Origin of the sequence: Amycolatopsis sp. CFH S0740 (genome assembly GCF_004522315.1) — a bacterium.
Lineage (GTDB): Bacteria > Actinomycetota > Actinomycetes > Mycobacteriales > Pseudonocardiaceae > Amycolatopsis > Amycolatopsis nivea.
Genome location: NZ_SDLS01000015.1, coordinates 57,258 through 220,838, shown reverse-complemented (window position 1 = coordinate 220,838; position 163,581 = coordinate 57,258). Strand labels below are relative to the sequence as shown.

Below are 163,581 nucleotides of genomic sequence, written 5' to 3'. Positions count from 1 at the left end.
ACCCACCCCCACCAGCAACAACAGGATGAAAAATCCTCATTGGGGTTTCTCAGTAGTGCGGCGTGCGGCGATGCGCGGCGTCGACCGGGCGGCGTTGCTTCTCCGCTCCAGTTGACGTCTGTGAAGGGCTCCTTCAGGGAATCAGATTCCCTGAAGGAGCCCTTCACGGGCCTCGGGGGAGGAGCCGCCGACGCGCCCAGTCGACCGAGGCACGCAGCGTCCTGCCAAGCACCGCTGCCGCGCACCGCGCTACTGAAACAACCCCATGGGGCGCCTAGAACCAGCGCTCCAGCACCTGCGCCACCCCGTCCTCCGCGGCCGGTCCGGTTACCTCGTCCGCCACCGCCAGCACGGTCGGGTGGCCGTTGGCCATCGCGACACCGTGGCCCGCCCACTGCAGCATCTCGACGTCGTTGGGCATGTCCCCGAAGGCGATCACCGACGACTGGGGCACGTCGAAGCGCTCGGCGATATCCGCGAGCCCAGTCGCCTTCGTCACGCCGTGGGCGGACAGTTCGATCAGCCCGCCCGAGGACGAGTAAGTGACGTCCACCGCTCCGTCGAGCACCGCGCTCGTCGCTTCGGCCATCTCCTCCGACGTCATCCCGCGGCGGCTGACCAGCAGCTTGATCGCCGTTTTCCCCAGCACCTCGGCGCGCGGCGCGATCCGGCTCTCCTCGTCTCCCCACGGGTTGTGGTACTCCGGCTCGATCACGAAATTGCGCAGTTCGTGGTCCACCGATCCGGTGCTGATCCGTTCCGCCGCCAGCCGGCAGCCGGGCAGGGCTTTGTCGAGTGCCGAGGCCAGGTCGTGCAGCAGTTTCGGCTCGAGTTCGCCGTGCACCGCGACCACCGAGTCGGTGCCGATGTCGAGCAGCACGGCTCCGTTGGCGCACACCGCGTAGCCGGTCAGCCCGAGCGGTCCGGCGATCGGCGCGATCCAGCGCGGCGGGCGGCCGGTGCACAGCACGAACGGCACGTCGTCGGCCAGCACCCGCTGCACGACCGACACCGTGCGCGGCGTCACTTGTTCGCTGGGGCCGAGCAGGGTGCCGTCGACGTCGGACGCGATCAACCGGGGTTTCTCCACGTCTCCCATTCTCCCGGTCGCCGCCCGTTCGAGCGAATGTCAGTGCCGGACGTTACGGTCGGCCTCGTGCGAGCAGGCATCGTAATTCTTCCTGAAGACCGCTGGTGGGCGGCCGAGCCGAAGTGGCGCGCGGCCGAGGAGTACGGCTTCGACCACGCGTGGACCTACGACCATCTCGGCTGGCGGTCGCTGGTCGACGGGCCGTGGTTCTCCGCTGTGCCCACCCTCACCGCGGCCGCCATGGTCACCTCCACGATCCGGCTGGGCACCTTCGTCGCCTCTCCGGTCGCGCGGCACCCCGTGCCGTTCGCGCGCGAGCTGATCACCCTCGACGACGTGTCCGACGGCCGGTTCGTGCTCGGCGTCGGAGCGGGCGTGGACAGTTCGCGCTACGACGCGCAGGTGCTGGCCGCTCCGGAGCTGACCGCGCGGCAGCGGGTCGACCGCTTCACCGAGTTCGTCGAGGCGCTCGACGGGCTGCTGATGACCGACAACTTCGACTTCTTCGGCGAGTACTACTCCGCGCGCGGCGCGCGGAACCTGCCGGGCACGGTGCAGCGCCCCCGGCTGCCGTTCTTGGTCGCGGCCAACGGCCCGCGCACCATGACGCTGGCCGCGCGGTTCGGCGCGGGCTGGGTCACCACCGGCCGCGGCGGGGACACCCTCGACGAATGGTGGACCGGCATCGCCGAGCTGGTCGCCACGTTCGACCAGCGGGCCGAAGCGGCCGGCCGGGACCTGGCGGGCATCCAGCGGTACCTGAGCCTCGACGCGGCGCCAGTGTTCTCGCTCAGCAGCGTCGCGGCGTTCCGCGAGGCCACCGAACGGGCCCGTGAGCTGGGCTTCACCGACGTCATCGCGCACTGGCCGCGCTCGAGCGGGCCGTACGAGGGGCACGAATCGGTGCTGGAAAAGGTCGTCGAAGAAGTGCTGCCGGGCCTCAAGGCCGAGTAGCCCCTCGTGACCGCGGCCGGGGGAGGCCGCGGTCACGAGAGTCACCTGATGATCGTGTAGATCTGCGCGCCCGGATTGCGGTAGACGAGCTGCAGGAAATCGCTGCCCATGAGGTCGCGCAGGCCGGGGGAGATCGGCGCGCCCTTGGCGATCGAACCGCTGCCCACCAGCACGTGGCGCACCTTCAGCCGCTGGACCGCCTCGCGCACGCGCACGTCGAGGTCGTAATCGCGGAAGTGCAGCGCCAGGTAGGTCGCGTCCGGCGAGACCGGGCCGCCGCCGTCGTAGTGGCCCGCCACCGGGTGCACGCCGGTCAGCGCGTACATCCACGCGGTGCCGTCGAGCCGGTCGTTCAGCACCTTCTCGTCCGGCGGGATGTGCATCCGGCCGAGGAACTCCATGGCCGCGATCTCGTCCGGGCTGACCGGCGGCGTGACCTCGCCCTCCGGCCCGTTGTAGTACAGGAACGACACCGCGGTGGCGTTCGCGGTGCGGTAGAACCCGCCGGTCAGCACCGCGGTCACGGCCACGACGACCGCCGCCGCCGCGATCCCGAGCCGGGAGACCACCCGCGGCCGCGCCTTCGCCCAGCTGATCGAGCGGATCCGCTGCGCCGTCCAGCGCTGCAGCTCCGCCATGCCGTGCCCGGCGAGCAGGCACAGCGGGATCGCAGCGAGCGCCATCAGCCGGAACCGGTCGTTCCACCACGGCCGCGACAGCGAGATGACCAGCGGCGAGGCGCCGTAGGACGTGACCAGCACGAACAGCCCGGAGAGCCCGATCGCGGACAGGGTCAGCCAGCGCATCCGGTCGAGGGTGCGGAAGGCCAGCACGCCGACCACGAGCAGCACGGTGAGCCAGAGCTGCGGCGTGTGCAGCACCTGCTGGAACGTGCCGAGCATGTTCAGCGCCGACAGGACCGGCAGGTCCGAATTCCACGGCTGGTACGGGTACGAGCCGGAGGTGAACTTGATCGCGCCCAGGATCTGCGGCGCGGCGAAGACGACTGCGGCCGCCATGACCGGCACTGTGCGCACGATGTCGCCGCCGATCACGCGCAGCCCGTTGCGCCCTTCAGGCACACCGTCCACCCGAAGCCCGCGAAGCGAGCGGTACCAACGCTGCAGCACCAGCGGTGCCGCGAAGAGGACACCGCCGAACAGCGCGCTCGAGTGCGCGGTGAGCAGACCGTCCGCGGACAGCGCGAAGACCAGGCCGGTGTCGACGCCCGGGCGTACGAGGAAGCGTTGCAGCGCGACCACCGTGAGCGGCGTGAGGACTATCCCCAGCGCGTACGGCAGCAGGCCGCTCGACACCGACTCGTACGCGCCCGTCGTCGCGGCAGCGGCGATCAGGGCCGTGCAGCCCGCGAAGACCGCACGGCCGCCCATCTGGCGGACCAGGGCGACCATCGACAGCGCGAAGATGCCCGCGACCGGCATGGTGATGGCGTTCAGCGTGACCGGGATGCTCGTCCCGGAGATCTGGTACACCAGCGCGCCGACCAGGTGATAGCCGTTCGGATAGAACGATCCGTCCGGGTACCAGTTGATCTTGCCCATGCCGATGAGCGAGCCGTCGCCGGTGTCGGCGATGTAGCGGATGCCGTTCGCGTGGAAGACGGTGTCCCAGCGCTGGAAGACCGCCGTCGTCCCGCCGCGCGCGGACAGCACCACGGCGATCGACAGCGCCGTCGCCACCGCGACGCACGCGGCGACCGACCACTGCGCGCGCGTGCTCCAGACGACCGGAGGCTCCTCCGCGCCCGGGGTGATCCAGCCGCGGACGAGGCAGAGCCGCCGGATTCCCCACGCGACCCCCGCCAGCAGCAGCGTGCAGGCCGCGGCGGTGAAGACGTTGTACGGGAGACCGACAGTCGACAACCAGGGCCCAGCCAGGCCGGTGACGGCATAGCTGAGCAGCGGCGCGAACCCGGCGAGGGCCCACCCGCGCACTCCCGCGGCCCGGCCGATGAGGCCGCCAGGGACTGCCAGCACGGCCACGTAGCTGGCGACCGCGCCTAGATAGGTCCAGAAGGTGTCTGGTGCAGGCATGCTTCTCACGTGTGTAGTGCCGGTAAAACCTGGCGGGATGCCGAGGTCGGTTCGGGACGCGGTCGCGCGACTGCGTACCCTGAGCGCCCGTGAGCGAGCACACGAACTCCGCCAAGATTACTGAAGACGACTTTCGCGGTTACGACCTCGTCGTCGTCGGGTCCGGTTTCTTCGGCCTGACCATCGCCGAACGGGCCGCGGCCGAGCTGGGCAAGAAGGTCCTGGTCCTCGAGCGCCGCCACCACCTCGGGGGCAACGCCTACTCCGAGGTCGAGCCCGAAACGGGCATCGAGGTGCACCGCTACGGCGCGCACCTCTTCCACACGTCCAACAAGCGGGTGTGGGAGTACGTCAACCGCTTCACCGAGTTCACCGGCTATCAGCACCGGGTCTTCGCGCGGGTGAAGGACCAGGTCTACTCGTTCCCGATGAACCTCGGCCTGATCAACCAGTTCTTCGGCAAGTCGCACACGCCGGACGAGGCGCGCGAGCTCATCGCGAAGCAGGCCGCCGAGTTCCGGACCGAGGACGCGCAGAACCTCGAGGAGAAGGCGATCTCCCTGATCGGCCGTCCCCTCTACGAGGCGTTCATCCGCGGGTACACCGCGAAGCAGTGGGAGAACGACCCGAAGAACCTCGGCACGAACATCATCAACCGGCTGCCGGTCCGCTACACCTTCGACAACCGGTACTTCAACGACACCTACGAGGGTCTGCCGGTCAACGGCTACACCGCGTGGCTCGAGAAGATGGCCGAGCACGAGAACATCGAGATCCGGCTGAACGTCGACTACTTCGACGTCCGCGAGCACATCCCGGCGGGCACCCCGACCGTCTACACCGGGCCGCTGGACCGTTACTTCGACTACTCGGCGGGCCGGTTCACCTGGCGCACCGTCGACTTCGAGTCCGAGGTCGCCCAGACGGGCGACTTCCAGGGCACGTCGGTCGTCAACTACAACGACGAAGAGGTCCCCTACACCCGCATCATCGAGTTCCGCCACTTCCACCCGGAGCGGGACTACCCGAAGGACAAGACGGTCATCTTCCGCGAGTACTCCCGGTTCGCGAAGGAAGACGACGAGCCGTACTACCCGATCAACACCGCCGAGAACCGCGAGAAGCTGGAAAGCTACCGCGAGCTGGCGAAGACCGAGGCGCGCGAGAAGAACGTGCTGTTCGGCGGGCGGCTCGGCACGTACAAGTACCTCGACATGCACATGGCCATCGGGTCGGCGCTGTCGATGTTCGACAACAAGATCGCCCCGCATCTGACCGACGGTGCGCCGTTGGACGGGTCGATCGATGCTTGAGAAGGACACCCCGCGCGGTGAGGTGGCCGTGCTCTCCAGCACCCAGAAGGTGCTGAAGAAGCCGGGCACCGTGCAGGTCGCGCGGGGAATGTCGCTGTTCGGGGAGCACAGCGCGGGATGGTTCGCGCTGGGCTTGCTCGGAGCGGCGGTGGACCGCGACCGGCGCAAAGACTGGCTGGTCGCGTCGGCCGGAGTGGTGGGCGCGCACGCCGCGTCGATCGCCGTGAAACGCGTCGTGCGGCGACGCCGTCCGGACCATCCCAGCGTGGAGGTTCTGGTCGGCACGCCGAGCAAGCTGAGCTTCCCGTCGTCGCACGCGACGTCGACGACAGCGGCGGCGGTGCTCTACTCCGGATTGACCGGGCGTAACCTGGTCCCCGCCCTGGTACCGCCGATGCTCGCCTCGAGGCTGCTGCTCGGCGTTCACTATCCGACAGACGTTCTGGCCGGAGCCGCCCTGGGAGGCGTCGTCGGCGGTCTGATCCGACGGAAGCTGACCAAGAAGCGATGAGCGAAACGACCGACGAGCGAACCGAAAACGCGTCCGGTACGGCCGAATCCGCGCAAGTGTCGGAGGCGGCCGCCGAGAAGACCGACGCGGCCGAGGCGACCGAGAAGGTCGAGAAGACCGAGAAGGTCGAGAAGCCTGAATCCCCGGCCGCCCCGACCCCGACCTCCGGCACGAGCCCCGTGGGCCTCGTGCTCGGGGTGATCAAGACCGCGCGGCCGAAGCAGTGGGTGAAGAACGTCCTCGTCTTCGCGGCGCCGTTCTTCGCGTTCTCCAAGGCGACGAACCGGACCGAGCTGGTCATCGACGCGCTGATCGCGTTCGTGGCGTTCTCGCTCACCGCCTCGTCGGTCTACCTGATCAACGACGCCGTCGACGTCGAGGCCGACCGGGCCCACCCGACGAAGCGCAACCGCCCGATCGCGGCGGGCATCGTCCCTGTCCCGGTGGCCTACGCGGCGGCCGTGGTGTTCTTCCTCGCCGGCCTCGCCGTGTCGTTCGCGGCGGACTGGCGGCTGGCGATCGTGCTGGCGGTCTACGAAGCCGTGCAGCTCGGCTACTGCTTCGGCCTGAAGCACCAGCCGGTGGTGGACCTGGCGATCGTCGGCTCGGGCTTCCTGATGCGCTCGGTGGCCGGCGGCGTCGCGGGCGGCATCGCGATGTCGCAGTGGTTCCTGCTGGTCACGGCGTTCGGCTCGCTGTTCATGGTGGCCGGCAAGCGGTACGCGGAGATCATGCTGTTCGAGCGCACCGGCGCGAAGATCCGGTCCTCGCTGAAGAAGTACTCGGCGAGCTACCTGCGCTTCGTGTGGGCGACGTCCGCGGCGATCCTGATCATGTCCTACTGCCTGTGGGCGTTCGAGATCCGCCAGGCCGAGCACAACTCGGTGTGGGCGGTCGTGTCGATGGTCCCGTTCGTGATCGCGGTGCTCCGGTACGCGGTCGACGTGGACGGCGGCAACGCTGGCGCGCCGGACGAGATCGCCTTGAAGGACCGCGTGCTGCAGGTGCTCGGCGCGACCTGGGTCGTGACCCTGTTCCTGTCGTTCTACCTGTGAACGGCGCGCAGATTTAAACAGCTGGGATTCAGCTTCTCCACAGCATCGACGGTCACCCTCGGGGGTGGGAGCCGGGACACCCCGCCTCCCGCCCGCGCAGCCCGGAGGACCGACGATGAACGACGAAAAGAACCCCTCGCCTGGCGAGCCTGCCGGGCAGGAACCGACTGAGCAGTTCGGCCGGACCGGGGACCTGGGCGGGGCTTCGGCTGATGCGGGCCCGGCTGCCGCGGGTGGCCAGGCGGGATCTGCGGGGGACGCTACTCAGCCGAGCCAGCCGGTGCCGTCTGCCGAGCAGACCAGCCAGCTGGGCCAGCCCGGATCGTCTGCCGAACAGGCGGGCCAAGGGGGTCAACCCGGGCCGTCTGCCGAGCAGGCGGGCCAAGCCGCGTCTTCCGCGGAAGCGGGCCAGCACGCCGGTCCGGCCGCTCAGCAGCCAAATCAGCAGCCGAATCAGCCCGGTCAGTTCGCGCAGCCCGGTCCGTGGGGCATGCCCCTGCCGCCGCCGAAGCAGAGCGGTTTCCGCCGGTTCGTCGCCCACCGGGCCACGCAACTGGTCGCGGTGGGCGTGCTGGGACTGGTGGTCGGCGGTGGGATCGTCGGCGGCGTCATGGCCGCGACGCACCATCCCGGCCGGCCCGGCATGAGCCAGCACCAAGGCGGCCACCGCTTCAACGACGGCGGCCCCGGCCAGCGCCACCGCGTCCCGGACGGCCAGAACGGCGGCAACGGCAACAACGGCCCCGGGTTCGGCAACGGCGGCGGCACCGGCACCGGCTCCGGAACAGGCAACTGAGCGAACGGCGTATTCGCGCAGCATCCCTGCCCGCTCGACCTCAGTCGCCCAGCAGCGCCGGGTACAGCACCGTCGGATGCGCGGACAGCCCGGCTTTCGCCGTCGCGCTGTCCGCGTCCGCGATGATTTCGATTTCTCCCGCTTCCAGCCCGTCCAACGCGGCGCGGACGACGTCGGCGGGGTCGTTTTTCGGGATGTCGAAGCTGGCCATCATGTCGGTGTCGGTACTGGCCATGACCAGGCCGCTCACCAGTGTGTGCTGCGCCAGCAGTTCCAGCCGCACCGAGTTGGTCATGCTCCACGCCGCCGATTTGGACGCGGCGTATCCCGCGGAGCCCGGATAGGTCGCCCAGGACAGGGCGGACAGAACATTCAGAATCGCGCCATTCTTCAACCCTGGCGCGAACGCGCGGATTACCCGCAGCGGGCCGAAGAAATTGGTCTCCATTTCCGCTCGGATCGAGTCCAGGTCGCCGGTCACCAGGTCGGTGAAGGAGGCGATTCCGGCGTTGTTGATCAGCAAGGTGACGTCCGGGGCGGCGGCAGCGGCGGCCGCGATCGAATCGGGATCGGTGACGTCCAACGGCAGCGAGACGGCGCCGTCGAGGTCGACGGGACGGCGAGCGGTGGCGTAGACCTTGGCCGCGCCGCGGTCCAGCAGGGCGCGGACGAAGTGGGTGCCGAGTCCGCGTCCGGCACCGGTGACCAGCGCGGTCGAGCCTGCGATCTGCATGAGGTTCTCCTGGGAAAAAGCCGTCGGAAGGGGACAACGGCTATCCTGGATCCTGACGTCAATGTCAGGTTCTCGTGTTTGTGGTGCGGATCACGGAGGCTCGGATGCGGATCGGCGAGGTGGCGGAGCGCGCCGGGGTCAGCGTGCGTTCGCTGCGCTACTACGAGCAGCAGGGACTGATCGAGTCGACGCGCACGTCGGGCGGGCAGCGCCGCTACGGCGAGGACGCGGTGTCGTGGGTCGGGCTGATCCAGCAGCTCTACGCGGCGGGGCTGTCCAGCGCGACTATCCGCGAGCTGATGCCGTGCCTGCACGCGGGCGTCAGCACGCCGGAATCGCGCGTTCGGCTGCGGGAGGAAAAGGCCCGGCTCGACGAGCACATCTCCGGTCTCGAACGCACTCGCGAGCGGCTGGAAAAGATGATCGAATTGGCGGAGACGCCGAATCCGCATTGCCCGGTCGTGCTGGACTAAAGGGCGGCGGAGGTGTCGTTCAGGATCTTGACGATCGCACGCGGGTCTCCGGGGATCAGCTCGGTCCGGTCGTCGGTGGTCCGGTACGTCAGGACTCGGCCGGCTTCCAGGTCCAGGGCGAAGATCGGACCGCCGGTGAGGTGCCTGCCGCCGGCCCGGCGGCCGACGTACAGCTGATGCACCGCTTGGCGGGGCTGGTCCAGGACTGAATTGAGGTACTCGGCGCTGGTGCTTTCGTCGAACGGGTCCGGCGCCTCGTCGGACGCGATCGACACCGAGCGCACCGGCGCGCCGGGGATCTGCGGAAGCGCGTCGAAAAGCGCGGTGGCCAGCCGGTTCGGGGCGATCTGCCGGATCTCGACCACGTCGTCCTGCACGGACACCCGTACCGCGTCCGCCTCGCGCTGGGCGACCAACGCGCTGCGATCGGTCCCGGTGCTGAATTGCGAGTGCGCGAAGTATTCGCCCTCGGCGTAGGCGATCACCTGCAAGGTCGCCCGTAGGTGCGGTGTCGGCGCCTCGTCGCGTGCGAGCCCGAGTTGCGTGAGGTACTCGATGGTCTCGGCGTGCAGCCGACGGTCCGCGCCGTCCTTCACCCAAAGCCGCTTGCCGCTGAGCAGCGGGTGCATTTCGCCGAGATCGAGCATGTCCCACACCAGGGACAACACCGCGGTCGGCAGCCGCACCGTGGAATCCAGCCCGGTCATGCGCCGAGAGTGGGCGGCGTCGACCGGAGGCCGGTGACGGGATCGATGGTGGCTTCCTCGTCGGAGAAAATGTCGTCGGTGTCGAGGACGTACTTGCGGTTGTGCTCGGCGTCGTCTTCTTTCTTGCCGCCGCGGCCGCCGCTCATCCCGGCCCCGGGCATGCCGCGCTCGCCGGCCGCACCTCCGCGCAGCGCACCCGTCCCCGCGCCGCCACTGCCTCGCGGGCCGAACTCTCCGGCTCCGACCCGCGAACCGCCGCCCGGACCGCGGGGCGTGATCGCGGTGCCTCCGCTCTCCCCGCCGGTCGAGCCGAACCCGATGCCCGGGGTGTAGCCGAGACCAGACCCGCCGGAACTCGGGCCGGATCCGCCGGGCTGGTACCCGCCGATCCCCGGAGGGGTGAACCGGGACTGACCGGAACCGGTCGGCTCGACGTAGCCGGAGGTGCTGGTCGCGTCGGCCGGATTCGGCGAATGCGGGTAGCTGCCCGGGCTGCCGCTGTACGGCCCGCTGTCGCGGTTGTGGCCTCCGCTGACACCGGGGCCGACCTGGCTGCCCGCCCCGCTCGCTCCGGGAGGTTGGTCGCCTGGTCCAGTCTCACGTGGGTCAGGACCTCCCGGCCGCCAACCGCCGGGGCCTGGCGGGCCTGCTGGCGGATGACCCGGACCAGGGACGTTCGGCTGCTGGTTGACCGTGACGCCGCCGTCGTACGCGCCGAGCTTGCCGTAGTCGTACTTCAACTGCCCCGAATTGGACTGGGTCTGGTGGGTGAATTCCTGGTAGAGCTGCAGATTCTTGGCCGAAGCCTCGTTGTGGCTGCGCATCTCGGACAGCACGTCGGAGTCGAACAGATTCTTCCCGCTCTTCAGCGCGTTCGTGAGCGGTTCCGCCGACATGGGGGCCATCTGGTTGCGCAGATTGTCGAGCATCGCCGCCGCGGAAGCGTGCGTGCCGCTGTTGTCGTGGAACGTTTGCTGCGCACCGGTCATCGAGGAACGCACCGTTCGCAGCCGCTGCGAGACCTTGTCCGCCGAAGCGCCGCTCCAGACGGATTCGAGACCGCCGAGAATCTCTGAGACGTCCTGGCTGACCGCTTCCTGATCCCGCGCGAGTCCCTTGGCGATGTCGCTTCCTTCATGCCAAACCCCGGGCTGCGCTGCCTGGATCTGCGGGACGATCTCCTCGATCGGCACCGTCATTTCCTGGTATTTGTCGAGCAGCGCCTTGGTGGACTCCACCCAGCCCATGTCACCGCCCCGCTTTCTTCTTGAGCGTGGTCACCGCGTGGTCCGTGACCTCGACCGCGAGGCGGCAGGCGTCAGCTTTGCCGCTGTTGGAAAGGCCGAGGTCAAGTCCGACCTCGAATTCGAGCGTGTCGGAGAGTCCGACCGCTACATGGCACCCATCTGTTCGCGGGCCTGGTTTCGGGTCGTAGGCGACGGCGGGGAAGCCCTGGATGGGCGGAACCACCTCGAACCGCTTCATCTGCGGCTTCACCTGTTTGTAGATGATGCTCAAGCCTTCTCGTTGCTTGGTCGTGTAGAAGATCGTCAGCATTGAGCCGCCCTGCTGGTCAGACCAGGTGCATTTGGGGCCGAGAGGTCCGTCCTCAGGTTTGCCGGTGACGCCTTCGCCGATGTCCTCACGGATCTGCTGGGGGCTGAGCGCATCGCACGCGCTTCCGGAGAGCACGGAGTCGGGAAGCGGGTTCTCGACCTTGGGGGCACCGCCATAGGGCGGCACCTCGTTGCCCGGCAGCGAACTGCTGCTCGCCACCGGCGTTGGGTGTCCGCCGGTGGTGCCCGAACAAGCGGTGAGCAGGGCCAAGGAGCTGAGCAGGACGATTGGCGTGCGGAGTTTCATTCGGTCGTTTCCTGGTGGTCGACTCGGTTAATGAGGCTCGTCTGCTGGTGATCGCTTGATCTTGTCATGCCGAGCGCCTCCGCGATGCGCTGGATGAATTCATCGACGTAGGCGAGTTGAAGATCGATGTGACCCCCGCCGTATGAGTAGGCTCCCATTTTTGCGGCGCCGTCCCCGACCATTGCCACATGCGCCGCGACCGTCGACGGATCCTGCGCCGGCGGCTTCATTCCGCATAGGTTGATGGCGCTCTCGCGCATCGTCGTCAGCTTCTGTTTGATCCCAGTCAGCTTGCTGAGCAGCTGTTTCGCCTCATCGGGTTCCAGGACGAAGCCGTCCGACGCGGTCGTCTTGGCCTGCCCGCTCGCGACGATGAACGCCGTGTCCTCCCACACCTGTGCCCCCTCGACGCTGGTGTCGGCAATTGGTTACAGGTAGCACGGTAGCCGATCAATCACCCGCGGTGGACGCGATTCTGAAAGGTGCTCGACTACTAGACATAAACGCTATAGACATAACTGCTCTAGTCATTTGTGCTCTGGTTTTGCTGGCGCTAGACGTGTGTGATTAGTCGACCATGGTCAAGCCTCCGATCTCCGCTGCCGCGCGCATTATCGGCGAGCGCGTGCGCGAGTTCCGGCACAAGGCTGGCCTCAATCAGGAGCAGCTGGCCGAGGCGGCTGGAGTGCACTGGACGTTCGTCAGCCAGGTCGAGCGGGGCTTGCGCAACATCAACCTGCACAACCTGCTCAAGTTCGCCGACGGGCTCGGGGTGAACCCGGCGAAGCTCGTCGACGGGTTGCGTCCGCCGCCAGACCCGGATTAGCCCTGGGCATAGTCCACTGTGGACGGACGCATCACATGTCGAAAGGTGCCTTCCCGGAGCAGCAGAATCTGCGTGATCACCTGCAGTCCGACGAAAAACGCGACTGACAGCCCGGCGTCGAGCGCGGGGACGTCGTCGACCGGCAGGGTGTACGCCATGCCGATGCTCAGTCCACTGTGGACCAAGCTGCCGACGCTCCACACCACGGTCAGCGTCCGCCACACCCGGCGGAAAGACGGGCGGGCCTCCCATGCCGCGTCCAGCCGGGAGCCTCGGCCGGGCAGCAGCGCGCGGGCCGCCTGGTAGGTCGTCGGGTACTGGCCGACGACCAGGCTCGCGAGCAGCCAGACGCCCGCCAGTGTGCTGAACCAGGCTCCGCGCACCAGCATCAGCCGGGCGTCGCCGGTCATCAGGGTGGTGGCCAGGCCGACGGCCAGGAACGTCAGGACGAGCAGGCCGATCCCGTCCACGCGACGCCGGGTGACCAGCGTGTGCAGCACGCGCAGCGCGGGCGGCAGACCGCTCAGCAGCAGCGCCCACACGGGCGGGACGGCGAAGGCCCGGAGCAGGTAATAGCCGCCGACTGGCGCGCCGAGGTCGATCAGCAGCGCGGCCAGCGACGAGCGGAATTCGTTCCCCATGTCCCGAGTTTCGGCGCGGCGGGCGCCTCAGGACATCGTCGAGCCGGTCAGCCCGGCATCCACCGTTCGGTGGAGGCCGGGCCGGGATAACGTCAGACCGGCAGCTTGCGGAAGATCGGCCGCGGAACGTGCCGCAGGATCGACATCACCAGCCGGAACTCCGACGGCGACCACACGAGGTCCTTGCCCTTGCGCGCGGCCTCGACCGCGACGTCGGCGACCTGCTCGGCGGTCCGGGTCAGCGGAGCGTCCTTCAGGCCCGCGGTCATCTTGGTCTTGACCTGCCCCGACCGGACGACGGTCACCTGCACGCCGTGCGGCGCGAGCGCCTCGCCGAGACCGAGGTAGAAGCCGTCGAAACCGGCCTTGCTCGAGCCGTACACGAAGTTCGACCGGCGGACCCGCTCGCCCGCCACCGACGACAGCGCGATGACCTTGCCGTGGCCCTGCGTCTTGAGCTTCTCCGACAGCGCCACGCCGACCGACACCGCGGCGGTGTAGTTGACCGTCGCCAGCTCGACCGCCTTGCCGTGGTCCTGCCACAGCTCCTCGGCCTCGCCGAGCAGGCCGAACGCGACCACCGTGACGTCGATGTCGCCGCCGGCGAACGCCTCGTCCAGCACCTTCGGGTGGGACGCGAGGTCCTTGGCGTCAAAGGCCACAGTGGACACCTCGGCGCCGCGATCCTTCAAGCGCTGCGCGGCTTCCTCCAGCCGCGGCGAAGGACGGCCGGCCAGCACGACCCGCAGCGGCTTCTCCGCGAGGTACTTCTCCGCGATCGCCAGCGCGATGTCGGACGTGCCGCCGAGCAGCAGCAGGGACTGGGGGTTACCGACCGCGTCGATCACAGTGCGAGCCTCCGGCTCATGTCAGAGGCGAAAACGCCTTCGGGGTCAACGGAAGCGCGCACCTTGCGCCACTCCTCCAGCCGCGGGTACATCTTCGCGAACGTCTCGGGCGAGGTGCGCGAGTCCTTCGCGGTGTACAGGCGGCCGTTCGCGTCCAGGACCATCTCGTCCATTTCCTCGCAGAACCGGCTGAGCCCGTTCTTGATCGGGAAGTCGACGCTCAGCATCCAGCCCGGCGCGGGCCAGGACATCGGAGCCGGGTTCGAGTCGCCCATGCGCTTGAACACGTTCAGGAATGAGTAGTGCCCGGACCGCGAGATGGCCCGGCAGATGCCCTTGAGCTGGTCTTCCGCGCCGAACGGCACGGAGAACTGGTACTGCAGGAAGCCCTTGCTGCCGTACGCGCGGTTCCACTCGCTCAGCATGTCGAGGGGGTGGTAGAACTGCGTCAGGTTCTGGATCTTGCCGCGCGCGCCCTTCTTGGGCACGGTCTTCTGCCACAGCTCGTTGATCAAGCCGAAGGTGAGCTTGTTGCCGAGGCCGTTGGGGAACACGTCCGGCAGCGTCAGCAGCTGCGGCGCGTCGAACTTCAACGGGTTGCTGCGCAGCTTCGGCGGCAGCTGGTCGAGCTTCGCGAGCGAACCGCGCGAGAACGTGGCGCGGCCGAGGCGGCTGTCGGACGAGATCAAGTCCGGCACCGACATCGAGTAGTCGTAATTGAGGTCTGAACCATCGGTGAAGAGCCCGAGGGTCTCGTCGAGGTTCGAGGTGCGGTCGGCGTCCACGTAGAAGTACGCCGTTTCCGTCTTCTTCATCCGCACCGTGGCGCGGACGATGATCCCGGTGAGCCCGATCCCCGCCACGGTCGCCCAGAACAGCTCCGAATCCGGGCCCTCCGGGGTGAGCGTGCGCACAGATCCGTCGGCGGTGAGCAGGTCCATCGACACGACGTGGTTGCCGAAGCTGCCCGCCGAGTGGTGGTTCTTGCCGTGGATGTCGTTGGCGATCGCGCCGCCGATGGTCACCTGGCGGGTGCCCGGCAGGACCGGGACCCACAGGCCGTACGGCAGCGCCTCGCGCATCAGCTTGTCGAGGCTGACGCCCGCGTCGAGGTCGACGAGGCCGGAGTCCGGGTCGATCGAGTGGATGCGGTCGAGCACGGTCATGTCGACGACCAGGCCGCCCGCGTTCTGCGCCGGGTCGCCGTAGGAGCGGCCGAGCCCGCGAGCGATGACCCCGCGCGGGCCTGCGGAGGCGACGGCGCGGGCGATCGCGTCGACGTCGCGGGTGCTCAGCACGTCGGCGACGGTGCCAGCGGTGCGGCCCCAGCCGGTGAGCGTGCGGCGCTGTGTCTCGGGTGCTTGGGTCACGCGGACCAGGGTAGCCACGCCGAACACCGCCCGGAACGTGACCCTGAAGTGCTCGCTTCTACACTTTGCGCATCAAGGCACAAGCGTCCGAGCGTCGAAGTGGGTAATACGGACACTGACGCAATAGGCCGAGAAGGTATTCCAAGTGGTGGCTACAGAACCGCAGAGTGACCAAGCGCAGCCGGTGCCCGCGGGCCCCGGTCTGCTGGGCCAGCTGATCCGGTTCGGCGTGATCGGCGGCTTCTGCGCCCTGCTCGACCTGGGCACGTACTCGCTGCTGCGAGCGGTCGGCATGGACGGGGCCCCGTGGGCGGACGTCGCTCGCGCGATCAGCTTCGTCGTGGGCACGACGACCGCGTTCTTCCTGAACCGGCGGTTCACCTTCGCCGAGGGCAAGCGCGACGGGAACGCCCAGATCGGCGGGTTCGTTCTGCTGTACGCGGTGACCTTCTTCGTGACGATCGGCGTGAATCGGCTCATGCTGAACGTCCTGCCGGAGATGGCGTGGAAGGCCACCCTCGCCTGGGTCGTGTCCCAGGGGACGGCCACCGTGATCAATTTCGTGATGCTCAAGTGGGTCGTGTTCCGTGTACGGCCGGTAAAGGAGAACTGAGTTCGATGCCCGGTAAAGCAGCCCCGGTCGCGGAGGCGGCCCCCGCAGGCCAGACGCGGTTCGCCGAACACGCCCCCGAAGGCAGGCTCACGGCCCAGCGCGGGCTGTACGCCGGGCCGGCTCCGATCGTCAGCAAGGACATGTACGCCGAGGTCGTGCAGGGCAACGCCCAGCGCGAGCGCGGCAGCGTGACGCTCGAGCCGTCCGCGAAGGTCACCGGCAACACCTACTTCGGCCGCTTCCCGGCCAGCTACTGGCAGCGCTGGACCACCGCGACCGAGGTCAAGCTGGAAGCCGTCGTCACCGGCGACGGGCTGCTGTCGCTCGGCGCGTCCGACATGCTCGGCGACCCGCGCGTGGTCGACGCCAAGCAGGTGTCCGGCGTGAAGGGCGCCAAGGTCGAGCTCACCGGCAAGCTGGACAAGTTCTACGACGGCGGCGCGCTGTGGCTCGACCTCGAGACCGAGGGCGGCCAGACGCTGCGGGTCGAGCAGGTCCGCTGGACCGTCGACGCGCCGGAGACAATCCGCCCCACCGCGGTCACCATCTGCACCATGAACCGCGCCGACGACTGCCTGAAGAACCTCCAGGCGCTCGCCGCGGACGTGTCCTCGCTCGACACCCTCGACGCCATCTACGTCGCCGACCAGGGCACCGACCTGGTCGAATCGCGCGAAGGCTTCGAGCAGGTCGCGAAGGACCTCGGCGAGAAGCTGCACTACATCAAGCAGCCGAACCTCGGCGGAGCCGGCGGCTTCACCCGCGGCCTGTACGAGGTGGCCGGGCACACCGCGACCGAGCACGCGAACGTGCTGTTCATGGACGACGACGTGCTGCTCGAGCCGGACCTCGTCGTGCGCGTCACGGCCTTCTCCAACCGTTCGGCCAACCCGATCATCGTCGGCGGCCAGATGCTCAACCTGCTGCACCCGAACCAGCTGCACGTCGGCGCCGAGTACGCCCGGCTGAACACGCTGGAGCCGGGACAGCCGGTGCAGCACTCGCTGTCCACCGCGGACCTGCTCGGCGTCGACGAGGAGACCGGGGCCCCGAACCGCCAGGAACGCCGCCTCGACGCCGGGTACAACGGCTGGTGGTCGTGCCTGATCCCGTACGAGGTCGTCAAGGCCATCGGCTACCCGCTGCCGTTCTTCTTCCAGTGGGACGACGCGGAGTACTCCTACCGGGCCCGCGAATACGGCTTCCCCACGGTGACCCTGCCGGGCGCCGGCGTGTGGCACGCGGACTTCCACTGGAAGGACTGGGACGAGTGGCACCGGTACTTCAACCTGCGCAACTCGATCATCACCGCCGCGCTGCACTCGCCGTTCAACCTGAACCTGCTCTCCCGCGTGCTGATGGCGCAGCTGGTGCGCTACCTGCTCGGCATGCAGTACGGCCTGTCCGCGACGCTGATCAAGGCGGTCGAGGACTTCCTGGAGGGCCCGGAAATCCTGCGCGACGGCGGCGTCGAGGCGATGAAGGAGATCCGCCGGATCCGCGACGCGTACCCGGAGACCAAGCGGCACAAGGCCACTGACGTGCCGGGCATCGCGTCCAACGACATCGGCATCATCAACAGTGCGCCGCGGCCGAGCATGCAGCGGCTCGTGCTGATCAAGCGCATCCTCGACAAGGTGCTCGGCCGCAGCCGCTTCGGGCTCGGCGCGGTGCCGATCGACGAGGCGCACTGGTGGCACATCGCGCTGTTCGACACCGCCGTGGTCACCGACGCGTCGCAGGAAGGCGTGCGCGTTCGCAGCTACGACAAGGTCAAGATGTTCGACCTCGCCAAGCGCGGCGCGAAGGTGATCAACCGGCTGCGCAAGGAAGGCGCCGGCGTGCAGGAGCAGTACAAGCGCGCGATGCCGGAACTCACCTCGCGGGAGAACTGGAAGCGGCTGTACGAGCTGTGATTGCCTGAGCTGGTCCGAAAAGGGCGTCTCGCGTTCGGCGGGACGCCCTTTTTGTCTTTTTGGGTAGCTTGGTTTCATGGCCGACCTGGTTTCCCGCGCGCGGGCTCTTGCCGACGATCTGTTGTTTCCGGCGGCAGCTGAGGTGGACCGGCTAGGCGTGGTGCCGCGGTCGCATTTCGACGCGCTCGCCGAGGAGGGGTTCTACGGTCTCGCCGCGCCGGATTCCGGGGTCGACCTCGAGCAGCTGGTCGGGGTGCTCGAAGCGTTGGCCGGCGGGTGCCTGAGCACCGCGTTCACCTGGCTGCAGCACCACGGGCTCGTCGCCGGGCTGGCCGCGACGGACCGGGCGGACCTGCGCGAACGCTATCTGCCGGACCTGATCAGCGGACGGCTGCGCGCGGGCGTCGCGTACGCGGGCGTGATTCCGACGCCGCCGAAAGTGCGCGTCCAGCGCGTCGACGGCGGCTACCGGTTCGACGGCGAAGCGCCGTTCGTGAGCGGCTGGGACGCGATCGATCTGCTGCAGTTGTCGGGGCGCGACGGCGACACGGTGGTCAACGCGCTGGTGTCGCCGATAGTCGGGCACAGTCTGGTCGCCGAGCCGTTGACGCTCATGGCCGCGCAGGGAACCGCGACCGTGCGGCTGAAACTCGACAACCACTTCATTCCAGACGAATCGGTTTTCGCCCAGGTCAGCTACGACAAATTCGTGGCTGGCAATACGTTTGCCGCACGGCTCAACGGATGTGCGCCGCTTGGTCTCGCCGAGCGCTGCGCCTGCTTGATCGAGGCGGCGGGCGAGGAGGAAACGGCGACGGCGCTGCGGTCCGAACAGGACGAAATCCGCCGTCGGCTCAACGCTGGTCTCGCCGATCCGGCCAAGCTCCCGGCAGCCCGCGCGGCCGGCGCCGAACTGGCATACCGGTCGGCAGGCGCGCTCGCCGCGGCGACGGGCAGCCGCGCCGTACTGGCCGGAGCACATGCCGGTCGCTTGGTGCGCGAGGCGACGTTCCTGCTCGTGGCCGCGAGCAGACCGGAGATCCGCGCCGGACTGCTCGCCCTCGCCCGTCGCTAAACGGACAGGCCGAATTTGCCCTTTCGGCTCAGGTCGTCGACATAAGCGGCGGCCACGTGGACGAAATTTACCGAAACAGTGTTGCCGTCCCGGGTTTCCAACGAGTGGACGCCGCCGTGTTTCAGGAGGTCCGGGAGCTTTTCCTGAACGGTCGAGGAACTGTCGGCGGTGAGCGGGAAGATCAACGGTTCCCCGCCGGCCGAGAGGTGCAGGACGAGTGCTGGTTTGGGATCTGCCATGAATCCATGGCAGCAGCGGGTGATCATCGGCGGCAAGAGCGGTTCGCCGACAGCGGATCCGCTCACAGCGGAAGCGGATCTCGTCCCGGTCGCGGAGCCGATGGCCGCGACGGTGCGGAGTGGACTACGGTTTCGCCCGGGGAGAGACCGGATTTAGGGGTGGGTCGTGCCGTACACGTTGACGCTGTCACCGGCAGCGGTGGATCTCCTGCTGGCCGAACTCGGGCTCGGCCGCGCGCCGCTGCCGTTCGAGGTGCCGCACATCGGCATCACCGGCGAGGAACGCGCGGCGGTGCGCGACGCCGTCTTCCGCGACCTCGACAGCCGCGGCCTGCTGCGGCGCGGGACCGTCGACGACGACGTCCAGATCGCGCTCGCCACGTTCGCCCGGCCCGGCCTCGCGGTGTCCGCGGCGGCCAAACTCGGCGACGATCAGCTGTTCGCGCGCGTGGCGTCCAACGGCACGTTCGCGGTGCTGGTCTGCCAGCGGGACGGGATGTTCACCTTCGAGGAGGTCCGTCCGACCGGCATCGTCCCGGCGATCGTCGACCTGCTGCCGCTCACGCCCGCCGCGCCGGGGCAGTCGGTGACCGTCGCGCGGCCGGCGAAGCAGCCGGTCCGGGGAGACGCGTACGACCCGTTCGCCGGGGTCAGCGGCCCGCGCACACACAATCCGCAACTGCGGTCCGTCCAGCGGATCTTCGAGAAGCCGCGGCTGGCGGTCGGCGAGTTCACGCCGTACGTGGGCGACGGCAACGGCCACGAGAAGGCGCTGCCGTCGCTCGTGTGGTTCGACACCGAACTCGGCCGCTACCTGCTCAGCACGCGCGATTCCAGCGACGGCAACCGCTGGCTCACCTACGCTCCCGCCGACAATGCCCGTCTGGCCCAACAACTGTTCACCCAGCTTGAAGGCTATTCGGCAAACGCCTGACCGGAGCGGCTCGCATCGGTAAACTCCGGCGCATGAGCACTGATCCGCTGGCGGCAGGCGGGCTGAACGCCAAGGGCATCGCCGAAGCCGCGGCCGAAACGCACAAGCTGGCCGGCACCGCGAAAGCCGGCGGGTTCAGCATCGACGGCGACGCACTCGGTGACCTGCGCAAAGCGCTCACCGACATGGTCACCCGCCTGGAACGGCTCAAGCCGCAGACCCAGGCGCTGACGACCGCGCCGAAGCTCGGCAGCCACCCGTACGGGCACACCGTGGCCGAACATGACCGCAAGAGCGGAGCCGACGCGCCCGGGTCGGCGCTGGACGTCCTGGACCAGTTCGGCCGGATCCTGAAGGAAGCCGACGATGCGCTCGCGCGCGCCGGCGGGGTCTACACCGAGAACGAGAACCAGGCCATCGACTCCCACCGCACCGTGAAGGGCACCGAATGAGCACGCCGCAGCCGGGGCTCGCACCGTCGGACGCCGACTACCTCGGGCACCCGCACCAGCAGCTGAAGTCGTACGTCGAGTCGAATCTCGACGTGGAGCAGGTTTCCTCGGTGTCGCACGCGTACACCGAGGTGCAGAAGGCGTTCGAGGAGTTCGCGACACAGCTGGGCGAGGCCGTGAAGAAGGCCGCGCACGCGTGGAGCGGCGAGGCGGCGGCCGGTGCGCAGGCGTATTTCGTGAGCCTTGCCGAATGGGCCGAGGCGAATGGCCAGAACGCGAAGCTGGCCGCGCAGATCGTCGAGGAACAGGCGTCCGCCGCGCAGGCGGCGAAGCACTCGATGCCGGACGCGGTCCCATTCGACTGGTCCGAGGAATTCGACAAATGGTCGCACGCGAGCCCGCTCGAAATGAGCAATGAGATCGACGCGACGCTGAAGAAGCAGCAGGACAGCCGTTCCGCGCACGAGCAGGCCGCGGAGACGATGTCGAAGTACGACTCGTCGCTGTACTCGTCGGGCTCGAAGCAGCCGACTTTCGCGCATCCGCCGAAGTTCGGGGTCGCCGCTGGTGGCGGTGCCGCGGTGGCGATGCCGACTGGTCCGGAGCACCACGACGCCGCGCCCGCTCCTGCCCCTGCGCCCGCTCCGGCTCCGGCTGTGGCTGACGCTGGCTCGGCCTCCTCGGGTGCCGGTGGCGGTGCCGCGGTGGCTGGGCACACGAGCGCGCCGACCGTGAGCGGCCCGAGCCAGTTCACCGGCGCGGTCCACCAGCCGATGCCGGACAGCGCGACCACCGCGGCCGGTTACGCACCGCCCGCGGCCCAGGCGTCCCCCGGCGGCGGCAATGCCGGTGCGGCCGGAATGGGCATGGGCGCGATGCCGATGGGCGGCATGATGGGCGGTGGCGGCGGAGGTTTCGGCAGCGACGAGGAGCACGAAAACAAGGTCGGCCGAGGCGGCGGCGGTTCGTTCGGTCCCGGCGACGGAGCTATGTCCCCCGGCGCGGCGGACGTCGCGGCGGGCGGAATGGGCGGTGCCCCGGCCCGCCCCGGCATGGGCTTCGGCGCCCGTCCGTACGACGACGGCAACGACCAGCCCGCGTTCGTCATGGAAATCGACGAGAACGAGGAATACGGCGGGCACCGTTCCGCGCCGCCGGTCATCGGGGAATAACTCGGGAGTCCGTTGTGGACGGTGGAGCCATCGTCCACAACGGACTGACCGGGGTCAGTACCGGTAGAACTTCTCCGCGCGTCCCTGCCGCACCAGCTTCAGCCACTGCACGAACGCCTTCGGGTCCCGCTTCACGCCCACGAAGTACAACCCGAAGCGCAGCACTTCCAGCGCACCGATTTTCCGCATTCCCGGCTGCGACAGCAGATACCCGCGGTTGCGGTACGTGTAATACCGCTTGACCTCGTTCTCCGGGTCCTGTGCGTGGAATTTCCCGCCCAGCATCGGCTTGAATTCGTCCGAGCCGTCGGGGTGCAGGTAGGTCGTGCGCAGCGACGTGCCGAACGGCAGGCCGGACCGCACCAGGCGGCGGTGCAGTTCCACCTCGTCGCCGCGGAAGAACAGGCGCAGGTCGGGTACCCCGGTGACGTCCAAAGTGGACGCACGGAACAACGCGCCGTTCATCAACGACGCGATGCCCGGCAGGAAATCCGTGCCCAGTTCGGCCGACGAGCGCTTCCAGGTGAGGCCGCGGCGCAGCGGGAACGCGAGTTTCGCCGGGGCGTCGATGTTGGCCACCACCGGGGAAATCTCGGCGAGGCCGCGCTTTTCGGCTTCCTCCAGCAGGATTTCGAGCACGTGCTCGTCCGCCGGGCGGCCGTCGTCGTCGGCGAGCCACACCCAGTCCGCGCCGAGCGACAGTGCGTGCAGCATGCCGAGCGCGAAACCGCCCGCGCCGCCGAGGTTCCGGTGCGACGGGAGGTACGTGTACGGCAGCGGGAAGGCTTCCACGACGTCTCGCGCGGACTTGTCCGGGCCGTTGTCGACCACCACGAGGTGGTCGACCGGCCGGGTCTGGGCGGCGATGATCTTCAGCGAGTCCGCGAGCAGCTCGCGCCGGTGCCGCGTGACCACCACGCCGACGACGGCGCCCTCGGGCAGCTCTCGCGTCTCGCCGGCCATCATTCCCCGCCGTTCGTCGTGGTCGCGGGCTCGATGCCGAGGCGCTCGAGACCTTCCTGGCTCATGTTCTCGAACGGGTCGCGGCCCTTGTACTCGGTGAGCACCTCGCGCAGCGAACCCTGCTTCTTCAGATGTCCCTCGTCCATCCAGATCGCCGAATCGCACAGCTCGAAGAGGAACTCGTCGGAGTGGCTCGCGAACACCAGGATGCCGGACCGCTTGACCAGGTCCTTGAGCCGGTCGCGGGCCTTGTTGAGGAACGCCGCGTCGACCGCGCCGATGCCCTCGTCCAGGATCAGGATCTCCGGGTCGATCGAGGTCACCACGCCGAGCGCGAGCCGCACCCGCATGCCGGTGGAGTACGTGCGCAGCGGCATCTGCAGGTAGTCGCCGAGTTCGGTGAACTCCGCGATGTCGTCGACCCGCTTCTCCATTTCCTTGGCGCTCATGCCGAGGAACAGGCCGCGGATGATGATGTTCTCCTCGCCGGAGATCTCCGGGTCCATGCCGATGCCGAGGTCGAACACCGGCGCGATCTTGCCGACGATCCGCGAGGAACCGCGGGTCGGCTCGTAGATCCCGGCGAGCAGCCGCAGCAGCGTGGACTTGCCCGCGCCGTTGTGCCCGACGAGACCGACCCGGTCGCCCTCGCGGAGGCTGACCGACACGTCGTGCAGCGCCTCGATGATCGGCACCTTCTGCTCGGTGCCGATCTTGCCGCCGACCTTGCCGAGCACGCGCTTTTTCATCGAACGCGTCTTCGCGTCGAAAATCGGGAAGTCCACGTACGCGTTGTGGACGTCAATGCTGACCATCTGTCACACCCAATACGAGACGCGAGACCGGTAATTGCGCATAGCGACGAGCGCGAGCGCCCATCCGACGACGGTGATGCCGCCGACCACGACCCAGCTGGTCCAGCTCACCGCCTGCCCGATGAGCGGCGACCGCACCACCTGCATGTAGTGGTAAAGCGGGTTCAGCTTGATGATCGGCAACGCCCACGACGCGCCGTCCCGTGCGCCGCCGGACAGCAGCTGGTCGACCGGCCAGACGATCGGGGTGCCGTAGAACATCAGCTGGATCAGCGAGTTGATCAGCTGCGGAATGTCGCGGAACCGGGTCGAGATGATGCCGAGCAGCAGCGCCGCCCAGCCCGCGGTGAGGGCGAGCAGCACGAACCCGGGAATGGCGAGGAAAATGTTCCAGCTCAGGCCCGGGTGGCAGTACTTGTCCGGAGTGCAGACGCCGTCCTTCGACCCCAGCGAATACGGGGAATCGAGTGCCGAGAAGAAAATGATCAGCAGCACGACGTAGACGATCATGTTGTGCGCCAGCAGCAGCGTCTGCCGCCAGATCGTGCGCAGCACGTACACGCTGAGCGGCGCGGGGACCTGTTTGATCAGGCCCTCGTTCGCGATGAACGTCTCCATGCCTTCGGTGAGGCAGCCCTGGATGAAGCCCCAGATGATGAAGCCGGTGGAGAGGTAGGGCAGGAACACCTCGATCGGCGTCCGGAACAGCTGCGAGTACAGCAGGCCGAGACCGAGCGCGATGACACCCTGGCTGATGGTGATCCAGAACGGCCCGATGATGGACCGCCGGTACCGCTGCTTGATGTCCTGCCAGCCGAGATGGGTCCACAGCTCGCGGGAGGCCAAACCGGTCTTGATGTCGTCGATCGCACGCCCGAACGTCTTGCTGTCCGACGACGGTGGAACCGGAGTCGAGACATCGGGTTCGGCTGCGTGAACCGTGCTGGTGGCATGCACGTGGACGAGGGTACCGATGGGGCGCGCCGGGCTAGGCTCGACCCGTCGCGCGGCCGCTTCGTCCCTTCTCACCCGTACTGTCTGACAGAGTGTGCGCGACGTTACGATAAGCCAATGCCGGTCCCCGAAATCAGCACTTCGCACCCGGAGTCTGTTTCTTCGCGTGCGCAGTATCACCTGGTCGCACCTGTGGGCCACCCCAACTACGGCGACGAGCTCATCACCGCGGGCTGGCTGGCTTATCTCGCGGAGACCGCTCCGGACGCCGACGTGTGGGTGGACACTCACTCGCCGGGGCCGGCGAGCGTCCTGCTCGACGGCATTCACCCCCGGGCGAAGTTCACCGACACTTTGTGGCGGCTGTGCTGGGAGGCTCCGGACGACGATCCGTGGCGCGCCGCCGCCTGGGTGCGCGACGCGGTGCACAACCCGGGCATGATGCCGCGGCTGCACCACAGCATCGAACTGCTGGCGAAGGCCGACGTCGTGCACGTCGTCGGCGGGGGATACATCAACAAACTGTGGCCCAAGCAGATCGGCCTGCTGGCCGGCGCGGTCGCCGCGGTCGAACGGTCCGGCGGCCGGGCGGCCATGACCGGGCAGGGCTTGCAGCCGGCTTGCGAAGGTTCGGTCCCGCTGCTGAAGGCGCTCGCCGACCGGTTCGAGGTGGTCGAGGTCCGCGACGGTGCGTCAGCGGATCTGCTGGGCCGCCCGGTCGGACTGGACGACGCCTTCCTCACCATCGGGCCGGAGCGGTACGACCGCGCCGAAGACCTGCCCGAAGTGATGCTGTGCCTGCAATCCGACCTGGTCGAGGTCGGCATCGGCGCGGTGGCCGGCGCGGTGCTTTCCATGGTGCGCGCGTGGAAGACGGACCCGGCGAAGATCGGCATCGTCGAAGGCGTGCCCCGAGTCGACCGCGAAGTCTTTTCGTTGCTCGAACGCGAATTGCCGGGTGCGCGGTTTTATCCGTTTTCGCACATTTGGACGCACGGCCTTCCCGCCGGGCCGGAACAAACCTGGATTTCCACCCGGTTCCACATTCACATGCTGGCGGCCGCGGCCGGGGCCTCCGGCGTCGCGGTGAGCATCCACCCGGACTATTACGCCACGAAGCACCGTTCCCTCGCCGAGCTCGGTTCGAACTGGACGCTGCTCGAAGACCTCTCCCAGGTCCCGGACCGCCCGACCGCGGGCGGCTACGCGGAAGAGACGCTGGCTGACTTCAAGAACAGCAAGCGGAAGGTCGCCGAGCAGGTTTACGCGCCGGTGGTCCGCCCGGTCCCCGAGGAGCCCGAACCGGAGCCGGAGCCCGAGCCGCTGGCGCCGGAGGAGCCGCCCGCTCAGCGGCGACGGTGGGCGCGGCGGATCCGGAACTGAACGGACGGGAAGCCCTCGTCGATTGAGGACCAATGCCAGGAACTCAAGCCGCGTGTCTTCAGGTCCGTGAGGGGAACCCTGAGGGAATCTGATTCCCTCAGGGTTCCCCTCACGGACCGCACACCCCGCGTCCCAGGCCAGGCCATACCTGCGACCTCGGCGGACGAGGCTCGAACGCACCCGCAGCGCCGCCTTAAGTTCCTGGCATTGCGATTGAGGACCGGAACGGTCCGCAATCCCGCATAGCTTTTCCGCATGACCGAGACCCCGTTCCGGATCCACATCCCGCAGTCCGACCTGGACGACCTCCACCGTCGTCTCGCCGACGCGCGCTGGCCGGATCCCTTCGACGACCCGGCGTGGGAGCTGGGCATTCCGGTGCCCGAAGTCCAGGACCTCGCCGACTACTGGCGCCTGGGCTTCGACTGGCGCGCCCAGGAAGAACGCCTCAACGGCTTCCCCCAGTTCACTACCACCATCGACGGTGCCAACATCCACTTCCTGCACCTCAAATCCCCCGAACCGGACGCCATCCCGCTCGTCCTCACCCACGGCTGGCCCGGTTCGATCGTCGAATTTCTCGACCTCATCGGCCCCCTCGCCGACCCCCGGGCGTACGGCGGCGATCCGGCCGTGGCGTTCCACGTCGTCGTTCCCTCTGTGCCCGGGTTCGCCTTTTCCGGGCCGACGCCTGACCGCGGCTGGGGACCGGCGCGGACAGCGCGTGCGTGGGCGGAGTTGATGTCCCGCCTCGGGTATCAAAGCTTCGGCACCCATGGCGGCGACTGGGGTGCGTTGATCTCCCGCGAACTCGCCGTCCAATTCCCCGAGCGGATCATCGGGGCGCACGTGACGATGCTGCCGTCCGCGGTAGCGCGCGAAGAGGCGGACCTAGCGGGGCTCACCGGGGCTGAGCTGGCGAAAGGGCAGCGCTCGTTGGAGAAAGCCCGAGCCTTCCAGCGGACCGGAATCGGTTACGCGATGATCCAGTCCACCAAGCCGCAAACGCTTGCCTACGGCCTTACTGACTCCCCGGCCGGGCAGCTGGCCTGGATCGCCGAGAAGTTCCGGGCTTTCTCGAACACCGACCACGACCTGATCGACCGCGACGACCTGCTCGCCAACGTCTCGCTCTACTGGTTCACCCGCACCGCCGCGTCGTCCTCGCGGATCTACGCCTACCAAGACGTCCAGTGGGGCGCACCGCTGCCGAAGTCGACCGTGCCGACCGCGGTCGCGGTGTTCCCGGACGACATCGGGCTTCCGCTGCGGCACCTGGCCGAGCGCACCGACCGGATCGTGCGGTGGACCGAACTTCCGCGCGGCGGGCACTTCCCGGCGCTCGAAGAACCCGACCTGCTGATCGGGGATCTTCGAGCGTTCTTCGCCGCGGAAAGCCCGGAGAGCCCGGAAAGCTAGAGGTACTGCCCGGTTCCGGTGATGCCGTGCCCGTGCCCCTCGCCCGGGTGGCCGCCGGAACCGGACGACCCCGCGGGCAGGCCGCGGCGCATCTGCTCCAGCTGCACCCGCGCGGCCATCTGCTGGGCGAACAGCGCGGTCTGGATGCCGTGAAACAGCCCCTCCAGCCAGCCGACCAGCTGGGCCTGCGCGATCCGCAGTTCGGCGTCCGAGGGGGTTTCGTCCTCGGTGAACGGGCGCACGAGGCGCTCCAGTTCCTCGCGCAGCTCGGGGGCGAGAGCCTCCTCCAGCTCGCGCACCGACGTCTGGTGGATCTCGCGGACCCGGTTGCGGCTGGCGTCGTCCAGCGGTGCGGCGCGGACCTCCTCCAGCAGCTGCTTGATCATGGTCCCGATGCGCATCACCTTGGCCGGTTCCTCGACCAGGTCGCCGACGGACTCGTTTTCCTCGCCCTCGGGTGCCGCCTGCGCGGTGCCGACCGGGACGCCGTCCGGTCCGACGACGACCACGCGCGGCGCGTCCGCGTCCCCGGCTGCGCCCGTTCCCCCGAAGTTCGGCTCGCTCATATGCTCCATCCCCGTCGGTTGGCGGTCCTGACCCGAGCCTAGCGGCCGTTCGGGCAGTTCTGCCCAACCCCGCGGCAACCGCGAAACCGCACGTCCGTACGGTGTCCCCATGGCGTTCGACGTCGCTCGTATCCGTGGGCTCTTCCCCGCGCTTGGCGACGGCTGGATTCACTTCGACGGCGCCGCCGGAATGCTCGTGCCCGAACAGGTCGCTTCGGCCGTTTCGACAGCTATGCGGGCTCCGGTGTCCGGCCCGGGCGGAGCGTTTCCGGCCTCCCAGCGGGCGGAAAGCATCGTCACCGCGGCCCGCCGGGCCGTGGCCGATCTGGTCGGGGCGGACCCGGCCGCCGTCGTGCTCGGCCCGAGCGCGCCGGTCTTGTTGCGCCGTCTCGTCGACGCGCTCGCCGAACGCTGGACGATCGGCGACGAGATCGTCGTCTCGCGGCTCGACGAAGAGGCCAACATCGCGCCGTGGCGGCGTGCCGCGAAACGCGTCGGCGCGGTCGTGCGCTGGAGCGAGATCGACATCGAGACCTGCGAACTGCCCGCGTGGCAGTACGAGAACCTCGTGTCCGCGCGGACGAAAGCGGTGTCGGTGACGCTGGCGTCCGGGTCCGTGGGGACCCGGCCGGACGTGCCGACGGTGATCGAATTCGCCAAGCGCGTCGGGGCGCTCGTCGTGGTCGACGCGACCTACGCCGCCCCGTTCGTGCCGCTTGACCTGCAAGAACTCGGTGCCGACGTCATGGTCGTCTCCGCTCCGTCCTGGGGCGGACCGGCGGTCGGCGCGCTCGTGTTCCGCGATCCGGAGCTGCTGGAGCGCATCTCGTCGGTGTCGCTCGACCCGGCCGCGACCGGCCCCGCGCGGCTCGAACTCGGCCCGCACGCCTACCCGCTGCTGGCCGGGGTCGTCGCGTCCATCGACTACCTCGCCGGACTCGACGACGCCGCGACCGGGTCCCGCCGCGAACGGCTCGTGACGTCGCTCGGCTCGGCCAAGTCGTACCACGCGGGCCTGCTCGCGCAGCTGTCCACGGAACTGCGCTCGCTGCGGCACGTGATGGTGATCGGCGACGCGATGCGCCGGATCCCCGCGCTCGCGTTCGCCGTGGCCGGCGCGAAAGCGTCCCAGGTCGCCGAATACCTGGCGTCGCAAGGACTCTGCGCGTTCGCCGACGACGGCACCAGCGGCGTGTTCGCGTCGCTGGGCGTCGGCGAGGTCGGCGGAGCGGTGCGGATCGGGCTCGCGCACTACTCCAACGTGTTCGAGATCAACCAGCTGGTGCGGGTGCTCGAAGAACTGCGCTGAGGCGCCGCGTCACGACTTCGCGGCCAGCAGGACCTTCCCGAAGATGCTGCCCTCCTCGAGCATCCGGTGCGCGGACGCGGCCTCGGCCATCGGCACCACGTCGCCGACGATCGGCTGCACCGAACCCTGTTCCACCAAGGGCCACAAGCGATTCCGGACATCCGCGACGATCGCCGCTTTCTGGTCGAGCGGGCGGGCACGCAGCCCGGCCGCGAACACGCTCGCGCGTTTGCCCAGCAGCTTGCCGATGTTCAGCTCGCCCTTGACCCCGCCCTGCATGCCGATGATGACCAGGCGGCCGTCGACGGCGAGCGCGTCGACGTTGCGGCCAAGGTACTTCGCGCCCATGTTGTCGAGGATGACGTCGGCGCCCTTCGTCTCGGCGCGCAGCACCTCGACGAAGTCCTCTTCCTTGTAGTTGATCGTGAGGTCCGCGCCGAGCTGGCGGCAGCGTTCGAGCCGTTCGGGCGAACCCGCGGTGACCGCGACGGTCGCGCCGAGCGCCTTGCCCACCTGGATCGCGTGCGTGCCGATGCCGCCCGCGCCGCCGTGCACCAGCAGGACCTGGCCCTCGCCGAGACCGGCGTGCATCACGACGTTCGCCCACACCGTGCAGGCCACCTCGGGCATCCCGGCCGCGGCGACCGTCTCGATTTCGGCGGGCACCGGCAGCAGCTGCCCGGCCGGGACCGCGACGCGTTCGGCGTACCCGCCGCCGGCGAGCAGCGCGCACACCTCGTCGCCGACCTGCCAGCCCTCGACGCCCTCGCCGAGTTCGGCGATCGTGCCGGAGCATTCCAGGCCGAGGATGTCGCTCGCCCCGGGCGGCGGCGGGTAGTTGCCTTGCCGCTGCAGCAGGTCTGCGCGGTTGACCGCACTGGCCGTGACGTCCAGCAGCACCTCGCCGGGCCCGGGTTCCGGATCGGGGACCTCGGTCCATTCGAGCACGTCAGGGGCACCGGGTTCGCGGATCGTGATCGCGTGCATGCGCCCGACTGTATCCCGGGTCAGCCGAGATCGTTGGTGCTGAAGGTGTTGCAGCTCGCGGGCTGGCCGGTGCGGTAGCCGGTGGTGAACCACTTCTCGCGCTGCGCCGAGGTGCCGTGCGAGAAGCTCGACTTGTCGACGTGCCCGTTGCCGAGGTTCTTCTGGATGTAGTCGTCGCCGATCCGGGACGCGGTGTCGAGCGCGCGGGAGATGTCGTCCTGGGTGACGTCCTGGACCAGCGGTTTCCCGGAGCTGGTCGGGGTCGTGCTGGCGTGGTTGGCCCAGACGCCCGCGTAGCAGTCGGCCTGCAGTTCCAGCCGGACCGAACCGGACGTCGGCCCGGTGCCGGTGCCGCGCTTGGACGTGCCGGTGAGGTTCTGCACGTGGTGGCCGTATTCGTGGGCCAGCACGTACGCCTCGGTGAACAGCCCGCCCTTCGCGCCGAAGCGGGTCTTCAGCTCGTTGAAGAACGACAGGTCGATGTACACGTACGAGTCGGCAGGGCAGTAGAACGGACCGGTGTCCGACGTCGCGCCGCCGCAGCCGGTGCGCACGCCGCCGGTGAAGAAGCGGGTCGTCGCCTTGCGGTAGGTCTGGCCGGAACGGGAGAACTCCTGCGTCCAGTAGTCCTGGATGGAGTTGACGATCGCGACGATCGCGCAGTCGTGGTCGCGGTTCGCGTCGGCGCCGGTCTTGCACTTCTTCGCGAGCGTGCCGGCGTCCAACTGCTGCCCGGACTGGACGTCGCTGAGCCCGATCCCGCCCGCCGCGGGCGAGGTCCCGGTGCTGGGAATGCCGCCGAACTGGGAAAACAGGAAGTAGATGACCAGGCCGACGAGGCCGAGCCCGCCGCCGCCGATGGCCACGCGGCCGCCGATGCCGCCGCCCCCGCCGCTGCCGCGCATGTCCTGGATCTCAGAGGCGTCCAGATCCGCGTTGTCGTCGAATCGCACGCGGAAAGGGTAGCCGCAAACCTGGAAACAAGGCTGGGTGCGGCCCCTGCGCTGGGGGCCGCACCCAGGTACTACCGAGGTTTCGTTGACAGCGGTTGGCCACCGGCCGGGCTGGCGTCCGGCGCTGCCTTCGCGGTGCCGAGGCCGCGAAGAGAAGCAGCGGCATAACGACGCCGGTGCGCGTGGCCGATGCCGGAGCGCACGGGGTGCTCGTGCTGTTCGCAATCGCGACCGAACCGGAACGGGGCCGTGCCGATCGCGGGGACACAGCGGGCGGTCAACCGCGGGAACTACCTGCCATGCCACCACCTGGCCTCTCCCGGGGGGACATCGGGGCCGGCGTGCCCTTCGGCGCGCTCTGCGGATCCTCGTCATCCCTCCGCTGCCCCCCGAGGATGCGCTTCTTCGCGCCGAGTCTCAACCTTTTCGTAACCCTCCATTGGGGGAAGTTCGGCCGGAAATTTCACGGCGGGCCGAAGCGGCGGGGCAAAACCGGCCTTCTAGGCTGCCCGATATGAGCGATGACCAGGACGTGCGCTGGCTCGACCCGGCAGAACAGCGCGCCTGGCGGGCCTACATCGTCGCGTCGCTGCGGCTGCGCCAGCGGCTGCACCGCGAACTGTCCGAAAGCCACGGCATCTCGCTCGCCGACTACGAGGTCCTGGTGTGCCTGAACCTGGCCCCGGACCGGTGCACCCGGATGACCGAACTGGCGGCGCAGCTGGGCTCGACGAAGAGCAGACTGTCGCACCAGATCGGCAAACTGGAGGTCGCCGGGCTGGTCACCCGCCGCCCGGACCCGGAAGACAAACGCGGGGTGCTGACGGAGCTGACCGACGCCGGCCAGCGCGTACTGGACAAAGCCGCGCCGACGCACGTGCGCGGCGCCCGCGAGCACCTCATCGACCTGCTGACGCCCGACGAGCAGACGGCGATGGCCACGGCGTTCACCCGGGTCCTCGAACACCTGGACGACGTCGAAGGACGGCGCGATACCCTGACCTAGAAGGAAGCGTGGCAGAGCGGCCGAATGCAGACGCCTTGAAAGCGTCCGTAGGGAAACCTACCGGGGGTTCAAATCCCTCCGCTTCCGCTTGACGCCTCGAGTGTCCGGCCCCGGATTCCGCGTATCCCGCGGGAGACGGGGCCGTTTTTCTCCGGCTGCCGGTCCCGGGTCCGCGCGGGTACCCTGACCGTGCTGTGCGCCGGGTTCCCGTGGAGTCTTCCGTCATTCGCGACGTCGGCTACGACGCCGCGAAGTCGGTGCTGGAAATCGGGTTCCGCAACGGCGGCGTCTACCGCTACCACCTCGTGCCCGCGCGGGTGCATCGCGAGCTGATGGCCGCCGAGAGCCCGGGGCGCTACCTCAACCAGGAGATCAAGCCGAGGTTTCCCGGGCAAGAGGCGGAGTGATTGCGGCGTCAGGCTTTCTTGGCCTCGCGCTGGGCGATCCGCGCCTGGACCTCCGGGCGGCGCAGCGGCGGCACGGTCGCGGGCGGCTGGCGGCGCTGCGGGAGTTCCTCAAGCAGCCGCGCGGTGATCTGGGCGATTTCGGCGACCGCCGCTTCGAACGGTTCGCGCGTCGCGTCCGAAAGGGACTGCACCCCGGTCACTTTGCGCACGTACTGGCGTGCCGCGGCTTCGATCTCGTCCGTGGTGGCGGCGGGCTGCAGGCCGCGGAGCGTCGTGATGTTTCGGCACATGCGCTTCAGGGTACGTCTCTGCGGCTGACCGCATCACACTCTAGGGCCAACCTCGTTGACGGGGTCCGAGATCGCCCGGCAACCTTGATGAAGTGCCCCTCAGACCGCGTGCTCCCCGGCTCAGCCGCCCCGTCCCGGAAGTTCCCGCCGACACCCCGATTCCCGAGCAGGCCTGGCACCGCGTTCCCGCCGACGAACTGGTCACGCTCGTTTCCGTTGTCCTGATGGCACAAGGCTTTCCCGAAGAGCGTGCGCGTCCGGCCGCGGAAGCGTTGTGCCACGGCGATCTCACCGGCGCGCCGGAAACGGGCGTCGGGGAGTTGACGCGGGTGCATCTGCCCGCGATCGAGAACGGGTTGGTCAGTCCTGGTGCTCAGCCGTTGCTGATCGCCGATCGTGGGGCCGCGGCGCTCATTGATTACCGGCGGGCGTCCGGGCTTTGGGCGGTGGGCGACGCGATGGATCGGGCCGTACAGCGGGCCGGGCGGTTCGGGGTCGGGCTGCTGTCGGTGCGTGGGGTCGGGCCGTTCGGGCGCGTCGGGCATCACGCGGCTCGTGCCCTGCCGCACGGGATGATCGGGATTGTGATGGCTGCCGGGGGGTATGCGGATCAGCCGGTGCATCCGTTGGGGATGGCTGCTCCTGCCGGGGCTTATCCGGAGTTTGTGTTCGATATCGATCTTGCTGATGCTGCTCGGAATCCGCAGTTCGCTGGGTTCGCCCTGATGGTGGATGTGCTGGCCGGGGTGTTGTCCGGGGTTGCTGATCATGAGCATGACACCGGGTTGTTGGTGCTGGCGATCGCGCCTACGACGTTGCGTAGTGCGGACGGGTTTTATCGCGCGGCTAGTGCGGTGTTCGGGAGCATGCTCGGGTGGGAAGGGGGTGCGCCGGTGCGGTATCCGGGGTGGCGGGAGGCTCAGTATTTGGAGCAGTGCCGGGCGTTGGGGGTGCCGTTGCCTGGGGCGGTGCGGAGGCAGCTGGATTCGTTGGCGTTGAAGTTGGGGAGGGCGCCGTTGTCTACGGTCGGGTGACTGCTCGTCGCCTGGCGGCGACCTCGCTTGTGGTCGCGTGGGGCACCCCGAAGCTTGATTGTGCTGACGGTCTGGGGGTGCTTGTCAAGGCGGGAAAGATGCCTTGACAAGCACCCCCAGACCGCAGGAGAGCTTCGTATCGGGGTGCGGGGGAGGTGTGGGTGCCTCGCTCGTTTGGTGTGCTCGCTGCGGTTTGCTTAGTGTTCCAGGGAGACCCGTGCGTTTTCGGTTCCGACTGTTACTACGTCGCCGTCTGCTAGTTGGCGGCCTCGGCGGGTTTCTACTTCGCCGTTGACCGTTACTTCTTCTGCGTCGATCAGGTCTTTTGCGTGCGAGCCGTTGTCCGCGAGGTCGGCCAGTTTCAGGAATTGGCCCAGCCGGATCGGCTCTCCGGTGATGGGGACGTCGCGCGTGCTCATGGGACGCATCATGTCACGGCATCGTCGTCGCTCGGTTGTACAGATCGGCGATCTGGTCGTCGAAGTAGCTCGAGTACGAGATGTCGTCGGTGTAGCCGCCTGCTTCGTAGCCGCCGATTACGCCTACTACGGTGCCGGTTTTCGTGTCGGGGGACGGGTCGGCTACCAGGGGGCTGCCGCTCGTGCCGGTGGCGAAGCCTGGGCAGTCGACTCTGATCTGGTGTTCGTCTTGCTGCTGGGTGTGCGTTTCGCAGGTGGCGACCTCGTCGACGCCGTCCGGGTAGCCGGCGACCGTCACGGGGCGCGCGAAGGGGCCGTTCGTGCCTAGTTGGTTGGCTCCCGTTACCGCTTCCAAGGGTTCGGGGGAACCGTCTTGGCGGGCGGTTGCGAAACCGACATCGAGGTTCGGATCGGACGAGTCGATCCAGCTCTGTGCGACCAGTTCGTTCCCGACCTGCCAGTAGCCGTAGGGCGCGACGCCGTCGTGGAAACCTGGGGCGAAGGTGACATTGGCCAGGTAACCGCCGCCTTCGCCGTCGTGGAGGCAGTGTGCGGCGGTGAGCAGTTCGTCGCCTCGGGGGCTGTGCACGACGCTCGCTGTGCAGTAATGCGAGCCGTCGACGAACAGTGCGCCGATGGACGCTTGGATCGGCTTCGCCGGGGTCGACGGGGCGACCGCTGGTTCCGCTGCGTGCTCAGCACAAGCCACGATGGTCCCGCTCGCACTCATTAGTGCGAACAGCCCGATCACCGTGCGCCGCATGCCACCTCCAGTACTGGTCCTCGTCACTAGTATCAGAGAACGCGGTGAGACCAGGGTGGGGAGACGATGAAGGACTTCTCGAACAAAGTCGCAGTGATCACCGGAGCGGGCTCGGGCATCGGGCGGGCGCTGGCGCTCGAACTCGCGTTGCACGGCGCGCTTCTCGAACTGTCCGATGTCGACGCCGAAGGGCTCGACGGAACCGTGCGGGAAGCCCGCGAACGCGGAGCCGAGGTGCGGGGGCATTCCCTCGACGTGGCCGACCGGGCCGCGGTTCTCGCCCATGCCGAGGACGTCGCGCGGGAGCACGGCCGGGTCAACCTCGTCGTCAACAACGCGGGCGTGGCGCTCGGCGCGACGGTCGAGGACATGACGTTCGAGGATTTCGACTGGCTGCTCGGCGTCAACCTCGGCGGCGTCGTCAACGGCACGAAGGCATTCCTGCCGCACCTCATCGACTCCGGCGACGGGTACGTCGTCAATATCTCCAGCGTGTTCGGATTCGTCGGAGTGCCTACGCAGAGTGCCTACAACGCGGCGAAGTTTGCCGTTCGCGGATTCACCGAGTCGCTGCGCGAAGAAATGCTCGCGGCGCGGCATCCGGTCGGCGTCAGCTGCGTGCACCCGGGCGGGATCAAGACCAACATCGCCCGCAACGCGCGCGGCGGAGCGGCCGGCGACCAAGCCAAAGCGGCGGCCGGATTCGAGAAAATCGCCCTTACCACACCGAAGAAAGCGGCCGAGACCATCCTGCGCGGCGTGCGCAGGCGGTCGGCGCGGATCCTCATCGGACCGGACGCCTACGTGATCGACGCGATCCCGCGCGTCCTCGGTTCGGCATACCAGCGTCCGCTCGCGGTTTTGGCGCGCCAGGGACTCAAACGCATCGAGCGGAACGGATAACTCGTTGCGACTGTCCGCATTCTTGATCACCCGATGGAGTTGCATTTTCACCGAAACCCTCGGGAATGTCGCAGAATGCTGCGAGTCCACTCGTGTGTCCGCACCCCGGAGGTAGCCCTCGATGCTGCGCCTTGCCGAGCGCCGATTGGCCGCGCCCGCCGACCGCGCCGCCGGGGAACTGGTCGACCGCACCGGCATCATCGCCGCGAGCCTGCCGCGCGGGCCCCGGCTGCCGGACGAGGCCGCGCCGGAGACGAGCTGCGAATCGACCCAGCAGATCCCGGTGATCGCCGGGTGCGCGCCCGCCGAGGAACGCCCGCGCGCAGTCGCGTCGCGGCGCCGGGCCCGGGTGTGGGTCGGCGCCGGGCTGGCCGTGATCCTGGTCGGACTCGGCTGGCTCGCCGGAGGGTTCTTCACCGGCGCGCTGCCCGGGCAGCCTGCGGATGATGCCGTCGTGCAAGCTGAACAGCGTGTTCCGATCGCGGAGCAGCAGATTCCCGTGCCGTCGACGATCACGCCGCCGGTGACGCAGACCGCGCCGCCGGTCACGGTGTACGTCCCGGTGCCCTCACACGACACCCCGGTGCGGCGGCACAACCCGGTCCACTCGACCACGCCGCGCGCGACGTCGGCTCCGGATTCTTCGGAGCAGGCCGATCCGCGCGCGGACCTCGCGACGCCCGCGCCGAGCAAGACCCCGGCGCGGACGGGCATCGACCAGTTCCTCGACTGGAAACCGTGGCTCGACGCGGCGCAGCGGATGGCTGGCGGTCGCTGAGAATCAGCTAGTGGACGGTGGCTGGGGTCGACGGCTGCTGGAAGAGCATGGGCTGCTGACTGCGGTTGCTGGGCGGGGTGAGGTTGGCGAGCGGGCTGACTGCGGTTGCCGGGTGAGTCGAGACCAGCAGCGGGTTGGCTGTGGTTGCCGGATGGGTCGAGGCCAGCAAGCGGGCTCGCTGCGGTTGTCCGGTCAGCTGATTCGCTGCTGGCTTGCGGACCCGCCGGGGTCAGCCGCGACCCCTCGGCGGTCGGCAGGCGTGCGTTGGTTGCGAGGGCAGCCGCGGGGCGTCGGGGTCAGCCGATCCAGTCGTATTCGTGTTCTGGGCGTCCGGTCGCGCCGTAGCGAAGCCGCATTTCCACTGCTCCCGACTCTGCCAGCGCGGTCAGATAGCGCTGCGCGGTGGCACGGGCCATGCCGAGTTCGCGGGCTACTTCGGCGGCCGAGAGCGGGGTCGGCGAACCGCGCAGGCGCTCTGACACCAGGCGGGCCGTCGCGCTTGACTGGCCCTTTGGCGTCGCCGCGCGGTCCTGGTCGTGGAGGGCTCGGAAGGCGCGGTCCACGTCGTCTTGGGACATCGGGCGTTCGGTCGTGACCAGGCCGCGGTATCGGGCGTACGAGGTGAGGCGTTCCGACAACTGGCGCGTGGTGAACGGTTTGATCAGGTAGTTCAGGGCCCCTGCGCGGATCGCGGCGGAGATGGACGCGGCGTCGGTGGCGGCGGACAGCACGATGGTGTCCGTTTTCAGGTCGGGCAGGACGGAAAGGCCGGGCTCGTCCGGCAGGTAGACGTCCAGCAGCACCAGGTCCGGGGCCAGTTCGCGTACGCGGGCGCGGGCTTCGGCGGCGGTGTGCGCGACCCCGGCGACGGTGAAGCCCGGTACCTCCGACACGAATCCCGCGTGCACGCCGGCGACGCGGAAATCGTCGTCCACGATGAGGGTGCGGATCATGCGTCGGTCTCCTCGGGTCGGTCCAGCAGGCCGGGAAGTTTGGCGACGAACAACGCGCCGGTCGTCGCGCCGCCGGGGTCGGCGAGCCATACGTCGCCGTCGCGGGCTCGGGCGGCTTGGCGGGCCAAGGCCAGTCCGAGGCCGTGTCCGGGATTGAGCTTTGTGGACACTCCCTCGTCGAAAAGCTTGCCCCTTAACGCATTGTCGATTCCTGGTCCGCTGTCCACAACGGACACGTGCAAAGTGGAGCCATCGGCGAGCAGGCCGATCTCGACCCACGCGGGGCGGCGCGGGCCCATGCGGGCGGCGTGCAGGGCGTTGTCGACCAGGTTGCCGATCACGGTTCCCGCGGCGATCGGGTCGGTCACCGAGGCGGGGACCCAGGCGTCGTCGGCCAGTCGCAGTTCCATGCCTTTTTCCTGTGCCTGCTCGGTTTTCGCGACCAGCAGGGCTTGCAGGTACGGATCGGTCACCCGGTCGTCGAGCGGTTCCGCGCGCGAGGCGGTGGTCTCGGTGAGGGTTTGCAGGTATTCCTCGGCTTCGGCGTGGTGGCCCAATTGCAGCAGGCCGGACAGAGTGTGCAGGCGGTTCGCGAACTCGTGCCGTTGCGCGCGGAGACCGTCGGACAGCGAGCGGATGCCGTCGAGTTCTCGGGTGAGGGTGTCGAGGTCGGTGCGGTCGCGGAAGGTCAGGACGGTGCCCAGCGCGCGTTCATCCCGTTGCACGGCGCGGGAATTGATCACCAGGACCCGGTTTCCGGCTACCGCCAGGAGGTTGTCCACGGGCCGTCCTTCGGTGACGGCTTTGTGCACTCGCGGGGACAGGTCCAGGTCCTCCAGCGGTGCACCGACGGGGAGCGGGGTGCCGAGGAGGCGTTCGGCCTCATCGTTGCGGACGGTCACCCGGTGTTCCGCGTCGACGGCCAGCACGCCTTCGCCGATGCCGTGCAGGACGGCTTCGTGTTCGTAGAGCAGTTCGGTCAGTTCGTGGGGTTCGAGGCCGTGGGTGACGCGGCGCAGACGGCGGTTGAGCAGGGCGGACGCACCCGCGCCGAGCAGCAGCGCTCCTCCACCGAAGACCATGGTCAGGATGAACCATCGGTTGAAATCGCTCGTGAGTTCGCCGATCCGGTAGCCGACGCTGACCTCGCCGACGACTCGCGAACCCTGCCGGATCGGGGTCTTGCTGCGCACTGACGGACCCAGCGTACCCGCGTCGAACTCGCTGACCACATCGTTGCCCGCGATCACTTCCGCCCATGACGTGCTCACCGGTTTGCCGACCTGGGCCAGCGTCGGGTGAGCCAGCCGGATGCCGTGATCGTCCGTGATGACCACGAACAGCAGCGCGTCGTCCGTCCGCGTCTCGGCTTCGACTCGCTGCTGAAGGTCCTGGTTGGGTTTCCGGGAGGCCGCACCGGCGATCACCACGGGCTCGGTGGCGACCGATTTCGCGATCGCGAGTGCCCGCTGGCCGTACTGTTCGGTCAGCGTTGTGCGCAGGAGCGAGCTGACCAGCGCGACGCCGAGGCCCACGACGAGGACCACCACGCCGATCTGCAACAGCAGCACCTGACGGGTGAACCGCATCCGCGGAAAGAGCGCCCACTTCGGCATGTCAGGGAACATACCCCCAGCTCAGCGCTGTGCGCTAAACGAGCAAAACGTGGAGAACGCGCAGAGTGCACGCAGAACGTCGACAAGCTTCTCGCACCGCGAAACCCGAACTTAACCTGCCTCGAGCGAGTCCCCACCGTGACGAAGGAGTCACCTCGATGGCCCCACTCATCGAACTGATCGGCGCCACCAAAAGGTTCCCGAGCGGATCAGGTTCTGTCCACACCGCTGTCCGCGAGCTGACCATGACCGTCGAACCGGGGGAGTTCGTCGCCGTGGTCGGGCCGACCGGGTGCGGTAAATCCACCACGTTGTCCCTGGTCTCCGGGTTGCAGCCGCCGTCGGCGGGCCGGGTCGTCGTGCACGGTTCCGATGTGAAGTCCATTCCGGACGGCGTCGGCTACATGTTCCAGACCGATGCGGTGATGCCGTGGCGTTCGGTGCTGGACAACGTCGCGTCCGGGCCGCGGTTCCGCGGTGCCTCCAAAGAGGACGCCCGGAAGAAGGCGGCCGACTGGATCGGCCGCGTCGGGCTGGCCGGGTTCGAGAAGTACTACCCGCACCAGCTTTCCGGCGGGATGCGCAAGCGCGTCGCGTTGGCGCAGACGCTGGTCACCGAGCCGAAAATCCTGCTGATGGACGAGCCGTTCTCCGCGCTCGACGTCCAGACTCGCGCGTTGATGCAGGACGAGTTGCTCCGGCTGTGGTCCGGCACCGGAGCCGCGGTGATCTTCGTTACGCACGACCTCGACGAGGCGATCGCGTTGGCGGACAAGGTGGTCGTGCTGACCACCAGCCCGGCGACGGTCAAGGACGTCTTCGAGATTCCGCTCGAGCGGCCGCGCAAGGTGGAAGACCTGCGGCTGACCGAGGAATTCCGCAAGCTCTACTCCGACATCTGGGAATCGCTGCGCGGCGAGGTCGACAAGGCCCGCCAGAAGGGAGCGACCGGTGTCGCTTGAGACTCAGACCGCGCCGGCGCCGGTCTTCGAAACCGAACAAGACATTCTCTCCCGGGCGAAGCGCTCCGCCGGGCGGCACAAGCGCAACGTCTGGCTGCTGCGGCTGGCGATTCTCGTTGCGTGGCTGGGACTGTGGGAGATCGCGGGCCGGTTCTGGATCGACCCGTTCTTCTATTCGATGCCGTCGAAGATCTGGGAACGGCTCACCGAATGGTTCACGACCGGAACCGACTTCGGAACCATTTGGTACCAGATCCTGGTGACCGTCGAGGAAGCCGTGATCGGGTTCGTGCTCGGCGCGGTCGCGGGCGTGATCTGCGGGGTCATTCTCGGCCGCAGCGCGTATCTCGCCGAGGTGCTGGCTCCGTTCATCAAGGCAGCCAACGCGATGCCGCGCATCGTGCTCGCCGCGCTGTTCGTGATCTGGTTCGGACTCGGGCTGTCCTCGAAGGTCGCGACGGTGTTCGTTCTCGTGTTCTTCGCGGTGTTCTTCAACGCCTTCACCGGCGCCCGCGAGGTGGACCGGAACTTGATCGACAATGCCCGCATTCTCGGTGCGACGCGGTGGCAGGTGCTGCAGTCGATTGTGCTGCCCAGCGCGACGTCGTGGATTCTTTCGTCGCTGCACGTCGCGTTCGGCTTCGCCTTGATCGGTGCGGTCGTCGGTGAGTACACCGGCGCCAAGGCGGGCATGGGCTTCCTGATCGCCAACGCGCAGGGCACGTTCGACACCGCCGGGGTTTACGCCGGGATGATCGTGATCATGGTCGTCGCGCTGTTCGCGGAATGGCTGATCAGTTCGGCCGAGCGCAAACTGCTGCGCTGGCGTCCGCAGGTTTCGGCCCAGGCGAGCCAGGGGATCTGACATGCGGCTGAAAAGGACACTCGCGGTCGCGGCGGCCGCGCTGGTGACCGTGGCCGGGGTGAGCGCCTGCCGGGATTCCCGGGAGATCGACCTCGGCAACGGCGGACGGCCGCACATCAAGATCATGGTCGGCGGACTGTCCAAAGTGATCTATCTGCCGGGGCAGCTCGCGAAGCAGCTTGGCGAGTACCAGAAGCAGGGCCTTGACGTCGAACTGTTCGACCAGCCGTCCGGGGCCAACGCGGAAACCTCGCTGCTGGCCGGGGAAGTGCAGGGCGTGGTCGGGTTCTACGACCACACGATCGACCTGCAGGCCAAGGACCAATGCATCACCAGCGTGGTGCAGTTCGCGAATGTGCCGGGGGAAGCGGAAATGGTCGCGACCCCGAAGGCCGGGCACATCAAGTCCGGTGCGGACTTCCGCGGGAAGAATCTCGGCGTGACGTCGCTGGGGTCGTCAACCGACTTCCTCACCAAGGCGCTCGCCAGCCGAGGCGGCGTCGGCAGCAAGGACTACACGCCGGTGAAGGTCGGGGCCGGGCAGACGTTTATCTCTGCCATGCAACAAGGTTCGATCGACGCGGGCATGACCACCGACCCGACCATCGCGCAGCTGACCAACACCGGACAGGCCAAGGTGCTCTACGACATGCGCACGCCGGAAGGCACGCGCGCGGCGCTGGGCGGGCTTTATCCTGCGAGTTCGCTGTACATGAGCTGCGAAATCGTGAAACGCTATCCGGACGTCGTGCAGAAACTCGCCAACGCGTATGTGAATTCGCTGAAGTGGCTTTCCACGCACACCGCGGAACAGGTGGCGGATCTGATGCCCCCGTCGTTCGCGGGCGGGGACAAGGCGTTGTACATCAAGTCGCTCAAGGACAGTCTGCCGATGTTCACCAAGGACGGCCGGATGGACCCGTCCGGCGCGCAGAACGTGCTGAAGGTGCTGGGTGCGTCTTCCAGCAACGTGAAGCCCAAAAAGGACAAGATCGATTTGTCCAAGACGTACACCACCCAGTTCGTGGACGCCGCGCACGCCCGTACGGCGCGGTAGTCCACTTCGGAAGGAGTCCGTGCCGGCCCGCTGCCTCCCCAGGCGGGCGGGCACGGACTTCCGTGTACACAAAGGAGAATCGGGACATTTGGTGAAGATTTCCCGAGATGTGAACACCCTTCGAAAGTAGCTACCAACCCGGGCGAGCGAAATTCAACACTGGTACGCGCAGGCACTCCCGTGACCAGATTGGATGCCCATGAGTTCACGATCTTTCCGTCGTCCCCTCGGATTGCTGGCGGTCGGCGCGTTCGCGGCCGCGACCCTCGTGGCAGGCGCGGGAGCCGGGCCCGTCACGTTCGGCAAGCACTTCCACGGAAACCACTACTCCGGCGGAAACTGGGGCGGCTACGTCAGTTTCGGCAGTTTCACCACCGCGACCGCGGGCTGGACCGAACCGGCGGCGACCTGCAATTCCAGCAACGACCTGTTCGCGCCGTGGGTCGGCATCGACGGCGACGGATCGTCCTCTGTGGAGCAGACCGGCGTCGCGACCGACTGCTCCAGCGGCAGCCCGCAATACCAGGCGTGGTACGAAATGTACCCGGCCGCACCGGTTTACTACTCGGCGAGCGAGGCTCCGGTGAAGGCGGGCGACCACATCACCGCGACGGTCACGCGCAGCAACAACAGCTACAAACTCGACCTGAAGAACGACACCCAAGGCTGGACGAAGACGACCACGCAGTCGTTGAACGCGAAGCACTCGTCGGCGGAGGCGATCATCGAATCGCCGTCCGATTCGTACCCGGCGATCAACGGCGGCGTGAAGTTCGACGGCGTGAAGTTCGACGGCAAGAACCTCGCCGACACCAGCCCGCAGGGCCTCAACGCGGACGACGGCGGCAGCGCGACCTGGACCCCCGGCGCGATCGGCTCGGACGGCCAGAGCTTCACCATGACCCGGCAGTAGAAAGCAAGGCCCTTGAGGGAATCCGATTCCCTCAAGGACCCCTGAGGGAATCCGGTTCCCATGCCGCGGACTTAGGGCGGCGTTGTCGGGGTAGCCGAGGCAGGTCTGCCCAGTTCGGAGTTGCTGCACGGCTGGGCGCGAGGTGTGTCGTCCGTGAGGGCCACCTTGAGGGAATCTGATTCCCTCAGGGGTCCCCTCACGTACCTGAAGAACCCGTCACGTAGTCGCAGAGCGGGCATTTCGACGGCTGTGGTGTCTTGGATGGGGACGCAGCGTTCCGTCAGGAGCTTTCGCGAGCTTCCTGCTGCCCGTCGATGCGGGCACACGCGCCTTGACTACCCCCGGGCAGTGTCGTCCTAAGTCCCTGGCATTGGGATCCGATTCCCTCAGGGGCCCCTTCACGGACGTGCGAAACGGTAGGCGCGTTCGACCCGGGAGACCTGGACGTCGAACTCGCGATACCACTCGGCGCGGCCCTGGTTGCGGGTTTCGGTGTGCTCCAGGTTGGTGCGCCATCCGGCGATGGATTCCTCGTCCTGCCAGTACGACACGGTGATGCCGAGCCCGGACTCGTCGCGGACGGAGTTGATACCGAGGTAGCCGGGCTGTTTCGCGGCGAGTTCGGCCATAGCGGCGGCGCGCTCGGCGTAGCCGCGGTCGCCGTCGGTACGCCGGGACGTGAAGATCACCGCGTAGTACGGCGGTTCGGGAAGCTCCATGGCCGGAGATATACCTCTCGGACGCGGGCGAGGCCAGCGGGTTTCAGCCTTGGAGGCCGTTGACCGCCCAGGCGAACACCATCAACGCGAGCAGCAGCGAGATCCCGGCCTGGACCATCATGGTCATTTTCGCCCAGATCCGCAGCGGCATGACGTCGGTCGGGCTGAACGCGGTGGCGTTGGTGAACGACGTGTAGAGGTAGTCCAGGTACCGCGGTTCCCATTCGGCTTTGGCCATCGACGGGTCGCTCATCTGCGGAAACTGCAGGTCGGGGAAGTCGGCCCGGCCCGCCGCGCGCCGGGCCGGGCCGCCGCGGTCGAACTCCCAGTACCAGAGCGAGAAGACGACGATGTTGGTCCAGTAGATGACCACGCCGCTGATCAGCACCTGCACCGCGTGCCCGCGTTGCGCGCCCTGTGCGATCCCGATCACCAGTTGCACCGCGGACGCGCCGTTGAGCACGCTGACGACGGCGAGCGCGGTCAGCGCGACCATGCGCTCGACGATGTTGAACTCGGTGAGCCGGCCCGGGTTCAGCAACAGCAGCGCGATGATCAGCACCGCGGTCAGCGAGGGCAGCAGCCACCACGGGTGCAGCACCATCTCGTCGGGCAAGGCGAGCTGCAGGGCGAGGGTTCCGATGACGACGGCCGCCGCGGGCCACCGGGTTTCGCCTTTGGTCGCCCGCCGCCAGGCAGGCACTGGTTTATCAGCCACGTGCACACGGTAGGACGGTGTGCTCGTTACCGCGCGGTTTCCGGTGACGGCAGTTTCCTCGCGACGTCCGTGCGGCTTCGCGCGCCTAGCTTGCGAAGCACCTTCGCGACGTGCTGCTCCACCGTGCGCGGAGACAGGAACAGTCCGTCGGCGATCTGACGGTTTGTCCGGCCTTCCGCGAGCATCTCGGCGACTTCGCGCTCTCGCGGCGACAGCTCACGACCGTAACCGCGACGGCCGCGCTGTGACGGTGCCCAAGCACCGTGTTCGCGAAGCACGTGATGACAGCGGCCAGCGTCGCGCGTGGCACCTAGCTGTACGTACGCAGCTGCGGCCTGACTGAGCGCAGCTGTCGCACCGCTCTGTCCTGCTTCGAGACGACAGCGCGCCGCGCGTTCACGCATGCCGGTGGCGAGGTACGGCATCGGCAGCTCTGCGTACGCGTCGGCTGCGGTGTCGAAGAGCGTCGCGGCCGCTAGGTGTTTCGCGCGGGCGTTTGTCAGGACGGCGCGGCCAGCGTGCAGGGCGGCAGTGGCGAGGGGTGCGTCGCGGTCTTCGATGCCGCGCGCGAACTCTTCGACGAAAGCGTCGGCGTCATGCCAACGGTCTGCGCGCGTGTACGCCTCCGCGGCGGCTGGGACGAGCGACGCTGCCCAGACCCACACGCCTTTGCGACGTGCGGCGTCGACAGCTACATCGGCGGCTTCGCAGGCCGCGGCGACGTCGTCGGTCGACAGGTGCACGCCGATCAACACCGAAGCCGCGCACAACACAACGGGGATAGGGCCTTCGCCCGGACGGTGTGCCGAGGCGTCGGCCAAGTGTCTTCGCGCTGCCGCGAACTCGCCGCGCACCGCGGCCAGCCCGCCCAGCACCAGCGACGTCTCCATGACGATCGCGCCCAGCGCCGGGTGCCGGGTACGGACGTCTTCGGTCGCCTCGGCCAGGCCGTCCCAATTGCCGCGGAACCAGGCAAGCCGTACTTCGGTGCCTTCGATCAGGCCTTTCGGGTACAGCGCACCGGCTTCGGAAGCCCGGCGCAGGCCTTCGGCGACCAGCTTTTCGGTCCGGTCGAGGTGGCCCGACCACGATTGCGCGTCGGCGAGATTGCACCACAGCCGGGCCAGCTGGACGCGCTCGGCAACGCTCGGCGCGGTGTCCGGCATCGCCTGAAACTCCGCCCACGCCGAACCGTCGCCGATGTGCGCGGCGGTCGCGATCCGGTCGCCGGTGAGCGCGAGCCGCAGCTCGGGGTCGGTCAGTCCGGAGTGGACTTCCCGGGCGCGGCGCATCCACTGCTCGTGCCAGGACAGCGGGGTGAGCCCGTCGAACGGCAGCGCGAGCAGGTTGATCCCGCGCGCGGCCAGTTCCGGCCGGTCCGCCAGCTCGGCGACGGCGCGTTCCACCGCCGCGCGCCCCTGCTCCAGCCGTCCAGCGACGCGGACCAGCAGCATGCCCAGCGCGAGCCGGATCGTCCCGTGCACGGCTGGCGGCAGCGGCCGGTCTTCGAGCACCTTTTCCAGTGTCAGATGGACATCGGGGCGGAAGACACGCAGCGACACATCGCTGAGTTTCTTCGCCAACCGGCCGACCGCGTCCTCGTCGGCCTTCGCGACGATCGCCTGCAGCAGATCGATGGCGCGTGCGGTATCGCCGTGCGCGATCGCTTCGTCAGCCGCTTGTTCCGCGTAGTACTGCCATTCCTCGACGCGTCCGGCGGCCTGCGCATGGGCGGCGAGCAGCGACAACGGTTGACCAGGAAGGTGCATTGCCTTGGTGTGCAACAATTTCCGCTCGGACGCGCTGAGACCATCGTACACGGCTTTGCGCGCGAACGGATGTCTGAAGCCGTAGCGATTGTCGTCGACCTCGTCCAACAGCCCGTCCGACAACGCGCTCTCGTTCTCGGCCAACCCGGCCAGTTCGTTCAGCACCGACAACTCTGCGGGCATGTTGAGCACGGCGGCGGCTTTGGTGCGCTGGACTGCGGCCCTAGGCAGCGCGGACAGCTGCCTGGACACCGATTCCTGAAGCGCGGCAGGAACTTCCAGCCGATCCAACGCCGACTCAGTCAGTTCAACGCCCCGCAACGCGCGGAGAGTTTCTTCAGCGACAAAAGGAATCCCGGCCGTGTACTCGTGCAGCTTCGCGGCGAACTCGGCGCTGATCCGGGGCAACCCCAGGAGGTCGCAAGCCATCGCGGTGACCGCCGCGGCATCCAACGGACCGAGCGTCACCTGCGCGCTGTGTACTTCTGGCGCGGTGCGAACGCGCGAGTTCCCAGCGCGGCAAGTGGCGACCACGCCCAGTTCCGGCGGCCAGTCGACGGCGAGGAAGCGCAACAGGTCGCCGGTCCCCGGGTCGGCGCGATGCAGATCGTCGATGAGCAGGACGGTCGGGCCGCAGGCGATCAGCAGTTCCCGGAACGCGCGGAACACGCGATGCCGCCCGGCGCCGGCGTCCGGCAGCGGTTCCGGCGCGGGCGGCAGGACGTCTGCGAGTTCCGGCAGAAGTGGTTGCAGCGCACCGGCAACCGGGCTCAGCGGTCCGAGCCGATCCCCGGCGGAGCGCAACGCTTCCAGCACCGGACCGTAGGGAAACGGCTCGGCCAATCGCGGGCACGCGCCGCGCAGCACGCGGACGCGGGAAAACTCCGGGCGCGCGGCGAGTTCGGCGAGCAGCCGGGTTTTGCCCATTCCCGGCGCGCCCTCCACCAGCACCGCGGCGGGTCGGTGTCCGAGAACTTCGGCGACGGCGGCGAGTTCGCGGTCCCGTCCGGCGAAAGCCGCCGGACGCGGACGCACGGACACCACCGTCGGAACGGCCGGCCACATCACGACCTCCCCAGCGAGCATCTTGTCCGTTTCGCCCGGAGCTTAAGCAGTGCGCGGGGCGGGGTAAACCGACTCTCGACGGGAGTATGCGCACGCTCCTCACACGTCTGCCTCCGCACGGTAACCAAATGGCAGAAGAAAACCCGGCGCGCGGTCACAAAGAGTGCGAAACCTCGTGGAGTTCGCCGGTTCAGCGGAACAACCCACGGACGCCCGCTGCCGCGGCGAACGCTCGGTAGTCGCGCAAGTCCCTACTTAAGGATTGCTCCGCTACCTATTCTCGCGCCCCCTTATTGCAGTGGATTGGACCACCGCCGCACCCTTCGAGGCCGGGGGGAACCGAATGCGAGGGAGAAGCATGAAAGCCATCAGATTCCTCGGCGCCGCAACCGCTGCCGCGGCGGTGACGGCGATCTTCGCCGGCGTCCCGGCCGCCAGCGCCGCCCCGCTCAACCCCGACATGGTCCCGGCGATGCAGCGCGACCTCGGCCTCACCCACGGCCAGGCACTCGCCCGGCTCACGAACGAGGAGGCCGCGAACAAGGTCGGCGCGGCACTGGAGAAGTCTCTCGGCGAACGCTTCAGCGGCACGAGCTTCAACGCGTCGACCGGCAAAGCCGTGGTCTCGGTGACCGACGCGGCGCTGGTCGACCAGGTGCGCGCGGCCGGCGCCGAGGCACAGGTGGTCCGGTTCAGCGCCCGGCAGCTCGACTCGACCGTGCAGACGCTCAACGCCCACGAGAAGGCGGCACCGAAGTCGGTCACCGGCTGGGGCATCGACACCGCGAGCAACCGGATCAGCCTGACTGTCCTCAAGGGACAGCGCGGCGCGGCGGAGCAGTTCGTCCGCCAGTCCGGTGTGGACAGTTCAGCGGTGACCGTGACGGAGACCTCGGCAGTGCCCAAGGCGCATTACAACGTGCTCGGCGGGGACGCGTACTACATCGGCAGCTCGTCCCGCTGTTCCGTCGGATTCTCGGTGAACGGCGGCTTCCTGACCGCGGGCCACTGCGCCGCACTCACCGGCGGCGGCGCGCTGTCCGGCTACAACCGGGTCGCGATGGGCCAGTTCACCACCTACCGCTTCCCCGGCGCGGACTACGCGGCCGCGCGGGTCAACAGCAACTGGACCCCGGTCGGCCAGATCAACAACGGCACCCGCGTCGCCGGTTCCACCGAGGCCGCCGTCGGCGCTTCGGTGTGCAAGTCCGGTTCCACCACCGGCTGGACCTGCGGCACGATCCGCGCCAAGAACCAGACCGTGCGCTACCAGGAAGGCACCGTGACCGGCATGGTGCTCACCAACGCCCGGTCCGACCACGGCGACTCCGGCGGTTCGTTCATCAGCGGAAACCAGGCGCAGGGCATGGTTTCCGGCGGCGACACCGTCAACAGCTACTACTACCCGGTGAACGTCGCGCTGTCGGCTACCGGCACGACGCTCGTCCGCGGCTGAGTCCAAACGCGACAAAGGCGGCTCGAGTGCCTCCAGCGCACTCGAACCGCCCTTGTCCGCATTGCCGCGGGATCGGCAGGTCTTCGGTCAGACGTTGCTGATCTCCTCGATCAGCCCGTCGATGTCGAAGTGCTCGCTCTCGGCTCCGAGCGGCACCAGTTCGTAGGAGGATTCGAGGAACGCCTCGAGGTCGGCGCGTTCCAGCTCGAACGACGCGTAGCCGTCGGGCGACTCGATTTCCAGCGTCAGCAAGGCCTCGTCCTCGGACAGGTCGGGCCGGATCCGCACGTCGCCGATCCCGGTCGGCTCGTCCAGCCCGGTCACGAGCAGGTCGCGGGCGAACGTCCACTCGATCCACCGGCCCCGCTCGGTCCGGAACGCCACGGTGACCGCGTAGGGCTCCGCCACGTGGAAGGAGAGGCGGGACAGCACCGGCGTAGTGCTCTCGTTCAGCAGTACGAACTGGGTCTGGTGTACGGCGTCGGTGGTGTGCACGGCTGCTCCTGGAGTCCTCCGGTCGTTCGCGCCTCGCGAACTGGTCGGCAGGGAGATGATCGACTCGGGAGCACATGACGTCGTTCCGCCGACGTTCACGCGATCGGTTGCATCAGGCCGCGAACACGTAACGCCGGACACAGAACCCTTGCGTTTCCGCGCAGGTCAGGAAAGCGGCAGCGTGAGGCCCACTTTGACCCGGTCCATGGCCACGCTCGTGGTGAAATGCCGGACGTTGGGGTTGTCGAAGAACATCCGCCGCGCGAAATTCTCGAACGCCGCCATGTCCGGGCAGGTGACCACGAGGACGAAGTCCGCGGTGCCGGTGACGTAGTAGCACTGCTGCACGCAGTCGTCGGCGAGGACCTGGGCGCGGAAGCCGTCGAGCACCGCCAGGCTCTCGCGCTCCATCTCGACCATGACGACGAACGTCATGTCCAGTCCGAGCGCGGCCGGGGACAGCACCGCGACCTCCTTCTCGATCACTCCGGCTTCGCGCAGCCGCTTGATCCGCCGCTGCACGGCCGCGGCGGACAGGCCGACTTTGGACCCGATGACCTCGGCGATCGTGCGGGCGTCGGTCTGCAGGCAGGAGAGGATGGCGAGGTCAAGCTGGTCCAGGTCGGGAGTGCGCACACTTCAGGCTAACCGGGCGGACCGACAAAAAGCCTCGGGTTTATCACGCCGCCGAGACGCTGGTCGCAATACCTCCTATCGAGCGAATGTGGAAGAGGTCTCTTAGTGACGTGGAACACAACTGACCGGTCTACCCAGGGGTAGGCCATACAAGGGAGGCAACCGGCGACGTCCGCCAACAAGCCGGTCTGGGAGGTTCCGCCATGAGCGCTGTCCGGTCGCGCCACCGTGCCGCAGTCGTCGCCGGGATCGGCGGCGCGCTGCCCGAGCACGTGGTGACGAACGACGAGATCGCGGCCCGCCTGGACACCAGCGACGAGTGGATCCGCACCCGCACCGGGATCCGCGAGCGCCGCCGCGTCGCCCCCGGCCAGTCCACAGTGGATCTCGCCGAGGAGGCGGGACGGGCGGCGCTCGGCCCGGACGGGCACGCGGACGCCGTCGTGCTCGCCACCTCCACCGCCGACCAGCTGTGCCCGGCCACCGCGCCGCAGGTGGCGGCCCGGCTCGGCCTCGGCACGGTGCTGGCTCTCGATGTCAACGCGGTGTGCAGCGGCTTCATCTACGCGCTCGCCACCGCGGCCGGATTCATCGCGGGCGGGATGGCCGAGCGGGTGCTGGTGATCGGCGCGGACGTCTTCACCTCGCTGGTCGACCCGGACGACCGCACCACGGTGCCGATCTTCGGCGACGGCGGCGGCGCGGTGCTGCTGCGCGCGGGCGAGCCCGGCGAACGCGGCGCGCTCGGCCCGTTCGACCTGCACAGCGAGGGCGAACTGGCCAAACTGCTGTGGGTCGAGGCGGGCGGTGCGGCGCAGCGGGTGCCGGAGAACCCGAAGGACCGGTTCATGGTCATGCAGGGCACGGCCGTGTTCCGGCAGGCGTGCGCGCGGATGGCGGAATCCTCGCGCGCGGTGCTGGAAGAGGCCGGCTGGATGGTCGGCGACGTCGACCGGTTCGTGGGGCACCAGGCGAACATCCGCATCCTCCAGGCGACCGCGAAACAGCTCGGCATGCCCGCGGACGCGGTGGTGTCGAACATCGAGCGGGTCGGCAACACCAGCGCGGCGTCGATCCCGCTGGCGCTCGCGGACGCGGTCGCCGACGGGACGCTGACGCCGGGCCACCGGGTGCTGCTGACGGCGTTCGGAGCGGGGCTGACCTGGGGTTCGACGGTGCTGACCTGGCCCGAGCTGCCCTGAGCTACGCGTACTCCGGCAGCGCGATCGCTTCCGAACGCGGCTTCTCGAACCGTCCAGCGACCTTGCCCAGCCGCTGCGCCAACGGCGTGCTCGCCATCCGCAGCGCGGCGTGGAGCGCGGTCCGATGCGCCCGCGACCTCGGCATCGTCACCTGCGGCGCGCCGGGGAAGAGCCGCTGCGCCTCGGCGACCAGCGGCCGCATCCGGTGTTCGTATTGACCGAACGCCGCCCGCGGGTCTTCGTGCGCCATGAGCTCTCCGGCCAGGATGTACGCGCCGGTCAGGGCGAGCGTCGTGCCCATGCCGCTGATCGGTGAAGCGCAGTACGCGGCGTCGCCGAGCAAGACGATCCGGCCTTGGTGCCACGTCGGCAGTTTCGTCTGGCCGACGCCCTCTAGGTACAGCGAGCCGTTGTCCATTTCAGCCAGTACGCGCGGCCCTTCCCAGCCGACGTCGGCGTACGTCTTGCGCAGCACGGACACGGTGTCTTCGGGGGTGAGCCGGTCCAGTCCGCGCACGTCGGACAGGAAGAACAGTCCGGCGCGCATCGTGCCGACGTTGTCCGGACGCAGGAACAACATCCGGCCGCGACCGCAGAACATCGTGCGCCACCAAGCGTTGTCGGTGGCGATGCGCGGGATCGCGAGGTGTGCGGTGTAGAGGCCGAGTTCGTGCGGACGCGCGTCCGGCATCAGCATCGCGCGGGTGCGGGAGCGCAGGCCTTCGGCGATGACCACGGCGTCGAAGCGCTGGGTTTGGCCGCTCTGGAAGTCGACGTCCACGCCGGTGCCGTCGTCGTGCAACGCCTGGATCTGGTCTCCGAATCGATAGGTCGTCTCGCCGGCAGACTGCTCGTACAGCAGTCTCGACAACTGGCCGCGCAGGATTTCGATCTCGGCCGTCCCGCCGCCGGAATCGCCCTCGCCGGCGCGGAACTCGGCGACCACGCGGCCGTGTCCGTCCACGAACCGCGTGCCGACCTCGCCGGTGTGCGCGTCGCGGACTGCCTCTTCGAGCCCCATCTTGCGCAGCACCTGGCGGCCGACGCCGCGGATGTCGACGTTCTGGCCCTCCTCGCGCAGATGATCGAACCGTTCGACGATGGTGACGTCCCAGCCGGAGCGCGCGAGCCGGGAAGCGAGCGCGGGACCGGCGATGCTGGCTCCGGAGACGAGAAGACTGCGACGGGTCATGGTGCTCCTCCTTGCCGTTGCTCAGGTACATAGATAATCTATCTATTAGTTTCTCTACTGACAAGGAGGGCCGCGTGGACGAGAACCAGGCAGCGCTCGCGAACATGAACGAGACGACCTTCGCGGTGCGCGACGTCATCGAGGCCAGCCGTGACCTCATGGCGCGGATGGCGAAGAGCGTCGAGATGAACGCGAACGACCTCACCGCGATCGCGATCCTCAACCACCAGGGGCCGATGGGGCCGGTGGAACTGGGCCGCCGCCTCGGGATCAGCGGACCGTCGGCGACCACGCTGGTGGACCGGATGGAAGAGGCCGGTTACCTGGCGCGCGTCCGCAGCGACACCGACCGGCGGCGGGTGGCGGTCACGGTCACCGATGCCGCGCGCGAGATCGCGGCGGCGGTGTGGCGGTCGCCGATCGAGAAGCTGGACGCGGTGTCGCGCACGCTCAACGCGGCGGAAAGCGCTGTGGTGCGGGACTTTCTGGCCCGGATCACGGAGGCGATGAAGGCCTCGTGAGTGGCGATGCCGGTTAGAACCGGCGTTGCCACTCACGAGCGCTAGGTCGTCCAGGTCCGGGTCTCGCGATGGCGGCCGCGGAGGTGGAGTTCGCCGTGCAGCCGCCAGTGTTCCCGTTCGCCGCCCAGCGCGGCTTTCACCGTCGTTTCGCTGGCGAGCACCCGCGACGGAACCGCTTTCGCGTGTTCGGTGAGCCGCGCGGCCTCGTTCACCGCGTCGCCGATCACGGTGTACTCCAGGCGGCTCGAAGCACCGAGCTGCCCGGCGAAAACCTGTCCGGTCGCGACGCCGATCCCCAGGTCGAGTTCGCCTTCCGCCAGCACCGCGTCGCGGATCGCGCGGGCCGCGGCGAGCGCCATCGTCGGGCCGTCGGACAGCCGGGTCGGCGCGCCGAAAACGCACAGCGCGGCGTCGCCCTGGAACTTGTTGACCAGCCCGCCCCGAGCGTCCACCGCGGACACCACGCTCGCGAAAAACCGGTTCAGCTTCTCGACCAATTCCTGCGGCGGAGTGCGCGACGCGAGCGCTGTCGAGTCCACGACGTCCACGAACAACGCGGTGACCTCGCGGACGTCGCCGGAGAGCGAAGCGCCGTATTCGAGCGCGTGCCGGGCGACGTCGGTGCCGACGTGGCGGCCGAAGAGGTCGCGCATCCGGTCCTGTTCGCGCAGGCCGGCGGCGAGGTCGTTGACCGACGTCTGCAGCATCCCGATCTCGCTGGAATCGTCCACGTCGACGTGCACGTCCTTGCGTCCGCGCGCGATGCCGTCCAGCGCGATCCGCAGCCGGTGCAGCGGCGCGGCGACGGCGCGGGACAGGAGCGCGGTGCCGATCGCGCCGGTCGTCAGGCCGGTCACGGACAGCACGATCAGGCTCGCCGTCGGGTTTCCGTTGCGGCCGAGATCGGGCGGCGTGGTCACGAGCAGCACGCCGATCAGCGGCACGCCGCTCGCCAGCACCCACGTGACGACCAGCCGGGTCAGCACTGTGACCGGCAGCGAACCGCGCGGCGGCAGCACGTCGAGCGCCATCGTCATCACCGGCCGCGCGACCCATTCCGCGGCCAGGTAGGTGAGCCCGACCGTGGTCAGCCCGCCGAGCCCGATGGTGAGCGCGATGCCCGCCGCGTCGCCGAGCGAACCGAGAACGCCGGCGAGAATGCCCAGCGCGAGCGCGCCGATCAGCCAGAGCGTGCCGCTCACCACAGCCATGTCGAACGGCAGCCGCAGCGCGCGTTTCGCCTCGTCCGCGGTCGGCGGGCGGCCGATCGTGAACCACACCACGGTGCGGCGCTGCAGGTAGGCGGTCCAGAGCGTGCCGACGATCAGGGCGAGCGCGACCACCCCGGCCGCGGTGACGCCGAGCACCCAGCCGCGGTCGTCGACGTCCTCCGGCAACCCCTGCAGGAGCAGCAGCAATGCGACGACTCCGGCACCGGCGACACTCGATCCGACGCCGAGCGCGGCGAAGCCCAGACTGGTGCGCAGAACCAGCCGGAACCTCCCCGCGATCATCGTGCGCACCCGCAGATCGTATGGGGTGGCGGGGCCGGGAGCGAAAAAAGCTGTCGCCGCCGCGGCGGAGCGATGGTTAGCGTGGCCGTATGCAACCGCTCGACCCCGCTGAGATCCGCGCCTCGTTCGTCAACTGTTCCCGCGGGGAAGCCAAGTCCGTCACGCTGCCCGCGGACGTCCCGTGGGAGAAGCGCGACTTCCTCGGCTGGCGCGACGTGAAGGCTCCCGGCCGGGCGTACCTCGTCGTGCCGCACGGCGAGGAGCTGATCGGCCTGTCGCTGCGCGCCGCGCCGCCGGCGAAATCACGGGTGCGCAGCAACATCTGCGCGTTCTGCACCACGACGCATCCGCTCGCCGACATCACGCTGTTCAGCGCGCGGCTCGCCGGGAAAGCCGGCCGCGACGGCAATACGGTCGGCACGTATTTGTGCGCCGACCTGGAGTGCAGCGCGTACCTGCGCGGCGAACTCAAGCCCGCGGTGCCGCAGCCGAAGGAGACGCTCACGCAGGAGGAAGCCGTCGAGCGGATGAACGAGAAGATCAGCCGGTTCGTGGCGCGGGTGCTGGAAACCCGGTAACCGCCGTTGCCGCGGTTCCGGTCAGGGGTTCAGAAATCCCATTCGGCGATCCGGCCCATTTTCCGGATCGCCGGGAACAGCGCCGACGCGCGCAAGGCCAGCCGGGACCCGGCCGGGATCTTCGCGAGGACTTCGTCGCTCGCCCACTCGGTCGCGTCCAAACAGGACACCAGGCGCAGGCCGTAGCGCTCGAGTTCGTGCGGATCGTCGATGCCCCAATGCAAAGTCGCGCCCGAGCGGCGGACCACCGGGTTGATCATCTGCGCCTTGACGCCGAGCGAGCTGAAGAAATCGGCCACGATCCGGCCGGACGGGAACCTGCCGACGAGCCTGCGGACCAGTTCGGTCCCGGACTCCGCGGTGAGGTACATGGTGAGCCCCTCGGCCACGATCAGCGCCTCGCGGTCGCCGGGAACCTGGTCGAGCCAGCCGAAATCGGTGACCGACGAGCCGATCATGGCGTACCCCGGGCGTTCCGGGTAGATCCGGCCGCGGACGTCCACGACCTCGGGATAGTCCACGTCGAACCAGGCGACCGAGGGCGGCGGGTCGAGCCGGTACACGCGGGTGTCCATCCCGCAGCCGAGGTGCACGACGATCGCGTCCGGGTGCTCGGCGAGCCACCCGGCGGCCATCGCGTCGATCGCGCGCGCCCGGATCGCGACGGAGACCGAGGAGTTTTCGTTGACGCCGAGCTTGCTGAAGTCGTAGTCGATCTTTTTGACCGCTTCGTCCGCCGCGGTGTCACCGAGGATCGGGTCTTTGCGGCGAGCGTCGAGGGCGCGACCGTACAGCGTGCCCAGGTTGGTCGCCTTCTCCTCGGTGAAGTGCACTTTCTCCACGGCCGGACCCCCTTGGTATCAGTCTTTTTATAAACTTGTGAATACTGTAGCGCTGATCGCGCCGTGTTGCGCGGGTGCTGATTCAGGAAGACGCGTAGTCGTGGGCGTAGGTTTTCGCGTCCAGCAGGTGTTTGAGCGTGATCTCGCGCGCCGCGGCCGCGTCCGACCGGCTGATGGCGTCGAGGATCGCGCGGTGCTCGGCGACGGCCTTGCGGATCTGCCCAGGAAGCCGCAGGGCAGCCCGGCGTTCCTCGCCGACCAGCGCGAGCACCGAACGGAGCAGGTCCGCGACGTCGTCATTGCCCGCGTTGCCCGCGATCACCCGATGGAACTCGGCGTCCGTCGCGATGACGCGCAGCATGTCCCCAGCCGCCGCGGCCTCCTCCATCTCTGCGACGTTGTCCGCGAGCCGCTGCACGACGCGCGGCGTGTGCTGCGTCGCGAGCCGCTCGGCGAGGGTCGGCTCGACGGTCGCGCGGAGGTCGAACAGCTTCTCCACCAGCTGTTCGTGCTCGGAAAACCAGCTGCTCAGTGGGCTTTCCGCAGTGCCCTGCTCGCGGACGTAGGTGCCTGACCCGGCGCGGATCTGGACGTAACCGATCGAATCCAGGACCCGCAACGCCTGCCGCAACGACCCGCGGCTGATGCCGAGCTGCTCGCACAGCGCGCGTTCCGCGGGCAGGCGCGAGCCCGGCGGGAGCTCGCCCGAGTCGATCATCGTGCGCAGATGGTCGACCGTGGCGCTCCAGACCTGCTCGGATTCGTGGGCCACGCCGCCCATCCTGGCAGCTGGCGACCCGAGCCGCGCGAAATTGTCGGTGGCGGGTGTCACGATCGTTGGCGGGAAAGGGAGGGATCATGACCGCGAAGTTCAAGGATCTGGCACTGGACGCACTCGACCACCAGGCACAAGCCGACTGGTGGTGTTCGACGCTCGGCTACGTCCGCCGAAGCCCGCCCGGAGAGAGCCCGCCGGACTGGCCGGTCGCCATCGTCGACCCGGCCGGGGAGGGTCCGTTGCTCTGGCTGAACCCGGTGCCGGAGCGCAAGACGGTGAAGAACCGGATGCACCTCGACGTGTGGGGCGATCCGGCCGAGCTGCGTGCCGCCGGAGCACGGATGGTGGCGGAGCGGGGCGAGGACCGGGCGTGGTGGGTGATGGCGGATCCGGAGGGGAACGAGTTTTGCGTTTTTGAGCGGTGAGGTGCTGGTCGGTGAGGCGCTGGTCGGCGGTTGAGGCGGGGACGTGGACGGAAGGAGGGGTGCGGAGGGAGAAGCTGGTGCGGACGGTCGGCGCGGGTGAAGTGCGGGCCCGGTAGGCGAAGTGGGACGTGCGCTGGCGGACGTGTGTCGGCTCGCGGGTGATGCCGTCGGGTGTGCGGGCGCGACGGAGGTTTCGGCTTGCGAGCGATGCCGTCGGGTGTGTGCACGGCAGGCAGCCGGTGAGATGAACCCAATCCCATCCCTGAGCCTCCCCGTGCCCCGAGGCGGTCCCGTCAAGTGTCTGACCGGACACATCGCGTCGCCGGGTGTCGGGGGTGCTGCTTAGGGTCAGCGGGTGAGTGCTTTATGACCTGGTGGCATGCCGTCGTCATCTTCATTGCCGGGATGTGGGCCGGGACGATCAACACCGTCGTCGGTTCCGGGACGCTCGTGACCTTTCCGGTGCTCGTCGCGCTGGGGTATCCGCCGGTGACGGCTACGACGTCGAACGCGGTCGGGCTCGCGCCGGGGACGATCAGCGGGGCCTATGGCTACCGGCATGAGCTGGTCGGTTACTGGCCGCAGGTGGTGCGGTTCGCGGTCGCCTCGTTTTTCGGGGCCATCGGCGGCACCATTCTCCTGCTGACGCTGCCCAAGGACGCCTTCGAGAAGATCGTTCCGGTGCTCGTCGGGCTCGCCGTCGTGCTCGTGATCGTTCAGCCGAAGGTGTCGAAGTGGGTGCAGAAGCGCCGCGAGGCCAACGGGCGCGAGCATCACGCCGGACCGTTGCTGTTCGGGCTGCTTTTCGTCATCGGCATCTACGGCGGGTACTTCACCGCCGCGCAGGGCGTGATGATGATGGCCGTCATGGGCATGCTGCTGTCCGAACCGCTGCAGCGGCTCAACGGCGTCAAGAACGTGCTGTCCGCGGTCGTGAACATCGTCGCCGGCACGATTTACGCGTTCGTCGCCCCGGTGAGTTGGCCGGTGATCGGGCTGCTCGCGCTCGGGTCCACGATCGGCGGGCAGCTCGGGGCCAGGATCGGCCGCAAGCTGCCGCCCACCGTGTTGCGCGGCGTGATCGTCGTGATCGGGCTCGCCGCGGTCGTGCAGCTGGTGCTCAAATAGCGCGGAATTCCTTGGCCGCGGCCAGGAACAGGTCGTTCTCCTCCGGCGTCCCGATCGTCACGCGCGCGCCCTCGCCGGGGAACGGGCGCACGATCAGCTTCCGGTCCAGCATGTGCTCCGCGAAGGCCGCGGTGGCGTCGCCGAGCGGGAACCACACGAAGTTCGCCTGGGTCGGCGGGATCTCGTAGCCCATTTCCAGCAACGCGTCCCGCACGCGGGTGCGTTCGGAGATGATTTCCTGGCACCGGGCGAGCAGTTCGTCCTCCGCGTCGAGCGACGCGATCGCGGCCACCTGCGCGATGCTGTTCACCGAGAACGCCACGTACACCTGCTGCAGCGCCTGCGCGATCGGCTCCGGAGCCACCGCGTAACCGACCCGCAGCCCGGCGAGTCCGTACGCTTTCGAGAACGTGCGCAGCACCGCCACATTGCTGTGCGTCCGCGTGAACTCGACGCCGTCCGGCACCTCGGGGTCGGTGACGAATTCCTTGTACGCCTCGTCCAGCACCACGAGCACGTGCGGCGGCACCGCTTCGAGGAACCGCTCGATCTCGTCCCGGTGCAGCACGGTGCCGGTCGGGTTGTTGGGGTTGCAGACGAACACCAGCTTCGTGCGGTCGGTGATCCGCGCCAGCATCGCGTCGAGGTCCAGCCCGTGCTCCGGCGTCAGCGGAACCTTCACGCCCGTCGCGAGCGCCACCTGCACCACGATCGGGTAGGCCTCGAACGACCGCCAGCCGAACAGCACCTCGTCGCCGGGACCGCACAGCGCCTGGATCATCTGCTGGCACAGCGAAACCGAACCGCAGCCGATCGCGAGGCGTTCGGCAGGCACGTCCAGCCGCCGCGAAAGCCGCTCGCGCAAAGCCTGGGAACCGTTGTCCGGGTAGCGGTTCACTCCGGTGACCGCAGCCGTGATCGCCGCCTGGACGCTCGGCAGCGGACCGCCGGGCACCTCATTGCTCGCGAGCTTGACGGCCCCTTCGATCGTCCGGCCAGGGACGTACTTCGGCAACGAATCGAGGTCAGGGCGGGGGGCGAGGGACGGCATCGTCGGAACTCCTCGGTTTTCACGGGACGACGGGGTCACCGTATCTCGCCCCGGCGGATCCGGAAAGGTTCCCAATGTTCACCCAGAGGTGATTGCATGAGGCGATGACGTCGACGACCACCGTGGATCACCAGCGTACCGACGGCAGCACCCTCCGCCTCACCTTCGCCGAACCCGACGGCGCTCTTCGCGGCGGCCTGGTGGTCCTGCACGAGGGCGACGGGGTCACCGACGGCGTCCTGCTGCTGGTCAAAAGCCTTGCCGGCGAAGGCTGGCTCACCGTCACCCCGCACATCGAATCCGGCGAAAAGCTCACCCAGCGCGACCTGCTCGACGCCACCGACCGCACGCTCGAATGGCTCACCGACCGCGGCGTCGAGGCCGACCTGCGCGGCGTCGTCGGCTTCGACCTCGGCGGCACGGCGGCGCTGGTAGTCGCCTCGCACCGCAAGTTCGGCGCGGCGGTGAGCGTCGGCGGCCAGGCGGTGGCGGAACTGCCGAAGCTGCTGGAAATCGCCGGACGCGTGACCAGCCCGTGGCTCGGCATGTACGGCGATGCCGGGGACGAGGCGGGCGAGGCCGAGGTGGAGCAGCTGCGCGAGGCCGCGGCGTCGGCCAAAGTCGCGACGAACGTCGTGCACTATCCGGGTGCCAACCACCGCTTCGACGCCGATCCCAGCGCGGCGGAAGAGGCTTGGCAGCGCACCCTCGACTGGTTCAACGCGCACCTCCGCTGATCTTCGGCAGCACCCTTGACGGGTCGCTGCGCACTCGCATAACGTTCCGATCCGGATCGAAACGTTAACGCGAGAGGAACCACCTGTGAAAGCGGTGCTTGTCGAACCCCAGCAGCGACTCGTCCTGGCCGATACCCCTGACCCGGCTCCTGGCCCAGGGCAAGCCGCCGTCGAGGTCGAGGCCATCGGCGTCGGCTACTTCGACATCATGAATCTGCGGAATGGCACCACCTCAGTGCCGGGCGTCGAGGTCGTCGGCCGGATGCGGGACGGGCGGAGAGTGCTGGCGCTGGTCCTTTCCGGCGGCTACGCCGAGCAGGTCGTCGCCGACGCGGACCAGCTGTACCCCGTGCCCGAAAACCTCGATCCGGCCGACGCGGTCGCTCTCGGCGTGAACGCGATGGTCGCCGAGAGCGCGGTGCATCGGGCTGGGGTGGCACCTGGCGAACGGGTGCTCGTCCGCGGCGCGAGCGGCGGGATCGGCGTGCTCGCGACCCAGATCGCCCACGCTCGCGGTGCCGAGGTCACCGCAGTGACGTCCTCGGCGGAGTACGGCGAACGGCTCCGGACTCTCGGTGCCGCGAAAATCGTCGACCGCACCCGCGAGCGTCCCGAGGAGACTTACGACGTCATCATCGACACCGCGGCTGGCCCGCAGGTCCGGGAGCATCTGGAACTGTTGCGCCCCAACGGTCGCTATGTCCTTTGTGGAGGAACGGCGGGTGTCCCGGAACCGGAAGCGTTCGAGCCGCTGATGCGCGATTTCCACAAGTCGCCGACGTTGTTCGCGTTCAGCCTGACCTCGGTGCCGCCGGAAGAACGCCGGAAGTCGTGGGACCGCGTCCTCGAGCTCGTGGAAGACGGTCAGCTCGCCGCCGTGCGCGACCAAACGTTCCCGCTCGCCGGCGCCGCGGCTGCCCTCCAGCACGTGGAGCAGGGGAAATCGTTCGGTAAGGTCGTGCTGCTCAACGGATAGCGGGAGAATTCATGGCGCGCCAACGCGACGAGCGGATCGACCACGCCGTGCTGGTCGCGGTGTGCGAACTGGTCCGGGAATCCGGCTATTCGGCGCTGACCATGGAGGCCATCGCCCAGCGCGCGGGCACCACCAAACCCGCCATCCGGCGCCGGTGGAAAAGCCAGAAACACGTGGTGGTCGCCGCACTGGCGGAGGCGCGCACCGGGATCGCGGAGATCGACACCGGGTGCACCTGCTGCGATCTCGTCGGCCACCTCGACGCACTCCGGATCGGCCTGGAGGACCCGGTCTTCGGCCGCGTCCTCCCGGCGCTGGCCGTTGACCTGGCGGACGACCCGGAGCTGCGGGAGGACTTCCTGACCTCGTTCTGGGCCCCGCGCCGGGAGGCCTGCGTCGTTTCCCTGCGCAAGGCCGAGGAGCGCGGGGATCTCCAGCCCGGCCAGGACGTCGACCTGCTGCTGGACCTGTTCGCCGCCCCCGTCGTGTTCCGCGCGCTGTTCGGGCACCAGGACCTGACCCGCGAGTTCGTCCTTGACGTCGTCCGCGCGCTGCTGTCCGGAGTGGGCACGGTCGAAAAAGGACTTTGCGCGCATGCCGGGGTTAGCATCGGCGAGTGACCGAGAACGCCGCTGTTCCCGAGGTGCTTTGGCGACCCGACCCGAACCGGGTCGCTGACTCGAAGATCGAGGCCTTCCGCCGATGGCTGCGCGAGCAGCGCGGCGTCGACCTTGCCGATTACGCCGACCTGTGGCGCTACTCGGTCGAGCAAGTTCCGGAGTTCTGGACCGCGGTGGCGGAGTTCTTCGGCGTGCGCTGGCACGAACAGCCGCGGGAAATCCTGTCCGGCGCGATGCCGGACGCGAAATGGTTCGACGGCGGCACGCTCAACTACGCCGAACACTCGCTGAGCCCGGACACCGGCGGGGCCACGAAGGCCGACGACGAACTCGCGGTGATTTTCCACCGCGAGGACGGGCTCGCCGAGCAATTCACCTACGGCGACCTCCGCGCGCACGTCGCCGCCGCGCGCGCCGCGTTGCGTGCTTTCGGTGTCGGCAAAGGAGATCGCGTCGTCGCGCTCGCGCCGAACTGCCCGCAGACGCTCATCGCTTTCCTCGCCACCGCCAGCCTCGGCGCGATCTGGTCGTCGTGTTCCCCGGACTTCGGGATCCGCGCGATCGCCGACCGGTTCACCCAGATCGAGCCGGAGGTGCTCATCGCGGTGAACGGATATGCTTACAACGGACGGAAATTCGACATCCGGGACACCGTTCAGCAGCTGCGCGACCAGATTCCGTCGATCGAAGCCACCGTTTTGGTGAAATACCTGGGCGACGGGACGCTGGACGGCGTCATCGACTGGAACGCGATGCTCGCCGAACACGCGGGCGGCGAGCTGGCGTACGAGCCGGTGGACTTCGCGCATCCGTTGTGGATCCTGTATTCCTCGGGCACGACCGGGCTCCCGAAGGGGATCGTGCAGGGCCACGGCGGCATCGTCGTCGAACACTTCAAGGCGCTGGGCCTGCAGAGCGGGCTCGAGCCGGGGGACCGGTTCTTCTGGTTCACCACCACCGGCTGGATGATGTGGAACTTCATCGCCTCCGGGCTTCTCGTCGGCGCCACGATCGTGCTGTACGACGGCAGTCCCGGCCATCCGGACCTGAACGCGCTGTGGCATCTGGCCGAACAGCACCGCGTCACCTACTTCGGCACGTCCGCGCCGTTCATCCAGAGCTGCCTCAAGGCGGGCCTCGCCCCGGCCGAACGCTACGACCTCAGCGCGCTGCGCGTGGTCGGCTCGACCGGTTCGCCGTTGTCCTCCGAGGGTTTCCGCTGGATCGCCGACGCGATCGGCCGGGACGTGCAGATCTGCTCGGTCTCCGGCGGCACCGACCTGTGCGCGGCGATCGTCGCGGCCGCGCCGGACGTTCCGGTGTGGCTCGGCGAACTGTCCTGCCGCGCGCTCGGCGTGGCCGCGGCGGCGTTCGACGACCACGGCGAGCCGGTGGTCGAGGAGGTCGGCGAGCTGGTGATCACCGAACCGATGCCGTCCATGCCGGTCTCGTTCTGGAACGACCCGGACGGTTCCCGGCTGCGCGAGGCGTACTTCGACACATACCCGGGTATCTGGAGGCATGGCGATTGGGTCAAGATCACGCGCCGCGGTTCGGCGGTGGTCTACGGCCGCAGCGATTCGACGCTCAACCGCGGCGGCGTCCGGATGGGCACCGCCGAGTTCTACCGGGTCGCGGAAGGGTTCGCCACGGTCGCCGACTCGCTCGTCATCGACACGTCGGCGGCGGGCAACGACGACGGGCAGCTGCTGTGTTTTCTCGTACTCGCGCCGGGCGCGAAGCTCGAAGAGGTAGAGCCTGACCTGCGGAAAGAGATTCGCGGTGCGCTGTCGCCACGACACGTACCCGATCGGTTCCTGGTCGTTTCCGAGATTCCCCGTACGTTGAACGGTAAGAAGTGCGAAGTACCAGTGAAGCGGATTCTCTCCGGAGTCGCGCCGGAGAGGGCGGTGAGCACGGACGCGCTGGCCAACCCGGCCGCGCTGGCCCCCTTTGTGGAGCTCGCCGCGGAGTGAACGCGCCAACGGGGGGAAGCATGGCAGGGCCGTGCGTGTTGCACGCGTGGTGACGGGGACACGCGCGCAGCACACTTGGCAGGCGGCAGGCGTCACGTCGGTCGTCGCGATCACGTGGGTGACCAGGCTGGCCGGGCTGCTGGCGATCGTGTCCACGGTCGTCCCGGTGGGCCGCGACGTGCGCGGCCACGTCGCCAAATGGCTGGAACTGCCGAGCGAAGCGACCACCGCGGCGGCCGCTGTGGCACTGGTCACCGGTGTGTTGCTGATCATGCTCGCCGCGGGGCTCCGGCGTCGCAAACGCCGCGCTTGGCAGCTGGCGGTCGGCTTCGCCGCGCTGCTGGCGTTGTCCCACCTCGGGCTGCGGCACGTTTTCGGCGCCGGCGTGGTGTCGATGGTGCTGCTCGCCGGGCTTCTCGGCACACGGCGGTACTTCATCGCCCGCCCGGACCCGACCGTCGGCCGCTGGCGCGCGCTGCGGGTGCTGCTGCAACTGGTGCTGGCCGGGTTCGTGCTCAACTTCGCGCTGCTGTCGGTCGCGCCCGCCCGGATGCTCGACCCGCTGAGCTTCGCCGACCGGCTGTCCCAGTCCGCGCTCGCGCTCACCGGCGTCAGCGGGCCCGCGGTGTTCCACGAGATGTGGTTCGAGGACCTGTCCGCGTCGATCGGGCTGATCTTCAGCATCACCGGCGTGCTGGTGTCGGCGTACTTCCTGCTGCGCTCGGCCGAACCCGCGCCGGAGCTGTCCGACGACGAACTCGCGCGGCTGCACGAGTTGCTGAAGCAGCACGGGGAGCGGGATTCGCTCGGCTACTTCGCGCTGCGCCGCGACAAGTTCGCGGTCTTCTCCAAGACCGGCAAGGCCGCCGTCACGTTCCGCGTGATCGCCGGCGTCGCGCTGACCTCGGCCGACCCGCTCGGCGACCACGAGGCCTGGCCCGGCGCGATCGAGGAGTACCTGGACATCTGCCAGCGCAACGCCTGGGTGCCCGCCGCGATGGGCGCGTCCGAACTCGGCGCGACGGTGTGGGCCCGGTTCGGCCTGGAGGTACTGGAAATCGGCGACGAGGCGGTCGTCGACACCCAGACGTTCACGCTGGAAGGCCGAGTGATGCGCGGCGTGCGGCAGGCGGCGTCGCGGACGAAGCGGGCCGGCTACAAGGTCCTGGTGCGCCGAGCCGAAGACCTGCGTCCCGGCGAGCTGCCCGAGCTGGTGCACCTGGCCGCCACCTGGCGCGGCACCGAAACCGAACGCGGGTTCTCGATGGCGCTGGGCCGCATGGGCGACCCGGGTTCGGTGATCGTCACCGCGGAACAGGGCGGACGCGTCCGAGGCGTGCTGCAGTTCGTGCCGTGGGGCGAGCGAGGACTGTCGCTGGACGTGATGCGCCGGGACCGCACCGTCGACAACGGCGTGAACGAGCTGATGATCTCGGAGCTGCTGCTGTACTCCCGCGAGCACGACATCGACCACGTGTCGCTGAACTTCGCCGCCTTCCGCGCCCTGATGGAACAGGGCCAACGCATCGGCGCCGGCCCGGTCGCGCGCCTTTCGGCGAAAGTCCTGCACTTCTTCTCGCGCTGGATCCAGATCGAAAGCCTCTACCGGTTCAACGCCAAGTTCCAGCCCCGGTGGGTCCCGCGGTATCTCGTCTACCCCGGCGTCGGATCCCTCCCGCGCGTCGGCATCGCCACCTTCGAAGCCGAGGGCCTCGGCGGCCGTTCTCCCTGGTTGCGGCGGGTGCTGCAGCGTTGAGGGGGGTGCCTTCCGGAGGGGCTGGAGGGGTGTGTAACCTATCTGAGCAGTGGTCGTTAGGACCCAGGAGGCTTCGCCTAGTCTGGTCTATGGCGCCGCACTGCTAATGCGGTTGGGGGTAACCCCCCCTCCCGGGTTCAAATCCCGGAGCCTCCGCTGGTGCCTGTTTCGGCAGGTGCTAGGTTAACAACTGAACACGCGCCCGTAGCTCAGCTGGATAGAGCATCTGACTACGGATCAGAAGGTCAGGGGTTCGAATCCCTTCGGGCGCACTGTCTGGTCGAGACAGTATATCCAGGTCAGGGGCCTCGTTTTCACTTGTGAAGACGAGACCCCTGCCTGTGTTGCTGTCCACGGACTGAACCGCGGGGCCGCGTCCAGCTATGCTGAATGCCATTCAGTACAACTGGAAGGACTGGATGTGGCGGAATCACCGGTGCGCAGCGTGGACAAGGCGCTCGCCGTACTGCAGCTGCTCGGGGAGAAGGGACCGGACGGTCTGTCCCTTGTGGACATAGCGCAGGCACTCGGCAGTCCCAAGAGCGGGGCTCACCTTACCCTGTCCGCGTTGCGGCACCGCGGTTTCGTCGCGCAGGACCGGGAAAGCGGCCGATACCGGCTCGGCGGCGAGACGTTGCGGGTCGCCGCGTCCTACGAGGAGAAGCTGAGTTTCCGCGCCAGCCTGCTGCCCTTGATCAGGCGGTTGTCCGAGGAGATCCGCCAAGTGTGCCACGTCGGCATCCTGGACGGCGCGGACATCATCTACCTGGAGAAGGTCGATGCCGACCGGTCGGTGATGGTGGGCTCGAAGATCGGCGGTCGCAACCCTGCGGCGAGCACTGCGCTCGGCCGCGCGGTGCTCGCCTGCGACGAATGGAACACTGGGGCGTTGCGAGCCCAGCTGGGGGGCACAAAGGCAGGTCCTCTGCCCGGACTCAGCTGGACCCACCTGCATGACGCGCTGGAGCAGGCGCGGGCTCGCGGCTATGCGCTCGACCTCGAGGAAAACGAGCCTGGGATCGCCTGCGTCGCGGTTCCGGTGCTGCTCAACGGAGTTCCGTGCTGCGCGATCTCGGTCTCCACGCTCGCCGGGGAAACCGGTCCCGATACCCTCGCGGGCTACGTGGAGCGGTTGCACGCTCTCGCGGCGCAGTACCTCGTGCCGCCGCTCCAGCTCCCGCCGCGCCCGGTGGGTGCCCGGCCCCGCTGACCCGCGCCCCCGCGTTGACGGGCTGCTCGTGGGCCCGTAGTGTCTGACTGATACTGAACGGCATTCAGTATCACTGAACGACGAAGTTGTTGAAGCGTAAGGGGAAAAGCGTGACCCATCTTGTCCGATTCGCCGAGCTCGAGCGGCCGGCGGACAACCGCGTCGGGGTGCTGGACGACGAAGGTGCGCACCTGCGCGCCCTCCCCGTGGGCAGCATGAGCGAGCTGCTCGGCCGGCCGCTGGCGGAAATCCGGGAGCTGGTCGCCGCGGCCGCCGGCGCCCCGGCCGTGCCCGCGTCCGGTGCGCGGCTGCTGCCGCCCCTCGACGGGCGAATGGAGGTGTGGGCGGCCGGTGTGACCTATCGCCGGTCGGAGGAGGCCCGCCGCGAGGAAAGCGCGGACGAGGACATCTATGCCCGCGTCTACCACGCCCCACGGCCCGAACTGTTCTTCAAGTCCATGGCCTGGCGGGTGGTCACCGAGGGCCAGCCGATCGTCATCCGGGTCGACTCGCCCAACAACGTGCCGGAGCCCGAACTCGGGCTGCTGCTGACGAGCCGCGGCGAAATCGCGGGCTACCTGGTGGTCGACGACGTCAGCTCGCGCAGCATCGAGGGCGAGAACCCGCTGTACCTGCCGCAGGCGAAGATCTACCAGGGCTCCTGCGCGGTGTCGGCCGGCGTGCGGCCGGCCTGGGAGATCGACGACCCGCTGAAGCTGGACCTGAGCATGCGGATCCTGCGCGACGGGCGGGAAGTGTTCAGCGGACACGCGAACACCGCCGAGATGAACCGCAAGCCGGCCGAGCTGGTCGAGTACCTCTTGCGGGACAACGTCCACCCGGATGGGGCGGTGCTGTCCACCGGCACCTCGATCGTGCCCGAGCTCGATCTCGGCCTGGCCGAAGGCGATGTGGTCGAGATCGAGATCGGCGAAGTGGGCACGCTGCGCACCCCGGTGGTACGAGGCGCGGGCAACCTCAGCCGGGATTGACCGCCCGGTCCGGGACGAGGTCGGCGACCCCGCGCACCAGTGCCAGCGCGGCGAGGTAGTAGTAGTCGCCGTACGGCAGGGGTCCGTCCATCCCGAGCCGGTGGGGCGCCGAATAGCAGGCGTGGGCGAGCACGCCGACCTCGTCCTGGAAGAGCGCGTCGCGCCGTAGCGCGCGCAAGATGCGGGTCAGCCGGTCTTCCGCCCCCACCAGACGAGCCAGGTCCGGGTCCTTCCGCAACGTGAGAGCGAGGCCGTAGCAGACGATCGCGGCGGCCGACGAGTCCCGGATGCCGGTGTCCACGACCAGGTCGTACGGGGTCAGCGCGTCGATGTCGTGGCTTCCGCAGTAGAAGTCGAGCAGCCGCGCCGCGATCCGGCCGTACTCCGCCGAACCGGTTTCGCAGGCCATGGTGAGGTAGCCGGCGATTCCCCACGCCTGACCGCGGGTCCAGCAGGAGTCGTCGGCCGCTCCTTGGAACGTGCCCTGCCAGAACGCCTCGCCGTCGTCGCCGATCCTTGCCAGGTGGTAGGTGGAGCCGTCCGGGCGCAGCAGGCTCCGGGCGGTCCGATCGGCGTGCGCGCGGGCGATCTCGGCCCATTCCGGTGCCCCGGTGTGGTGGTGCGCCCACCACAGCAGCGGTAGGTTCATCATCGTGTCGATCGTGCTGGTGGGCCGGGACCGGTCCTCGCCGACCGCGCCGAACGCCTGCAGGTGACCCGAACCGGGTACCTGGCGCTCCGCCAGGACCTCGGCCGCGCGCAACGCCGAGGACGCCGCCGTCGGATCGCCGAACAGCCGGGCGACCAGCGCCGCGCTCGGCCAGAAGATGAACCCGATGTCGTGCGTGCCGTGGTCGTCCACCCGGCAGTCCAGCTTGGCCGACAGCGTTCGTGCCCGCTCGACGAGGCCGTCGTCGGCGCAGCCGAGCTGGGCGAGGTGCAGCATCGCCCCCGCCCAGAACCCGGTCGTCCAGTTGCCGTGGTCGTAGTCCGTGCCGACCCACCGGCTGGCCTCGTCGATGGGGCGGTAGACCCAGCGGCCGTGCTCGGCGTAGTGCGCGGCCCGGTCGGCGCCACCGCCGAGCACCGCGCCGGTCACCCGCCTGCCCATTTCTTCGATTTCTTCCGTGGTCGGCAGGAAATCGCCGGTGATGTGACTGTCCATGACTCTCCTGTGGCTGAAGCGAGGTCGACGAGGCGACGGATTTCGCTTTCCGGGAAAAGGGCGACCGTGATCAGATTCGTTCAGCAATGGTGAACGCAATTCGGTAGTGATGATCAAAGGCTAGGCAACCGCTACGGCCGAGTCAACCCGCTCGGCGATCGTCGAGCGAAGGTCGAACTGCCTCTTGACAACTTCGGTGTTCGTCAGGGTATGGTCCACGCAATCCATTGCGCAACCGATTGCGGAGAGAGTCAGTGGACCTCAACGGAGTAATTCCGGCCAACATCCTCCCCCTCGACGACGACCTCTCGATCGACGTCGAGGCCTACCGCAGGCACGTGCGGCACCTGGCCGGCGTCGACGGCGTCGTGGCCATCACCTGCAACGGGCACGCCGCCGAAGTGAGCAGTCTGGACCGGGCGGAACGGCAAAAAGCCGTCGCGCTCGCCGCGGAGACAATCAACGGAAAAGTGCCACTGATTTCCGGCGTCCACGCGGACAACCATATCCAGGCGGTCGAGTACGCCCGGGACGCGAAAGACGAGGGCGCGGACGCGCTGCTCGTCTTCCCGCTGCCGGCGCTGGCGCTGGGCGGCAGCCAGGAGATGGCCTACCGGCACGTGGCCGAGCTCGCCGCCGCGACCGGTTTGCCGCTCGTGCTGTTCTCCTATCCCGAGTTCACGGGGATGCACTACGACCTGGACACCTTGGCGCGCCTCTGCTCGCTCGAGCAGGTCGTCGCGGTGAAGGAGTGGAGCCTCGACCTGCGCAAGCACGAGGAGACCCGCCGCGTGCTGCAGGGGCTGGACCGGCCGCTCTCGCTGCTCACCAGCTTCAGCACGAACCTGCTACCAGCGCTGGCATCGGGCGCGGACGGTATCCTGTCCGGGCACGGTAGCGTGATCGCCGACCTGCAGGTCCGCCTGCTGGCCGGGGTCCGGGCGCACGACCTCGCCGAGGCCGAGCGGCAGTACGCCCGCATCCAGGCGCTCACCAGGGTGGTCTACCGGGCGCCGATGGCGAACATGTACGCCAGGATGAAGGAGCACCTGATCATGCTCGGGCACGAGCTCACCCCTGCGGTGCGTCCGCCGCTGGAGCGGGTGAGCGAGGCCGAACGCGGGCAACTGCGGCAGGCGCTCGCCGAGGCCGGGCTGCTGCCGACGGGCGCACGATGACCGGAGGCGCTCGACCGGGCACCGCCAAGGCGGTCGCCGAGCTGGCCGGAGTCTCGGTGACCACCGTCTCCCGGGTGCTCAGCGGCCAGGCGTCGGCGATCCCGCAGGAGACGCAGGACCGGGTGTTCGCCGCCGCGCGCCAGCTCCGCTACCGGCCGAACTCCCTGGCGCGGGCCCTGCGCAAGGGCACGACGCAGAGCATCGGCCTGATCGTGCCGGACATCTCCGACGCCTACTTCCACCAGGTGGCCCGCGGGGTCGAGGACGTCGCACAGGCCGCGGGCTGCGTGGTCATCCTGACCAACACCGATCGCGTGCCCGCCCGCGAGGAAGCCTGCGTGAACCTGCTGCTGGACAAGCGGGTCGACGGCATCGTGTTCGCCGGCGGCGGGATCGACGACGACACCCACCTCGAGGGCTTCGACTGGAGCTCGACCAGGGTGGTCACGATCGGGCCGCACCAGCTGCCCTTCCCGTCGATCACCGTGGACGACTCGGCCGCCATCTCCGGCGCCGTGCACCACCTGGCGGAGATCTCGTGCCGCCGCATCCTGTGCCTCGCCGGGCAGCCCAACTGGCTGGTCACCCAGCGGCGGCTCGCGGGCTACCGGCAGGCGGTCGCGGAACTGGGCCTCGACACCGGCCCGGATCTCGTCTTCTATGGCGATTTCACCGAGTCGGCCGGCGAAGAGCTCACCGCCAAGGCGCTCGCCGCCGGCTCGTTCGACGGCGTCATCGCGTTCAACGACTACGCCGCCATCGGCGCGATGCACGCGCTGGCGTCGGCCGGCGTCCGGGTGCCCGACGACGTCGCCGTCATCGGCTGCGACGACATCCCGGTGGCCCGGATGGTGCACCCGGCGCTGACCAGCGTCAGCTTCTCCCAGTACGAATTCGGCCGCAATGCCGCGGAGATGATCCTCGGCTCGGACCCGCTCCCGGCAGGCCAGCGCATCACGTTCCCGCACGAACTCCTGCGGCGGCACAGCACCGCCCGCCGCTGACCGGTCCATTTCGGACCGTTTCCGTCACCTCCGACCCCCGATCCACACCGACACTGCCCTTCAGTGTGGAAGGAGCACGCCCTCATGTCCTTGCAGACAGCCATGTCCAACCGCCGCTACCGGGTGGCCATCGCGATCTCCTTCGCGTTCTTCGTCGCCTACTTCGACCGGACCAACGTGTCGGTCCTCATCGCCAACAAGGAGTTCACCGACACTCTCGGCATCACCGGCAACAAATTCGCCCAGGGCCTGCTGATCACCGGGTTCCTGTTCCCCTACGGCCTGTGCAACTTCTTCACCGGGCCGCTCGGCGACAAGATCGGCGGCCGGCGCGGGGTGATCTGGTCGATCATCGCCTGGACCGTCCTGATGTGCGCGATGGGCCTGGTCTCGAACTTCGTCGTGATGCTCGTCCTGCGCGTCGTGCTCGGGCTCGGCGAGTCCATCATGACCCCGTCCTGCAACATGATCGTCGCCGAATGGTTCCCGGACCGGGAACGCGCCCGGGCGAACTCGGCCTGGCTGGGCGGCCTGTTCCTGGCGCCCGCCGTCTCCTTCCCGGTCATCGTGTGGATCGTCAACGTGTTCGGCTGGCGGGAGAGCTTCTTCGTGCTGGCGGCAGTGGGCGTTTTCGTCGCCCTGCCGATGATGTGGCGGTGGACCGCCAACCGCCCGGAGGAGATGGCCGGGGTGTCCCCGGCGGAACTGCGCCACATCCGGGACGGTCAGGCGAAGCCGTCCGACCCCGAGCCGATCAGGGCCAGCCTGCGCAGGCTGTTCTCGAACTACCGGTACTGGATCTGTGTGTTCTCCTACATGGGATACGGTCTCGGGTTCTGGGGCATCAGCACGTTCGTGCCGTCCTACCTGGAGCACGAACGCCACCTGGGCTTCACCTCGTCCGGCACCTTCGCCGTGATTCCCTGGCTGACCGCCGCCGTGCTGAACCTGGTCGGCGGGATGATCGGCGACCGGATGCCCCGCGGCCGGGTGCTGCTGTGGTCCGGCGGCTACGTCCTCGGCGCGCTGCTGTCCTATCTCGGCGTGGCCACCGGGACGGTCGGCATGTCGGTGGTGTTCATCTCCGCGGCGGTCGGCTTCCTCGGCTTCACCCTGGCACCGATGTGGTCGGTCATCCAGGAGCTCACCCCGCGCGGCACCACCGGCCTGGGCACCGGCATCGCCAACGGCGTCTCCTACATCGCCTCGGCCTTCGGCCCGGCACTGGTCGGCGCGCTGGTGGACAGCTCCGGCTCCTACAACCTCGGCTTCTTCCTGCTGGCCGGCTTCCTCGTGGTCACCGCACTGGCGCTGGCACCGCTGTGGCGCGGGCACGTCAAGCGCGGCGACCTGGCAGGAGTCCCTTCCACCGCAACGAAAACGGAGGCTCACCATGACTGACGGCACCACCGCCACCCACCTGGTTCCCATCTCGTCCGAACTCGCCGAAGGCGCCTTCGCGATCGGCCGCACGACCACCTTCACGAAGACCGTCGGCGAGAGCGACATCTACCTTTTCGCCGGTGTGAGCGGGGACCTCGGCCCGAACCACGTGAACGAGGAGTACATGAGCGCGACCCGGTACGGGCACCGGATCGCGCACGGCGTGCTCATCGTCTCCTACATGTCGACCTGTTCGACGAAACTCATCGAGGAAGCGGGCAACGAACCCGCCGTGTCCTACGGCTACGACCGGGTCCGGTTCGTCAAGCCCGTGTTCATCGGCGACACCGTGACGGTGACCTACACCGTCGCCGAACGCGACGACGAACGCGGTGAGATCAGGTCCCAGGTGACCGCGAAGAACCAGCATGGCGACGTGGTCGCGGTCGCCACCCACATCCTGCGGAGGGTCTGAACCATGACTTCCACCACCACGTCCATCCCCCTCGGTGACCTGAGCGAGGAACACGAGCTGCTGCGGCAGACCGTGCGCAAGTTCGCCGAATCCGAAGTCGCGCCGCGGGCGTTCGAGATCGACCGCGAGGACGAGTTCCCGCACGATCTGTACCGGCGGATGGGCGAACTGGGCTTCCTCGGGCTCAACGTGCCCGAGGAGCACGGCGGCAGCGGAGCCGACGAGCTGAGCATGTCGATCACCCTGGAGGAGCTCGCCAGGGTCTCCGGCACGGTCGCCAACGCCTGCCTGCTGGCGAAGCTGCAGTCCGAGCTGATCGTCAAACGCGGCACGCCCGAGCAGATCCGCACCTACGTGCCCCGGATCGCCGCCGGCGAGCTGATCTGCCTGATCGCGGTCACCGAGCCCGGCGCCGGCTCCGACGTCGCCAGCGTCAAGACCACCGCGAAGCGCACCGAGTCGGGGTGGAAGCTCAACGGCACCAAGGCGTTCATGACCGCCGGCGCGGTGGGCGAGCTGGCCGTCGTGCTGGCCCGCACCGACCCGGCCGCGGGCAGCAAGGGACTCACCACGTTCCTCGTGCCCAAGAGCCCCGACGGCGACCCAGCCAAGGGCTTCCTGGCCGACCACAAGGAACAGCTGATGGGCATGCGCGGCCTGGCCACCGCCGGGATCACGCTGCAGGACACGCTCGTCTCCGACGAGCACGTGCTCGGGGAGCCCGGCCGCGGGCTGGGCAACTCGCTGGGCTCGTTCAACAACGGCCGCATCGTGATCGCCTCGCTCGCCCTCGGCCTCGCCGCGGGAGCGCACGACGCCTGCCTGGAGTACGCGCGGGAGCGGGAGGCTTTCTCCCAGCGCATCGGCGACTTCCAGGCGGTGCAGTTCATGCTTGCCGACGCCTGCGTCGACATCGACGCGGCGCGGCTGCTCGTCCGCCGGGCAGCCCAGCTCAAGGACGCGGGCGCGCCGTTCGCCCTGCAGGCGTCCCAGGCGAAACTGTTCGCCTCCGACGTCGCGGTCCGGGTCGCGACCAACGCCGTGCAGATCCATGGTGGTTACGGCTACACCAAAGACGCCGTGGTGGAGCGGATCTACCGGGACGCGAAGCTCACCCAGATCTACGAGGGCACCAACCAGATCCAGCGGGTGATCATCGCCCGGCACCTGCTGCCGAAGGCCGGCGGGAAGTGACTGTCCACTGCGGACTGGACAACGGCGTGGCCGAGCTGGTGGTGGACAACCCGCCGCTCAACCTGCTCACGCTCGCCGTCCGCGCCGAGCTCGCGGCGCAGGCCCGCCGGCTGGCGGGGGACGAGGCGTGCCGGGTGGTCGTGGTGCGGGGGGCGGGGGGCCGGGCCTTCTCGGCCGGTTCCGACGTCCGGGAGTTCCCCTCGGACGAGGCGGGCGGCTTCGAACGCGCCGATCTCGAACACGGCTGGTTCGCCGCGCTCGCCGACCTTCCGCAGCCGACCATCGCCGTCGTGCACGGCCACACCCTCGGCGGCGGCCTGGAACTCGCGTTGACCTGCGACATCCGGGTGGCCGACGAACAAGCGCACCTGGGCTTTCCGGAGGCGGGGCTCGGGCTGGTGCCCTGTGGTGGTGGCACCGCGCGGCTGCCGCACCTCGTCGGTGCCGCCAGGGCGCAGCTGCTGTTGCTGTCCACCGAGCGGATCACCGCCGGTCAGGCGCTGGCGTACGGGCTCGTGGACCAGGTGGTTCCGGCGGGCCGGCTGCGCGAGACGGTGGCCGGGCTGGCGGCGTCGATCGCCGCCGCGCCGGGCGCCACCACCCGTGCCATCAAGGCCGCGGTCCGGACGAGCGTGACCGAAGGCGTCGACGCGGGGCTGGCCGCCGAGCGGCGTCTCGGCGGCCCGCTTTTCGCGACCGAGCGCGCGCAGCAGGCCGTGCGCGGCTTCCTGAAGGAGAAATCATGAAACCCCTGCAGATCCTGCGTGACGTCAAGATCGTCGCGTTCACCCAGTTCCTGCTGGGCCCGGCGAGCGTGCAGTACCTCGGCGACCTCGGCGCGGACGTGGTCAAGGTGGAGCAACCCGGGCGCGGCGCGTACGAGCGGTCCTGGTCCGGCGGCAACACCTACGTCGAGGGGGTAAGCGCTTTCTTCCTGCTGTCGCATCGAAACGTGCGGAGCGTGACGATCGACCTGAAGTCGCCGGAGGGGCAGCGCGCCGCGCTCCGGCTCGCGGCGAGCGCCGATGTCGTGGTGGACAACTTCCGGCCGGGCGTGCTCGACCGCCTCGGCGTCGGTTACGAAAAGCTGTCGGAGCTGCGCCCTGACCTGATCTACGCCTGCGGGTCCGGCTACGGCTCCGACAGCCCTTACCGCGACCTGCCCGGGCAGGACCTGCTCCTGCAGGCGATGACCGGGCTGGCCGCGGCGACCGGCCGGGCCGGGGACCCGCCGACCCCGGCGGGCGCGGCGGTCGTCGACCAGCATGCCGCGGCGCTGCTGGCGATGGGCATCCTCGCCGCGCTGCACCACCGGCAGCGCACCGGCCAGGGCCAGCGGGTGGAGGCGACGATGGTGCAGGCGGCGCTCGACCTGCAGCTGGAGCCCGTGGTGTACCACCTCAACGGTGGCCTCGTGGAGCGGCCGGCGGAGCCGCTCGGCTCCAGTTTCCACGAGGCGCCCTACGGGGTGTACGAGACGGCCGACGAGTTCATCGCGCTGTCGCTCAGCCCGGTCGCCAAGATCAGCGCGGCACTCGGCGATCCGGCCGAACTGCAGGAGTTCCTGGACCCGGCGGTGAAGTTCAGCCGGCGCGAACAGATCCGGCGTGCGCTCGGCCCGCTGTTGCTCGACCGCTCGGCGAAGGAATTGCTCGCGTTGTTCCGCGAGCACGGGATCTGGTGCGCACCCGTCAACGACTACGACGCCGTCTTCGCCGATCCGGTGGTGACGCACCTGGATCCGGTGCTGGAGTTCGAGCATCCCCGGGCGGGCAAGGTGAAGATGCTCAAGCATCCCGTGCGGTTCAGCTCCGGCGAACCGGAACTGCGCACGCCGCCACCAGAACTGGGCGAGCACACCGATGCGGTGCTGAGCGAGCTCGGCTATTCGGCCGAGAAGATCGCCGAGCTGCGGGAGGCAGGCGTTGTCTGAGAGCCTGTTTTCCCTGGAGGGCAACGTCGCCGTCGTGACCGGTGGCGCGCGCGGAATCGGGAAGGCGGCGGCCCGGGCACTCGCCCAGCACGGGGCCGGACTGCTGCTGGTCGACCGGCTCGAGGCGGAGCTGGCCTCGACGGCGGCCGAGCTGGCCGAGGCGGGCGCCGCGGTGGACACCCTGCTCGCCGACATCACGGCGGACGACATCGGCGAACGGATCCGCGCCGCGGCGACCGCCGCCGGGCCAGTCACGGTGGTGGTCAACGCCGCCGGGGTGATGGTGCGGTCCGCGATCACCGAGCTCACCGTGGCCGAGCTGGACACCCTGTGGCGGGTGAACGTGCGGGGCACCGTGGAGGTCACCCAGGCCCTGCTTCCGCAGCTGATCGAGCGCGGCTACGGCAAGATCATCAACGTCGGCTCGCTGGGTTCGGTCCGCGGCCTGGAACGGCGGACGGGGTACGCGACCACCAAGGGCGCGGTCGCGCAGTACACGATCAGCCTCGCCAGCGAGGCCGGTGCGTACGGGATCAGGGCGAACGTGGTAGCGCCCGGCTACGTCGCCACGGACATGGCCTCTCCGTGGATCTACGGCGATGCCGACCGCACCGAACGGCTCCGGGCCCGGATCCCGCTCGGGCAGTTCGCCACGCCCGCGGACCTGGCCGGCACCTTCGTGTTCCTCGCCGCCCCGGCGTCGGACTACGTCACCGGCCAGATCCTGCTCGTCGACGGTGGCTGGACCACCACCTGAGCCGGAGCCGCGGCCCGCACATCCCCGCTCGGTGTCGTCGGCGCCGACACCTGCCCGCCCTCGCCCCACTCCCGATCCGCTGACACCCCCAAGGAGCACCATGACCACCGGACGAGACCCCCGCACCGGGGCCGCCCTGCCCGGCGGGGAACCGCCGAGCGACGACGCCGCCGTCGAGCGGACCGTCGCCGCGGCCAAGACCGCCGCCCCCGTGCTCGACGCGCTCGGCCGCGGCGGCCGGGCCAGGCTGCTGCGCGCGTTCGGCCACGCCTTGGAGAGCCGGCGTGCCGACGTCGTAGCGATCGCCGACCGGGAGACCGCGCTCGGCGTGGCCCGGCTCGGCGCAGAGCTCACCCGGACGAGCTACCAGTTCGCCTTTTTCGCCGATGTTCTCGAGGAGGGCAGCTACCTCGAGGCGACCATCGACCACAGCGGCTCGACGCCGATGGGGCCGAGGCCTGATCTGCGTCGAATGCTCGTGCCGATCGGCCCGGTGGCGGTCTTCGGGGCGAGCAATTTCCCGCTCGCGTTCTCCGTGCCCGGCGGGGACACCGCTTCCGCGCTCGCCGCGGGCAACCCGGTCGTGGTCAAGGCCCACGGCTCGCATCCGGCGACCTCCCGGCTGGTCCACGACATCCTGCGGGACGCCGGAGCCGAAGCCGGCGCTCCCGAGGGCACGATCGGCATCGTGTTCGGTCTCACGGCCGGCAAAGCCCTCGTCCGCCACCCGGCGGTGCGGGCAGTGGGCTTCACCGGCTCCCTCAGCGGCGGCCGGGCGCTGCTGGATGCGATCAGCGGCCGCGACAACCCGATCCCCTTCTACGGCGAGCTGTCCAGCCTCAACGCCCTGGTCGTCACCGAGGCCGCCGCGGCCGAGCGAGCGGGGGAGATCGGCGCGGGGCTGGCCGCCTCGGTGACCGGGTCCGCCGGCCAGTTGTGCACCAAGCCGGGGCTCGTCCTGATCCCGGCAGGCGACGCCGGGGACGCCGTGGTCGTCGCCGCGGCGCAGGGACTCGAGGGTGCCGATGTCGTGCCACTGCTCAACGAGCGGATCCACGCCTCCTACCTCGCCGACACCGGCCGGCTGCGCGCGGCCCCAGGTGTGTCCACAGTGGCCGAAGGCAACGCCGGGCAAGGTGGCTTCCGGGTAGCCCCACTGCTGGTCTCGGTCGAAGCGAGCGCCCTGCATGATCAGGTATTCGCCGAGTACTTCGGCCCGGCGACGGTGGTCGTGCGCTACCGCACCGAGGACGAACTCAGGGCCGTGATCGGCCGCCTGCCGGCCTCGCTGACCGCGTCGGTGCATCTCGGCGCGCGGGAAACCGAGCCACAGTGGATCGGCGCGCTGCGGGATACGGCCGGACGTCTGGTGTTCAACGGCTACCCGACGGGTGTCGCGGTCAGCTGGGCGCAGCATCACGGGGGGCCGTGGCCGGCCACAAACAGCCTCTTCACGTCGGTCGGAGCAACCGCGATCCGCCGGTTCCTGCGGCCGATCACCTGGCAGGACGCACCTGAGCAGGCGCTGCCGGACGAGCTGCGCGACGACTCCGCCAGCCCGGTGCCCCGCCGGGTGGACGGCGTTCTCCGGCTACCCGGCTGATTCGGCCACCCCAGCCGGGTTCCTCAACGGAATCCGCTCGGGCGCTGTCGGCCACCGAGGCGGAGACACCCGGCCCGGAGACACCCGGCCCGGCGGTGCCTCGGGCGCCGCCGTCCGCGAGCCGGGCGCCTTCACCGGCGGCGACGCGGGCAGGCGGGCGAAATCGGGTCTAGACCGGGGCGGAGGTCGGCATGGAACCACCGGGGCCGGCTGCCGGTGAGCCCGCGAGCGCGGAACCATGCTCATCGGCCATCCGGGAAATCGGGCGCGATGGCCGGTGGGCGAGTGGCCCGGCGTTCGCGCGTCGCGAGCCTCGGCCGGTCCGGTTGCCGAGCCGGCCTCCTCATCCCGCCTCGGTCGTGCTCGCCGAAAAGGGGCCGCTACCTCGGCGCAGCCACCGGTGCGGCGGTGAGCGCACCGTCCACCCGCCGCGGGATACGGAGGTCGTTCGCGTCACGCAGCGCGGGCGGCAGCAAGGTGTCGGGCACCGACTGGTAGGCGACCGGGCGCAGGAACCGGCGCATCGCGGTGACACCGACCGAGGTGTGCACCGACGTCGTCGCCGGGTACGGGCCGCCGTGGTGCTGCGCCCAGCCGACCGACACGCCGGTCGGCCAGCCATTCCAGATGACCCGGCCGGCTCGGGCGGTCAAGGCGCGCAGCAGGGCCTGCGCGACCGGGTCACCGCTCGGTTCACCGTGCACGGTGGCGGTGAGGTTGCCCTCCACCAGGTCCGCCGCGGCCGGCAGCTCCGCGTCGTCGGTGTAGGTCACGACCAGCGCGAACGGTCCGAAACACTCGACGAGCAACTGTTCGGCACTCCGGGCGAGCTCGGTGGCGGCGGTGCCGATCAGGACCGGCCGGACGACCGACTCGTCGGTGGCGTCCTGCTCGGGGACGCTCAGCGGCCGGACCGCCGGGTGGGCGGCGAGCCGCGCGGCCTCGGCTCGGAACGCGGTGCCGATGCCCTCGTGCAGCAACCGCATCGGCGCCGTGGCCGCCTCGGCGGCGACCAGGTCTTCCAGTCCGTAGCCCGCCGGCACGAACAACACGCCCGGCTTGGTGCAGAACTGGCCGGCGCCCAGCGACATCGACGCCACGAAGCCGCCGGCGATCTCCTTGCCACGGACCCGGGCGGCTTCGCAGGTGACGAACACCGGGTTGAGGCTGCCCAGTTCCCCGTAGAACGGAATGGGGGCGGGCCGGGCCGCAGCCAGATCGGCCAGTGCTCGTCCGCCCGGCGTGGAGCCAGTGAAGGCGACGGCGGCGATCCGGGCGTCGGTCACCAGCTTACGTCCGTTCTCCGTCCCGTGAACCACGGCGAACGTGGCCTCGGGTGCGCCGGCGGCGCGCAACGCGTCGACGACCACCCGGGCGTAGGCGTCCGACAGCCGCGGCTGGGCGGGATGTGCCTTCGCGACCACCGGGCACCCGGCGGCCAGCGCCGAGGCGGTGTCGCCTCCGGCCAGCCCGAAGGCGAACGGGAAGTTGCTCGCGCCGAACACCGCGACCGGGCCGAGTGGGATCAGCATCCGCCGCAGGTCCGGGTCGCCGCTCGCATTGGCGCGGTCGATGATCGCCTCCAGCCACGAGCCCTCCTCGACGGCGTCGGCGAACATCTCCAGCTGCCCGGCGGTCCGTTCGACCTCGCCGGCGAGCCGCGGCACGCCGAGCGAGCTGTCCGCGTCGGCCAGCGGCACCAGCTCGTCCGCATGCGCGCGCAGCGCACCGGCGACGGCGCGCAACAGGCCGGCGCGCTCGGTCAGGGGCATCGCCGCGAGCACCGGAGCGGCCTCCTGGGCCGCTGTCAACACTTGCTCGTACTCCTGGCAGCTGGTGTCCGCAGTCGCGGGGGCAGGCATCATCGCTCCTCTTGTTCGCCGAATGGCCGGAAGTTGCTTGCTGCACGGGAATCCGTGGCTCCTCACGATCACCGGCGGCCCACCGGAACCGGTACCTCCAGCTGGAGGTACCGGCCTCGTGGCGCTCCGGGTGAGCATCGATCCATCGCGGCGACCCGCGACCTCGCTGAGGAGGACGGTTTTGCTTCAATCCGCAGTTCTTTCCCGGCCCACCGGGGATGTCCGATGACCGGCCGGGCGGCAGGACCGCTCGCCGGAATCCGGGTGCTCGACATGACCAGGCTGGCACCGGGCCCGTACGGCAGCATGCTGCTGGCCGATCTCGGCGCCGAGGTGATCGCGATCGGCGGCGGCCGGTCCGGCCTGCCGGTGCCGGCGCTGTCCCGGGGCAAGGAATTCGTCACGCTCGACCTGAAGACCACCGAGGGCCGCGCCGCCCTGCACCGGCTGGTCGCCGAGTCCGATGTGGTCATGGAGGGCTTCCGGCCCGGGGTGGCCGACCGCCTCGGCGCGGGGTACGCGGAGCTCAGCGCGCTCAACCCGCGCCTGGTCTACTGCAGTGTCACCGGCTACGGCCAGACCGGCCCGCTCTCGCAGCGCGCCGGGCACGACCTCAACTACCTCGCGATCGGCGGTGCGCTGGGCACCTTCGGGCCGGCCGGGAGCCCACCGGTGCCCCCGCTGAACCTGGTCGCCGACTTCGCCGCCGGCGGCCTGCTCGCCGCGTTCGGCATCGTCGGCGCGCTCTACGAACGGGAGCGCTCCGGCCGCGGGCAGTACCTCGACGCCGCCATGGTCGACGGCGTGCTGTCCGTGATGGGGATGAACTTCACCGACTGGGGCCGGGGTTCGCTGCCACGGCGCGGTGAGGGCGTACTCGCCGGGTCACTGCCGGCCTATCGCTGCTACGAGTGCGCCGACGGCCGGTACGTGGCGGTCGGCGCGCTGGAGAACGCGTTCTTCGCCAACCTCTGGCAGGCACTCGACCTCGGTGCGGTGCCCGACCACTTCGACCCGGCGAACTTCGCCGAGATCGAGACACGGCTGAGCGACGCCTTCCGGCAGCGCCCGATGGCGGAGTGGACGAAGTTCTTCGCCGACGTCGACGCGTGCGTCACGCCGGTTCTCGAACCCCACGAGCTGGCCGGGTTCCCCCAGATCGCCGAGCGTTACGAGGGATTCAGCCCGCAGTCCGTGCCGGCGGTGCCGGTGTTCTCCCGGACCGCCGCGGTGCCCGGGCCGACCGACACCGCCGACGCGACCGAGCGGGTGCTCGCCCGGTTCGGCCTCTCTGCCGAGGAAGCGGGCAAGGCGGCGGGCGCCCGCGACGGCAGCGCCGTCACGGGCCTGCGCTGGCCACCGATGTGAACCGGTACTTCGAAAAGCCTTGAGGAACAGGAAGAACATGAACACCGAGTACGAGGACTTCCGGGCGAGCGTGCGCCGGCTGGCGGCGGACAAGATCGCGCCCCACGCGGCGGACGTCGACGACAAGGAGCGGTTCCCCGAGGAGGCCTGGGCCGCACTGCGCGCCGCGGACCTGCCGGGCCTGCCCTACGACGAGAAGCTGGGCGGTTCCGGCGCTGATCTGCTCTCCCAGGTGATCGCCGTGGAGGAGGTGGCGGCGGCCTGTGCCAGCTCCGCGCTGGTGCTGCTGGTCAACTGGGCGGGAACGTCCACAGTGGTCAGTCACGGCTCCGACGAGCTGCGTGCCGAAGTGGTGCCGAGGGTCGCCGGTGGCGAGGCCGGCGCCGCCTGGTGCATGACCGAACCGACCGTCGGCTCCGACCTGTCCGGGATCAAGACGGCCGCGACCCGGGACGGTGACGACTGGGTCCTCAACGGACAGAAGCGGTTCATCACCAACGCCCCGTGGGCCGACTGGTACGCCGTGCTCGCCCGGACCGGGGAGAAGGACTTCGGCGTCTTCATGGTCCACAAGGACGACGCCGGGATCTCCTTCGGCCCGCACGAGAAGAAGATGGGCATGCGAGGCAGCCCGACCACCGATGTCATCCTGGAGGACTGCCGGATCCCCGGTCGGCGGGTCGTCGCCGATCCGACGCAGGGCTACCGCTACATCAACGGCGAGCTCAACGTCAGCCGGGCCCTGATCGCCGCACAGGCACTCGGAATCGCTCAGGGCGCCTTCGACGCAGCTGTCGCCTACACGGGCGACCGTCGTCAGTTCGGGCAGCCGTTGTCCCGGTTCCAGCTGCTGCGGGGGATGGTCGCCGACATGGCGGTGAAGATCGAGTCCGCCCGGGCGCTGCTCCACGACGCGGTCGCGCTCATCACCGCGGGCGACCCGCGCGCGCGGTCCCGGGTCTCCATGGCGAAGCTCCTCTGCAGTGACAACGCGATGTCGGTGACCACGGACGCCCTGCAGCTGCACGGCGGCTACGGGTTCATCCGCGACTATCCGGTGGAACGCATGATGCGCGACGTGAAGATCACCCAGATCTACGAGGGCACCAACCAGATCCAGCGGCTGGTCATCGCGAAGGACGTCTACGCCGGGCAGGTGCGGTCGTGAACCGGGTACTCGACGGAATCCGCGTCCTCGACCTCGGCGAGATCATGCAGGGTCCGCTCGCGGCGCAGGTGCTCGGCGACTTCGGCGCCGACGTGATCAAGGTCGAGCGCGGGATCGGCGGCGACATGATGCGGTCGCTGGACCGCGCGGCCGGTGAGGCGGGGGACCCCTGCTCCTACTTCGTCGCGGTGAACCGGAACAAGCGCAGCGTCTCGCTCAATCTCAAGACGCGCGAGGGCATGGACGCGCTGCACCGGCTGCTGGCGCAGGCCGACGTGCTGGTGCACAGCTACCGGCCGGCCGCGGTGCGCCGGCTCGGCCTGACCTACGAAGACCTGGCCGAGCGCTACCCCCGACTGGTCTACGCTTCGGCTTCCGGCTTCGGCGAGAGCGGGCCGTACGCGCACAAGGCGGGGCAGGACATGCTCGCCCAGTCGCTGAGCGGCATGGCCCGCACCGTGGGCGACCCGAACCTGACGGCGCACATCCTGCCGGTTCCCGTGGTCGACTACGCGTCGGGAATGGCGCTGGCGCAAGGGATCCTCGCCGCCCTGCTGGAGCGTGAACGGTCCGGCCGCGGCCAGCACGTGAGCGTCAACCTGCTCGACACGGCCCTGGCGCTGCAGACGCTGGAAAGCGCGTCGCTGCTGATGTACGGCCGTGAGACGAACTGGGTCACCGACTGGTACAGCGGCATCTTCGAGACCAGCGACGGCATGGTCACCGTGCTCGGGCTGTTCCGGGAGAACGCGCTGCACCTGGTGTGCAAGGCGCTCGAGGTGGCGGACCTCAGCCGCCGCCCCGAGTTCGCCACCGCCGAACTGCAGGCCCGCAACAAGGACCAGGCCAACGAGTCCCTGCGCGACGCCGTCCGCGCGCTCACCACGGACGAGGCGATCGCGCGGTTCGACGCCGCCGACCTGCTCTCCGCGCCGCTGCTGACGCTCGAGGAGGCGCTGGCGCACCCGCAGGTGCTCGAAAACGGCACGATCACCCAGGTCGAGGTCGGCGGGCGGCGCACGACCCGCATCCTCGGCAACCCGGTCAAGCTGTCCCGGACCCCGGCCACGACCCGGCAGGGCGTCGCCGACGTCGGCGAGCACACCGAACCGGTGTTGCGCGAGTTCGGCTTCACCGACGACGAGCTCGCGGGTCTGCGCGCGAGCGGGGCCGTCCGATGAGGACGATCGAACGAACCCACCGAGGAGAATCCCGATGAACGAGCGCAAGGCCATGGTGCTGAAGGAGTTCGGTGCCGACCTGGCGATCACCCGGTTCCCCGGGGTGCGGCCCGGACCGGGCGCGGTGGTGGCCGACGTCACCCACGCCGGTGTCTGCGGCACCGACATGCACCTCCAGCAGGGCCGGATGGCGATCCCGCTGCCGGTCGTGCTCGGCCACGAAGCGGTCGGCCGGGTCCGCGAGCTGGGCGAAGGGGTGTCGGCCGACGCCACCGGCGCGCCCCTGCGCGAAGGCGACCTGGTGTCCTGGGCGTCGAACATCCCGTGCGGCACCTGCTTCCACTGCACGACCTCGGGCGAGCCGTCGCTGTGCGAGACCCGCAAGGTCTACGGCATCAACCAGAGCTGCGCCGAGCCCCCGCACCTGTCCGGCGGCTGGGCGGAGCAGATCTACCTGCAGCCCGGCTCCACCATCGTCAAGCTGCCCGAGGGCATCCGGCCGCAGCAGGTGATCGCGCTCGGTTGCGCGGGCCCGACCGTCGTGCACGGGGTGCTGGACATCGCCAAGCCCCGCGAAGGCGATGTCGTGGTGGTCCAGGGCAGCGGGCCGGTCGGCATGGCGGCGGCCATGTTCGCCGCCGTCGCCGGCGCGAGCAAGGTGATCATCGTCGGCGGGCCGGCCAACCGGCTCGAAGTCGCGCGGGAGATCGGCGTCGGCGACGTCCACCTCGACATCTTCACCGAGACCGACCAGGAGGCCCGGCTCGCGAAGGTGCTGGCGGAGACGCCGGACGGACGTGGCGCGGACCTCGTGATCGAGGCGACCGGGGTGCCGGCCGCGGTCGCCGAGGGCATGGACATGACCCGGCGCGGCGGCACGTACCTGGTGGTCGGCCAGTACACCGACCACGGGCCGACGATGCTCAACCCGCACCACATCACCCGCAAGCAGTTGCGGGTGCTCGGCAGCTGGGCGTTCTCGCCTCGCAACCACCTGGACTACGTGCTGTCGCTGCCCGATCTCGCCGCGCGCTTCGACCTGGAGCGGCTGGTCACGGCCTATCCGCTGGAACGGGCCAACGAGGCGCTGGCGGACATGCGCGCGGGCCGGACGCTCAAGCCGGTGCTGGTGAGCGGAGACGGGTCGTGAGCGGGCGGTGGGAGGAGGCCTCGCAGCGGATGCTGCTGCGGATCGACGGGACCGCGGCCGACGTGGCGCCGGGCTTCCCGAACTACGCCGACACGGACACGGGCGAGTGGACCCGCAGTGCGGACGGCTTCTGGACCGGCGGCTTCTGGGGCGGCCTGCTCGCGCTGGCGGCCGCCGACTCCGGTGCGCGGCGGTACGCGCGGCTGGCCGACGACGTCGCCGAGCGGCTCACCGCCCGGGCGAGCTCGGACACGGCGTTCCGCGGGTTCCTGTTCTTCTACGGCGCCGGGGTGGCACACCTGACCGGGAAGAGCGAACCCGCGCGCGCGGCGGCGCTCGCCGGTGCGCGGGGGCTCGCGTCGAGCTTCAACCACGACGCGGGGCTGATCCCGCTCGGCAGCCAGGCCGAAGAGTCCGACGCGGTCGGGGCCGGTGCCGCGAACATCGACGCCGTGCCCGGCACGGTCGCGCTGCTCGCCTGGGCCGCGCGGGAGACGGACCGGCCGGAGCTGGCGGACATGGCCCGCGCGCACGCGCGGCGTCACGTCGAGTACTGCCTGCGCGACGACGGCTCCGTGTGCCAGTCCGCCGCGTTCGACCAATGGGACGGCACCCTGCTGCGGCGCTACACCCACAAGGGACGCTCCGACGACAGCACCTGGGCCCGCGCCCAGGCCTGGGCGATGCTCGGCTTCGCCCAGGCCGCCCGCTGGGTGGGTCCCGAGTTCACCGGGCCGGCGACGACGGCCGCGGACTGGTGGCTCGACCGGCTGCCCGCCGACCGCGTCGCCCCCTGGGATTTCAGTGCCGGACCGGACGAGCCGCGGGACACCTCCGCCACCGCCATCGCCGCGGCCGCACTGCTCAAGCTGGCCGCGGTTCTACCGGACCGCCCGTGGTACCGGGAACACGCCGCGGCGATGGTGGACACCCTGACCGCGCTCGTCACGCCCACCGGCGCGGAGGACCACCGCCGGCCGGGCATGCTGACCGGCGGCTGTTTCGACCCTCGCCGCGGGGTCGCTACCGACGCGGAGCTGGTCTGGGGCGACTACTTCCTGCTAGAGAGCCTGCTGGCGCTGCGGGGCGTGCTCGAACCGGCAGAGCTGTAGCTACTAATCCGACCAGAAGTAGGCCGACCCCGACCGCGGCACGTAACCGTTGCTACGAAAGCCATTCGGCCGTGGCTGTGGTCGGATTAGTAATGATCGGCACAGTAACCCCGGTTATCATGATCACACGTGGACCAGGAGAGATCGCGATGACGGATGCGCCGGAAACCGCCGTGGAAGCTCTCCTGGAGCAACTCGCCTCGCGGCATCCCGAGTTGCTGGTCCTGTCGGACGGCTCGCTCGCGATGAAGTCGGTGGCTCGGCGCATCCGGGCGCTCGGGGAGTTCGACATGTCCCTGGTCGGCAGGCTCGAGCCGGGGCGCAGGCTGGTGCACCGGAGCTGGCAGGGCACGATGAGCACCGCCCTGCACCGGCTCGTCGTGCCCGAGGGCGTCGGGCTGGGCGGCAAGAGCATCGCCGAACGGCGGCCGGTCTGGGTGCGCGACTACCGCACGTCGGACGCGATCACCCACGACTTCGACGAGCTGGTCGCGCGGGAGGGTCTCGGTGCCATGCTGGCCGTCCCCATGATCTATGACGGGGAAGTGCTCGGTGCCGTGTACGTCGGCATCCGCGACCAGGCGTCCTTCGGCGACCAGGTCATCGCGCGGGTGGAGGAGGTGGCGGCCGCCGCTTCGATGACCCTGGTCAGTTCCGAGCGGGCGAAGCTGCAGACGGGCGTTGCGCTGGACGCCGAGCGGCGGCGGATGGCGGCCGACCTGCACGACTCGGTCAGCCCGGTGCTCTTCCGCATCGGCGCCGAGCTCCGCACCCTGCGGGCGATGAACGACCTAGACCGGATCCGGGACCGGCTCGACGAGGTGGAACGGCAGGTCACGTCGGTGAGCGCGCTGCTGCGCAGCTCGCTGGCCCGGCTCAACGAACAGCCGCCGGCGCGCCGGCTCGCGGTGGCCGTCCAGGAGGACTGCGAAGCCTTCGAGGAGCGGACCGGCCTGACGGCCTCGTTCGTGGCGCTCGCGGAGATCCCGGAGCTGGCACCGGGGCGGACCGAGGCGCTGACCAGCGTCGTGCGCGAGGCGCTGGTCAACGTCGAAAAGCACGCCCAGGCTTCCACCGTGGTCGTGAGCGTCGTGGTGGCGGGCGGGCGGCTCACCGTCGTGGTCGCCGATGACGGGCACGGCTGGGCCACCGGTGACCTGGCCAAGGCTGGCCACCTCGGCCTGCCGTTGTCCGTGCGCCGGATGGAACGGGTGGGCGGCGGCGTGTCGGTTGTCGGCAACGAAGACGGCGGCACGACGGTGCGGGCCTGGGTGCCCTGCGGGGCCGAGGGGACCGGCGATGTGTGAGCACACCGACGTCCGGGTGCTCGTGGTGGACGACCACCCGGTGGTCCGCGGCGGGGTCGAACTGCTCGCCGCCGAGGATCCGGCGATCACCGTGGTGGGCGGCGCGAGCACGGGGCACGAAGCGATCAAGGTCGCGCAGGAGGTCGCCGCCGACGTGGTCCTGCTGGACCTGCGCCTGCCGGACATGCCGGCGCCCGAGCTGGTCACCCGGTTGCGGCGGGTCGCCCCGCGCGTGCGGATCCTGCTGTTCACCGCGTTCGCCGACCACGGCGCGATCGAAGTGCTGATCGAGGCGGGCGCGGACGGCTGCCTGGTCAAGGACATCACCGGCGGAGACTTCGCCACGGCGGTGCGGCGGGTGGCCCGCGGGGTCCGGGTCGTCGATCCCCGGCTGGCCGGCCGGCACGCCTCCGCGACCCCGGAACTGCTGTTCCGGGTCGGCCTCACCAGGCGCGAGTACGAGGTGCTCCGACTCGCCGCGATGGGACACAGCAATCCGGAGATCGCCGATCAGCTCGCACTCGCCCGGAATACCGTGAAGACGTACCTGCAGACCGCGATGCAGAAACTGAATGCGCGGAACCGGGTCGAGGCCATCGCCAAGGCGCACGAGCTCAAGCTGCTCTAGCCGGTTCGCGTTTCCCGGCCGGCCAGTTCCGTTTTCCCGGCGATTTTCGCGAGTCGCCGTACTGTCATGAATTCGGTGAGGTGTTTCGTCTTGGGTGCGTTCCTGGATTACTGGGGAAAACACGGGAGCAGGCCGGCGATGGTCTGGGTGGATCGGGCCGGGCACCATCGCATGCTGCCGTACTCTCATTTTGCCGGCAGTGCCGCCCGGTTCGCCTCCCTGCTGGGCGACCTCGGACTCGCGAGGGGCGAGTCGGTCGCGGTACTGCTGCCGCCGGTGCCCGAATGGTGGGAGGTCGCTGCCGGGACGATCCGGGCCGGAGTTCCGTTCGCGCCGATGCCGGGCGGCGAGCCGGACGGCGACCGGTTGCGATGCGCCGGAGCGGCGGTGGTGGTGGTCGACGAGGCACGCCTCGAACCCGCGCTGGCGCTGCGGCGGGCCGGCGGGGTGCGGCACGTGGTCTGCGTTGGCGGCCTGCCGCACGCCGAAGCGCTGAACTACGGGGCCATGATGTTCCTGGCGGAGCCGGACCGCGAACCGGAACCCGCGGCCGGCCCGGTTCTGCTGACCGGCGACGAGACCTACAGCAACGCCGATCTCGGGCGGCTGGCGGACGAACTCGGCCTGGCGTGGCTGGATCGGAACCACGACGACCTGCACTTGAGTCTGGCTCCACGGCATACGGCCACCGGCGTCCTGCTCGGCTTGATCGAGCCGTGGTCGGCGGGGGCGGCGATCCTGGTCGACGAAACCGGTGGTGCCCCCATCCGGGTCCGCGACCTGGTGGAGCGGTTTTCGGTAACCACGATGTCCGCTCCTGGGGCGTCCTATGCGGAGCTCGCGGCAACGGGTGTGCGTGGCCTGCGGAACTCGTCGTTGCGCCGCGTGCTCGCCATTGGCGCGCAGCCGGACGCCGCCGCCTGTGCGTGGTTCCGTCAGACCGGCCTCTGGATCCATTCCGGTCCCGCGCCCGCCGCGGCACTGACGACCTGTGCGACTTTTCCCGGCGCCTTTTGACCTCTCCAGGTGGAGGTGCCACCGGGCACCCGCCGCGAAGACGCTTTCGGAAACCCTCCGTCGAAAAGGAACACCGATGTCCCTGATCTCGCGCAGCGGAAAAGCAGGATTTGCCAGCGCTGTCGGTACCACCGTGGAATGGTATGATTTCTTCATCTACGGCACTGCGGCCGGACTCGTCTTCAACAAAATGTTTTTTCCTCAGTTCGACGCCGTGGTCGGCACGTTGTTGTCGTTCGCGACGTTCTCCGCGGCATTCGTCGCGCGGCCGATCGGCGGAGTCCTGTTCGGACACTTCGGCGACCGGATCGGCCGCAAGTCCATGCTGGTGCTGACCCTGAGCATCATGGGGACCACGACCTTCGCCGTCGGCGTGTTGCCCAGCTACGGGACGATCGGGGTGGCCGCCCCGATCACCCTCGTCACGCTGCGGTTCGTCCAGGGCCTCTCGCTCGGCGGTGAGTACGGCGGCGCGGTGCTGATGACGGTCGAACACGCGCCGTCCCACCGCCGCGGCTACTACGGGAGCTGGGTGCAAATGGGGGTGCCGGCGGGGCTCATGCTCGGCAACGCGGTGTTCCTCGCCTTCGGTGCGATGTCGCCCGAGAGCTTCCTGTCCTGGGGCTGGCGGGTGCCGTTCCTGATCGGCGGCGTATTCGTCCTCGCCGGACTGGTCGTGCGGCTTAAGCTCGGCGAAAGCCCGACCTTCGACCGCCTGAAGGACAAGGAAAACGTGGTCAAGCTGCCGATCGCGGTCGTGGTTCGGCAGTATCCGAAACAGGTCCTGCTGACCGGCGGTGCCTACCTCTCGATCGGGGTCACGTTCTATCTGACCACGGTGTTCGGCCTTAGCTACGGTGCCCAGCAGGTCGGTTTCAGCCGGAACTCGATGCTGTGGATCGTGCTGGCGGCGATGGCCCTCACCTTCGTCACCCTGCCGCTCTTCGGCGCTCTTTCCGACCGCATCGGCCGCAAGCCGGTCTTCGCCGCGGGGACGGTGGCGATGGGTCTGCTGGCGTTTCCCTGGTTCTGGCTGCTCGGCACCGGTTCGTTCCTGCTCGCCACCGTCGGTTACCTGTTGATCTGCACCGGTTTCTCGGCCGCGTTCGGTCCACTCGCCGCCTTCTACGCCGAGGTCTTCGAGACGAAGATCCGGTATTCGGGCATCTCGTTCGGCTACACCCTCGGCACGCTGGCGAGCAGCGCGCTCGCGCCGATCATCGCCACCTGGCTACTGGACCGCACCGGCGGCGTCATGGCCGTGGCGTGGTACATGGTCGGCACCGCAGTGCTCTCGCTGCTGTGCACGTTCGCCTTGCGCGAGACCAACGGATCAAACCTGTCCGGCCGGCCGCGAACGGCAACGCGGAGCGAGTCGCCGCTGCTGCCTGCCGAGTGAACCACGGACCGACGTTGTCGCCTTGGAGGAGGCCGACCGGTCGGTGCGGAGCGAAGGTCAGCGTCGCAACCCGGTGGCCGTCCTTGTGCTCAAGCTGCAGAACTCGATCAGCGAGACCGGCGGCCGGCACGTCATTCTCTTCGAGGGGCGCGACGCCGCGGGCAAGGGCGGCACCATCAAGCGGTTCATGGAGCACCTCAACCCGCGCCACGCTCGTACCGTCGCGCTCGCCAAACCCAGTGACCGGGAAGCGCATCAGTGGTACTTCCAGCGCTACGTTCAGCATTTGCCGACCGCGGGCGAGATGGTGTTGTTCGATCGGTCCTGGTACAACCGGGCCGGGGTCGAGCAGGTGATGGGGTTTTGCTCGCCCGATCAGTACGAGCAGTTCATGCGCCAGGTGCCGCTGTTCGAGGAAATGCTGGTGGAGAGCGGGATCACGGTCACGAAGTTCTGGTTTTCGGTGACTCGGGCCGAACAGCGCACCCGGTTCATCATCCGGCAGGTCGACCCGGTGCGGCAGTGGAAACTGTCCCCGATGGACCTGCGGTCGCTCGACAAATGGGACTACTACACCGCGGCCAAGGAGGCGATGTTCCTCCGCACGGACAACGATCTCGCGCCGTGGATCACGATCAAGAGCAACGACAAGAAACGCGCGCGGATCAACGCGATGCGCTACTTCCTGTCCCGCTTCGAGTATGAGGGCAAGGACGAAAATATCGTCGGGGAACCGGATCCGCTGATCGTGAAGCGCGGGCGGGACGCGGTCGGCGACTGAGCCTCGTCAGTCCAGCACGTCGGGTTCCTCCTCGACGATCAGGTCCTCCAGCAGGCGGAAATTGTTGCGCGCCAGGTTCGCGCTGCCGAATTGCCGGGCGGCGAGGGTGGCTTCGTCGGCGGTCATCACGCGAGGCGTACCGGCGGCTTCGGCGAGGAGTTGCATCTGGCAGGCGCGTTCCATCGTGATGAACCACCACGCCGCCTCGCCGACGCTTCGGCCGACGGTCAGCAATCCGTGGTGGCGAAGGATCGCCGCGCGTTTCGAGCCGAGCCGGGCGGCGATGCGCACGCCCTCGTCGCGTTCCAGGACCAGTCCTTTGTACTCGTCGAAAAGCACGTGGTTTTCGTAGAACGCACAGGATTCCTGGACAATCGGATCCAGCGGACGATTCAACGCCGACCAGGCGCGCCCGTGGATCGTGTGCGCGTGCGCGACGGCGACGACGTCCTCGCGGGCTTCGTGGATGGTCGAGTGGATGGCGAAGGCGGCTTTGTTCGTGCGCCGCGTTCCCTCGACCACTTTTCCGTTCTCGTCAAGGAGAAGCAGGTCGCTGACCTTGATCCGGGAGAAGTGCACCGCGTACGGGTTGACCCAGAACCGGTTCGGGAACTCGGGGTCGCGTGCGGTGAGGTGCCCGGCGATGCCCTCGTCGAAGCCGTACCGGGCGAACAACCGGAAGGCGACGGCGAGCTGGCGTTTGCGGTGCGCGCGTTCGGCGGCAACGGAATCCAGGCGTTCGGGCAGGGTGTCGAGGTCGAGTTCGGCTACCGGGGCGTCGGTCATCAGCATCTCCCAATGTTGCCTGTATGGCAACTAGGGTGCCTCGGAGGCACAACGGGAGTCAAGCGATCACGACAAGGACTTCCGCGTCCGGCGCGCCGCGCAGGGTGTGGTCGGTGCTGCCCGGGAACTGCGCGGAGTCACCGGCGGTCAGGAGATGGGTTTCGCCGGCCAGGGTCAGTTCGAGCTGACCGCTGACGACGTGCAGCCACTCTTCGCCGCGGTGCTGGGTCGGACGAGGCGGGACGGACTTGCCCCGCAGCGTCACAAGCGTCGCCTCAAGAGCGGACGACGGCGGGGACAGGTGGGTCATGGAAGCGCCGCGAGTGCCGTACGTGACGGCGTCCTCGCGCTTGACGATCGGCGAGCGGCGTTCTTCAGCGGCGACGAGATCGGCGACGCTGACGTCCAGCGCCCGCGCGAGAACCACCAGCGTGCCGAGGCTGGGCACCCGCTGGCCGCTCTCGACCCGGGACAGGTAGCCCGGCGTGAGGTCCGCGGCGGCGGCGACCTTGTCCAAGGTGAGGCCGCGTTCCAGGCGAAGTTCGCGCAATCGTCGCGTGATCCGCTGCTCGGCTTCTTCCGCCTCCTGGCTCATCCTCCCACTGTAAGCGGCTCAGCCCTCGAGGAACTCCAGCCGGTTGCCGACCGCATCGAAGGTGTGGAACCGCCGCCTGCCGGGGATTTCCGCGGGATCGGCCCACGTCACGGACCGGCCGGAGGCTTCGATCGCGGCGGCGACCGTATCCACGTCGACCACGAACGCCGGGTGCGCCTTGAGCGCCGGACGGAAGTCCGCCTCGACGCCGACGTGCAGTTCGCCGTCCGGCCCGCCGACGCCGGGCACCTGGAACCAGCAGCCGCCGCGTGCCGCCAGCAGCGGCGGTTTCGGCAGTTCCGGCCAGCCGAGCACACCGGTGTAGAACGCGCGTTCGTCGTCCTCCGCGCCCGCTGGGCAGGCGACCTGCACGTGATGGATCATGCTTCGCAACCTACGCCAGCTCAGCGGGTTTCGGCTCCGGGAAAGCGTAGAACCGCACGGCCAGATCACGCGCCTCGTCGGACGGACCGGGTTTGCGCGCGGCGTAGCGGTGCACCAGTTCCAGGTACTCCGCCTCGAACTCCTTCAAGTCCTTGTGGCTCAGCCGGATGCCGGCGCGGCTCCCGGCGGTCCAGCCGTCGAAGGTGTCGCGGCGTTCGGCGGCCCAAGCCATCAGGCGCACCTCGCGGTCGTACTTCGCGTCCAGGTAGGCGGCCAGCTTCGGCCGGTCCTCCTCGGGGAAGTCCTCCGGCCTGGCTTCGTTCGTGCTCTGCGGGACGGAGCGCCAGCGGCCATCGCGGGCGCGGCGCGTGTATCCGGCGTGGGTGAGGGTCAGCAGCGCGGCCGGGACGTCGATCGACGGGATTTGCGCGCGCAGTTCGGCCGAGGTGGCGGGGAGCAGCCGGAGCAACCGCTGGTAGTTCGGGTTCGTGTGCACGGCGATGTCGCGCATGGTCAGTGGGCGCGGTCGCGCGTTCCCGGCGAGCAGAGCACGCGCGCGCAGCATCAGGAACACCGCGATCGGCACCTCCGCCAGCAACGCGGTGCCGATGCTGGCCCACTGGTCGGGGCCGCCCCAGTCGAGAACGACGTCGAACCAGGCGTCGCAGCACAGCAGCGCGGCGGTCGCGGCCAGCATCGGCACCGAGGCGCGGCTGCGGCGCATCCCGAGCAGCACGGAGGCGGCGAAACACAACAGCAGGACGATGTCGAAGCCGACCCAAGCGACCCGCCACTGGCTCGTGTCGAAGTGCTCGGGCAGGGTCAGCCCGAGGTAGACGGTCCACGGCACCAGGAACACCGCGATACCGGCGAGGATGGCGAGAAGCACGCGTCGGAACACCCGATCGACGCTAGCCGCGCCGGCGCCGGGGAACATCGGGGAAGTTCCCGGAGATCGACCCCGAGAAAGCGTCTACTGTGGACGGTCGGCGGCGAGGGCCTGCCAATGGTCGGCCTCGGCGGTCGCGCCGCGGGCGCGCAGCATCCGGGTCAGGCTCAGCATGCCCTGGACGTCGCCGGTTTCCGCGGCGACCCGGAAGCAGCGTTCGGCCTGTGCCAGGTCGCTGCGGGCCTCGGCGAGATGGCCAAGGTTGGTGAGCGCGGGGATGCTGCCGTGCTCGGCGGCCTTGCGGTACCAGGCCGCGGCCTCGCCGTCGTCGCGGCGATTGCGGGCGAGGACGCCGAGGTTGGTCATCGCCGCCGCGTCGCCCGCCTCGGCGGCTTCGAGGTACCAGGTCTCCGCTTCTTCGAGGTCGCCCCGGCGGTGCAGCAGCAGCCCCAGCCGCACCTTCGCCTCGACGTGCCCGCCTTTCGCGCCGCGCCGGAACCATCGCTCGGCGTCGCCCTCCCGGTTGGCGCGTTCCGCTTCCCGGCCCAGCAAGCAGGTCGCGGAGAGGTCGCCCGCGTCCGCCGCGGCTCGCCACCAGTGCGCCATTTCCTCGAGTGCGCCGAGTTCTCGCAGGACAGCGCCGAGGTCCAGCATCGCGGTCGCGTCGCCGTCCTCGGCGGCCGCGCGGCACCAGCCCTCGGCGTCGGAGTACCGGCCGTCTTGGACCAGCAGGTGGCCCAGCAGTCCGGCCGCCTCCGTCGCGCCGGCTTGGAACGCGGCGGCGTACCAGTGCTCGGCGTCGCCGAGACGACCCTGGTTTTCGCAGGTGCGGGCGTATCCGACCATCCCGTGCGGTTCGCCGGCCTGCGCGGCTTCGTGGTACCAGCGGGCGGCTTCTTCGTCGGCGCCGCGTTCGGCGAGCAGATGGGCCAGCGCGGTCATGGCGATCCGGTCGCCGCCGTTCGCGGCCCGCCGGTACCACTCCTCGGCTTCCGCCGCATCGCCGCGTTCGCGCAGGTCAGCAGCGACCCGCGTCATCGCTACGACGTTGCCGCCCTCCGCCGCCTTCCGGCGCAGGTAGTCATCGACTCGTGTGTTCCACTTCCGCAGCCGCCCGGGCATCTCGCACCCGCTCCTTTCCGGCTCCCCACTCAAGTCAATCGTTTCGCGACGCGCCCGCGTGACACCTTCGCGAGCGTTATCCACCCCCGCTGATCTGGGCTTTTTCGTTGACCGGCAACAACTGGCCCGACGTGGTCCTTGCCACGGCTCGAGCGCTGCCGAGAGTGTCTGCGCGATTACCGGCCCGGCGACAGGCATACTCCGGCTCCCCGAAGTCCCCGCCCGAGAGGATCCCGCGCACCATGGCCCGGCCGTTCCCCACCAAGCGCACCGTGCTGCTCGCGGTCGTGCTGCTCATCGCTGTCGTCGGGTTTTGGTACGGCCAGCGAGAAGTCGGCAACACCCAGTCCGAGGCGGCGCCCGCGTCCGCCGCGGACGCGACGAAGCAGCTGTCCGAGCTGAAGATCGGCGCGCGCGGCACCATGACCGGCTATTCGCGCGACAAGTTCAAGCACTGGGACAGCCAGGGCGACAACTGCGACACCCGCGAGGCCGTCCTCAAGCGCGCGGGCAAGGACGTCAAGGCGGGCAGCGACTGCAAGCCGACGTCGGGCACCTGGCTCAGCGTGTACGACGGCCAGACCTGGACCAAGGCGACCCAGCTCGACATCGACCACATGGTCCCGCTCGGCCAGGCCTGGGTGAGCGGCGCGCGCGACTGGACGCAGGAGAAGCGCGAGCAGTTCGCGAACGACCTCACCCGGCCGCAGCTGTTCGCGGTGACGGCGAGCGTGAACCGGCAGAAGAGCGACAAGGCTCCGGACGAGTGGAAGCCGCCGCTGGTGTCGTTCTGGTGCACCTACGCGACCGACTGGGTCACGGTGAAGCACTACTACGGGCTGACGATCACCGACATGGAGAAGAACGCGCTGCAGGACATGCTGAAGCGCTGCCCAGCGTGACAAGCTGGGCCCTATGGCGACCTTCGCACTGATCCACGGGGGCGGCGGCAGCGGCTGGGACTGGCACCTGGTCGCCGCGCGGCTCGAGGCGTCCGGCCACGAGGTCGTGGCACCGGACCTGCCCATCGAGAACCCGCAAGCGACGCTGACCGAGTTCACCGACACCGTCGTCTCGGCGATCGGCGACGCGCAGGACGTCGTCGTGGTCGGCCATTCCTACGGCGGGTTCACCGCGCCGCTTGTGGCGGAGCGGGTCGGCGCGCGGCTTCTCGTGTTCGTCGCCGGGATGGTGCCCGCGCCGGGCGAAGCTCCGGGGGAGTGGTGGGGCAACGTCGGCTTCGAATCGACCGAGGGGTTGAGCGTCACCGAGCAGTTCATGGCAGACGTCCCGGCCGAGCTGGCGGAGGAAAACGAGCGGCGCGGACGGGATCAGAACAGCGCCGAGTACAGCGTTCCGTGGCCGGGCGAGCGGCTGCCGGACGTGCCGACGAAGGTCTTGCTGTTCCGCGACGACCGGTTCTTCGCCGCGGATCTGCTGCGTCGGGTCGCGCGCGAGCGGCTGGGAGTGGACGCGGACGAGATGGCCGGCTCCCATCTCGCGCTGCTGAGCCGTCCGGACGAACTGGCTGACCGCCTAATGGCGTATTACGCGACGGTGGCTGGCTAACCAGGCGCTGTCCCAGTTGCGACATGTCGCAACGGCGACACCGCGAGGTAGTGACGTGAACCCCGGCTCGCCCCGAATCTTGTGCGATGACGTGGAGATCACGAGCCATCACTCTCGGCTGCACGGGCGCACTGGTCGCGGCACTCGGCCACGCGGCGCCCGCGGCGGCCGAGCCCGCGAGCGGTTCACCGGCGCCTGGTCCCGGTGAACGGCACACGGTCACCTTGCTCACCGGTGACGTCGTGCAAGTCGAAAGCGTCCAAGGCGGCAGGCAGATCGCGACGGTCCGGCCGGGCAAGGGGCGGGAGAACATCCGCTTCACGCAGTCCGAAGTGGACGGAAAACTGCAGGTCATCCCGGCCGACGCGGTATCGCTCGTCGCGGACAAGCGCCTCGACAAAGCCCTGTTCAACGTCACCGACCTGATCGCGCAGGGGTACGCCGACGAGTCGAGCCCGACGGTGCCGATGATCGCGCACTACGCGAAGGGCGTCTCGATCGCTGCCGCGCCGGCGCTCGCCGCCACCACGCAGGGCGCCGAACTGCCCAGCGTGAACGGCCGTGCGATGCGGGAAGACAAGAAGCGCGCCGGGGAGTTCTGGAAGTCCTTCACCGGTCCGCACGCGGCTTCCGGTGCGGTGGAACGGATTACGCTGGACCGCAAGGTGCACGCGTCGCTCGACCGCAGTGTCCCGCAGATCGGGGCGCCGGAGGCGTGGGCGGCCGGATTCGACGGATCCGGCGTCGCGGTCGCCGTGCTCGACACCGGCTACGACCCCAACCACCCGGACCTCGCGGGCAAGGTCGCCAAGTCGGCCAACTTCTCGACCAGCCCGGACGTCGTCGACCGGTTCGGCCACGGCACGCACGTCGCGGCGACCATCGCGGGCACCGGCGCGGCCGCGGGCGGCACGCGCAAGGGCGCGGCACCCGGCGCGAAACTGTACGTCGGCAAGGTGCTCGGCGACGACGGCACGGCCTCGTCTTCCGAAGTCCTGCAAGGGATGGAGTGGGCCGCGAACTCCGGCGCCAAGGTGATCAACATGAGCCTCGGCGGCGGCGCGACCGACGGCACCGACGACCTCAGCGTCGGCCTCAACGAACTCACCGCCCGCACTGGCGCGCTGTTCGTGGTCGCCGCGGGCAACGACGGACAGGAAGGCGCGTCGACCATCGGCACGCCCGGCACCGCGGATTCCGCGCTGACCGTCGGCGCGGTGGACCGCAAGGACGAGCTGGCCCCGTTCTCCAGCATGGGCCCGCGGCAGGGCGACCAGGCCGTGAAGCCGGACATCACCGCGCCCGGCGTGGGAATTGTCGCGGCGCGCGCGGCCGGCACTTCGCTCGGCGAGGTGGTGGATCAGTACTACACCGCGGCGTCCGGCACGTCGATGGCGACTCCGCATGTCGCTGGCGCGGCGGCGATTCTGGCGCAGCGGTATCCACAATGGACCGCTCAGCAGCTCAAGGACGGCTTGGCCAGCACGTCGAAGCCTTCCGCGGGACTGAACGCGTTCCAGCAGGGCGGCGGACGAGTGGACGTCGCGGCCGCGGCGGTGCGTCCTGGAGTCTTCGCGACCGGCACGCTGAACCTCGGCCCGGTCACCAACGACAGCGGTCCGGTGCGCAAGGAAATCACTTACACCAACACGACTTCCGCGCCGGTCACTCTCACGCCGAAGCTCGACCTGCGCCGCGGTGACGGGGCCACTCCTGGCGACGCGGTGAAGCTCGACAAGTCCACTGTGGAGGTTCCGGCCAACGGGACCGCGACAGTCGCGATCACCGTCGACTCGGCCGCGCTGGTGCCCGGCAACTACACCGGCAGCGTTCTCGTCGGCGCCGTGCACACGACGGTCGGCCTGGTGAAGGAACCGCCGAAGCACAAGGTGAGCATCACCGGCATCGGGCGCGACGGCAAGGCGTACCCGATGGATCTCCAGCTCTTCGGCGACGACATGCGGTACGACATCGTCCGGACCATCCAAAGCGACCACCCGTTCGTCACCGAACTCCCGGAGGGCACCTACTACGCCCGCGGGATGTTCCACACCGGACTGGCTCCGGACGAGGAACTCGCGATCGTGCTCAAGCCCGAGTTCACCATCACCAAGGACCTGAACCTGGTGCTGGACGCGCGGAACGCGGTGCCGGTCGAGATCAAGACGCCGCGGCCGTCGACGCTGGAAAACATCATCAGCAGCTACGCGCACCGCGAATTCGGCTCCCGCAAGATCTCGAACTACGTCATGGAATTCCCCGGCGTTCGGCACATCTACGTGACGCCGACGCAGAAGGTGAAGAACGGAACCTTCGAATTCGGCTCCCGGTGGCAACTCACCGCGCCGATGCTGACCGCGACCACGTTGCCGTGGCTCGGCATCAAGACCGAACTGTTCTACTACGCCTCGTCCCCGACGATTTCCGGGATGAAATGGCTCGACGTCGTCCCGGTCGACGCGAACAAACCGGAGCAATACGCCAAGGCACGCGGGAAAATCGCGGTGGTGACCCCCGCGAAGGACGGCACCAACCCGGAAGAGGCGGCGAAGCTGGCCGCCGCCGCGGGCGCCGCGATGGTGATGGTCGTCAGCCTGCCCGACGAGCACACGTACGCGCACTGGCAGCCGCGAGGCAAGCGGTTGCCGATTCCCGCCGTGCGGGTCACGAACGAACAGGGCATGAAACTGGCCGACCGGGCGAAATTCGGTTTCACGAGCATGCTCCTGCACGGCACGCCGGTGAGCCCGTACCTGTACGACATCATGCAGGTGACGCACGACCAGATTCCGGACAAGATCGTCTACCAGGTCAGCGAGCGCAACACCGCGACGGTCACCGCGAATTACCACGCGACCGGCAAGGACGAATGGCTTTCCGAGCAGCGGTTCGGCTGGCGGCCGTGGGAAAAGACCGCGATCAACCAGTATCAGCGGTACGCGCACACCGGAACCGCCCGCCAGGAAATCGTTTCGACCGACGAGACGATCTGGCAGCACCGGGTGAACAACAAGCTCAGCTGGGACACTTTCCAGCCGCTGGGGGTCGGCATGCTCGAACAGCCGCATACGCTGAGCCCTGGGCAACGGACGACGGAAAACTGGTACGCGCCGGTGGTCCGCCCGGCGATCCCGCGCGGAGCCGGACTGGAAACCTCGCGCACCGGCGACACTTTCGCCTTCCGCATCCCGGAGTTCGCCGATCCGGAAACCTCGCACTACGCGTTCTCCGAAGCGGAATTGGGCGATGAGCAACCGGACCAGGTGAGCGCGAAGCTTTACCAGGACGGAAAACTCGTCAAGGAAGGCCCGGCGGCGTGGGGCAAGTTCCCCGCTTCGGCGGACCCGGCGAAGTACCGGCTCGACCTGGCGCTGACCAAGTCCACTCCGGACTGGGCCTACGGCACGCACACCGAAACGTCGTGGACCTTCGAATCGAAGCGGCCCGCTGAAGGCAAAACGGACCTGCTTCCGTTGCTGCAGGTGGATTACGGCGTGCAGACCGATCTGGCGCAGCAGACCCGCGCCGGGCGTTCGCTGCCGGTCGAGTTCACCGTCCGCAACCAGGACGGCATGGCCGCGCCGAAGAATCCGCGGCTGACCGTCGAAGTGTCCTATGACGACGGTCGCACGTGGACGAACGTCAAGCGGATGGACAGCCTCGGCGGCGGCCGCTTCCGCGCCGTGGTCGACCATCCGCGGCTGGACCGCACCAACGGGTTCGTCGCGCTGCGCGTGCACGGATCCGACGGAGACGGGAACGCGGTGCAGCAGACGGTGCTTCGCGCCTACGGGCTCTCCTGAGAAAGAGGCAGCCGGATAACCCCCCGCGGTTATCCGGCTGCCGCAGGCTCGTCGAGCCAGCCCTGCCTGCTGACCTCCCACGCCAGCTGCATCCGGGTCTGCACGTTCATCCGGGTCATCAGGTCGTGGATCCGCCGCTGCACGGTCCGCTGGCTCACCGCGAGCCGCGTCGCGATCGCCTTGTCGGTCACCCCGGCGACCAGCAGCGACAGCAGGTGCAGCTCGTCGCGGTCCGGACCGGCGCCGCCGGGAGCGTCCTGCGGAGTCCCGTCCGCGCGCAGCGGCCACGCGCGTTCCCAATAGCTTTCGAACAACGCGATCAGCGCGGCCAGCAGACTGCTCTCCCGGATCAACGCGGCGGTCGGTTCGCCGGAGCCGTCGAGATTCTGCACCAGCGGGCACAACGCGATGGTGCCGTCGGCGATCGCCAGCCGCACCGGAACCACGGTGGACGACCGCGCCTCCTCGCCGTGCCGGATCCCGTGCGCGACGTTCTCGATCATGCCGGGCTCTTCCAGCATCGCCCGCTCGTAGACGACCCGGTACCGCACGCCGCGAGCCAGCGCGTCGTACTCGTCGGCGTTCTCGCCCGACGCCATCGCGATGTGCCCGGCCCGGCAGAACCACAGCAGCTCGTGCCGGGCGCCGACCTGGATGTTCGTCAGCTGCTGCCGGATCGCCGCGCTCCCGGTGATCACCTCGACCAGCTGCGTCGCGTCCCGCCGTCGCGCACCGCCGCGGTACTCCTCGGCCATCCGGCTCACCGCGGTGCGCGCCCATTCCAGGGATTCCTGCCCGCGCATCAGCAACGGCCCGAACGCGACGTCCGGCGGCGACGGCGCGTACCGCGGCTCGTCCCCGGCGACCAGGCTGACCAGCCCCTTGGCGTGCAGCGAACGCAGGATCGCCGACACCTGCGCCGCGCTCAGCCCCAGCTGCTCGGCCACCTGCCGCGGTCCGGCGTCGAACATCCCCACGAGGAGCCGGTAGACCCGCTCTTCCTCCCCAGTCACCCCGATTGCGTCCAGCATCCGGCGAGCGTAAGGCACCGGCAACGGGAGCGAACGAGACAAAACCGGACAGCGCCCGCCGGGGACCAGTCCCGGCGAACCGGACTACAACCGAGCCTGCCGTCCCCGATCAGGAGGCTCGACGATGACCGACGATCCCCGCTCCGCGACGTCCCCCGGCCCGGATGACCAGGCCTTCCCGGGAAGATCGCGCAAACCGCTCGCCCGGCGTCCGGCGCTGTGGATCGGACTCGCGTCCGCGGCCTGCTTCATCACCGGGATCGTGTTCTTCCTGCTGCCGGTGACTGCCCTTTATTACCTCGACGACGCCGGTAACCCGGCCGACGTCCGGGCGATCTACGGCACGCGAAGCGACCAGATGCTGGGGCTTCCGGCGAATATGTTCGGCCAGGGCGACCCGCCGACGGACACCACGAGCGTCCGGATCGGCTGCGGCACGGCGCTCAGCTCGCCGGAGAGCTGGCTGATCGCCGAGGCGCACGGAGCGGAAGGCTGTGCGGCCGCCGAACGGCCGCGCATGATCGTGGGCTGGCTCGGAGTCGGGCTAGGGGTGCTCGGCGCGGCCGGGCTCATGGTGGGCGTCCGCCGTCAGCTGAGGCCGAACGCCGCCCAGACGCACTTGCCGCCCTCAGCCGGGTCGTAACCCCAGCGCCGGGACAGCGCGCGCACCAGCTGCAGCCCCCTGCTGCGCGCCGCGGACGGGGCGACCGGTTCCTTCAGCTGCGGAATGGAGGCAGAGGTGTCGAAGACCCGCACCATCAGTTCGCCGTGTTCGAGCCGCAGCTCCAGCCGGTCCGGCCGGTCGCCGTGCTCGAAGGCGTTGGTGACCAGCTCGGAGGTCGCCAGCAGCACGTCGTCGCGCACCTGGTCGGGAACGTCGAGCTGGGCGAGCGCGGCGCGAACCTGTGCCCGCGCGATGGCGGGCGCGGTGACGTCGTCCGGAAGCTCCAGAAGCACGGTGGCGGCAGTCGCCCCGGTGCTCCTGGTCGGCATCCTCGACGTCGTCATGGCTTCTGCACCTCCCGGCCGCTGTGCTCGCATGTGGTGTTTACCCAACCCGGCCGAAAGCGAATCAGGTGCCCTCGGTGATGTCAGTCTCGGCCAGTCCGGTACGGAGCTTTTTCAGCGTCGCCGCGAGCAGCCGCGACACCTGCATCTGGGAAACCCCGACGCGGCGCGCGATGTCCGACTGGCTCATCCCGGACCCGAACCGCAACGCCACGATCTTGCGCTCGCGCTCGGGCAGACTGTCCAGCATCGGCCGCAGCGCCTCGCGCAGTTCGGCTTGGCCGAGGTTCGCGTCCGGCGCGCCGAAGCGCGTGTGCGCGGAGTTCTCCAGCAGGTTGTCCAGCGAGGCCCCGTAACGGCCTTGACCGGCCCGCAGACCCTCGTAGACGTCCTCGATCGGCACCCCGAGATGCCGCGCGATCTCACTGGGCTTCGGCGCGCGCGAAAGCCGCACGGTCAATTCCTCGCGGGCGGCCGAGATCGTCGCGTTGAGTTCCTTGAGCCGTCTCGGCACCCGGACCGACCAGCTGTTGTCGCGGAAGTGGTGACGCAGTTCGCCGGAGATCGTCGGCACCGCGAAGGCGAGGAAATCGGTGCCCTGCGCCGGGTCGTAGCGGTCCACCGCGTGGATCAGGCCGACGGTCGCGATCTGCACGAGGTCGTCCATCGCCTCGTCGCGGTTGCGGAACTTCCGGGCGAGATTGCGCGCCAGTTCGAGATGCTCGCGCACCAGCTGGTCCCGGATCTCCTCGCGGCGCGGCGCGTGCTCGGGCAGCTGCGTCAGCTCGTGGAACAGTGCTGCCACGTCGGTGGGCTTGTCGCCGCCGGCGGGGTTCGTCACGAGCTGGCCGCCTCACTCTCCCGGACCAGTTGCACCCGGGAGAGGTACCGGCCGTCGGCCGGGGTCACGGTGCGCCGCGCGGAGGTCGCGAGCGCGGTCAGCAGCTGCCAGGACAGACCGGTCTCGTCGCCGTGCTCGGCCCGGTCGGAAACCACCGACACAGTGACCTCGATCCGGCCCTCCAGCCAGGAGAACACGCAGGTCAGCTTGCCGTCGGCGGCCGAGGGCAACAGCATCGAACAGGCCTCGTCCACGGCCATCCGCAGGTCCTCGACCGCGTCCAGGTCGAAGTCCTGGCGCATCGCGATGTCGGCGACGATGGTGCGCAGGGTGGGCACCACGTGCGGGATAGCCGCCGTCCGCACCTCGATGAGCTGTGCGTCCTCGCGCTCGAGCGGGGCGTTCTCCTCCACGTGCTGTCCTCTCTCCGGCGTGCCACGCCAGTCTTTCGTGCCCGATCTGCCACATGCCCGGGGGGTGAGCAAACCAAACCCGGGTTTGACCGCCGCGACCGGCGGGCATGTAGCCGTCGAGTGTGCTGATCCCGGGAAAGGTGGGGACGACATGGCTGACGTGAGCCGACTGCCCAACGTGGTGGCCGAGGAGTGGGAGTGGCAGCTTCAAGGCTCGTGCCGCGGCGCGGACAGCAGCCTGTTCTTCCATACCGACAATGAGCGCGGCTCCGCGCGCGAGCGCCGCGAGTCCCGTGCGAAGGCGATCTGCCACACGTGCCCGGTGCTGGCCCAGTGCCGCAAGCACGCGATGACCGTCGAAGAGCCGTACGGGATTTGGGGCGGGCTCGGCGAGATCGAGCGCCGTGAGCTGTTCATGCGCGAACGGCGAGCGAAGCGCAAGACGGTGTCTGCCTGAGCTGACCGACCCCCGCGACCCGCGCGCCCACCTGCGGCGCGCGGGGTGCTGTGCGTCCGCCGTCGCCCGCGCGCCAAGGGTGTTGCCATGTGCCGACGCGGACTCAGTCACCCACTGGGTTAGGGTTGAGTCTCCAGATGCTTGGGACCGTGACACGGTTGCCTCTTGAGACAACAGGCGCGTACCGGCGCAGGAGCAGCGCCTGACGAGGAGAAACTGCATGCCCGCAGCCGACCAGAACGCCACTCCGCCCGGATTCGGCATCACGCTGGACACCGCGGCCGCCGAGCCGAGGGTCGTGGTCACGGGTGAGCTCGATCTGCTCACCAGCCCGCAGCTGCAGGAAGCTCTTGCCGGATTGATCGCGGACAAGAATTCCCGTCGCGTGGTGGCCGACCTCACCGGGGTGACCTTCTTCGACTCATCGGCGCTGAACGTCGTCCTGCACGCCCAGCGGCAGGCCGGGGAGCAGGACGTCGAACTCGAGGTCGTGCCGAGCCCGGCGGTCAGCCGGGTGATCGAGCTCACCGGCGTGGCCGAACACCTGAGCGTGTCGGAGGAACCTCCGGCCTGATCTCCCGATACGGTCGCGCGGACTGCGAAATGGCCCGCGACCTGGGGGATATCCATCATGATGGGGCGCACGCACGCCCTGACCGGCTGGTGCGCGGGGCTCGCCCTCGCGCCCGCGGTCGGCGTCGGCTCGGTGCACCAGGCGGTGGTCTTCGCGGCCACCACGGCCGGCTTCGCGTTGCTGCCGGACCTGGACCATCCCAGCGCCAGCGCGACCCGGCTGTTCGGCTGGCTGACCGGCGCGCTGTCGTGGCTGCTGCGCCGAGTGTCTGCAGCGGTATACGCCCTGACGAAGGGCCCTCGCGACGAGAAGGTGACCGGCACGCACCGGCACCTGTCGCACACCCTCTTGTTCGCTGTCGCCCTCGGCGCGGCTACTTCCGCTGGCTGTACGGCGGGCGGAGCTTGGGCCGTGCTGGGCGTGTTGCTCTTCGGCTTGCTGCTCGCGGTCGCGGCTCTGGGCGATTGGCTGCTGCTGCCCTATGGCGGTGCGGTGGCCTGGTGGTACTTCACCGCGCCGGACGACCGGGTGGCTCAACTGGCGGACATCTCGGGCTGGCTCGGCGTGGCCGTCGCGGCCGGCTGTTTTGTGCACTGCTTGGGCGATTCGCTGACCGAGTCGGGCTGCCCGTTCCTGTTCCCGCTGCCGATCGCGGGGGAGACCTGGTACGAACTCCGCCCGCCGAAACCGCTGCGGCTGCACACCGGGAAGAAGGTCGAGACGCGGTTGGTGTTCCCGGTGTTCGCGCTGGTGGGGATCTTGCTGGTGCCGGGGGTGTGGGACTGGACGGTGGCCACGGTGGAGCACCTGTTCACGCCCTCGGCTTCGCAGACCGCGACTCAGTGAGAATCACCGGACGGCGCGCTGATACCGATCCCCGAGCGAACGCACGGCCTCGACGAGTTCGGGCGGTTCCGTCACCGTGAAGTCGACCCCGAGCGAACCGAGATGAACCGCAAGAGTCTCGACGCTGTCCGCACCCGTATCCAGGACGCAACGGTTGTCGTCAAGCGGCGTGACAGCGCCGATCGCGGGATTGATCCGCTCGGCCAGCGTCTCCGCGGACACCTGCGCCACGACTCGCGCCCGGAACCGCCACGCGGCTGAGGACACGCCCCGGCGGACTTGGTCGACTGCCTCTTCGGGGAGGTCGCGGGGCGGGAACCGGGGGCCGGCCGGGGTGCGTGGGCTGATCCGGTCCACGCGGAAGGTCCGCCAGTCGTCCCGCGCGGTGTCGAACGCGACGAGGTACCACCGGCGTCCCCAGTTGACCAGCCGGTACGGCTCCACGTCTCGCCTGCTCTCGGTGCCGTCGTGGCCGAGGTAGTCGAAGCGCACGCGTTCGTGGTCGCGGCAGGCGGCGGTGAGGGTGCTGAGGACGTCCGCGTCCACCCGCGGGCCGAGGTCGTCCCGGGGCACTGCGACGGCGTAGCGCTGGATGGCGTCGACGCGCCGCCGGAGCCGGGCGGGCAGGACCTTCTCCAGCTTGGCCAGCGCGCGCAGCGAAGTCTCCTCGACGCCGGTGATCGTGCCGCCGGCAGCGGTGCGCAGCCCGATCGCCACCGCGACCGCCTCCTCGTCGTCGAGCAGCAGCGGCGGCAGCGCGGCCCCGGCCCCGAGCCGGTAGCCGCCCACCGAACCGCGGCTGCCGTGCACCGGATAACCGAGGGTGCGCAGGCGTTCCACGTCGTTGCGGATGGTGCGGGGGCTGACCGACAACCGTTCGGCCAGTTCGCCTCCGGTCCATTCGCGGGGCGTCTGGAGCAGCGAGAGCAAGCGCAGCAACCGCGCCGAGGTTTCCAGCATTTTTTCAGTATCTCTCGCGAATAGGAACGTAGCTTGCCTAAACGGCTCCTACGGTGGGGACAAGTCGGAAAGCGGAACCACACGGAGGAACCACGCATGTATCTCGTCATCGGAGCGACCGCCCACTTCGGACGTCAGGCAGTGGAAGAACTGGTCGCCGCGGGTGCGCCGGTGCGGGCGCTGACCCGCGCCCCGGAGCGGGCCGGACTCCCGGAAGGGGTCGACGTGGTCCGCGCAGGTCTGACCAAGCCCGAGACGCTGCCGCCGGCGCTGGCCGGGGTAGAGGCCGCGTTCCTGGTCCTCCAGTACGGGATGGACGTCGCTCCGCTGCTCGCGGCCGCGGTCAAGGCCGGGGTGCGGCGGCTGGTGCTGCTGTCCTCCGGAGCGGTCGTTCCCGGCGCCGAACACCAGCCTGACGTGATCGCCCAGTACCACCGTGACGTGGAGCGGGCCGTCGAGGAGACCGGCATCGAGTGGACGTTCCTGCGGCTGTTGTTCCCCGCCATCAACTCGCTGACGTTCGCGATGCAGCTTCCGCACGGCGACGTCATCCGCGTGCCGTATGCCGAAGCGGCGTTCAGCGCCGTGCACGAACGGGACGTCGCGGAGGTCGCCGCGCGGATCCTGACCGGCGGCGGGCACGCCGGGCAGGCTTACGAGCTGACCGGCCCGGACTCGCTGACCCAGGCGGACCAGGTTCGCGTCCTCAGCGAGACGCTGGGGCGTCCGCTCGTCGTCGAAGACCTCGACCCGGAACCCGTCCGGGAGCAGATGAGCCAGTTCATGGACCCGGAATTCCTGGCCGCCCTGTTCGACCTCATGGCGCAGACGGCCGGCAAACCCGCACCGGTCAACGACATCGTCGAGCAGATCACCGGGCACCCGGCCCGCAACTACGCCCAGTGGACCGCGGATCACCGAGCCGACTTCAGCAACTGACCGACGACCGGAAGGACCGCACCATGACGCTCGGGCGGCGAACGCTGGGACGCGCTCTGCTGGCTCGTCAGTGGCTGCTGGAACGGGCCGACGCGACCGTCGAGGAGGCGGTCGCGCGGCTGGTCGGCATGCAAGCGCAGGCGCCGTACGCGCCTTACTTCGGGCTCTGGAGCCGGATCCGGGCGTTCCGCACCGCCGACCTGGCGGACGCGCTGACCGAACGCCGGCTGGTGCGGGTGGCCCCTGATGCGCAGCACCGTTCACCTGGTCACCGTGGCGGACTACCGCGTCTTGCGTCCGTGGTCGCAAGACGCGCTCGACCGCGAACTCGGCACCGCGTTCAAGGCGCCGCTGGCAGGGGTGGACCGCGCGGCAGTGGCGGAGTCGGGCCGGGCGCTGCTTCGCGCCCAGCCGCTTACCCCCAAGGAACTCCGGGCGGCATTGCACGAGCAGTGGCCTGACCGCGAGCCGCACGCGCTCGCCACCGTCGTGCGCAACCTCGTGCCGCTGGTGCAGGTGCCGCCGCGGGCGGTCTGGGGCATCGGCGGCGCCACCCGGTACGCGGCGGCGGCCGACTGGACCGGAACCGAACCGGCCTCCGCCGCCGATGCCGAACAGATCGTGCTGCGCTACCTCGCCGCCTTCGGCCCGGCCTCGGCCGCCGACGTGCAGACCTGGGCAGGCCGAACCCGGCTGCGTCCGGTCCTGGAAAGCTTGCGGCCGCGGCTGGCGGTCTTCCGGGACGAAGGCGGGACGGAGCTGTTCGACCTGCCGGACGCACCCCGCCCCGCCGCCGACGCTCCGGCACCGGTCCGCTTCCTGCCGGAGTACGACAACCTGCTGGCCTCGCACGCCGACCGCACCCGGGTGATCTCCGCCGAAGACCGCAAACGCGTCATGACCGGTAACGGGATGCGTGCCACTTTCCTGGTGGACTGTCAGGTCGCCGGGGCGTGGAAGCTGCGGCAGGACAAGACGTCGGCGACGCTGGAGATCGAGCCGTTCCGGCCGCTGACCGCCGCCGAACGCGCCGAGGTCGAGACCGAAGGTTCGCTTCTGCTGAAGTTCGCGGCTCCTGGCGCGGACCACGACATCCGCGGGATTACTCCTCGAACCTAGGCGCGCCCGAGTAGTCGCGGGAGTGCACGATCCGGCCGTCGCGCACCGTCAGCACCATCGCGTACGTCGACACATACGGCTTGCCCTCGTACTCGCCGTGCAGGTCGTATTCCGCCACCAGCACCTCCGGATCGCTGGTCTCGTACACCACGACCCGGTCCGCCTTGGTGATCCGGCGACGCTCTCCGGCCTGGTGAAAGCGTTTGCGCAACTCCTCCCGGTCGCGCGTCACCTTCGGCACTCCGGCCGGCGCGAACGGGATTTCGATCACGACGTCGTCGGAGTACAGGTCGGCGAGGTCGTCCCAGCGGTTGTCGACAGCCGCGTCGAGGAAGCGCTGGAAGACCTCCTTCGTCCCGTGCAACGCGGTCGCCGCGCCGTGGTTCGGGTAGTCGCGGTACCGGGTGATCTCGCCGTCCCGCACGGTCAGCAGCCCGGCGGACGACGGGAGCCGGTAGCTGTGCCCGGTGTGCGGATTGCGGCCCTCGGCGACGAGCTCGACGGCGAACCCGTCCGCCGGTTCCGTGGTCGTGACCTCGACTTTCTCCAGGCCGATCCGGGCCGCGACGGCGCTGCCCGCGCGGAGCGTGGCCAGCACTGCGTCCCGGCCGGCCGAGCGGTGGCCGGTGAAGGGGATTTCGTAGACGGCGTCCTCGGCGAGAACGTCGGCGAGCGGCGCGGCGTCGAAGGCGCTCAGCGCGTTCGCGACGATCTCGGCCACTTCGGACACGGTGCGGGGCATCGGAAACCTCACTCGGGAAGACGGGGGATAATCGGAACGGGTCACCCGCTTACGACGATACGGAGCCGGTACTCCGGTTGTCAACGAGGGTCTGGAGATCTGAGACACGGTCGGCAGCGGCGCAGATCGTTCCAAGGAAGAATCGGACGACCGCACCACTTTGAGAGCAGAGGAGACAGCCGGTGGAGAAGCCTGCGCTCCGCGCGGACGCGCGCCGGAACCGCGCCCGTGTGCTGGCTGCCGCCGAAGCAGCGTTCGCCGTCGACGGGCTTTCGGTGCCCCTCGACGACATCGCGCGGCTGGCTGGCGTCGGCGCGGGCACTGTCTACCGGCATTTCCCCAGCAAGGAAGCGCTGTTCCAGGCCGTCGTAGTGGAACGGCTGGAGCAGTACGGCGTCGAGGCGCAGGAGTTGATCGACTCCGACGCGCCCGGCGAAGCGTTCTACGACTACTTCACGCGCGTCATCGAACAGGCGTCGCGTAACCGTGCGATCTGCGAAGCGCTCGGTGAGACCAGTGGTTCCGCGTACAAGGCCGAAGCAGCGGAGCGGTTTCGCGTGAACCTCACTGCGCTTCTGGAACGCGCGCAAGCCGCGGGTGCCGTACGCACGGACATCGACGGCGAAGACCTGCGCGCGCTCATCGTCGGCGCGCTCGCGGTGGAGCGGTTTACGCCGGACAGCCGACACCTGGTGCGCGTACTGCTGGACGGTCTGCGCAAGGTCTAGGTCCTGTCCGGCGGATCAGTGCATATCTAAGTGGCGGAGCCGGCGTCTGCGGAATGCTCCGCCGGGCAGCCTTCAGGCCAAGGGCCGGGACGGTGTCACCTCTTGCGTGTGGACGACGACGTCGAACCAGCTCGCGAGCGACCCGCCCGACATGTGGTAGGCCGCATCATCCCGGGGGTCGTAGAACGACCCGATCAACCGCGTGCGCGTCGGGGCGTCCAGGAGGCGGCGGATCGGCTCGGGTAGCGATGTGCCGAGATCCAGGACGTATCCCGCCATGTTCTCGGCGGCCGCATGCAGCAGGCTGTCGACGAAGTCGGGGTGTGGAGCGGGCAGGGGCTGACCGATCGAACCGTACGCCATGGTCAGGCCGACGGACCGGTAGTCCAGTCCCAGTCGTTCACGCAGGTATCCGCCCATATTCTGGTGCGACTCCAGGGGCTCGGAGGGGGACACGGTACGAGGGGCGCCGATGGCGGTGTGCGCCATACCGCCCCAGTAGACGACCTTGTCGCCGGTGAGCTGCTGCCACCAGCTCACACCGTCGGCCAGCGTGCGTTCCAGTTCGGCCAGGCCATCGAGCCGGGTGGTATGCCGCACCGGTTCAGCAGGGAACTGGGCGAAACGTACCGGGTCGCCTGGGTGACGCTTGTTATAGGACCGCATCCAGTGGACGAGATCGAGGATCTCGGCGGTCTGCCAGAACGGCCGTGCCCTTCCCAGCAATGCACGAGGGTCTCCATCGCCGGTGGCGACATAGACGTCCAGGCCGAGGCGGCCAGGGTCGTCGCCCTCCAAGGCAAGGGAGCGGAACCCCTCTTCTTCCACCAGCAGCCGCACGATGCGATGCGCCACGTCCGATAATTCGCGTGTCTGTCGGGCAGCTGCTCCAAGCGCCACGATCTTGGCGTCCCGCACCAGTGGGGCGAGCGGCCGCAGATCGTCCAGTGGCTCGTCAGGCTTCCTGTTCACGAGCGCATGGGAGTTCTTCTTGATCCATTCGGTCACTGTCTCCATTGGCCTGCCCTTCATCCCCGAGCTCCGCTTCTCGCGGACCACTCCAGAAGATCGTCTTACCTCAAGCTTGGTTGAAGTAAAGAGCCTGTGACGTCGAGGTGGCGCTCATCGCTGGAGCGGCTCAGTGCGGATCCAAAGGCGTATCGCGACCACCGTGACGGATCCGTGGAAGACGTAGGCGCGCTTGTCGAACCTCGTGGCCACCGCCCGGAAGTTCTTCAAGGCGTTGATCGTCCTCTCGACTTCGTTTCTGCGGTTGCAGATCGCTTTGTTGAGGCCCGTGGGCCTGCCACCTCGGGCGTCGCCACAGGTAGCGGCGGTTTCGGCGAGAGGAGTATGCCTTGTCTCCACCGAGATGGATTTTGCATGTCAGTCCGCCCCGAGAGCGTCCGAGTCCCTCGTCGGGACGGTGTTGCCGGGGCGTGCGCCTTTTTCCCGGCACCCTCGGTGGCCTCTTGCATGCGCCAGCTGCGTGCTGATGGGCACGGCAGGACGTCGAGTCCACGCTCGCCATCGACCAGTCGATACGGCCCTCGGCATCAGCATCGACCAGGACGGCCGCGAAGATCCTGTCCCAGGTGCCGTCCGCCGACCACCGCCGATGCCTCTCGAACACCGTCTTCCACGGACCGAAATGTTCAGGCAGATCCTGCCACGGCGCCCCGGTCCGGAGCCGGAAGAGGATCCCGTTGATGACCCTGCGATGGTTCTCCCAACGTCCGCCCCTCTGCCCTGTCATGGGCAGATGCGGCTTCAGCCGTGCCCACTCCTCATTCGTCAGATCTCCCCGCCCCATAGCCATGCCAACGACCCGTCACTGAAGCAGTCACATGATCCGCCGGACGGGCCCTAGCGGCGACCGGTGCGCAGGTGGATGCGTTCGCCGGACTTGCTGAAGAGGCTGAGGATTTCGACGTCGCCCTTACCGGCGGCGCCGAACCAATGCGGGATGTGGCAGTCGAATTCGGCTGCTTCGCCGGGTCCCATGATGAAATCGTGATCGCTCAGGCGCACGCGTAGGCGTCCGCGCAGAACGTAGAGCCATTCGTGCCCGTCGTGGGTGCGCAGGTGGGGCTCTTCGTCGTGCGCCGGGATGAGCTGTTTGTAGGCGCGGATTTCTCCCTGGTGCCGGGACAACGCGATCAGCACGCGCCCGTCCTTCTTCGCGGGTTGCTGCGGCACGCGCGGGTCGACGATCCGCGGCGCGGTGACGATCTCGTCGAACGGAACGCCCAGTGCAGCGGTGATCGGCAACAGCAGTTCGAGACTCGGTTTGCGCTGCCCGGATTCCAGGCGGGACAACGTGCTGGTCGAAATGCCGGTGGCCCGCGCGAGGTCGGCGAGGCTGACGCCCTGTTTGTCCCGCGCCTGTCGCAGCCGGGGCGCGATCTGCTCGAGCACGCTGTCGACGGTGGGCTGGTCGCTCATGCGGCGCAGTCAACCAATGCGTCCCGGAAACGGCAACGTTTCTTGCCGCTTCCGATCCTAGTCGCGGAAGTTTGTCCCCATGGATCCGACAACCTGTGCCACCGCCGACGGTGTGCGCGCCGACGCGAGCAGCGGCCGACTTCCGCTAGGCGTGTACCTGCTCGCCTTCAGCCTGTTCGCGATGGGCAGCGCCGAGTTTCTCCTGGCGGGCGTGCTGCCCGCGGTAGCCGACGACCTCCAGGTTTCGCTGTCCTCCGCCGGATTTCTCATCACCGCGTTCGCACTGGGGGTCGTCCTCGGCGGGCCGCCGTTCGCCGTGCTCAGCCTGCGCTGGCCCCGTCGCGCCGCGCTGATCGCGACCCAAGGGGTGTTCGCAGTGAGCGTCGCCGCCGGATTGCTGGGCGACTACCAGGTTTTGCTGGTGAGCCGGGTCGTCTCGGGCGTCGCGTACGCGGGCTTCTTCGCCGTCGCGTCGGTGACCGCGATCAGCCTCGTCACCCCGGACCGCAACGCCCGCGCCTCCGGTGTCGTGGTCAGCGGCCTGAGCGTGGCCATGGTCGCGGGCGGACCGGCAGGCACCCTGCTCAGCCACTTCACCCAGTGGCGCGGCGGATTCTGGGCTGTCGTGGCACTGACGCTCGCCGGAGCCGTCGCCTGCTCGCTCGGGATCCCCGCGGCGACCCGGTCGGCGGCGCGACCGAGTGTGGCGCGGGAGCTGGCCACGATCCGCAAACCGCGGCTCTGGGGCATTTTCGGGATCACGATCCTGACGACGGCGGCGTACATGATCACGTTCAACTACCTCTCCGCCATGCTCGCCGAGATCACCGGCGTCCCCACGGTCTGGATTCCCGCGATCCTCGCGCTTTTCGGCATCGGCGCTTTCGTCGGCCTGTCCATCGGCGGACGCATCTCCGATCGGCGACCCCACGCCGCGCTCCTCGCCGGAGCCGTCGCGATCGTGCTGCTTTCGGTCGTCCTGATCTTCGCGATCCATCACACGTGGGCGGTGCTTCCTACTGTTTTCCTGCTCGGGATAGCGGCTTTCGTGCTGAATCCCGCGATCTACGGCCGGGTCTTCGCGATCGCCGCCGACGCCCCGACACTCGCTGGGGCGACCACGGTTTCGGCTTTCCAGCTGGGGATCAGTGCTACTCCGGTTCTGGCGGCCGCCGCGCTGACCCAAGGCACTGCCCTCACGTGGGTCAGCCTCATCGGAGCCGTGCTAGCCGCGCTTGCTGTCCCGCTAATCGTTCTTGACCGCACTCTCGGCGATCGGCAGATCGCGCATCTTGCGAAGCGGCGAAGCAATGAGAATCGCTGACGCGGCAAGGATTCCGATGCCGCAGACGTACAGCGTGACCCGGGTTGTGGTGAGTTCCGCGATCACGCCGCCGAGCAGACTGCCGAGCGGGGCGATGCCGAAAACGACCGTCTGCGACACCGACGAGACGCGGCCCAGCAGCTCGTGCGGGGTGACCGCCTGCCGGAAGCTCGTCTCGAACACGCCGAGCACGATGATCCCGAAACTTGACCCGAAACCGCCCGCCACCCACCAGGCGAGGCCCCAGTCTTGGGTCGCGAAAGCGTTGCACAGGAACGAAACGCTGTACACGGCGGCACCGAAATACAACGCCCGCGCGGCACCGAAGCGAGCGCCGAGCCGTCGCGCGACTCCGCTCGCGAGCAGGGCGCCGAACAGCGAGATCGTGCCGAGCAAGCCGATCATGAACGGTGCGACGTGCAGGTCGCGGACCATGAACACCATCGACACCGCCATGAACATCGACTGGAACAGGCTCGACGCGGCACCGTGCAGGGCGATCGCCCGCAGGAGCGGATTGCGCAGAACTGTCCGCAGCCCTTCGCCGATTTCGCGGCGAAGGTTCCGCTCAGCGGGCTCGGGCCGCACGTCCGGCGTGCGAATCTGGCGCAGCCACGCGGCGGACCACAGGTAAGTCACCGCGTCGACCGCCATCGCGCCCGCGCCGCCGATGAACTGCACGATCATCCCGCCGAGCCCCGGCCCGGCGATCGCGGCGACGGACAGGTTCGTCTGCAGCCGGGCGTTCGCGGCGGGCAGGTCGCCGCGTTCGACGAGGTTCGGCAGGTAGGTCTGGTGCGCGACGTTGAAGAAAACCGTGAACCCGCCGGCCAGCAGCACGACGACGTACAGGTGGCCCAGCGTCAGCGACCCGAACACCGCGGCGAGCGGCACCGAGCCGATGAGCACCGCGCGGGCGAGGTCGGCGGTGATCAGCACCGGCCGGTTGCGCATCCGGTCGCACCACGCGCCCGCCTGCAGTCCGAGCAGCAGGTACGGGAGCGTGCTCAGCGTCCGCAGCAGCGAAACCTGGGCCACGGACGCGGCGAGCGTGGTGGTCGCCAGCAGCGGGATCACGAGGAAGTCGATGCGGTTGCCGACTTGGCTGAGGCCGTCGGCGAGCCAGAGCCGCCGGAAGTCCGGCGAGCGAAGAATCCCCCTCATAAGGTCAGTGTGACATAAGTTGAGTCGGTAGATATCAAGTTGCACACTGCGTAACGGCACCTATGATCAACGCGACGAACCCTCGTAGCCGAGTGACCGTGCGGCGAGGAGGTGCCGGATGTCGGACACCGCTCCCACCTGGGGTTATGTCGTCGTGACCGGTCTCGCCGGGCTGGCAGGCGGACTGCTGGTCGCCGCGCTGCTGGTCGCCGGTCGCACTCCGCGTCCGGCCGGAGAGTCGTCGCCGCCCACCCCGCCGCCTGTGCAGCAGGTGACGGTCACGGTGACCGGCCTCCCTCTGCCGCCGATCACCGTGACCCACCGCCCGCCGGCACCCCCGGCCCCGCCACCGCGCACGACCACGGCGACGGTCTCGGTCACCCCGACCCCGTCGAGCCCGTCGGCACCCCCGCCGACGACGCTGGGGCCGACCAGCGGGTTCGTCCGCGACGAACGCTGAGGTCAGCCGACGTCGCGCCGCCGCCAGCCGGTCAGACCCACCGCGAGCACCACCGCCGAGACCGCCAGCAACACCACCAGCGGCACCGCGGTGAACACCGCGCCGGGCACCTTCGGCGGATGCTGGAACGGCGAGACGTCCAGCAGCACCTGCGGCGCGTTGACGACCGGCCCGAACATGCTGATCAGCAACGCCAGCGCCGCCACGCCCCACGCGGCGGTCGCCAGTTTCGGCAGCAGTCCGAAGATCAGCGCGGCCACCGCGACGATCACCCACGCCGCGGGCACCTGCACCGCGACGGCCGCGACCATGTTCCCGACCGAGCGGCCGACGTCGCCGCCGCGCAGCCCGTTCGACAGCCCGAGCAGCACGCCGCCGACGAGCACGAGCAACGCGCTGCCGAGGAACGCGAACACGAGGTGGCTCGCGGCCCAGCGCAGCCGTCCGACCCGCGTGGCCAGCAGCGGTTCGAGCCGGATCGAGGTTTCCTCGGTGCGCATCCGCAGCGTCGCCTGCACGCCGTAGAGCGAGGCGAGCATCGCGAACAGGCTCACCATCGTCGCGAGGAAAGCGTCGACCAGTCCGTGCGATCCGCCGAGCCGTTCGAAGATCTGCCTGCTCTGCTCGGTGCCGCCGACCAGTCCGGAAATGCCCTGCGCGATCGTCCCGAACAACGCCCCACCGACCGCGAGCCCGATCAGCCAGCCGAACAACGGACCCCGCTGCAGCCGCCAGGCCAGCGAAAACGGCGACCGCAACGACGGCGCGGCCTCACTCGGCCCGAGCCGCGGCGGAAGCAGACCGACGCCGACGTCACGACGCGGCAGCAGCGCGTAGGCCACGACAAACAGCACGAGCGTGGTCGCGACCGGCAAAATCAAGACCCACCAACGTTCTTCGGCGAACGGCCGGATCTGCTGCGCCCAGCCGAGCGGCGACAGCCATGACAGCCAATGCGCGTCGGTGGTCGAATCACCCGCGCCACGCAACAGAAACGCGACGCCGAGCACGGCCGTACCGATGCCATTCGCGGTGCGCGAGTACTCGCCGAGCTGCGCGGCGACCGCGGCGACGCCGGTAAAAACCAGCCCAGCAAGCGCAGTGCTCGCGCCGAGCGCGACGGAACCCGCCGCGGGAACCTTCGCCGCCAGCGTGACCGCTTGGAGCACCCCGATCAGCACGCTCGCCCCGCCGGTCACCGCGAGCGCGGCGGTGAGCGGCGCGTACCGACCGACCACAGTGGACGCGAGCAGTTCGGCGCGGCCGGTGTCCTCCTCCGCGCGGGTGTGCCGGGTCAGCGTGAAGACCGCCATCAGGGCGGTCAGCAGCGCCAGGAACCCGCCCATCCGCCAGGCGATGAACCCGCCCGCCGTGCCGAGGTTGAACGCCGGGCCGTAGAGCAGCGCGAACGACGGGTTCGCGGCGGCCGACGCGACGAGCCCGGCCCGGCTCGCGGCGGTCGGATAGAACTGGTCGTAGCTGCTGATCGTGGCCACCGGGATGAGGCTGAGCAGGACGATCCAGATCGGCAGGATGATCCGGTCGCGGCGCAGGGCGAGCCGGATCAACGGCCCGGTGCCGTTGAGCGCGCCGCTCATTTCCCGGCCTCGAGTTCGTCCGCGTAGTGGCGCAGGAAGAGTTCCTCGAGGGTCGGCGGCCTGCTCTCCAGGCTGCGCACGCCGACCTCGGTCATCTGGCGCAGTGCGTCCTCGAGCGAGCGCGTCTCGACGTCGAAGCGGACGCGGTTGCCTTCGACCTTCAAGTCATGCACGTCGGAAAGCCTGGCCAGGCCGTTCGGCGGTCCGCACAGCTCCGCGGTGATCGACGTGCGGGTGAGATGGCGCAGTTCGGCGAGCGTGCCGGACTCGACCGTGCGCCCGTTGCGGATGATGCTCACCTTGTCGCACAAGGCTTCCACCTCGGCGAGGATGTGGCTGGACAGCAAAACGGTGCGGCCCTGCGCGCGTTCCTCCTGGATGACCTCCTGGAAGGTGGCCTCCATCAACGGGTCGAGGCCCGAGGTCGGCTCGTCGAGCAGCAGCAAGTCCACAGTGGACGCGAGCGCGGCGACGATGGCGACCTTCTGCCGGTTGCCCTTCGAGTATGTGCGGCCCTTCTTGCGCGGGTCGAGGTCGAAGCGCTCGACGAGTTCCTCGCGGCGCTTCTGGTCGAGCCCGCCGCGCAGCCTGCCGAGGAGGTCGATGACCTCGCCGCCGGACAGGTTGGGCCAGAGGTTGACGTCGCCGGGCACGTAGGCGAGCCGGTGGTGCAGGCTCGCCGCGTCGCGCCACGGGTCGCCGCCGAGCAGCCGGACCTCGCCGGCGTCGGCGCGCAGCAGTCCGAGCAGGACCCGGATCGTGGTGGACTTCCCGGCGCCGTTCGGGCCGAGGAATCCGTGTACTTCCCCCGCGGGAACCTGAAGATCAAGGCCGTCGAGGGCCTTCACCCGGCCGAATGCCTTGTGCAGGCCGGAGATCGCAATGGCGTTTCCCATGGTTCGGAAGCTACACTCTTTTCATGAAGTTGTGAAGTTAAGAAAACGTCTGGACCGAGTGATCGTCCAGGCGCGTGTGGGAGAGGATGGACGGATGACGACGCCTGAGACGAAGAGAGACGAGGACGCCGTCCGCCGATACGTCGAAAGCCTGGGGCTGGTGATGTCCCAGATCGGCATGCAGCGCATGTCAGCGCGGGTTTTCGCGGCGCTGATGACGACCGACTCGGGGCAGCTGACGGCTGCCGAACTGGCGGAGCAGCTGTCGGTGAGCCCGGCCGCGATCTCCGGCGCGGTGCGGTATCTGGACCAGGTCGGCCTGGTGCGGAAGGTGCGCGAACCCGGCGAGCGCCGCGACCACTACCAGCTTTACGACGACCTCTGGTACGCGACTTTCCTCAAACGCGACCGCTTCCTGATCATGTGGCGCGACGCGGCCACCGAAGGCATCGACGCGCTAGGTCCGGACACTCCCGCCGGTAAACGGCTGGCCGAGATGCGGGACTTCCTGGCGTTCATGCTGGTCGAGGTCAACAACCTGTACGACCGGTGGCACGAGCTGCGGAAGAACCGCGACTAGCCGAGCCTTTCCAGGGTCGCGGCGAGCCGCTGGGCGAGGTCTGGCCGCGGCGGGCGTTCCTCGAAGGACGCGAGGAACGCCTCCTGGAAGCACGCGCCGAGGAGCAGCCGGGCCGCGGCCTCGACGTCGAGATCGGCGCGCAGCCTGCCCAGCTTGACCTCGGCGGCGAGATAGCCGGCGACGTGCTGAATCGGCAGGTCGGGACCGTTTTCGAGGCTGTCCCGGTGGGCGCGGAGCAGGTCGCGCGAGGAGAAGATCGAGATGGAGATCGGGAAGCTCGCGCAGTAGAAGGCCAGTGCCGTGGTGGTCAACTCGGCGAGATTGTCACTGAGAGCGGCCTTCTCCGGATGCTCGGTGAGCCTCGCCGCCGTGGCGACCAGGTCGGGCAGCTCCTCTTTCAGCACCGCGAGGAAGAGCGCCGTCTTGTCGCGGAAGTGCTTGTACAGCAAGGCTTCCGAGTAGCCGGAGGCCTGCGCGATCGCCTTGGTCGTGGCGTGCGCGTACCCCTGCTCCCGCATGACCGTCGCTGCCGCGGCGACGATCTCCTCGCGGCTTCCCATGCGTGCTCCCTGAGGGTCTTCTCAGCGTGGTGGGTGTTCACTTACCCTAGCCGGTAAGTGTTTACTCACCCCCTCCTTGGAGGCCTCTGATGAAGATCACCGTCCTGGGCGCGAGCGGCCGAATCGGCGGCCTGACGGTGCGGGAAGCGCTGGCCCGCGGATGGCACGTCACCGCCGTAGTCCGCGACCCCGCGCGGTTGACCGTCCCCGCACACCCCCGATTGGACGTCGCGGTTCACTCCCTGACCGACCCCAGCCTGGCCGACGCGGTAACCGGCCGTGACGCCGTCGTCCTGGCCCTGGGCCCCGCAGACCTCAAGCCGACAACCGTCAACTCCGACGGCACCCGCTCCGTGGTCACCGCCCTGCACGGTTCCCAGACGAGGTTCGTGGTGGTGAGCGCATCCGGCCTGCCTGGGGACGGCGACAGCCTGTTCTCGAAGCTGCTGGTGAAGCCGCTTCTGGGTGCGGTGTTGCGCAACGGATACGCCGACCTGCAACGAATGGAGTCGATCCTGCACGGTGCCCCAGACGTGCGATGGACGATCGTGCGCCCGACGAGGCTGACGAACAAGCCCGCCCGGGACCAGGTGCGCAGCGAGGTGGGCCGGGATGTGCGGAGGCGGTTCCAGATCCCGCGAGCGAACGTGGCACGCTTCTTGCTGGACGCGGCTGAGGATGACGCTCTGGTGGGGAAGACGGTGTCGATCGCGCAGTGAGGGGCCTGTCTGCAGTTGTTGACACCTGCGGCGGGAGTGCCCGCGGATGCTGACGCGTATCGCGGGGTTGTCTGCGGTTTCGGCCGCCCGCGGTGGGTTTGCCTGCGGACGTTGACGCGTGGCGGGTTTGCTTGCGGACTCGGCCGCTTTGCGGCGGGATCGCTCGTGGACGCTCACGTGCGTGGCAGGTTTGTCTGCGGCTGCGGCGTGATTGTTCTGCGGACTCGGCCACCTTGGTCGGGATCGCTCGCGGATGCTGACGTGTGTGGTGGCTTTGCCCCGGGCTCTGCCACCTGCGGCGAGGTTGCTCACGATGCTTGGGTGGCAGGCCCGCGGGCCCTGCCACCTGCAGCGGTGTTGCCTGTGGACACTGCCGTCCGCGGCGGGATCGCTCGCGGATGCTGACATGTGTGGCCAGGCCGCGAACCCTGCCACTCGCAGCGGGATTGCCTGCGCACCCTGCCGCTCGTAGCGGAATCGCTCGCAGATGCTGCCGTGCATGGCGGGTTCGCCCTCGGCCCTGCCGCCCGCGAAGGGTCGTCCACCGCCCCTGCCGTCCCGAGTGGAAGTCCTCGCCGCCCGTGTCCGTTGGTTCTGTCTGCAGTTGCAGACACGCTGCTGACAGCGGGTTTCCCCAAACTATCCCCAGGGTTGTCCACAACTCACATCCCCTGTGGACAACTCCCCTCGCGAGCCCGGATCTGTCGTAGCCCCTCGTTACTGTCGGAGGCATGGCAGTTCTTCGGCTGTTCCTCCTTTTCCTGATGGCACCCGTGCTTGTCGCGCAGGCGGTGCGGGTGCGTCGGGCGACTCCGCGGCTTCCCGGGGCCACGGGTCCGATCGAGGGCGCTCTCGGCGCCGGGCGTCCGTTGCGGCTCACCGTCATCGGCGAATCGACGGTGGACGGCGTCGGCGCGCTCACCCACGCCGACGCGCTCACCGGCCAGCTCGCGGTGGGGCTCGCCGGCGCGTACCCGGACCGGGAGGTGCGGTGGCACGCGCTGGGCATCACCGGCGCGTCGGCGCGGGTGGTGCTCGACGAGCTGGTTCCGCGCGTGCGGGAGGCGGACGTCGTGGTGGTCGTCCTCGGCGTGAACGACACCCTGGAGCTGCACTCGGCCGCGCGGTACCGGCGGGATCTGCTGGCAATCATCGTCGAGGTGCGGCGAAGGGTCGGCGACGTCCCGGTCGTTCTCGCGGGCGTGCCCCCGCTGGCGAGTTTTCCGTCCTTGCCGCGGCCGCTCCGGGACTTGCTGGGCGCGCGGTCGGTCGCGCTCGACCAGGCGGCGCGAGGGCTGACCCGGCTTCCCGGGGTCACGCACATCCCGTTGGCGCCGGGATTGCTCCGTCCGGGAATGTTCGCTGCTGACCGTTTCCACCCTGGCCCGATCGGTTACCGCGCCTGGGCCGCCGCGCTCTCGGAGGGGTTACCGATCGTCACTGACGGTTGGCATCCGGGGGAGGTGGGACGGCCATCCTGACCGGCAGGTTCACAAAAATCCCAAAAACTTTGGCGCTCCGTGTATCTAGGCGCACCCTGGATGCGTCCTATGGGGCGAACCAAGGAAAGGGAGGGCCACATGCCTGCGGATCAGAAGGACGAGCGGCAGCCGGGAACCACCGTTCCGCCCGTCAAGACGAGCCCCGCACCGGGGGCGAACCGGGGAGTGCAGCCGGACGGCAACCACGAGCCGCTCGACGACACCGGGACTGCCAAGTAGCCAAACGGGCGGCGCCCGGGAGCCGAGGGGGCTGCCGGACGTCGTCGGCCGGAGGGGTTCGGGGAGGAATCCCCTCTGGCGGAGCCCGAAAGGGGGAGCGGGCTCCCCTGGGGGCGGGAAGCACCGGTCGGCGCAGGCGGATAGCTCACGCCGGCCGGTGCGCACCCGCACGAACGCACGCGCCTGGCGACCTGCTCGGCACAAGGGGGCGAGCAGGCCGCCGACGAGTGCGAAGCGACTGACGCACGTGACGACAGGGACTGGCCACACCGCCGGTCCGGTTCAGCTCGGCCCGGGTCTGGGGGACCCGGCCCGGCCGGACGGGTTCGGAGGGGACCCGACCAGCCGCCGAGCCCACCGGACCAGCGGCAACGACCAGCCCTGAGCGAACCGGCTCGCGAGCTGGCGCGGCTAGACGGGTTCGGGGAGGGCCCGTCCAGCTAGCGGGTTGCGCGAGTCGGTTCGGGCAGGACCGGCGGATTGGCGAGGCCGGACAGGTCCGGATGGATTTGCCCCGTTGGCGGGTTCGCGGTCCGGCGGGACCGGCGGATTGGCGCGGCGGGACGGTCCGGGAGGACTTCTCCGGCTGGCGGATTCGGCGGGCTGGCGCGGCGGGACGGGTTGGGGAGGGCCTATCCGGCTGGCGGGTCCGCGGGCCGGTGGGACTGACGGATCGGCTCGCGAGGTTGGCGCGGCGGGACAGGCCTGGGGAGGACCTGTTCGGCTGGCGGGCTTCGTGGACTGGTCCGGCGGAAGTGGCGGATCGGCGTGCGGGTTGGCGCGGTAGGGCAGGTCCGGGGAGGGACTTGTCCGACTGGCTGGCTTCGCGGGCTGATCCAGCCGGACTAGCGGGCTGGGCTCGCTGACCTGCCCGGTTGAGCGGATCTCGCGAGGGGTTCGCAGAACTGGCAGGTCACGCGGCTCGGTCCGGCGGGAGTGGCGGATCGGCCCAAGGGGCGGCGCGGCGGGACGGATCCGGGGAGGGATTCGTCCGGCTGGCTGGCTCCGCGGGCTGGTCCAGCGGGATTGACGGATTGGTTTGCCTGTCCGGCTGAGCGGACTTCGGGGAGGGGTTCGCGAGGTCGGCGGGTGTGCGAGCTGGTCCGGCTGGGGGTCGGCTCGCGGTTCGGTCCGGTCAGACGGGTTCGGGGAGGAATCCGCCTGACCGGACCGGGCCGGTGAGCTGGCCTGAATCGGCTGGGCGGATCCAGGGGAGGGATCGCGTCCGGACTGACAAAACAGCTTCCGGGCTGGTGCGGACGGGCGGATCCAGGGGAGGGATCCGTCCGGCTGAACCGGTCCGGCGGGGCGCGATGGGTCGTTGGGGGACTCATCGGGTCCGGTGGAGCTGTCGGGACACGGCCGTGCTGGAGGGGGAGCCCGGCCGGTCGTGTCCCGGCACCCCGCCGAACTGGGCAACAGCCCGCTTGACCTGCGCAAACCCACAACCGAACAGCACCAAAACCGCACCACCGGCCGCCCCGATCGGCTTCGTGAAAAAAACTCACCCGGAAAAAGTCAGAGATTGATGTATCCCAGAGCCAGCTGTTTGCTCCTCAACCAAGAGCCCACCCACGGGGCACACACCGTGCCCCTGGACACCATCCGCACCACCGAAAGAGCGCGCACCATTCACGATCGATCCGGTACCCGACCGGAGAGGCGACCCGCGACGGGCCCGGACGTGCCGACACGACCGGAGGCTTGCTCGCCCAGGTCGGCCCACCTCCGGAGTGAGGCAGCTACGGTGACCGACGTGCACACCACCGAGGTAGACCCGCCCTGGGAAGGCTTGACCGGCGCCGACTTGCACGCCGCGTGCATGGAAGCGGCGCGGGGCGGCGATCGGCGCGCCATGGCGAAACTCGTCGACGAGCTGACGCCGCTCGTGTGGCACGTCGCGCGCGCCAACGGGCTCGACCGGCAAGTGGCCGAGGACGTGGTCCAGACCGTGTGGCTCGCTCTGTTCAGCCAGCTCGCGAAGCTGCGCGACCCCCGTGCGCTCGCTGCCTGGCTGATCACCACGACTCGCCGGGAGGCGACCCGTCCTTACGGCAGGCGCGCCCAGCCGGTGCCGCTGTCGGACGAGGTCGCCGCGACGCTGGAAAGCGATCATCCCGCGCCTGAGGAGGAAGCCGTCCGCGCCGACCGGGACCGCCGGGTCTGGCGCGCCTTTCTCCGGCTGCCCGCACGCTGCCAGGAGCTGCTGCGGCTGACCGTTCTCGCCGGCCGCGCCGAGTATCGGGCGGTGGCCGAGGCTATGCAGATGCCGCGCGGCAGCGTCGGGCCCACCAGGGGCCGCTGCCTCGACTCGATGCGCGATCTGCTCGCAGGAGAAGGGGGTGCCCGGTGAGCGACAACATCGGCAGGCCGGGACACGGCCACGCGGTTCCGGACGACGAGGCCATCCTGGCCGACATCGGCCGGTTCCTCGACGAACTGGACCCGCCGCCGGACGATCTGGTGCAGCGGGTCCAGTTCGCGCTCGAGCTCGAGAACCTCGACGTCGAGGTCGCGCGCTGGGAACGGCTCGACGAACTGGCCGGCGTGCGCAGCACGGCGACCGGCACCATCACGTTCACCGTCAGCGACCTGACCGTGATGATCAACCTGACCAAAATCGGGAAGGTGCACCGGATCGACGGCTGGCTCGCGCCCGCGGGCGAGTACGACGTGGAGGTCCGCGTCGCCGATCACGGCACGTTCGCGACGGCGACCGACGAGGGCGGCCGGTTCGTGCTCGAACGCGTCCCCTGCGGAACCACGCAAATCCTCGTGCACCTCGGCGCGGGCCCGCACCGCCGCACCGTCGTCACGCCGACCGTCGTGCTCTGAGAAACCCGGACGGGCGTTATGGAGAGTGGCGGAGGTGTGCTCCCATAGAGTCCGTGTCCGCGCCCGTCCATGATCGAACGATCGCGGCGGCGTCCGATCTGTACGCGCGCGGCCGGGCCGCCGCGTCCGACCAGCGGCCCGGCATCGCGGTGCGGTTGTTCCGCAGCGCGCTCACGCGGCTGGCGCGCGTCGCCGATCCGCTGCCTGAACACCGGGAACTGCAGGTCCGCGTCCTGGTGAGCCTCGGCGCGGCCGAAGCCGAGGTCGCCTCCACCGACGCCGGTCTCGTGCACCTCGAAACCGCGCGGCAGCTTCGCGACCAGCTCCCGGAGAGCAAGGTCGCCCGCCAGCTCGGCTTGTTGGTCACCGGCCAACGCGCGGTGGTGCTGATGCGCGGCGGCCGGTTCAGCGAATCGCTTTCGGTGTACGACGCCGTCATCCCCGGAATCGAGGCCGAGTTCGACGACAGCCGCCGGACGCTGGTCGTCATGCTCTTGAACCGCGCGCTCGTGCAGATGGCGCTCAACCATCCGAACGCCGCGCAAGCTGACCTGGAGCGCGCGCTCGGCTTCGCCCGCGAAAACGGGCACACTCTGCTCGAAGGCAAGATCCGGCAGAACCTCGGCGACCACGCGCAGCTCATCGGCGACGTCCCGCAAGCCCTGTCCAGCTATGAGCAGGCCGCGCGGATCCTCGTCACCGAATCGCCCGGTTCGATCCCGCTGATCCGGCTCGACCAGGCCCGCGCGCTGCTCACCGCGGGTCTCGCCGACGAGGCGGGCAGGCACCTCGACGAGGCGCTGCCGGAGTTGCGCTCCAACGGATCCGGCCAGCACATCGCGGAAGCCGAGGTCGCGCGGGCCGCGGCCGCGTTGCTGGAGGGCGATTTCGCGTTGGCGCGAAAATCCGCGTCGGACGCGCGGCGCCGTTTTCTCCGTCGCGGCAATCGAACGTGGGCCGAGATCGCCGGTCTGGCGCGGTTCCGGGCGGAAGCGCAGCAGGTCCTGTCGGACCGCGAAGGGCGCTCTACCTCGCGGTTGCCCGCCGAACTCGTCTCGATCGCCGAACGTTTGGCCGCGCTCGGACTGCGGGACGAGGCGGCGGTCGCGCGGCTCTTCGCGGTGCGACTGCTGATCCGCCGCAAGGAAATCGCCGAAGCCTCGCTCGTCCTCACGCACGTGCCCGCCCCGCGTGCGACGTCGCCGGTAGACCACCGGATGTTGTTCCGGTTGTGCCGCGCGGAACTGGCGGTGGCCGAAGACCGGCCGCGCGCCGCGCTCGCGCAGGCCCGCGCCGGACTGCGCGAACTCGGCACGATCCGCGACCGGATGGGCGGGCTCGACCTGCTGTGCGGCACGGCCGTGCACGGCGAGGAACTCGGCAGGCTGGCGATGCGGCTCGTGCTGCGGCGCGCGCGACGGAACGCGGCGGGTGCGCGCCGGATGTTCGCCTGGCTCGAACGCACCCGGGCGCAGGTTTACCGGTACGAACCGCTGCCGGTGATCGAGGATCCCGTGCTGGCCAAGCACATCAACGAGATGCGGCACGTCCAGCGCACCATCCAGCGCACCCGGCTGGAAGGCGAGTCGGTGAAGGCGCTGGAGCAGCGGTACGCCGAACTGCAGCGCGAGGCGACCAGGCTCGGCTGGTACACGAGCCAGTGGGGCCGTCCACGGCCGGTCGCGACGCCGGACGAGGTCGTCGCCGCGCTCGGCGATCGCGTGCTGGTGAGTTTGGTGCCGTACAACAACCAGCTGTACTCGGTGGTCGTCGACCGCGGGACGTTCCGGCTGCTCAAACTGGGTCCGCTGGACGACATCGTGGAGACCGCGACCCAGCTGCACGCCGACCTCGACGCGCTCGCGCCGGACCATCTGCCGCCGATGCTGGCCGAGACAGTGTCCGCGTCCGCGCGCCGCCGGGCGGAGAAGCTCGACGCGCTGATTTCCGCGTCGCTGGTCAAAACTCTCGACGACCGCGAGCTGGTGATCGTCCCGATCGGCCAGCTGTACGCGATGCCGTGGGGCGCGTTGCCGTCGCTGCGCGGGCACCCGGTGTCGATCGCACCGTCGGCGACCGCGTGGATCACCGCGAAGCGTCCGGCTGCGGACGGTCCGGTGCTGCTCGCGGGTGGTCCTGGCGTGCCGGGCGCGGTCGGCGAGGTGAGCAAGCTGCGCTCGGTGTACCCGGACGCGCGGCTGGTCGAGGGCGACGCCGCGACAAGCGCCACGGTCCTGACCGCGCTGGACGGAACCCGCTTGGCGCACCTGGTCGCGCACGGCGCGCACGAGCCGGCGAACGCGCTGTTCTCCCGCGTCGAACTGGTCGACGGCCCGCTGTTCGCGCACGAGACTACGCGGCTGGTCAACCCGCCGGAGCGCGTGGTGCTGGCCGCGTGCGAGCTGGCGATGAGCCACATTCGGCCGGGCGAGGAAGCATTGGGCTTCGCCGGAACGCTGCTGGCGAGCGGGTCGAAGACGGTCATCGGCGCGGTGGCGCGGGTCGGCGACCGCGCGGCGGCGGACACGATGGCGGACCTGCACCGGCGGCTCGCCGAGGGGACGTCACCCGCGCTGGCACTGGCCGAAGCGATCGCGGTGGACCCGATGCGGCGGCCGTTCGTGTGCCTCGGAGCTGGCTGACTCGTGAGCGGCGATACCGGCTAGAACCGGCATCGCCGCTCACGAGACGGGTTCAGCCCAGGAAGTCGGCCAGTGGAACCGGCGTCAGGCCGTCCTTCTTGGCCTGGGCGATGAAGGCTTCGTAGTCTTCCTTGAACGTCTTGCGGAAGTGCATCAGCACGATGTCGCCCGGGCGGAGCTTGTCGCCGGACTGGAACTGGACGACGCCGTCGTTGACCGAGGCGGTCCACAGGACGCTCGCGCGCATGCCGCACATCGCGGCGGCCTTCAGCGTGTTCTGGTCGAAGTTGCCGAACGGCGGGCGGAACAGCGTCGGGCGCACGCCGAGCGACTTCTGGAAGTCGTCCGCGTCGTCGCAGATTTCCTTTTTCTGGAACTCGAGCGGTTTGCCCTTGAGGTTCGGGTGGTTGACCGTGTGGTCGCCGAGCACCGCGCCGGTCGAGTCGAGGATGGCCTTGAAGTATGCCTCGTGGCCCTTCACGTACCGGTTGTTCAGGAACAGCACCGGATGCCCGCCGGACTGCTGGATCAGGCCCTGCGCCGACGGGTCCTTCACCGCGCCGTCGTCCATGGTGATGAAGACGTACGGTTTGTCGGTCTGGATGCGGCGGATCACCGGGACCTTGCCGTCCTGGACCGCCGGAGCCTTCTGCTGCACGGTGCCGAACGGGTACGGCCCCGGCGGCGGACCCGGTTTCTGGGCGCCCGGCGCGGGGTTCGCCTGTTCCGGGGGTTGACTCGAGTCCGGGCCGGAGCACGCGGACAGCACCAGCACACCGGCCAATGCCGCCGCCAGCCAGCGTTTCGCCATGCCGCTTCCTTTCCCTCGGGGTCACCCGAGGGGGATGACGTCTGTGCTCCGGCATTCGTTGATCGTTGTGGTGCAACGCACCCGGTCAGGCAGCCTGATTGCCCGCTTTGGCCAGCTGTGTGGCCAAAAATCCGATCACGCCGCGCAACGCGGCGAGGGCTGCCGGACCCGTTCCGGGGATGCGTTCGGCGAACGAACCCGACCACCGGAGGTCCGTGCCGCCGTCGGCGTTCGGCGTGAACATCACCTCCGCACGATAGTCGCGGACCGGGCTGAAACCGTCGAATGTGTAGACGTGCCGCCGATCCGGCACGTATTCGAGAGTCTTCTCGCGGAGCAGAACCGGCCACAATCCGACTTCCCGGACAGCATCGACACCGCCGTCGTCGCCGCGGGTCGCCCACCGGGACTGCCACACGAGCGGCCGTGCCCAGGTCGACCACTGAGTCCCGTCGCTTTCCAGCCGGAACAGCACCGGCGGAGCGGCGGCGCTCACGCGGTTCACCTCGAACGAATACCTGCGACCCGGCATGAAAGCTCCTTGAAGACGTTGTTGACAGTGCGACAAATCAATCCCGGACGGCCCCGGTAGGTCAAGATGGTGCGGTGAGCCGCCCCGACTTCGCCGCGCCGCACTGGCTGACGCAACTTTTGCGTTCCAAACCGGTTCCCATTCCGTGGAACATGGTCGCCCGCGCGGTGGTCGCGCTGGCCACTCCGCTGGCGGTCGCGTACGCCGCGGGCGACATCGCGGTGGGCGCGCTGATCTCCACCGGCGCGCTCCCGACCGTGCTGTCCGAGGCGGCCGGGGCCTATCGCTACCGCGCGCGCCGGCTGGGCGGGGCGACGTTCGCGGCTGGGATCGGGTACCTCGTCGGGCTGCTGACCGGCGGCATGCCCGCCTGGTCGATCCCGGCGATCGTCGTCGTAGCGGCGATTTCCGCGCTCATCAGCGCCGCGGGCAGCAACGCTTCGGTGGCCGGGCTGCAGATGTTCGTCTTCTGCGTCCTCGGCACCGCGCAACACGCGACCGGCGTACGCACCGAAGTGCTCTTCGGCTTCTTCTGCGCGGGCGCCGGCTGGGGGCTGCTGGTCGCGCTCGGCACCTGGACGCTCCGCGCGACGAGCCCCGAACGCACCGCCGTCGCGCAGGTTTACATCGAACTCGCGGCGATGCTGTCGGCGGAGGACGAACCGACCTCGCGGGTCGCGCGCCACCAGCTGACCACCGCGATGAGCACTGCGTACGACCGGTTGCTGGTCGCACGCTCGTGGCTGTCCGGTCGAGACGCGACGTATCGCCGGCTGCTGAACCGGCTGTCCGCGACGACACCCGCGGTCGAGGCGTCGGTGGCGATGGTCAACGCCGGACAGCGCCCGCCGGACGAGGTCATCGACTACCTGACCCGCGTCGCCGCGTCGGTGCTGGCGAGCCAGCCGCTGCCGCCCGCGCCCGAGCTGCCGGACGAGAACGCCGACGCGGTGGTCAGCGCGCTCTACGCCGGGCTGGCGCGGATCGGGAAGCTCGACGACCGCAAACGCCGCAAGAAAGTCTCGCTGCTGCGCCGCTTGCGCGAGTGGGCGAGCGGCCTCTCCGGACCGCTGACCTGGCTCGCGACGCTGCGGCTCACGCTGTGCGTCGCGGTGGCCGAAGTGGTGGCGCTGATGGTGCCGTTCGAGCGGTCGTACTGGATCACGCTCACCGTCGGCGTGGTGCTGAAACCGGACTTCGGCTCGGTGTTCGGCCGCGCGGTGCTGCGCGGGATGGGCACGGTCGCCGGGGTCGGGATCGGCGCGGTCGTGCTCGCGTTCGGCGCGCGCGGCTGGGTGCTGGTGGTGCTGATCGCGGTGTTCGCCGGCGGGGCCGCGGTCGGGAAGGTGCGCAACTACGGGATGCTCGGCACGTTCGTGACGCCGCTGATCATCCTGCAGATGGACCTCGCGAACACCGGCAGCTGGACCGTCGTGCTGGCGCGGCTGGTCGACACCGTGATCGGCTGCGTGATCGTGCTCGTCGTCGGCTACCTGCTGTGGCCGGGTTCGCGGCGGCCGACCGTCGGCGGGCGGCTGGCGGACAGTTTCGACACGGTCGCCAAGTACGTCCGCACCGCGATGGTGCTGAACTCGACCAGCGAATCGCGGCTCGCCCGGTCGCGGGCCCGGCGCGGGGCGTACCGCGCGCTCGCGGACCTGCGGACGGCGTTCCAGCAGGTGATCGTGGAGCCGTCGCCGGCGGGACGGCAGGCGGTGGCGTGGTGGCCGGTGATCGCGGGGCTGGAGCGGGTGACCGACGCGGTGACCGAGGTCGGCGTGACCATCGGCGAGGGCGCGCCCGCACCGTCGCCCGCGGACATCGAGCTGCTCACCGACGCGCTGGCGGAGCTGGCTTCCGCGGTCCGCGAGCAGCGGGACCCGGATTCGGTGCCGATGCCGGACAACCCGCGCCTCGCCGGGGTGGTGGATCAGCTCGGCTCGACGTTCGACGCGGTCCGCGGGCCGGACCTGGTGGAACGGTCCCCGCTGCGGCTGGTGCGCCGGTTCCTGCCGTACCACCGGCGCACCTGAGCCGCGCACCTGCGAGAGCGCCCCGATGCCGCATTGGGGCGCAACCGGGCCCAACCTGGAGGCGGAGGAGTTACTGCTGTCCGCCGGGCTGTCCGCCCTCGGGCTTGGGGCCGTCTTCCGGCTTCTCGCCGCCTTCGTCGTGCTTGCCGGTGACCTTGCCGAGCAGGTCCTTGGCCTTGTCGATGCCGCCGTCGATCTGCGAGTCGTGGCCGCTGACCTTGGACTTCGCGAATTCAGCCGCCTTCTCGAGACCCTGCTCGAGCTTGCCGCTGTTCTCGCGCAGCGCCTCGGTCGCCTTGTTCTTGAGCTCGTCGAAGTTGATGCCCATCGAATGCCTCCCCGGGGTTGGGATTGAGAGGCTTCAATCGTCACACACCAGGCGTTCCAGGCAAGTCAAGACACTTCGCCGAGTGCGACGGCTCCGTCCAGTCCGGTGATCCGGCCGCCGCGTTCGCCGAGTGCGACGAGTCCTTCGCGGGCGTCGGCGGCGGTGAGGTCGATGCGGACGCCCGACTGTGCCGCGTCGCGGGCCGCTTCCAACGCCAGTGCGCCTTCGTGACCTGCGTTGATGGTCGCGGCTAGGCCGCCGGTGGAGGCCAGCGAACCGCGGGCCGCGCCGAGGCGGCCGAGTGCGTCGTCGACGATCGGGAGCAGGGCGTCGCGGTTGCCTTCGGTCATCGCGCGCACCAGATCGGGCGACGATCCGGCGACGCGGGTCCCGTCGCGGAACGAACCGGCGGCCAGCGACATCGCGAGCGGGCCGCCCTGTGCGCCGACCGAGGCGAGGATCGCGGCGAACAGGTGCGGCAGGTGCGAGATCCGGGCGACCGTCTCGTCGTGCGAATCGGCGGGCAGCGGCACGGCGTGCGCGCCGACGTCCAGGACAAGCCGGGTGACCTCGGCCCACGCCGTCAGGTCGGTTTCCTCTTCGACGCCGACGACCCAGGCCGCGTCGCGGAAGAGCATGGTGTCGCCGGCGAGCCAGCCGGAGCGCGACGTGCCCGCCATCGGGTGTCCGCCGACGTAGCGCGTGTACGGCGCGCGCCTGCGGACCGCGTCGAGCATCGGGCCCTTCACGCTGACCACGTCGGTGAGAATGCAGTGCGACGCGTGCTGGGCGACCTGTCGCAGCAGGTTCTCCACCGCGGGCAGCGGCACGGCGATGACCACGATCGCGTCCGCGGCCGCGGCCCGCTGTAGTGCGGCTTCGGCGTCGGTGGTGACGTCGTAGCCGCCGCGGCTCGCCGCGTCAGCGTCCACTTCGGACACTGTGGTTCCCCAGACGGTCCTGCCGCTCGCCGCGGCGGCTCGCAGCAGGGAACCGCCGATGAGCCCGAGCCCGATCACGCATACGTCTCGCACGGGGCCATCCTGCCAGTGCGCGCAAGCGGCTACAGGACGGCCGCCAGCCGGGTGCCCTGGTCGATCGCCCGTTTGGCGTCCAGTTCCCGTGCCTCGTCCGCCCCGCCGACGAGGTGCACCGGCACGTCGCCGAGCGCGCCGGCGAGTTCCCGCACGGATTCCTGGCCAGCGCAAACCACCACGGTGTCGACCTCGAGCAGCCGCGGTTTCCCGTCGACCGTGACGTGCAGACCGGCGTCGTCGATCCGGTCGTAGGAAACTCCGCTGATCTTTTCCACGCCTTTGGCGCGCAGGGCGGCGCGGTGCACCCAGCCGGACGTCTTGCCGAGCCCGGCCCCGATCGGCGACTTCTTGCGCTGCAGCAGGTAGACCTGCCGCGGCGACGGTTCCGGCTTCGGCTTGGCCAGTCCGCCGGGCGCGAGCGCGGGGTCGGTGACGCCCCATTCGGCCATCCAGGCGTCGCGATCCAACGCGGGCGACGAACTGTGCGTGAGGAATTCGCTGACGTCCACGCCGATACCGCCCGCGCCGATCACCGCGACCCGCTCGCCGACGGGTTTGCCGTGCCGCACGACGTCGACGTAGGAAAGCACCTTCGGATGGTCGATCCCGGGCAGCACCGGAACCCGCGGCGTGACACCGGTGGCCAGCACGACCTCGTCGAAGCCGGTCAGATCCGCGGCGGTCGCCCGGGTGCCGAGGTGCACCTTCACACCGGTGACCTCGAGGCGTCGCGTGTAGTAGCGGATGGTCTCGGCGAATTCCTCCTTGCCCGGAATCCGTTGTGCGATCCCGAACTGGCCGCCGATTTCGTCGTCGGCCTCGAACAGTTCGACGTCGTGGCCGCGTTCGCCGAGCGCGGTCGCGGTTGCGAGCCCGGCCGGCCCGGCACCGACGACGGCGATCCGCTTGGCGCGCCGGGTCGGGAGCAGGTTCAGGGTCGTTTCGTGCCCGGCTCGCGGATTCACCATGCAGGACACCGGTTTCCGGCTGAACGCGTGGTCGAGGCAGGCCTGGTTGCAGGCGATGCAGGTGTTGATCTCGTCCGTGCGGCCGGTTTCGGCCTTGCGGATCCAGTCCGGGTCGGCGAGCAGCGGACGGGCCATCGAGACCAGATCCGCGTCCCCGTCGGCGAGGGCTTGTTCCGCGACGTGCGGCAGGTTGATCCGGTTCGAGGTCACCACCGGGACCGAAACGTGCGGCTTCAGCTTGCCGGTGACCCAGGTGAACGCGCCGCGCGGCACGGACGTGACGATCGTCGGCACGCGCGCCTCGTGCCAGCCGATGCCGGTGTTGATGATCGTGGCGCCGGCCGCCTCGACGTCGCGGGCGAGCGCGACGACGTCGTCCCAGCTCTGTCCGCCTTCGACGAGGTCGAGCATGGACAGCCGGTAGATGATGATGAAGTCCGGCCCGACTTTTTCCCTGGTGCGCCGGACGATCTCGACCGCGAACCGGCGGCGCTTCTCCGCGGTGCCGCCCCAGGCGTCGGTGCGCCGGTTGGTGCGTTCGGCGAGGAACTGGTTGATCAGATAGCCCTCGGAGCCCATGATCTCGACGCCGTCGTACCCGGCGTCGCGGGCCAGCGCGGCGCAATCGGCGAACGCGCGAATGGTGCGATGCACGCCGTACGCGGTGAGCGCGCGCGGGCGGAACGGGTTGATCGGCGCTTTGCGGCTCGACGCGGAAACGCTCAGCGGGTGGTAGGCGTAGCGGCCGGCGTGCAGGATCTGCAGCGCGATCTTGCCGCCCTCCGCGTGCACCGCGCTGGTCAGCAACTGGTGCTGTTTCGCCTCGGCGGGCGTGGAAAGCTTCGAGGCCAACGGCAACAGCCAGCCGGTGCGGTTCGGCGCGAACCCGCCGGTGACGATCAGGCCGACGCCGCCGCGCGCGCGTTCGGCGTAGTACTCGGCCAGCTGCGGGAAGCGGGACGCGCGGTCCTCCAGACCGGTGTGCATCGAGCCCATCAGGACGCGGTTGCGCAGCGTCGTGAAGCCGAGATCGAGCGGGGACAGCAGGTTCGGGTACTCGGTCATGTCAGTCCTTCTCGTCGGCCCGCAACGCGGTCAGGATTTCTTCCAGCCACTCGACCTGGCCCTCTTCGACCCGGATTCCGCCGCGCAGCACGAGGTATTGGTGCAGCGAACGGCCGCGGAGCCGGTCCGGGGCAGGGAAGTCGCGCTTCTCGATCTGCCGGTACAGGTCGAGCCGCTCAGCGTGTGCATCCCGGTGCCGGACGATCTCTTCGGCGATGGCATTCGCGTCGCCGAACGACGCCCCGCGCAACTTCACCGCCAACTCCTGCGGCCCGGCTTGCGGTGCTGGTTCGGCAAGCCAGCGCCGCAGTTCCATCCGGCCCGCTTCGGCGACGGTGTAGACCTTCTTGTCCGGCCGCCCGTCCTGGACCACTATGTCGACGGCGACCTGACCGGCCTCTTCCATTCGCTTCAGCACGCGGTAAATCTGCTGGTGGGAGGCGCTCCAGAACAGCCCGATGGACTTCTCGAACCGGCGCGCCAGCTCGTAGCCCGAGCCGGAGCGTTCCGACAGCGAGACGAGGATCGCGTGCTCCAGTGCCATGTCGGACAGTGTCATATGCAACTAGGTGCAGTGCAACTGAGTGCAATCCAGGTCACCCTGGGGCTGGGCTAGGTTCAGGCCCGTAGGCCGGCTTCGATGGTGTGCAGCATCCGGGCGAGGTCGTCGGCGCCGGCGGGGCTGATGCTGAGCCAGCCGTCGGTGACCGCGGCGGTGAACCGGCCTTGTTCGGTGTCGATCCAGTAGGGCGGGTGTTCGTTGCGGACGCGTTCGGTGCCGCGGCGGATCGCGACGTACAACCGTCCTACGTGGATTCGGGGCGCCTGCATCCACTCGACAGCGCGCCGTGCGTCGCGGGCACTGTTGGTGCGGGTCGGGGGAGGATTTCCGGCGAGCACGGCGCTGTAGTCGGCTTCCGAGCAGGACAGCGAATGCAGGTTCGACGCGGGCGGAGTGCCCGGCAGTGCGGAGACCAGTTCCCGGGCAGCGGATTCCGCGGTGCTGGGGAACAGGGTGATCGTGTCGTGGTCGGCGACAGCGAGGATCGCGTCCCGCCGGGCAGCCGCGGCCTGAAGGGTCACGTCGCGGCCGTTGATGCGCGCCCAGCAGTAACGGTCGACGGAGGGTCGTTGCAGGAGCCCGATGACGTCGGCGAAGTCGCGGACCGGCCAGCCGGTGGCGGCGAGTTCGGCGTCCGCTTTCGCGTCCTGCTGGACCTGCTCGTCCGGTGGATACCACTTCTCGCCGCCGATCAGCGTCGGATGCGGGTCGGAACGGTCGATCCGGCGGACCAGATTCTGGTAACTGTCACGGGAAAACCGCAGGGGGCTCCGGAGCAACGTCAGGCTCCGATGGTGGGCGGGGTCGGGCGCATGCCGTCGGGGTAGCCGCCGAACAACTCGTCGACGTCGTCGTCGAGGTAGGTGACCTTTCGCTGGTGCTCCTTGTCTTCGGTGCCTTTGCCCTTTCCGGCACCAGCGCCCATGCCGCCCACGCCCGGTGATCCCTTGGCACCGGTCCCGCCGACGGTGCCGGGACGCGCCGCGCTCTGGCCGCTCGCTGGGGTCCCGGTGCCGGTTCCCGCCCCTGTGCCAAGCTGCGGTCCGCTGCCGCCGATGCGCGACCCGGCGTTGCCTCCGCTGCCTGCCCGTCCGCCGACGCTGCTCTCCCCGCTACCGCCGGGAGTGCCGAATCCGCCAGTCGGGAGACCGAAACCGCCGCCTGTCGAATCCGTGCCGCTGGTGGCCGGTCCGAAGGTCGGCAGCCGTCCGGAGCCGAACCCAGGCGCGTCGCTGACTGGTGCCTTAGGCGTGTACCCGGCCGTGGTGGTGGAATCCGGTGCTGAGGCGTGCTCCGCAGGGGAGCTTCCGCTGTCCGGAAGGTGGGAGCCGGTTGCCGGTGGCGGCGCGGAGCTGCTGACGGGGCTGGACCCGAGGATGCTGCCGCTGGGGCTGGACGTGTGTCCGCTGCTGGAGCTGGGCGCGTACCCGCCGCTGGGGTCAGACGTGTGCCCGCCGCCGTGGAAGCCCCCGCTGTACCCGCCGCTGCTTCCGGTTCCGCCAGTCGGGCCGGACGTCCCGCCGACGCTCGGTGCGGAACCGACCGCGATCCCGGCCGGAGCGGCATTCAGCACCGGATAGTCCTTGGCCGAAGAATTGCGATTCCCGTTCGTGGTGGCGACGTAAGATCCGTAGGCTTCTTTATTGTTTTTGTCGGCGTCATCCCACCGCGCTGCGGATTTTTCCGAATCACTCGCGCCGAACGGACTGTAGCTGGCCAAATCGTTGGTATCGGGACGGTTCGCGTCCATCGGAGTGAGCTTGTTGAGCGTGCTGTGAAAGCCGCCGTTCTGGGCGGTGAGGGATTGAGCGCTGCGGCCGAGGTCCTCCGACGCCTGCTGGGAAGTTTCCAGCAGCGGGGTGAGCCCAGCCTTGGCCTTGCCCGCCGCGTCACCTTCCCAGGAGGCATCCATCTTGCCTTGCAGCCGGGCAATCCGCGTCACGAGCTCTTCGTGGGCGGATTTAAGCGCTTCGGCCGCCTGCTGGCCAGAATCGAGGGAGGCGGTGTTGCCGCCGTAGCGGTGCATCCGGGCGTAGACATCCGCGCCGGTGTAGCCGTCCGGCATCAATGACCTCCCTTCTGGAGGTATTGGATCACGTATCCGGCTACCTTTTTGCCGACTTCGCAGCTGTCGGCGAAAGGCTTCTTGAGACCGTCCAGACTGACGTCGATGACGTAACCGAGATCGTCTCGGAGGCCGATAACCATCGTGCAGAGCCCGGCGGGGGAGTTGTCCGCCGGGTCGTAAACAACACCTGGGTAGTTATTTACGGTGAAAGGCTCGAATTTGGTGACTCCGCCAAACTGTTTCTTGCTGTAGATGCCGCTGATCCCTCCGTGACCAGGGTCTTTGGTGGTGAGGGTGCCGCCTACTGACGACGCTGGCGTGGTGTCGAATTTCCAATTGCAAGACGGCCCGATGGCATCGTCTGGCTTGGGATCGTTGCCCTTGAACGGAGCGCCGAGGCTCGCGACTTGTTCTGGGGTAAGTGCGGCGCACGGCTGCTTTTCCAAGGACGAGGCATCCAGCGGCGCGGGCACCGGCGGCGCGCCGAATCGGGGACCAGCCGAAGTGGAGGGCGGAGCCGTTGTGGGGGCGGCTTTCCCCGGTTCGGCGGAGCAACCGCTGAGCAGGACGGCGGCTGCGGCCAGGCTGAGTACGGCAGCGTTGCGGCTAGTCATTGTGGGGACGGAGGCCTTTCATGTGGTCGGCGGCCTGGTGCTCTTGCTTCTGGTAAGTATCCAGGGCCTGTTGGAATGCGTCTCGCTGTCGCTCGAGTTCCGCAACCACGCTGTTAAGGAAGTTGTTGTAGGAAGTGCCTGCCGCATTCGCGTCCTGCACATAGGCGATGCTGGCTACCTCGTCACCCATTGGCGTGAACGAGGTGAGTGCGCGGGCATGGCGCCGAGGTTCCGTGCGAACCCAGTCGAGGATGTCGCCGAGTTCTCCGGTGATCTCCTTGAGCAGCTCCGGAGTCAACCGGTACCCGCCACCACCGCTGGACATGCCCTCATTGGCCTTCGCCTGCGCATCGGCGGCTTCCTTCGCCGCCTGCTCCGGCGTTTTGTCCCGGACGTACTTGTACCCCGGCACCAACGGACCCTGCATGTTCGCAGGCAGGTGTCTGACGCGTTCGACGTCGTCATCAGTCACGAAAGCCTCCCCAGCTTCCTCACCGAACAATACGGACAGTATCACGGTTGTCTGCAGACGGTGACAGAATCACCGGTCTTGATGATCACGAATCGGTGGTGCCGGGACCAGTGCGAGATTGCCGCGAGCGAGAGACCCGCATGACCGCAGCACAAGTCAGGCCGCCCGCGGGGACAGGGCAAATCGGGTCGATCCAAGCCAGGGAAAGGATCAAGATGGAGGAGTGCACCCGGTCCTAGAACTGCTCACCACCCGAATCGCCGAAGGCAGCGTGCCCGGGCAGCGAACAGACGGCCGCCGGCTTGCGCTTGCCGTCGAAGGGGGCAGCAGTCGGGGGACGTACTCCAGCGGGATGGTGCTCGCGCTCGACGAACTCGGGGCCACCAGTGCGTTCGACGACGTCTACGGTGCCTCCGCCGGTGCGCTCAACGCGGCGTGGCTGTTGTGCGGTCGCTCCCGGACCGGCGTGCGGACGTGGTGGAATCCGGCCGTCATGCGGCGGATCATCAATCCGCTGCACACCTTGCGCGGCCGGGCGGTGATCGATCTCGAGTATCTCGTGCACCAGGTCTACTCGGTGCTCGAACCGATGGATTTCCCCGCGATACTGGCGAATCCGGTCGGCTTCCATCCGCTCGCCACCGACGCCGACACCGGCGAGTCGACCGATCTGCATCCGTTCATCGAGGACGTCGACGGGATCAAGACAGCGCTCGCGGCGTCGTCGTGCATGCCGGTGCTGGCTGGGCCGCCGATTGCGATGGGTGGGCGGCGGTTCGTGGACGCGGGGATCGCCGAGCCGTTGCCGTTTCGTACCGCGCTCGCGCAGGGGGCGACGGACGTGCTGGTGTTGCGGACTCGGCGCGAGGACGAGCGTCCGGTGCCGCCGCCGCGGGTGCAGGACGTGGTGGTGCCCCGGTTTCTCCGGAGGCACGCGCCGGGCACCATCGACGCTTGGCGGACGCAATATCACCGGGATCTGGAGGACGAGCGTCAGTTGCGGGAAGACCCGCGGCTGGTGAGTGTGCGGCCGCCCGCTGGCGCGCCGGATGTTGTGGTGTTGGAACGGGATCCGGCCGTCTTGCGGCGTGCGGTGGAGTTGGGGCGGGACGCGGTTTACGCGGCTTTGGAAGGCTTGCGCAGGGCGTCGTGACTACGGGAGCGGACCGTCAGTCGTTGGGCGGCAAGGGAAACGGCGAGATAGAGCAGGATTGAAGCGCTGCCGAGACCGCGGGTGGAATTGACTGCGTCGACGGCGAAGTCCAGTCCTAAGTGGATGCCGAAGGAAATCAGCCACAGAGCGGCGGTCAGCCAATTGCCTTGCCGCCAGAGAGTTCCGTCGGTGCGCCAGATTCGCATGGTGTATCCGCGGGCTACGCCGAAGCCGCCAGCTGCCACGAAACTGGTGGCCAGTAACAGGATCGCCGTTGAGGTCGGGGTGGTTGTCGCGATGGCGAACCCGAGTGAGGCGGCGCCTAGTGCGCTGATGACGAGCAGGACTACCGGTGGGCGGTCGGCGCGGCGGGCTTGCAGTTGTCGCCAGATCAGCCAGGTCAGGACGACCAGGCCGATCAGGATGTTGTCGAAGGTGTTCGGCACGGGGACCACAGTGCCGGGCCGGGGCCGTCCCGCGCCTCCACCCGAGGGTGGAGGCCGGGTGGGAAAACCCTGTCAGGCCTGCGGTTTGCGGGCCACGCCGCCGATCACGCGCGACTCCGACGGTGCCTTCGCGAACACCGTGTCGGCGTCCGGATGCCACGCCGGCGCGTACACCAGGCCCGGTTCGAGCAGCGGCCAGCCACCGAAGAAACGCTCGAACTCCGCCTTCGTGCGCAGGATGCCGGGGTTCGTCGTCGACTCGTAGTACTTGATGATGTCGACCAGCGCCTGGCGTTCGTTGTCGTCCACCGGGTTTTCGTTGGTCATCTGGGAAAGAACGAGCAACGAGCCCGGCGCGAGCTGCTTGCGGTAGAACTCGAGGATGCCGTCCGGGTCCTGCTCGTCCTTGATGAAGTGCAGCACCGCGTTCACGATCAGCGCCACCGGCTGCCGGACGTCGATCACGTGCGAATCGGCGACCCGGTCCCACAATTCGGCGGGCTGCAGGAGATCAGCGGCCATCGCCTGGTGCCGGTCCTCGTCCGCGGTGTCGGCGAGCAGCACCTGCGAATGCGCGAGCGCCACCGGCTCGTTGTCCAGGTACAGCACGGAAGTGTCGTGTTCCGGGCGTTCGTCGTCGGCCACCTCGTGCACGTTGCCCGCGGTGGGCAGGCCGGAGCCGATGTCGACGAACTGCCGGATGCCCTCGCGCACGCACTGGCGCACCGCGCGGCCGAGGAACTGCCTGCTGGTGCGGCAGTACTCGCCCATCAACGGCAGCCGTTCGCGCACCTTCTCGGCGAACATCCGGTCGATCGCGTAGTTGGTGGTGCCGCCGATGAAGTAGTCGTAGACGCGGGCCGCCGACGGCCGGTCCAGACTGGCTTCCACCGCGCGCAGTGCTTCGTCCTGTGTGCTCATCGCCGTCCTCACGCTCGCCCTGGCGCTCATGCTAACCATGGCGCCCGGGTCAGCTCGGCCGGTAGGACTCCCGGTAGGCGTTGACCGACGCCGTCAGCTGGTCCATCGCGGCGCGCATCCGGCCCAGTTCGGCGTTGTCCAGGTTCATCGCCGCTCCGACGTGCGGCGGGATCCGTTCCGCCTTGGCGCGCAAGGCGGATCCCTGCCCGGTCAGCCGGATGCGGACCGAGCGCTCGTCGTCGGACTGGCGTTCGCGCTTGATCAGCCCGGCCTTCTCCAGCCGCTTGAGCAGCGGCGACAGCGTGCCGGAGTCGAGGTTCAGCGCGGAGCCGAGTTCCTTGACCTGCTGCTCGTCCTGCTGCCACAGCGCGAGCATCACCAGGTACTGCGGATACGTGAGGTCGAGCGGTTCCAGCAGCGCGCGGTAGAGCGCGGTGACCGCCCGGGAGGCCGAGTACAGGCCGAAGCACAGCTGGTCGTCAAGCAGCAGCGAGCCGGTTTCCCCGGCGTCTGGGCTGGTCATCGGTCGCCTCCCGCGAGTTTCTCCTGCCGGCTCTCCATCCTCTCTCGGCTGGGCCGCGAGGGCAACTCAAGTGCTCTAGATCTCATTGAGCAACACTGAGTTGTGCACAACTAAGTGGCGAGCTATGTTTGTGCGGTCCGACCGATCCGCTACCGGAGGAAGCCATGACCGCGAACCCGCAGAACCTCGTCCTCGAACCGGCCGCCCAGGCGTTCGCCGAGGCCACCGACCAGCCTCCGTACCTGTTCCAGCTCCCGCCCGCCGAGGGCCGCAAGGCGGTCGACGGCGTCCAGGACGGCGACGTCGAACTCGCCCCGGCCGACATCGAGACGCTGACCGTCCCGGGCGGACCGAACGGCGACGTCGAGGTCCGGATCGTCAAGCCGCGGGGCGTCACCGGGGACCTGCCGGTGCTCGTCTACATCCACGGGGCCGGCTGGGTCTTCGGCGATTTCCACACCCACGAGCGGCTCGTCCGCGAACTCGCCGCCGGAACCGGCGCGGCTGTCGTTTTCCCGGAATACAGCCGTTCGCCCGAGGTCCGCTACCCTGTCGCGATCGAAGAGAACTACGCCGCCGTGAAGTGGGTTGTCCAGCACGGTGCGGAGAAGGGGCTCGACACCACGCGAATCGCGATCGCGGGTGACTCCGTCGGCGGAAACATGACCGCGGCGCTGACGCTGATGGCGAAAGAGCGCGGTGACGTGAAGTTCCTGCAGCAGGTGCTGTTCTACCCGGTCACTGACGCTTCGTTCGACACCGAGTCGTACACCAAGTTCGCCGACGGCTACTTCCTCAGCCGCGAAGGCATGAAGTGGTTCTGGGACCAGTACACGACCGACGAAGCGCAGCGTGCCGAGATCACCGCTTCGCCGCTTCGCGCCACTGTGGAGCAGTTGACCGGACTGCCGCCGGCCCTCGTGATCACCGGCGAGGCGGACGTCCTTCGCGACGAAGGCGAGGCGTACGCCGCGAAGCTGCGTCAGGCGGGCGTGCCGGTGACGGCGGTTCGGTACCAGGGCGTGATCCACGACTTCGTGATGGTGAACGCGCTTCGTGAAACGCACGCGGCGGAAGCGGCGATCGCTCAAGCGATCACGGTGCTGCGCGGCGCATTCGGCAACTAATCAGGGACGAACGGGCAATCCTGAGGTTTCGCTGAGTTTGTCGGGGCCATTCTGGCGTGATCGCCGTCACGTGATCACAACGAGGGTGGCCCCTCAAACGTATCTAGAGCAGCGGGTCCCGCCTTTCGGGCGCGCGATCGGTCCTGGAGGTTTCCCGTGCACCTGAGCGCAATCAGGTTGGATTCGCCCGTCATGCTCGCGGTGATCGGCGTGCTCGCGCTCCTCGCGGTCGTCTCGGTCCCGTGGTTTTGGGACAAATGGCGCAAGCGCAAGCAACTCGGCCGCAGTGCCCAGGTGGTTGTCGCGCTGTGCCTCGTCATCGTCACCCTTGGCTTGACCGGCAACATGATCGGCGGATTCTTCCCGACGCTCGGCTCGCTGCTCGGGACCGGCGCGTTCGCCGCCGAGGGCATCGACGTCGAGGGCGGCGACAACGGCGTCGACCTCGGCCGGGCGCGCGACCTCGGCGTGGCGCACGCGCGGGTCGGCAAGGGGACCATCGCGCACGTGACGGTGACCGGGCGGCGCACCGGCCTGACCCGCGACGTGACGGTTTACCTTCCGCCGCAATACTTCCAGCATCCGTACAAGGCGATGCGGTTCCCGGCGATCATCTGGATCCCGAACTACCCGTCCGGCCCCGAGGTCACCACCGCCCCGATCGGGTACCACCTGCCCGAACAGCTTGACGCGGCGATTTCGAAGCATCTCCTGCCGCCGGTGGTCGTGCTGATCCCGGACCCGACCGGAACGCCGAAAATCGGCCACGACACCGAATGCGTCGACGAGGTCAACGGAAGTCCCAACGACACCTATTTGTCCGCGGACGTCCGGGAATGGGGAATCCAGCGTCTCGGCCTCAATCCGGACCGCCGGGCGTGGACGATCGCGGGCTGGTCGTCCGGCGGCTATTGCGCGCTGAACCTCGTGACGCGGCATCCGCAGTGGTACGCGCAGGCGGCGAGCGTGAGCGGCTACGAAAAGGCGCAAGTGGACGGTGAAACCGAGAACCTTTTCCGCGGCCGCAAGGACATCGAGGACGCGAACAACGTCAAGATCACCCTCCGGCAGCACCCGGCCCCGCTGGAACTGCTCGCGATCTCCGGCGAGAAGGAACAGAACGAAAGCCGGGCGGTCGACCAAATGCGCGCCGCCGCGCAGCCGCCGGTGCAGTTCACGACATGGCGGATCCCGGACGCGGGGCACAACATGAACACGTTCAAGGCGCAGCTGCCGGACGTGCTGACGTGGATCGGGCAGCGGATCCCCGGCCCGTCGGCTCCTGGGCAGCGGGCCGACGTGACCGGCGGGGTGAAGCCGTGGCCGTTGCCGAGCACGGGCGCGCGGGGCGCGCTGACCTCGGTGGAGCAGTGACGCTCAGCGGATCCCGGGAAGGTGCTTGACCACTTCGGTGACCTGGGTTTCGGCGTCGTCGTAGCTGACCGTGCGGGGATTCTCGGTGAGGACGACGACGATGTAGCGGTTGTCCTTGACCAGGCCCGAGGTGTGCAGGATGCGCCCGGGATTGCAGCAGGACCAGCCTTGTTTGACCGCCCAGTGCACGTCGCCGAGAGCGTCCGGGATGCCGAAGTACTGGCGGAACCCGTCGGCTCCGTTTTCGGTGGCCTCGCCGAGGGCCCGGAGAATCGTCGTGCGCTGCTCAGCCGGTGCCCGGTCCATCAGGTAGCGGTAGACGCGCGTGACGTCGGCGGCGGTGATTTCGGTGTCGCCCCAGCGTCCCGGTGCCTTGGGCGGCCTCGTTTCGGCGAGGCCCATTTCGGTCACCGCTTCGTGGACGATCCTCGTCTCGCCGCCCGCGACCCACAGCTGGCTGGCGGTGTCGTCGTCGCTGCGGGAGAGCATTTCCCGCACGGTTCCCGGACTGCTGCCGCGGTCGAGTGCGTCGAGGGCGATGAGCAGCTTCACGAGGGACGCGGAGGTGTAGTGCCGGTGCGCGTCGAGGGAGACCGGGGTCGTCCCTGTGGTGCGGTCGTAGACGACCACGCTGACGTGCCCTTGCGGGACGAGCGCGGTGAGTTCGGTGTTGAGATCCGCGCCTTGCTGGGGCGCGGAGCTGCCGGTGCTCCGCTTCGGGCCGGGGGCGCTCGAGTCGGAGGCAGGCGAGATGACGCCCGGCCCGTCCGTCGGTCCGGCGGCCGTGATCACCTGCCGGTACGGCTCGGCCTCGGTGGCCAGAAACGCGATGACCGCACCGAGAACGAGACCGAGCAAAAGGAACGTGTTCGCCCTGCGCATGCCCCGACTTCCCCGATCGAGTGATCAGGGTTCGCCGAATGGGGCGACTTTGTGGGATGGCTCTCGGTACCGGCCAGTACGCGTGACGCTCGGGCGGGCTGCGGGCAAGCAGCAGTGGATCAGACCACGACGAGGCGTTCCACCAGCAGGCCGATGCGCTGTTCGGCAAACTCCCGCGGCTGCCGTCCCGCTCGGGTCAGCGTCGCGATCCCGTGCAGGGACGCCCAGAACAACTCGGTGAACAGTCCGGGTGCGACGCCGTCCCCGGCGACCTCGCCGAGGGTTTCCAGCAGGGCGGCGAAGGCGTCTTTCAGCTGCTCCGGGGTGTCGTCCTGCGCGAACGCGAGGCCGCCGTCGAGCTGGAAGATGGCGTCGTAGACCGCCGGGTGGTGCTCGGCGAAGTCGAGGTAGGCGCGGGCGAGAGCGGTGACCCGGGCGCGCGGATCGGTCACGCCGAGGGTCGCGGCCCGCACCGCAGCCTCCAGTTCGGCGGCTCCTTCGAGCGCGACCGCGCCGATGATCTCGCGCTTGCCGCGGAAGTGGCTGTACAGAACGGGCTGGCTGTACTCGATGCGCTCGGCGAGCCTGCGGGTGGTGACCGCGTCCCAGCCCTGCTGCTCGGCGAGCTCACGGGCCGTCGCGACGATGAGGCGCTCGCGTTCCGCCTGTTCGCGCTGTTTGCGTGTGTGGACCGACATGAGCCCAGTCTAGCACTGCTAGACAACCGAGCGGCAGTAGTACTAGCATCGCCTCATCAGCTAGCAACGCTAGATTTTGGGAAGGTCATCATGCTCAGCGCACTCGCGGTCTGCACCATCGTGGTCGTCGGCGTGATGGTGGGGGTCGAGTTTTCCGTCGCCTTCGTCATCAACGCGATCCTCAACGGGCTCCCGGACGACAGCAATCAGCAAGGCCGCTCCCACGGCGGCCGGATGCTCGGCGCCCTCATGCCGTTCTGGTACATCGGTTCGCTCGTCCTGAGCGCGATCTGGGCGATCGCCGCGTGGGGCCGGCCCGGCACCAGCCTTGTCGTGATCGGGGCCGGGCTGCTGGTGGTGAGCGTGCTGATGTCGATCCTGCTGCTCGTCCCGATCAACAACCGCGGCAAGACGTGGACGGCGGAGAACCGGCCCGCGGACTGGAAAGAGCAGATGAGCCGGTGGGACCGCTACCACTACGCGCGGGTCGCGATCATCGTCGCCGCCTTCGCCCTGCTGGTCGCCGCGCTCGTCTGAGCCGGTGCCCCACGGGGTCACCGCGTGGCTCAGCAGCCTCACCAGCCCCGATCTTGCCCGGCGGCGCGTCCGGGACGGCCGGATTCGGGTTTCGGCCCGGTTTCGGCGGGGGTATTCCTTCAGGGTTGACCCACCGTCATCTCGGTACGGGAAGGACTGGAGTCATGGTTCGTGCGCATCGAGCCCGCGTTCGGGTGGAAGGGCTGCAGCCCGCCCAGGTGCTGGCCGTTCTGCTCGGAGTCCTGTTTCTCGCCTACGGCATCATCGGGCTCGTGAAGTCCGGGTTCGGGGATTTCACCGGACACGGTGTCACTTTGTGGCGGTTTTCCGCCAATCCGCTGAACAACGTCGTCCACGTGGTGACCGGCGTGATCGGCCTGCTGCTCGCTTTGGGTTCCGGCCGTGCGCGGACGTTCGGCTGGCTGCTCTTCATCGGCTACGGCGCGCTGTTCGTCTGGGGTCTGATGCTGACCGGGATGATCTCGGTCAATCCGGTGTCCGGCCTCGGCAACCCGCTGAACCTCGGCGACGCGGACAACTGGCTGCACCTCGGCATCGCCGTCCTGGGCCTGCTGACCGCGGTTCTTCCGGCACGGCACGGGGTTCTGCTTCCGGAGGACGAGGAACCCGTCGACGTCGACCCGGCTGTCCAGCCTCGTCGACACGAGCCCGGCGGGCATGGCTTGGCCCACTAGTCAGTCCACAGTGGAGTAACCGGGATCGCTTGCCGGGCATTTCCGGCAGCGATCCCGGCTTATTCCGTGGGGTCTTCCAGCGCCCGGTCCACCAACCGCCGCGCCGCCCCAAGGTATTGAGCCGGATCCAGCAGATCGGCGAGGGTTGCGGAGTCGACGGCGCTGGTGATCTCCGGCGTGTCCGCCAGAATCTCCGACAGCGGACGGTTTTCCTCAATCGCGCGCCGGGAAGCAGTGCCCAGCAAGTCTTTCGCGCGGGCCTTGCCCAGCTTCGGGGCCAGCGCGGCCGACAGTCGTTCCGAGACGATCAACCCGTTGGTCAGCGCGAGGTTCTTCTGCATGCGGTCCGCGTGAATGTCCAGCCCTCGCACCAAATCCAGGGCTGTATGAGTGGCCCCGCCGGTCAGGCGCAGACACTCGCGCAGCAGCTGCCACTCGGCCTGCCAGACCCCAGCCGAACGTTCGTCCTCGGCCAGGCCGGACTGCGTAACTCCCGCCGCCAGCACTGGTACTTGCAGCGCCGCCGACCGGATCAACGCCGACTGCACCGGGTTCTGCTTGTGCGGCATCGCCGAGGACCCGCCGCCGGTCGCCTCGGTCGCTTCGCCGATCTCGGTGCGGGCGAGGACCTGAACGTCGACCGCAATTTTGCCCAACGCCGTGGTCACCCCAGCCAACGCGGACACCAGTTCGGCCACCGGCGCGCGATCCGCGTGCCAGGGCAAGATTGGTGCGGTCAAACCGGTTTCCTCGGCGAAGGCGGCGACCAACCGTTCCGCATAGTCGGCGGTGCCGTCGCCGTACTGGACATACGCGGCCAACGTTCCTGCCGCGCCACCAAGCGAGACCGGTAATCGGAGCTCAGCGATTCGGCGTGCGGATTCCTGGACGCCTTGCCGCCAGATCGCTGCTTTCAGGCCGAACGTCGTCGGAACCGCGTGGGCAGTGAGGGTGCGTCCGGGCATGACCGTCTCGCGGTGGGCTCGCGCCAGCTTGGCGAGCGCGTCCGCGATCGATGTCAGGTCCGCGGTGATCAGCCGCAGAACGTCGCGCGCGATCGACATCATCGCCGTGTCGACGATGTCCTGACTGGTCGAGCCACGGTGCACGTAATCGGCGTCGTCCGGGACTTTGGCGGACAGCGTGCGCACCAAGCTGACCACCGGGTTTCCGGTCGCACGCGCGTCGCGAGCCAGTTGGACGACGTCGAGTTCGCCCTCGCCCAACGCCCGAGCGGCCGCGGTGATGCGCTCGGCCGCCTCGGACGGGACCGTGCCGAGCCGCGCCTGCGCCCGTGCGAGCGCTGCCTCCGCGTCCAACATGGCGGCGGCGAAGGCCCGGTCACCGGTCCCCGCTTCGGCCGGGGTTCCGGCGCGCACCGGGGAGAGCAGGCCGGAATCAGGATCGGCGGTCATGTGGTCCAGCATCGCACGCCGGGTGTTTTCGGGAGGGGTGGCCGCTGACCGCTCGCAGCACGGGTGGTGGCAGGACGGGCTTTCGCTGACCAGCTCCGACGGCAATCGCACTGCCGCCGACCACTGGCGCGCGACGGCCGGATGCGGACGGCGCGACCTAGCCACAGGCGGCAGCAAGCACGGCTCGGTGTCGCAGTGCGACTCGACCGACGCACGCGGCGTGCGGACGGCTGGGCGTCGGCTGCGCGACTCAACCGAGGTGGCGGCGAGCGCATGGCTGGGTGTCGGCGCGTGGACGATTGGCCTCGACGGCGCCGCCTAGCCACTGTCGGCCGCGTGTGGACGGCTGAATGTCGACGCGTGACTTGGCTGAGCGCACTGCGCGTGGACGATTCACCGTCGACGGTGCCACCCAGTCAAAGTTGGCCGCGTGTGGACGGCTGAATGTCGACGCGTGACTCGGCCGAAGCGCACAGCGCGCGAACTACTGGGCGTCGGCGGCGCGCCCCAGCCGAAGGCGGCGGCTGGTGTCGGGGCGAGCGACTCGCCCGAAGCGCGTGGCGTGCGCACGGCTAGGCGTCGAAGGCGCGACGCAGCCACAACTGGCCGCGCACGAACAGCCGGATGCCGCCACGACTCAGCCGAAGTCGTCGGCGAAAGCGCTGTCCGAACGGTCGCCGCTCACCCGCGAGCAAGCCGTGACCTCATAGGGCCGCCTCCACTCTGGACTCGAGCCAAGCTCCAGGCCATGTCGCCGCCTCACTCCTAATCAGACGTGGCCGAAACACCAAGCGTCACCTTCACCGGCCAGTGGCTCCGTCAGTCACCTCCCGCAGCAAGTCCGCGTGCCCGTTGTGCCGCGCATACTCCGCGATCATCGACAGCAGCATCCACCGCAGCGAGAACGGCTCTCCCGTGGTCTTCCCGACCCCCTGCGCGTCCAGCGACGAAGCCCCTGCCACGATCTCCCGGCTCCGGGCGCACTCCTCGCGCCACAAAGCCAGTGCCTCGTCGAAATCCCCGTCCAGGCGGTCGAAGTCCTGGTTCGGGTCGTCGTCCGAGTAGTGCAGCAGCGGGACGTCCTCGCCGGCGAACTGGATGCGGAACCACCATCGTTCGCAGCCCGCCAGGTGCCGGACCAGGCCGTGGAGCGACATTGTGGACGGCGGCACCGCGCGCGCCGACACGGCTTCCTGGCTCAGGCCCGCGCACTTCAGCGCCAGGGTTTCGCGGTGCCACTCCAGATAGGCCAGCAGCGTCGAGCGTTCGTCGGCGACGCGGGGGATGGGCGGGCGGTCGCTTTCGGCCACCTTGGACAGATGCTTCGGGGTCGTTGTCATGAGACGAGCGTCTCACCCGCCACCGACAATTTTCGGCGCCGTCCCGTCGCATCGGGTGCACGGGACACCGTCCGCGCGTAGCAGTGGGCTAGACCACATGGCGGGGGTGGGTAGCCGCAGAATCCGTTCCTGTCGATGCGGAATTCAGGTGAATTCCGGTGTTGATCAGCACACTCAGGCACGGTTTCCGGACGGTGTTGTCGCTCCGTCAGAGGTATCGTGATCGGCATTCCGGGGATTAATCTTCTCGGCGGCCCGTGAACTCCCGCTACACCGAACAGCGGATGCTTCGCGGGGCCGGACGCACTAATGAAACGGTGAATACAGCGCCATGGTCGGAGCGAGTGTGCCGATGGTCGAGTTGTCGATGTACAGCCACGCCGGTGGTCAACTCGACCGGCTGTGCCGGGCAGTGGGATTTGATCCCGAAGAACGCCGTCACCTGGAACTTCTCCGGTTGTTGCTCGGGGAGTCCGGGGAAATGACCGTCGACGCTCCGGCGCAGTTCCCGTGCAATGTGGCGGACGACACTACGCCGGTGGAATTCTCGGTCGCATTCGACGCCAATGGCGAATGTGTGGTACGGGTTCTCGGCGAGACCGTCGGGGCTCCGGACCCGCGCTCCTTCCTCGCTCAGGTGGCGGGCGAATACGGCCTGGTCACCGACCGGCTCGACGCGGTGGCCGACCTCTTCCTCCCGCACGAGGAGCGCCGCGGGCCGTTCACGCTCTGGTACTCGTTGATCTTCCGCAACGGCGCCGCGCCGAAGATCAAGGTGTACCTGAACCCGCAGATCAGCGGGTCGACCATGGCGGATTCCCTGGTCAGCGAGGGGTTCCGGCGGCTGAATCTCGGCGAGGCGTTCGACCCGGTGGTCGAGCACGCGCTGCGCCGCGGTGAGCGCGACAACTTCACCTTCTTCGCGCTCGACCTCGACGACGACCCGCTGTCCCGGGTCAAGGTCTACGTCTCGCACGACGCCGCCGAGACCGAGGACGCGGTGCGCGCGGCGGAGCTGGTGCCGGGCACGGACCCGATGCTGATCCGGGAGTTCCTCGCCGTGCTCGGCGGCGGAAAAGGTCCGTTCGAAGGTCGCCCGCTGGTTTCCAGTTATTCATTTGTCGAGGGTATGGGCGGTACCCCGGGAAACTACAGTCTTTACCTCCCGATTCGGAGTTACGTGCCCGACGACGAGGTGGCCCGCGCGCGCGTGCACGCCATTCTCGCGCAATACGACTTCGACCCGACACAACTGGACAAAGCGCTGGCAGCGGTTTCGGAAAGGCCGCTGCGCGACGGCGTCGGACTGATCGCGCACGTGTCGCTGAGAATGGGCGAGTTCGGCTCCGGAATCACCGTCTACCTGTCCTCCGAGGCTTATGCGGTAGCGCCGCCAAGAAAGCGGCCGGTGCTCGGCCGGATGACCTGACGCGGTAGTTTTCGGCTGTCACCCACAACTGGAGGAAATACCCTGATGCGGACCTTCCCGCCGTACCGCTCCCAAGTCGTCGCCGAAATTCCGGTCACCACGCGTGCCGAGCGGGAACAAGCACTCGCCGCGGCGGGCTACAACGCCTTCAACCTGCCCGCGAACAAGGTCAGCATCGACCTGCTCACCGACTCCGGCACCGGCGCGGTCTCGACCCGGCAGGAGGCCGCCGCGGCCGCCGCGGACCGCTCCTACGCCGGGTCGGACTCGTTCTACCGCTTCCGCGACGCGTTGAGCGACCTCACCGGATACCCGCACCTCCTGCCGGTGCACCAGGGCCGCGCGGCCGAGCGCGTGCTGTTCTCCAGCGTGCTCGAAAGCGGCCGGATCTCGGTCAGCAATACGCACTTCGACACGACCCGCGCGAACGTCGAACTGCTCGGCGCCGAGGCGATCGACCTGCCCTGCGCGGAGTTCGGCGACCTCGACAGCCTCGAACCGTTCAAGGGCAACATCGACCTGGACGCACTGGAACGCCTGCTGACCGGCCCGGACGGCAACCGCGTCGGCCAGGTGCTGCTCACCATCACCAACAACGGTGGTGGCGGACAGCCCGTCTCGATGGCGAACCTGGCCGCGGCGGCGAAGCTCGCGCGGAAACACCGCGTGCCGGTTTTCCTTGACGCGGCACGGTTCGCGGAGAACGCGTGGCTGGTCATCCAGCGCGAGCCGGGTTACGCGGACAAGACGCCGCGCGAGGTCGCGCGAGAGGCGTTCGGCCTGGTCGACGGCTGTGTCGCGAGCCTGAAGAAGGACGGCATCTCGCCGATGGGCGCGTTCATCGGCCTGACCGACCCGGACCTCGCCCAGACCTGCGAAACCAACCTGATCGCCACCGAAGGCTTCCGCACCTACGGCGGGCTCGGGGCGCACGACCTCGACCGCGTCGCGAAGGGCCTTCAGGAAGTCGTCGACCCGCATTACCTCGCCGCGCGCGCGGGCGAGGCGGCTCGGCTCGCGAGGCAGGCCAACGAGGCCGGAGTGGACATCGTGCAGCCGCCGGGCATCCACGCGCTCTACCTCAACGCGGGCCGCCTGTTGCCGCATCTGTCCGCCTCGCGGTTCCCGGGCCATTCGCTGGCCTGCGAGCTGTACCTGGCGGGCGGAATCCGGTGCGTGGAACTGGGTTCGCTCTACCTCGGCACGCTCGACGAGCAGAACGAGCTGATCACCCCGGCCCCGTTCGAGCTGGTCCGGATGGCGCTGCCGCGGCGCGTGTACAGCCAGGGCCACTACGACTACGTGGCCGAAATCCTCGGCGACATCGCGAAAAACCCGGAGCAGGTGCCCGGATACCGGATCGTGGAAGCGCCGAAGATCCTGCGGCACTTCAATCTCCGGATGGCCCCGGTGCACTGAGGACAGACGAACGAGGGGGCTCCCCGCGCCGGGAACCCCCTCGCTGGTCGGAAAGCCCGGCTCAGGCGGGTTGCGGAACCACCGTCATCGCGTGCTTCACCAGCCGGATCAGCGCGATCTTGCTCGAATCCCGCTGCCGCGCGTCGCACATCACGATCGGGACGCCGTCGGGCACCACGAGCGCCTCGCGGATCTCGTCGGCGGTGTAGCGCGGCGCGTTGTCGAAGCAGTTCACCGCCACGACGAACGGGATCTTCCGCCGCTCGAAGAAGTCGACCGCCGCGAAGCTGGTCTCCAGGCGGCGCGTGTCGACCAGCACGACGGTGCCGATCGCGCCGCGCGCCAGGTCGTCCCACATGAACCAGAACCGTTCCTGGCCAGGGGTGCCGAACAGGTACAGCACGTGCCGCGGCGAGATGGTGATCCGGCCGAAGTCGAGCGCGACCGTGGTGGTCTTCTTCTGCTCCACGCCGGACAGGTCGTCGACGCCGGTGCTCGCCTCGGTGAGCACCTCCTCGGTGGACAGCGGCGGGATTTCGCTGACCGAGGCGACCATGGTGGTCTTCCCGGCGCCGAACCCGCCCGCGACGATGATCTTGACCGGGGTCGGCACCGACGCCGCGGCGTCTTCAGAGCTTGATGAGGCCATCGAGAACCGCCTGGAGAGTTTCGTGGTCCGGCACCTGGGCCGGCTGACGGGACGGGGCGCGGGTGATGACGAGACCGCGGTCGATCAGGTCCCCGCACAGCACGCGCACGACGCCGAGCGGCAGCTTCACGTACACCGCGATCTCGGCCACCGACAAGGGTCTGCGGCACAGCTGCGTGATCGCCAGGTGCTCCGGGCCGAGCCCGACCGGGTCCGATCCCTGCTGCAGGGTCATCACCTGGGTGGAAAGGTCGAGCTGGTGTTCGGACGGGGTCCGTCCGCTCGTGATCGTGTACGGCCGGACCAGGGGTCCGGCGGCCTCGTCGTACCAGCCGTCGTCGCTCATGTCGCCTCCCGCAGCAGGTTCGCGGCCTCGCGCGGCGCCGACGCCAGGTAGTCGCCGACGCGCTTGACCAGCCGGTTCATCTCGTACGCGATCATTTCGACATCGATGTCCGCGCCGGCGAGCACGGCGAGGCACGCGCCCTGCCCCGCGGCCGAGACGAACAGGTACCCGCGTTCCATCTCGATCATGTTCTGCAGCACCGGCCCGCGGTTGAACTGCCTGCTGACCCCTTTGGCGAGGCTCTGCAGGCTCGACGCGATGGCCGAGAGCTGGTCCGAGTCGTCCTTGCTCATCCCGGACGACTTGCCGAGCAGCAGGCCGTCGGCGGACAGCACGATGGCGTTCTGCGCGCCGACGACGCGGTTGACGACGTCGTCGAGCAGCCAATTGAGATCAGGGGTGGAATTCCCGTACTCGTTCATGCGGACAGACCCTGACTTTCGGTGTGGTGAGGTGTTCGGTCGTTATGAGTCATTTTGCCTGCCTCGCGCCCGGCGGGTGCCCTTGTGGAACGCCATCAGCGTCCGCGCGGTGGTCTCGCCCGCGTTGGTCACGTCCGCTTCGGCGGCGGCGTCCGGGTCGTCGTGCAGCTGGGCGACGAGGTTCTGCTGCGGCTGCCGGCGCGGGAGCCGGGGCCGGTCGTCGCCCTGCAGCCCGCTGAGGTCCGGTTCGGCGGCGCGCGGCGCGGCCGGGACGTCCGGGATCTGGCCCGCGGACGGGGGATACGGCTCCGGGGTGCGCGGGCTCGGCGTCGGAAGCGGACGGGCCGGGTACGGCCGCGGCGTCGGCTGCGGAGCCTCCGGGACCGAGCGCTGGACGGCGCTTTCCTGCGCGGGCGCGCCGACCTGGGCGAGCGCCGGGGCCTCGTCCGCGGGTTCGGGCGCGTTCGCGTCGGCGAGGTGGTTCGACGGGATCAGCACGGTCGCCCGGGTGCCGCCGTAGCGCGACGGGTCGAAGGTGACCGTGATGCCGAGCCGGGAAGCCAGCCGCGCGACCACGAACAGGCCGAGGCTGGAGTCCGCGCGCAGTGCCATCGCGTCGAATTCGGGCGCGTCGGCCATCATCGCGTTAGCCCACTCGCGCACGCCCTCCTTCATGCCGAGCCCCTGGTCGGACACGTCGACCACGACGCCGCGCGCGACCATCCGGCTGGTCACCTCGACCTGCGAACCCGGCGGGGAGAACGACGTCGCGTTGTCGACCAGTTCGGCGACGAGGTGAATGGTGTCGGCGACCGCGGTGCCGACGATCGCGACGTCCGGCACCTGCTCGACCTGCACCCGCGAGTACTGCTCGGTTTCCGAGACGGCCGCGCGCAGCACCTCCATCAGCGAAACCGGTTTGCGCCAGCGCCGTCCGGGCTGCTTGCCGCCGAGGATGATCAGGTTCTCGGTGGTCCGCCGGGCGCGCGCGGCGAGGTGGTCGAGCTGGAACAGCGAAGCCAGCTGGGTCGAGTTCTCTTCGCGGCTTTCCATTTCGTCCAAGATCTGCAGCTGCCGGTGCACCAGCACCTGGTTGCGGTGGGCGATGCCGAGGAACACGTTGTGCACACCGCTGCGCGCCTTCGCCTCGCTCGCGGCCGCGTTGACCGCGGTCAGCTGCGCGGTGTTGAACGCCTCGGCCACCTGGCCGATCTCGTCCCGGCCGTGGTCCAGCTTCGGCAGCTCGGCCTCGATGTCCACCGGATCGCCGCTCTTGAGCCTGCGGACGATGTTCGGCAGCCGGTTGCGCGCCAGGTCGAGCGAGTCGTTGCGCAGCCGCTCGAGGCGCGTCATCAGGGTCCGGTCGACGAGCGAGCGCGACACCCGCACCGCGACGATGATCGCGGCCAGCGAGGCGAGCAGGGCCACGATGCTGCCGATGATCGCGTTGCGCAGCTGCGCGTTCCCGGAGTCGATCGCGGCGGCGGAAACCTGGTCGGCCTGTTCGATGGTGAGCTGGTTCAGACCTTGCGCGACCTGTGCGGTCAGCGCGTGCCAGTCGCCCGCCGAGACCGGGACGTTGTTCTGGTCGCCGCTGGTCCACGGACCGTGCTTGATCAGCGAGTCCTCGGCCGCGTTGAGCCGTTTCCACGCGTCGCTCGTCGAAAGCTGCTGGTAGTGCTGGCGCACAGCCGGTTCGAGGAACGGCGAGATCTGCGCGAGCTGCGTGCGGTAGTAGCCGACCAGCTGGGAGAACTGGACGAAGTCGTCCGGCGCGAAGGTGCCGCCGGAGAACGCGGCCGACACCAGCGACGTTTCGCGCGACATCAGGTCGCCCGCGCGGAACAGCGAGGTCGCCGAGATCGCGCCCTGCACCGCGGTCGCGTCGGGGACGATGCGCGCCTGGGTGTCGAACAGCGTCGCCGCCGAGTCGAGGACGCCGTTGTAGTAGGAGTTGACCTGCGCGCGGTTGATGCTGCGGAAGTTGACCTGCGAGCGCAGCACCGGCAGCTGGTCGAGCTGCGCCTTCAGCGCGGTGACCTTGCCGGCGATCTCGTCCGGCGCGCTGGAAATGGTGGCGGCGAAGGCGTCCTGCAGACCCTTCAGCTTGCCGTCGCTGTCCTGCTCCTGTTGCTGGAGCTGCTGCGGGCCGGAGCTGGGGCTGTCGAGGTACTGCAGGGCGAGCTGGCGTTCCTGCTGCAGCGACGACAGCGCGGTGAGCGCGGGGATCGAAACGTCACGCACCGAGCCCGCGACGAGCCGCACGTACAAGCCGTTGATGAAGAAGGCCGTCGCCAGCACCGCCCACAGCACGAGCAGGGTGATGCTCGGGATCAGGACCGTCCGGGTCAGCCTCTTCCGGATCGACTTGTCGTACGCCTTGCCGGGATCGTCCTTGTTCTCCACGATGATTCACGAACTCCTGGGTCACCCTCGGCGAGAGTGCGGACACGGCCGGGGAAGCGGACACGCCAGTGGGTGCGAGTGGTCCTCGTCACGGAAATCTCGGATACACCCTTCGTAGGCCCACCGAACGGAACAGCCCCGGTTTCTATCACGAACGGGGGCCTCGTGGTGCCGCTGAACGTGCGGCCGAACGCGGTCTTGACGCCGGTTACCGACGGTAGCGGCGGGTTCCCCCGGCGTTTCCCGAGGCCCTGGCCCTGACTGCGAATTCCGGACCAACGGGCTGGGCTGAATGAGTGATTCAAAAAGTGTCCGGACACTCAGTCGAGGTTCCGTGTGGCGGAACTGTCGGCGAATTGACTTGTCGACAGTTGCTGTCCACAGTGGACTAATGACTGACCCCGCGGCGTCGGGCCGAGGAACGGAAGCAGTTCGATGCCGTCCTGAAGCGCGGCGAGGGTGCGCAGGACTCCGGCGCCGCCGGTGGCGACGTCGGCGGACAGTCGTAGCAGGCGAGTGCCGGGGAAGGCAAGGCCGCCGCGGAACGGGACCGCGTACCAGGAAAGTCGCGTCAGGTGCCGGTCGATCGCGTCCTGCGTGCGCCGGTCCGGCGTGCTGCTGAAGGCCAGTCCGGCGGCGAGTCCGCAGCGGCCGTTCAACAGGCCGGGATGGAGCGCGAACTCCCCGCGGCACGCGACGCGCAGCGCGGGCAGGCTGCGCGCGGCCTTCGCGTCGAAGCGGTACCGCGCCAGTTGTTCGGTGACGATCAGGATTCCCGCGCTGCCGATTCCCGCCCCACGGCGCGAACCGCGGTTGCCGTCGCGGACCGGCAGCGAGCCGTCCAGCGCCGGGACGCATTCCTCCAGATCGCGTTCGAGTGCCTGGTCGGCGAACGACAGCCAGGCCGGTTCGCCGGTGCGTTCGTAGAGCCGCAGAAACAGCAGCGCCGGGCCGGACCAGCCGTACAGAAGCCCGGCTCGCGCGGTCGCTCCCGGCGGTTCCGCGGTGTCCAGTGCCTCGGCGAGGCGGATGCCGATGTTCAGTGCTTGCCTGCCGAATTCGTTGTCGCCGCGGGTCGCGGCGAAGTGCAGCCGGGTCAGGCCGACGCCGGCCAGCCCGCTCGCGAGATCGTGGCCGACGGTCTGGTCCACCAGCGCGCGCGAGGCGGCGAGGAGATCGGCCGCGGCCTTCCGGTAGCCGAATTCCTCCAGCACGTATGCGATTCCGTGACTGCCGTCGTAGAAACCCGCGCGGCTGGGCTGTTCTCCCTCGATCGCCTCCAGCAGCCACTGCTCGTGCTCGGGGAACCGGCCGACGCCCGCGACGTGCAGCGAGTGCAGCGCGCCCGCCGCGCCGGTGCCGAAGGTCGCGCCGCCGACGCGGAACTGCTCGATGTCGCCGGGGAACAGGCGATCCCGCCGATCCGGGGTCGCGCACGCGAGCAGGGCTTCGGCGATCTGCTTGCGCACCAGGGTCCAATCGGGGCGGGGTTCGTCGAGTTCGGTGTGCGCGGGCTCGGTGTGCGGCGCGATGCTGTCGGCGTAGCCGGCGGGCAGCGAGAACCGGCGTTCGGTGAGCTCGGCCGCCCAGCGGAGGCGTTCCGGCACCAGGTGATAGAGCGGGGCCAGCGGCAGGAAGAGACGCAGCCGCAGGGCGGTTTCGTCGCGGTCGAAGCCGGTCAGCGACACCGTGCCGGAGCTGTCGACCAGGATGTTGCGCGGGTTTTCGAGCACGACGCCGCGTTCGGCGGCTTCGGCGACGATCCGGTCGACCTGCGCCACCACGGACAACGCCTGCCTGCGGTAGGCGGCGAGGTCGGCTTCGGGGCAGTCGCGGCGGGTGAGCGGGTAATGCCGGGTGAGCCAGACGTCCAGCGGCAGGCCCTGCCGGTACTCCCGCACCAGGTAGTGCCGCTGTCCGGGCAGGTAGGCGTGGGTCTTCGGGATGCCGGGGATTCCGGCGAGCCGCTCGAAAAGGTCGTGTTTGCGCTCCAGCCGCGCGACCGCGTCGACGCCGTCGCCGTCCAGTCCGGTGTAGGGCCAGGCCTCCTCGACGAGCACCTGCTCGCCACCGCGTTCGGCCAGGTAGACGGCGGTGCCGTGGGCTCGGCGGAGCACCTCGGCGACCCGGTGCGGCGGCATCGGCGCGTCGGTGTACTCCGCGACGCAGTCGGGGATCCGGACCCAGTTCGGCACGGAGAACTCCGGGCCCTGCGGCGCGGGTTCGAGTGCGCTGCTCGGCCTGCGCAACGCGGGCACGCGGGCGCCGCCATGTTCGGTCCACAGGGGCGTGAATCCGCCGTAATGCACGTGAATCGGGCATTCTCCGCAACGGAGCGCGCCGTCGATATCCGGTCCGGGCTCGCCGGTGAGGAGTTCGGAAAGATCGTCGAGGATCCGCTCGAGCGCGTTATTGTCGGGAGGATAAATAGTGGCCAGTGCACCGGTTCCGCCGGTCGTCGGATATTCGGCATTGCGGTCGAGGAAAATCGACCGGGAACGCAGATGCCGGTGGTGCAGCCCGGCGGTCCGGCAGTACTCGCGGACGCGGTCCAGTACCCGGTCGGCATTGCCCGGAGCGGCGGAAATCTCCACGGCCCAGCCCTGTTCGGGCAAAACGGCTGCGACAGGGTGGAGGTAACGCCAGTGTCCGTGGTCCTCTTCAGTCCATTGTGGACTGTATGGCGGGGCGGCCAGGTCGTCGGCGGATATTTCCCGTCGGCGGTCGAAGAACCACGGATCGGCGAGGCAGAATGCCTCGTGCCGGACGTTCATGAAAGTGGATCCTTCCGCGTGTGCACTTCTCCGGTTCTCCGGCGACGGAAACCATTCCCGCACAGCTTCGCCGTCGCGCCAATCCGCCATTTCAGCGTTCGGCCGACCCGAGCGGGGCGAGAATAAAACCGGCGGTGACGAACCGAGAGTGAGTTGCCGTCGCCCGGTCGAGCGGGATTTCCGTGGCATTCGGGAATTGACGGAATGCCAGCGACCCGTTCCGGTGAACGTGGCCCCCGCCACGCCGTCGGCCCCTCGCCCGTCCGGGGCGGTGAGCCAGGCGGGTACGTTGAGGCCGGCGGGCAGAAGGAGGAACGGGTGATCGTCGGGTTCGCGATAGCGGTCGCTGGATGCGCCGCGCTCGTCGCGCTGTGGAGTTTCGTCCAGGCGGCGCGCAAGAAACTCCCGGACACCCCGCTGCTCGTCGCGCTCGCGGTGATCGAGGTGCTGCTGGTCGCCCAGCTCGTGATCGGGATCGTGCTGCTCGCGAGCGGGCACCACCCGGGCAGCCTCGCGACCTACCTCGCCTACCTGATCGGCTGCCTCGTCGTGCTGCCGGTCGGCGCGGCGTGGGCGCTTGCCGAGCAGAGCCGGTCGAGCACGGTCGTGCTCGGCATCGCCTGCCTGGCCATTCCGGTGATGGTGCTGCGACTGAACGAGGTGTGGAGTGGAGCAAGCGCGTAAGACGGCCACCGGCCCCGGCCGGATCCTGGTCGCGGTGTACGCCATCTTCGCGCTCGCCGCGACGTCGCGGGCGGGCGTCCAGATCGGCACGAAATTCCACGAGGCGCCGCTGGCGTACGTGCTGTCGGCCTTCGCCGCGGTGGTCTACATCCTGGCCACGATCGCGCTCGCGCGCGGCGGCCGGACGTGGTGGCGGATCGCGCTCGCCGCGTGCACCGTCGAACTGCTGGGCGTGCTGACCGTCGGCACCCTGAGCATCTTCGACCGGCAGGCGTTCCCGGACGCCACGGTCTGGTCGGTGTACGGACAGGGATACCTGTTCATCCCGCTGGTGCTCCCGGTGATCGGCCTGTACTGGCTGCGCCGGACCCGGATCGCCGGCTGAGGAACAGTACGCGGAACTGTCCGTAGCGGCGGTAGCAGCGGAAGAACAGGTGGTCCCCGGCTACTTTCGCCGGTTCTGGTTCCTGGGCGACGCCCTGATGATCGGGGTTCCCCGTCCCCACCGGAACCGCGGCGACGAAGCCGCAGAAACGAGAGACCATGCGTTTGCGCACCTGTTTACTCGTGCTCGCTACCGCGCTTGGCCTGGCCGGATTCGCCGGAGAGGCCGCCGCTGCCAGCGGACCGGCCGCGACCCCGGCGATCATCGGCGGCGGTTACGCCTCCAACGCCCCGTGGGCCGCGCGGCTGTTCGTGAACGGGCAGCAGAACTGCACGGCCACGATCATCGCGCCGCAGTACATCCTCACCGCGAAGCACTGTGTCGCCTCCAGCGGCACCTACACCTTCCGCATCGGCAGCCTCGACCAGAGCAGCGGCGGCACGATGGCCACCGGCGCCGCGATCACGCGCTACCCGGGAGCCGCTGACCTGGCCATCGTCCGGTTGTCCAGCTCGGTGAACGCGACGTACTCGCCGCTCGGCACCTCGACCGACGTCCGCGCCGGGCAGACTGTGCAGGTGTACGGCTGGGGCGCGACGAGCCGCTGCGGTTCGGAGATCAACTGCCAGTCGCGGTACCTGAAGGTGGCCAACGTGCGCGTCACGACGCCGTCGTGCAGTGACTACGAAGGCGGCGTCGCGGTGTGCGCGACGTACGGCGACGGCATCACCGCGGGCGGCGACTCGGGCGGCCCGATGTTCGCGTCCGGACGGCAGGTGGGCGTCGCGTCGACCAGCGACCGGCAGAGCAGCACCGCGTACACCAACATCACGCGGTACCGCAGCTGGATCTCGCAGGTCGCGGGCGTCTGAGTTTCCCGACGTCTGATTTTGTCGGTGGTCCGGCCTAGTGTTGGGAGTGCGCACCGATTCCGTTGCGCGGAGGAGGAGAACATGCCCGACAAGCTGATCCCGGGGCCGGACCACCCGATCACCGTTGAGCCCAACCCCGCGCGGGTGGTGGTCAAGGCAGGCGAGAAGACCATCGCCGACACCACCCGCGCGCAGGTGCTGCGCGAGGCCAGCTATCCGCCGGTGCAGTACATCCCGTTGGAAGATGTCGACCTGGCGATGCTGTCGCCCACCGAGCACCGCACGCACTGCCCGTACAAGGGCGACGCTTCCTACTACAGCCTCGCCGCGGTGCCGGACGGCGAGAACGCGGTGTGGGTGTACGAGGCTCCGTACGACGCGGTGGCTGCGATCAAGGGGCACGTCGCGTTCTATCCGGATCGGGTGGAGATCGAGGAGGTCGGTTGAGGGGTGCTGGCTGTGGCTCGTGGCTGATCCTGGTTCGCTGACCTCGTGCGCTGCTGATGCGGGATTGGCGCTGATCCGGCACGCTCCGCGTGCGAGAGATCCGGGTTCGGCGTTGCTCGCGGCGTGGTGCGGCTCAGCAGTCCGGTGCTGGGCCGCGGCGTGGTGTTGATCGGCGCTTCGGTGCTGGTCTGCGGTGTTCAGCGGTTCAGCGCGGCTCAGCGGCGCGTGCTGATCAGCGGTTCGATGCGGCTCAGCGGTTCAGTGCCAATGCCAGGAACTTAAGCGGTGCCGATGCCGCCCGCTGACCGTCCACACGAGACGCCAACGGCACCGAAATGCCCGACTAACGATCACCTGACCGATACTTGAGGTACGTGAGGGCCACCCTGAGGGAATCAGATTCCCTCAGGGTGGCCCTCACGGACCGCTGACCCCGCATCCCGCCCGGGCCACACCGCCGGCCTGGGCAAATACACCTGCGGTACCTCTTACAGTAAGGTCCTGGCATTGCGGTTCAGTGCGGCGCAGCGGTGCGTGCTGATCATTGGGTCGGTGCGGTTCAGCGGTGTGGTGCTGGCCAGCGGTGTGGTGCGGGTCAGCGGTCCACTTCGAGCCAGGACGCCTCTCCTGCTTGGTGCAGTGCGTTCCACAGCAGGTTGAGCGGATGGCTGTCCGGGTACGAGGATCGTTCGCCGCGCCGGGCGAACACGCCGACGAGGAGTTCGAGTTTCGGCTCGATGTCGTCGACGAGGCCGATGGTGCGCAATCCGGAGGCGGCGTGCAGGCGGTTTTCGCCCGCGGCTTCGCCGAGTCCTTGGGTGACGAGCATGCAGCCGCGGATCAAGCCCGAGCGGAGCAGTTCGAATCCGTATTGCGCGGAGTCGATCTCGGCGACGATGTCGAGCCGGTTGCGGTAGTCGGAGCCGAACCAGCCGCGCATGAAGTCGTTGATCACGCCGCCGCTGGGCACGACGAGCGGGAGCGTCGGCAATTGGCTGGTGGCGACGGACTCGCCGGGTTTCGGAGTGTCCATATTGGTCACGATGCCGAGTCCGCTGCGCCGCCATTCGAGCACGTCGACGGAGTCGAGCGCGCTGGTCGTGACGACGCTGCCGCACACCAGGTCCACGTCCTTGGCCAGCAACCGGTCGATCAGGTCCTTGGTGCGCACGTGCACCACGTTGAGTTCGATGTCGCGGGCGCGGAACTGCTCGGCCACGAGATCGCCGGCGTGGGCGAGGCTGCCGAGGGTGTAGCGAGTCGCGCCGACGGTGAGCGTTCCGCCGAGTTCGCGCCGGCATTCGTGAATGGTGTCCAGCCATTCGGTGAGCGTGCGGCGCGCTTGCTGCGCGACGGCGCGTCCGGTGTCGGTGAAAAGAACGTCACGTCCGCGTCCTTGGCGGTGCAACAATGGTTCTCCGCACAATTCCGAGAAATTTCGGTTGAGAGTGTCGAGTTGTTTTTGCACACTGGACTGGTCGCGGCCGAGCGTGCGGGCCGCGGCGAGGGCGGTGCCGGTTTCCGCGACCGTGATCAGCGTGCGCAACTGGTCGAACGTCGTGTCGAGCAGGGCAGGCGACGAGCGCAGGAGCCTGCTGAGCACGTTGAACGACGGCGACCGGAACGGGCTGGGTGCGGACATCGGGCAGGGCTCGCCTTCTCATTCTCTTCGCGGACGTCGGAGAGCCTAACGCGGCGTTCCTGATCTCGCGGCCAGTTAAAAAAATCTGTAGATAATATCGGTGAACCAGTGGACGGCGCAAGCAGTCGGCGGGAAACTCCGTGACGCTTGATTCGATTGCTGATCCAAGGAGTTCGACAGAAGTGAGTTCGTACAGTTCCACCGGTGCGCGCCGTTCGCGCACCCTGACCGTCGGCGGAGGGTTGGGGTTGCTCGGCGCGCTCAGCGGACTGCTGTGGGGTGCGATGGTGCTGGTGCAGGGCGAGAGCCTGATCCGCCCGGCCGTGCAGGAATACTTGCAGACCGAAGGCCGCGACCTGGCCTCGAGCGGTCTGCTCACGGTCGACGACCTGACCGGAATCGCCATGCCGTCGTTCACCACCCGCGCGGCGATCTGGCTGGTCATCGGCGTGGTGACCCTGGGGTCGGCCGCGATGGTGCTCGCCGCGCACAACTGGGCCCGAGTGGTGCTGACGGTGTTCGCGGTCTTCGGCATCGGCCTGGGCCTGCGTGACCTGATCGACGTGAACCCGGCTCTGCTGAACGCCTTCGACGCCATCGCGGTCGTGAGCCTGCTGGCGGTGCTCGTCGTGCAGTGGCTGCCCGGGGCCAACCGGGCGGTGCGGGCGCGCAAGAACGCGGTGATCGCGCGGAAGTCCGCGGCGTTCGCGGTCTGATGGGTTCTTGACGGTTTTTGCGGTCGGCACGTCTGAGGGGTCGTGCCGCTCGGGAAAGCCGATCCGCCACAACGCGGCCGGAGGGCGGCTGTGTCGGGGGCAGTCGTAGAGGGCGGCCGTGTTGGGGCGGCGTTTCACAGACCGGCGTTTTCGGCAGATCCGTTTGAGGGGACGGCTGCCGGGGCGCGCCGACGTCATCGAGGGGAGTGCCGTACGAGGGGGAGTTCCGCCTCGCCGCGTGACAGCGGCGAGGCGGGACCGTCAAGGACGTATTGGCGTTCGCGCTCGTCTTCTCAGCACAATTTGTTCAGCCCGCCAGCGCTAAGACAGCGCCCGCTTCCACACTTCGGCGGCGCAGCAGCACAGTTCGCTCGGCTTCACCGCGGCCGGATCTAGCAGGCACTGCAGTGCGATGCCGCGGAGTTGCCCGACGATGGCCACGGCGATCTGCTCCGGGTCGACATCGGCGCGGATAGTGCCCTCGGTGATGCCTGCGGTGATCTCCTGGCGCAGGTCGTCGCGGAAGGCGTTGTCGCGTTCGCGGAAGATCGGGGCGAGTTCGCGCGAGGTCATCGATTCCGCCCACAGCACCAGGAACGCCCGGCTCAGCACGTCAGAGTCGCTGAGCCGGGACAGGTAGCCGTCGATCAGTCGCAGCAGTCGGTCCAGGCCGGGTGGCAGGGTGTCCAAGCCGGGAACGAAACCGGTCTGCGTGGTGCGGGCGAGTTGTTCCAGCAGCGCTTGTTTCCCGCCGAAGTGGTGGGTGACCAGGCCGCGGCTGTACCCGGCTCGCTCGCCGACGCGGGCCAAGGTCACGGCGCGTACGCCTTCCTCGACGACCAATTCGGCGGCGGCTTCCAGCAAAGCGGCCGACGCCTGGTCTCGGCGTTCCTGTTGCGTGCGGCGCGGCGTGGTCACGGGAAGAAACTCTACAACATACTTGCCAGCTGACAAGCAAGTATGCGTAGAGTGGGAGCGACGAAGAGGGAGGAAGTCCGATGACCGCAGTGTTTGTCCACGGCAATCCCGAAACCGCCGCGGTGTGGGAGCGCCTGCTTGCCGAACTGG

Annotated in this window: 167 protein-coding genes, 3 tRNA genes and 3 pseudogenes (1 of these 173 cut by a window edge); 96 read left to right on the top strand and 77 right to left on the bottom strand. The window is 69.1% G+C overall.

Going from position 1 to position 163,581, the window contains the following annotated elements:
- Positions 1-274: 274 nt before the first annotated feature.
- Positions 275-1,099 carry an HAD family hydrolase gene (locus EIZ45_RS25385; RefSeq protein ID WP_240690697.1) on the bottom strand — a complete coding sequence of 275 codons (825 nt, stop codon included), beginning with the start codon at positions 1,097-1,099 and terminating at the stop codon, positions 275-277.
- A 57-nt stretch (positions 1,100-1,156) separates the two neighbouring features.
- On the opposite strand from EIZ45_RS25385, the gene EIZ45_RS25380 reads away from it, so the two are divergent.
- Positions 1,157-2,044, top strand: coding sequence for an LLM class flavin-dependent oxidoreductase (locus EIZ45_RS25380; RefSeq protein ID WP_134664125.1), 888 nt, complete (start codon positions 1,157-1,159; stop codon positions 2,042-2,044).
- A 41-nt stretch (positions 2,045-2,085) separates the two neighbouring features.
- Here EIZ45_RS25380 and EIZ45_RS25375 read toward each other — a convergent pair whose 3' ends face one another.
- Positions 2,086-4,098 (bottom strand): DUF6541 family protein, encoded by a 2,013-nt coding sequence (locus tag EIZ45_RS25375; protein WP_134664123.1) that lies wholly within the window; start codon positions 4,096-4,098, stop codon positions 2,086-2,088.
- 89 nt (positions 4,099-4,187) lie between these two features.
- Between EIZ45_RS25375 and glf the strand changes: the two genes are divergently transcribed.
- The 4 genes from glf to EIZ45_RS25355 all read left to right on the top strand — a co-directional run bounded on the left by glf (position 4,188) and on the right by EIZ45_RS25355 (position 7,773).
- Positions 4,188-5,411, top strand: a complete 1,224-nt coding sequence (gene glf / locus EIZ45_RS25370; RefSeq protein WP_037807122.1) for a UDP-galactopyranose mutase — start codon at positions 4,188-4,190, stop codon at positions 5,409-5,411.
- On the top strand, positions 5,404-5,922 hold the full coding sequence (locus tag EIZ45_RS25365) for a phosphatase PAP2 family protein (RefSeq protein WP_134664121.1): 519 nt from the start codon (positions 5,404-5,406) through the stop codon (positions 5,920-5,922). The genes glf and EIZ45_RS25365 overlap by 8 nt, the downstream gene beginning before the upstream one ends.
- Complete coding sequence (locus tag EIZ45_RS25360; protein WP_240690696.1) at positions 5,919-6,977, top strand: decaprenyl-phosphate phosphoribosyltransferase; 1,059 nt, start codon at positions 5,919-5,921, stop codon at positions 6,975-6,977. The genes EIZ45_RS25365 and EIZ45_RS25360 overlap by 4 nt, the downstream gene beginning before the upstream one ends.
- A 115-nt stretch (positions 6,978-7,092) precedes the next feature.
- Positions 7,093-7,773, top strand: a complete 681-nt coding sequence (locus EIZ45_RS25355; RefSeq protein ID WP_134664119.1) for a hypothetical protein — start codon at positions 7,093-7,095, stop codon at positions 7,771-7,773.
- A gap of 40 nt (positions 7,774-7,813) precedes the next feature.
- Here EIZ45_RS25355 and EIZ45_RS25350 read toward each other — a convergent pair whose 3' ends face one another.
- Complete coding sequence (locus tag EIZ45_RS25350; protein WP_134664117.1) at positions 7,814-8,506, bottom strand: SDR family oxidoreductase; 693 nt, start codon at positions 8,504-8,506, stop codon at positions 7,814-7,816.
- A gap of 104 nt (positions 8,507-8,610) precedes the next feature.
- On the opposite strand from EIZ45_RS25350, the gene EIZ45_RS25345 reads away from it, so the two are divergent.
- Entirely contained in the window at positions 8,611-8,979 is a 369-nt protein-coding gene (locus EIZ45_RS25345) for a MerR family transcriptional regulator (protein ID WP_134664115.1), read from the top strand.
- Here EIZ45_RS25345 and EIZ45_RS25340 read toward each other — a convergent pair.
- From EIZ45_RS25340 to EIZ45_RS25325, 4 genes are read right to left on the bottom strand one after another with little or no spacing between them, the layout of a single operon-like run.
- Positions 8,976-9,686, bottom strand: coding sequence for an ESX secretion-associated protein EspG (locus tag EIZ45_RS25340; RefSeq protein ID WP_134664113.1), 711 nt, complete (start codon positions 9,684-9,686; stop codon positions 8,976-8,978). The genes EIZ45_RS25345 and EIZ45_RS25340 overlap by 4 nt on opposite strands.
- Positions 9,683-10,924 (bottom strand): hypothetical protein, encoded by a 1,242-nt coding sequence (locus tag EIZ45_RS25335; RefSeq protein WP_134664111.1) that lies wholly within the window; start codon positions 10,922-10,924, stop codon positions 9,683-9,685. The genes EIZ45_RS25340 and EIZ45_RS25335 overlap by 4 nt, the downstream gene beginning before the upstream one ends.
- 10 nt (positions 10,925-10,934) lie before the next feature.
- Complete coding sequence (locus EIZ45_RS25330) at positions 10,935-11,549, bottom strand: DUF3558 domain-containing protein (protein ID WP_134664109.1); 615 nt, start codon at positions 11,547-11,549, stop codon at positions 10,935-10,937.
- Entirely contained in the window at positions 11,546-11,944 is a 399-nt protein-coding gene (locus EIZ45_RS25325) for a hypothetical protein (protein ID WP_134664107.1), read from the bottom strand. The genes EIZ45_RS25330 and EIZ45_RS25325 overlap by 4 nt, the downstream gene beginning before the upstream one ends.
- Positions 11,945-12,126: 182 nt before the next feature.
- Between EIZ45_RS25325 and EIZ45_RS25320 the strand changes: the two genes are divergently transcribed.
- Positions 12,127-12,375, top strand: a complete 249-nt coding sequence (locus EIZ45_RS25320; RefSeq protein WP_134664105.1) for a helix-turn-helix domain-containing protein — start codon at positions 12,127-12,129, stop codon at positions 12,373-12,375.
- Here the strand turns inward: EIZ45_RS25320 and EIZ45_RS25315 are convergent.
- From EIZ45_RS25315 to EIZ45_RS25305, 3 genes are all read right to left on the bottom strand, one after another.
- Positions 12,372-13,016 carry a VC0807 family protein gene (locus tag EIZ45_RS25315; RefSeq protein WP_134664103.1) on the bottom strand — a complete coding sequence of 215 codons (645 nt, stop codon included), beginning with the start codon at positions 13,014-13,016 and terminating at the stop codon, positions 12,372-12,374. The two genes, EIZ45_RS25320 and EIZ45_RS25315, sit on opposite strands and share 4 nt — an antisense overlap.
- 92 nt (positions 13,017-13,108) lie before the next feature.
- On the bottom strand, positions 13,109-13,864 hold the full coding sequence (locus EIZ45_RS25310; protein ID WP_134664101.1) for a decaprenylphospho-beta-D-erythro-pentofuranosid-2-ulose 2-reductase: 756 nt from the start codon (positions 13,862-13,864) through the stop codon (positions 13,109-13,111).
- Positions 13,861-15,234 (bottom strand): FAD-binding oxidoreductase, encoded by a 1,374-nt coding sequence (locus tag EIZ45_RS25305; protein ID WP_134664099.1) that lies wholly within the window; start codon positions 15,232-15,234, stop codon positions 13,861-13,863. Before EIZ45_RS25305 ends, EIZ45_RS25310 begins: the two co-directional genes overlap by 4 nt.
- 145 nt (positions 15,235-15,379) lie before the next feature.
- Between EIZ45_RS25305 and EIZ45_RS25300 the strand changes: the two genes are divergently transcribed.
- The 3 genes from EIZ45_RS25300 (at position 15,380) to EIZ45_RS25290 (ending at position 18,838) form a co-directional block, all read left to right on the top strand.
- The gene (locus EIZ45_RS25300) at positions 15,380-15,847 is read left to right on the top strand and encodes a GtrA family protein (protein WP_037807142.1); all 468 of its coding nucleotides are present in this window, start codon (positions 15,380-15,382) and stop codon (positions 15,845-15,847) included.
- 5 nt (positions 15,848-15,852) lie between these two features.
- Entirely contained in the window at positions 15,853-17,763 is a 1,911-nt protein-coding gene (locus EIZ45_RS25295) for a glycosyltransferase (protein WP_043837779.1), read from the top strand.
- 76 nt (positions 17,764-17,839) lie between these two features.
- Complete coding sequence (locus EIZ45_RS25290; RefSeq protein WP_167756554.1) at positions 17,840-18,838, top strand: acyl-CoA dehydrogenase family protein; 999 nt, start codon at positions 17,840-17,842, stop codon at positions 18,836-18,838.
- On the opposite strand, the gene EIZ45_RS25285 is transcribed toward EIZ45_RS25290, so the two are convergent.
- A complete protein-coding gene (locus EIZ45_RS25285) occupies positions 18,835-19,077 on the bottom strand; it encodes a hypothetical protein (RefSeq protein ID WP_043838003.1) in 243 nt (80 codons plus the stop codon). The genes EIZ45_RS25290 and EIZ45_RS25285 overlap by 4 nt on opposite strands.
- A gap of 166 nt (positions 19,078-19,243) precedes the next feature.
- Here EIZ45_RS25285 and EIZ45_RS25280 point away from each other — a divergent pair, with 166 nt between their 5' ends.
- From EIZ45_RS25280 to EIZ45_RS25270, 3 genes are read left to right on the top strand one after another with little or no spacing between them, the layout of a single operon-like run.
- A complete protein-coding gene (locus EIZ45_RS25280; protein WP_037807150.1) occupies positions 19,244-20,011 on the top strand; it encodes an ESX secretion-associated protein EspG in 768 nt (255 codons plus the stop codon).
- A 32-nt stretch (positions 20,012-20,043) separates the two neighbouring features.
- The gene (locus EIZ45_RS25275) at positions 20,044-20,463 is read left to right on the top strand and encodes a hypothetical protein (RefSeq protein WP_134664097.1); all 420 of its coding nucleotides are present in this window, start codon (positions 20,044-20,046) and stop codon (positions 20,461-20,463) included.
- Positions 20,460-21,635 (top strand): hypothetical protein, encoded by a 1,176-nt coding sequence (locus tag EIZ45_RS25270; RefSeq protein ID WP_134664095.1) that lies wholly within the window; start codon positions 20,460-20,462, stop codon positions 21,633-21,635. Before EIZ45_RS25275 ends, EIZ45_RS25270 begins: the two co-directional genes overlap by 4 nt.
- Before the next feature lie 54 nt (positions 21,636-21,689).
- On the opposite strand, the gene EIZ45_RS25265 is transcribed toward EIZ45_RS25270, so the two are convergent.
- Genes EIZ45_RS25265 through EIZ45_RS25255 form a run of 3 tightly spaced genes read right to left on the bottom strand, consistent with a single transcriptional unit; the run spans position 21,690 to position 24,370 of the window.
- Entirely contained in the window at positions 21,690-22,598 is a 909-nt protein-coding gene (locus EIZ45_RS25265) for a glycosyltransferase (protein ID WP_037807159.1), read from the bottom strand.
- Positions 22,598-23,413 (bottom strand): ABC transporter ATP-binding protein, encoded by an 816-nt coding sequence (locus EIZ45_RS25260; RefSeq protein ID WP_037369048.1) that lies wholly within the window; start codon positions 23,411-23,413, stop codon positions 22,598-22,600. The genes EIZ45_RS25265 and EIZ45_RS25260 overlap by 1 nt, the downstream gene beginning before the upstream one ends.
- A gap of 3 nt (positions 23,414-23,416) precedes the next feature.
- Positions 23,417-24,370 carry an ABC transporter permease gene (locus EIZ45_RS25255; RefSeq protein ID WP_134664093.1) on the bottom strand — a complete coding sequence of 318 codons (954 nt, stop codon included), beginning with the start codon at positions 24,368-24,370 and terminating at the stop codon, positions 23,417-23,419.
- Between the two features lie 114 nt (positions 24,371-24,484).
- On the opposite strand from EIZ45_RS25255, the gene EIZ45_RS25250 reads away from it, so the two are divergent.
- On the top strand, positions 24,485-25,750 hold the full coding sequence (locus EIZ45_RS25250) for a polysaccharide pyruvyl transferase family protein (protein ID WP_134664091.1): 1,266 nt from the start codon (positions 24,485-24,487) through the stop codon (positions 25,748-25,750).
- Between the two features lie 255 nt (positions 25,751-26,005).
- Positions 26,006-27,169: an epoxide hydrolase family protein gene (locus EIZ45_RS25245; protein ID WP_134664089.1), complete on the top strand. Its 1,164-nt coding sequence runs from the start codon at positions 26,006-26,008 to the stop codon at positions 27,167-27,169.
- Here EIZ45_RS25245 and EIZ45_RS25240 read toward each other — a convergent pair.
- Positions 27,166-27,744 (bottom strand): bacterial proteasome activator family protein, encoded by a 579-nt coding sequence (locus EIZ45_RS25240; protein WP_134664087.1) that lies wholly within the window; start codon positions 27,742-27,744, stop codon positions 27,166-27,168. The two genes, EIZ45_RS25245 and EIZ45_RS25240, sit on opposite strands and share 4 nt — an antisense overlap.
- 100 nt (positions 27,745-27,844) lie before the next feature.
- On the opposite strand from EIZ45_RS25240, the gene EIZ45_RS25235 reads away from it, so the two are divergent.
- Positions 27,845-29,044 (top strand): cysteine desulfurase-like protein, encoded by a 1,200-nt coding sequence (locus EIZ45_RS25235; protein ID WP_037807172.1) that lies wholly within the window; start codon positions 27,845-27,847, stop codon positions 29,042-29,044.
- A 9-nt stretch (positions 29,045-29,053) separates the two neighbouring features.
- Here EIZ45_RS25235 and EIZ45_RS25230 read toward each other — a convergent pair whose 3' ends face one another.
- A complete protein-coding gene (locus tag EIZ45_RS25230; protein ID WP_134664085.1) occupies positions 29,054-30,031 on the bottom strand; it encodes an NAD(P)H-quinone oxidoreductase in 978 nt (325 codons plus the stop codon).
- 20 nt (positions 30,032-30,051) lie between these two features.
- Complete coding sequence (locus tag EIZ45_RS25225) at positions 30,052-30,984, bottom strand: neutral zinc metallopeptidase (RefSeq protein ID WP_043837760.1); 933 nt, start codon at positions 30,982-30,984, stop codon at positions 30,052-30,054.
- 514 nt (positions 30,985-31,498) lie between these two features.
- Here EIZ45_RS25225 and EIZ45_RS25220 point away from each other — a divergent pair.
- From EIZ45_RS25220 to EIZ45_RS25210, 3 genes are all read left to right on the top strand, one after another.
- Positions 31,499-31,990 (top strand): MarR family winged helix-turn-helix transcriptional regulator, encoded by a 492-nt coding sequence (locus EIZ45_RS25220; RefSeq protein ID WP_106961489.1) that lies wholly within the window; start codon positions 31,499-31,501, stop codon positions 31,988-31,990.
- A 2-nt stretch (positions 31,991-31,992) separates the two neighbouring features.
- Positions 31,993-32,077 (top strand) — tRNA-Ser (locus EIZ45_RS25215).
- Between the two features lie 122 nt (positions 32,078-32,199).
- Positions 32,200-32,397: a KTSC domain-containing protein gene (locus EIZ45_RS25210; RefSeq protein ID WP_205669994.1), complete on the top strand. Its 198-nt coding sequence runs from the start codon at positions 32,200-32,202 to the stop codon at positions 32,395-32,397.
- Between the two features lie 8 nt (positions 32,398-32,405).
- Here EIZ45_RS25210 and EIZ45_RS25205 read toward each other — a convergent pair whose 3' ends face one another.
- Positions 32,406-32,687, bottom strand: coding sequence for a DUF2277 domain-containing protein (locus EIZ45_RS25205; protein ID WP_037807183.1), 282 nt, complete (start codon positions 32,685-32,687; stop codon positions 32,406-32,408).
- Positions 32,688-32,779: 92 nt separating this feature from the next.
- Between EIZ45_RS25205 and EIZ45_RS25200 the strand changes: the two genes are divergently transcribed.
- On the top strand, positions 32,780-33,721 hold the full coding sequence (locus EIZ45_RS25200; protein ID WP_037807185.1) for an Ldh family oxidoreductase: 942 nt from the start codon (positions 32,780-32,782) through the stop codon (positions 33,719-33,721).
- Positions 33,722-33,918: 197 nt separating this feature from the next.
- Here EIZ45_RS25200 and EIZ45_RS25195 read toward each other — a convergent pair whose 3' ends face one another.
- Both EIZ45_RS25195 and EIZ45_RS25190 read right to left on the bottom strand, forming a co-directional pair.
- A complete protein-coding gene (locus EIZ45_RS25195; protein WP_037807659.1) occupies positions 33,919-34,140 on the bottom strand; it encodes an RNA-binding S4 domain-containing protein in 222 nt (73 codons plus the stop codon).
- A 13-nt stretch (positions 34,141-34,153) separates the two neighbouring features.
- Entirely contained in the window at positions 34,154-34,903 is a 750-nt protein-coding gene (locus EIZ45_RS25190) for a serine protease (protein ID WP_134664081.1), read from the bottom strand.
- 66 nt (positions 34,904-34,969) lie between these two features.
- Between EIZ45_RS25190 and EIZ45_RS25185 the strand changes: the two genes are divergently transcribed.
- Both EIZ45_RS25185 and EIZ45_RS25180 read left to right on the top strand, forming a co-directional pair.
- Entirely contained in the window at positions 34,970-35,806 is an 837-nt protein-coding gene (locus EIZ45_RS25185) for an SDR family oxidoreductase (RefSeq protein WP_134664079.1), read from the top strand.
- A gap of 121 nt (positions 35,807-35,927) precedes the next feature.
- Entirely contained in the window at positions 35,928-36,584 is a 657-nt protein-coding gene (locus EIZ45_RS25180; RefSeq protein ID WP_134664077.1) for a hypothetical protein, read from the top strand.
- A 296-nt stretch (positions 36,585-36,880) separates the two neighbouring features.
- Here EIZ45_RS25180 and EIZ45_RS25175 read toward each other — a convergent pair whose 3' ends face one another.
- Positions 36,881-37,537 (bottom strand): response regulator, encoded by a 657-nt coding sequence (locus EIZ45_RS25175; RefSeq protein WP_037807194.1) that lies wholly within the window; start codon positions 37,535-37,537, stop codon positions 36,881-36,883.
- Entirely contained in the window at positions 37,534-39,126 is a 1,593-nt protein-coding gene (locus EIZ45_RS25170) for a sensor histidine kinase (RefSeq protein WP_134664155.1), read from the bottom strand. The genes EIZ45_RS25175 and EIZ45_RS25170 overlap by 4 nt, the downstream gene beginning before the upstream one ends.
- A 185-nt stretch (positions 39,127-39,311) precedes the next feature.
- On the opposite strand from EIZ45_RS25170, the gene EIZ45_RS25165 reads away from it, so the two are divergent.
- The 4 genes from EIZ45_RS25165 to EIZ45_RS25150 all read left to right on the top strand — a co-directional run bounded on the left by EIZ45_RS25165 (position 39,312) and on the right by EIZ45_RS25150 (position 42,950).
- Positions 39,312-40,115 carry an ABC transporter ATP-binding protein gene (locus tag EIZ45_RS25165; RefSeq protein WP_037807196.1) on the top strand — a complete coding sequence of 268 codons (804 nt, stop codon included), beginning with the start codon at positions 39,312-39,314 and terminating at the stop codon, positions 40,113-40,115.
- Positions 40,105-40,980: an ABC transporter permease gene (locus EIZ45_RS25160; protein WP_134664074.1), complete on the top strand. Its 876-nt coding sequence runs from the start codon at positions 40,105-40,107 to the stop codon at positions 40,978-40,980. Before EIZ45_RS25165 ends, EIZ45_RS25160 begins: the two co-directional genes overlap by 11 nt.
- Before the next feature lies 1 nt (position 40,981).
- Positions 40,982-42,037 (top strand): ABC transporter substrate-binding protein, encoded by a 1,056-nt coding sequence (locus EIZ45_RS25155; RefSeq protein WP_037807201.1) that lies wholly within the window; start codon positions 40,982-40,984, stop codon positions 42,035-42,037.
- A gap of 199 nt (positions 42,038-42,236) precedes the next feature.
- Positions 42,237-42,950, top strand: a complete 714-nt coding sequence (locus EIZ45_RS25150; RefSeq protein WP_043837749.1) for a G1 family glutamic endopeptidase — start codon at positions 42,237-42,239, stop codon at positions 42,948-42,950.
- Between the two features lie 398 nt (positions 42,951-43,348).
- Here the strand turns inward: EIZ45_RS25150 and EIZ45_RS25145 are convergent, their stop codons facing one another.
- The 4 genes and pseudogenes from EIZ45_RS25145 to EIZ45_RS47660 form a co-directional block, all read right to left on the bottom strand.
- Positions 43,349-43,669, bottom strand: coding sequence for an antibiotic biosynthesis monooxygenase (locus tag EIZ45_RS25145; RefSeq protein ID WP_134664073.1), 321 nt, complete (start codon positions 43,667-43,669; stop codon positions 43,349-43,351).
- A 43-nt stretch (positions 43,670-43,712) separates the two neighbouring features.
- Positions 43,713-44,387, bottom strand: coding sequence for a DUF1345 domain-containing protein (locus EIZ45_RS25140; RefSeq protein WP_106961501.1), 675 nt, complete (start codon positions 44,385-44,387; stop codon positions 43,713-43,715).
- Positions 44,388-44,413: 26 nt separating this feature from the next.
- Complete coding sequence (locus tag EIZ45_RS47665) at positions 44,414-44,791, bottom strand: helix-turn-helix transcriptional regulator (protein ID WP_370318178.1); 378 nt, start codon at positions 44,789-44,791, stop codon at positions 44,414-44,416.
- A 1,935-nt stretch (positions 44,792-46,726) separates the two neighbouring features.
- Positions 46,727-47,221 (bottom strand): annotated as a pseudogene (locus EIZ45_RS47660) (ATP-binding protein); the annotation flags it as partial.
- Positions 47,222-47,579: 358 nt separating this feature from the next.
- Here EIZ45_RS47660 and EIZ45_RS25130 point away from each other — a divergent pair.
- Positions 47,580-48,677 (top strand): S1 family peptidase, encoded by a 1,098-nt coding sequence (locus EIZ45_RS25130; protein ID WP_134664069.1) that lies wholly within the window; start codon positions 47,580-47,582, stop codon positions 48,675-48,677.
- Positions 48,678-48,764: 87 nt separating this feature from the next.
- Here the strand turns inward: EIZ45_RS25130 and EIZ45_RS25125 are convergent, their stop codons facing one another.
- Together EIZ45_RS25125 and EIZ45_RS25120 are read right to left on the bottom strand one after the other, a co-directional pair.
- Positions 48,765-49,172 carry an SsgA family sporulation/cell division regulator gene (locus tag EIZ45_RS25125; RefSeq protein ID WP_043837742.1) on the bottom strand — a complete coding sequence of 136 codons (408 nt, stop codon included), beginning with the start codon at positions 49,170-49,172 and terminating at the stop codon, positions 48,765-48,767.
- Between the two features lie 165 nt (positions 49,173-49,337).
- Entirely contained in the window at positions 49,338-49,808 is a 471-nt protein-coding gene (locus tag EIZ45_RS25120; RefSeq protein WP_009085935.1) for an Lrp/AsnC family transcriptional regulator, read from the bottom strand.
- 203 nt (positions 49,809-50,011) lie between these two features.
- On the opposite strand from EIZ45_RS25120, the gene EIZ45_RS25115 reads away from it, so the two are divergent.
- On the top strand, positions 50,012-51,010 hold the full coding sequence (locus EIZ45_RS25115; RefSeq protein WP_037807209.1) for a beta-ketoacyl-ACP synthase III: 999 nt from the start codon (positions 50,012-50,014) through the stop codon (positions 51,008-51,010).
- Position 51,011: 1 nt separating this feature from the next.
- Here the strand turns inward: EIZ45_RS25115 and EIZ45_RS25110 are convergent, their stop codons facing one another.
- A complete protein-coding gene (locus tag EIZ45_RS25110) occupies positions 51,012-52,202 on the bottom strand; it encodes an FAD-dependent monooxygenase (RefSeq protein WP_134664067.1) in 1,191 nt (396 codons plus the stop codon).
- Between the two features lie 74 nt (positions 52,203-52,276).
- Here EIZ45_RS25110 and EIZ45_RS25105 point away from each other — a divergent pair, with 74 nt between their 5' ends.
- Complete coding sequence (locus EIZ45_RS25105; RefSeq protein WP_205669993.1) at positions 52,277-52,723, top strand: MarR family winged helix-turn-helix transcriptional regulator; 447 nt, start codon at positions 52,277-52,279, stop codon at positions 52,721-52,723.
- 41 nt (positions 52,724-52,764) lie between these two features.
- On the opposite strand, the gene EIZ45_RS25100 is transcribed toward EIZ45_RS25105, so the two are convergent.
- Positions 52,765-54,237: an adenylate/guanylate cyclase domain-containing protein gene (locus tag EIZ45_RS25100; protein WP_037807674.1), complete on the bottom strand. Its 1,473-nt coding sequence runs from the start codon at positions 54,235-54,237 to the stop codon at positions 52,765-52,767.
- An 89-nt stretch (positions 54,238-54,326) separates the two neighbouring features.
- Between EIZ45_RS25100 and EIZ45_RS25095 the strand changes: the two genes are divergently transcribed.
- Complete coding sequence (locus tag EIZ45_RS25095) at positions 54,327-54,815, top strand: FBP domain-containing protein (RefSeq protein ID WP_043837735.1); 489 nt, start codon at positions 54,327-54,329, stop codon at positions 54,813-54,815.
- 29 nt (positions 54,816-54,844) lie between these two features.
- Here EIZ45_RS25095 and EIZ45_RS25090 read toward each other — a convergent pair whose 3' ends face one another.
- Together EIZ45_RS25090 and EIZ45_RS25085 are read right to left on the bottom strand one after the other, a co-directional pair.
- Positions 54,845-55,657, bottom strand: coding sequence for a class I SAM-dependent methyltransferase (locus EIZ45_RS25090; RefSeq protein WP_134664065.1), 813 nt, complete (start codon positions 55,655-55,657; stop codon positions 54,845-54,847).
- A gap of 82 nt (positions 55,658-55,739) precedes the next feature.
- Positions 55,740-56,438 (bottom strand): FadR/GntR family transcriptional regulator, encoded by a 699-nt coding sequence (locus tag EIZ45_RS25085; RefSeq protein WP_037807218.1) that lies wholly within the window; start codon positions 56,436-56,438, stop codon positions 55,740-55,742.
- Between the two features lie 77 nt (positions 56,439-56,515).
- Between EIZ45_RS25085 and EIZ45_RS25080 the strand changes: the two genes are divergently transcribed.
- Positions 56,516-56,860, top strand: coding sequence for a VOC family protein (locus EIZ45_RS25080; RefSeq protein ID WP_134736074.1), 345 nt, complete (start codon positions 56,516-56,518; stop codon positions 56,858-56,860).
- 366 nt (positions 56,861-57,226) lie between these two features.
- Positions 57,227-57,988, top strand: a complete 762-nt coding sequence (locus EIZ45_RS25075; protein ID WP_134663931.1) for a sulfite exporter TauE/SafE family protein — start codon at positions 57,227-57,229, stop codon at positions 57,986-57,988.
- On the opposite strand, the gene hisC is transcribed toward EIZ45_RS25075, so the two are convergent.
- Positions 57,981-59,039, bottom strand: coding sequence for a histidinol-phosphate transaminase (hisC, locus tag EIZ45_RS25070; protein ID WP_037807227.1), 1,059 nt, complete (start codon positions 59,037-59,039; stop codon positions 57,981-57,983). The genes EIZ45_RS25075 and hisC overlap by 8 nt on opposite strands.
- 104 nt (positions 59,040-59,143) lie before the next feature.
- On the opposite strand from hisC, the gene EIZ45_RS25065 reads away from it, so the two are divergent.
- The 9 genes from EIZ45_RS25065 (at position 59,144) to EIZ45_RS25025 (ending at position 67,306) form a co-directional block, all read left to right on the top strand.
- Entirely contained in the window at positions 59,144-59,776 is a 633-nt protein-coding gene (locus tag EIZ45_RS25065) for a dienelactone hydrolase family protein (protein WP_037807230.1), read from the top strand.
- Positions 59,777-59,861: 85 nt separating this feature from the next.
- Positions 59,862-60,752, top strand: coding sequence for a zinc-binding dehydrogenase (locus EIZ45_RS25060; protein WP_134663929.1), 891 nt, complete (start codon positions 59,862-59,864; stop codon positions 60,750-60,752).
- An 11-nt stretch (positions 60,753-60,763) separates the two neighbouring features.
- The gene (locus tag EIZ45_RS25055; protein ID WP_134663927.1) at positions 60,764-61,372 is read left to right on the top strand and encodes a TetR/AcrR family transcriptional regulator; all 609 of its coding nucleotides are present in this window, start codon (positions 60,764-60,766) and stop codon (positions 61,370-61,372) included.
- Positions 61,369-63,348 (top strand): acetoacetate--CoA ligase, encoded by a 1,980-nt coding sequence (locus tag EIZ45_RS25050; protein WP_134663925.1) that lies wholly within the window; start codon positions 61,369-61,371, stop codon positions 63,346-63,348. Before EIZ45_RS25055 ends, EIZ45_RS25050 begins: the two co-directional genes overlap by 4 nt.
- A 46-nt stretch (positions 63,349-63,394) precedes the next feature.
- Positions 63,395-65,104, top strand: coding sequence for a phosphatidylglycerol lysyltransferase domain-containing protein (locus EIZ45_RS25045; RefSeq protein WP_037807237.1), 1,710 nt, complete (start codon positions 63,395-63,397; stop codon positions 65,102-65,104).
- A 66-nt stretch (positions 65,105-65,170) separates the two neighbouring features.
- Positions 65,171-65,260 (top strand) — tRNA-Ser (locus tag EIZ45_RS25040).
- 42 nt (positions 65,261-65,302) lie between these two features.
- Positions 65,303-65,376 (top strand) — tRNA-Arg (locus EIZ45_RS25035).
- Positions 65,377-65,525: 149 nt separating this feature from the next.
- Positions 65,526-66,314, top strand: a complete 789-nt coding sequence (locus EIZ45_RS25030; protein WP_134663923.1) for an IclR family transcriptional regulator — start codon at positions 65,526-65,528, stop codon at positions 66,312-66,314.
- A gap of 110 nt (positions 66,315-66,424) precedes the next feature.
- Positions 66,425-67,306 carry a fumarylacetoacetate hydrolase family protein gene (locus EIZ45_RS25025; protein ID WP_134663921.1) on the top strand — a complete coding sequence of 294 codons (882 nt, stop codon included), beginning with the start codon at positions 66,425-66,427 and terminating at the stop codon, positions 67,304-67,306.
- Here EIZ45_RS25025 and EIZ45_RS25020 read toward each other — a convergent pair.
- Positions 67,293-68,471, bottom strand: coding sequence for a glycoside hydrolase family 88 protein (locus tag EIZ45_RS25020; protein WP_134663919.1), 1,179 nt, complete (start codon positions 68,469-68,471; stop codon positions 67,293-67,295). The genes EIZ45_RS25025 and EIZ45_RS25020 overlap by 14 nt on opposite strands.
- Before the next feature lie 254 nt (positions 68,472-68,725).
- On the opposite strand from EIZ45_RS25020, the gene EIZ45_RS25015 reads away from it, so the two are divergent.
- The 9 genes from EIZ45_RS25015 to EIZ45_RS24975 all read left to right on the top strand — a co-directional run bounded on the left by EIZ45_RS25015 (position 68,726) and on the right by EIZ45_RS24975 (position 77,998).
- Complete coding sequence (locus tag EIZ45_RS25015) at positions 68,726-69,649, top strand: dihydrodipicolinate synthase family protein (protein WP_167756552.1); 924 nt, start codon at positions 68,726-68,728, stop codon at positions 69,647-69,649.
- Positions 69,646-70,653 (top strand): LacI family DNA-binding transcriptional regulator, encoded by a 1,008-nt coding sequence (locus tag EIZ45_RS25010; RefSeq protein ID WP_134663915.1) that lies wholly within the window; start codon positions 69,646-69,648, stop codon positions 70,651-70,653. Before EIZ45_RS25015 ends, EIZ45_RS25010 begins: the two co-directional genes overlap by 4 nt.
- Before the next feature lie 84 nt (positions 70,654-70,737).
- Positions 70,738-72,054: an MFS transporter gene (locus tag EIZ45_RS25005; RefSeq protein ID WP_134663913.1), complete on the top strand. Its 1,317-nt coding sequence runs from the start codon at positions 70,738-70,740 to the stop codon at positions 72,052-72,054.
- The gene (locus tag EIZ45_RS25000) at positions 72,047-72,511 is read left to right on the top strand and encodes a MaoC/PaaZ C-terminal domain-containing protein (protein ID WP_134663911.1); all 465 of its coding nucleotides are present in this window, start codon (positions 72,047-72,049) and stop codon (positions 72,509-72,511) included. The genes EIZ45_RS25005 and EIZ45_RS25000 overlap by 8 nt, the downstream gene beginning before the upstream one ends.
- A 3-nt stretch (positions 72,512-72,514) precedes the next feature.
- Complete coding sequence (locus tag EIZ45_RS24995; RefSeq protein ID WP_134663909.1) at positions 72,515-73,705, top strand: acyl-CoA dehydrogenase family protein; 1,191 nt, start codon at positions 72,515-72,517, stop codon at positions 73,703-73,705.
- Entirely contained in the window at positions 73,702-74,451 is a 750-nt protein-coding gene (locus EIZ45_RS24990; RefSeq protein WP_134663907.1) for an enoyl-CoA hydratase/isomerase family protein, read from the top strand. Before EIZ45_RS24995 ends, EIZ45_RS24990 begins: the two co-directional genes overlap by 4 nt.
- Positions 74,448-75,638: a CaiB/BaiF CoA-transferase family protein gene (locus tag EIZ45_RS24985; protein WP_240690693.1), complete on the top strand. Its 1,191-nt coding sequence runs from the start codon at positions 74,448-74,450 to the stop codon at positions 75,636-75,638. Before EIZ45_RS24990 ends, EIZ45_RS24985 begins: the two co-directional genes overlap by 4 nt.
- The gene (locus EIZ45_RS24980; RefSeq protein WP_167756551.1) at positions 75,631-76,395 is read left to right on the top strand and encodes an SDR family NAD(P)-dependent oxidoreductase; all 765 of its coding nucleotides are present in this window, start codon (positions 75,631-75,633) and stop codon (positions 76,393-76,395) included. The genes EIZ45_RS24985 and EIZ45_RS24980 overlap by 8 nt, the downstream gene beginning before the upstream one ends.
- Before the next feature lie 100 nt (positions 76,396-76,495).
- Positions 76,496-77,998: an aldehyde dehydrogenase (NADP(+)) gene (locus tag EIZ45_RS24975; RefSeq protein ID WP_134663903.1), complete on the top strand. Its 1,503-nt coding sequence runs from the start codon at positions 76,496-76,498 to the stop codon at positions 77,996-77,998.
- 380 nt (positions 77,999-78,378) lie between these two features.
- On the opposite strand, the gene EIZ45_RS24970 is transcribed toward EIZ45_RS24975, so the two are convergent.
- Entirely contained in the window at positions 78,379-79,860 is a 1,482-nt protein-coding gene (locus EIZ45_RS24970) for an aldehyde dehydrogenase (NADP(+)) (protein ID WP_134663901.1), read from the bottom strand.
- A 225-nt stretch (positions 79,861-80,085) separates the two neighbouring features.
- Here EIZ45_RS24970 and EIZ45_RS24965 point away from each other — a divergent pair, with 225 nt between their 5' ends.
- The 10 genes from EIZ45_RS24965 (at position 80,086) to ppk2 (ending at position 90,971) form a co-directional block, all read left to right on the top strand.
- Positions 80,086-81,228 carry a CaiB/BaiF CoA-transferase family protein gene (locus EIZ45_RS24965; protein ID WP_134663899.1) on the top strand — a complete coding sequence of 381 codons (1,143 nt, stop codon included), beginning with the start codon at positions 80,086-80,088 and terminating at the stop codon, positions 81,226-81,228.
- Positions 81,229-81,265: 37 nt separating this feature from the next.
- A complete protein-coding gene (locus tag EIZ45_RS24960; RefSeq protein ID WP_134663897.1) occupies positions 81,266-82,396 on the top strand; it encodes an acyl-CoA dehydrogenase family protein in 1,131 nt (376 codons plus the stop codon).
- The gene (locus tag EIZ45_RS24955) at positions 82,393-83,577 is read left to right on the top strand and encodes a CaiB/BaiF CoA-transferase family protein (protein ID WP_134663894.1); all 1,185 of its coding nucleotides are present in this window, start codon (positions 82,393-82,395) and stop codon (positions 83,575-83,577) included. Before EIZ45_RS24960 ends, EIZ45_RS24955 begins: the two co-directional genes overlap by 4 nt.
- A 34-nt stretch (positions 83,578-83,611) precedes the next feature.
- The gene (locus EIZ45_RS24950) at positions 83,612-84,727 is read left to right on the top strand and encodes a zinc-binding dehydrogenase (RefSeq protein WP_134663892.1); all 1,116 of its coding nucleotides are present in this window, start codon (positions 83,612-83,614) and stop codon (positions 84,725-84,727) included.
- The gene (locus tag EIZ45_RS24945; protein WP_240690692.1) at positions 84,724-85,839 is read left to right on the top strand and encodes a glycoside hydrolase family 88 protein; all 1,116 of its coding nucleotides are present in this window, start codon (positions 84,724-84,726) and stop codon (positions 85,837-85,839) included. Before EIZ45_RS24950 ends, EIZ45_RS24945 begins: the two co-directional genes overlap by 4 nt.
- Before the next feature lie 149 nt (positions 85,840-85,988).
- Positions 85,989-87,146, top strand: coding sequence for a GAF domain-containing sensor histidine kinase (locus EIZ45_RS24940; protein WP_134663890.1), 1,158 nt, complete (start codon positions 85,989-85,991; stop codon positions 87,144-87,146).
- Positions 87,139-87,774 carry a response regulator transcription factor gene (locus EIZ45_RS24935; RefSeq protein WP_134663888.1) on the top strand — a complete coding sequence of 212 codons (636 nt, stop codon included), beginning with the start codon at positions 87,139-87,141 and terminating at the stop codon, positions 87,772-87,774. The genes EIZ45_RS24940 and EIZ45_RS24935 overlap by 8 nt, the downstream gene beginning before the upstream one ends.
- A gap of 66 nt (positions 87,775-87,840) precedes the next feature.
- Complete coding sequence (locus EIZ45_RS24930) at positions 87,841-88,791, top strand: AMP-binding protein (protein WP_134663886.1); 951 nt, start codon at positions 87,841-87,843, stop codon at positions 88,789-88,791.
- 76 nt (positions 88,792-88,867) lie between these two features.
- Positions 88,868-90,190, top strand: a complete 1,323-nt coding sequence (locus EIZ45_RS24925; protein ID WP_134663884.1) for an MFS transporter — start codon at positions 88,868-88,870, stop codon at positions 90,188-90,190.
- A 43-nt stretch (positions 90,191-90,233) separates the two neighbouring features.
- Positions 90,234-90,971, top strand: coding sequence for a polyphosphate kinase 2 (gene ppk2, locus EIZ45_RS24920; protein WP_240690690.1), 738 nt, complete (start codon positions 90,234-90,236; stop codon positions 90,969-90,971).
- Positions 90,972-90,977: 6 nt separating this feature from the next.
- Here ppk2 and EIZ45_RS24915 read toward each other — a convergent pair whose 3' ends face one another.
- The 5 genes from EIZ45_RS24915 to EIZ45_RS24895 form a co-directional block, all read right to left on the bottom strand.
- The gene (locus tag EIZ45_RS24915; RefSeq protein WP_134663882.1) at positions 90,978-91,757 is read right to left on the bottom strand and encodes a class II aldolase/adducin family protein; all 780 of its coding nucleotides are present in this window, start codon (positions 91,755-91,757) and stop codon (positions 90,978-90,980) included.
- Between the two features lie 58 nt (positions 91,758-91,815).
- Positions 91,816-92,352, bottom strand: coding sequence for a helix-turn-helix domain-containing protein (locus EIZ45_RS24910; RefSeq protein ID WP_134663880.1), 537 nt, complete (start codon positions 92,350-92,352; stop codon positions 91,816-91,818).
- A gap of 18 nt (positions 92,353-92,370) precedes the next feature.
- Positions 92,371-92,736 (bottom strand): glyoxalase, encoded by a 366-nt coding sequence (locus EIZ45_RS24905; protein ID WP_043837717.1) that lies wholly within the window; start codon positions 92,734-92,736, stop codon positions 92,371-92,373.
- Between the two features lie 10 nt (positions 92,737-92,746).
- Positions 92,747-93,637, bottom strand: coding sequence for a hypothetical protein (locus EIZ45_RS24900; protein ID WP_240690689.1), 891 nt, complete (start codon positions 93,635-93,637; stop codon positions 92,747-92,749).
- Between the two features lie 72 nt (positions 93,638-93,709).
- The gene (locus EIZ45_RS24895) at positions 93,710-94,747 is read right to left on the bottom strand and encodes a tetratricopeptide repeat protein (protein ID WP_134663876.1); all 1,038 of its coding nucleotides are present in this window, start codon (positions 94,745-94,747) and stop codon (positions 93,710-93,712) included.
- A gap of 242 nt (positions 94,748-94,989) precedes the next feature.
- Between EIZ45_RS24895 and EIZ45_RS24890 the strand changes: the two genes are divergently transcribed.
- The 3 genes from EIZ45_RS24890 to EIZ45_RS24880 all read left to right on the top strand — a co-directional run bounded on the left by EIZ45_RS24890 (position 94,990) and on the right by EIZ45_RS24880 (position 100,119).
- On the top strand, positions 94,990-95,649 hold the full coding sequence (locus tag EIZ45_RS24890; protein WP_134663874.1) for an HNH endonuclease family protein: 660 nt from the start codon (positions 94,990-94,992) through the stop codon (positions 95,647-95,649).
- A 13-nt stretch (positions 95,650-95,662) separates the two neighbouring features.
- The gene (locus EIZ45_RS24885) at positions 95,663-96,316 is read left to right on the top strand and encodes an alpha/beta fold hydrolase (protein ID WP_134663872.1); all 654 of its coding nucleotides are present in this window, start codon (positions 95,663-95,665) and stop codon (positions 96,314-96,316) included.
- An 86-nt stretch (positions 96,317-96,402) separates the two neighbouring features.
- Positions 96,403-100,119, top strand: coding sequence for a S8 family serine peptidase (locus EIZ45_RS24880; protein ID WP_134663870.1), 3,717 nt, complete (start codon positions 96,403-96,405; stop codon positions 100,117-100,119).
- Between the two features lie 29 nt (positions 100,120-100,148).
- Here the strand turns inward: EIZ45_RS24880 and EIZ45_RS24875 are convergent, their stop codons facing one another.
- Positions 100,149-101,150: a LuxR family transcriptional regulator gene (locus EIZ45_RS24875; protein WP_037807267.1), complete on the bottom strand. Its 1,002-nt coding sequence runs from the start codon at positions 101,148-101,150 to the stop codon at positions 100,149-100,151.
- Positions 101,151-101,274: 124 nt separating this feature from the next.
- On the opposite strand from EIZ45_RS24875, the gene EIZ45_RS24870 reads away from it, so the two are divergent.
- A complete protein-coding gene (locus EIZ45_RS24870; RefSeq protein ID WP_134663868.1) occupies positions 101,275-101,793 on the top strand; it encodes a hypothetical protein in 519 nt (172 codons plus the stop codon).
- Here the strand turns inward: EIZ45_RS24870 and EIZ45_RS24865 are convergent.
- The 3 genes from EIZ45_RS24865 to EIZ45_RS24855 all read right to left on the bottom strand — a co-directional run bounded on the left by EIZ45_RS24865 (position 101,739) and on the right by EIZ45_RS24855 (position 103,412).
- Positions 101,739-102,158 (bottom strand): ATP-binding protein, encoded by a 420-nt coding sequence (locus EIZ45_RS24865; RefSeq protein WP_043837705.1) that lies wholly within the window; start codon positions 102,156-102,158, stop codon positions 101,739-101,741. The two genes, EIZ45_RS24870 and EIZ45_RS24865, sit on opposite strands and share 55 nt — an antisense overlap.
- A 64-nt stretch (positions 102,159-102,222) precedes the next feature.
- Positions 102,223-102,999: a SigB/SigF/SigG family RNA polymerase sigma factor gene (locus EIZ45_RS24860; RefSeq protein WP_037807274.1), complete on the bottom strand. Its 777-nt coding sequence runs from the start codon at positions 102,997-102,999 to the stop codon at positions 102,223-102,225.
- A complete protein-coding gene (locus EIZ45_RS24855; protein WP_037807276.1) occupies positions 102,996-103,412 on the bottom strand; it encodes an anti-sigma factor in 417 nt (138 codons plus the stop codon). The genes EIZ45_RS24860 and EIZ45_RS24855 overlap by 4 nt, the downstream gene beginning before the upstream one ends.
- 151 nt (positions 103,413-103,563) lie before the next feature.
- On the opposite strand from EIZ45_RS24855, the gene EIZ45_RS24850 reads away from it, so the two are divergent.
- The 3 genes from EIZ45_RS24850 (at position 103,564) to EIZ45_RS24840 (ending at position 105,289) form a co-directional block, all read left to right on the top strand.
- Positions 103,564-103,869, top strand: a complete 306-nt coding sequence (locus EIZ45_RS24850; RefSeq protein ID WP_009086013.1) for a WhiB family transcriptional regulator — start codon at positions 103,564-103,566, stop codon at positions 103,867-103,869.
- A gap of 220 nt (positions 103,870-104,089) precedes the next feature.
- On the top strand, positions 104,090-104,443 hold the full coding sequence (locus EIZ45_RS24845; protein ID WP_009086015.1) for an STAS domain-containing protein: 354 nt from the start codon (positions 104,090-104,092) through the stop codon (positions 104,441-104,443).
- Positions 104,444-104,503: 60 nt separating this feature from the next.
- The gene (locus EIZ45_RS24840) at positions 104,504-105,289 is read left to right on the top strand and encodes a metal-dependent hydrolase (protein ID WP_037807679.1); all 786 of its coding nucleotides are present in this window, start codon (positions 104,504-104,506) and stop codon (positions 105,287-105,289) included.
- A 3-nt stretch (positions 105,290-105,292) separates the two neighbouring features.
- On the opposite strand, the gene EIZ45_RS24835 is transcribed toward EIZ45_RS24840, so the two are convergent.
- The gene (locus tag EIZ45_RS24835) at positions 105,293-106,249 is read right to left on the bottom strand and encodes a YafY family protein (protein WP_134663866.1); all 957 of its coding nucleotides are present in this window, start codon (positions 106,247-106,249) and stop codon (positions 105,293-105,295) included.
- A 96-nt stretch (positions 106,250-106,345) separates the two neighbouring features.
- On the opposite strand from EIZ45_RS24835, the gene EIZ45_RS24830 reads away from it, so the two are divergent.
- From EIZ45_RS24830 to EIZ45_RS24825, 3 genes and pseudogenes are all read left to right on the top strand, one after another.
- Positions 106,346-107,188 carry an NAD(P)H-binding protein gene (locus EIZ45_RS24830; protein ID WP_134663864.1) on the top strand — a complete coding sequence of 281 codons (843 nt, stop codon included), beginning with the start codon at positions 106,346-106,348 and terminating at the stop codon, positions 107,186-107,188.
- Positions 107,189-107,211: 23 nt separating this feature from the next.
- Positions 107,212-107,373 (top strand): annotated as a pseudogene (locus EIZ45_RS47655) (winged helix DNA-binding domain-containing protein); the annotation flags it as partial.
- Positions 107,374-107,434: 61 nt separating this feature from the next.
- Positions 107,435-108,307, top strand: a complete 873-nt coding sequence (locus tag EIZ45_RS24825) for a winged helix DNA-binding domain-containing protein (protein ID WP_370318175.1) — start codon at positions 107,435-107,437, stop codon at positions 108,305-108,307.
- On the opposite strand, the gene EIZ45_RS24820 is transcribed toward EIZ45_RS24825, so the two are convergent.
- Positions 108,291-109,049, bottom strand: coding sequence for a nuclear transport factor 2 family protein (locus tag EIZ45_RS24820; RefSeq protein WP_134663862.1), 759 nt, complete (start codon positions 109,047-109,049; stop codon positions 108,291-108,293). The two genes, EIZ45_RS24825 and EIZ45_RS24820, sit on opposite strands and share 17 nt — an antisense overlap.
- Before the next feature lie 182 nt (positions 109,050-109,231).
- Between EIZ45_RS24820 and EIZ45_RS24815 the strand changes: the two genes are divergently transcribed.
- Positions 109,232-109,777: a TetR/AcrR family transcriptional regulator gene (locus EIZ45_RS24815; RefSeq protein WP_037807285.1), complete on the top strand. Its 546-nt coding sequence runs from the start codon at positions 109,232-109,234 to the stop codon at positions 109,775-109,777.
- A 72-nt stretch (positions 109,778-109,849) separates the two neighbouring features.
- Here EIZ45_RS24815 and EIZ45_RS24810 read toward each other — a convergent pair whose 3' ends face one another.
- From EIZ45_RS24810 to EIZ45_RS24800, 3 genes and pseudogenes are all read right to left on the bottom strand, one after another.
- The gene (locus tag EIZ45_RS24810) at positions 109,850-110,785 is read right to left on the bottom strand and encodes an erythromycin esterase family protein (RefSeq protein WP_205669990.1); all 936 of its coding nucleotides are present in this window, start codon (positions 110,783-110,785) and stop codon (positions 109,850-109,852) included.
- A 114-nt stretch (positions 110,786-110,899) separates the two neighbouring features.
- Positions 110,900-111,590 (bottom strand): annotated as a pseudogene (locus tag EIZ45_RS24805) (IS5 family transposase).
- A gap of 53 nt (positions 111,591-111,643) precedes the next feature.
- Positions 111,644-112,222, bottom strand: a complete 579-nt coding sequence (locus EIZ45_RS24800; protein ID WP_037807286.1) for a helix-turn-helix domain-containing protein — start codon at positions 112,220-112,222, stop codon at positions 111,644-111,646.
- 79 nt (positions 112,223-112,301) lie between these two features.
- Here EIZ45_RS24800 and EIZ45_RS24795 point away from each other — a divergent pair, with 79 nt between their 5' ends.
- Complete coding sequence (locus EIZ45_RS24795; RefSeq protein ID WP_134663858.1) at positions 112,302-113,546, top strand: MFS transporter; 1,245 nt, start codon at positions 112,302-112,304, stop codon at positions 113,544-113,546.
- Here the strand turns inward: EIZ45_RS24795 and EIZ45_RS24790 are convergent.
- Positions 113,469-114,710, bottom strand: coding sequence for an MFS transporter (locus tag EIZ45_RS24790; protein WP_134663856.1), 1,242 nt, complete (start codon positions 114,708-114,710; stop codon positions 113,469-113,471). The genes EIZ45_RS24795 and EIZ45_RS24790 overlap by 78 nt on opposite strands.
- A 118-nt stretch (positions 114,711-114,828) precedes the next feature.
- On the opposite strand from EIZ45_RS24790, the gene EIZ45_RS24785 reads away from it, so the two are divergent.
- Positions 114,829-115,170 (top strand): hypothetical protein, encoded by a 342-nt coding sequence (locus EIZ45_RS24785; protein WP_037807288.1) that lies wholly within the window; start codon positions 114,829-114,831, stop codon positions 115,168-115,170.
- Positions 115,171-115,172: 2 nt separating this feature from the next.
- Here EIZ45_RS24785 and EIZ45_RS24780 read toward each other — a convergent pair whose 3' ends face one another.
- Positions 115,173-116,768, bottom strand: coding sequence for an ABC transporter permease (locus EIZ45_RS24780; RefSeq protein WP_134663854.1), 1,596 nt, complete (start codon positions 116,766-116,768; stop codon positions 115,173-115,175).
- On the bottom strand, positions 116,765-117,664 hold the full coding sequence (locus tag EIZ45_RS24775; protein WP_043837696.1) for an ABC transporter ATP-binding protein: 900 nt from the start codon (positions 117,662-117,664) through the stop codon (positions 116,765-116,767). The genes EIZ45_RS24780 and EIZ45_RS24775 overlap by 4 nt, the downstream gene beginning before the upstream one ends.
- A gap of 94 nt (positions 117,665-117,758) precedes the next feature.
- On the opposite strand from EIZ45_RS24775, the gene EIZ45_RS24770 reads away from it, so the two are divergent.
- Complete coding sequence (locus EIZ45_RS24770; protein ID WP_037807294.1) at positions 117,759-118,244, top strand: GbsR/MarR family transcriptional regulator; 486 nt, start codon at positions 117,759-117,761, stop codon at positions 118,242-118,244.
- On the opposite strand, the gene EIZ45_RS24765 is transcribed toward EIZ45_RS24770, so the two are convergent.
- Complete coding sequence (locus EIZ45_RS24765) at positions 118,241-118,804, bottom strand: TetR/AcrR family transcriptional regulator (protein ID WP_134663852.1); 564 nt, start codon at positions 118,802-118,804, stop codon at positions 118,241-118,243. The two genes, EIZ45_RS24770 and EIZ45_RS24765, sit on opposite strands and share 4 nt — an antisense overlap.
- An 89-nt stretch (positions 118,805-118,893) precedes the next feature.
- Between EIZ45_RS24765 and EIZ45_RS24760 the strand changes: the two genes are divergently transcribed.
- The 6 genes from EIZ45_RS24760 (at position 118,894) to EIZ45_RS24745 (ending at position 126,721) form a co-directional block, all read left to right on the top strand.
- On the top strand, positions 118,894-119,523 hold the full coding sequence (locus EIZ45_RS24760; RefSeq protein WP_134663850.1) for an NAD(P)-dependent oxidoreductase: 630 nt from the start codon (positions 118,894-118,896) through the stop codon (positions 119,521-119,523).
- A 731-nt stretch (positions 119,524-120,254) separates the two neighbouring features.
- Complete coding sequence (locus tag EIZ45_RS24755; RefSeq protein ID WP_134663848.1) at positions 120,255-121,004, top strand: SGNH/GDSL hydrolase family protein; 750 nt, start codon at positions 120,255-120,257, stop codon at positions 121,002-121,004.
- A gap of 99 nt (positions 121,005-121,103) precedes the next feature.
- Positions 121,104-121,244 carry a hypothetical protein gene (locus tag EIZ45_RS46205; RefSeq protein ID WP_158242475.1) on the top strand — a complete coding sequence of 47 codons (141 nt, stop codon included), beginning with the start codon at positions 121,104-121,106 and terminating at the stop codon, positions 121,242-121,244.
- Between the two features lie 1,747 nt (positions 121,245-122,991).
- Entirely contained in the window at positions 122,992-123,597 is a 606-nt protein-coding gene (locus EIZ45_RS24750; protein ID WP_009071544.1) for an RNA polymerase sigma factor, read from the top strand.
- Positions 123,594-124,079 carry a hypothetical protein gene (locus EIZ45_RS46200; protein ID WP_037807307.1) on the top strand — a complete coding sequence of 162 codons (486 nt, stop codon included), beginning with the start codon at positions 123,594-123,596 and terminating at the stop codon, positions 124,077-124,079. The genes EIZ45_RS24750 and EIZ45_RS46200 overlap by 4 nt, the downstream gene beginning before the upstream one ends.
- Before the next feature lie 53 nt (positions 124,080-124,132).
- On the top strand, positions 124,133-126,721 hold the full coding sequence (locus EIZ45_RS24745; RefSeq protein WP_167756548.1) for a CHAT domain-containing protein: 2,589 nt from the start codon (positions 124,133-124,135) through the stop codon (positions 126,719-126,721).
- A 52-nt stretch (positions 126,722-126,773) separates the two neighbouring features.
- On the opposite strand, the gene EIZ45_RS24740 is transcribed toward EIZ45_RS24745, so the two are convergent.
- Positions 126,774-127,532: a polysaccharide deacetylase family protein gene (locus tag EIZ45_RS24740; RefSeq protein WP_051728597.1), complete on the bottom strand. Its 759-nt coding sequence runs from the start codon at positions 127,530-127,532 to the stop codon at positions 126,774-126,776.
- Between the two features lie 85 nt (positions 127,533-127,617).
- Positions 127,618-128,064 (bottom strand): SRPBCC family protein, encoded by a 447-nt coding sequence (locus tag EIZ45_RS24735; protein WP_134663844.1) that lies wholly within the window; start codon positions 128,062-128,064, stop codon positions 127,618-127,620.
- 74 nt (positions 128,065-128,138) lie between these two features.
- Here EIZ45_RS24735 and EIZ45_RS24730 point away from each other — a divergent pair, with 74 nt between their 5' ends.
- Positions 128,139-130,097 (top strand): FUSC family protein, encoded by a 1,959-nt coding sequence (locus tag EIZ45_RS24730; protein WP_043837687.1) that lies wholly within the window; start codon positions 128,139-128,141, stop codon positions 130,095-130,097.
- A gap of 70 nt (positions 130,098-130,167) precedes the next feature.
- Here the strand turns inward: EIZ45_RS24730 and EIZ45_RS24725 are convergent, their stop codons facing one another.
- From EIZ45_RS24725 to EIZ45_RS24695, 8 genes are all read right to left on the bottom strand, one after another.
- On the bottom strand, positions 130,168-130,425 hold the full coding sequence (locus EIZ45_RS24725; RefSeq protein WP_037807317.1) for an antitoxin: 258 nt from the start codon (positions 130,423-130,425) through the stop codon (positions 130,168-130,170).
- A gap of 65 nt (positions 130,426-130,490) precedes the next feature.
- The gene (locus tag EIZ45_RS24720; RefSeq protein ID WP_078870234.1) at positions 130,491-131,459 is read right to left on the bottom strand and encodes a prephenate dehydrogenase; all 969 of its coding nucleotides are present in this window, start codon (positions 131,457-131,459) and stop codon (positions 130,491-130,493) included.
- Positions 131,460-131,488: 29 nt separating this feature from the next.
- Complete coding sequence (locus EIZ45_RS24715) at positions 131,489-133,495, bottom strand: NADPH-dependent 2,4-dienoyl-CoA reductase (protein WP_134663842.1); 2,007 nt, start codon at positions 133,493-133,495, stop codon at positions 131,489-131,491.
- Position 133,496: 1 nt separating this feature from the next.
- Positions 133,497-134,039 (bottom strand): PadR family transcriptional regulator, encoded by a 543-nt coding sequence (locus tag EIZ45_RS24710; protein WP_043837983.1) that lies wholly within the window; start codon positions 134,037-134,039, stop codon positions 133,497-133,499.
- A gap of 74 nt (positions 134,040-134,113) precedes the next feature.
- Complete coding sequence (locus EIZ45_RS24705) at positions 134,114-134,836, bottom strand: ESX secretion-associated protein EspG (protein WP_167756547.1); 723 nt, start codon at positions 134,834-134,836, stop codon at positions 134,114-134,116.
- Positions 134,837-134,838: 2 nt separating this feature from the next.
- Complete coding sequence (locus EIZ45_RS46195) at positions 134,839-136,122, bottom strand: WXG100 family type VII secretion target (protein ID WP_167756546.1); 1,284 nt, start codon at positions 136,120-136,122, stop codon at positions 134,839-134,841.
- Positions 136,122-136,739 carry a DUF3558 domain-containing protein gene (locus EIZ45_RS24700; protein WP_134663838.1) on the bottom strand — a complete coding sequence of 206 codons (618 nt, stop codon included), beginning with the start codon at positions 136,737-136,739 and terminating at the stop codon, positions 136,122-136,124. The genes EIZ45_RS46195 and EIZ45_RS24700 overlap by 1 nt, the downstream gene beginning before the upstream one ends.
- Positions 136,732-137,211 carry a PE domain-containing protein gene (locus tag EIZ45_RS24695; RefSeq protein ID WP_134663836.1) on the bottom strand — a complete coding sequence of 160 codons (480 nt, stop codon included), beginning with the start codon at positions 137,209-137,211 and terminating at the stop codon, positions 136,732-136,734. Before EIZ45_RS24695 ends, EIZ45_RS24700 begins: the two co-directional genes overlap by 8 nt.
- A 223-nt stretch (positions 137,212-137,434) precedes the next feature.
- On the opposite strand from EIZ45_RS24695, the gene EIZ45_RS24690 reads away from it, so the two are divergent.
- Positions 137,435-138,364: a patatin family protein gene (locus tag EIZ45_RS24690; RefSeq protein ID WP_134663833.1), complete on the top strand. Its 930-nt coding sequence runs from the start codon at positions 137,435-137,437 to the stop codon at positions 138,362-138,364.
- On the opposite strand, the gene EIZ45_RS24685 is transcribed toward EIZ45_RS24690, so the two are convergent.
- The 3 genes from EIZ45_RS24685 to EIZ45_RS24675 all read right to left on the bottom strand — a co-directional run bounded on the left by EIZ45_RS24685 (position 138,328) and on the right by EIZ45_RS24675 (position 140,254).
- The gene (locus EIZ45_RS24685) at positions 138,328-138,810 is read right to left on the bottom strand and encodes a hypothetical protein (RefSeq protein WP_134663832.1); all 483 of its coding nucleotides are present in this window, start codon (positions 138,808-138,810) and stop codon (positions 138,328-138,330) included. The two genes, EIZ45_RS24690 and EIZ45_RS24685, sit on opposite strands and share 37 nt — an antisense overlap.
- Before the next feature lie 72 nt (positions 138,811-138,882).
- On the bottom strand, positions 138,883-139,731 hold the full coding sequence (locus EIZ45_RS24680) for an SAM-dependent methyltransferase (RefSeq protein ID WP_037807331.1): 849 nt from the start codon (positions 139,729-139,731) through the stop codon (positions 138,883-138,885).
- Positions 139,732-139,780: 49 nt separating this feature from the next.
- Positions 139,781-140,254, bottom strand: coding sequence for a MarR family winged helix-turn-helix transcriptional regulator (locus EIZ45_RS24675; RefSeq protein ID WP_037807333.1), 474 nt, complete (start codon positions 140,252-140,254; stop codon positions 139,781-139,783).
- Between the two features lie 164 nt (positions 140,255-140,418).
- Here EIZ45_RS24675 and EIZ45_RS24670 point away from each other — a divergent pair, with 164 nt between their 5' ends.
- Positions 140,419-141,381, top strand: a complete 963-nt coding sequence (locus tag EIZ45_RS24670; RefSeq protein WP_134663830.1) for an alpha/beta hydrolase — start codon at positions 140,419-140,421, stop codon at positions 141,379-141,381.
- A 192-nt stretch (positions 141,382-141,573) separates the two neighbouring features.
- Positions 141,574-142,755: an esterase family protein gene (locus EIZ45_RS24665; protein ID WP_240690688.1), complete on the top strand. Its 1,182-nt coding sequence runs from the start codon at positions 141,574-141,576 to the stop codon at positions 142,753-142,755.
- Positions 142,756-142,758: 3 nt separating this feature from the next.
- Here EIZ45_RS24665 and EIZ45_RS24660 read toward each other — a convergent pair whose 3' ends face one another.
- Together EIZ45_RS24660 and EIZ45_RS24655 are read right to left on the bottom strand one after the other, a co-directional pair.
- Entirely contained in the window at positions 142,759-143,637 is an 879-nt protein-coding gene (locus EIZ45_RS24660; protein ID WP_134663825.1) for a hypothetical protein, read from the bottom strand.
- A 119-nt stretch (positions 143,638-143,756) separates the two neighbouring features.
- Positions 143,757-144,335, bottom strand: coding sequence for a TetR/AcrR family transcriptional regulator (locus EIZ45_RS24655; protein WP_134663823.1), 579 nt, complete (start codon positions 144,333-144,335; stop codon positions 143,757-143,759).
- A 90-nt stretch (positions 144,336-144,425) separates the two neighbouring features.
- Here EIZ45_RS24655 and EIZ45_RS24650 point away from each other — a divergent pair, with 90 nt between their 5' ends.
- Positions 144,426-144,872, top strand: a complete 447-nt coding sequence (locus EIZ45_RS24650; protein WP_134663821.1) for a DUF1772 domain-containing protein — start codon at positions 144,426-144,428, stop codon at positions 144,870-144,872.
- Between the two features lie 164 nt (positions 144,873-145,036).
- Positions 145,037-145,567: a DUF4383 domain-containing protein gene (locus tag EIZ45_RS24645; RefSeq protein ID WP_134663819.1), complete on the top strand. Its 531-nt coding sequence runs from the start codon at positions 145,037-145,039 to the stop codon at positions 145,565-145,567.
- Positions 145,568-145,626: 59 nt separating this feature from the next.
- On the opposite strand, the gene pcaB is transcribed toward EIZ45_RS24645, so the two are convergent.
- Positions 145,627-146,982 carry a 3-carboxy-cis,cis-muconate cycloisomerase gene (pcaB, locus tag EIZ45_RS24640; protein ID WP_134663816.1) on the bottom strand — a complete coding sequence of 452 codons (1,356 nt, stop codon included), beginning with the start codon at positions 146,980-146,982 and terminating at the stop codon, positions 145,627-145,629.
- Here pcaB and EIZ45_RS24635 point away from each other — a divergent pair.
- Complete coding sequence (locus EIZ45_RS24635; RefSeq protein WP_134663814.1) at positions 146,981-147,304, top strand: hypothetical protein; 324 nt, start codon at positions 146,981-146,983, stop codon at positions 147,302-147,304. The genes pcaB and EIZ45_RS24635 overlap by 2 nt on opposite strands.
- Before the next feature lie 205 nt (positions 147,305-147,509).
- Positions 147,510-147,692: a hypothetical protein gene (locus EIZ45_RS24630; RefSeq protein WP_134663812.1), complete on the top strand. Its 183-nt coding sequence runs from the start codon at positions 147,510-147,512 to the stop codon at positions 147,690-147,692.
- Positions 147,693-147,782: 90 nt separating this feature from the next.
- On the opposite strand, the gene EIZ45_RS24625 is transcribed toward EIZ45_RS24630, so the two are convergent.
- The gene (locus EIZ45_RS24625) at positions 147,783-148,322 is read right to left on the bottom strand and encodes a DinB family protein (protein WP_134663810.1); all 540 of its coding nucleotides are present in this window, start codon (positions 148,320-148,322) and stop codon (positions 147,783-147,785) included.
- Between the two features lie 331 nt (positions 148,323-148,653).
- Here EIZ45_RS24625 and EIZ45_RS24620 point away from each other — a divergent pair, with 331 nt between their 5' ends.
- Together EIZ45_RS24620 and EIZ45_RS24615 are read left to right on the top strand one after the other, a co-directional pair.
- Entirely contained in the window at positions 148,654-149,751 is a 1,098-nt protein-coding gene (locus EIZ45_RS24620; protein WP_238603540.1) for a tryptophan dimethylallyltransferase family protein, read from the top strand.
- Between the two features lie 45 nt (positions 149,752-149,796).
- The gene (locus EIZ45_RS24615; RefSeq protein WP_134663808.1) at positions 149,797-151,170 is read left to right on the top strand and encodes a tryptophanase; all 1,374 of its coding nucleotides are present in this window, start codon (positions 149,797-149,799) and stop codon (positions 151,168-151,170) included.
- A gap of 61 nt (positions 151,171-151,231) precedes the next feature.
- Here the strand turns inward: EIZ45_RS24615 and EIZ45_RS24610 are convergent, their stop codons facing one another.
- The 5 genes from EIZ45_RS24610 to EIZ45_RS24590 form a co-directional block, all read right to left on the bottom strand.
- Positions 151,232-151,819 carry an ATP/GTP-binding protein gene (locus tag EIZ45_RS24610; RefSeq protein ID WP_009071593.1) on the bottom strand — a complete coding sequence of 196 codons (588 nt, stop codon included), beginning with the start codon at positions 151,817-151,819 and terminating at the stop codon, positions 151,232-151,234.
- Positions 151,800-152,165 carry a DUF742 domain-containing protein gene (locus tag EIZ45_RS24605; protein WP_037807351.1) on the bottom strand — a complete coding sequence of 122 codons (366 nt, stop codon included), beginning with the start codon at positions 152,163-152,165 and terminating at the stop codon, positions 151,800-151,802. Before EIZ45_RS24605 ends, EIZ45_RS24610 begins: the two co-directional genes overlap by 20 nt.
- Positions 152,162-152,587 (bottom strand): roadblock/LC7 domain-containing protein, encoded by a 426-nt coding sequence (locus EIZ45_RS24600; protein WP_009071597.1) that lies wholly within the window; start codon positions 152,585-152,587, stop codon positions 152,162-152,164. The genes EIZ45_RS24605 and EIZ45_RS24600 overlap by 4 nt, the downstream gene beginning before the upstream one ends.
- Before the next feature lie 42 nt (positions 152,588-152,629).
- Positions 152,630-154,993 carry a nitrate- and nitrite sensing domain-containing protein gene (locus EIZ45_RS24595; RefSeq protein ID WP_134663806.1) on the bottom strand — a complete coding sequence of 788 codons (2,364 nt, stop codon included), beginning with the start codon at positions 154,991-154,993 and terminating at the stop codon, positions 152,630-152,632.
- A 320-nt stretch (positions 154,994-155,313) separates the two neighbouring features.
- On the bottom strand, positions 155,314-157,767 hold the full coding sequence (locus tag EIZ45_RS24590; RefSeq protein WP_240690687.1) for a lanthionine synthetase C family protein: 2,454 nt from the start codon (positions 157,765-157,767) through the stop codon (positions 155,314-155,316).
- A gap of 318 nt (positions 157,768-158,085) precedes the next feature.
- On the opposite strand from EIZ45_RS24590, the gene EIZ45_RS24585 reads away from it, so the two are divergent.
- The 4 genes from EIZ45_RS24585 (at position 158,086) to EIZ45_RS24570 (ending at position 160,155) form a co-directional block, all read left to right on the top strand.
- On the top strand, positions 158,086-158,451 hold the full coding sequence (locus tag EIZ45_RS24585; RefSeq protein WP_037807356.1) for a hypothetical protein: 366 nt from the start codon (positions 158,086-158,088) through the stop codon (positions 158,449-158,451).
- Positions 158,452-158,473: 22 nt separating this feature from the next.
- Positions 158,474-158,836 (top strand): hypothetical protein, encoded by a 363-nt coding sequence (locus EIZ45_RS24580; RefSeq protein ID WP_134664139.1) that lies wholly within the window; start codon positions 158,474-158,476, stop codon positions 158,834-158,836.
- A 158-nt stretch (positions 158,837-158,994) separates the two neighbouring features.
- Complete coding sequence (locus tag EIZ45_RS24575; protein ID WP_134663805.1) at positions 158,995-159,708, top strand: trypsin-like serine protease; 714 nt, start codon at positions 158,995-158,997, stop codon at positions 159,706-159,708.
- Between the two features lie 81 nt (positions 159,709-159,789).
- Positions 159,790-160,155: a DUF427 domain-containing protein gene (locus EIZ45_RS24570; RefSeq protein WP_037807362.1), complete on the top strand. Its 366-nt coding sequence runs from the start codon at positions 159,790-159,792 to the stop codon at positions 160,153-160,155.
- Positions 160,156-160,750: 595 nt separating this feature from the next.
- Here the strand turns inward: EIZ45_RS24570 and EIZ45_RS24565 are convergent.
- Complete coding sequence (locus EIZ45_RS24565) at positions 160,751-161,797, bottom strand: LysR family transcriptional regulator (RefSeq protein ID WP_037807364.1); 1,047 nt, start codon at positions 161,795-161,797, stop codon at positions 160,751-160,753.
- Between the two features lie 182 nt (positions 161,798-161,979).
- On the opposite strand from EIZ45_RS24565, the gene EIZ45_RS24560 reads away from it, so the two are divergent.
- Positions 161,980-162,513 carry a hypothetical protein gene (locus EIZ45_RS24560; protein ID WP_205669988.1) on the top strand — a complete coding sequence of 178 codons (534 nt, stop codon included), beginning with the start codon at positions 161,980-161,982 and terminating at the stop codon, positions 162,511-162,513.
- Positions 162,514-162,834: 321 nt separating this feature from the next.
- Here the strand turns inward: EIZ45_RS24560 and EIZ45_RS24555 are convergent, their stop codons facing one another.
- Positions 162,835-163,431: a TetR/AcrR family transcriptional regulator gene (locus EIZ45_RS24555; protein ID WP_134663803.1), complete on the bottom strand. Its 597-nt coding sequence runs from the start codon at positions 163,429-163,431 to the stop codon at positions 162,835-162,837.
- An 80-nt stretch (positions 163,432-163,511) separates the two neighbouring features.
- Between EIZ45_RS24555 and EIZ45_RS24550 the strand changes: the two genes are divergently transcribed.
- Positions 163,512-163,581: the beginning of an alpha/beta fold hydrolase gene (locus EIZ45_RS24550; protein WP_134663802.1), read on the top strand. Its footprint extends 677 nt past the window's final position; only the first 70 of its 747 coding nucleotides appear in the window; the start codon lies at positions 163,512-163,514; the stop codon falls past the right edge of the window.

Bases quoted from the DNA above. Each gene is read 5' to 3' on its own strand.
- EIZ45_RS25385 (WP_240690697.1), bottom strand. From the start codon at position 1,099: ATGGGAGACGTGGAGAAACCCCGGTTGATCGCGTCCGACGTCGACGGC.
- EIZ45_RS25375 (WP_134664123.1), bottom strand. From the start codon at position 4,098: ATGCCTGCACCAGACACCTTCTGGACCTATCTAGGCGCGGTCGCCAGC.
- EIZ45_RS25365 (WP_134664121.1), top strand. From the start codon at position 5,404: ATGCTTGAGAAGGACACCCCGCGCGGTGAGGTGGCCGTGCTCTCCAGC.
- EIZ45_RS25360 (WP_240690696.1), top strand. From the start codon at position 5,919: ATGAGCGAAACGACCGACGAGCGAACCGAAAACGCGTCCGGTACGGCC.
- EIZ45_RS25355 (WP_134664119.1), top strand. From the start codon at position 7,093: ATGAACGACGAAAAGAACCCCTCGCCTGGCGAGCCTGCCGGGCAGGAA.
- EIZ45_RS25350 (WP_134664117.1), bottom strand. From the start codon at position 8,506: ATGCAGATCGCAGGCTCGACCGCGCTGGTCACCGGTGCCGGACGCGGA.
- EIZ45_RS25345 (WP_134664115.1), top strand. From the start codon at position 8,611: ATGCGGATCGGCGAGGTGGCGGAGCGCGCCGGGGTCAGCGTGCGTTCG.
- EIZ45_RS25340 (WP_134664113.1), bottom strand. From the start codon at position 9,686: ATGACCGGGCTGGATTCCACGGTGCGGCTGCCGACCGCGGTGTTGTCC.
- EIZ45_RS25330 (WP_134664109.1), bottom strand. From the start codon at position 11,549: ATGAAACTCCGCACGCCAATCGTCCTGCTCAGCTCCTTGGCCCTGCTC.
- EIZ45_RS25320 (WP_134664105.1), top strand. From the start codon at position 12,127: ATGGTCAAGCCTCCGATCTCCGCTGCCGCGCGCATTATCGGCGAGCGC.
- EIZ45_RS25315 (WP_134664103.1), bottom strand. From the start codon at position 13,016: ATGGGGAACGAATTCCGCTCGTCGCTGGCCGCGCTGCTGATCGACCTC.
- EIZ45_RS25295 (WP_043837779.1), top strand. From the start codon at position 15,853: ATGCCCGGTAAAGCAGCCCCGGTCGCGGAGGCGGCCCCCGCAGGCCAG.
- EIZ45_RS25290 (WP_167756554.1), top strand. From the start codon at position 17,840: ATGGCCGACCTGGTTTCCCGCGCGCGGGCTCTTGCCGACGATCTGTTG.
- EIZ45_RS25285 (WP_043838003.1), bottom strand. From the start codon at position 19,077: ATGGCAGATCCCAAACCAGCACTCGTCCTGCACCTCTCGGCCGGCGGG.
- EIZ45_RS25275 (WP_134664097.1), top strand. From the start codon at position 20,044: ATGAGCACTGATCCGCTGGCGGCAGGCGGGCTGAACGCCAAGGGCATC.
- EIZ45_RS25270 (WP_134664095.1), top strand. From the start codon at position 20,460: ATGAGCACGCCGCAGCCGGGGCTCGCACCGTCGGACGCCGACTACCTC.
- EIZ45_RS25265 (WP_037807159.1), bottom strand. From the start codon at position 22,598: ATGGCCGGCGAGACGCGAGAGCTGCCCGAGGGCGCCGTCGTCGGCGTG.
- EIZ45_RS25260 (WP_037369048.1), bottom strand. From the start codon at position 23,413: ATGGTCAGCATTGACGTCCACAACGCGTACGTGGACTTCCCGATTTTC.
- EIZ45_RS25250 (WP_134664091.1), top strand. From the start codon at position 24,485: ATGCCGGTCCCCGAAATCAGCACTTCGCACCCGGAGTCTGTTTCTTCG.
- EIZ45_RS25245 (WP_134664089.1), top strand. From the start codon at position 26,006: ATGACCGAGACCCCGTTCCGGATCCACATCCCGCAGTCCGACCTGGAC.
- EIZ45_RS25240 (WP_134664087.1), bottom strand. From the start codon at position 27,744: ATGGAGCATATGAGCGAGCCGAACTTCGGGGGAACGGGCGCAGCCGGG.
- EIZ45_RS25235 (WP_037807172.1), top strand. From the start codon at position 27,845: ATGGCGTTCGACGTCGCTCGTATCCGTGGGCTCTTCCCCGCGCTTGGC.
- EIZ45_RS25230 (WP_134664085.1), bottom strand. From the start codon at position 30,031: ATGCACGCGATCACGATCCGCGAACCCGGTGCCCCTGACGTGCTCGAA.
- EIZ45_RS25220 (WP_106961489.1), top strand. From the start codon at position 31,499: ATGAGCGATGACCAGGACGTGCGCTGGCTCGACCCGGCAGAACAGCGC.
- EIZ45_RS25205 (WP_037807183.1), bottom strand. From the start codon at position 32,687: ATGTGCCGAAACATCACGACGCTCCGCGGCCTGCAGCCCGCCGCCACC.
- EIZ45_RS25195 (WP_037807659.1), bottom strand. From the start codon at position 34,140: ATGAGCACGCGCGACGTCCCCATCACCGGAGAGCCGATCCGGCTGGGC.
- EIZ45_RS25190 (WP_134664081.1), bottom strand. From the start codon at position 34,903: ATGCGGCGCACGGTGATCGGGCTGTTCGCACTAATGAGTGCGAGCGGG.
- EIZ45_RS25185 (WP_134664079.1), top strand. From the start codon at position 34,970: ATGAAGGACTTCTCGAACAAAGTCGCAGTGATCACCGGAGCGGGCTCG.
- EIZ45_RS25180 (WP_134664077.1), top strand. From the start codon at position 35,928: ATGCTGCGCCTTGCCGAGCGCCGATTGGCCGCGCCCGCCGACCGCGCC.
- EIZ45_RS25175 (WP_037807194.1), bottom strand. From the start codon at position 37,537: ATGATCCGCACCCTCATCGTGGACGACGATTTCCGCGTCGCCGGCGTG.
- EIZ45_RS25170 (WP_134664155.1), bottom strand. From the start codon at position 39,126: ATGCGGTTCACCCGTCAGGTGCTGCTGTTGCAGATCGGCGTGGTGGTC.
- EIZ45_RS25165 (WP_037807196.1), top strand. From the start codon at position 39,312: ATGGCCCCACTCATCGAACTGATCGGCGCCACCAAAAGGTTCCCGAGC.
- EIZ45_RS25155 (WP_037807201.1), top strand. From the start codon at position 40,982: ATGCGGCTGAAAAGGACACTCGCGGTCGCGGCGGCCGCGCTGGTGACC.
- EIZ45_RS25150 (WP_043837749.1), top strand. From the start codon at position 42,237: ATGAGTTCACGATCTTTCCGTCGTCCCCTCGGATTGCTGGCGGTCGGC.
- EIZ45_RS25145 (WP_134664073.1), bottom strand. From the start codon at position 43,669: ATGGAGCTTCCCGAACCGCCGTACTACGCGGTGATCTTCACGTCCCGG.
- EIZ45_RS47665 (WP_370318178.1), bottom strand. From the start codon at position 44,791: ATGCGTGAACGCGCGGCGCGCTGTCGTCTCGAAGCAGGACAGAGCGGT.
- EIZ45_RS25130 (WP_134664069.1), top strand. From the start codon at position 47,580: ATGAAAGCCATCAGATTCCTCGGCGCCGCAACCGCTGCCGCGGCGGTG.
- EIZ45_RS25115 (WP_037807209.1), top strand. From the start codon at position 50,012: ATGAGCGCTGTCCGGTCGCGCCACCGTGCCGCAGTCGTCGCCGGGATC.
- EIZ45_RS25110 (WP_134664067.1), bottom strand. From the start codon at position 52,202: ATGACCCGTCGCAGTCTTCTCGTCTCCGGAGCCAGCATCGCCGGTCCC.
- EIZ45_RS25100 (WP_037807674.1), bottom strand. From the start codon at position 54,237: ATGATCGCGGGGAGGTTCCGGCTGGTTCTGCGCACCAGTCTGGGCTTC.
- EIZ45_RS25095 (WP_043837735.1), top strand. From the start codon at position 54,327: ATGCAACCGCTCGACCCCGCTGAGATCCGCGCCTCGTTCGTCAACTGT.
- EIZ45_RS25085 (WP_037807218.1), bottom strand. From the start codon at position 56,438: ATGGGCGGCGTGGCCCACGAATCCGAGCAGGTCTGGAGCGCCACGGTC.
- EIZ45_RS25080 (WP_134736074.1), top strand. From the start codon at position 56,516: ATGACCGCGAAGTTCAAGGATCTGGCACTGGACGCACTCGACCACCAG.
- EIZ45_RS25075 (WP_134663931.1), top strand. From the start codon at position 57,227: ATGACCTGGTGGCATGCCGTCGTCATCTTCATTGCCGGGATGTGGGCC.
- hisC (WP_037807227.1), bottom strand. From the start codon at position 59,039: ATGCCGTCCCTCGCCCCCCGCCCTGACCTCGATTCGTTGCCGAAGTAC.
- EIZ45_RS25065 (WP_037807230.1), top strand. From the start codon at position 59,144: ATGACGTCGACGACCACCGTGGATCACCAGCGTACCGACGGCAGCACC.
- EIZ45_RS25055 (WP_134663927.1), top strand. From the start codon at position 60,764: ATGGCGCGCCAACGCGACGAGCGGATCGACCACGCCGTGCTGGTCGCG.
- EIZ45_RS25020 (WP_134663919.1), bottom strand. From the start codon at position 68,471: ATGGACAGTCACATCACCGGCGATTTCCTGCCGACCACGGAAGAAATC.
- EIZ45_RS25010 (WP_134663915.1), top strand. From the start codon at position 69,646: ATGACCGGAGGCGCTCGACCGGGCACCGCCAAGGCGGTCGCCGAGCTG.
- EIZ45_RS25005 (WP_134663913.1), top strand. From the start codon at position 70,738: ATGTCCTTGCAGACAGCCATGTCCAACCGCCGCTACCGGGTGGCCATC.
- EIZ45_RS25000 (WP_134663911.1), top strand. From the start codon at position 72,047: ATGACTGACGGCACCACCGCCACCCACCTGGTTCCCATCTCGTCCGAA.
- EIZ45_RS24995 (WP_134663909.1), top strand. From the start codon at position 72,515: ATGACTTCCACCACCACGTCCATCCCCCTCGGTGACCTGAGCGAGGAA.
- EIZ45_RS24985 (WP_240690693.1), top strand. From the start codon at position 74,448: ATGAAACCCCTGCAGATCCTGCGTGACGTCAAGATCGTCGCGTTCACC.
- EIZ45_RS24975 (WP_134663903.1), top strand. From the start codon at position 76,496: ATGACCACCGGACGAGACCCCCGCACCGGGGCCGCCCTGCCCGGCGGG.
- EIZ45_RS24970 (WP_134663901.1), bottom strand. From the start codon at position 79,860: ATGCCTGCCCCCGCGACTGCGGACACCAGCTGCCAGGAGTACGAGCAA.
- EIZ45_RS24965 (WP_134663899.1), top strand. From the start codon at position 80,086: ATGACCGGCCGGGCGGCAGGACCGCTCGCCGGAATCCGGGTGCTCGAC.
- EIZ45_RS24960 (WP_134663897.1), top strand. From the start codon at position 81,266: ATGAACACCGAGTACGAGGACTTCCGGGCGAGCGTGCGCCGGCTGGCG.
- EIZ45_RS24950 (WP_134663892.1), top strand. From the start codon at position 83,612: ATGAACGAGCGCAAGGCCATGGTGCTGAAGGAGTTCGGTGCCGACCTG.
- EIZ45_RS24940 (WP_134663890.1), top strand. From the start codon at position 85,989: ATGACGGATGCGCCGGAAACCGCCGTGGAAGCTCTCCTGGAGCAACTC.
- EIZ45_RS24935 (WP_134663888.1), top strand. From the start codon at position 87,139: ATGTGTGAGCACACCGACGTCCGGGTGCTCGTGGTGGACGACCACCCG.
- EIZ45_RS24930 (WP_134663886.1), top strand. From the start codon at position 87,841: ATGAATTCGGTGAGGTGTTTCGTCTTGGGTGCGTTCCTGGATTACTGG.
- EIZ45_RS24925 (WP_134663884.1), top strand. From the start codon at position 88,868: ATGTCCCTGATCTCGCGCAGCGGAAAAGCAGGATTTGCCAGCGCTGTC.
- EIZ45_RS24915 (WP_134663882.1), bottom strand. From the start codon at position 91,757: ATGACCGACGCCCCGGTAGCCGAACTCGACCTCGACACCCTGCCCGAA.
- EIZ45_RS24910 (WP_134663880.1), bottom strand. From the start codon at position 92,352: ATGAGCCAGGAGGCGGAAGAAGCCGAGCAGCGGATCACGCGACGATTG.
- EIZ45_RS24905 (WP_043837717.1), bottom strand. From the start codon at position 92,736: ATGATCCATCACGTGCAGGTCGCCTGCCCAGCGGGCGCGGAGGACGAC.
- EIZ45_RS24895 (WP_134663876.1), bottom strand. From the start codon at position 94,747: ATGCCCGGGCGGCTGCGGAAGTGGAACACACGAGTCGATGACTACCTG.
- EIZ45_RS24890 (WP_134663874.1), top strand. From the start codon at position 94,990: ATGGCCCGGCCGTTCCCCACCAAGCGCACCGTGCTGCTCGCGGTCGTG.
- EIZ45_RS24885 (WP_134663872.1), top strand. From the start codon at position 95,663: ATGGCGACCTTCGCACTGATCCACGGGGGCGGCGGCAGCGGCTGGGAC.
- EIZ45_RS24880 (WP_134663870.1), top strand. From the start codon at position 96,403: ATGACGTGGAGATCACGAGCCATCACTCTCGGCTGCACGGGCGCACTG.
- EIZ45_RS24875 (WP_037807267.1), bottom strand. From the start codon at position 101,150: ATGCTGGACGCAATCGGGGTGACTGGGGAGGAAGAGCGGGTCTACCGG.
- EIZ45_RS24870 (WP_134663868.1), top strand. From the start codon at position 101,275: ATGACCGACGATCCCCGCTCCGCGACGTCCCCCGGCCCGGATGACCAG.
- EIZ45_RS24865 (WP_043837705.1), bottom strand. From the start codon at position 102,158: ATGACGACGTCGAGGATGCCGACCAGGAGCACCGGGGCGACTGCCGCC.
- EIZ45_RS24850 (WP_009086013.1), top strand. From the start codon at position 103,564: ATGGCTGACGTGAGCCGACTGCCCAACGTGGTGGCCGAGGAGTGGGAG.
- EIZ45_RS24845 (WP_009086015.1), top strand. From the start codon at position 104,090: ATGCCCGCAGCCGACCAGAACGCCACTCCGCCCGGATTCGGCATCACG.
- EIZ45_RS24840 (WP_037807679.1), top strand. From the start codon at position 104,504: ATGGGGCGCACGCACGCCCTGACCGGCTGGTGCGCGGGGCTCGCCCTC.
- EIZ45_RS24835 (WP_134663866.1), bottom strand. From the start codon at position 106,249: ATGCTGGAAACCTCGGCGCGGTTGCTGCGCTTGCTCTCGCTGCTCCAG.
- EIZ45_RS24830 (WP_134663864.1), top strand. From the start codon at position 106,346: ATGTATCTCGTCATCGGAGCGACCGCCCACTTCGGACGTCAGGCAGTG.
- EIZ45_RS24825 (WP_370318175.1), top strand. From the start codon at position 107,435: ATGCGCAGCACCGTTCACCTGGTCACCGTGGCGGACTACCGCGTCTTG.
- EIZ45_RS24820 (WP_134663862.1), bottom strand. From the start codon at position 109,049: ATGCCCCGCACCGTGTCCGAAGTGGCCGAGATCGTCGCGAACGCGCTG.
- EIZ45_RS24800 (WP_037807286.1), bottom strand. From the start codon at position 112,222: ATGAGCGACCAGCCCACCGTCGACAGCGTGCTCGAGCAGATCGCGCCC.
- EIZ45_RS24795 (WP_134663858.1), top strand. From the start codon at position 112,302: ATGGATCCGACAACCTGTGCCACCGCCGACGGTGTGCGCGCCGACGCG.
- EIZ45_RS24790 (WP_134663856.1), bottom strand. From the start codon at position 114,710: ATGAGGGGGATTCTTCGCTCGCCGGACTTCCGGCGGCTCTGGCTCGCC.
- EIZ45_RS24785 (WP_037807288.1), top strand. From the start codon at position 114,829: ATGTCGGACACCGCTCCCACCTGGGGTTATGTCGTCGTGACCGGTCTC.
- EIZ45_RS24780 (WP_134663854.1), bottom strand. From the start codon at position 116,768: ATGAGCGGCGCGCTCAACGGCACCGGGCCGTTGATCCGGCTCGCCCTG.
- EIZ45_RS24775 (WP_043837696.1), bottom strand. From the start codon at position 117,664: ATGGGAAACGCCATTGCGATCTCCGGCCTGCACAAGGCATTCGGCCGG.
- EIZ45_RS24770 (WP_037807294.1), top strand. From the start codon at position 117,759: ATGACGACGCCTGAGACGAAGAGAGACGAGGACGCCGTCCGCCGATAC.
- EIZ45_RS24765 (WP_134663852.1), bottom strand. From the start codon at position 118,804: ATGGGAAGCCGCGAGGAGATCGTCGCCGCGGCAGCGACGGTCATGCGG.
- EIZ45_RS24760 (WP_134663850.1), top strand. From the start codon at position 118,894: ATGAAGATCACCGTCCTGGGCGCGAGCGGCCGAATCGGCGGCCTGACG.
- EIZ45_RS24755 (WP_134663848.1), top strand. From the start codon at position 120,255: ATGGCAGTTCTTCGGCTGTTCCTCCTTTTCCTGATGGCACCCGTGCTT.
- EIZ45_RS46205 (WP_158242475.1), top strand. From the start codon at position 121,104: ATGCCTGCGGATCAGAAGGACGAGCGGCAGCCGGGAACCACCGTTCCG.
- EIZ45_RS24740 (WP_051728597.1), bottom strand. From the start codon at position 127,532: ATGGCGAAACGCTGGCTGGCGGCGGCATTGGCCGGTGTGCTGGTGCTG.
- EIZ45_RS24735 (WP_134663844.1), bottom strand. From the start codon at position 128,064: ATGCCGGGTCGCAGGTATTCGTTCGAGGTGAACCGCGTGAGCGCCGCC.
- EIZ45_RS24725 (WP_037807317.1), bottom strand. From the start codon at position 130,425: ATGGGCATCAACTTCGACGAGCTCAAGAACAAGGCGACCGAGGCGCTG.
- EIZ45_RS24715 (WP_134663842.1), bottom strand. From the start codon at position 133,495: ATGACCGAGTACCCGAACCTGCTGTCCCCGCTCGATCTCGGCTTCACG.
- EIZ45_RS24710 (WP_043837983.1), bottom strand. From the start codon at position 134,039: ATGGCACTGGAGCACGCGATCCTCGTCTCGCTGTCGGAACGCTCCGGC.
- EIZ45_RS46195 (WP_167756546.1), bottom strand. From the start codon at position 136,122: ATGCCGGACGGCTACACCGGCGCGGATGTCTACGCCCGGATGCACCGC.
- EIZ45_RS24700 (WP_134663838.1), bottom strand. From the start codon at position 136,739: ATGACTAGCCGCAACGCTGCCGTACTCAGCCTGGCCGCAGCCGCCGTC.
- EIZ45_RS24680 (WP_037807331.1), bottom strand. From the start codon at position 139,731: ATGAGCACACAGGACGAAGCACTGCGCGCGGTGGAAGCCAGTCTGGAC.
- EIZ45_RS24675 (WP_037807333.1), bottom strand. From the start codon at position 140,254: ATGACCAGCCCAGACGCCGGGGAAACCGGCTCGCTGCTGCTTGACGAC.
- EIZ45_RS24670 (WP_134663830.1), top strand. From the start codon at position 140,419: ATGACCGCGAACCCGCAGAACCTCGTCCTCGAACCGGCCGCCCAGGCG.
- EIZ45_RS24665 (WP_240690688.1), top strand. From the start codon at position 141,574: ATGCTCGCGGTGATCGGCGTGCTCGCGCTCCTCGCGGTCGTCTCGGTC.
- EIZ45_RS24660 (WP_134663825.1), bottom strand. From the start codon at position 143,637: ATGCGCAGGGCGAACACGTTCCTTTTGCTCGGTCTCGTTCTCGGTGCG.
- EIZ45_RS24655 (WP_134663823.1), bottom strand. From the start codon at position 144,335: ATGTCGGTCCACACACGCAAACAGCGCGAACAGGCGGAACGCGAGCGC.
- EIZ45_RS24650 (WP_134663821.1), top strand. From the start codon at position 144,426: ATGCTCAGCGCACTCGCGGTCTGCACCATCGTGGTCGTCGGCGTGATG.
- EIZ45_RS24645 (WP_134663819.1), top strand. From the start codon at position 145,037: ATGGTTCGTGCGCATCGAGCCCGCGTTCGGGTGGAAGGGCTGCAGCCC.
- EIZ45_RS24635 (WP_134663814.1), top strand. From the start codon at position 146,981: ATGTGGTCCAGCATCGCACGCCGGGTGTTTTCGGGAGGGGTGGCCGCT.
- pcaB (WP_134663816.1), bottom strand. From the start codon at position 146,982: ATGACCGCCGATCCTGATTCCGGCCTGCTCTCCCCGGTGCGCGCCGGA.
- EIZ45_RS24625 (WP_134663810.1), bottom strand. From the start codon at position 148,322: ATGACAACGACCCCGAAGCATCTGTCCAAGGTGGCCGAAAGCGACCGC.
- EIZ45_RS24620 (WP_238603540.1), top strand. From the start codon at position 148,654: ATGGTCGGAGCGAGTGTGCCGATGGTCGAGTTGTCGATGTACAGCCAC.
- EIZ45_RS24615 (WP_134663808.1), top strand. From the start codon at position 149,797: ATGCGGACCTTCCCGCCGTACCGCTCCCAAGTCGTCGCCGAAATTCCG.
- EIZ45_RS24610 (WP_009071593.1), bottom strand. From the start codon at position 151,819: ATGGCCTCATCAAGCTCTGAAGACGCCGCGGCGTCGGTGCCGACCCCG.
- EIZ45_RS24605 (WP_037807351.1), bottom strand. From the start codon at position 152,165: ATGAGCGACGACGGCTGGTACGACGAGGCCGCCGGACCCCTGGTCCGG.
- EIZ45_RS24600 (WP_009071597.1), bottom strand. From the start codon at position 152,587: ATGAACGAGTACGGGAATTCCACCCCTGATCTCAATTGGCTGCTCGAC.
- EIZ45_RS24590 (WP_240690687.1), bottom strand. From the start codon at position 157,767: ATGAACGTCCGGCACGAGGCATTCTGCCTCGCCGATCCGTGGTTCTTC.
- EIZ45_RS24575 (WP_134663805.1), top strand. From the start codon at position 158,995: ATGCGTTTGCGCACCTGTTTACTCGTGCTCGCTACCGCGCTTGGCCTG.
- EIZ45_RS24570 (WP_037807362.1), top strand. From the start codon at position 159,790: ATGCCCGACAAGCTGATCCCGGGGCCGGACCACCCGATCACCGTTGAG.
- EIZ45_RS24565 (WP_037807364.1), bottom strand. From the start codon at position 161,797: ATGTCCGCACCCAGCCCGTTCCGGTCGCCGTCGTTCAACGTGCTCAGC.